This window comes from Chitinophaga pinensis DSM 2588 (assembly GCF_000024005.1).
GTDB classification, from domain to species: domain Bacteria; phylum Bacteroidota; class Bacteroidia; order Chitinophagales; family Chitinophagaceae; genus Chitinophaga; species Chitinophaga pinensis.
The window spans coordinates 1,787,672-2,018,357 of sequence record NC_013132.1 but is presented as its reverse complement, the minus strand read 5'-3'; the positions used below and the strand labels follow the sequence as shown (position 1 = coordinate 2,018,357).

The following is a 230,686-nucleotide window of genomic DNA, read 5'->3' as shown; positions in this document are numbered from 1 at the left end:
TACTAAGATTTCGCTTTGAAAGTGCCGCCCAGTTCTTCCACAAATTTCTCAATCTCCCAGGCATCTTCCAGCTTAAACGCACCGATTCTTGTTCTGCAAAGACTGCTCATATAACCGCCCACGCCCAGCGCTGCGCCAAAATCATTGGCCAGAGAACGGATATAGGTACCGGTACTGCATACAACGCGGAAATGTATTACCGGCAATGCAATGTTTGTAATTTCAAATTCTTTGATGACGATGTTACGCGGCTCTACTTTCACCTCTACCCCTTTTCTGGCCAGTTCATAGATGGGTTTACCATTCTGTTTGATCGCAGAGTGAATAGGCGGTAACTGTTGTAATTCGCCAATAAACTGTTTTGTCGTATCATGTATCAGCTCTTCGGTGATACCGTCCAGTGGTTTAAAATCTGTTGGTTCAGATTCCAGATCGTAAGTGGGCGTTGTTGCACCTATAGTGAAAGTACCGGTATATTCTTTTTCCTGTGCCTGGTACTCGTTGATCTTTTTTGTCATTTTACCTGTGCAGCAGATCAGCAGACCAGTCGCCAGCGGATCGAGGGTACCCGCATGACCAGTCTTTGCTTTTGTGGTGTTTCTTATCTTTCTTACGATATCGAAAGACGTCCATTTCAAAGGCTTGTTGATCAATACCACCTGTCCTTCTTCGTAAATATTTTTTTCAGCAGTCTGATTCATCCGGCAAAGATAATAGAAACACAGGATGCAGCGTTCAACGGGTGAAACAGTGCAAGGGTAGAAAATATGCGCTTTTTCAGTATTTTCACGCAATTTTCATAATATGTCTTTAGTACAACACAGCAACGCGAATGTCAGATACCAGCAACAGGTGGATAATTCCATTCACTATGTGCTGCCTTTTATCGATGCAGCTATGCCGGTAACACCTGATCTCCGGATAATGGAAATAGGCTGTGGTGAAGGAGGCGTATTGATACCTTTCCTGGAAAAAGGTTGTCATTGTGTGGGTGTGGATCTGTCGGATGACAAGATTGCACTGGCGCATGACTATCTGAAAGAATATGTAGATGCGGGCAACATGCAGCTGATCAACAAAAATATTTATGATGTTGATTTTCTGGGTGAGTTCAAACATTCTTTTGATCTTATCATTCTGAAAGATGCGATCGAACATATTCCTGACCAGGCGAAGATCATTGGCTATCTCAAGAACCTGCTTACTCCCCGTGGACAAGTCTATTTCGGCTTTCCACCCTGGTATATGCCGCATGGCGGTCATCAGCAGACCTGCGAAAGCAAGGTGCTGAATATGATGCCTTACATACATCTGCTTCCAAACCCGCTCTACAGAGGGGTTTTACGTGCCTTTGGCGAACCGCCTAATATCATTGCGGAACTGATGGAGATCAAGGAAACCGGTATTTCCATTGAGCGCTTTGAGCGGATCGTGAAACAGCAGGGATATGATATAACGAAGAAGCAATTCTATCTGATCAATCCGATCTACAAATATAAATTCGGTCTGAAACCAAGACTGCAATGGGGGCCGGTAGCGGCTGTACCGTTTGTAAGGAACTTCTTGACGACCTGTGTTTATTATATGATCAAGGCGCAATAGAAAGAATTAGGAATTAACAATTAGGAATTAACAATTAGGAATTAGGAATTATTCCCAATTGGATGTCAAGATCATTACTGACTGACGCTAAAAAAAGCATTGGCCCTGATAAAAATACATAAGCCGCTGACAAGTCTCAGCGGCTTATGTATTTTATAAAACGCTTGTAACAGCGAAATTCCTAATTGTTAATTCCTAATTCCTAATTGAACGAACAATAAAAGTATAAATCAGCACGGCGGGATTAACCCGCCGTGCTGATTTATACTTTTATTGTTCGTTCCAGATTTCCCAGCTGGCTTCTGCCTGCAGGATCAGCATCTCATGCCCATTTTTGATCGTGGCTCCTTTGTCGGCTCCTTTTTGTAAAAAGGCAGTAACAGCGGGATTATAGATCAGATCATATAACAGGTGATCGGCTGTGAGCAGTTCATAAGGTATAGCGGGCGCTGCTTCCAGGTTAGGGTACATACCCAGTGGCGTGGTGTTGACGATCAGCGTATGTGAAGCCATTGTGGCGGCATCCAGTTGTTCATAGCTGATGGTTGCTGCAGATGCCTGACGGCTAACCAGCTGATACGGTATATTCAGACTTTCGAGTACATACTGTACAGCTTTTGCTGCACCGCCGGTACCCAGTATCAATGCCTTATTATGATGTGGTTGGAGTAAAGGTTCAAGGGATCTTCTGAATCCGATGGCGTCTGTGTTGTAACCTATCTTACGGCCATCTTTAAACCGGATACAGTTCACTGCCTTCATTTTAGCGGCAGCAGGACTTAATTCATCAAGATATGGTATTACAACTTCCTTATAAGGGATGGTCACATTGAGCCCCTGCAATCCCGGCTGTTGTGTCAGTAAAGCAGGCAGGTCGCCGATGGTTGGGATCGGAAAACTATCATACATGCATTCCTTGATGCCTTCGCGTGCAAACTTCTCGGCGAAAAAGCCTTTGGAGAATGAATGACTCAGCGGATATCCAATAAGACCATAAACCTTCATAGGTATCTGATAAAGCTTTATTGATTCAGGAACAGGTGGAAAGTGTCTCCTCTCAGACCGATACGCATTGCTTCCAGGGAGATCACTTCGTGTGGCGCCAGGTTACCCAGGTTCACATTACAGCCGATCAGTTCCAGGAAATACAGCTGCTGTGCTTTCTGCGGAGCTTCCCAAATAATTTTCTCAGACGGGATCTTGGTCAGGATTTCCTGTACCAGCCCTTCACGTACTTCACCGGTACCGCGATAGATACCTACGTTACCGCTTTCGCGTGCTTCTGCGATTACATAAGTAGCGCCGGCGCCCAGTTCTGCATTCATCAGTTCGATCCATTTATAAGGAGGAATGATGTGTTCTGCATCCTTGGAGCCTACTTCGCTCAATACGGTTGCTATTTTAGCCAGCTTCTCGATATAACCGCATTTTTCAGCGTGCGGAATGGTGATAGATCCGTCGGAAACTTCAATATGTTTAATCCCATAATCTTTGATCACATTCACAAAGTCATCAAACTGATTACGGATCAGAAATGCCTCAAATAAAGTTCCACCGAAGTATACGGGGATATTGGCAGATTGGTATAATTCTATTTTCTGGCGCAGGTTAGGAGTTACGAACGAGGTTCCAAAACCCAGTTTCAGGATATCTACGTGAGGAGACGCTACCGATAAAAAATTCTTGGCTTCTTCCAAACTTAGCCCTTTATCCATCACCATAGTCAGCCCATGGTTACGAGGTTTCTTTGTCCGATCGGGAATTTGTGTCAGATTAAAATTCATTTGAACGTTTTTTTATCGTCATGATTGTTTGTAAATCAAACAACTATACTTCACTGGTTTTCCGGAATAGGGAGCTGCCCATCTTTATTTAACCGGCGCAAAATTAACACATTCCGGTTAAAGACTCTCAAATAAAGGTTTTTATTGGAAAGAAAATTTCATATCTCATAACAATCTGGACATCAATATATTAAAACGAAAAATGCGTAATATATGATGCTAAATTACAGCACATAATATTACGCATTTACGGAACGGGTGTTCCAAAGTATCGTCAGATTACTTGTTTTTTTTGGTCTTTTTATACCTGGTAATGAGCTCTACGATACCGGGATGCTGGAGTAAAGTCGGGTCAAGTTCTATGAGTTTCTTGACATGTTTTACATTCATCTGCAGGGCTGTTTCCAGTTGCAGCATACCTTCTTTAGACTTACCGGTAGCGAACATGATACCTGCCAGGTAGTACTGCAATACCGGTTTGTGACCAACTTTCTGAATAGCTGCATCCAGCTGGATCAGGGCTTCGTCATAGAAACCGGAAATGTAGAGTCCGCGGATAAATTCCTGCCAGGTGGTGATACTGGAAGGACGGATGCGTACGGCGGCCAGCAGGTGAATCAGGCCTTCTTTGTTCTTTTCAAGTTCAATATAACACTGACCAAGGGCGATCAGGTATTCGGCGCTGTTTTTATTGATTTTAATAGCGCTCATGATGGACTTGATCGCGTTTTCCCAGTTGGCTTCTGTCATATAAGCGATACCGATCTTGTAGTACAGCTTATCGTCGCCCGGACTGAGATGGGATGCCTTACGGTAGTAATAGCGGGCCTGTGTGTATTTACGCTGGCGTTCGTAACAGTGACCGATTGCCTCATAGATGACGTCCTCCGGTTTCGCAATTTCGAGGTGTTTTTTCAGCACGTCGATTGCTTCGGCATATTTGCGTAAGCGGATGTAAGCATCGCCCATATTACGGTACGCGTAATCAAATTTTTCGTCAATAACGATGGCGTACTGATAGGCATCGATTGCTTTCTCGTACAATTTAAGCCCCTGATAGGCGGTACCCAGGTTAAACCAGGCCAGCTGATTGTAGGGGTGTTCGTTAATGATATTGGTGTGAAGGCGGATGCTTTCTTCGTTCCGGCCGGTAAATTCGGTCCAGAAACAGATCTTATGCAAGGCCTCTTCGTTATTGGGAGCGTGCTCAAGTGCCAGTCTGAGGCAGTCGAATACCTTTTCGAACTCTTCGCAGTCATCATATACGTCTGCCAGTTCAAGCAGCAGTTCCGTCTTATCGTCTCCTTCAAAAACAGCTATCTGTTCTTCCAGCAGGGCCGCGGCCTTTTCGTGCTGGTTCATCGCAAGATATACATCAGTCTGGAGGATGTACAGGTTAATATCGGTACTATCCAATATGGAAGCTTTTTCCAGCAGATCCATGGCCTCCTGGTATTTCTTCGATTCTATAAGTAGATTAGCCTTTTTCAGTAAGAGAGTAGAAGAATAGGGAAACTGCTCTATCGCCATCTCAGCAGCCTGCATGGCATTAGGAAGTTCATCATGCTCATCATAATAGTCTATGATCAGTTCGAAAGAATCCTCGTCGAGAAAGGAGTGAGACGTGCCTGCTTTCAGGTTTTCAAACTGCTGCAACAAGTCTTTTAACTCCTCAAAATCGTCGTTTAAAAATGGAAAGTCTTGATTCATTAATGTAAATATAAGTATTTTTTGAATCGGCAAGCTATGAGCCGCTTTGCGCCTGATTGTTAAAAATATTTAACATTACTTTAGGAATTTTGCGTATCTTCGTTAAGGATTTGTTATATAATACATAGAAAAGTTTGTATATTTGTGATACAATGAAACAGAAAACTAACATATTGCAGACCTTTTCATTGTCTTTTTTATTGGCGGGGCTCCTGGTAATCAGTGGGTTAACTGCTAAAGCGAATGATAATTTAACCTCCGATAATAAAGACAAGATAAAGAAGAACGAAAATAAAATCTCCCTGGCAGGTCTGTCAGGTAAGACCAACCTGAGCCTTGATGCAGGGTTTCGTTTCAATGGAGCAATGAACTCCAACTTTAAGCTGTCTGATAATAATTCATACAACTTCAAGTCAGTAATGACTATCAAGAAGGGTAACGTAACATATGTATTGCCATATGCTACACAGATTCAGCAGCCTACCCACAACAACTTCCATCAGCTGCACATTGTGCTGCCGTTCAGGAAGAACTAATCATCGTCTACTTTGCATTTGCATAAAAAGAAAAAGGTCCTGTACATTACAGGACCTTTTTCTTTTGTATCATTTCCGGATTGCTCCGTTATTATCAGCTTCCCATCTTCAACAGTTCTTCCCTGCTGATTTCCTTATATCCCGTTTTCGGAATATCGAAAAATGAACCCGGTACTGCATAGATATCAACTTTGGTCGCTATCACGTGCATACGGGAGCCGTTTTTGTTGATGATTTCGAATTGCAGAGGCAAACCTTTCAGATTGACAAAGCGGCGGTTATACTGCTTATTTTCCGGCATCAGATCAGGTGTATAATACACTTCGAAGGTCTGACCATCCGCCATTTTTCCGATCGCTTTCTTACAGGTATAACCTGCAATCTGTTTGGTTTCACCAGCGTCTTTGAATTGCACCTGAAGATATTCCTTCAGTTCTTTTGCATATTCTTCCTTGCCGGCGCGGATCAGGTACTTATCCCCATGATTGTCGATCAGTGTTACAACCGATTCTTCTTTGCTGTTGATAAGATAGCTGTAGTGCACCATTTTGAAATCAAGGTCCACCCTGCTCAGGTGTCCTTTCATATACTGGGTTAAAGTACCGCCTTCAAATGAGGCATCGGTTTGTGGTGGTGTTTCGATCCGGTAAACAATTTTCGCGTCTGACACCAATCGCTGCGCGAACAGACTACCGGAGAGCAGCACACAACATACAAGTGTTAAAAGAGCTTTTTGCATGACAGTAATAATTTCATCCGCATTATTTTAAAAGCTAAGGCCGGATGTCGCCTCTGCATAATGTTGCTGTTGTACAGGGATAATTATGCGTGGCTTTATAGGTTTAAATGAAAAAATCATACCGGATTACCAGACCATCTTTTCCTTCGCCAGAAACGCGTTTATACCTCTCTGACAATCAGCATGTTCCCTGGTTTCTGCATTCATTTCAGCGGCGTTCAGCAATGCATTTTCTATCGGCTGATCAAATACAGAAGTAATCAGTTTTTTGGTCACTTTAAGCGAATTGGCAGAAGCACCGGTACAGAGATCTTCCGCCACTTTTGCCACATGGGCTTCAATAAGGTCGGCGGGCACCACTTCATTCAGCAAACCATAATATTCCGCCTTTTCGGCAGTGATTAATCTACCGGTGAGCAGTAAGTCGCGGGCACGCCCCTCACCTATTTTCCTGACCAGAAATACGGATACCAGCGCTGGTATAAAACCGATTTTCACCTCCGTGTATCCCAGTTTGGCAGCAGGTATTGCATAACTCAGGTCGCAGATTGTTACGAGTCCGCAGCCACCTGCAATCGCATGTCCTTCTACCTGGGCAATAACTACTTTATTATGATAATAGATCTGCTGCATGAGCTGCATCAGTTCTTTTGAATCGGCAAGATTTTCTTCTCTGGTATTACGTTGGAGTTGCTGGAGATATTCTAGGTCTGCTCCGGCGCAAAAAGCTTCACCGGCGCCTTTCAGGATAATTACTTTCACTTCGGGATCTGTCTCAGCCTGATTAAAGGCTGTACGTAGTTCTCCTACTGTAGCGCCGTTCAGCGCATTGCGTTTTTCAGGACGGTTGAGCGTGATCGTTGCTACACGTCCGCTTACATTATACAGGATATGTTCGAAAACCATTGTTATCGGATTAGCGATTTCAGATCGCGGAATGAATATAACAAGAACTTGTTAAATTCCGCGATCTGAAATGAGCTATTATCCGGAATGCTGCGCTTATCTCGCAACTTCTTCTATTACACGTCCTACATTACCGTTAGGCATTTGTATATGCAGTTTTGCCGCAATGGTAGGAGAAATATCCGTCATACCTACTGTACGGTTGCTTTTGCCGGGAGTGATACCCCAACCCATCCATACCAGCGGAATATGTGCATCATAAGGATACCATAAACCGTGGGTAGTACCTGTTTTACCTCCATCGATGAATCCTGGTTGCAGGGCAAACTGGATATCGCCGCTACGTTTTCTGTTAAAACCATTTGCCATCATCGTACGCATTGGTTCAGGCAAGGTAGTGGTCATCAGTTCCTGTAAAGGGAAAGCATTAGCGACAGCAGGATCTTTCAGTAAAGCATTGATCAGGAAATCACGTACTTCTATTGAGGATTTACCTGCTTTAGCAATAGCGTCATGATTCAGGTACAGCTGATAGTTGCTGGCGCCCTGGATCGCTTTATCCAGTCCGAATTGTTCTTTTGCCAGTTTATTCAGATCATTCACAGCTTTTCCTTCACTCCAGCTACCACCAGGCAGTTTATTTTCCTGCATGAAGCCTGGTACGTGTGCCACACCATGATCCGCAGTAATGAAGAAGAGGTATTGTCCTTTACCTACTTTGGCGTCCAGATATTTGAAGAATTCAGCCAGGTCTTTGTCCAGACGCAGGTAAGTATCTTCAATTTCGATGGAATTAGGCCCAAACTGGTGACCGACATAGTCAGTGGAAGACAGACTGATCGCCAGCATGTCTGTTACGCTACCTTTACCCAGCTGGTATGCTTCCAGTGCTTTCTTCGCAAACTCAAGCGTCATGGTGTTACCAAATGGCGTAGAGGAAATAGATTTGAAAGGATTACCGGTAGTACCACCCAGGTCGTGCGGGAATGCCGGCGCGATACCAGGTTTGAAAGGACCTTCGTAAGGTTTATTATCAGCAGTGCTTAAAGTATAGGTATCGATCGGATACATTGGCGTCCATGGCTGACTCAGGTAACGAGCTGGCCATTTCATGCTGTTGAAGTCAGTTGCCCAGTCTGGTAACTGATTCATATAATAAGAGCTGGTGATCCAGTTACCGGTGCTGCCATCATACCAGTAAGCAGCAGTAGCGCTGTGACCGGCAGGCAGGATAGCGCCGCGATCTTTAATCGCCACACCTACTACTTTACTCTGGAAGTTGGTAGCGAGACGCAGTTCGTCTCCGATGGTGGTCACCTGCATGTTGCGGGGACTCATTTTACCGGCTGCAGAAGTACTTCCAACTGTATTCACAGTAGAATCTTCCGCACAATATATGTCTCTGTTGAGCTCCCTGTTATACCAGTCATTGCCCACAATACCGTGCACGGCAGGAACAGAACCGGTATATACGCAGGTATGACCACAGGCCGTAATGGTCGGCGTATAGTTAATTAGCGTATTTTCGCAGGAGAATCCATCCTTCAGTAACCGCTTGAACCCACCATCTGTATAGCGGTTGGAATATCGATATAAATAGTCCCAGCGCATCTGATCCACCACGATACCCACCACCAGCTTGGGACGGGTCACATTCTTGGGAGCGGCCGGTTTGCTCCATGCAGTTGCAAAACCGGGTTTGGGAGAGGTAGCTTTCTGAGCATTCAGAGATTGTGTAACGAGCAGGGTTGTCGCAGTCAATACACACGACAAGAATTTACAATTCATGATTCTTAAATACATTATTTATTATTCACATTTTCAAAGGTAACCCAAGTTTACAAAAACTAATATTTTAATACCTTTGTGCGGGTTTTCGAATGATCACTCTTAATTATTATTTAACATATGGATATTTTTGAGAAACTGCTAAAGCACATGGGCCCTATAGGCGAACACTCTGACAGAGCTCATGGCTACTTCGCGTTCCCTAAGCTGGAAGGTGAAATTGGTCCCCGCATGAATTTCAGGGGGAAAGAGAAAGTTATATGGAGCCTGAATAACTACCTGGGGCTTGCCAACCATCCCGAGGTACGTGCTACTGATGCCAAAGCAGCAGCCGATTACGGACTTGCCACTCCAATGGGGGCCCGTATGATGAGTGGTAACACCAATTATCACGAAAAGCTGGAAAAAGAATTATCCGACTACATGGGCAAAGAAGACACTACCTTGCTGAACTATGGTTATCAGGGTATTATGAGTGCTATCGATGCTATCTGTAACCGTCACGACGTGATCGTGTATGATGCAGAGTGTCACGCGAGTATCCTCGACGGTCTTCGCCTGCACCCAGGCAAGCGCTATGTATTCAAACACAATGATATCGCAGACTGTGAAAAACAGCTGCAACGTGCAGAGCAACTGATCAAAGGTACCCCGGGCGGTATCCTGGTTGTTACTGAAGGTGTGTTTGGTATGGCGGGTGATCAGGGTAAACTGAAAGAAATCGTTGGTTTAAAAGAAAGATATCAGTTCCGTCTGATGGTAGATGATGCGCATGGATTTGGTACAATGGGTAAAACCGGTGCCGGTACAGGTGAAGAACAGGGGGTACAGGACCAGATCGATCTGCTGTTCAACACTTTCGCAAAATCCGGTGCTTCTATCGGCGCTTTCATGAGCGGCGACAAAGCAATCATTAACTTCCTGCGCTATAACATGCGTTCCCAGATCTTCGCAAAATCAATTCCTTTACCACTGGTAATCGGACATCTGAAACGCGTAGAACTGATGCGTAAACATCCTGAGATGAAAGCGAAACTCTGGAGCAATGTGAATAAACTGCAACAGGGACTGCGTGATCGTGGTTTCAATATCGGCAGAACTAACTCTCCTGTAACGCCGATTTACCTGCAGGGTGATATTCCGGAAGCCACCGCAATGTGTCTGGATCTGCGTGAGAACTACAACATCTTCTGTTCCATCGTAGTATATCCGGTTATTCCAAAAGGACAGATCATCTATCGTCTGATCCCAACCGCTGCACACAGCGACGAGGATATCGAACTGACGCTGAAAGCGTTCACCGAGACGAAAGAGAAACTTGACAAGAAAGTATACGAAGTAGCTGAAATACCAATGGTATAATCAGTTCGTAATAAAGAAAAAAGCCCGGATCGTATGGTCCGGGCTTTTTTGTTATTAATAATATCAGGCAGAATTGATGAATAGGTGGCTGACATACAATCTGCCAATCCGGGTCAAAAAATTATGGTGCTGTCCTTATTTATGTTTTTATGGCATCGGCTGAACCGGGAAAAGGGAAATATCCGGCTTAGAAGTGGCTAAAGCGGCTTTGTGGTTGCGTTGCAGGAGGAGCACTTTAGACTGTAATATGTAAGGACTACTTATTTCAGTGAGGCAGAAAATCCATTTTCCTGGACATTTTGTTCCCTGTAGTTCCTGTTTTTTTGGGGAGATGCGTCGTATATGCGTCGTGTATGAAGCATATATATAGTATGAAAGGACGGGAATTGTTGATAACATATCTTATAATGGCCCTGCAAACCTGCTGGTATATACGCAAACAAGCTAATTCATTGACAATGAATCACTGTCTTATTGACTGTAGACTGACAACTGCTTATGCCTTAATTCCGCTGCTTTTATAATGCAGATCACCTGCTTGTATATACGCAAGACATCTTATATCTTCTTAACTCATTGATTTTTAATAAAGAATCACGTACAGACGACTGATAGGGGTTTACACCTATGCTCCATATACGTTTATGGTTTGAAACGCGAGGGATATATATACAAATCCGTATAGGCTCCAATGTTAATTCTTTGCCCTTGGAGCTTAATTCTTTATTGCCTTTATACTAATGGCATAACATTTGCGTTATATGGAAACAGCTGAAAAAAGTAAACCCCTCGTTGAATACGAGGGGCTTCACAACAAATCGTTCTTTCTCACTAGGTGTAAGTTTCACTTAGCTTTCATCAGGACATGGTAGAACAATTGGTCTTCATAGAATTAGAAGCCCTTAGGCTCCTGGGATAAATAAACTGGCTTTCATAGGTCTGGATCCTTTCGTCTCCAGGAATGTTAATTGTTCTGAATAATTGGCTTTCATAGGCCGGAATTCTTTTAATTCCGGGGATTGATTCTAATTGGCTTTCATAGGATCGGAATGTGTTAGATTCCGTAGGATAAAATAACTCGATTTCATAGGACCGGAATGTGCTAGATTCCGTAGGATAAAATAACTCGATTTCATAGGACCGGAATGTGCTAGATTCCGTAGGATAAATAACTGGATTTCATAGGCCGGAATGTGTTAGATTCCGCAGGATAAAAATAATTCTTCTGATTTCATAGGCTGGAACTCTTTCAATTCCAGGGATAAAATTGGCATTGGCTCTCATAGGACAGGAATCACTCTCATGATTCCAGGGATAAAATATATTGGATTGGTCTTTTTTATTAGACCCGATGTATTCGCATTTCTCTTTATCAAAAGTACTCTAAGCAGCGTGATATAAATTCACACGAACATGGGATTTTGTTAATGACTTGTTAAAAGGATTTAACATTACAATAATACTTGAAGAGGTGTAAAAACCTTATCCGTCGGGCATTCCATAACAGCGTATATGCTATAAGTGTATGATGGACAGTCCACAAATGTTAAGAGGCACAACATAACACCCATGTGGTATATACGTTGTACCTCTCAATATTTAAAGTATAAGCTTTTTACTATAAATGAGACTCAATTGCTATATCATAAGGCTGTTTCCAGCTTTCCACCGTTCCCCAGTCTTCATTGTCTATTATAATATGCTCTCCTTTAACAACACCCAGCTTCTCTGCTTTCACTGAATGTTCAGTAGCGTCTATCACAGTATGCATAACAGCATCGAACTTCTCTTTGTCTTCCGGTCTGATAGTAACAATAGCACGGCTTTGGCTTTCACCAAAGAGGAATGCATCGTTACGGAAGTTAGGATTGCTGTGGATATCGAAGCCTAAGCCTGAAGTCATGGCACTTTCCAGCAAGGAGATAAACAGACCTCCTTCACTGATGTCGTGGCAGGACTGGATAATACCGGCTTTATTGAGTTTCGCGATAGCCTGGTGCAGGCGGTGCTCTTCTTCCAGGTGGAAGTGTGGCGCAGGGCTGAACTCAATACCAATCAGCTTATGCAGGTATTCAGAACTGCTGATATCATTACGGCTGCGACCTATTAAGTAGATCAGGTGACCTGACTCTTTAAAGTCGAGGGTTATACGATCAGCGATATTGTCGAGGATACCCAGCATACCGATAGTAGGCGTAGGGTATACGGCGCCATCGGGAGACTGGTTATAAAAACTTACGTTACCACCGGTAACGGGCGTATTGAATTTACGGCAGGCCTCTCCCATTCCCTTGATCGCATATACGAACTGGTAGTATACTTCCGGATCATAAGGATTCCCGAAATTCAGGCAGTTAGTAATCGCTACAGGTTCACCACCACTACATACGATGTTACGGGCTGCTTCTGCCACAGCGATCTGACCGCCTATATGCGGATCCGCATATACGTAGCGGCTGTTACAGTCTGTCGTCAGTGCCAGGATCTTTTTAGATCCTTTTACCGTAACGATAGCGGCATCACTTGGGGCATTCGTGCTGGCATTAGCGGTACCTACCATGCTGTCATACTGGTTATAGATCCAGCGTTTAGAAGCAATATTAGGCAGCTTTACCAGCCTTTCTGCCGCGAAGCGTGCATGCAGGGTGTCTGGTATTTTATGAATATCAAAAGCCTTTACTTTTTCGAAGTAGGTCGGCTCTGTATAGGCACGGTGGTATTGCGGAGCGCCACCACCCAATACGAGGCTGTCTGCCGGAAGATCTGCTTCCAGGTGACCGTTCAGATAGAACTTCAGTTGTTTATCAGTCGTCACTTCACCGATCTGCGCACAATGCAGGTCCCACTTTTCGAATATTTTCAGCACATCGGCTTCACGGCCTTTGTGTACAACAATGAGCATTCTTTCCTGGCTCTCGCTGAGCAGTATTTCCCAGGCTTTCATGTTTTCCTGACGGGTAGGTACTTTATCCAGCTGGATGGCCATACCATGTCCGCCCTTGGCACTCATTTCAGCGGTGGAGCAGGTAATACCGGCTGCTCCCATATCCTGCATACCAACGAGTGCGCCTGTAGGAATAATTTCAAGACAGGCTTCCAGCAGTTTCTTTTCCTGGAAAGGATCGCCTACCTGTACGGATGGCAGATCTTCTACGCTGTCTTCGGTGATGTTAGCGCTGGCGAATGATGCGCCGCCGATACCATCTTTACCCGTTGCGGAACCTACGATGAACACCGGGTTACCGGCGCCATAGGAAGTGGCGGAAACAGTCTGACCAACTTTTACCACACCAACACTCATTGCGTTAACAAGCGGGTTGGTATTGTAACAGTCTTCAAAATACGTTTCACCACCGACAGTTGGCACACCGAAAGAATTGCCATAGTGGCCAATTCCATGTACAACGCCTTTCACAAGGTGTTGCGTTTTCTTGTCGTTGATATTACCGAAACGAAGAGAATTGAGCGCTGCAATGGGGCGTGCACCCATGGTGAAGATGTCACGATGAATACCACCTACTCCTGTAGCTGCGCCCTGGAAGGGTTCTATGGCCGAGGGGTGATTGTGGGATTCGATTTTGAATACGCAGGCATAACCATCGCCGATATCTACCAGACCGGCATTTTCCTCGCCGGCTTTAACCAGCAGGCGCTCACCTTCACGGGGCAGGGATTTTAACCATACGATGGAATTCTTATAACTGCAATGTTCACTCCACATGACTGAGTACATGCTCAGTTCTGTAAAATTGGGGGTACGGCCCAATATACCTTTGATACGCTCAAATTCGTCTGCTGTAAGACCGAGTTGCTCAGCAGTTTCGACGGTTGTTTGGGAGAACTTATCTGTAGTTTCTACGTTAGATTGCATGGAACTAATTGTATAAGTGCGAATAGATGAAATGAAGCACAAACGTACTTGTTTTTCCGCCAATTGACAAAGGTTATTGACAACTTGCAGTCATTTGAGACTAAAAGAATTATGCCAGTTTTTCGGCAAGATTTGAAAGGGGGAAACAATATATAAAATGTCCAACGCGATAGTCATGCAGCCCTGACAAATTATATTTTTTTAAATATATCAGTTTTAAAGCGATAGCTTATTAGTTTTTTAGTTAAAAATCAGAAAAATTAACGATTTTCACCAATAAATGTAATTTTTTAGTTAAAATTCACTAATTTCTTGCTTATGTTATAGCAAGACCGTTCTTTTGTATAAAATTATTTACAGCATGCAATCGTTACGCTTCACCGCACTGGAAGGCCTTTCTGGTGTTGATTTAAAAATCAAGCCCGAGCAACTCAACGGTACAAAGATCACCGAAGTGTTCGGCAGCAATGTTTTCGCAGGAAAAGTTGTGCGTGAGAATCTGAGTGATGAGGCTTATAAGAGCTTAATGAACTCTATTAAATCCGGCACCAAGATCGATCGTAAGATGTCTGAGCAGATCGCTTCCGGTCTGAAACAGTGGGCGATGAAAAAAGGTGTTACTCACTATACACACTGGTTCCAGCCGCTGACAGGTACTACTGCTGAAAAACATGATTCATTCTTCACCCTGAAAGGTGATGGTTCCGCTCTGGAAACTTTTGACGGCGATGCGCTGGTACAACAGGAGCCGGATGCTTCCAGCTTCCCGAATGGTGGTCTGCGTGCTACTTTCGAAGCGCGTGGTTACACTGCATGGGATCCATCTTCCCCTCCTTTCATCCTGGAACAGGGTCAAGGTAAAACTCTTTGCATTCCTACTATATTCGTTGCTTACACCGGTGAATCACTGGACTACAAAGCGCCATTGCTGAAAGCACTTTCTGCTATCGACAAGGCGGCTGTAGACGTATGTAACTATTTCGATAAAAATGTAACCAAGGTTACTGCTACCCTGGGTTGGGAACAGGAATACTTCCTGGTAGATGAAAGTCTGGCGAATGCCCGTCCTGACCTGGTAATGTGTGGCCGTACTGTAGTTGGTCATGCGCCATCCAAAGGACAGCAGCTGGAAGACCACTACTTCGGTTCTATTCCTGAGCGTGCCTATGCATTTATGCGCGATTTCGAAATGGAATCTTACAAACTGGGTATTCCGCTGAGAACCCGTCACAATGAGGTGGCTCCTTCCCAGTTCGAGTGTGCGCCTATCTTCGAAGAAGTGAACATCGCAGTTGACCACAACTCCCTGCTGATGGACGTGATGACGAAAGTAGGAAAACGTCACAAACTGAGAGTGTTACTGCATGAGAAACCATTCGCAGGCGTAAACGGTTCAGGTAAACACAACAACTGGAGCCTTGCTACAGATACTGGTGTGAACCTGCTGGCTCCGGGTAAAACTCCGAAGACCAACCTGATGTTCCTGACCTTCTTTGTAAATACCATCAAAGCGGTTCATGACTATGCAGACCTGCTGAGAGCTTCTATCGCTTCTCCAAGCAATGACTTCCGTCTGGGTGCTAACGAAGCGCCTCCTGCTATCATCTCTGTGTTCTCCGGTAAATACCTGTATGATGTACTGCAGGAGGTTAAAACCCGTGTAAACAACAAATTTGACGAGCAGGACGAAGCGATCCTGAAACTGGATCTGCACCGTCACATTCCAGAGCTGATGCTGGACAACACTGACCGTAACCGTACATCTCCTTTTGCCTTCACTGGTAACAAGTTTGAGTTCCGCGCGGTAGGTTCTTCTGCAAACTGTGCTTCTGCGATGACTGTACTCAACACAATCGTGGCTAAAACACTGGCTACCTTTAAGGTTGAAGTGGACGCCCTGATTGAAAAAGGCGAGAAAAAAGAGATTGCTATTATGCAAACTCTTCGGAAATATATTGTAGATTCGGAGAAAGTTTTATTTGAAGGCGACGGATACAGCGAAGAGTGGGAAAAAGAAGCTGAAAAGAGAGGTCTTGCGAACGTAAAAACCACTCCTAAAGCACTGGATGCATACGTTACCGAAAAATCAACTAAACTGTTTACTGAAGTAGGCATTTACAACGAGAAAGAACTGCATGCCCGTCATGAGATCCTGCTCGAGGACTACGTGAAAAAAGTACAGATCGAAGCCCGTGTTATCGGAGATCTGGCTACTAACACGATCCTGCCTTCTGCGATCACTTACCTGAACACCCTGATCACTAACATCAATGGTCTGAAAGGTATCGGTCTCGGTGACAGTGCTGTTAAAGCGCAAACACAGATCGCCTCTAAAATCGCTGAACACATCAATGTTATCAGTGAGAATGTACAGGCTATGATCGAAGCGCGTAAAGTAGCTAATAAAGTTACTGACAGCCGTCAAAAAGCTATAGATTATTGTGATAAAATTAAGCCGTACTTTGATGTTATCCGTTATCACGCGGATAAACTGGAGTTCCTTGTAGATGATAAACAATGGAGCCTCCCTAAGTACAGAGAGCTGCTTTTCTTGCGATAAAACCGTAAGATTGTTTTGGTGTATGATTAGCCCCGGGTATTTACCCGGGGCTTTGTGTTTTTATAAGTATTGCTTACCTTCAATACACTCTTAACCCGATACCCCTCCTACCCACTGTTTAAGCAATCTGAGCTGCTTTATTGATTCAAAAGGACACATTTCATTTATTACCCCTAAAAACTCCCTCATGAGAACACGTCTCAATTTTACTTTTCATGCGATGATCGCAGGTGCAATCCTATGTATGTTTGCTTCCTGTGGAAAAACAGACATCACGCCCGACTGTGGCGCGCCACTTTGCCAGATACAGTCATTTGAAGGTGATAACTACTGGTGGGAAGGGCATGTAGTCAATACCCTTACCTACAACAAAGCAGGTAATCCAATATTGCGCAGCCGTTCTGACCTGGCCACCGGCAACGAGAATGAAACTTACCGATATGATGCAAAACAAAGACTCACCGATCAAATCCTGCATTACGAGAATGGCGGTTATGGTGGAGATTTCAGAGAATGGCACCGGTTTAAATACCGTGGAAATCAGGACAGGCCCTATATGGACAGTCTGTACAACAATGGTACGATAGGCGATCATCCGATCCCCTATCCATTTCTGCCACCGTTGATTATCGTGATCTATTTTAACTATGATGCCAAAGGACGTCTCATAGAAGAGAATTCCTTTTTTGAAGATGGTGCCGGCTGGTATAAAAAGAAATACCTGTACAACAGTGCCAACAATCTGGAAAAGCTGGCAGCCAGCTGGGGATCAACAGGCTGGGTGGTAGATACCACTTATTACGGCCCTTATGACAATAAGATCAATTTCCTGCAGACGAATAAGGTCTGGCAGTTACTGACCCGTAATTACAGCGAAAACAACACACAGACCGCTGTTACTTACAATAAATATGGTCTGCCGCTGCAGTTCCCCAATGATCCGAAAGGAAAGCCAGTCTCCTTCCTGGATGCAGATTTAACGAATATGAAAATCGTTTACAAATGTAAATAGTGACAGGGCAGATTGTTTAAACAGAAAAGCCGGCATGTCTGAGACATGCCGGCTTTCTTTATATCGCACCGATAGCTTATACCAGTTTGAAAGTTTCTGTAAATTTGGTCGTAAAGTTACCTTTACGGAAGTTTTCATCACGCATCAGCTGCTGATGGAAAGGAATGGTTGTTTTCACCCCTTCGATCACAAATTCGCTCAGTGCACGCTCCATGGTGTTGATAGCTTCCTCACGGGTCTGTGCAATAGTGATCAGTTTAGCCACCATTGAATCATAATACGGAGGAATCACATAACCAGCGTAGATGTGGGAATCCACACGTACACCGTGACCACCTGGAATATGCAGGGTAGTGATCTTACCTGGAGACGGACGGAAGTCGTTGTACGGATCTTCCGCATTGATACGACATTCGATTACGTGCATTTCCGGTGTATAGTTCTTACCGGAGATAGGAATACCGGCAGCAATCTTGATCTGTTCTTTGATCAGGTCAAAATTGATTACCTCTTCTGTTACGCCGTGTTCTACCTGGATACGGGTGTTCATCTCCATGAAGTAGAAGTTACGGTGTTTATCCACCAGGAACTCGATGGTACCAACACTTTCGTAATTGATAGCTGATGCTGCTTTGATCGCTGCTTCACCCATTTTCTCACGCAGTTCAGGCGTCATGAAAGGAGAAGGAGATTCTTCTACCAGTTTCTGGTGACGACGCTGGATAGAGCAGTCACGCTCACTGAGGTGACATACTTTACCATATTGGTCGCCTGCTACCTGTATTTCAATGTGACGAGGTTCTTCCACGAATTTCTCCATGTAGATACCGTCGTTATTGAAAGAGGCGCGGGCTTCATTTTTAGCCATGTTGTAGGCATTCTCCAGCTCTTCGTCTTTCCATACCACACGCATACCTTTACCACCACCACCAGCAGTTGCTTTCAGGATGATAGGCAGGCCCATTTGTTTGGAAAGTTTCTTAGCTTCTTCCAGACTCTGGAGGAGGCCTTCAGAACCTGGGATTACAGGTACACCTGCTGCGATCATTGTTTCTTTCGCAGTCATTTTATCACCCATTTTACGGATCATCTCCGGAGTCGGGCCGATAAATTTGATACCGTGTTCGCCACAGATCTCTGCAAAGCGCGCATTTTCTGCGAGGAAACCGTAACCTGGGTGGATTGCATCAGCGTTGGTTATTTCTGCTGCCGCCATCAGGTGAGGTATATTCAGATAGGATTCGCTGCTTTGTGGTTTACCTATACACACCGCTTCATCTGCAAACTTTACGTGCAGACTATCTTTATCTGCGGTAGAGTAAACAGCCACCGTTTTGATACCCATTTCCTTACAGGTGCGAATGATACGCAGGGCGATCTCTCCACGATTGGCAATCAATATTTTCTTAAACATGTTTTTTCAATAGGTTAAAGAAAAGTAATAAACCTAAAAGGTTGGAAAACTATGAGGCATGGAAATTTCCTTCCTTCTCATAATATTCCAACCTTTTAAAGAATTAAATTATGGTTCTACCAAAAACAAAGGCTGATCGTACTCCACAGGGGAAGCGTCGTCTACCAGTACCTTTACTATTTTACCGCTCACTTCACTTTCGATTTCATTGAAGAGTTTCATTGCTTCAATGATACAAACCACTTTACCTGAAGTTACGTCATCGCCGACATTCACGAAAGAAGGTTTGTCCGGACCAGGGCTACGGTAGAAAGTACCGATCATTGGAGATTTGATAGTCACCAGGTTATCAGCTTTTGCTTCAGCTTTAGGCGCTTCTGGCGCTGCTGTTGCCTGAGCTACAGGTGCGGCCTGTGGTACTGGCTGATAAACCGGAGCAGCTACTGCGGGAACAGCGTAAACCGGCTGTTCATTATCTTTTTGTTTTATTGTAATCTTAAACTTGTCCTGCTCTATGCTCAGTTCACTGATATTGGACTTATTGACCATTTTTACCAGCTCCTGAATCTGTTTAAAATCCATGTAGACAGTTTTTGGTTTAGTTAATGCTTGTAAGTAGATAATATGGACTAAAACTATTCTTTTACTCTCTCGATGTATTCACCATTCTTGGTGTTTACTCTGATAAGTTCACCTTCGTTTACGAACAGTGGAACGTTTACGGTAGCACCGGTTTCAACGGTAGCTGGTTTCAGCGTACGGGTAGCTGTATCACCCTTCAGACCTGGCTCGGAGTAAGTAACTTTTACAACGATCTTGTCAGGCAGTTCTACGCTCATTGGTTGTTCAGTCTCGGTGTTGATAGAAACACCTACTTCCTGGCCTTCTTTCAGGAACTGAGGGGCATCGATCATCGTTTCTGGTAAAGCGATCTGCTCGAAAGTCTCATTATCCATGAAGTTGTAACCACTGTCATCCTGGTATAAAAACTGGAATGCCTTCTTCTCAACACGCACAGGGTATATAGTGTCGCCTGAGTTCCAGGTGTGTTCAATAGATCTGCTATTGTCAACACCTTTCAGTTTAGCCCATACTTTAGCAGCGGCACGGGCTGTTTTGTTCTGACCAAACTCTACAACAGAATATAAGCTGTTATCCAGCTTTATAATCAATCCTGTTCTGATATCTGCAGTGGTAGCCATAAAAGGATACTAAATTTTATAAAGTTAAAAATACGTTAGGACTGCAAAAGTAAGTCATTCTGACAAAATCCCTCATGGAACTGATCGCTTCCTGATTTGTTTTAGTGTTATACAGAGACCCTCTTCTTACCTATTATTTTTTTTAGGAATGCAAACATAGTGTAAGGAAGGGTAATCTAGTAATTTTTTTATAAAAAATTCGAAACTATGTCCCTACCTGCCGCCAAAGGTACCCCTATGGTCCTTATTTAAGTAGAATAATGCCTCAAAATAAAGGTTATGAGACGCTTAGCCCTGGTTTAGGCTATTACAAAATTCGATACCTTTAGTCTGATACAAAACTCAAGCGTTCAAAATTAGACTAACACATGAAGCGTTTTCTGACCATCTTATGCTGCTGCCTGCCTTTTTTATTACAAGCGCAGAGCAAATCTAAAACAGCAGTCGGACCAACAGACCAGCCACCTTATCTGCAATTTCCAGTAGTGCCTAACTACAAAGTCACCTTGCCGGACGGACATATAATTAATACAAAGGATAGTCTGAAAAAGAACGAAAAGACGCTTGTCTTTGTTTTTAGTGTAGATTGTGATCATTGTAAACACCTGACCCAGGAAGTATTACAGAACATCGACAAGTTCAAGAAAACACGTATCCTGATGCTGACGCCATTCCAGCCGGAACAGATGAAACAGTATTATAACAGTTACAACATCAAAAATTACCCGAATATTATAATGGCCAGTGAGCCTACCCGCCAGATCATGTATTTCTACAATCTGCATTACTTCCCCGGACTGTTTGTCTATGACAAAAAACAAAAGTTCGTGAAAGGCTTTGAAGGCACGGTAAAAATGGAAGAATTGATGACATATCTTAATTAATCCATTGCGGGCCTGTTTCAGTGGCCATTGGTTACATTTGTTTTATCCTCATATTCTTCACCTCTTAAATTTTATACAAACGATGAAAGTTACTGTCGTAGGAGCTGGCAATGTAGGCGCAACCTGTGCTAATGTACTGGCCCACAGAGATTTCTTGCAGGAAGTTGTGTTATTGGATATTAAGGAAGGTACAGCAGAAGGAAAAGCGTTGGATACCTGGCAGCAGGCCCCGATTGATTATTATAGCACGAAGGTGACGGGTGTTACTTCTGATTACACGAAAACGGCTAACAGCGACGTAGTAGTGATCACTTCCGGCTTACCCCGTAAACCGGGTATGAGCAGGGATGACCTGATTTCCACCAATGCCAATATCGTTAAGTCAGTTACGGAAAATATCAGCAAATACTCTCCGGATGCGGTGATCATTGTTGTGAGCAACCCACTGGATGTAATGACATATTGCGCATACCTTACTGCACAGAAAGACAGCAGCAAGGTATTCGGTATGGCCGGTATCCTGGATACAGCCCGTTACCGCGCATTCCTGGCAGATGAAATCGGCTGCTCCCCTAAAGACATCCAGGCCATCCTGATGGGTGGTCACGGAGATACCATGGTGCCACTCCCACGTTATACGACCGTATCAGGTATACCGGTCACAGAACTCGTTGCTCCAGATAAACTGGAAGCTATTATTCAGCGCACTAAAGTAGGTGGAGGAGAAATCGTTAATCTGCTGGGTACTTCCGCCTGGTATGCACCTGGCGCCGCCGCCGCCCAGATGGTAGAAGCTATTCTGAAAGATGAAAAGAGAATATTCCCTTGTTGTGCATGGCTGACCGGCGAATATGGCCTGAAAGACATCTACCTCGGCGTTCCCGTTGTACTTGGTAAAAACGGTATTGAAAAAATACTGGAACTCCAGCTGAACGACAGCGAAAAAGAACTGTTGAATACCTCTGCCATACACGTTAAGGAAGTCATGGACGTGCTGGACAACATGAAGGTCGTAGCCTGATAATAATATATTGATCCTAATATAAAAGGCTGACTTTGTAGCCAAAAATGCCCGGCTATAAGTCAGCCTTTCTTTATGCCCCTTTTTGAGTATAAACCCTCTCTTTTCCCCTTCTCTCCTGCTATCCCCGCAATAAATACTTTCCGGTCACTAAAAAGTTTCATTACATTCGTTTCAACGGCTATTATACAAAACCTGCTGTTTTGTTTGCCAAATGCATGATTGATTATTCGTATTTTTAACCCGACTACATTCTCACTTATGTCAAACATAGAAAAACTGATCTCGCAGAAAAATTTTACCAGCGAGTATAATAAAGGGTTAATTGGTCTCATCTTCGTCGGCAACTGGATAGTGTCACGTCATCAACAATTCTTCAAGAAGTTTGACATCACCATGCAGCAATACAATATCCTGCGCATATTGCGCGGACAGCATCCTAAGGCAGCTAATATCAATACGTTAAAAGAAAGGATGTTGGATAGGATGAGTGACGTTTCCCGCCTTGTTGAACGTCTTCGAAAAGCTGGATTAGTAGAAAGAAAAAGTAGTGAAGTAGATCGCAGAGCCGTGGATGTACAGATCACCGAAAAGGGATTGGCGCTGCTGGAAGTAGTCGATCAGGACCTTCCTGATTTAGAAGATTCTCTGAAATTATCGCTTACGGAAGAAGAAGCTGCGCAGCTAAACCTATTGCTGGACAAGATTCTCACACGCTTTTAACAGCAGTGAAGAGCGTACTGATTGAGTAGTATTACTCAATCAGTACGCTCTTTTTTTATATTTTCTCTACGTAATTAAGGTCTTTCCCAAAGGTCTCTTCAACGGTATAAGCCGCCACAATCGCAATCGCGATACAGATAACACCCATAATCACTCCACTCTGCAAATAGCTTACATAATGCTGTAAGCCTTTGAAGCCCATAGTAATTAACAACAACATCCCTCTTGCAAAGTTAGGTACCGTGGTAGCTACCGTTGCACGCAGATTAGTACCGAAACTCTCTGCTGCAATTGTTACAAAGATGGCCCAGAAGCCGACACTAAAGCCCAATACACAACAAACGGTATAGAACAACCATTCCTCTGCCGCGAAAAGATTCAGATAAAGGGCCACACAGGCGGCGGTCAGTCCCAGGAAGATCAGCATAACCTGTTTCCGGCTTTTTAACAGCTGACTCAGATAGCCGCTGGAGAAGTCGCCCAGTACCAGTCCCGCATAACAGAATGCTACTGCATTACCAGGATCGATCGGCGATTTTACCCCCATCTCAATGGCAAATTTATTAGAGAAAGCCACAAGAATACCTACTACAAACCAGGTAGGGGTGCCAAGCAGGATACATTTCAGGTATTTAACAAAACGCTCTTTGTTATTAAACAATGCAAAGAACTGGCCTCTGCCGGGTGTTTTACTTTCAGCGGTCTGATTGAATATATGTGACTCCATCACGCTGATACGCAGGAATAACAATGCCAATCCCAATCCACCGCCGATAAAGTAGCAGTAACGCCAGTCGGGCACCAGTTTAGCTATCAGGTTAGCTGCTACTGCACCAGACACGCCGACAGTAGCGACGATCATCGTGCCGTAACCTCTTTTCTCCTTGGGAAGTATTTCGGCTACCAGTGTAATACCGGCGCCTAATTCACCGGCAAGTCCCAGTCCGGCAACAAAACGCCAGAACAGGTAACCGGTAGTTCCCGTAACAAATCCATTGGCAATATTAGCGACTGAGTAAAGCAGAATGGACCCGAACAACACTTTCAAACGACCTTTCTTATCTCCTACGATGCCCCAGAAAATACCGCCCAGCAGTAATCCCAGCATCTGAATATTGATCAGTAAGAGTCCGACGCCGGTATCAATTTCTGACTGAGGTACGCCAAGGTCTTTCAGACTTGGCACCCGGACGATCGTAAACAGCAAAAGATCATAGATATCCACGAAATAACCCAATGAGGCGACTAAAACAGCCACATTGAAAATCGTTGAGGTGCTCTTACCCGGTTTCATAACAGTGAAATAATTATTAGTCCATTCACATCACATGATCAGGATGTGGATGTTTTGCTTTTTCCAAAGAATAGTTTAATAAGAACAGGTAATGTAGTAATAATAATTAATATAATTACGATCAGCTCCAGATGTTCTTTTAAAGAAGGAAAAGCTTTATCTAGATAATGACCAGCCAGCATCATGGAAAACACCCAGCAGAAAGAGCTGATGATGTTGAAGAACATGAAACGTTTCTGTTCCATCTGTACGATACCCGCTACGATCGGAGCGAATGTGCGGATAATCGGCAGGAAGCGGGCCAGGAAGATAGCGCCGCCGCCATATTTTTCATAAAATTCTTTTGCCTGGTAAAGGTGTTTCTTTTTAAAGAAGAAGGTATCCTTTCTGTTAAAGAGCAGAGGGCCTGACTTACGGCCAAACCAGAATCCGACATAGTTACCAATAACTCCCGCCAGTGCAATCATCACCATGATCAACACGAATGGTACGTTATAAAAACTTTCGCTCAGCAGTCCGACATAGATACCAGCTACAAAAAGCAATGAATCTCCTGGAAGAAAGAAACCAACAAAGAGGCCGGTTTCTGCGAAAATGATCAGCAGTAATAAATACAGTCCACCGTGATCAATGATCCACTGGGGGTTAATAAGGTGCTTGAATAACTCTATAAACTGGTCCATATGTTCTTTATAATCTCGAAATCAGGTACTAATATAGGTGCTTACACTGCCTTCCTTTCGCATCACATGCCTGTCCGGCATTGTATTCCACAGATAATGGGCAAAATAAGCATAAAACTGTTATTGATTTGTTATACTTCCTTTAACTCGCCTGCCGGTTCGGTTCCCAGTGAGTTTTCCCATTTGGAAACAACAGCAGTAGCCATTGCGTTACCAATCACGTTGGTTGCAGAACGTCCCATATCCAACAGGTGATCTACGCCGAGCAGCAACAATAAGCCGGCTTCCGGAATATTAAACATAGATAATGTACCGGCAATTACCACCAGGGAAGCCCTTGGTACACCTGCAATCCCTTTACTGGTGATCATCAGTACCAGCAACATGGAAATCTGTTGTTCGATACCCAGGTGCATACTATATGCCTGTGCTATAAAGAGACTGGCGAAAGTCATATACATCATGGAGCCGTCCAGGTTAAAGGAATAACCTAATGGCAGTACGAAACTGACAATACGTTTATCGCAACCGAACTTCTCCAGTTCTTCCATGGTACGCGGATACGCCGCTTCGCTGCTTGCTGTGCTGAAGGCCAGCAATAACGGATCTTTTACCAGACCAAGCAAGGTAAATACCCTGGATCCCAGTACGACAAATCCTGCAAAAGCTAATACGATCCATAATGCAGCAAGACCTACATAGAACTGTCCGATGAATTTCCCGTAGGTCAGCAGAATGCCCAGCCCCTTTTGTGAAATGATTGCCGCCATGGCGCCAAATACGGCGAATGGGGCGAAGTTCATTACATATCCGGTTACTTTCAACATGATATGCGCCACGCTGTCCATGAATTTCACAACGATATCGCCGGTAGTACCGATAGCAGCAGTAGCCACGCCAAAGAATAATGCAAATACGACGATCTGCAGAATTTCGTTGTGTGCCATCGCGTTAATCACGCTATCCGGAAATACGTGCTGGAAAAAACCTTTGAGCGTCATGCTGGAGGCAGCCACCCCGCTGCTGGCATGTGTATCAGGTAAAGGCAGGTTCAGGGAGTGGCCAGGTTGCATAATATTTACCAGGATCAGTCCAAGGAAAAGAGAAACGAAAGTAGCCGAAATAAACCATAACATCGTTTTACCGCCTATACGTCCTACTGCCTTAATGTCCCCCAATTTAGCCACACCCACTACCAGCGTGGAAAATACTAGCGGAGCAATGATCATTTTTACCAGTCGTAAAAATATATCAGTAAGAATCGAAATATTATCTGCGAATTTCAGAATAGTGGTCTCTCCGGTCTTGCCCCTGCCTGTATTCAATCCTGTGATGTACCCGGTCAGTCCACCATGGATGCCGTTGTCAGTTATCGTCTGCTGAGCGCCACCACCGTACATTTCGGTGTAGTTCACGTTCACTATGTATCCTGTGAGGATACCCAATACCATGGCTATGAATATAAATAAGGTAAGCCGGTTGGATCTCTTCATTCCTTGCCTTTTAATTACAATTAATATTTATGCTAAACGCTAAAATTCCCCAAAAATAAGGTTAGTACTGTAAAGTTGTAAGTTCATTTGTAAAATAAAAGCTGAGGGTTTGCTTTTTGATATTTATATTTGGCGATCTGTAATAAAACGAAACAACAAAACTAAACCACTTAAACGTCAACCACAATATCTCAATTTGTATGGGCAAACTTTTTGTAAAAAAGCCAATCTCCCTGTTATTAGCTGAAGCGTCCGAATCTGAGAAAGGTCTCAAACGTACATTAGGTGCGGGATCGCTTATAGCTTTAGGTATAGGCGCTATCATCGGTGCCGGGCTTTTTGTAAGAACAGCGGCTGCTGCGGGACAGCACGCAGGTCCGGCTGTTACTATTTCTTTCATTATCGCTGCTATTGGTTGTGCCCTGGCAGGTCTCTGTTACGCTGAGTTTGCCTCAATGATCCCTATCGCCGGTAGTGCTTACACCTACTCTTACGCTACAATGGGTGAATTTATTGCGTGGATCATTGGATGGGATCTTGTGCTGGAATATGCACTTGGCGCCGCTACTGTGGCTATCGGTTGGTCTCAGTACCTCAACAAGTTGCTTGAAAAGGTATTCGGGCCCGGGTTCGCCATACCTTATGAGTGGTCTCACAGTCCTTTCGAAATTTCCGATGCAGGCGTTCACGGTATCATGAACATACCTGCGGTATTTATATTATTGCTCCTGTCTCTGTTACTGATCCGTGGTATCGAAGGTTCTGCAATTGTTAATAACATCATCGTTATTACCAAAGTAGCTATCGTAATCCTGCTGATCATCCTGGGATGGCAGTTTATCAACCCGGCTAACCACACGCCGTTCACTATTCCTGCTGATGCTGGTTCTGTAACTATGCACAATGGTAAAGTGGTGAACTATGCCGACTTCTGGTTCCATGGAATACCAGGGGTACTACGAGGCGCCGGTGTTGTATTCTTTGCATTCATTGGTTTTGATGCGGTGTCTACTGCTGCACAGGAAACCAAGAATCCGAAAAGAAATATGCCGGTAGGTATCCTTGCTTCACTGGCTATCTGTACTGTACTTTACATCCTCTTCTCTTATGTACTGACTGGTATCGCTCCTTATCAGGACTTCCTGAAACAGGGTGGTGAGGCTTCCGTTGCTTATGCAATTGATACTTATATGCCAGGCTACCAGTGGTTGTCCACATTTGTAACGGTGGCTATCCTCGCTGGTTTCTCTTCTGTTATCCTGGTGATGCTGTTAGGTCAGACAAGAGTATTCTACTCTATGTCTAACGACGGTCTGGTACCAAAAGTATTCTCCAACCTGCATCCTAAATTCCGTACGCCGTACAGATCTCAGCTGCTGTTCTTCGTTTTCGTATCCCTGTTTGCTGCATTCGTTCCGGACAGCGTTGTAGGTGATATGACGAGCATCGGTACACTGTTCGCGTTCGTACTGGTTTGTCTGGGTGTAATAGTTATGAGAAAGACTAACCCTGATCTGCCACGTGCCTTTAAAACACCAGCAGTGCCGTTCATTCCGATACTGGGCGCTATCTTCTGTCTGACGATGATTGTCAGCCTGGGTATTGAGAACTGGGCACGTCTTATCGTTTGGCTGCTGATCGGTTTCGCTATCTACTTCGGTTATAGCGTGAAGAACAGTAAAGCCAGAAAAATGAATCAGAAATAAAATTATTCTCACAATACAGATAACGAGGTCGGAAAATCAGGCTGCAAAAGCAAATGATTTTCCGGCCTTGTTGCTTTAAGAAGGCGGAAGAAGCTTATTATTACTATAAAAGTGACTATTTTTGCGTCTCGATTTTCTTAATAATTAATTATACCCACTATGGGAAGAATATTTGAAGTAAGAAAGGCCACCATGTTTGCCAGATGGGACAGAATGGCCAAACAATTTACCAGGATAGGCAAGGATATAGCGATTGCAGTAAAAGGAGGAGGTCCTGATCCTGAAAATAACCCCGCACTCCGCCGTTGTATTGCGAACGCCAAAGGTGTTAACATGCCTAAAGACCGTGTAGAAGCGGCTATCAAAAGGGCAATGGGTAAGGACAAGACTGACTATGAAGAAGTTGTATATGAGGGATATGCTCCGCATGGCGTAGCTGTAATGGTGGAAACTGCTACAGATAACACCACCCGTACAGTTGCTAACGTGCGTATGCACTTCAACAAAGAAGGTGGTACCCTGGGTAACAGTGGTTCCGTAGGTTTCATATTTAACCGTACCGGTGTATTCAAGATCAAGAACGAAGGCCAGAACCTGGAAGACCTGGAGCTGGAACTGATCGATGCTGGTCTGGAAGAAATCGGTGAGGACAGTGAAGGCAATATCGTTCTGCACACGCCATTCACAGAGTTTGGTAACATGTCTAAAGCACTGGAAGAAAGAAATATCATTCCTATCAGTGCGGAACTGCAGCGTATTCCTACTACTACCGTAGAACTGAACGAAGAACAGGCGAAAGAAGTACTGACCCTGATCGATCGTCTGGAACAGGATGACGACGTACAGCAGGTTTTCCACAACCTCCGTTAATATTCCTTGTAAGGATAATAAATCAAAAGGCCTCGTCACAAGACGAGGCCTTTTGATTTATATAATCAGTTGATGAGTCGCAGGTTTGCTGGTTGATCAGAGCACGCGGCATACTTCACTTTCAATGACAAGGCGTAGTCCTTTGCCATGGATCGTTTCTAATTTAATGGTATTATCCAGTTTGAAGTGCTTGCGGATACGGGTGAGGTACACGTCCATACTACGGCCGGTGAAGAAATCATCGTTACCCCATACACTTAACAAGATCCCTTCTCTCTTTAAGCGTTTATTAGGATTGTCGCAGAGGAATTTCAGCAGTTCAGCCTCTTTTGGTGGCAGATTGATGGTCTGACTGGTGGGAGGATGATAGATTTTGAATTCGCTGTAGTTGAAGATCAGCGTTCCGAGTTTAAATACGATCTGTTTATCATTTTGAAGCAGACGGCTTCTTTTCATAAACACGTCCATGCGACAAAGCAGCTCTTCCATATTGAAGGGCTTTACCAGATAATCATCTCCACCGCATTCAAAACCGTTTAGTTTATCCTGCTCCATATATCTTGAGGTAGTGAAAATAATAGGTATGTTCTCATTTCTGTCTCTGATCTCTCTGGCCAGGGCGAATCCATCCATTCCAGGCATAACCACGTCTAACAGACAAATATCAAATGGGCGTTCCTGAAAAGTGTTCCACCCTTCTTCTCCGTCAGAGCAATGTACTACCAGATAGCCTGCTTTTTCAAGATGGCTTTTGATGACTTTGGCGAAAAAATGATCGTCTTCTACTAACAGAACTCCTGCTTTCATAAATGGGATTTGGGTTGATGGTTAATTTAGAAGTCATTTCCTGACAAAATAGTGTTACAAAATGACAAATTATTAACTCTTAACGTGGACTAAATGTTTATCCAATTTAGCTTTATTCTTTTAAATTTTGGCGATACAATGTGCTGTATATCCATTCATTTCGTTCATTCGCAACCTAACAAAAAATAAGCATGTCTAATATATTAATTATCACTAAGAATAGGAAATAACATTTGGTTAATCTTATCAGGAAATAGCGGGACAGCTTGCTATGTTAAATAATCATTCTATTATTTTATAATACATTTATCATGGACGGAATTTATAATATTTGTACAAAGCATTAACATCTTCTTAAACCTACAACCTACACAACAAATTAAAAACGCAAGGCTCATGCCTTGCGTTTTCTTATAATCAGTGATTATTCTTCTATCATTTCCATCACTACCCTGATCACATCTTCCACATTTGGTTTGGAGAAGTAATCCCCGTCAGAACCATATGCAGGTCTGTGGGCCTGTGCACTCAATGTTCTTGGTGCAACATCCAGCCATTTGTAACCACCCTGCAATTCCATTACCTGCTGGAACATATAGGCAGTACCTCCACCAGGAACGTCTTCATCAACAAAGAGAATACGGTTTGTCTTCTTCAGTGATTCAACAATCTGATGATTGATATCAAATGGTAATAAAGTCTGTATATCTACCAGTTCGCAGGAAATACCGAATTTCTCCAGAGACTGTATCGCTTCTTCGATAATACGTAGCGTAGAACCATAAGAAACGATCGTAATATCCGTACCCTCGTGTACCACTTCTGGTACGCCCAGCGGCACCGTAAAGCTACCCAGGTTCACCGGCAGTTTCTCTTTCAGCCTGTAGCCATTCAGCGATTCGATCACTAGTGCAGGCTCGTTAGCGGCCAGGAGGGTGTTGTACATACCGGCAGCCTGTACCATGTTACGTGGTACACATACATTCATTCCTCTCAGAGAACCAAGGATCATACTCATCGGAGAACCGGAGTGCCAGATACCTTCCAGACGGTGACCTCTGGTACGAACGATGATAGGACAGTACTGTATACCTTTTGTACGGTATTGGAGACTGGCCACATCGTCGCTGAGCGGTTGCAGACCATAGATCAGATAATCCAGGTATTGTATTTCCGCGATAGGACGTAACCCACGGAGCGCCATACCGATACCCTGGCCCATAATAGTGAGCTCACGGATACCTGTATCAAATATGCGTTCCTTACCATGTTTCTGCTGTAAACCGGCAAAACCCTGGTTCACATCACCGATCTTACCTACATCCTCTCCGAAAGCGAATACTTTCGGGTTGTTTTCGATCAGCTGATCAAAGTATTTGTTTAATACTTCATAGCCATTTATCGGATGCGCACTATTGTCATATTCTGCCGGCACAACCGGTACGTTCTGCACAGAGTTGACGCCTTCTGCATATAACAGGGAGTTATAGTTATTCTTTTCGCTCGCAAGCAGATGCTCATAATGCTGCTTCAGTGCATCCATCGCAGGCGCTTTTACACGTCTGTGTGCAAACAGGATACTAGCTGCTGTTTTCAGCACATCGCGTCTCAACGGTTCACGGTTTGCCTGCAGATCTTTCAGCAGCTGCTTTACCAGCTCGCTGTTTACATCAGGCAGCCCCACCACGGCTTCACCATAGCTCAACAGTTGCTGTACCTGCTGACGGATCGGAGTAATATATTTCTCCCAGGCATTTTTACGCGCATTCTGGGCGACTGTTTTAGCTTCAGCTTCCACTGCCAGCAGGGTCGCTTCGTCAGACAGGGCATTTTCCAGTATCCACTGTCTCATCTGGTTATTACAGTCGAACTCCTTTTCCCAGGACAGACGTTCCTTGCTCTTATAACGCTCATGAGATCCACTGGTAGAGTGGCCCTGTGGTTGCGTCATTTCTTCTACATGGAATAATGCAGGAATATGTGTTTCTCTCATCTTCCGGATACCGGCTTCAAAGGTTTCACACATAGCGGCATAATCCCAGCCTTTCACAGTATAAATATCAAAACCGTTAGAATCTTCCGTTTTACGGAATCCTTCCAGTGCGGCACTGATTGAATCTTTAGTAGTCTGGTATTTACGCGGTACGGAGATACCATAACCATCGTCCCATACAAATACCGCCAGTGGCACCTGTAGTACGCCGGCTGCATTCATGGTTTCCCAGAAATGTCCTTCCGATGTAGAGGCGTCGCCGATAGTAGCGAAGCAGATTTCATTACCGTTATTGGATAGCTTGGAGAATTCTTTCAATACTTCCACATCTCTGAATAATTTGGATGCGAAAGCAAGCCCCAGCGCGCGTGGCATCTGCGCGGCAGTAGGCGACATATCTGTTGCGGTATTCTTGATACTGGTCAGGTCCAGCCAATTACCATCCTTTGCAAGGTTAGGTGTAGCAAAATGGGAATTCATCTGGCGTCCTCCTGAAAATGGCTCATTCGCCAGATCAGGGTCGGCATACATCTGTGAAAAGAATTGTTCTGGCGTGGCAATACCTGTAGCAAAGGCAAAAGTCTGGTCACGGTAATAACCCGAGCGAAAATCACCAGGCTGGAAATATTTGGCCATGGCAATCTGTGCCACTTCCTTTCCATCTCCGAAAATACCGAACTTGGCCTTTCCGGTAAGTACTTCCTTACGGGCCAGCAGACTAACTTCCCTGCTTTCGCAGGCCAGGCGATAATCATTCAGTACTTCTTTCCGAAATTCGTCGAATGATAACCGGCTTTCCATATTCATAGTCAGTTCATTGTTTTCTATCATGCCTCTTTGTTAAAGTACAAAAGTAAGGTTAATTATAGTTAATTATACAGTTGCAAAATGTCTGAAAATGTAATGCGTAAAATAATTGGATTTTTTTTAATAAGATTTTAATAAATTCTTAGGCGCCACATTAAATTTGGCTGTAAATTTGTTACTAAGTAAACGATGATCTTTTTTTTAACCAATCGTTTTAAAACCACATTATACATGAAAAAATTTATCTTATCCCTATTTGCGAGCATGCTGTTAACCACAGCTCTCTGGGCGCAGACACAGACCGGAAACCCTGTTGATGCAAAAGTGAAATTCAAACAGGAAACTATCGATTTCGGTAAGACCAAGCTGAACAAGCCTGTTTCAGTTGATTTTGAATTCACAAACACTACTAAAGAACCAGTTCTGATCGAAACTGCCCGTGCTAGTTGCGGTTGTACTACTCCTACATGGACTAAAGAACCAATTCTGCCAGGTAAGAAAGGTAAAGTAACTGCCAGCTATAGCGCAAACAGCGTTGGTCAGCAGAACAAAACTGTTTGGGTAAGGTTGAAAGGTGTTGACCAGGATAAAGAACTTCACCTGACAGGTACAGTTGAAAACTAATCATTACAACTACCTTATAAACGTAAAAAACGCCTTACAGTAACACTGTAAGGCGTTTTTTATGGCAGGTAACAGCTACCGTCCACGTCAATCATTCTTAGCCGCAGATAGCCCCATAACCACTACCTTTGTATACTCAAAATCAAAACAATTTATGCCTACCATTAGTAAGAGAGGGGAGCAAATGCCACCTTCTCCTATCAGGAAGCTGGTTCCTTACGCAGAAGCAGCCAAAAAAAACGGAACCAGGGTTTATCACCTCAATATCGGTCAGCCGGATATTGAAACACCAAAACCAGTACTGGATGCAGTACGTCATTCAGACTTCAAAGTACTTGAATACAGTCACAGCGCAGGTAACGAAAGCTACCGCCGTAAACTGGTGACCTATTATGAGCGATTCGGTATCAAGCTGAACCATCAGCAGATCATCGTTACCACTGGCGGTTCTGAGGCGATTCTGTTTGCCTTTATGGCCTGCCTGGATGCAGGAGATGAAGTACTGGTTCCTGAGCCTTTCTATGCTAACTATAATGGTTTTGCAATCGAGGCAGGCGTACATGTACGTACCATTACCGCAAATATTGAAACTGGCTTTGCCCTGCCGGCAATGGAAGCATTTGAGAAAGCGATCACGCCCCGTACCAAAGCGATCATGATCTGCAATCCAAACAACCCAACCGGTTATCTATATAGTAAAGAAGAACTTTCCATATTAAAGGATTTGTGTCTTCGTCATAACCTTTACCTGTTCTCCGATGAGGCATACCGCGAGTTTTGCTATACCGGTGAACATTTCTCTGCCATGAACCTGGAAGGCCTGGAAGAAAATGTGATCCTGATGGATACCATTTCCAAACGTTACAGCGCCTGCGGGGGCAGAATCGGTGCGCTGGTGACTAAAAACCAGACAGTACTGGATGCGGTAATGAAATTCGCCCAGGCACGTCTGAGTCCTCCTTCCTTTGCGCAGATCGCCGGTGAAGCTGCGATTGATCTCCCGTTAAACTATTTTGACGAGATTAAAGCAGCATACCTCAGCCGTCGCGATGTGCTGGTGAGTATGCTGAATGATATTCCAGGCGTTTTCTGTCCGAATCCCGGAGGAGCATTTTATGCTATCGCCAGATTGCCGATTGATAATTCCGACAAATTCTGCCAATGGTTACTGGAATCGTTCTCTTATGAGCAGCAGACGGTAATGCTCTCCCCTGCTACGGGCTTCTATGCTACGCAGGGTCTGGGAACAGACGAAGTACGCCTCGCATATGTACTTAACACGCAAGACATCAAAAATGCGATGATCTGTCTTGCAAAGGCACTTGAGGTGTATCCAGGTCGTACCGCTGTGAAGGAAGCAACACTAGCCGGTCAGCAATAATACACATTAGTTTAAATTCTATATAATAGATATTTTCTACTTTTGATAAAAAAAGGGCCAAAACGGCCCTTTTTTTACATTAAGAAAAAACATATGTGCCAATTCTTAAAACAAAAACTGTTTTTTATTGCACTAAATGTTTTTTACTTCAATTTTCTTTGTATATTTGAAGTGCGAAAGGCAAGCAGACAAGTGGGAAAGTAAAGAGGAGTGAGCTTGGAAGAACACTTGTTTAGCATAAATTTAACCTTAAGAATTTCGATAAGCGTTTTAGATTGTGGAACTTCGATCTATAATTCTGAAAAAGCAGAATTAATAACACGGAAGTATGATTTATCAGATTTCTGTAAAAAAGTTAGATAGAAACTAAAACGTTTTAGCAAAATACCGTATTTTTGTATCAGTTTTTCATAACGTGGAATTTATAAAGGCAAACGGCTCCGATCACGGAGCCGTATTTTTTTGCACTATACTCAACAAGATAATTGATAACCAATCTTTTATAGAAAAATACCCTTAATACCGAACACACCTGTTGACAAACTATAACCAAACAAAAAAAGGCGGCCTGCAATCAGGACCGCCTCTTTTATTTTTATCTTCAGCAGATTTACATGTTCGCTTTGATCATGTTAAAGAAGTCATCAAACAAATAACGGCTATCGTGAGGACCAGGAGTTGATTCCGGATGGTACTGTACGGAGAATGCCGGTTTATTCTTGATACGGATACCCTCGATAGAAGAATCGTTCAGGTTCACGTGTGTTACTTCTACTGTTTCGCTGGCAGCAATTGCCTTTGGATCTACCGCAAAACCGTGGTTCTGGGTGGTGATCTCACAACGACCAGTTGCCAGGTTCTTTACCGGGTGGTTCAGACCGCGGTGACCATGGTGCATTTTATATGTAGGGATATCATTTGCCAGCGCCAGCAACTGATGTCCGAGACAGATACCGAACATTGGTTTATTTGCGTTCAGGATCTTTTTAACAGTGTCAACAGCATATTTCAGTGGAGCCGGGTCACCAGGTCCGTTAGAGATGAAATACGCGTTTGGTTTAAATTTTTCACACTCTTCAAATGGTGTATCTGTAGGGAATACCTGCAGGTAAGCGCCTTTTTCGGAGAGGCATTTCAGCATGTTACGCTTTACGCCATTATCCAGTACTGCAATACGGATTTCAGCATCCGGATTACCTACATTATAAGCTTCTTTGGTAGATACTTCAGCACACAGCGCCAGACCTTCCATAGAAGGAACCTGCTGTAACTTCGTTTTCAGCTGTTCTACATCCAGGATCTCCGAAGAAATAATACAGTTCATTGCACCTTTGCTGCGGATATGAGCAACCAATGCTCTGGTATCTACATCATGGATCGCTACCAGGTTATTGTCTGACAGGAATTTTTCCAAAGAACCGTCAGCCATCTGGCGGGAATAGTTGTAAGCGATATTTTTACATATCAATCCACTGATCTTCACATCGTCACTTTCTACGTCGTCTTTTTTAACGCCATAGTTACCAACGTAACAATTGTTCATGATCAGGACCTGGCCTTTGTATGAAGGATCCGTAAATACTTCCTGGTATCCTGTCATTCCAGTGTTAAAACACAATTCACCGGCGGCGGTGCCTATTTTACCAAAAGCTTTTCCGTAAAATACTGTTCCGTCATCTAATAACAGTACAGCCGGCTGGATCGATCTAGTCTGAGGCATGCTTATTTTTTCGTTTTAAAAAATCGTGCAAAGTTATTGAATAAATGGTTAACAATTAAGAATTCCACCCATTAATTGTTAATCTTTCCACTCAATTATTTGACATCAATCGATTTTATAATACGATGTGCCGTTGCTAAAGCTAAAGTATCGTCCTCCCGGTACCTGATTACAATCTCCCAGCGATGCTGTCCATTCACCATCAACAAATTAGAGAAAGCAAGGCGGATGCCGTTCTTATAAATAAAACTTCCCTCTTGTAGAAGGGCAGACATACCATTTTGTGTCAGGGTATCGGTCTTATATTGGAGATCGGAGATTTCCTGGTTCTTTTTCATCTCTGTAGCTGCTGCTGCTCCGGCAACTTCCAGGTCATTGGATACGTTCGGGCGATAGCTGTACATGTTCACTTCCACCTGCATGCCCTCTTCTACCCTGTTCCGGTAGCTTTTAGCGTATTCCACAAATTGAGCGATTTCCGGCGCCAGGGGCCTGTCATTTACCCCCAGGTGCATCGGTGTGCTGATCTCGATAGTTTGACGACCTATTTTGACGGTCTCCCAGGAGGAATACAACCAGGCTTTATTGATTTTCGGATAGATCAGGTTGAATACGACTTTCTTGCCAATATAACCACCAGCTACGGCTGCCAGGCCGATAACAAGGATAATAGTAATAATAACACCACGTCTGCCGGCCCAGGCCAGGTAACGTTGCTGCAATAAACCGAGATGGTTGGTTCTTGCTTTTTTAGGCTTTATGCCGGTTTCGTGCTGGAATTGTTCAAAGGTGCCTTCTGGATTCTTTAATTTCCAGTCGGCATAGTTAGGGGACAGTTTTTTGCCACATTCAGCGCAAAAGGTGAGAAATTCTGATTTTAATTCATTGTAGTGCCCGCAACTTTTACATTTCAGGTAAGTCATAAGATATAGAGTAGTTTTAAACGGATCTTCCCGCTGTTTTCATTTCCAGCCACGATATTACAAAAAAATATAATTAATCTGTATCCGCTTTTACAGATGAAGGGAAAGGAGCAAAAAAAAATCCCGGAGTAAACTCCGGGACTTTCTTTATGAATTGAAGCGAATGCTAAATAATTATTCAGCTGCTTTTTCTTCAGTTGAAGTAGTGCCTTCTTCAGCTTTTTTCTTGCTACCGCCGGCACGACGTGTTTTCTTAGCTGGAGCTGCTTCAGTTGCAACTTTACCGCCATAGATTTCGTTAAAGTCTACCAGTTCAATCAGCGCAGTTTCCGCGTTGTCACCAACACGTTTGCCTAATTTAATGATACGAGTGTAACCACCTGGACGGTTAGCGATTTTCTCGCTGATAGCACCGAACAGTTCTTTGATTGCCTCTTTATCCTGCAGGTAGCTGAATACAATTCTACGGTTGTGGGTAGAATCGCTTTTTGCTCTTGTCAGCAGTGGCTCAACATACACACGCAGCGCCTTAGCTTTCGCCAGGGTGGTAGTGATACGTTTGTGCTTAATCAGTTCCATAGCCAGGTTAGATAACAGGGCTTGACGGTGAGCAGAAGTTCTGCTGAGGCGGTTTAATTTTACTCCGTGACGCATGACGCTTTGTTTTTAAAGATTCCCCTGTACCGTGTCAGGAATTACAGGGTACTTATGTTCTAATTGATTTCGACTATTCTTCGTCTAATTTCAGTTTGGACAGATCCATACCGAAATGTAAACCTCTTTCGTTCAGTACTTGTTCGATTTCGCTGAGAGATTTCTGACCGAAGTTTCTGAACTTCATCAGTTCTTCCTGCTCGTACTGTACCAGTTCGCTCAGGGAGTTAATCTTAGCTGCTTTCAGACAGTTGAAGGCACGAACGCTCAGATCCAGATCTTCCAGCGGCGTTTTCAGGATTTTACGCAGCTGCAGTGTCTGTTCGTCAACCACATCTTCCTTCTCGGTATCTTTAGTATCGAAGCTGATGTTTTCATCGGTGATGATCATCAGGTGCTGAATCAGTATACGGGAGGCTTGTTTTACAGCTTCTTCCGGGTGGATTGTACCATCAGTGATCACTTCCATGATCAGTTTCTCATAGTCAGTCTTTTGTTCCACACGGGTGTTCTCGATGCTATACTTTACGTTTTTGATTGGCGTAAAGATAGAGTCGATCGCGATATAACCGAAAACGGCATCTTTAGGTTTATTCTCTTCAGCTGGCACATAACCACGGCCTTTACCGATAGTTAATTCGATATCCAGCTTTGCAGATGGATCCAGCGTACAGATAAGCAATTCAGGATTCATGATCTGGAAAGCACTGGTTGCTTTTTCGATCATGTCAGCACGGAACTCAGTTTTACCTTTAATAGAGATCTGAATTTTCTCGTTGTTAACTTCGTTCTCAACGATGCGTTTGAAACGTACCTGTTTCAGATTCAGGATGATTTCAGTTACGTCTTCAGTGATCCCTTTTAAAGTTGCAAACTCATGATCAGCACCTTCAATCTTTATTCCCACAATGGCATAACCCTCCAGAGATGACAGGAGCACACGACGCAGCGCATTACCCACAGTCACACCGTAACCCGGTTCTAACGGCCGGAATTCGAATTGAGCTTCAAAGTCAGTTGACTTCTGCAAAACGATCTTATCAGGCTTTTGGAAATTCAGAATTGCCATTGATATGTTAAGTTTAATTGTTTATGTAAAACTGGCTTTAGCCATTAACATGCAGCCCTTAGCAACCTACGTACATTAAATACGCTGGTAACTAATGACCCATGCTTAACGGCTAAAGACATATTATTATTTAGAGTACAATTCTACTATCAGCTGCTCCTTAATGTTCTCAGGAACGCTCTCTCTCTCAGGATATGCAATGAAAGTACCTTTCAGTTCCTTTTCATTCCAATCCAGCCAGCTGAATTTAGGATTTTTACCACGGATATTGCTTGTGATAGCGGTGTTGGTTGTTGCAGATGCTTTCAGACCGATGATATCGCCTGGTTTCAGCTGGTAAGAAGGCACGTTCATTACCTGGCCGTTAACAGTGATATGTTTGTGAGAAACCAGCTGACGTGCAGCAGGACGGGAAGGAGCGATACCGAGACGGAATACTGCGTTATCCAGACGTGCTTCCAGCAATTTGATCAATACTTCACCGGTAACACCTTTACGACGGTTAGCTTCAACGAACAGGTTAGCGAACTGGCGCTCCAGTACACCATAAGTGTATTTCGCTTTCTGTTTTTCACGCAGCTGCAGTGCGTATTCACCCAGCTGTTTACGTTTACGGCTTACACCGTGCTGACCCGGAGGGTTACTGTTCTTGCCTAAATATTTACCGTTTCCTAAAATCGGTTCTCCAAAAATTCTGGAGATCTTGGTCTTTGGTCCTGTATACCTTGCCATTTTCTTTAATAGATTTTTTAGTTTCGGTGTATGATCTTTAAAAAATCTTAAACCTGATCATACACCCAATTATTTAATAAAACTCTCAAGCGGAAATTCGAAAGCAGCAGACCGAAAATATTCCAGTCCTTCCACTTTCGAAATACCACAGAATATTTTGAATCCTATACCCTTCTCTTCTTAGGAGGACGGCAACCGTTGTGAGGTAAAGGAGTTACGTCTTTGATCATGTTAACCTCGATACCGGAGTTAGCGATCGCACGGATTGCGCTCTCACGACCAGCACCTGGGCCTTTTACAAAAACATCAGCTCTTTTCAGACCTGCTTCCATTGCTGTTTTTGCAGCGTCAGAAGCAGCCAGCTGAGCTGCATACGGAGTGTTCTTTTTAGAACCTTTGAAGCCCATCTTACCTGCAGTAGACCAGGAGATAACCTGACCCTGTTTGTTGGTAATGCTGATGATGATGTTGTTGAAGCTAGCAGAGATGTGAACATCACCGTAGTTATCAACTTTAACTACTCTCTTTTTGTTAGCAGCAGTTTTTGTATTTTGTGCTTTTGCCATAATTATATAAAATTCCAGGTTCCAGGTTCCAGGTTCCAGATTCCTCTTGCCATATATACGACTACTGGAAACCGGAACTTGTTATTTGTATTATCAAGTTTATTTCTTAGGCGCTTTCTTCTTACCTGCAACCGTTTTACGTTTACCTTTACGGGTACGGCTATTGGTACGGGTACGCTGACCTCTCAGTGGTAAGCCTTTTCTGTGACGAAGACCACGATAACAAGCTATATCCAACAGACGTTTAATATTCATCTGCACTTCTGAACGCAGCTGACCTTCTACTTTAAACTCACCGTTGATAACGTTACGGATTGCAGCCTGCTCATCATCGTTCCAGTCTTTAACTTTCTTGTTGAAGTCTATACCAGATTTCTCCAGAATATATTGAGCGGTAGAACGACCAATACCAAAGATGTAGGTCAGGCCAATTTCTCCTCTTTTATTTTTAGGAAGATCGATACCGGCTATACGTGCCATATTTGTAGTTTAATTTACTTTGTTACTTATTAATTAAATTATCCCTGACGTTGCTTAAAACGGGGATTCTTTTTGTTGATTACCAACAATTTACCCTTCCTGCGCACGATTTTACAATCTGCGCTTCTTTTTTTTATGGAAGCTCTTACCCTCATAAGTTATAAATTATAAGTCTGTATTGTTATTTATATCTGAATATGATTCTGCCTCTGCTCAAATCGTATGGACTCATCTCAACCCCTACTTTGTCACCAGGCAGGATGCGGATATAGTGCATTCTCATCTTACCGGAAATGGTCGCCAAAATCTCGTGCCCGTTCTCTAACTTTACTCTGAACATAGCGTTAGACAAGGCTTCTAGTATTATTCCATCCTGTTTAATGAGTGCCTGTTTTGCCATAAAAATTTTTAGGACTGCAAAGATAGTGAAATCTTAAGAAAAAGAAAAATTAATGATCCAACCGTGAACAATTATTGTGGATAATTTTTTCTATTCACGGTTATTCATTGATAATCAGTGACTTGAGCTAAGAGCAGGGTTATTCTTTTCTGCCCTTTCAATACCTTCAAATGAAGAAAGTATGTCCGGTTTGCCTTTCATTACGGCCACGTTGTGTTCAAAATGAACAGAAGGCTTTTCATCCCGTGTGATAACGGTCCAGCCATCTTCCATATATTCCACTTCTTTTACGCCCAGGTTGATCATTGGTTCAATTGCTATCACCAGACCTTCCTTCATGATAGGACCGCTGCCGCGTTTACCGTAGTTAGGGACCTGAGGATCCTCGTGGAGGTTCTTTCCAAGTCCATGTCCCACCAGCTCGCGAACAACGCCGTAACCGCGCTGTTTTTCGGTATAATCCTGAATAGCATGGGCGATATCACCGATACGGTTACCAGCCACAGCTTTTTCTATACCTTTATACAATGCTGCCTTGGTTGCTTTCATCAGTTCCAGCACTTCCGGCTTTACATTACCGATAGCGAAAGTGTAGGCACTATCGCCATGATATCCGTTCAGTAATACCCCAACATCAACGCTGACGATATCGCCGTCCTGTAATACATAAGAATTCGGAATACCGTGTACAACCTCTGCGTTTACAGAGATACAGCAGCTCTTAGGAAATCCTTTGTAGTTTTTGAATGAAGGAACGGCGCCGTTTGCAACGATGAAATTCTCCACGATCGCATCAATCTCCAGGGTAGACATACCCGGCTTCAGATGCTTAGCTACTTCTTCCAGCGTAGCGCTCACAAGTAATGCGCTTTTGCGCATCAGCTCAATTTCTTCCTTAGTTTTATAATGCACCATACTAAAAAACGGGTTCGGAAAGTTCAGTTTCGAAAGTGCGGTTGCACATCGTGTCAATAATGATCGTAACCACATAAAAGACGGGGCCTGCACTTGCCATTAAATTCTCAAAGCTCTTTACTTAAAAGATGAAGCCACGCAAGCATAAAACCCGCAGCGGAGTAAACTCACTGTTGGTCTTATGCTTCTGTGGCTTTTAGGCCAGGTAGCCCGGATTAATTAGACGTTAGCCGGAGCTGTTCTTCCTTTAATCCGGCCGGTGCTCATGAGACCATCGTAATGGCGCATCAGCAGCTGGCTTTCTATTTGCTGGAGCGTATCCAGGATAACGCCCACCATGATCAGCAGGGAGGTACCTCCGAAGAAGGTAGCAAAGTTACTGTTGATATTCACAGCTGCTGCAACACCTGGAAGGATACCAACCATCGCCAGGAAGAATGCACCTGGGAGGGTGATACGGTCCATTACAGCGCCGATGTAATCAGCGGTAGCCTGACCAGGTTTAACACCAGGTACGAAACCGTTGTTACGTTTCATTTCATCCGCCATTTGGGTCGGATTGAATATCAGGGCAGTATAGAAATAAGTGAACACAATTACCAGTACAGCATAAATCAGGTTGTACCAGCCATTTGTGTGATCACTGAAGATACGAATGAAGCCAGAGTTGCTGTCAGTTGCGAAACCGATAGCTGTAGCCGGAATAAACATGATCGCCTGTGCAAAGATGATCGGCATTACACCAGCAGCGTTTACTTTCAGTGGAATAAACTGACGTACACCGCCGAACTGTTTGTTACCAACAATACGTTTTGCATAGTTTACCGGGATCTTACGGGTACCCTGTACCAGCAGGATCAGACCGATAGTGATCAGTACGAATACAGCCAGCTCTATCAGGAACAGCATCGCACCACCATTACTCTGCGCGTTTCTGGAGGAGAACTCCTGAATGATCGCCTGAGGTAGACGGGCAAGGATGCCGACCATGATTATGATAGAAGTACCGTTGCCAATACCTTTGTCTGTGATTTTCTCACCCAGCCACATTACAAACAGGGTACCTGCTGTAAGCACTACAGTGGTTGTCAGCCAGAAGAAAGCTGCACCGTATTCCGGGATTATTGAACCTGCAGACTGCTGTCTGAGGAAGGCAACATATGCACTTGCCTGCAGACCAGTCACAATCACTGTCAGTATACGGGTATACTGATTAATCTTTTTTCTACCGCTTTCCCCTTCTTTCTGTAATTTCTGGAAATAAGGCACGGCAATTGTAAGCAGTTGTATGGCTATGGATGCAGAGATATAGGGCATAATGCCAAGAGCAAAAATGGAAGCCCTGGAGAAGGAACCACCTGCGAACATGTTGAATAGTCCAAGGATACCCTTTTCAGACTTGTTGGCAAACTCTCCCATACCCAAACTGTTGGCATCAATACCGGGTAACGCGATATAGGATCCTACACGATAGATGAGGACAAGAAGCAATGTAGTGAGAATGCGGCTACGCAAATCCTCGATGCTCCAGATATTCTTAATCGTTTCGATAAATTTCTTCACAGGAAGATGAATGTTTAATATTCAAAATTTCATCCCGTTTGAGGCGGGACCAAATTCCGAACAGGCATTAGCTGCTATCCAGTAACTCCGGCCGGGATTTGTGTTGTTTTCTCTGGCTTGATAAAATGTGAAAAGACGCACTACTGCGTAGGCGTCTCCTCAGTCGTGAAATCTTTATACCAGCTCTACCGTTCCACCCGCTGCTTCTATCAGCTGCTTGGCTTTTTCGCTGATCGCATTCACTTTTGCGGTTACTTTAGCCTTCAATTCTCCCTGACCCAGGATTTTCACTTTCGCGGTCCTGTTGATCAACCCGTTAATGTACAGGTTTTCCAGAGAGAAATCCTGGAGACCATATTTTTCAACCAGGTGGTCGATCTGACCGATGTTGAACACCTGATATTCAGTTGGATTTAAGCTCTTGAAACCACGTTTTGGCATACGACGCTGAATTGGCATCTGACCACCTTCGTGACCTCTTTTGCTCTGATAACCAGCACGTGACTGACCACCTTTATTACCTTTTGTGGAAGTACCACCTTTACCGGATGCTTCACCACGACCAAGGCGCTTCTCTTTATGTACGGAACCCTGTGCAGGTTGTAACGTATGCAGATTCATTATTAATTGTTTTACTTACGCGGAAATTAACCGCTCGCTTTAAATGTAATTATTATTTCGTAAGTATCCGATATAAATGTAGGATAATTTTCCGGCTAATAAAATTATTAAGCCTGCTCTCCTTCAACTTTTACCAGATGATTTACCTTACGCACCATACCCAGGATCTGGGGGGTAGCTTCCACTTCTACAGTGGCGTTCAGTTTTTTCAGTCCCAGCGCCTTCAGGGTGAGCTTCTGACGTTCAGGACGGTCTATACCACTTTTTACCTGAGTGATCTTGATCTTTGCCATTGTGTTATTTGAATTAGCACTTTACAATTGCCGGGAAAGGATCTTCCACCCCGTTAACTGGATAGTGTTATTATCCGTTAAATACTTTCTTCAGTGATACGCTTCTGGTTTTAGCTATCTGAACCGGCTCACGCAGGAGACCCAGTGCTTTGAATGTAGCTTTTACCACGTTATGAGGGTTAGCAGAACCCAGTGATTTTGCCAGAACGTCGGTGATACCTGCGCTTTCCAGTACGGCACGCATAGAACCTCCCGCGATCACACCGGTACCATGAGCAGCTGGTTTGATCAATACTTTCGCAGCACCTTCTTTAGCTAACTGATCGTGAGGAATAGTACCATGCATTACAGGGACTTTGATAAGATTTTTCTTAGCATCGTCGATACCTTTAGTGATAGCTTCCTGCACCTCTTTAGCCTTACCCAGACCGTGTCCTACTACACCGTGCTCGTTACCTACTACTACCAAAGCAGAAAAACTGAATGTACGTCCGCCTTTAGTTGTTTTAGTAACACGGTTGATAGCCACAACCTTTTCTTTCAGCTCCAGGTCACCGGCCTTTACTTTATTAAATGTATTCTTTGCCATTTTGTTATTTGCGAATTACGATTTAATCAATTTGATTTAGAATTGAAGGCCACCTTCTCTAGCGCCATCAGCTACGCTTTTTACGCGACCATGATACAGATAACCACCACGATCAAAAACGCAGGTAGTAATACCCAGATTTTTTGCTTTAGTAGCCAGAGCAGCACCTACGAGTTTAGATTTCTCGGATTTAGTACCTTTCTGTGCCTGGATATCTTTATCACGGGAAGAAGCAGCAGCCAGAGTAACGCCGTTAGCGTCATCTATCAATTGCACGTAAATGTCGCTATTGCTGCGAAATACAGATAATCTCGGCTTCTGTGAACTACCTACAGACTTTTTACGGATGCGGTAGCGGATCTTCTGTCTCCTATTAACTTTTGTGCTCATTTCTGATTTTATTTTAATCATTCCGATACTGCCGGAATGTTGTTGAATTAGCTAATCAACGGCACGCGCTGATTAGCTAATTAAAATTATTTACCTGCAGACTTACCTGCTTTCTTACGAACCACTTCATCGCTATAGCGAACACCTTTACCTTTGTACGGCTCTGGTTTACGCAGGCTACGGATTTTAGCGGCTACCTGACCCAGCAGCTGGTTGTCGATACCTTCCAGCATGATTTTAGGGTTAGAACCCTTTTCAGTCAGGGTAGCTACTTTCAGTTCTTTAGGGATTTCAATCACGATGTTGTGAGAGTAACCCAAAGACAGGTCAAGCAGTTGGCCCTGGTTAGCGGCTTTATAACCTACACCGACAAGTTCCAGTTGTTTTTTGAAACCTTCAGTTACACCGATCACCATGTTGTTGATCAATGCACGGTACAGACCATGCAGTGCACGGTGACGGATCTGATCTGTCGGACGAACTACTGTAAGAACGCCATCGGCCACTTCTATCTTGATATCCCTGTCGATGCTTCTTTTCAGTTCACCTTTAGGACCTTTTACAGTCAGTTCATTAGCAGCAGAAACAGTAGCTGTTACACCACTTGCTAATTTGATAGGACTTTTACCTATACGAGACATAATTGCAGTTTTTTACTGTTATGTTTTGAATTGCCGGATCCTTCAGTGTTCAGCGCCGTATAGAAAGCTTAATTGTCAGAAGGCCCAATTGGTTGGTCTGTTACTGATAACTGAACAGATAATTTGTCAGGATCAGTGCAGCACCATATATATTAATAGACGAAGCAAACGAGCTCGCCGCCTACATTTTGTACTTTAGCTTCTTTATCGGTCATTACACCTTTAGAAGTGGAAACGATAGCGATACCCAGACCGTTCTTTACACGTTTGAAATCTCCAGGCTTAGCGTACTGGCGTAAACCAGGACGGCTGATACGCTGCATATCAGTGATAGCAGGTGTCTTAGTCTGAGGATCATATTTCAGCGCTATCTTGATAACACCTTGTTTGTTATCTTCTTCGAATTTGTACTTCAGGATATAACCTTTGTCGTACAGTATCTCAGTGATACGTTTTTTCAGCTTTGAGGCAGGAATTTCCACAATCCTGTGGTTGGCCATTTGCGCGTTCCGGATTCTGGTCAGGAAGTCTGCTATTGGATCAGTAACCATTGTCTTTAAAATTTAAAAACGATTTACAATGCGATATCCAATCAGTAATAGATAGGAAGATCAAAAAACTTTGCCTGTTTACGATTGCCGGGCCTGCGTTGCAGGGGGGAGCAATCGCTGGTGTCGGCTTACCAGCTAGCTTTTCTTACGCCAGGGATTTTACCAGCCAGTGCCAGATCGCGGAACATGTTACGACACATACCAAAGTGACGCATGTAACCTTTTGGACGACCGGAAAGCTGACATCTGTTGTGCAGGCGAACAGGAGATGCATTTCTAGGGAGCTGATCCAGTTCAGCGTAGTTACCTTCTGCTTTCAGAGCGGCACGCTTTTCTGCGAACTTAGCCACCAGTGCTTGTCTCTTTCTTTCGCGAGCTTTTACGGATTCTCTTGCCATGATGAGTTGATGATTCCAGTTATAAATTCCAAATTCCAAATCCCGTACAGGGTTTGGAATTTGATATCAGATTATTGATTATCCTTCTTGATATTCTTGAACGGCATACCCAGTTCTTTCAGAAGCTCATAAGCTTCTTCGTTGGTCTGCGCCGTAGTAACGAAAGTGATATCCATACCGGAGATCTTTGTTACTTTATCGATATCGATCTCAGGGAAGATGATCTGCTCAGTGATACCCAGGGTATAGTTACCGCGGCCATCGAAAGCTTTTTCATTCACACCTTTGAAGTCACGTACACGTGGCAGGGAAACTGCGATCAGACGATCCAGGAAGTCATACATATTGTTACCACGCAGTGTTACGCGGGCACCAATCGGCATGTGCTTTCTCAGTTTGAAGTTAGAGATATCTTTCTTAGATAAAGTAGCGATCGCTTTCTGACCTGAGATACGGGTCATTTCGTCAACAGCAATATCTACCAGTTTCTTATCTCCAACAGCGCCATTGATACCTTGGTTCAGACAGATCTTTACCAAACGTGGCACCTGCATTACGCTCTTGTAGTTGAATTTCTTGTGCAGTGTATTTACCACTTCTTCGCGGTATTTAGTCTGCAGTCTGGGTTTATATGTAGTGTTTGCCATTATTTAATTACCTCCCCTGATTTTTTAGCGATACGAACTAATTTACCATTTTCGCGCTGCCTGTTAACTTTGGTAGGTTTACCAGCCTTAGCATCCCACAACATTACATTGGAAATAGCGATAGGTGCCTCCTGCTTAACAATACCACCTTTGGTGTTCTGTGCAGTTGGTTTGGTATGTTTGGTGATGATGTTCACACCTTCAACCAGAATGCGTGCCTTGTCAGGGATCACTTCCAGCACTTTGCGTGGCTTGGTCCTGTCCTTGTCATCACCGGCAATCACCACTACCGTGTCGCCTTTCTTAATGTTGAACTTAGGCTTGAATCTCGTTTTCATTATTTGTTTATTTAAAACGCCAAGCGAAAACCTGTTCCGCTTGATTAAAATTTTCGTTTTTGAAACGGGCTGCAAAGATATGCATTCAAGCTGAAAGCACAAAGCCTAAAGTTTTTTACTTCGGGCTTTATGCTTTCTGCTTGTATAAGGCTTTGATTTACAGCACCTCGGGAGCCAGAGAGATAATCTTCATGTATCCCTTATCGCGCAGCTCACGGGCAACCGGACCGAAAATACGGGTACCGCGTGGCTCGTCAGAGTTATTCAGCAATACAACGGCATTATCGTCGAAACGGATGTAAGATCCGTCTTTACGGCGCAGCTTGTTTTTAGTTCTAACGATAACAGCTTTGGTTACCATACCTTTCTTTACGCCACCGCCTGGGATTGCATCCTTCACAGTCACTACGATCTTATCGCCCACTTTAGCGTAATCCTGGCCGGAGTTGCCTAATACCCTAATACACAGTACCTCTTTGGCACCACTGTTATCAGCTACATTCAGCCTTGATTCTTGTTGTATCATCTTATGAGATTGTTAAGTTGTTTAATCAGCGGCTACAACCGGGAATGCCGGATGGAGCTTGAAACAGATAATTATTTTACCTTTTCGATAACTTCTACCAGTCTCCAGCATTTGTTTTTGCTCAGAGGGCGAACTTCCATGATTCTTACGGTATCGCCGATGCTGCACTCGTTTTGTTCGTCGTGCGCCATGAACTTGGTAGTTTTCTTAACGAATTTACCATAGATTGGGTGTTTCACCTTACGCTCAACGCTAACGGTGATTGTTTTATCCATCTTATTGCTGGATACCACGCCAGTTCTGGTTTTTCTTAATTTTCTTTCGATCATTGTTGAAAGTATTTACTCTTTAACCCTCCCGTTTTACCGGCAGGGCTAATGAATTTTATTATTTAGGCTTTTGCGCCGAGTTCTCTTTTACGCTGCTCGGTTTTCAGCTGTGCGATCTGACGTCTGAGAGAGCGGATGCTCATTGGATTCTCGATTGGCGTGATTGCGTGACTGAATGTAATTTTCTTCAGGCGTAATTGCTCTTCAGAGAGTTTCTCTTTCAGCTCCTGGTCGCTTAAGCCTTTAAGATCCAGTTTATCTTTTGCCATTGTATATTATTTCTGGTTTATCGTTTATAGTTTATCTCTTTGCGTTTGCATTCCTGCGGGTTGCGGGGATTATGCAACGTAATCGGGACGCACTACAAATTTCACTTTAATCGGCAGTTTCTGTGCAGCCAGTTCCATTGCTTCTTTAGCAACCTGTAATGGAACACCATCCGCCTCAAACAAGATGCGGCCTGGTTTTACTACAGCAGCCCAATGATCTGGAGCACCTTTACCTTTACCCATCCTCACTTCCAGTGGTTTGGCGGTAATAGATTTATCCGGGAATATGCGGATCCACACGTTACCTTCACGTTTCATATGCCTGGTCAGAGCAACCCTGGCAGCTTCAATCTGCCTATCGGTGATCCACTTAGGTTCTAATGCTTTCAGACCGAAACTACCAAAGGAGATTGCCGCGCCACGCTTAGCGTTACCTTTGATGCGGCCTTTATGCATCTTCCTGTGTTTCGTTCTCTTTGGCTGTAACATCTTGGTATGTTGTTAATTGTTAATGTTAAATTGTTAAGTAAGCTTATCTGCGACCGCCACCACGGTTATCACCGCCTCTTCTGTCACCACCACGGTTATCACCGCCTCTTCTGTCGCCGCCACGGTTGTCACCGCCTCTTCTGTCACCACCACCGGTACGTCCACCACCTTCGCCATCTTTAGCAGAAATAGCGTTAGGATTCAGGTCACGTTCACCGAGTACTTCACCTTTACAGATCCATACTTTGATACCGATTTTACCGTATACTGTCAGAGCGAACAGGGAAGCATAGTCGATATCCATACGATAAGTATGCAATGGAACACGACCCTGTTTCATTTCTTCAGAACGAGCAATCTCAGCACCACCCAGACGACCACCTACTTTTATCTTGATACCTTCAGCACCCATTCTCAGCGCAGTAGCGATAGCCATTTTAATCGCACGTTTATAGTTGATACGGCTTTCGATCTGCTTAGCGATGGTTTCTGCTACGATATTTGCATCGATCTCAGGACGACGGATTTCCAGAATGTTGATCTGTACGTCTTCCTTAGATGTCAGTTTCTTCAGTTCTTCCTTGATGCGGTCTACCTCTCCACCACCTTTACCTATGATGATACCAGGTTTAGATGTATGAATGGTGATGATCAGTTTACCTAAAGTTCTTTCAATCACTATCCTGGAGATGCCACCTTTGTTGATACGGGCATTCAGGTAAGTTCTGATCTTGTTATCTTCGATCAGTTTGGTAGCATAATCTTTTTTGCCACCATACCAATTGGAGTCCCATCCTCTGATGATACCTAACCTGTTACCAATAGGATTTGTTTTCTGACCCATGTTCTGGTTTATTTGTCTATTAGATAAATAGTTTTAGTTTCTTTTATTTTGCTTCCACTGCAGGACGGCTATCAACAACAAGTGTTACGTGGTTGCTTCTTTTACGAACGCGATAACCTCTACCCTGTGGAGCTGGACGCATTCTTTTCAGGATACGGCCGCCATCAACGAAGATGGTTTTAACCTGCAGATTAGCATCTTCTACCCTTGTGCCTTCGTTCTTCACTTTCCAGTTAGCGATTGCAGACAACAGCAGTTTTTCCAACGGAACGCTGGGATGCTTTGGATGGAACTTCAAAATATTCAGAGCTTTTTCCACATCCAGACCACGGATCAGGTCCGCCAGCAAACGCATTTTGCGGGTAGATGTCGGATTATTATTAAGCTTAGCTACTGCTTCCATTTTCTATTATAATTTGATATTTGAGGTTCGAAGTTTGGGGTTTAGAGGTAAGTCAAAACCCTAAACTTTAAACTTCAAACGATTTACTACATTTTCTTGTTAGCGTGTCCTTTAAAGTTGCGGGTTGGCGCGAATTCACCCAGTTTGTGGCCTACCATGAACTCAGTCACGTAGACAGGGATGAATTTGTTACCATTGTGTACCGCAAATGTGTGGCCTACAAAATCAGGCGTGATTGTAGAACGACGGCTCCAGGTCTTGATAACAGTACGCTTGGTGCCTTCATTCATTTTCACAACTTTCTGCTCTAATTTCTGGTCAACGTAAGGACCTTTTTTTATGGAACGACCCATGTCTTGTTGTTTTTATTCCAGATCGCTTTATACAGTTCCGCTTTTGCGTTGCTGCGTCAGCGGAACTGCTTAGGCGTTAAGTATTATAATTTCTTACCGTTTTTCCTGCTGATGATCAGTTTGTCAGAGCTCTTATGCGATTTTCTGGTTTTCAGACCTTTCGCATATTTACCTGTTCTGGATCTTGGGTGACCACCTGAAGATTTACCTTCACCACCACCCATCGGGTGATCCACTGGGTTCATCGCCACACCTCGGTTACGAGGCTTGATACCTCTCCAACGGTTAGCACCTGCTTTACCAATTGACTGCAGCGCGTGATCAGAGTTAGAAACTGTACCTACAGTTGCAGCACAAGTGATCAACACTTTACGCAGCTCGCCAGAAGGCATTTTCAGTACTGCATATTTTTCTTCCTTGTTGGACAGCTGAGCATAAGTACCAGCGCTTCTTGCGATAGCACCACCTCTACCAGGCTGTAATTCGATGTTGTGAACAACAGTACCTAATGGCATGTTTTTCAGCACCAGCGCGTTACCAACTTCAGGAGCAGCATCGGAACCGCTTAATACGGTAGCACCAACCTGCAGACCCTGAGGAGCCAGGATGTAACGTTTTTCACCATCTGCATAGCTCAGCAGTGCGATGAATGCGCTACGATTCGGATCGTATTCGATAGTCTTAACAGTAGCTGGAATATTGTGTTTGTCGCGTTTGAAGTCTATGATACGGTAGTGTTGTTTGTGACCGCCACCAATGTAGCGCATAGATCTTCTACCCTGTACGTTTCTACCGCCGGATTTCTTGATAGGCTCCAGCAGGCTTTTTTCAGGGGTATCCGTGGTCAGCTCAGCGAACGCGTTGCCTATTTTCCAACGGGTACCGGCTGTCATCGGTTTGTATTTCTTCAGTGCCATGATCTAGTGTTCGTTTAACTAGGTTCTGTTTATTAAAAAGTGATCTGCATATACATCCATCATCCTGTTTTTAGCAGGAATGAGCACTATATGTTAGCATACAGATCTATAGTTTCTCCTTGAGCCAGTGTAACTACAGCTTTCTTGTAAGAAGGCTTTTTACCGGCGATGAAGCCTGCTTTGGTAAAGCGCTGTTTAGCCTTACCTGGCATTACGGCAGTATTCACTTCAGCTACGGATACACCGTAGAATTCTTCCACTGCTTTTTTGATCTCCAGTTTGTTGGATTTCTTGTCTACGATGAAGTAGTAGCGGTTGAATTTATCAGTGGCTTTGTTCACTTTTTCACTAACCACCGGTTTGATTAAAACGTCTGAAAGTCTCATCTTTTATAGCTTTGAGTTGCGGCTAACCGCAAGCTTGTGTTTGGTAATATTGACAATTAAGCTTCTACTGGCTCTTCAGTGAAGATCTTAGCTGCACTCTCTGTGAACACCAGAACATTGCTGTTCATGATTTCGTAAGTGTTGATATCGCTCAACATCACGCTATCCACAGTAGGAATGTTTCTCAGAGACAGGTAAACATTATCGTTATACTCTGGCAGTACGAATAAAGTCTTACGGCCTGATACGTTTACTTTCAGATTGTTCAGGATACCTGCAAACGCTTTGGTTTTTGGTGTATCCAGTGTCAGATCTTCAACAACGATGATGCTGTTCTCTTTAGCTTTAGTAGACAGAGCGGAGATCTTTGCGAGATCTTTCACTTTTCTGTTCAGCTTGATGTCATATTTATGTGGCTTAGGACCGAAGATGGTACCACCACCTTTATACAGTGGGTTACGGATGTTACCTTTACGGGAACCACCAGTACCTTTTTGTTTGTGCAGCTTGCGGGAAGCACCTTTCACTTCAGCTCTGGTCTTAACCTTGTGAGTACCCTGACGCTGAGCGGCCAGATACTGTTTTACTGCCAGGTAAATAACGTGGTTATTAGGCTCCACACCGAAAATCTCCTCAGGAAGCTCAATAGTCCTGCCGGTTTTCTTACCTTCTTTATTTAAAATATCAACTTGCATGTTACTTCTGGATTAAAACGATTGAACCATTGTGGCCGGGAACGGAACCACTTACCAGGATATAATTCTTTTCAGCGAATATCTTCACGATCTTCAGACCTTTCACTTTCACTTGTTCGTTACCAGTCTGACCTGCCATGCGCATACCCTTGAAAACGCGGGAAGGATAAGAGGAACCACCCACAGAACCAGGAGCTCTGCTTCTGTCGTGCTGACCGTGTGTAGCTTCACCCACACCGGAGAATCCATGGCGTTTAACAACACCCTGGAAACCTTTACCTTTAGAGGTACCGACTACATCGATAGTTTCGCCTTCTGCAAATATTTCGGTGGTAATGGTCTCACCAAGAGCTTTTTGTACATCCGGGTTGCGGAACTCTTTTACAAATCTTTTAGGGGAGGTGCTTGCTTTCGCGAAGTGATTAAGTTCAGCTTTGGGAGTGTTCTTTTCTTTCTTCTCACCAAATGAAACTTGAATAGCGTTGTACCCATCAGTTTCTACTGTCTTTACCTGAGTTACAACGCAAGGACCGGCTTCGATAATAGTAACAGCAGTCTGTCTACCATTTTGGTCGAAGATGCTGGTCATGCCGATCTTTTTACCAATAATACCTTTCATTACTATATATATTTTGCCCAGCGCCTGGGGGTGGATCTAGCTATCCCCAGGATGAGCGGTTTAAATGCTTTATTGGGTGGCCACCCAGAAGGCGTGACCGATATTTCTTAAAGTGTTGTTTTCCAATCCAATCCGGGTGATTCAGTACCCAGATCAGATAACAACCAGTATTAAATCAAATCAGGCAGACCTTTCGTCTACCTGGCTGATGTCCTACGCTTTAATTTCTACTTCAACGCCGGAAGGTAAATCGAGCTTGCTCAGCGCGTCTACTGTTCTGGAAGAAGAAGTGTAGATATCCAGCAGACGTTTGTGCGTGCACAACTGGAACTGCTCACGTGCCTTCTTATTAACGTGCGGTGAACGCAGCACCGTAAAAATTTTCTTTTCTGTTGGTAAAGGAATTGGACCTGTTACCACGGCACCCGTGTTACGCACGGTTTTAACGATCTTCTCAGCAGATTTATCTACCAGATTGTGATCGTAGGACTTCAGCTTGATTCTAATTCTCTGAGACATATGCAATGAACTTCTTCTTGTTTTTACCCTTACAAATTGGGAGGGCAAAGGTAACCCGTTTTTTTTACTTCACAAATAATTTTGTGGAAAAATAATTGGATCGTGCACGCCAGGACTGAGAAACCTGCCTTATGCACAAAAGAAGTGATGTGGTGAGGATCAGCAAAATACTGTTTTTCAATAAAATACCAAAAAAACATTGTCCACGTAGCTAATATAGCTGTGGTAAAGGGTTTACATCGCATTCACATAGCAAACGGAGGAAAAGGTGACTGCTTTTATAATACAGGCTGACCTAATATGTGAGAAAAATGATCTTTTAAGGCTTATAAAAGACATTTTTACGGGTCATAGAACAATGGTCCCCATCTGAATATCAGTATCCATTATAAGTGGTTTAAGCAGATATAGCCCTCGTGTCTAATAATTCCCGGCTGCGGGTAGTTCACCTGATCCTGACCCAGATTCAGGGTACCCGCATTACCAGTGGATCCGATCCCTGCAGAGAACAAGGTTATTCCTCCCACTGACGATCCCTATACTCTCCAAGTTGTCTAAAAAGCGAAATCAGGTATTATATCGCCCTCCTCTATCAATCCGGCAACCCGCAAACCAAATTAGCTTCTTTCATGGAGTAAGTCAGCCTAAACCATACGTCTCAAATTGTCCAGGGAAGCTAAGAAGAGCATTTGTATACATCCTTACCCCTTACCCAAAAAAACACACCAGACGCCTGAACCACCCTACAATGAAACAGGCCTCCGGGGAACCGGTGGCCTGTCCTGTCTGGGAATGCAATAAGCAATATTTCTCAACCTGTCAAAACTCAGATGGGTAAATTCCCCAATAATGAATTCAGCAAGTTCAGAACTAAAGCCAATAACTGGTTCAATAAATCCATAGTTTGTTGAGGTTTTTCATAAGGTTAAGCCTACTCTGTTGCTTGGTTTTCGGCAATCCCAAATGCGACCCACTATATAGGAGCATGGGTGTAATTTACCAGCAAGCAGGGAATTAGCAAACGGTCATTTCGTTCATTATCAACGCATTTGGAGAGAAAAACGCAATGAACAAAAATGAACAGATGATTTCAAAATGAACGGTTGAGTTGCAGTAAAATGAACAAAACCAGGTTTTCTGCCTGTCTGACCACAACTGCTCACTCCTGTTATGTAGTATACCGGATCAGCTGGATTTTCCATGTGTATTCAATGACCAATGGTTTGGTTATTGAAGCGACTGAACACCTGAGCTTGTAAAGACAAATGAACCAATGCAGCCCAAGCTGATGATTGAAGCATTAAAGGACTAAAAAGTAAAGGATGGTCTTACAGCGGCATAGCTCAGCATGACTTCAGCAACATCCCAATAGGATCCAATACCTAAAGCAGGCAGTATATTTTCCAAAAAGCATAGATATACGCCAGCAGAATTATTATATAAAGCGGAAATGTAAGATTACCCTTAGCTACCTGCTGCAGGATCTCCCGATTTAGCCTAACGCCATAAAATTGACGGATGATCCAGGGGAAGATAAATTACCGTTAACGGCCTGCCGAGGATCTCCTGATGTAGCCTGACACAATAAATAGCAGGATAAGCCGGTGCAATATAATTACCCTTAGCGGCCTGTTGTAGGATCTCCTGATCTAAGCTGACACAATAAATATCCAGGAACAATATCCAGGAACCTGGCTTAAACTTCCCCGACGTCAGCCAGGCAGTAAAAGAAACAGATCTGTAGCTAATTACAGATCCATCAGACAACGCCACTACCACATCGAGGCGCCGTCACCATCACGCCTATTAAAAAAAGCGAAGAGCCTCCGACTCAAAGAGGCTCTTCAATAATTTGGATTAGTTTAACCTCGTGGCAGGTAAACTAGTCCCGGGAACTTGGGGGAATTAATAATTACAGACCTCCCAGAAGAGAATTCAGCAACGCAATCAGGGTTGCCAGTAATTGATTCAACAAATCCATTACTTTAAGTTTTGGTGGTTAGTACCTACTCTTTTCTTGGTTTTCGGTAATCCCAAAGGAGATGATCATCTGGTCCTGTCGTAAAATTAGGCTCCTCTTACAAAATTGCCATATTCACTTTCGTTCACTTTCAACTACTTAGGTCATTTTGTTCAAATCGAAGTCGGCCATAAAATGAACAACAGCCTACACACCTGGCAACAGAATGAATAAAAAAAGCCCCGGCTTACGCCAGGGCCCAACAATTTCAATGTTTGTGGAATTACAAACTTCTTAATACAGTTCTCAGAAATCCAATGACTGCAGCGAGGATGGAGGATGTCATAACAATTACTTTTAATAAGGGTGTCACGCCTACTCTTTTATTGGTTTTCGGCAAATCCCAGTTCACAGTGAATACACTTCCCTGCTAACAGGATAAAGATAAATTCGCTTCACCATTAAAAGTTGTTCATTCCTATTCATTATCAATCAGTTCATTCAGTGTGTTCAAATGAGACTGGTGACAAACTCCCTGCAACCTTTTCCTTATTTACCCATCTCCTCACGCATGATCGCACGCGCCTTCGCAGTAGGCAGGAAAATCTGGAAACCCAGTCCGAAATTTAACTGATGTGATGTAGTGGAATTACCTCCCCCAATAATCACATCATACTTCACCAACGCATCTAATGCAACATTCGGCGTAATGAAATAAGATAAACCCGGACCAACACCTAACTGTACACCATTGGTCGATGCACCGCTCGCCGGATTACTTCCGCCAAAACCCGCATTCGCCTCACCAAAGAAACGTACGCGTTTTGAAAACTCCATCTTACGGATGTTCTTGTCCTGGAAATAATAACGCGCCAGCGCTCCTACACCATAATCTACGTTCGTACCATTTCCTCCCGTCGTCTGTACACCCAGGTTAACATATGCACCCAGCGCAAGATCATCCTTAATGAAATACGCCAGCTTAGGGTTTACGGTGACATGGAAAATCGTACTCTCCTTCTGGAAATTAAATCCGAAATCAGTGATGTCGGAACCTACCATCAGGTTTCCTTTTTGGGTCTGGGCAGAAGCAGTACTGCCGATGAATAAAGCCATCAGCGCAAGGGTTAAGAGACGAATTGTTTTCATGTTCTGAAGTTTAATTGAATAAATACTTGCCATCAAAAATTATAAAAGACCCTCTACAGGGGGAGCTTACGGAAACATTACACTATGACTTCTAATGGGTTAAAGGGGACAACTCACGAAACCCAAATTTGGTGCCATTCACTTGCCATACAGACAAAACTTATTGACAATGAATAAAATATCACTATAAAATGCGTAAATAACGATCGCGACGAAGTAATTCTGTATATGATCCTACACAAATTTGTAACTGAAAGACAAACAATTGATAAGACAAGGTGTTCACTGGGGTATAAACAATTTCATATCGGGGCTTTCTGCGGAATTATATCTGCATATACTTAAACTAGTGGTGATAACCGATCTCAACTCAGGGAATCATTACCCCTGGAAAATAAAAAAGGGACGCCTTAACGGCATCCCTCTTTCTATAACGCTGATAAATGAATCTGAATTAGTCAGCGTTCACTTTACCTTTTGTTTTTGCAATTTCCTCTTCAGCGATGCTGTTTGGAGCTGCTGAGTAATGAGAGAACTCCATGATGGAAGTCGCACGACCTGATGACATGGAACGCAGCTGAGTTACGTAGCCGAACATTTCTTTCAGTGGAACTTTAGCTTTGATTACCTGTACACCATTTCTCATTTCCATACCTTCCAGCATACCACGACGACGGTTCAGGTCACCTGTTACGTCACCCATGTACTGGTCAGGAGTCTGTACTTCAACCTTCATGATTGGCTCCAGCAGAACTGGTTTCGCCTTACGGCCAGCCTCACGGAAAGCTGCTCTTGCACAAAGCTCGAATGATACTGCATCGGAATCCACCTGGTGGAAGGAACCGTCGAACAGACGAACTTTCAGGTTATCCAGCGGGAAGCCTGCCAGAACACCCTGGTTCATTGCAGATTCGAAACCTTTCTGTACCGGAGGAACGAATTCTTTTGGAATGGAACCACCGAAGATATCGTTGATGAACTGGAACGTTTTACCGTCGTTCTCTTTCAGCCATTCCGGATCAGCAGGTCCGATCTCGATCTGGATGTCAGCGAATTTACCACGACCACCCGTCTGTTTCTTGTACACTTCACGGTGTGTAACAACGCCAGTCAGTGCTTCTTTGAACGCAACCTGAGGCGCACCCTGGTTAACTTCTACCTTGAATTCGCGACGCATACGGTCAACGATGATTTCCAGGTGAAGCTCACCCATACCGCTCAATACAGTCTGGCCGGTTTCTTCGTCAGTTTTTGCTTTCAGGGTAGGATCTTCCTCTACCAGTTTCGCGATCGCCAGACCCATTTTATCCATGTCCGCCTGAGTTTTTGGCTCGATAGCGATGTGGATTACAGGCTCAGGGAATGTCATAGATTCCAGAACGATCGGATGATCTTCGTTACACAGGGTATCACCTGTTTTGATATCTTTAAAACCTACAGCAGCACCGATATCACCAGCTTCGATGAAATCGATCGGGTTCTGCTTGTTGGCGTGCATCTGCATGATACGGCTGATACGCTCGTTCTTACCAGTACGGGTGTTCAGTACATAAGAACCTGCATCCAGGTGACCGGAATAAGCCCGGAAGAACGCCAGACGACCTACGAAAGGATCGGTCATGATCTTGAACGCCAGTGCAGAGAATGGTTCTTTTGCATCTGGTTTACGCTCGATCTCAGCGCCAGTGTCAGGATTAGTACCTTTTACTGCTTCGATATCCAGTGGAGAAGGCAGGTAACGGCAAACCGCATCCAGCATCTTCTGAACACCTTTGTTCTTGAAGGAAGAACCACACAGCATCGGGATGATAGCGATATCGATAGTAGCCTTACGGATAGCTTCGTGGATCTCAGCTTCAGAGATTGAATTTGGATCTTCGAAGAATTTCTCCATCAGGGTGTCGTCGTACTCAGCAACTGCCTCTACCAGTTTACCTCTCCATTCTTCTGCTTCATCTTTCATGTCAGCAGGAATTTCGATTTCCTGGTAAGTAGCACCTTTACCTTCTTCGTCCCAGATGATACCTTTCATGGTGATCAGGTCAACCACACCTTTGAAAGTATCTTCAGCACCGATAGGGAGCATCAACGGAACAGGGTTAGCACCCAGCATTTCCTTCACCTGTTTTACCACGTTCAGGAAGTCAGCACCCGCACGGTCCATTTTGTTAACGAAACCGATACGAGGTACACGGTAACGGTTAGCCTGGCGCCAAACGGTTTCAGACTGTGGTTCTACACCAGATACAGCGCAGAACAGTGCTACCAGACCATCCAGTACACGCAGGGAACGCTCTACCTCAACGGTAAAGTCCACGTGACCCGGAGTGTCGATGATGTTGAATTTGTATTCTTTAGTGTCTGGCTGAAGCTTTCCCTGTGTAGTCGGGAATTTCCAGAAACATGTAGTAGCAGCAGATGTGATGGTAATACCTCTCTCCTGCTCCTGTGCCATCCAGTCCATGGTGGCAGCACCTTCGTGCACTTCCCCTATTTTGTGGGATTTACCTGTGTAGTACAGGATACGCTCTGTGGTAGTGGTTTTACCGGCATCAATGTGCGCCGCAATACCAAAGTTTCTTTGAAATTTTAAGTCTGCCATAATATTAAAATGACTGTATTACTAATGCAATTTGGGGGGCAAAGGTAAATGATTTTTACCAATAAATAAAATGGGTTGATTTACCAAATCATTATTTAAGAATTCCTTTACAGAAAGGGCTTTACCCCACAATTAACGGCGCAAAGGTAATCCAATTTTACCACCTTACCAGCGATCTGTTATTACACTGAAAACCAATTGTCCATTCTGCCCGACCGGTTTTGAGAAGAATACCGCCAGCCAGGAACTTGCTATTGCATTTTTTTCCCCTTTAAAACATATTTGTATATAATCTTGTTAATATGTCCTGACCCCCATACCATTGATTTACTTGTAGCTGTACTGTCATATGTGAATGCTTTTATATTGTCATTTATTCACCCCCAAACATATCTTTAAATGAAGATTATCCACAAACAGCTCCTACTGTTGTGTCTTGCTGCCGGTGGCGTTCCCACCGCGAGGGCGCAGCTGCTCAACAGACAGGTCAATGCCAGTACCGGAGGTGGCGGCCCCGCAGGGCCTTATATCTTCCAGTACACCGTCGGCGAAATTACCGTCAGCTCCCTGCAAAAATCAGCCATATTGCTGACCCAGGGCTTCCACCAGGCAGAAGAGCTACCCCCAAACCCAGCAGGTGCAGAAGTAGTTGTCAACCTTATTCTTTACCCAAACCCGGTTTCCACCACGCTTAAGCTCCAGTTCGACATGCTGTCCAACAACCCGGTTGTCTTTTTCATTGTTAACAGCAGCGGACAGGTCGTTCACCAGGAAAGCAGGTCTTATGGCGCCGGTAAAGTGCTGATCACACTGCCGGTTAACAGGTTTGCCGCCGGTATTTATACCGTAGTGCTCAAAGCAGGCGGTCACATGTATGAAGAGAAACTGGTGATCCAATAACCTCCAAAACCAAGATCATGAAGAAAAATTTTACACTTTGGCTCTGTGCTGCCGGTTTGCTCGCCCATAGCGGATCGATGGCCCAGGTGAAAGGTATCAAGACCATTAATACCGGCGCCGCATTCCTCCTCGTCAACCCCGATGCACGCAGCAGCGGTACCGGTGACGCCGCTACCGGTCTTGAACCCAATGCAAACGCCTTGTTCGCAAATGCCGCCAAAATCGTCTTTGCCGACGACTGGGGTGTCAGTGCCTCCTACTCTCCCTGGATGTGGGATCTCAACAACAGCGATCAGCGGACCAACATGGGCTATGTTTCCGCTTTTAAAAATTTTAAGGATAATACAGAAGCGATCGGCGTATCCATGCGGTACTTTACAAATGGTACCATCATTTTCAGAGATGATAACGGTACCGAACTGCAACGGTATAAACCCAGGGAATACGCGATAGATGCAACGTATGCGCGTAAACTCGGTGCGCATTACGCCCTCGCCATCAGCCTCCGTTATATCAGGAGCGACCTCGGACAGGGCAGCTTCAATGGATTACAACAAAATCCTGCCAGCGCTGTAGCGGGCGACATTGCCCTCTATTCCCAGAATTATGGCAAAAGTGATCCGGCCGGCAACCGTTACTCCTGGGGTATTGCCTTCACTAACATAGGATCCAAACTGAATTATACGGATGACAGTGACCGTAGAGCCTTCCTTCCCGCAAATCTGCGTATAGGCGGCGGATACACATTCGTCAATACAGTAGAACACCAGTTCACCCTGCTGGCAGATATCAATAAACTGCTGATCCCCACGCCCCCTAAATATGCCGTGGATGCCAATGGACAACCTACCGGAGAAATCATCGAAGGTAAAGATCCTGGCCGCAGCATGACAGAAGCCCTCTTTACCTCCTTCTGGGACGCTCCGGGCGGCTTCCAGGAAGAAGTCAGGGAATTTACGGTTGCCGGCGGACTGGAATACACTTACCAGCACCAGCTGTTTATCCGTACAGGCTACTTTTATGAACATCCCCAGAAAGGATACCGGCAGCACTTTTCAGCCGGCATAGGCACCTGCATCAAAGGCGTATCTCTTGACATGGCCTATATCATGCCTACGGCAAATAGTCTGTATCAGCGCAAGACGCTGAAATTTACCATCGCCTATCACCTAGGCGGCGGCGCTAAATAACAATCCCATTCATCAATCACACATTAACTCCTGCATATGAAACCGTACGCTTTACTGATTGCGTTATTCTTTTCCGGGCTGAGCGTAAGCATGGCTCAGGAACATACCAGAGACAAGCTATTCCCGCACTTTAAAGAGGACATTGCCAAAATGAAGGAACGGGAAAACAAGGTAAAAGTGACTCCTCCTCCCCAGAATACCCATTCTACCAAAGAACAGCTATTCACAGACTACCGTCCTCAAAACTCCAAAACCCGCAGCAGCAGGGCTTTGAATACCAAAAAAACAAGCGGCAAAAATGCTTCTGATGTAAGTGCCACAGATGCCGCAAAAGAGATAAGATCCAAACAGGTGAAACTACCGGCTCCCGTCGAAGTCCCTGCACAGGGCAATGCACAGGAAAATCTGAATGCACCTGCGCGCAGTAACACCGGCATCATGACACCGGCTCCCGGCAGTACTGCAAAACCCGCAACCAAAGCTCCCACTACAGCGCCTGCGAATAAATCATTCCAACGCGCCAAACAATAACCCCTAAGTATACAAACACATTACCATGAAGAAATTATATCTACTGATCATATTAATGGCTGCTGTCTGTGCGGGCGCCTATGCCCAGAACGGACTGGCGGGTACCAATTACCAGGCGGTAGTCCGCAATACCAATGGTACGGTTGTCGCCAATAAAGACATCTCTGTTCGTATCTCCGTTCTTGGCGGTTCTGCTGCCGGTCCGGTGCAATATGAAGAAACACATGAAGTGAAAACCAGCACACTGGGACTCTTCAATCTGCAGATCGGTAAGGGTAACCCTACAACCGGCACCTTTGCAGGTGTGCCCTGGGCTAATGCTAACCAATATCTGAAAGTGGAGGTAAATACCGGCAGTGGCTTTGTTACCCTCGGTACCACTGAACTGCTGAGTGTTCCCTATGCATTATATGCTGCGAATGGTACTCCCGGCCCGGCTGGCCCCACAGGACCTCAGGGTCCGGCTGGCCCAACTGGTGCAAAAGGTGATGCCGGCGCAACCGGACCAGCTGGTGCCAAAGGAGATACTGGTCCGGCTGGAGCAGCTGGCCCTCAGGGAGCACCAGGTGTAGCAGGTCCGGTAGGACCTGTAGGACCGGCAGGCGCTAAAGGAGATGCAGGAGCAGCTGGCCCCCAGGGAGCGCCAGGTGTAGCAGGTCCAGTTGGTCCTGTAGGACCGGCGGGTGCTAAAGGAGATGCAGGAGTCGCTGGTCCTCAAGGTCCAGTTGGCGCAATTGGTCCGGTAGGACCCGCAGGTGCAGCAGGTCCACAAGGTAATCCAGGCCCGGTAGGCCCCATCGGACCAATAGGTCCGGTAGGTCCGGCAGGTGCAACAGGACCACAGGGCGATCCGGGTGTAGCAGGACCAGCGGGACCAGTAGGACCGATAGGACCAGCAGGCGCCACAGGCCCACAAGGTGATGCAGGTGTAGCCGGACCAATAGGACCGGTAGGACCGGCGGGTGCAGCTGGCGTAGCAGGCCCTGCAGGTCCACAAGGTCCTGTAGGACCAGTGGGACCGGCAGGGCCGGCGGGTGAGATCAATGGTGCAGCAGCAGGCGGTGATCTGAGTGGTACCTATCCGAATCCGAATGTAGTACGGTTACAGAATATCCCCGTATCAGCAACAGCTCCTCTGGCCGGACAGATCCTCCGGTATGATGGTACCAACTGGCTGCCAAGTGTTGCCGGTGGCGGATTCACGCTCCCATATGTCACTGTGGAAAACAATGCTTCTACCCTGTTCTCACTGACAAACGATGGAGATGGTACTTCTATAGAAGGGGTAAATAACACCACCACTTCCAGTATTGCAGCTATACGTGGTATTGTAAACAGTACTGCTCCAGGTGGATTTTCCAGTGCAGTAAGAGGTATTAACAATGGTACCGGCGGACTGGGTATCGGCGTATGGGGTTCTCAGGCCGGATCTGGCTGGGGCGTATATGGTGTTACTCCCAATGGTCTTGGTGTATATGGTAACTCTTCCGCCAATGGTTACGGCGTATTTGCCAACAGTAACAGCGGTATTGGTCTGAATGCCACTTCTGTAAATGGCATCGCAGCCAGTATTAACATTAATAATAACGCCAATAATAACAATGCACTGAACGTCACTTCTGTTGGTAATGGTACTGTTGTCAATGTCAGCACAACCGGTAATGGAACAGGTGTATTAAGTAGTGCAGGTGCAGGTTTTGGCGTACATGGCATTACCTCCGAACAAACATCTGCCGGTATTGTCGGTGATAATAACGGAGCCGGGGAAGCGATCGTAGGTCGTACAACATCCGATATTGCAGGTGCCGTAGTCGGCCGTAATGATGGCGGAGGATATGGAGTAAGAGGTTTTGTTGCTACCAGCACTGCCAACACTGGTATCGGTGTATATGGCCAGGTAGGTATTAATAACAGTACCGGTATGGCGGGTAAATTTGAAAACTTCAACCAGGACAATACAGAAGCAAATATCCTGGACGTAGTGAGTAACAGTAACGGTAATATTCCTGACAATACCCTGGGTAATGCCTCTTCCTTCCTGCTTGACAACAACAACAGCGTAGGTGCTGCGGTGAGAGCAGAAGTAAATACCATTTTTGGCAACTTTGGTGCAGCAGGTGTATTCGGTATTTCTTCCGGTACTGGTGGTCGTGCGGGTCTGTTCTATGCCTCCAATCCGGCTGGTAATGGCGCTTCGCTGATCGCGCTGACGGATGGTAACGGTAATGCGATCACTGCGAATGCAGGCAAAGATGGCAATGGTGTTGAAACCAATATCGATGGAGCAGGTACTGCCCTATATGCATGGGTGCCTACTTTCAGTGAAGGCCGTGCGGGAAGGTTCGAAATCTTTAACGAGGATAATGAAAATCCGGTGATCACAGTGAAAACTGTCGGCAATGGTACTGCGGGCAATTTCCTGGTTGACAGAGTAACCGGTACTTCTCCAGCGGTAAAAGGTGAAGTGAACTCTCAATTCGCCAACTTTGGAACAGCCGGTATATACGGCGTGTCGTCTGGTACAGGTGGCTATGCAGGGCTTTTTTATGCATCCAACGCGGCAGGTAATGGTCCGTCGGTACTGGCACTTACAGACGGTAATGGCAATGCTATCACTGCCAATGCCGGTGGCAACGGCGATGGTATAGAAGCCAGTTGCGACGGTGGTGGTAATGCTGTTTCCGGATTTGTCCCCAATTTTGGTAGTGGCAGAGCAGGAAGATTCGCAAATTTCAACAATTCGAACGGTCTGCCTGTTGTACATATCACGACCACTGGTACCGGCAGTACATTATTGGTCAACCATCAGGGGGCATCCGGTAACATCGCACAGTTCCAGAGTGCCAGCGGTAACGTTGCGCGTATCAACAAAGCAGGTCGCGGATTCTTTAACGGTGGCACACAAAACAGTGGTGCGGACGTTGCAGAAGCATTTGATGTAAAAGGTCATGTGAATCAGTATGCACCAGGTGATGTACTGGTGATCGCTGAGGACGCAGACAGAACAGTTGCATTGTCTTCCAAGCCATATTCTACCCTGGTAGCAGGTGTATACGCCACTAAACCGGGTGTATTATTAACAGAAGAAAATATTGACGATGAACTGGCAGATAAAGTGCCAATGGGTGTGATCGGTGTTATTCCGACTAAAGTATGTGGAGAAGGGGGCGCTATCCGCAGGGGCGATCTGCTGGTGACTTCCAGCAAAGCGGGTCACGCCATGAAAGCTGATCTGGATAAAGTAAAACCAGGTCAGGTGATTGGAAAAGCACTGGAAACTTTTGATGGCCAGGATACAGGGCTGATCAAAGTACTTGTAAACGTAAGATAAAACGCTTTAATACTAGCTAACCGTGTACGGCTGGACGACGTAAATGTTGTCCGGCCGTTTTTTTATGGGTAGCTGCTCCTTGCAAAATATATCTACCCCGCCAGCTTCGAAACAGTCATATTATCCGCAGGTTAAGAAGTATCAATCTATTTATTTTCAGCTACAACATCCCGATGCGTTATCATCGGCAACAACTTCCTTAGTCAAAAACAGCAAGACACAGCATTTCGTCACCTGTTTTACACGGGTGAGTCATAATGGTATATACCAAGCCATGAGAATAATCCGCCGGATAATAGTTATTACTATCTGACATAAAAAAACCTGTTCACCAGAATAGTGGCAAAAATCGGGAATACCGGTATAAACTAAGGGAAAACAATTGTGCACTGAAACATCTCTCAACAGACCTGACAACAGAGTGTCGAATGGTCTGGATACAACTAGCGAGGTCGGCAGGTAACGGGTTGAAGCGTGTACCAATTTATCGCTGTTCATCAACCGTCTAAACGGTCATGCTGCAGTGATGGCATGTGCTGCCGGCTTTCAGGGATAGACTGGCATCAGTCAATAACGGGCACAAAAAAAGAGAACAACCTCCGGTATAGCCCGGAGGTTGTTTCTCCTATATCTTTATAAACCATCTACCTTGCGGCAGTAGATTTAGATCCTGAAGTGGGAGAATGCCTTGTTCGCTTCAGCCATACGGTGAGTATCTTCTTTCTTTTTGAAAGCGCCACCTTCACCTTTGCTTGCCGCTACGATTTCGTTAGCCAGTTTCTCAGCCATGCTCTTACCATTTCTCTCACCAGCATAACGGATTAACCATTTGATGCACAGAGAAACCTTTCTGTCAGGACGAACCTCAGAAGGGATCTGGAAGGTAGCACCACCAATACGACGGCTTCTAACTTCTACAGCAGGAGTTACGTTTGCCAGAGCTTTCTTCCAAACCTCGTAACCATTATCATTGGTTATCTGGCTTACTCTGTCAATCGCATCATAAAATATCCTATAGGCAATGCTCTTTTTGCCCTGTTCCATCACGTTGTTAACAAACCGGGTAACCAGTTTGTCGTTAAAGCGCGGATCCGGAGCCAGAGGCATCTTCTTTGCGGCTTGCTTTCTCATTTATTTGGAAAATTTCAACTATTTGTAAAAATATTATTTCTTAGCCTTTTCCTTTTTGGTACCATACTTGGAACGGCTCTGCTTTCTATCTTTCACACCTGCTGTATCCAGAGAACCACGAACGATGTGGTAACGAACACCTGGCAGATCTTTCACCCTACCACCACGGATCAGCACGATAGAGTGCTCCTGAAGGTTGTGACCTTCACCTGGGATGTAAGCAATCACCTCTACTTTGTTTGTCAAACGCACCTTTGCAACCTTGCGCAGCGCAGAGTTTGGCTTTTTAGGAGTGGTTGTGTACACACGGGTACATACACCACGACGCTGAGGACAGCTATCTAAAGCCCTGGACTTGGATTTAGCCCGGATAATTTCTCTTCCTTTTCTTACTAATTGTTGTATAGTAGGCATTCTACCTAAGTTTTTTTTCTGTCGGTTTACAATGACATCCAAATCACCCAGAATGGGAATTTGGGAGGGCAAAGGTACATTTCTCCCTATTAATAACAAAATGTTTTGAACATTTTTTTGAAATACCCTCTAACGACCTGACAGAACGGTCACCATGTCTTTCCATTCCTGTTCGAGTGACACCTCCGGCATTGGTTGGCCTGCGCGGGAATACCAGTAACGGGCGTTACCGCGGTCGCCTTCCTTCCTGTGGAGATAAGCGTGCACCCAGGCAGCTGTATCGCCATCCAGGTGTTCTATAATATCATGTGCCTTTTGCCAGTTTCCTTTGCCATCCCACCATAGGGAGGCCAGGTATGGAGAAGAGCCTGCGGGAGGCATAGCCTGGCTGAGGGACTCCAGAAAAGCAGAAAGTGTCATCCTGCAAAGATGCACTTTTTCACCGTGAATGCATAATGTTTACAGGAGCAAACTGCGGACAGCACTGTATTTAGGCATATTATTATATTGATTATCAATATTTAATGAGGAATAAAATTAGTCACTGTTAATACTCCCATATTCCTGCAGGCACATTATATATATTGTATGCGGCCATTTTACATTCAAACAGGCTATTATCTGTTCCTGTTTCCGTTCAGATAAGGCTTAGATATTTGTTATCCTACGTTAATCCTACGTTCCTGAACGTAGGATTAACGTAGGATAACAAATACATTGTAAAGAATAAACCGGGCATTGTTCAAGGAATAACTCTCTGCCAGAGGACAATTCTTAATTCCTAATTCTTAATTGAAAAAGAAGGGGCCATCCGCATCTGCAAATGGCCCCTAACTAACACAACTAAGACTATTTTTAGTGTTTTGATACTTTATAGTTCCAGTGGCGGGTATCGTCTGCCTTTCCTGTACGGATAGCATCCAGACGTTCCAGCAGCTCTGCCCCTACCGCATATCTGGTAGTATCCAGGCGGATCTCATGCTCTTTATAGCGCAGTTCTTCCACATACGCTACGCTGGATGCAGTACCTGTACCAAATACCTCACGCAGGGTACCATCTTTCCATGCTGCTACCACCTCTTCAATAGAAACAGGACGCTCCTCTACAGTCAGTCCCATATCGGACAGTACGTCCATTACGCTCGTTCTGGTTACCCCTGCAAGGATAGTGCCCTGGTTCAGATCAGGTGTGATGGCTTTATTACCGATGATCGCAAATACGTTCATTGTACCACACTCCTGTAAATATTTATACTCAAGGCCGTCCACCCAAAGGATCTGGTCAAATCCCTGTTTACGTGCCTGCATTGTCGGATACATCGCTCCGCCATAGTTGCCTGCTGCCTTGGCATAACCTACGCCGCCAGGAAAAGCACGGATATACTTATCCTGTACGAGCAATTTAATCGGCTTATTAAAATACGGACCGGACGGAGAATTGATAATAACGAATTTATAAGTGTCAGAAGGCTTTACACCGATGAATTCATCTGCTGCAATCATGAAAGGTCGCAGGTACAGTGAGCAACCGTCATTGGAAGGCACCCAGTTCCGGTCGAGATCGATCAGCATGTCCATGCCCCCGATGAATAACCATTCAGGAACATCCGGCATACCCATTCTCTCTGCGGAAGTGTTAAAACGTGCATAGTTGTCATACGGACGGAAGATCATAGGATTACCTTCCTGATCCTTGTATGCCTTAATACCTTCGAAGATAGCCTGACCATAGTGCCAGGCGGCATTGGATGGACTTACAGAAAGATGCTGAAAAGGTAAAATCTCCGCATTTTTCCATTCTTTTCCGTCAAAGTCAGCCACCAGCATGTGATCGGCGTACTTTTTCCCGAATACCAGGTTGTTAAAATCAATCTCATTGATCCGGCTCTGAGCCGTCCGGGTCACTTTAATTTTCTTAACCGCCTCTTCTAGTACTGCATTTGTCGTTGGATTGTCTACCATCATAAGGACCTTTAAATTTTTTATTGATGTTTTGGTGTCTGAATTTCAATTCCTGGTCCTGTTCCCGTTTAAAATCTAAAGTCGGAAATCCTGAATCTAAAATTGAATACGCTTACATTTGCTCACTGTCAGATGCAAATAAACTGATTTTTTCCCCAAAGGGGAGCGATATATTAAGTTAAATACACATAAACATGTCTTTTGATAAATTGCAACTCGATCCTTACATACTGGCCAGGATATACAACCAGCCTATCATTCCGGGGAAAAAGGAACCTGTTGCAGTCGTCGCGGAGGCGGCTCCTAAAGTCAAATTTTTAGGTGAAAATCAAAAAAACATCGGGCTATTCATACAAAATGCCGGTGATGCATACTTAAACGATGATTTATTTAACCTGTTAACTAATATATTAAACGCCTGTAAACTCGGCGTACAGGATATCGCACTCATCAACACCGCTCAGTACGGCAATCTGCCTTTCTCTACCTGGCAGACAGCCGTACCAATGAAACAGGCAGTACTGTTTGGTATACCACCTGCTGCGATGGGGCTGGAAGCTGTATCTACTTATCAATTAGTACAGGTGAACGGTTGTCAGCTGATCTGTTCTGACGATCTGCAGATCATCTCCCAGGATAAGATGCTGAAAGGAAAACTATGGATGGGCTTGAAACAATTACTCGGTATCTAAATATTTACCAAAGACATTAAACACCGCTTTTCTGATGACACTTGTATTTGCTACCAATAACGAAAACAAGGTAAAGGAAATCCGCTCTGTGCTGGGTGACAGCTTTTCTATCATCACCCTGCAGGAAGCCGGTATCGATATCGATATTCCCGAACCGCATGATACCCTGGAAGAAAATGCCCGGGAGAAATCAACTGTCATTTTTGATATGACCGGTAAAGACTGTTTCTCCGAAGATACCGGACTGGAAATAGATGCACTGGACGGCGCGCCGGGTGTATTATCCGCCCGTTATGCCGGCGAACAGAAACTTTCAGAAGATAACATCGCTAAAGTCCTGAAAGAAATGAACGGTCAGGAAAACAGGAAAGCACATTTCAGAACGGTTATCTCCCTCATTCTCGGCGGACAGGAATTTCAGTTCACCGGCGTATGTCCGGGTTCTATCCTCACTGAAAGCCGTGGAGGCAAAGGGTTCGGGTATGATCCCATCTTTGTACCCGATGGATCGGATCTCACATTCGCAGAAATGGATATGGCGGGCAAGAATAAGTTCAGTCACCGTGCAAAAGCTTTCCAGCAACTTGTCACCTTTCTGAAAGCAGAAGGCTCAAAAAGTCTCTCTCTCTGAAAATACACAGACAGGCTGTACACTTAACAGCAGTAAAAGATCTATCAATATAAAGCATGGCAAGAGTTAAAATAGATATACCGGAAAAACTGGGTTATACGACACAGATACCGGTTAGAGTAACAGATGTAAACTACGGCGGACACGTAGGCAATGATGCTATCCTGTCCATTCTTCACCAGGCCAGGATCAACTATCTGCACGCCATGGGGCTGGAAGAAAGAGGTCCGGAAACCGGCCTTATCATGGCTGACGCTGCACTCGTATATAAAGGAGAAGGATTCCTCAAAGATATCTTTGATATCGCCATCGGAGCAGCTGACATCTCTCCTTTTGGCTTTGACATCTATTACAGGATCACTACCGTCCGTGATGGTAAAACCATCCTGATCGCGGAAGCGAAATCTGGTATGATCTTCTTTGATTATATCAATAGGAAAGTCTCCAGACTTCCGGAAGAATGGAAAGAAAAAATATCTGCATAAACAATCAAGCATAAGAATGGAAAACGGAAATCTGACGAATATCATCAAGCAACGCCGTAATATCAAACCGGCAAGCATGAACGGGAAGAGAATTCCCGATGAACAGGTACGTGAAATACTGGAACTGGCTGACTGGGCGCCAACACACGGCTACACAGAACCATGGTATTTCGTTGTATTCAGCGGAGAAGGCGTAAAACAATTCTGTCAGGCACATGCCGACATTTACAAGGCCAATACTCCTGCTGAAAAATTTGCACAGGGAAGCTACGAGAAACTGCAACAACAAGGTGATCTCGCATCACACGTGATTGCAATCTGTATGAAGAGAGGCAACAAACCAGCCATTCCTGAGCTGGAAGAAATTGTTGCTGTTGCCTGCGCTACACAAAACCTCTGGCTCGGTGCTACCGAAAAAGGACTGGCCGGCTACTGGGGTTCAGGTGGTATGACCTTCCATCCTTCCATGAAGGAATATCTTTCCTTACGGGAAGAAGACAAAGTGCTTGGTTTCTTTTACCTCGGCTATACGGATGAACAAATTCCGGAAGGCAGAAGACTGAAACCAGTGGAAGAGAAATTCAAATGGATGTAGTTTCAATTAGGAATTAGGAATTAAGAATTAAGACTTGGGATTTAAATGCCTGAAGCTGTAATTCTTGATTCCTGATTTTAAGATTTAATTCCTAATTGTTAATTCCTAATTCCTAATTGTTTGACATGCGCCTCCATATCTTTCTGATCGCCCTTCTTGTCAGTGCAAACCTCTTCGCACAAAATCAAAACCAAACGGCTCCACCCAAGCCTATTGACAGCGCGACACTCAGCAAAATCATTTCCCAACAGGTAAAAGATACTTCCGGCAAATCGGTTATCCGGTTATCAGATACTTCTGTAGCAATCATTATTACACGGCTGGAAACCTATACCCTGATGCTCAATCAGGTGATGAGTACCCTAAGACGCGGACTTGATACAGCGGAGATCAGTGAAAGTATTCCGCTGATCGATTCGTCTATAAAGGTGGTACAAAAAGACATGACCGCTATCGGCAGTACTAACAATGTACATGACCTTTATACAAACCGTGTATTGCTGGTCCAGCTGGAAAGAAAACTGGACAGCTGGCAGGATGTGCTGTTTAAGTTTCACGACAGACTCGTAAATATCACCGATACGCTGCAGTTACTGAGAAAAGATACCAGTATGCGTAATATCCCCGCTGAAGACGAACTACGGGGTATTTACGTCGGACAAATGGCATCACTCATCCAGAAATGGCGGCAGGTAGACAGTGCCAATAAGACGAATCTGTTGCATCTGGGATTGTTGCAGAACAGGGTCGCCAAGCGTTATATTGATGTGACCAATCTGCTGGAGGATATGGATTATCAGCTGACTCGCTTCAGTCAGCGTATGTTTAATAAAGACTTCAGTTATCTGTGGGAGCCGCCCCTGCCAGGTAAAAAAGGACCAAAATTCCCGGAAGTACTGCATCGCTCTGTTCGCAAAAACCTTAACATTCTCAAGATATTCTTTGCTGTCAGCGGACCTGTTTACCTGATCTGGCTACTGGGTGCAGCGCTATTCTTATGGTGGGTAAAATTTAACGCCCGGAAAATTAAACGCAAACATGAAGAACGGGAAGCAGAAACCATCCTGCAACATTCCCGTTACCTATACCGTTACCCTATCGCCAGTACGATACTGCTTGCTTCCACCCTTTCGTTTCTGATTTCTATCCAATACCCGATATTCTATTCCGGCATCTGCTGGATGATTACAGCTATTGCCACAACAATTATTATTCGCAATAGCATTCCTCTCAATTTATTAAAGCGATGGTATTTGCTGGTATTCCTCCTGGCTTTGTACTGTGTCAATAACCTGTTGATACAGGTGACATTTTTTGAGCAATGGGGCATCTTCATCGGTGGGATATTGGCCATTATTCTTGGCGTCTATCTCTTACGTACGCTGCGGAATACCACATTGCCTTTGCCTAAATACTCACGTTCTGCTATCTGGACATTTATCATATTAAGCGGTCTTTCCGTCATACTTGTGTTAATGGCGAGGGTAGCTGCCGCCAAGATCATGGGGGCTGCAAGTGTGGTCAGTATTACGATGGCGCTGGGTATTGTGTTGATGGTAGAAATACTGATGGAAGCGATCTATATACAGGTGGAAGCCAAAAAGGATTCCAGCACCTTCATTTCCATGATCGACTATCAGAATATCAAATCCCGTTTAAAGACAATCTTCTATATCGCTGCTTCTATCGGCTGGCTGGCACTGCTAGCCCGTAATCTTTACATGTACGACGGACTATCTGAGATGATCAGTAACCTGCTGGTGGCCGAAAGAAAGATTGGCAACTTTACATTCTCTTTCAGCAGTGTGATCATCTTCCTGCTGATCATCTGGCTGTCTACTGTTGTGACACAGATTCTCTCTTATCTGTTGGGTTATACCGGTCAGTCTTCGCAACCACAGAAAAAACTGGGATCAGCGATGCTGTTGATACGCCTGGCGGTACTCGCAGCAGGCACCTTGCTGGCATTTGCGGCCTCGGGGATACCGATGGATAAACTCGCCATTGTAATAGGTGCGCTGGGTGTAGGTATTGGTTTCGGTTTGCAGAACATTGTGAATAACCTGGTATCGGGTATCATCCTGGCATTTGAAAAACCGATAGAGGTGGGCGATGTGATAGAGTTAGGCAGCAGGTCAGGCGTAGTAAAGGAAATTGGGATCCGTTCCAGTAAAATTTCTGCCGGAGACGGATCGGAGGTGATCGTACCCAACGGCGACCTGATTGCACAACAACTGGTAAACTGGACACTAACCAGCAGAACACGTCGTGTAGACGTAGTAGTAGGCGTCGCTTATGGTAGTGACCTGAAGAAGGCGCTGACCGTTATTAAAGAATACCTGGTGAACCAGGAGGATATTCTGAAAACACCGGATCCGACGGTGTTATTGCAGAACTTCCGGGATACGGGTGTAGATATACAGGCGATGTTCTGGATCAGTGATCTTGGGCAGGCAGGTGTGACGAAAAGTGAAGTGCTCACGGATATCTATATCAAATTACAGGAAGCGGGTATCAGTATCGCCTATCCGAGACCGCAGCAATTCCAGTTTAATATGGAGCCAGGTATCTGGAAACAGCAACCGGCACCGACACCAGCTACACCTTCTGCACCAATAGCAGCGGTGACGCCGACACCTGCGGGAACTCCGCCGGGAACTGGTGGTAACGGAGAAAGACCTGCTGCACCGGAAAACCCCGCTCCTAATCCATAGCGGAAGAAGTAACAGTAACATGAACGATAGTGGCTATCGGGAACCGTATGGCAAATTTCCACTACATTTGTAGCAGGTAACCGTGCCAATATAAACCAGTCGCGATATGCGAAGTATTTTGTTCCTGCTTCTGATTGTAGCCTTGGGAGGATCTGTACATGCACAGGTTCTTCAATCCCCTGATAAAGCTTTCGCGCAAGCGCAGGCATCAGGCAAAAAAATCATGTTAGTTTTCTCCGGCTCCGACTGGTGTATACCCTGCATCCGTTTCAATAAACAAATACTCTCAGACAGCAGCTTCCTGCGTTTTGCAGGAGAAAACCTGGTGTTACTGGAGGCTGATTTTCCGCAGAGAAAAAAGATCGCCGCCCCCCTCCGGCAACAATATGATTCACTGGCGGCAGCATTTAATCCGGAAGGTGCTTTTCCACAACTGGTGCTGTTAAGTCCACAGAAAAAACTGCTTGCTTACATTCCCTACCGGGAAGAAACACCAGATGGATTTATCACGACGCTTAAACACCTTCTTCAATAATACTTCATGCAAAGCAGTAAGCTTCATACGCGGTTAATGGGTTCTGATTTTGAACTGATAGCCACCGGCGCAACAGAAGCTATTGCGAATCGCAGACTGGAACAGGGAGTAGCAGAGATCAAACGTATTGAGTCACTGCTTACAGTGTTCAGCGATACCTCTGTCACTGCACAACTCAATGCACAGGCAGGCGGTACACCCCTTTCCGTACCAGCGGAAGTATACCAGTTACTCCTTCGGTGTAATAAGATCAGTACGATTACACAGGGCGCTTTCGATATCACCGCAAGTGTGTTGAAAAAGCTTTTCAATTTCAAATACGATCATTTTACCTGGCCTGACGACAATGCCATCACACAGGCGATGGCATGTACCGGCTTTCAACATATTGCCTTACTGGACCATTATTGTGTACAACTGAAACGTGCAGGTATGCATATTGATTTCGGCGCGATTGGCAAGGGTTACGCAGCTGACAGGGTGAAAGCGCTCTGGATAGCGGATGGCGCTACCAGTGGTGTGGTGAATGCCAGTGGCGATCTGACTGCCTGGGGAACACAGCCAGATGGCGGACCATGGAAAGTGGGGATTGCACATCCTGATGATCCACAGCAGATCTCTTTATGGTTGCCGGTCAATAATGCATCGGTAGCTACTTCGGGCAATTACGAGCAGTATGTGGAAAGAAACGGTATTCGTTATTCACATAACATTGATCCGCGTAAAGGATGGCCGGTACCATATATTAAAAGCGTGACAGTGGTGAGTCCGAGTGCAGAGCTTTCTGATGCACTGGCCACGGCGATCACAGTGATGGGGCCAGAAGTGGGACTCAATCTGGTGAACCAGTTACCGGAAGTATATTGTATCATCATAGACGGGCAGAATAAAATTGTTCAATCGGATAATATTCAAATACATGCGAAAGCGTAATAGCGGGAGCATTCTCTTCTTCAGCGCGGCAGCTATACTGAGCATATTGTTACTGCAATCCTGCGTAGCAGTAAAACCATATCAGCGGGCCTATCTGAATGATGAATCAATGCAACTGGGCAAAACACAAATGGAAAAATTTGATGAAAACGTACAGACCTACCGTGAAGGAAGCAGTGGTGGCGGCAGTGGCAAGAGCAGCGGTGGTTGTGGTTGTAACTAATCAGGCATGAAAAGACTATTTATTGCGGCGGGACTGCTGGCTGCCTATTTCTCAGCATCCGCGCAGCAAAAGACCGACAGCTCGGCTTATAAGAAACAACAGGTATCACAGACGGATATACAGGTATTATTCTCCTTTTATACACAGGACGGGAAGCATTCTGCGGTCACCGGCGGAATAGGCACGGAAAACCTGCAGGTATATGCTACGGATGTGTCTATTACACACCGGCCGGACCTGCGGAATACCTACTACCTCGGACTGGGCATCGATATGATCACCTCCGCCTCTACAGATAATATCGACTTCGTAAAATCTTCTGCCTCCCGGCATGACAACCGTTTTCATCTGAATGCGGGTTATAGTCGTCAGCTGAAAAAACCGAATATCCGCGTAGGCATCAACAGCGGACTTGCACTGGAGTCGGATTATCTGTCCGTACCGCTTGGCGTATCTGTCGAACATGACAATGCAGATCATAGCCGGCAATGGTCCGCCGGATTACAGTGTTACTTTGATGACCTGCGATGGGGAAGATTTGATCCGGATTATTACAGTCCGGAGACACTTGTCTACCCCTCCGAACTCAGAGACACCGCCTGGTTTGATATCTACCGGCGAACGTCTTATAACCTCAACCTGGCCCTTTACCAGGTTGTTAATCAGCGGATGCAATTTGCCGTCTTCCCCGAACTGGTATACCAGAAAGGATTGCTCTCCACTCCTTTTCACCGGGTCTATTTTACAGAACAGAATGCCCCAAGAGTGGAAAACCTGCCACGTGAGCGGTGGAAGTTCCCCATTGGGTTACAATTCAATCTCTTCGTCGGTCAGCGTACCATTATCCGCTCCTACTATCGTTTTTACCACGATAATTTTGGAATCACCGGCCATACGCTCCAGCTGGAAGTACCTGTAAAAGCCACACCACAGCTGACAATTTCCCCTTTATTCCGCTTTTATACCCAGACGGAAGCGAAGTATTTTAAGCCTTATAAAACACATCAGCTCCGGGAAAGCTACTATACGTCCGACTATGACCTGAGTCACTTCAACAGTTATAAAGCGGGAATCAATGCCCGCTACGCACTGTTCAAACAGTTGTCCAGACACTATTCCTTCCAGGAAATCGGGCTCCGGTATGCGTTCTACAAGCGCTCTGACGGTCTATCGGCACATATGATATCCTTACTGCTGGACTTTAAACGCAGTAAGGTATAGACCGCCCTTGGCATAGAGTATGATATACTTCTTTAAAAAGAGTATATGAAAAGCTTACAACTGGGCCTGCTGGCCTTTGCCGTTATGTTACTGAGCAGCTGTGAAGTAGTGGGAGGTATATTCAAAGCCGGAGTATGGGTAGGTGTGCTGGCAGTTGCGTTTGTAGTAGGGATTATTTTGTGGCTGGTGGGAAGAGGGAGGAAATAATTAAATCGGATCAACATTATTTGCCGGATTTCGGTTAACGGACACATATCCGTTAGCCGGAAGAAAGCATTCTTGCGCTGTGCCTGGAATAATTGCAATTCTATCTATCTTCATTTTTCTAAATTACAAAGTGATTGCCTTTCTCAACCAACTACTATCTCTGATAAACAACCAATTAGGTAGATTACCTAACATTGGATACCCACTCCACTCCTAAATTTAGCTATTCTATAATTAATACACGAAATCGGGGACATATATCTAATATGCTGACATTCTTCACTCCGGCACCACGCCACTAATATACCCATCTCTATAATACTCCTCCCTGATACGGTTCCACAGCCATGCACGGCCTTTCCCTGATTTCAGCAACCACTCATACCTGAGTGCCAGCTGTTTATCTTCGAAATGGGCGGTGTAGACGACCTCCCAGGGACGAAAAGGCCAGGTACCTTTCTGACGGCCATATGTGTTGTGAAAATGAAAACGTTTCACGAGATCTGAGGTGTGACCAGTATAAACTTTCTCGAACTGGCGGGAAAATAGGACATAAACGGTGTACATAACAAGAGTTATTCCTGAAATAAGTAAAGGTTACCCCATGCAGGTAACCTTGCTATTGCCTTGATTCATAGGTAGACGAATATACTCATAAAAAACAGGAATCGGGCATTCGAATAAGTATTAGCTACACAGACAGGTCCGTCCCGTGTATACTCAACCTTTTATTCAAACGCCTGATTCCTGTTTCCGGAATAGTCTCCCGTTATGGCGAAAGGAGTTTAGTCGATCAGTTCCAGTGCTTTCAGTCTTGCCGCAGTTTCGATCAGCATTGCGCCGCTCAGCTGTGTAGTAAGATCCGTTGTAGTAGCCGTTTTAGTCCAGCTGGTGTTAAATAATACCTGCGGACGGGCAGTACCCTGTAACCACATGGTTTGTGCATTCAGCTGGAGGAAGTTGATGAACTTTGAGGCATCGCTGCTGTTGATGCTACCATCAGTGATCAGGAGCATCATATAACGTACAAGGATACCTTTGAACAAACCGCCATCTCCGCCACCTTCATCTTTCATAATGTTATTGCTGGCGAAATCGCTTGTGAGCGAGTTATTGGCTGTTTTCAGTGCATCGCTGAGGTATACCTGTTCACCGGTGATCTTATAGAGTTCAACACCGGCGCCGATGAATACACCCTGATTGTAGGTGAACTTCCAGGCTTTGTTGGTACCGGTACCATCCAGACCATCCCATACCAGTCCTGTTACCGGATCTACGAGATTAGCTTTCTGCCAGTCGTAGATCTTTTTAGACCAGGCCAGGTCTTCCCCGTTTCTGTTCAGCTGATACATACGCGCCGCGATAATAGCCGCAGGTGCGTTAGCAGGTGTATTCTTATTCTGACGGTCTTTATTCCAATAGATACCTCCACCCCAGGTTTCATCCCATCCACCTTTGATATCGTTCCAGAGCAGTTCTGCGGTGGTTTTATAACGGTTATCACTGGTCGCTTCGTAAGCACGGAGACAAGCCAGCACCATCCATTCCATATCATCATAGAAGTGATTGATGTAGGTATTGCCGTTCTTGGTCTTCATACCATCCAGCAATTCATCCATACGGGTTTTGATGGCTGGATTGTTAGTACGGAGGTAAATATCCGTCAGCACATCCAGTGCATGTGCATTCGGCCAGTAGTTGAAGGTAAGATCACCTGCATTATTCTTGTTGAAGTATTTGCCGCTCTGGTTATAGAAATTACTTACCAGTGAGGCAGCAGATGAATCGGCAATGGCAGGCCAGTTATACTGGTAAGTCGTTTTGCCGGCGCCAGGTCCCGGACCATCATCCACAGGCTCTTTCAAACATGAGGTGAAGGTGGTGGCCATAGCCGCTGTTATCGTAAATAGCAGAAAGATTCGACGCATAAGCTTTTAATTGATCGTTTGCATGATGTGATTCCAGCCCTGATTAACGCACGATTACTTCGTGTGTGTAAGCTTTGTCAGGAGAGAAATACAGTTTTACATCGCAGTTTTTAGTATCAACCTCAGATGCAAATTTGTAGCAATAGTTATACTGATCGCTATTAGTAATTGCTTTCAGCTCCCAGAAAGAAAGCGGTGTGGTAGCTGTAGGACGGTTATTATCCGCATTGGAACTGCCATACCATTCTGTACCTGGTGTGCCATCTGATCCTTTTACGCTGACACGGAATTTATAACGTTCGTCACGACCCCATGATTCCTGGTGGAAGTTGATCAGTTTATTTTCAAATGACCATACACCTTTGCTGGTATAGCTCAGATCATACATGATGCTGTTTTCAGGTGCAAACCATAGACCAATAGCGGTGATCTCTGTGATGTTGGCAGCTGCGTTGTTGAAGTCCAGACGCAGACGGTATACTTTCGTACCACCGGACTGTGTGCTTTCTCCTGCTTCTTTCAGTGCGCCACCGTCAATAAAGAAGTTGTTTGGCGTACCGCTTGTTCTGTCTACAAATTTGTACTTACCGTCTTTCAGGGAAGTGTAGATTTCAAATACACCCGGCGCAGTTGATTTCAGTTTTACTGCCTGTCCCAGGTCAGCGCCTGCTTCTGTTGCATCACCAGTCAGGAATACGTCTACAGGAATTTCTGCGAATCCGTTTGGTCTTTCTACTTCCAGTGTACGACTTTCAGCAGCCGGCTGGATATTATATCCTTTGGATGCATTCACCGTCCATTTCAGTTTACCGGTAGCCAGGGCAGCAATACCTGCTTTACCCGCGATACTGTTCAGGTCTTTATGGGACAGGGTCAGTTTATTCTGTACACCACCACCATCTGAAGCTATTTTCGCAATCGGATTAGAAAAATCACCTCCGTCTTTGTCAATTACTACTTCATACAGCACGAGTGAACCATCTTCTGCACGCGCCTGGTCCCATTCGAAAGTGACACTTGCGCTGGTAGCAGGTTGGAGTTTGATATATTTTTCATTCACCGGAGCAGTGAGTCTGCTTACAGGCTGCAGATTGGTATTGAGTTCGTTGTCATCTTTACCGCAACCGGTCAGGATAACACCCAGTGCAACCGGTAATGCGAGTAATATATTGCTGAAAAATGTTTTCATATCGTATCAGTTTGAAAAAAAATTCCTAATTGTTAATTTCTAATTGACAATTACCAACCCTGGTTCTGGCCAAGATTTGTATTCTGGTCGCGTTCGAAAGTAGGCACCGGCCACAGGTAATGTTTAGGATTTGTAAAGAGCCTGTCTTCCGCGATGATATAACCGTTTGCATCGGTTCTGAATGCACCGCCGGACACTTTGATCCCTCTTACAGGTCTGCTCATTACCTGATCTGCGATTTTCCAGCGACGGATATCAGTAGCACGTACACCTTCAAATGCCAGTTCAGCTCTTCTTTCACGACGTACGATGGTACGCAGCGCTTCCTGTCCTACACCCGGGAATTCAGTAGCGCCTGCATCATTGAAACCGGCACGTACACGCAGTGCACGGATAGTCTGGTTCCATACGCTGGCATCCAGCTGACTCAGTTCGTTCTTAGCCTCTGCATACATCAGCAGCACATCTGCATAACGGATTACGATGAGGTTCAGACCAGAAGCGTAGTTGGTAGCGGTACGATCGTAATATTTGTAGAAATAATAACCGGTTGGAGAAGCACCCTGATCATCCACACTGTTGGTTGCAGGATTGGAACCTGGTTTGGTCAGGATGGTCTGCACTTTGCCATCAAAATCGGTGATGGTAGAACCATCGTGAAGGATCGTAGCATTCAGACGCGGATCTCTGTTGGTGTAAGGGTCATTTTCACTATAACCGGAGCCGGTTTCCCTGATACCTTTACCATTCAACATGATGTAGTCGTCAACCAGGTCCTGCGTAGGTACCAGCGTACTTCTCAGCAAGGCGACTGTCTGCGGCAGAAAGTTACGTTGTGAGCCATGGGTACGACCACCGCCATATTGAATATCGAAAATGACTTCATTATTGAATTCATTCGCCGGACTGAAGATATTGCTATAGCTGTTCTGCAGCGCGTAGGTGCCATTTGTTGCATTGTTAATCAGCAACTGGCAATCATCGATCGCTTTCTGCCATTCACTTCTGAACATATGTACACGTGCACTCAGGGCTATCGCAGCACCACGGGTGATGCGGCCTTTATCTTTTTCCTGGTAGCCGTTAGCTGCACCACTGTAATTATTCACAGGTAATGCATTACGGATATCCGCGAGTTCAGATGCAACGAAATCGAGAATGGTTTCACGATTGCTACGGCTGATAGAACGCGCTTCTTCAATGGTGATCAGGTTGGTGTAGAATGGTACATCACCAAACCAGCCAGCCAGCTGGAAATAAGAGTAAGCGCGGATAAACCTGGCTTCAGCGAGGATCCGGTTCTTCAGGGTCGAATCCAGTCCGGTAACTCTGTCAATATTGGTAGTTACCGTATTACACTTCCGGATACAGGTGTAACGGTATTTCCATTCTTCCGTAAGACGCTGATTGGAAGGATCGTAAGCACCGCCGGCAATCAGGGAAACAGCTTTGTAGCCGATACCGTTTACATAACCATTATCGCTGAGCGCTTCGTCTCCGAAGTAGTATGTGTCGTCAGACAGGTTCTCGTAACAGCTGGCGAGCGCAGCGAGTGCGTCATCAGCGGTACGCCAGTAAGCGGCATCTGTATAATCGCGCGTGATAGGCTGGTCCAGCTTACGGCAGGAGAACAGCACAGTGACGCAGAGTATGGGTAATAATAATTTCTTCATACAATTGAGCATTAAAACACTATCATCAGAATTTCAGATCCAGGCCAAATGAGAAAGTAGCTGCATTCGGATAACTACGTCCTGCAATAGCGTTGTAATTGGTAAAGGACAGTTTATCGTCAAACTGTGTAAATTCCGGATCTACACCCAGTTCGCGGAAACGACGTGGCGTGAAGGTGAGGATATTCTGTCCGGTGAAATATACTCTTGCATTCTGGATATGCAGCAACTGGCTTACGCTACGAGGCAGTGTATAACCAAACTGCAGGTTCTTTAAACGCAGGTATTTGGTATCGAACAACCAGTAGTCAGAATAAGCGAAGTTGTTCGCATCTGCATTACCGATGGTCAGACGTGGATAAGAAGCGTCCGGATTGGTAGGCGTCCAGCGATCCAGGTGTTGTTCGAAAGCGTGATCTTCGTTGTTATGGAAGGCCTCTACGATATCACCACGGAGGAACTGGCCTCTTTTACCCACACCCTGCCAGAACATAGAGAAGTCCCAGCCTTTCCAGTTAGCCGCATAACTAAACCCGAAAGTGTAACGTGGGAATGGATTACCGAATACATAACGGTCGTCGGCATCGATCACACCATCACCATTGCGGTCGATGTATTTTACATCACCCGGCATTACCTGCTGGTTGTAAGCGAAAGGTACTTTTGGTGCATTTTTGATATCATCCAGGTTCTGGTACAGACCGTTTGATTTGTAACCATAGTAGGATGCGATCGGGAAACCTTCTTTGATGATGAAGGCAAAGTCAGATCCCTGTACGGACTGCTCACCATATTTCACCACTTTGTTCAGGTTATCTGACAGATTACCGGAGATCGTATGATTTACCGCACCTGTTTTTGCATGATAGGAAACCGTCAGCTCCCAACCTTTGTTCTGCACTTTACCAACGTTCTGCAGGGAGGCGCCTATACCGGCTGTACCAGGCACTACCTGGAACAGGTAGATACCATTTGTGTTTTTATTAAAGTAGTCGAAGGATGCGTTGATCTTGTTATTGAACAGGTCTACATCCACACCATAGTTACTCATAGTAGAAATTTCCCACTGCAATGTTTCATTGTAGGCTGAGAAATCAGCACCGGTATTTGGTGTATTGTTGAATGGATATTTACCACTGTTCAGGGTAACTCTCGCCAGGTAGTTGAAGCCACCGATGTTGGAGTTACCAACCTGTCCCCATGAATAACGGAATTTCACGTTACCAAAACGTTTCTTGAAATCACCGAAGAAGTCCTCATCTGTAATCCTCCAACCCAGAGAGAAGGCCGGGAAGAACTGCCACTGGTGACCAGGAGCCAGTTTGGAAGAACCATCATACCGCCAGGTGAATTCAGCCAAATATTTGTCATTGAATGCGTAGTTCACTCTGCCGAAAACAGAGTTCAGCGCATACAGGTTCGGGTTGATGATATCGTTGTAAGTACCAATGTTGGCGTAATCGAAAGTACCGTCTGGTTTAGGAATGTATCCACCACCGATGGTCCAGTCGTCATCCAGATTTGTACTACCATAACGGGTCGCTTTCACACCGTACTCTTCGTTGTTGGCATCGCTACGTCCGCCGACCTGCGCTTTGATATAGTGTTTGTTAAAGGTGTTCTCATATTCCGCAGTCGCATATATGTTGGAAGCGAGGTCCTTGAACTCATACTCGTACATTTTGTTGTACAGCGGAGGATTAGCGGTAGTATAATATGGTGCGTAAGAATACTTGTTCTGGCGTTCCTGCTGATTGGTAATAGTATAAGTACCGGAAGCGTTGAAGTTCAGTTTGAAGTGCTTCACCGGTGTTACGGTAATATCCAGACCTCCCAGGAGGTTATCTTTTTCTTCTTTGTTGAAACCACCGTATTTCAGCTGCGCAATTACGTTGTTACTGTTCAGGGAAGGCACTACGAAGTTGCCCAGTGAATCCTGTACAGGATAGATACGCGGCGTACGGATCGCATCGCGGATCAGGAAGCCAATATCAGCCTGCTGTCTGCGTTTGATACCTTTTGTATATGCAAGGTTTACATTTACTTTCACATATTTACTCACATCTACTGCGAGGTTAGCCCTTGCATTGTAGCGTTTGTAATAGAAGTCTTCTGATACGTAGGAGTTCTGTAACATGTTGCCCTGATCCACATAACCGAGGGATACCAGGTAGCTGCTGCTTTTGCCACCACCTGTCATGCTGAGACTATGGTTCTGCTGAGGAGTGCTGCTGCGCAGCATTTCTTTCAGATAAGCTGGTTCAGAACCACGCTGATGCCAGTAGCTGATATCTTCGGGAGCGTACTGCGGCGTTTTACCGGAGTTCACCAGCGCTTCGTTTTTCAGCGTCATATATTCCCAGGCTTCTACGTTGCGGGGCAATGTAGTAGGTGTTTGGAAACCATACATACCGTTGTAGGTAACAGAAGTCTTTTCGTCCTTGGAACCTCTTTTTGTAGTGATATAGATAACACCGTTTGCAGCCTGAGAACCGTAGATCGCGGAAGAAGCCGCATCTTTCAATACGGAGATGCTTTCCACATCATAGGGGTTCAGATTCTGCAGACCATCTTTTCCGGCTTGTACGCCATCGATGATGATCAACGGAGAGTTGCCGGTAAGACTACCTACACCACGGATATTGAGGGTCATCTGCGCACCTGGTTCTGCTGTATTCTGTTGCAGAATAAGGTTGGGCGCGGTGCCCTGTAAAGCCTGAAACATGTTTGTAACAGGACGGCTTTCAATATCTTTAGTGGAGATGGTATTGATAGCCGCCGTTACCTGCGTTCTCTTTTGTGTGCCGTAAGCGGTAACCACTATTTCTCCCAGGTCCTTAGAGTCTTCAGTGAGCATTACGGTAATGTTGGTTCTTCCGCTGATCCCTACTTCCGATGGGATGAAGCCAACGGAAGAGCAAACTAAGGTACCATTGGCTTGCCCATTCGGGATCTCTAACGTAAAAAAACCCTGATCATTTGTAGAAGTACCGATGCTGGAACCCTGCAAACGAACATTCACACCAGGGATACCTTCTCCCTTATTATTAACGACCCGGCCATTGATCGTGATATCGGCCTGTTGCATAATGGTGGCTGCCGCCTGCTGACGCAGAATGATCTTGTTATTGATCATTTCAAATTTGATCTCCAGCGGAGCAAGTACCATTTCCAGTACTTCTCCCAGTTTCTTGTCCTTTACAGACAGGGAAATCTTCTGGGCAGCGCCGATTTCATCATTTGAATAGACAAACACATAGGAGGTTTGTTTCTCGATCTTCTCCAGTACCTGTGCAAGTTGCTCATTGCTTACCTGCAGACTGATACGGCTTTCAAAAGGGAGTTCAGTATCTTTTTTTACCTGTTGTCCCTGACTGTAGACAGGGTGATTTGCATCAGCAGCAAATGCACTCTGTGCTTTCAGGTCAAGCATGCTCAATAAAGCCATGCAGACGAGCAGCGGGAGGAACAACGAGCGGAAAATTCCTGAAAAACGCATGGGTAGCGGTCTTTCTTTCATAACGCAGCTGTTTGTGAATGAATTGATTTGATTGATTATTATAAACGTGAACTATTATTCTGTGATCAGTAACGTGCTATCAGTGATGGTATAGTGGAATGCTTTTGACCTGGCTAGATAATACATGATATCCTGCAGGCTGTTATCCTGGAAAGCGCCTGTGAGTCTGTAATAACGTGGAGCATCATTAGCAAAGGTCACTTTCTTACCGAACGTTCTTTCCAGTTCGGATGCAATGTCTTCCAGTGTTTCATCCCGGAATATGAGTCTTCCTTCTGTCCACGCTTTATCTTCTTCGGAGGAAGTAATTTCTTTCACAATGCCGTTGCTCTTTATATCTGCAACAATGGTTTGTAAGGTTACTTTCTCATCCGGTGTAATAAAGATAGTATCAGGCTTTTCACCCTGTTTACGGTTAGGGATGAATGCTACTTTACCTGTTCTTACAGACGTTTGTACCGCCTCATTTTCATAAGCGCGTACATTGAAGGAAGTACCGAGTACGTGGACGCTACCGGCGTTGAAATGTACGATGAAAGGTTTCTTCGGATTGGGCGCTATATCAAAAAAAGCTTCCCCGGTGAGATATACTTCACGCGTATTACCGTCGAACACTTCCGGATAAGACAGTTTACTTTCCGCATTGAGCCAGATCTTACTGCCATCAGCGAGTTCGATAGAGGCCCTGGTAGCTTTACCATTCTGTCTTTCCATCAGTTTCACCATTTCAACCGGATGATCTTTTGGCCTGAGTACCACAAACGAAACGATGCCGATCAATACAGCAGCAGCAGCGGCGACACCCACCCATTTCCACGGGAACATTTTCCTTACAGGCGCATTGCTGACAGGAACGGATATCCGGGACAGGGTGCGTTGCAGCGCCAGTTCTGTATCGGCAGATGAATGATATGAGGACACTTTGAAGTACTGTTGCAGCAGCTGATAGCTTTCGCGGAGTTCAGGATATTCCTGCAACATGCCGTCAAGCTCCAGCAATTCTGCTGTGGTAGCTTCTCCTGCCAGTTTCCTGGCGGCTAACGTGGTAAATAATTCTTCGTTTATCATATGTGGTTGTAGTAGAAGGACAGACAGAAATAAAAAACTACTTACAAGGAATCCGGATTTTTATTTTTTGGTTTCAGCCTGTTGGTGATATAAGGACCTATCACTTCATTGAGGCGCTTCATAGCGCGGAACAACTGTGTTTCTACTGTACGCGGAGAGATGTTGAGAATTTCCGCGACGTCTTTATATTTAAACCCTTCCTCTTTGATCAATTTGAACACACGACGGCACTGGTCGGGCAGGCGCCCTACCTCCTGGTCCATCTTGAACAGGATTTCTTTCCATTCCATCGTCCTTTCGGGATCGATGGGATTCGTCAGCTGAGAGAGGCCGGAATCGTCACTAAGCGGAGCGATCCGTAGTGCGGAATATTGTTCAAGATAATTAAGCGAATGATTTTTGACAGCGACGAAAAGATATACTTCAAGATTAGCGATCTTGTCCAGTTCTTTCCGACGGTTCCATATTTTAACGAACACGTCAGAGACGATCTCTTCTGCTGCTTCGCGGGTGTAGACGTATTGTACGGCAAAATATAATAACCGGTCATAAAAATGCCGGAACAGCTCTGAAAAGGCCTTCTCATCATTTTCACAAGCAATCTGCTGTTGCCAATACCTGATGTTTTCACTGTTACTCATACTGTATGTTGTACTGCACTCTCGTTTACATACGGAAAGATTCCCCGGGAGGTAAATATAATCATCATTATCGCGGAATTTGTCCCTAGCGTTAATTTTGGTATAGTCCTAAATTAACCCCATTTGTTATTAAAACTCTCTAAACAATCAAGATCTTATCAGTTACATAACACTGTTATGTGGTATAGTTACGTTTTCCGGGCAGGCATAGTACTCATTAACCCCTTAGAATCAGTTTTCTACGTGTAATCTTCTGTTTTCCTTCCAATCGCTTGTCCAGTTTGATTATGGCTGGCCCGGACTTTGTTCCGGTATCTATAGAAGGACAGGAAAAAAAGAAGAACTACTTACAGGAATAAAAAAAATATTTGGGAAGTCTCGGATAAGGAATAATTTTAATCCACGCAGGTTCTATATATGAAAGATATGATAAGTGTTTTTCTGACAGAAAATGCGTATATTTAATAGCTATGACCAAAACCAGAAAAGCATAATTAATTATGATGTCTGCTACCTCTACGACGATATTGGTGATTATCGCGGTGTTCGCCTCACTGTCATCCCTGGCGTTAATTATTTTTAATGCCTCCAGGGAAACAGCCAGGCTCAAAAGAATCCGCCGGTATCCGCCGAAAGCGCTGGTGGTAGAAGATAAATCAGGACATATTGTAGTGCTTGATCTCGAAAAAAAGAATGATACACAACAGATACTCCGTACCCTCGATGTATTATTAGGGAAATAGTTTCACTTCATTTGTTTTATCACTATCGCCTGGTCAGAATACCATCATCCACTATATACTATACGTATACTATTATCCTATAAAACCTTTTTTAAAACCATTTTTTTTCGTTGGAACAAGAAAATTCACTGGTTGCTAACCCATCCCAGCAAGCTTCCAATATCCAGCAACCGAGTTCAACATCCGCCAGTATAGCCGGCGCAGGAGGTGGTACATTACTGGTGCTGCTTGCAAGTAATCTTCCTGATACATATCCACTTAAATCATGGCTGGTAATCATTGCGCCCAGCGTGTCCATTGTATTGTCCGTGTTCTGGAAATTTATTTCCCGTAAGTCCAATGCATATTTCAAAGTCAAGAAAGTAGAAAGGTCAAAAAAGCTGTTACAGAAGAAAATCGAAGCAGCTTTACAGAATGGCATTATCTCACCTGAAGAGGCGACGATCCTTAAAAGGAAGATGGCTGAGATCGAATTGCAGAGCATCGACAATCTCGCCAACAAGATCAAGTCAATTGATTTTGAGGAGTAATGAAGTGGTGAAATGTATAACTGAGACTGTCCTGCGGACAGCCGGGGGAGTCTTGTCTTATTTTTCGTCTGCCACCTTCTTCTGAAACTTTTCCCTTTGTGCCAGATACAGGCCGCCGATTACCAGGAACGTACCTGCAAATGTGAACCAGGTAATTGGTTCATGCAGCAGTACCGAGGAATACAGGAATCCGAAAACGGGGCACAGGAAGAGCCACAGAGAGGCACGTACGGCGTCTTTCCGTACGAGGTAGAACCATAACTGCAAAGCGATAATAGATACGGGTATGATCAACCAGCCAACTGACAGCCAGAACCGGAGATCGAGGTGTGAGGTTTCGAAATTTGCAAAAAATGCGGTGATGGGAATGAATAGTAGTCCGCCGAGAAACACCTGCCAGCCATTAATTACCACATTGGCCATCTCCCATTTAATCCGTGCATAATATACGGTCGCTACAGATACGGCAAGCATACCAAACAGCAGAGTAGCGATCCCTCCCACCGTTGCATGGCTATCGTGCAGCAAAGGATAGGTAGCCAGTCCTACGCCGGCCATTCCCAGCAACATGCCCACGATCTCATACCATTTCAGGGAACGCTTTAACCACAGTGCGGATATCACCATAATGAACAAAGGGCTGGTAGCGGTGGATAAACTACCGATACCCGCAGATACGGATTTCATTGCCAGTACAAAACACCCCAGGTAAACAGTAGTATTCAATGATCCGAATATCAGCAGCTGCTTCCATTCTTTTCCCCTGGGCAAACGGTGTTCACCTTTCTGTCCCAGGTAAGCAAACAGCAGCATCCCTCCTCCTGCCAGCAGAAACCTGACATTGGCAAGTATCAGCGCATCTGCGGAGTGAATACCGAATTTGGTAGCCACGGCTGCGGATGCCCACAGTATGGCGAAGAGTAATCCTATTACGATCTGGCGCATTATTATTCCCGGCGATTGATATGATGCTGTAAAAGTAGATATTCCGGCCATTAATTCTTAGTGGTATTAAATGAAAGAGCAGGCATCTGGAAAAGATGCCTGCTCTTTTTATATATTGTTGGAGGAGGAAAGATTATTTTTTACCGTAGGTCACTCCCTGGAAGCTGTCTGTACGGAACGGACTTGCCGGCAGACCCGCTCCGCTGTACAGGTTACCATCCGGATTGTCGGCCCAGCTGTAACGTACCGCAACAGGTTTATCCACCTCGTTGCTTGACACGATCACACGATTACCACTGATAGTTGCCTGTGCCCAATGGAATTTCTTATCAGCGCCTGCCACCTCAAAACCTTTCAGACTTGTTCCATTCTTCATTACAAGCCCGTTATCTGCATTTTTGAAGCTCAGTGTCACCTTGTTGCCCGTTATCAGTTTGGACTGATAAATCGGACCGGAATAGGGTATTTTTTCCCCATACACTTTTGCCCTGGCGATCAGGGACAGGCGGCGGCCTACTTCCTGTTTATTTTTCGGGTGAATATCTTTTGCATCCCCGATATCCACCGCTGTAGCCATACCGGTATTAGGCAGTGACAGCGTCATTAATTGTGCTTCCCTTAACTCTGCCCAGTCGGACTCCACAGGTTGTGTCTGTTTATCTTTGAAATTGGCCAGTTGTACGAAGTAGAAAGGAAAATCGCCGTTATGCCATTGTTTACGCCAGTCTTTGATCATGGTTGGGAATACCTCACGGTACTGGTAAGCTCTTTCTGCATTACCTTCTCCCTGGTACCAGATCACACCGCGAAAGGCATACGGCAGCAGCGGATGGATCATAGCGTTATAAAGCAGGGTGGCTTTATTCGGATTAGAAGGAGACAAAGGTGTCGGCAGACTTTCAAATGCTTTTACTGTATCTGCGAATGCCGGGATCTTTTTGATAGATTCCCCACTTGTCCACGCTTCGGCAACAGTTCCACCCCAAGAAGTGTGGATAACCCCCACGGGTATATGCTCGTGTGTATAAATCTCACGGGCAAAGAAATATCCAACGGAAGAGAACTCCGGAATGCTCTGTGGCGTACATGCCTGCCAGCCGCCGTCCCATGGATTTACATCTTCCTGTGGTGCAGTGCTGGTAGTGTGTTTCAGCTGGAACAAACGGATTTCCGGATAATTAGCAACCGCGATTTCCTGGTCATGGTTGAGGATTTTACCCCATCCTTTGAGGGGCATTTCCATATTGGATTGTCCGGATGCGATCCATACTTCACCTACCAGAATGTTGTCCAGTTTTATGGTATTATGGCCGGTAACGGTCATTGTATACGGGCCTCCCGCCTGCTGTGCGGGTAGCTGTACTTTCCATTTTCCATCCGCAGCAGTGGTGGTCTTGTAAACACCGTTACGAAAAGAAACGGTCACTTTTTCTCCCTTATCAGCCCATCCCCAGATGTTTAATGGTTTATTACGCTGTAACACCATGTTACTACCGACCAAAGCGGGTAAACGAACATCTGCGAAGCTATTTAAGATAAGTGTGCATGATAGCACCCCGGTAAGCAGGGGCTTGAGTAACGTGGTCAGTTGCATGAATCAGAGTTTTTTCTACTCGTCAAGATACAAAATGGGGAATAGATGCACAACCCCCTCTCTGCAAAGTATCCTATATAGTGGCTTTTGATGCCTTTTTCACCGGGTGAATTTATTTTGGCACGAAATTTTTATATGAGTCTGCATAAAACGATACAACTATGATAAACGGTATTATCACTTTCGATTTCGATATCAAAGCCCTGCATTATCTGCAAAGCAACAGCCGTTCTATCAAAGCTACTGCAGGCGCTAACAGTAGCATGGATATTGCATCTGTTGCTTATGAATATTATCAGTCGACAACAAATCATCCGGATATAAGACTGGAAGACGAAGAAGAGGTGAAGAGATTCAAACATGTAGCTCGTCGCTTCTTCAGTGAATTCAGTCAGAACTAATTTTTCATCCATTTGCTCCCCAAACTTACCCATCGCCCCCAATTTCATTCATTGCCCCATCATCCATTGTTATTTTCATCCATTTAACTCCAGGTTTCATCCATTTACTCCAAACATTCATTGTCTGCCCCCGGATTTTCATTCATTGTAAACCCTGCATTCATTGTACCCAAGGCAAGCATCCATTATAAACCTCATACATCCATTACCCAAAAAAGTAGAAGAGCCCGCAAGCAATGCTTGCGGGTTCTTTTTTTAATTAGGAATTAGGAATTAAGAATTAAGAATTGATCTATTCCAGGCTACCACCTTTCAAAATGCTCAATATTAGTATTGAACATGACTTTTAACTGAATATAATTCGTAATTCGTAATTTTTCAGGTAATAGCGGAGTTAATTCTTAATTCTTAATTCTTAATTCTTAATTCTTAATTCTTAATTCTTAATTCTTAATTCTTAATTCTTAATTCTTAATTCTTAATTCTTAATTCTTAATTCTTAATTCTTAATTCTTAATTCTTAATTCTTAATTCTTAATTCTTAATTCTTAATTCTTAATTCTTAATTCTTAATTCTTAATTCTTAATTCTTAATTCTTAATTGAAATTTCTTTGAGTGGGACTTGTATAAAAAGGTAAAGGTCGTCAAGAATGACAACCCTTTCTAACCATATCCTAATAAAAACCAAGTTCTTCACACTGGATGCCGAAACAGCATACAGCATTAATATTTTGAATAAGATAATTCTTCCAGTAAATTGTTAATAGGGAAAGGGGACCTTTTTTACGGTATAGGACAGTAGGAGTAGTTTGCTAACGAAGTGTTTATTCTTTCGTTGCTGATACAAATATATAACCGCCTTGTAAATTCTTTTGTAGTAGTATTACTACACTTAAAAAAGTGTGGGGCACTCTTCCTGTAGAAGAGCCACCCCACACACTTTCAGCCCGAAGACTTTATAATTATTTTTTTATAGTAGCGCCTAATAACGGCATAAAATAGCCACCTACTACACTCCTTGCCTGGAATCCGACCATCTTACCATCTTCCGTTTCATGCCAGTCACTGATAGGTACACGAGAGGTTGTTTCCTGTGCATATTTATATAAGGGATCAATGAATGCAGAGAAGTCAGCAGGACTATCCGCCAACGTTGCTGTCCAGATGATCCAGTCAGATTTAGTGTAATTTTTACGGCTATCCAGTGGCAGTCCGTATGTTAACTGACGGGTGAGATAATATTTAATCTCTTTCTGGTAAACGGATTTCGGGAACAGATCCAGTCCGAGTACTTTATCCCATACGAGGTTGTATTTCTGGCTCCAGGAACCTTTGTTTTCGAATGCCAGTGTATAGTGATCGCCATCATCTGCCAGCTGCATCCATTTAGGTACCATATCTTTTGCTGCTTGTCTGTACTTCGCTGCAGTAGCTTTATCCCCCAGCATATCAGCCAGCATCGCGTAAGAACCAAGACCCACGATCGCTTTAACAGAGAGGTTGGCATTTCTTGCCAGGTGACCCGCAAAGTCATCCGTACAAAGTTGGTTAGCCGGATCAAAACCTTCTTTCAGCAGGTATTCTGCCCATGTAGTCAGGGTTTTCCAATGTTGCTTTGCATAGTTAGCATTGCCTTCTGCTTTTGCAATTGCCGCTGTCAGAATGATCATGTTACCAGATTCTTCAACCGGCATACCTTCACCATATGCCTGCCCATTTGCCAGTGGATAGGTACCCAGGTCATGTGCCGCATAAGGCTGTGTATATTTTCCACTTTCGCTGAAGTAGAATATGCCAGTTAGCATACCTTTCATCAAATCTGGATTATATATCAGATATAAGGGTGCAGAAGGATACGTTACATCTACCGTGTTGATACAACCGTTACTGAAGTTTTCTTTGGACAGGAACAGGATCTCCCCCTGCGGACTCTTTACCAGCTTGTGTGCAGAGATACTCTGGCGATAGCCAAGTACACACAGTTTTGCATATTTCTCACCACCCGCTTTTTTAGTGTCTTCAAACAGTTCTTTGTCAAATGCATTACAACGACCGATGATCGCAGTATATTCATCCTGCGCTTTCTTGAGTTCTTTTTCGATCGTATAACTATCATCTTTTTTCCACCACGGTCTCAGGTTGGTGTTGAAATACTGAATGGAATACAGGTCATCATATCCCAGCAGGAACACCTGTTCTTTTTCTGTACCATCCACCTTACCCAGTGACACTGTCGTGTTCAGCACCAGTTGTGTGCCTTTATCAACTGTGGCTGTTTTTCCTTTACCGGCAAATGCACCAACTGCTACTCCTTCTCCGGTGACAAACTGCTTCGCACCGGCCGACTGTGGAACAGCTACATAGAGATATCCCCAGTCGATACGCAGGTCATCGCCTCTCTTTGCCAGTACTGGTTGTGCAAGGGTACCGGTTTTAAGGATAGATAAACCTTCGCTGTTGTATTGTTGTGCAGTCACTTCCTGTGCAGGTGTATTTACCGCCAGGTCAGAAGAAGCACCGAAGTATACTTCCACTTTGTGTTTGCTGCCGTCGTTTGCTTTTACCTTATAAGAGATATAAGAAACAGGACGGGACATCAGATCCAGGTCCTTCATCAGCAGCGGAGAAGTAAAGGTCAGTTTTACATCTACTTTTCCACAGGTGAAGTTATAGGCTGTCTGCGTGGCAGTCAGTTCTACACTTTTCTGTTCTGCGAGCTTTACTTTATCTGCCCATTTGTCTTTGAGTTCAGTTACGATACCACCATCAAGGTAAGCGCCGCCTCTGGTATTGGTACAATGCATGGCCAGTACATTAGTGCCTTTACGCAGTTTCTTTCTTACTTCATCCTTGATCGGGAAATAGGACATGTGATTTAACCATCCCACATAACTGTAGATCAGTTCTCCGTTCAGAAAAACTTCAGCATTGTCATCGTGATTGATTTTGAGCAGCAGGTTATCCACATTGGTATCATCCACGTTGAATGTTCTGCGTACCCATACATCATCAGAAAACCAGGGTGTACCTGCAGTTTTCCTTTCTTTTTCAAAAGGCGCCTTACCGGTTTTCCAGTCTGCATCGCTAAATGCAGGATCTTCCCATCCTTTAGCAGGCGCTGTTTCTGTGTAACGTACCTCATAAGGTGCGGCATCAGCGGTCGCTGCCAGCTGTTTGTACAAATGTCCCGGTGCACCGAGCACACGGTAAATAACGCCATCTACTTTTACAAACCCTGTCAGGGATTGTTCCGTACCGGTCCAGTGACGGGTAGCAGATGCGTTCAGATTGTCCGTTGCTGACCATACGCTGAAATACGGATCATGTGTGATCAGCGGGTAGGCAGGCGCCTGTTGTTGCTGCGCATAGAGCTGCTGTGACAGCAATACGGCTGCGATACCAAAAATTCTCTTCATGATTTGTGGAGCTTTATGTAAGAGTTATTGAATACGTGGAAATGCGCCACCCCTTCTGCTGCATCAGCAGAATTGCAGAGACTCATAGACCTGTTTTAAAAAATGATACCCGTGGATTAAATCAACAGCACCGTGCATTCTCTCGCCGCTGAAAATTAGAATTTATTTTTTTTGAAACGTAATTTTTACGCTTATTTTTTATGAGGGGATACCGGATCAGACTTTTACCCGGGAGGTTGTACTCGTAGCAGGGCTCTTTTTGACTTTCTTGTTTCTTCTGCCCCACCATATATAGATTCCTGTTACCGGCAGACTGGCACAGACCAGACTAGCCATAAAAACAAGGATCTTTCCCGGAATGCCTAATATAGCCCCGACATGGATATCGTAATTCATATCCCGCAGCTTGTTGGCGAAGCTGGCTTTGGCATATTCTCCGGTATAAGGGCCTTCAGCTGGTAGAACAGCCAGGGTATTGCGGTCAAAATAATAGTTGTCAGACTTATAGTATGTACCGGGACGGTAGTTCACAGATGCTGCGATTGATGCTGATTTCTCTGTTGAAAAGCCGATATTAATACCAGCGCCCTGAGGCGCTTTTGCCAGTAGCTGCTGCCAGACCTGGTCTTCCGGGATACTGTACCGGGCGTGCTTCGTCGTATCTGACAGCGGTGGAGCATATGGCGGCAACGCCTTTCCCCCTGAGGTGGCATAGTACAGTCCGTTACTGAACCATTCAAAGCCCCATACCAGGCCGGTTGTCGCAATCAGCAAGCCTATCACCAGTATATAAAATCCGAGTACATTATGCAGGTCATAATTGAGCCTTCTCCATTTTGCGTCCCACTTGATACTGAAGCGCTGGCGGGCGGCGGCTTTATTCTTTGGCCACCACAATATCAGACCGGAAATCAACATCACCACGAAGATCAGGGTCACAGAGGCGACTACCGGCTGGCCGATCTTTGGCGGTAGCCAGAGGTAGTAATGTCCGTGTAATATAAAATGGAAAAAATCGTCTTCTTCACTCCATACATTGATCACTTTGCCGGTATATGGGTCCATGAATACCTGGTAGTAATAGTCCGGATCCGCGCCGTAGAACATTACGGAAGCGCTTTTATCCTTGCCGGGGTAGTTGATGCCGTTGGGCTGTTTGTCCTTGATTTCTTTTACTGCAATTGCTTTTAGTGTGGAAGGTGGCAGTGGGTTGACATCTGGCTTACTCTCTGTGTACATGTAAGGTTTGGTCAGGCTTTCTATTTCCTGCTGGAACGCGAGGATACAGCCGGTAATGGCGATCATGAAAACGCCGATGCCGGAAATAAAGCCCAGCCAGAGGTGGACTTTACCAATGAGTTTTTTTACAGTCATATGCAATTGCAGTTGCTTTCGTTCGAAGGTTGGGGTTAAAGATGCGATAAATAGCAGGGATTGGATGCTCGAAACGGGAATTTTTGTTTTTAGCGGATGTTTTGAGATACCGCGGTTTCAGTCTGGGACCACAGGCTGTAGTCTTTGAAGTTCCTTGCTATGGGGTTTGGGTTGGAGAGTTAGGGCAGCGGGGTGGACTGAACCCCTGGTTGCAGGGGCTCAGCATACTTCGTAGAACTAAGACCAGTGGTCTCCAGCTGAAAACCGCTGGGGAATGTTATCAAAACGAAAAAACGGCCGGACGATGTGAAGGTGACATCATCCGGCCGTTTTATGGGAGATTACTTATACTATTTATAGTGTTGATTCAATTCTTAATTCTTAATTCCTAATTCCTATTACCAGCTTTGATTATTTACTCTTGTAGATTTCAGAGCCGGCGAGCAGGAAACAGCCCAGGCCATAGTCTTCGAAGTCGGGAATCTTGTCGTAGGTAACGGGTTGGCCGTCGGAGGGTTGCTTTCCGGTGCTTTGTACGTAGCCAAGCATACCGTTGTCGTGTACACATTCTTTGGTGAGCGCGTTCCACGCTTTAGTGATGGCGGGCTGATAGGTTTTCTTGTCAAGATAGCCTTTGCGTACGCCCCAGGCCATACCATATACAAAAAGGGAGGTGCCGGTCAGTTCCTTTCCGCCGAAATTGGTGGGATCATGGAGACTGGCATTCCAGAAGCCGTCAGGGCGCTGGAGTTTAAGGATAGCAGCTGACATATCTTTGAAGTCCTGCAGGAAGATCTTGTAGTAGGGAGAGCTTTGTGGGAGCTGTTCCATTGTTCTTAGCAGGGCGGCCAGTACCCAGCCATTGCCACGACTCCAGTAACAATTGCCTCCGTTGGGCTCTTTGTAGGGAGGCACAAAATCTTTGTCGCGCCACCAGAGATGTTCCTGTTGGTTGTACAGCCCTTCTGTGCCGTGCTTGTATTTGGTGTAGGCATACATCTCATACATGCGATGATAATAGGCAGTGTCATTATAGAGCTTACCCAATCGCGCCATTACGGGCATGGCCATCTGAATGGCGTCTATCCAGTCCCAGTCATCGATCACGTCGGTGAGCATCATTGTATCGATAGATGCCTTTATATCGTGAATACGGTTATCGTGTTGCTTTTTATCGAGGAGGTAGAGGTCGATATATGTTTGTCCGCAGGCCTGGTTGTCGGCATTGCGGGTTGTAATACCTCCACGGAGGCCCCAGTTGTGCTTATCACCCCACTGTACGGCATAGTCGTAATAGCTTTGCTGCGGATCGATCTGGTAGAGGGCCATCAGACCTTCGTAATAGACAGCCCTGGTCCAGATGTGAGAAGGCCAGGTCTTTTTCAATACGATGTCTTTGCCGGCATCCGGCCATTTTTCCATAAAATAACGGTTAACGAGGGTCAGGGTTTTGAGGGTCTCCTTTTTTGGCGGCAGCGCCTGCTGTGCCTGCATTGGCAGATAACTGCCGATACTTAGCAAAGCAGCTGCTGCGAAAAGATGCATCTTCATTATATATATAGTTTTTACGTGGATGGATCAACATGGATCAACATCATGGCATCGGGTTCAACCCTTCCCACATCACGTGCCATTTGCCATTGTCAGGAATACCTGGCAATGCTACATTACACCCGTCATATCCTGCACACATGACGGCGATGGCCGTCAGCAATCCGCCATTCCCAGGCAGATATAGACGTAGTCTTTCGTCCTGGTAGTTATGCCCGTTGGGTAACCAGGTGTTCGTCTTTACCGGCATAAACAGGGCATCCATCGCTTTGTCAGGCAAGCCCAGACGGGTAGCTGTCATAGCGGTGAGCGGGAAATCCCAGCCCCAGGTCTCTTTCCAGTTCCAGGATTGCCAGATCTTATTGAAAGTATTATGCATGACAGCGGTATCTACATATGGACGGGCAGGCAGCATACCTAAAGCGCCCAATACAGCCGGATGATCTGTCATGTAAGGAGGATTCGTATAAGCATCCGGCGCACTCTCAGCTGCCAGGTATAAACCCTGTTGCTGCGGAAGTGCAGAAAGGCTGTCCAGTACATTATCCCAGCGTTGATTACGCGGCAATCCTAATCTTACCCGCCATTCCTGTGCGGTGGATAATCCCCAGCGCCAGTAGGCCAGTTCGAAAGTCGGATTAAACGTGCTTTCAGGTTTGAAACGTTCCTGTGCCGGGATCATACCGGGGCCTAGTGTGTACCGATGTTTTGAACTGTCGTATGTGGGATAGGAAGCCATGAAATCTGCGGTGGCAAATACCAGGTCCTTGTATTTATTGAGTGTGCCTTTATCATGATAGTGCCGATAAAGCAATTCCGTCATATAAATAAAATGCGGTTGCTGCCAGATCAGGAATGCACCTACAGAAGAAGGACTTTCATTACCGGCCGGATCCGTCATTTTCTGCCAGCGTAATCCCTCATAACCCTGCCGTTTTGCAATAGCTGCTGCCTTTTCTGCTACCTTATAGTACCATTGCAGGCACTTTTCCAGCATATCAGGGCGATTCCAGAGGGCGAAATGTGCAGCGTGCCACCAATGCATTTCCAGGTGGGGTTTTCCAAACCAGCTGTTATAAGTCAATCCGGTTTCCTGCGGTGGTATATTACCTGCGCACTGTACTGCCATCAGATACTGGGATAAAATGATCCTTCTTTCCAGTTCTGTAGCTCTGGGATCTGTACTGCCGGAGAAATCAACGGCGCCTCCCTCCTGCCAGAAATGTTGCCAGTAGTCTTCACACATCATCCTTACTACACCAAAATTCGGGATACTACGCCCCAACGGTATCTCTTCACTAAAGCGGAAACTGTATTCCATGACAGTGCCGGTAGCTGCAGGTGTCAGCAGGTGATCATGTCTTTGTAACTGGGTGACGGTCAGCGGTTCTGAACCGGAGACCTTCAGATAATAACGGTATTTATCCAATACATGTTCCAGGGTAAAGGAACGCTGATCATAATCGATGATACGGGAAGAATGTTTCTCAGGGAACTGCCTGTTGACACCTACATCCGAAAAAGTACCCGTCGGATAAGGGAAACGGACACGCAGTTTGATACGTCCTTCTTTTATCAGGGCTGAAGATATTTTGACGGAGACAACATCTGTTTCGGGATGTACGGCAGTGATCACATCCACTGGTGTTCCTTCTATGGTGAAATGACTTTTGACGATACCATTCCAGAGGTCTAGTTCCTGATCAATTCCTTTGACGTCCGACAGACTACAGGTAGTCCCATTTTTCAGGGTAATGAGCATTCCCAGATTACCCAGTTGCAACCGGTGCACATTCTGACGGAACCAGTCGGAAGCCCCTTTGTTTCTTTCCGGGGTATTCCATTGCACGGCATAAGTAATATCACGGTTATCCAGATGATATGCTTTCAGGCTTTCTTCAAAACGGTAAGCAGCGGTATCGACAAAGCTATGCCATGCCCATTCGGATTGCGTACCTAACGGCACACCCTGACTGTAAGCTTCAGGAAATGATTGCATACCAGTGACATCCACGGTAAACGCAAAACCACCGTTCCCCAGGGTCAGTGCCGAAAGGGAATCGAATTGTTTGTTTATTACATTATGTCTTTGTACAAGGGCCATACGGTCAATACGCTCCTGGCTACTGCCCGTGATGCCGCACAGTAACAGCAAGACATACAATGAAAGCGCGATTAGCCGGACGGATGTTCTTTTATTCGTCATCGTGGAAACACATTTCGATAAATGTATGGAAACGTTTGCGCAAAAACCGATTATTAATTTGCAATATCTCTGTTAACAAAGTATCCTACAGTGTCCTACTGACAACTGGACGGGATTTTATAATTTAGTCCATATGAAAACAATCTCCTTTCTCCGATCAGCCACCTGGCTGCTGATCATGTGCAGCAGCATACGGGCAGGCGCCCGCAATATCGTCCATGAAGACAGTCTCCACCAGGAAAAATATGTACTTGTAATACATGGCGGGGCCGGCACTATCCTGAAAAAAAACATGACGCCGCAAAAGGAAGCCGCTTACACTGCTGGTTTACGCGATGCGCTGAATGCGGGCTATAAAGCGATACAGGCAGGCAAAAGCAGTCTGGATGCTGTGGAAGCTACGATCAGGGTGCTGGAAGATAATCCGTTGTTTAATGCAGGTAAAGGCGCTGTATTCACACATGACGGACGCAATGAAATGGATGCTGCCATTATGAATGGAAAAACGCTGGAAGCGGGTTCTGTAGCGGGTATATCAACGATCCGTAATCCTATATCAGCAGCAAGGGCGGTGATGGAAAAATCAGAGCATGTGATGATGACCGGTCGCGGAGCAGAGCAGTTTGCGAAAGAAGCCGGACTGGAAATAGTAGATCCCTCTTATTTCCGTACACAGGAGCGTTGGGATGGATTACAGAAAGCACTAAGGGAAGATTCAATTAAAAGTAAGCTGGATCACAGTTACCATCCTGCCGGCAAACTGGGCGTTGAGAATATCGATAACAAGTTTGGTACGGTGGGCGCTGTGGCACTGGACAAAGCGGGTAATCTGGCAGCGGGAACATCTACCGGTGGTATGACCAATAAGAAATACGGTCGTGTGGGAGATGCGCCTATTATTGGTGCAGGTACTTATGCTAACAATAATACGGTGGCTATTTCATGTACCGGATGGGGTGAGTTTTTCATTCGTAGCGTAGTGGCACATGACCTTTCTGCGCTGATGGAATACAAAGGGTTAACGGTACAGGAGGCCGGAAAGGCCGTGATAGATAAAGTAGGCAAACTAGGTGGTAATGGTGGATTGATTGCGTTGGACAAAGAAGGGAATGCTGCGCTTCCTTTTAATACGGAGGGGATGTACAGGGGCATGGTCACTGCCGATGGTAAGATCACAATTGAGATCTACAAATAAACATTTTAAGACTGAGGTCCGGGAAACTCCAGGACGGAGTTCCCCGGTTTTACTTTTTCAGTTAGTATAGGGTGTTAGGATATAGTCAATAATCTTTTAACAGCTAACGGATCCACGACAGATTAATTCAAAAAGTTAAACCTGTTCTCAAACAATTTTCCAACTCCGGGGACAGGGCTTAGAATATCCTTTGATGCTGCAACAGCACCAAAAGTCATTAAGACCAATGGAAGAAGGCCGGCAACCGCTAATATTGAGCCTATTGAAGGGAGTATTGCTGAGATAATCTGAATTGCTATCCACAAAACCGCAGCGAATATAAATATGCCCAGTGCCTGATTCAGGTGGTATTGAACCAGCCTGCTTTTATCAGGACTGTTTCTATACCGGACATAGGTATACAACCATCCGATCAACGTGATGTAGGCAATAATAGCCAACGTTTGGTTTTTCATAAAAGATATGGTTTAAATTTTTGCGGCCCGGGCTACAGTATTGCTACTGTTGCCTGCCTTTGTGCCATCAATATCAGGGTGGGTTACCTTTCAGCAATTGTGTCTATGGTTCCGATACCGGCTTTTGCAGCCTGCGTATCGCGTGTGTTTTTCTGTACACTGATCGCACCAAAGATGCTCAGCAGGAAGGCGAAGGCGTAAAAACCTTTTTCACTTGGCAATAATGTCGCATTCCATAAACCTACTGTCAGCAGAACGATGCAGAGTAGGGTCGATACCCAGCTAAGGCCATAATAGATGTCTGTTACCGGGATACCTTCAAGACGGTCTCTTACACATTTCTGTACAGAGACGCCTGCAAACAAACCATACATGAGTATGGTAAAATAGTAGCCTTTTTCATTGAGCTGCATTGCTGCGTTCCACAGCCCAATTACGTAACCTACCACTCCAATCAATAATGCGAGCCAGGAGGTAGCAATAAAGGCAAGTGACGGTTTCTGCTTCATTTATGTTGTGTACTGATTCGGTGTCAAAAGTAGATCAAAAAGTAACTGCCTGGAATAGCGGTTTTCAGGTATAAATCGTCAGGATTCATTATTTTGGTGCCGAATTATCCAGGATACTTATGCACTACAACAAGGGAACCCACTTGATTGCGACCCTGTATACAACTGAGCATCAACTACTTAATACTTTTGAAGCATTCAGAATATTGACAGATGACCTCATTAGGACACACCAGCTGCAAAAGCTGGGAGAAGTATACCATAACTTCAGCCCTTCGGGTTATACCGGTGTCGTATGTCTGAGTGAAAGCCATCTTTCAATACATACCTGGCCGGAACATGGCAAGATCAATATTGATATATACCTGAGCAATTATCTCCGGAATAACGACGGTACGGTAGATAAACTATACAGCGCGATCAAAGATCATTTTAATGCGACTGTCGAACTGGAACAATTCCTCAAACGCTAAACAAATGACTGTGATCCCATCCATCTATCAATGTCCATCCTGTAGCCGTGTTGTTAACTTTACCTCTTCTCATACAACCGTTAAAGTATGCGAATGCGGCACGGTGATCAACAGAATGAGTGACGGCACCCTTCTCCCCCGGCCATTCCGGACGATTGCGGATAAAGCATCCGTGATTGCCCCAGGTACTACCGGACAATGGAACGGCAAGAAATTCACGGTTACCGGACGCTTCAGGATATGGACCGAAGAAACGGTATTCAGCTACTGGACGATCATCTTCCAGGATGAAACAGCTGCCTATCTGGCCGAAGGATATGGCATGTACGCCGTTTATATTCCCAAAGAAACACCTCCAGAGCTTGGCGGAGATAATATCAGAGCGATCCCCCCCGGCAAAAAGAAACTGATGTTTGGAGAGGAATATATGCTGCTGCGTAAGGATACCGCTAAACTTTGGGAAGTAGAGGGCGAACTTTATATGCCGGAATGTAACTCGACTTTTATGACCTTTGATTTCTCCAGTTCATCTGGCAGGATCATACATCTTATAGAATACTGGCCGCGTGTACAGCCTGCATTCGAAGTACATCATACTGACTTTACCTGTCTGGCACTTGCAAACACCCGCCCCTATGAGAATAGTGGCAGATCGTTTACCTGTAAATGCGGATATAATAACCATGTAGCCACCTTCCCCTTTGCGCAAAGCACGATATGCACAGGTTGTGGTAGCTGGTATGTATACAGGAACCAGCTTGAGTTCGCCAAAGTCGGACAGGGCAATACCATGCCTGCTCAACCAGCCATTAAGGTGGGTGCAAAGGGTATTATAAAGGGTATAACTTATACGGTTACCGGTTTCATGATGAAGGAGGAACGTAATTCCTATCAGGCCCGGTGGACGGAATACGCCCTGTTCAATGAAAAAGAAGGTTTTGCCTTTCTGAGTGTTTATGGCGGTCACTGGATCTATCTGCGGGAGCAGGGAAAGACACCGGTGCCGGATACCATTGGAACGGACGGATTCAGATATGAGGGACGTGATTTTGACCTGTACAATGATTATTCTTTTAAGGTAATATGCGGTAAAGGGGAATTCCCGGGTAATCCCTTCAATGATGGCCATATCAAATGCTGGGAATTTATAGCACCACCAGTAATGTGGGCCAGGGAGCAGAGTCCGGAAGAAGGTATCGTATGGTTCAGAGGTACCCATATCGCCGCAAAGGATCTCAAAGATGCGTTTAAAGATGCAATAGACCTTCCCAAACAGGTAGGTACCGGCATGTTAAAGCCTAATGGCTATATCAATATCAAAGATATGCTGAAGTACACACTGGTGGCTATTCTCATTTTAATAGTGGTGCACCTCGCCACTACGAGTGGCAGCAAACAGGAAGTACTGATCGATAAAGAGCTTTATTTCTACGATTCATCCGATGTACACAGTGCGGTAGTGGGCGATGTACACCTGGATAAACGCAGCAGTAATGTCATGCTGACTATCAACTCTCCTGTGAATAACTCCTGGGTAGAGGTGGAAGCGACATTGGTCAATAAAAAGGACGGTACGGAATATAGTGTGAGTAAGGGGGTGGAGTATTACAGTGGTGTGGCGGAAGGGGAACGCTGGTCAGAGGGCAGCCAGGAAGATAAGGTGTATCTGAATAGTATTCCCAGAGGCGACTACACTGTACAACTCAGTGCGACACGTGAGAAAGGGGCGTTTCCTGTACGTTCTTACCATGTCACGGCTTACTATGACGTATCGAACCTGCACAACCTATTTATTTGTATAGGTCTTTTGCTGATATGGCCTGTCTTTAAATATATCTACACTTACTACAGCGAAAAGAACCGCTGGTCCAATAGTTCATACTCAAGGTTTAACTATGAATCTGAATAATTTCAATCCCTTCAAGGAGGAATCTTCTATGTTTCCATTCCGTTGGTTCCTCCTTATTCTGGCACTGTTAAGCGGCGTATTACTCTATTCTGATTCCAGTGGATATCGCATATTCTCCGGTTCAGGGCAACAGCAATGGAACGCTTCCGGTCAGCAGCATTTTCATAAATAATCTATCAAACAACCTAATATGTCAAACGCACTTATCAATTCTATTCTGTATTCTTTTGTTGGCATCGGCATCCTTGTCGTTGTCTTTGTACTGGTGGAAGTTCTGACACCAAGACATAACCTCCGTAAAGAGATTATGGACAATCAGAACATGGCGGTAGCTGTACTGGCGGGCTTTTTCATGCTGGCAATGGCGATCATCATTGCATCTGCTATTCACTAAGTAAACGAAACGATGTCTAAAAAAGAAAACGGCGCACAGTGGCTGTTACTGACGGCAGTATTTGTTATTGCCACCTGTGGATTAATCTATGAACTGGTAGCCGGCACCCTGGCTTCTTACCTGCTGGGGGACAGTATTACACAGTTCAGTACTATTATTGGCGTGTACCTGTTTTCCATGGGAATAGGTTCCTTCCTGTCTAAATACTTCAGCAAAAACCTGCTGGCCTGGTTCATCAGGATAGAGCTGCTGGTAGGTCTGGTAGGAGGGTTCAGTTCCGCCCTGTTATTTATTATGTTCCCGCTGGCAGCGTCTTTCCGCCTGATACTGTATGCCATCGTACTTATCACCGGTATACTGGTCGGACTGGAAATACCGCTGCTGATGCGTATCCTGGAAAATAAGGTGGAATTTAAAGAGCTGGTGAGCCGGGTATTTACATTTGACTATATCGGCGCGTTGCTGGCATCCCTGATCTTTCCGTTATTACTGGTACCACACCTCGGACTGATCAGAACCTCTCTGTTTTTCGGCATTCTGAATGTCGGCGTGGGTTGGTATCTGGCGTATAAGTTCTCAGGAGAAGTACGACAGGCAGGTCTCTTAAAGGCAAGTGCCATCATCCTGTTATTGTCTCAGCTGGTATGTTTTGTCTTTTCAGAAAAGATCATGACTTACAGTGAAGCTATGACCTATGACGACAATGTGGTGTACTCGACCTCTACCCCTTATCAGCGTATCGTGATCACTAAAAACAAGCATGAACTGCGGCTTTTCCTGAATGGGAATCTTCAGTTCAGCACTGCTGACGAATACCGTTATCATGAAGCCCTGGTACATCCTACGTTCTCGTCTCTCAGTAACCCGGAGCAGGTGCTGGTATTGGGAGGCGGAGACGGACTGGCAGTAAGAGAGATTCTAAAATATCCCGCTGTAAAGCAGGTGACGCTGGTTGATCTCGATCCTGCCATGACAAAGCTGTTCTCCAAACAGCGTATGCTCACTATGCTCAATGATTCTTCCCTGTTGAATCCGAAGGTACGGGTACACAATGCAGATGCATTTACCTGGCTCCGGAATAACAGGACGAAATTTGATGCGATCGTTGTAGACTTTCCGGATCCCTCTAACTTTTCTATCGGAAAGTTGTACAGCACTACTTTTTATCAATTGCTGAAACACGCATTACGCCCTGACGGTATTGCCGTTATTCAGAGCACTTCTCCATATGTTGCCCCTAAAAGTTTCTGGTGTGTAGACACGACATTAAGAGCTGTCGGTCTGCATACAATTGCCTATCATAACTATGTTCCCTCCTTTGGTGAATGGGGATATATTATGGCTACTCCGCAGGAGCCACATCAATGGTTCAGCCATATACCGGCTCCGCTGAAGTTTCTTAATCCGACTACCTTACAGCAGATGCTTACCTTTCCTGAAGACATGAAAGCGCATCAGTTGCTCGACATCAATAAACTCAATAACCAGGCACTGGTAAAATATTTCGAAGAAGAGTGGAGTAAATATCTTGAACGTTAAGATATGAGGAGAAGATCATTTATACAATCAATAGCCGGCCTCACTGTGGTGAGCAGCTTCCTGGCATCGTGCCAGCGGCAGCATGTCATCAAAGGGAGTGTGATCGGGGCCAGTTCACATACCGGTCATCTATTGCGGGATAAGAACTTTGCAGCACCGGTAGCCGTTACAGAACATGACATTGTGATTGTTGGCGGAGGTATCAGTGGATTATCTGCGGCCCGTCACCTGCATCGTCAGGGCATCACCAACATGGTTATACTCGACCTTGAAAAGGAAATGGGCGGTAATGCGGCCTGTGGTGGCAATGATATTTCCGGTTATCCATGGGGAGCGCACTATGTGCCTATTCCCAATAATGACCTCACTGCTTATACAGATTTCATGCGGGAATGTGGGGTGATTACCAGTCCGCCGGAAGCCGTCCTTCCTACTTACAATGAATATTACATCTGCTTCGATCCGGAGGAAAGACTTTATATTAACGGACAATGGCAGGAAGGACTTATTCCACAATTTGGCGTTCCTGACGCTGAGAAAAAACAGATACAGCAATTTCTTGATAAAATGCAGGCATTCCGTATTGCCAAAGGGGAAGACGGAAAAGACGCATTTGCTATTCCGCTGGACAATTCCAGCAAAGATCCTGTCTTTACAACGCTTGATCAGCTGACCATGAAAGAATGGCTGCATCAGCAGGGATGGACCTCTCCTTATCTCCAGTGGTATGTGAATTACTGCACCCGGGATGATTATGGCACCACTTATGATGAAATCAGCGCCTGGGTAGGCATTCAATATTTTGCCAGCAGGAAAGGAAAAGGCAGTAATGCCGATCATCATGATGTACTGACCTGGCCGGAAGGAAATGGCTGGCTGGCGGCACATCTGAAAAAAGAATTACAGCCCTATTTCCATAATGAGGCGCTTGTCGCCCGTATACAGGAGGAAGATGGTCAACTGGCTATTGATTACTTTGACGTAAAAGAGAGCCGCTTAAAAAGAATCAAGGCCCGTCAGTGTATACTCGCTGTGCCACAGTTTGTGGCCGGCAGGATCTTACATGACGAGGCGCGTATCCGGAAAGTACATCAGCATATACAGTATAGTCCGTGGATGGTGGCCAATATCCGTAGCAATGCACTGGAAGAAAGAACAGGCTATGCTTTAAGCTGGGACAATGTCATTTACGACAGTCCATCACTCGGTTATGTAGAGGCCAACCATCAGCAGGTAGAGCAGGGCAAAAAGCAAAAGAATCTGACCTATTACCTGCCGTTAACAGGAAAGAGTCCGGTAGAAGAGCGAAAAGCAGCGATTGAAAGAACGCATACGGAGTGGGTGAAGATGATTGTAGATGACCTGGACCTGGTACATCCTGATATTGCGACGAACATGGAAGAAGTCAACGTAATGATATGGGGGCACGCTATGGCAAAACCGCTACCAGGCATTGCCCATGGTACGATACGACAGGAGCTGGGCGCCTCAATTAATGACCGTCTGCATTTTGCGCATACCGACCTGGCGGGTAACAGCCTCTTTGAAGAGGCATTTTACCAGGGACTGACGGCCGCTCAAAAAGTGATGACACAATTATCTGTTAAGATATGAACAAGCAAGCATGGATAGGAAAACCGTGGACAGACAGTGTTTTTATACTGTTGCCTCCGTTTTTTAGTCTGCTGATCATAATACTCTTCCCTTCCTTCTTTCAGGACAACAAGAACATGCCGGATGCGGGCTGGGTGGTGCTTGTATTACTCGTTGATGTGGCGCATGTATACAGTACTTTATACAGGACTTATTTTGATCCACAGGCATTGAGCCAACAGCGTTTCCTGCTATGGATCATACCCGCCCTCAGCTTTATAGGTGGTGTTGTGATCTATTCTCTCAGTAGTTTGTTATTCTGGCGGATACTGGCTTATGTGGCGGTATTTCATTTTGTACGGCAGCAGTATGGTTTTATGCGGGTATACAGCCGCCAGGAAAATGCGAACCGCGTCAGCAAAATGATAGACAGTATCACGATTTACACCGCAGCAATATACCCGATGGCTTACTGGCATTTCAGCGGCCCCAGGAACTTCAACTGGTTTGTAGAGAATGACTTTGTGTTTTTTGAATCTGTGTTCATCAGGAACATCCTTGGTATTGCCTATTTTGCTATTGTGGCTATGTATATTGTGAAAGAGATCTATAATGCCTTTACCACTCGTACATTCAATATTCCTAAAAATGCGGTGATCGCCGGTACACTCGTATCCTGGTATTTCGGCATTGTGTACTATAACGGAGATATGGCGTTTACGCTGTTGAATGTAGTGAGTCATGGCATTCCTTATATGGCGCTGATATGGTTATATGGACAGAAACAATATAAAGATCCGGGGAAGCGTGGTTCATTTCTACGGCTGGTGTTCAGCAGATACGGCATTGTGGTATTTTTACTCTTGATATTTGTGTTTGCTTTTGTGGAAGAAGGTTTGTGGGATATGACCGTATGGCAGGAACATGCGACTGTTTTTGGTACGGCTCGTCTTCCTGCACTTGACCTGAGTCAGCAGTTATTGAGCCTGATCGTCCCATTACTGGCGCTGCCACAGATCACACATTATATCCTTGATGGCTTCATCTGGAAAATCAAAAAGGAAGAATTCAAATGGAGCAATGAAATTTAATATTTTTAGCTAAAACAGACCTATGCACCAGGAATCACATGTGACTAGTTCCAATATTGTAAGGGATATCATCATTGGTATGTCTGACGGACTGACGGTGCCATTTGCGCTGACAGCGGGCCTGAGCGGCGTATTGGACACGAATCACCTGATCATTGTATCGGGGTTGTCAGAGATTGCGGCGGGATGTATTTCAATGGGCTTAGGAGGTTTTCTGGCAGGCCAGACGGAAATAGAGCATTATGATTCGGAGTTGAAACGAGAATATGAGGAGATCGAGAAAGTGCCTGAAACAGAGCGGAAAGAGGTAGAGGAGATCTTTATTGCAATGGGTGTAGACGAGGCGCTCAGCAAACAGGTGACTTTACAGATCAGCCAGGATAAAGACAAATGGGTCGATTTTATGATGCGCTTTGAGCTGGGTTTGGATAAGCCTGATAAAAACAGGGCATATCAGTCAGCTATCACCATTGCGCTCGCATATCTTACAGGCGGTTTAATACCACTGGCGCCTTATGTTATCATTGCTAATAACCAGCATGGATTTTACTGGTCCTGCGTTATCACTATTCTTGCCCTTATCGTATTCGGTTATTTCAAATCGAAAGTAACAGGGCAACCACTGCTGAAAGGTACGCTGAAAGTAGCCTTTACCGGCATCCTTGCAGCAGCGGCTGCTTATGCTATTGCTAAAATGATCAGTTAAGCTTCTGTTTCCTGGTTGACCAGCGCGAGCAGATCCTCTTTTTTACCGTTCTGCAAGAGGATATCTATCATACCGAGATATACACGTTGCTGCTCTTTATTTAAGCCCTGAAACAGTCTTGGTTCTGTGGCGAAGATGCCTTTCAGGAACTTTTTCAGTTCTCTTCTGTTGCCTGTATCAGGTAAAACCCCATTCTTTTCATAAATGTCCAGCAGTTTCACAGCTGCTTCTCCTTTTACAAAAGCCTTCTGTCTCAGTCTTACCAGTTCATGCAGATGGTTCATCACTTCGCGGAAGACATTATGCTGTCTGGTACGCTCAAACATATTCTCCGTTTGTTCTGCATCACGGGAATTGAAAGCGTCAAAATAGCGGGACTCCACATATACGCTATGGTAGAAGCCAATCGCATTGTTATTGAAAGAGGTCAGGTCTTTGAATACTTCTGACTGTCCGGAGTTCAGGAAATAGAAGAAAAACTTATCCCCTATCCTTTCGGACCATCTGACAAAAGTGATCCTGAAATAGTGTTCGTTCCCTTCTGCATCTTTCCTGGACAATACACCCGTATCGCTTTCTGCAATGGCGGCCTGATAATCCAGCGCTACGCCGTTGATACGGATCTGGTATTCTTTTTCCCTGTTCAGCATCAGGAACCAACCAAATTCACGGATCAGGAAGCTCTTAAATTCATCTGATTCAAAGGAAAATCCAGATACTTCAAACAGGTCGTAAAAGGTAACGGTGGTACCGGTTGCTTTCTTAACCGTTGTTTTCTTTCCATCAGGATCATAGAAGTCTTTTGCGTTGCGGCTGATGGTGATATCATATTCCATCATGCTGCCGGTTTTATCCTCTTTATAGACAGTATGCCATACCGCTTTCCCGCTGAATGCGGAGAATGAAAAGCGGCCACGACCTTTATTTCCTTTGATGAAGGAGGATGTTTTCTGAAAAGAGGCTTTTTTAATGGAGTCATTAAAATGGCCGAAAGTCTCTTTTAACAGATCATAGTCAATGCCGGAGCCATTGTCTGTTATGGATAAACTATGAATGGTATCGATTTCGTTGGATTCAAAATATATGTCTATCACAGAAGCAGCGGCGTCAAACCCGTTCCAGATATACTCTGCCACAGCTTCCATGTAGTCCTTCGGAAGACCGGAAGACTGGATTCCCGTATCCGTAACTGACACTTTTTCTTTCATTTGTAGCTATTTTGCATGCTATATAGTAATTCTTTCAGTAAATACAGAATTTTATTTAGCCATCAAATAACAGGAGTCCCGATCATTATACATTGAATTTGAATATGAATACGACAATACTTTACCGTCCGACCGGCATAAAGGAGTTAGCCCTGATTGCAGCTACAGATTTCAAACATTTCCCGCCGAGATTATCCTGGCAGCCAATATTTTACCCTGTGCTGAATCAGCCTTATGCAGAGCAGATTGCCCTGGAATGGAACACAAACGACGAAGCGTCCGGCTACTGTGGTATAGTAACACGGTTTGCTGTGGATGCTGCATTCCTGGAAAGATATGATATCCAGAATGTAGGAGACGGATCACATAATGAGTTATGGGTACCCGCAGAGGAGCTGGAAATGTTCAACCAGCATATTACAGGAAAGATTGAAGTGGTAAAGACATTTCTGGGGGAGCAATATACAGCACCGGAAGATGTACAACTGGCGGAACTGATCTTCTCCCTGTCGAAATAGTCATTATTTTTTAGCAGCCAGGATGTAATCAGCCATAAGCTCTATTTCTGCGGATGACATGACACCTTTCCAGATATCCACATTTTCATCCGCAAGTGCCATGTGATATAGGTTCAAATATTGCATTTTTAATGCAGAACTTAAAGGCATGTTTGAGTTATTAACATTGAAAAGGGATAAATAGGACCGGCAAAGTGTCACTGGCTGCTATGAAGATCTGACTTTGCCGGTTTTGCATTCTCACATTCACAAGTATCAGGTCAGATCATCAGTGGGTGCTTCCGGGGCATTTCGTCTTACGGCTTCAATGCCCTCGTCACGGCTATAGGCAGAGGGATAGGTCTCACTTCGACCGATAATTTCTCCGTTCTCAGCTTTTAGTACGAACGTGTAACTGTTGTTATCACTATTAAATCTTCGTTCGTACTGTTTATAATATGGAGCGTTTCTTTTTACGGAAGCGATGCTGTGTACAGCGGCATGTTTTGAGGTATAGCTTTCACTTCCCAGGATTTTCTCTCCATTGCCGGCTTTCAGGTTAAAGAAATAGTCATTCTTCCCGATACCGGAGAAAAGTTCAAATTTGGGATTCTTCATGTTGATGTAATTTATTGTTTATTCCAGGCTACCCTGAAACCGATGTCAGGGCACCTCTCTTCAGGATTTGCGATAATGCGGGTGCTGATCAGTAATTCGTTCTCCGGACTAATACGGCTACTGTAGGAACCTCCTTTGACAATTTTGAATCGATGTAAACTATCAGACCAATCAGCACACCATTCTGCGATATTACCTGTCATATCATACAGATTGAATGTATTCGGTTCCAGATATGCTACTGTCGCCGGCCTTTTCGTATTATAGATGGCTACTTTCTGCGCATTATTTCCGCCACTATATTTTTTCCCTAATCCGGCATCAGCTGCATATTCCCATTCCCTTTCTGTTGGAAGCCGGCCATTTTGGGCTTTACAAAAATCAACTGCTTCCTGCCAGGTGATATTGGCTATAGGAGCATCTCCTTTAAGTCCTGAAGCTTGAGGAGGAACTTGTTTTCCAACACTTTTACAATAGGTGCTATACTCGTCGATGGTTACTTCCGTATTACTGATATAAAAGGAATCTACACCTGGCCCGGCAATCAGCATCCGCTGCATATGTTTTACCGGAAACAGTTTCTTTATGAGGGCAGGGTTAAACAGCAGGTATAAACCGGATAGAACAGCCAGGCTGGAACTAATTCCGGCTGTTGTAATACCTGTTTTACGTTGCCTGGTCCTTCTTTGTCCTCTGATCTTTTCCTTTAGCATACGGGCGATGTGCTCCGGGTTATTTTTCCAGTCCTGATAAACAACATGCTTCGATATACCATCTATGGGGGTGTTATCAAGTCTCAGCTGAAGGATATGCGGCTCGCCCATTCTTGTTTTGGCAAGTGCGATCAGTTTTTCCAGTCCAGACCAGTACTTATTAACGAAGGTGGCGCTTGTTATCATCAGTACAAATCTGGCCTGCCGGCCATAAGCGTCTATTGTAAGATCAATAATATGACTGCCCCAACTACCAATTTCATTTTCTGCATAATAGTAATAACGAATACCTAGCTTCTTTAACGCTGCGGCAATCTGATCCGCCACATGTTTATCTTCCTCGGCAACCGAAATAGCTATGTCATATTTGAATAACCGAATCATGGTATATGGGATTTGAGGTTATCGATATTATATCCTGCCGTTTTTAATTAATGTCCAGTAGTAAGCTCCCAACCCTGTCAAACGACAGCTCTTATTCCGGACAGCAGCCCAATACAGATACTCCTCTCCTACAGGCTCCACCAACCCGATCAGCTGCATTCTACGCAGAATTTTAAACGTACTGATATTCTTTTCGTTGGGGGTATCTGTTGTGGTAGTGTATTCATAGCTGGGATCAAGCGGAAACTCTTTGTCGGCCTGAGGGAAATACTCCAATAGCAGTCTTAATTCAGCTTTGGACACTGTGGGCCTCACGCTGCGCAGGCTTACAGAACGGACAATATTCGCCTTAAATACAGGACGCTGGTACCAGCTCCCCAATGCTTTATCTATATAACTATAGATATTCCCCGGAGTTACTTCTCCATCTATATCTGCGGCGCCTCCTTTCAGGGCGTCGATCAGGAGGCCCGTGAATACGCCATGGCCATTACGTTCTACTGAAGTCTCTGAACTACGGCTAGACGCCAGGATGATCACACCTTGTTCCAGAAACGCCGCACTATTGGATATGACAGTGGGTGAGCCCATGGCCCCGGCATGGCAACAGTCCAGGATAACAATCTTATGTCTTGCCTTTGACAGCCCTGCTATTTTCAGTATTTCATCCATGGAAATACCAACATCATCGCGGGTAAAATCGGGGGTAACAATGTAGCCCTCACCCGACTCTGTCACATTACCATGACCGGAGAAATAAAACAGATTGATATCATCATCTCTGTCATTAAAGGTTTTGAGGATAACGGACTTCAGCTCTGCTTTTGTCTTTACTGTAGTAAAGAGCTTTACTTCAAAATTTGGCGAGCCATCTGCGTTTTTGTCCAATAGTTCTGCTACTGTATTTGCGTCATGGATACAGCCCTTGAGGCGGGCGCCGGGATAGTCATCAATTCCGACTACTAATGCTTTTCTCATGCGTGTGTTTTTTCATTGGGATTAGTCAGGGAATGTCCTTGGTCGACGGAGCAAAGATGAAACTACATTGCGGCGGAAAAAACCGGTATACGAGGGGAAAAATCCCCTTTTTACAAGTGGTCCCGGATAATTCCTCCGGGGAGATAGGATTTTTCCGGTATTTGATTTGGGTTGATTTTTTTTGATCATTCCGGTTATAGTTTCGCAGCGTAAACAGTTTACACCCCCATTTTTCACTACACCTAAAAATTCCGTTTATGCAACAACACCTTACCGTAAAACCACTACCATTCTTCTATGTAGGACAGAAAACCACTGCCGACAGGATCGCCAGATTCCAGAAACAGAAACATGCTGCATTAAGCCAGGCAGCAGGCAAGCCTGATACCAAATCTGTATGGTATTCGAAGGAGCATTTCACGAAACTCGTAGAAGAGATTGAGTTTGCCGGTGGAGACGGTATCAGGGTATATTTTGGTACCTATGAGGAGGGACATCAATTTGCCGGTCAGACCTGTCTGTTGTTTGTTACAACCAGAGAAAAACAGGTAGGCAACACCATTACACATGCGAATGTCATACTCGAGAAAGAACCTAATTATTCAGAACGGTCTTCTGTGGAAAAAGACGTGATCTTATTCCCCGGCGAAGATCCAGGAGAAGACATCAGGGACTTCAACATGGGCATCCCTTGTCCGCCGCGCTGTGACGAAGAGTTTTCTCAATAACATTACGTAATTTGAGTAAATGCAGCGATTCTTCAGCTACGAATACATGTATTTGTTACCTCTGTTGCTTAGTGCCATTCTAAGCCTGAAGACTTTCAGGCCTGGATGGCCTAAGCAATATAGGCTATTTGCTGTACTGATCTGGACCACACTATTGGCAGAAGCACTGGCAAATCTATGGATACATAAGTTGCACAACATGTTTGGGTGGAATTACTCCAGGAATAACTTATGGATCTATAACTTTTATTTCCTGATCCGTTTAGTTTTACTAGCGTCTATTTTTTATCAGATATTATACGAGCCCCGAACAAAAAAAATAGTTTATGCGGTAACTATAGGCTTAGTCGTGTTTGGTCTGGCAGACTATTTTATTATCCAGAGTCCCTTTCAGTACAATACTTATAGTGTGATTTCATGTCACGTAACATTGATAGCACTATGCCTCTGTTATTTCAGACAGCTGCTGCAGGCCCCCGGTATCATTGTTTTACACAAAGAGCCCATGATATGGATGACTCTGGGAACATTCCTATACCAATCTGCCTCACTTCCATTCCTGATCATGTTTGGCTTTTTGAATTTGCAGCACTCTCCCCTGGCACTGTCGCTCCTATTTATCAACGACATCTTCAATTTCATCATTTGCACCTGTTATTTAATCAGCTTTTTATGCAAACCTCAACATTCGCAACCTCTCTGACCATCATCATATCAACTCTGCTTGTTATGAGTCTCAGTGCGGCCGTTATTTATTTCCTGTTTCTTTATCAGAAGAAAAAATTCCGACATCAACAGGAACTGATTGAAATGCGGGAGGCATTTAACCATGTCTTACTTCAGTCAAAGCTTGCGATACAGGAGCAAACGCTTAACCATATATCAAAAGAGTTACACGCCAACTTTAGTCACCTGGTGTCCCTGATTAACATTAATCTTTCTGAAATATTGCCCAAAAGTCCGGCAGGACAAAGGGAGAATATCCTTGAAACAAAATCACTGGCTAAACAGCTTATGAGCGAACTAAAGGCGCTCAGTGCCAATCTCAATACCGATCATATCATTCATATAGGATTTGTACAGGCATTACAAAATGAGCTGAACAGACTTGCGAAGACCGGCAGATATGATGTCAGTATTACAAAAACCGGAGAAGAATACCGGATGCAGCCAGAGCATGAAATCATCCTCTTCCGCCTCTGTCAGGAGGTACTCAATAACGTAGTGAAATATGCGAGAGCATCCAAAGTAATTTCGAAACTCTCCTTTTCAAATGATAATTTCATTCTGACTATTGCCGACAATGGCGACGGATTTGACATTGATCAGGCGCTTCAGCAAAGCGGAGAAAAACAAAGCACCGGTTTGCTGAATATGCGTAAAAGAGCATCGCTTATTAATGCTGATCTGAATATTACAAGTCACAGCGGAGACGGCACTATCGTTACCATTAATATTCCCCATCCTCAAATACTAAAAACTTATGCTGTATGAAAAATGCCAGCAAAAAAATCAACATCGCCCTTGTAGATGACCATAACCTCTTCCGTAAAGGCCTGATCAAGCTCATTAATATGGGTGATCCTCAGCAGAAATATAATATTCTTTTTGAAGCTGAAAACGGGAACGACCTGAAGGATAAAATGATGCAACCGCCGTTTCCGGATATTATACTCATGGACATCGACATGCCGGATATGGATGGCTATGAAGCCGTCGACTGGTTACAACGTACGCACCCCAGCGTTAAAGTACTGGTAGTTTCTATGGTTGAGTCAGAAAATGCTATCCTGCGTATGTTACGCCTGGGCGTTAAGGGATACCTGTCCAAGGATATTGAAGTAGAAGACATGAACCGGGCGCTGGAAGCCATTGCCAGCAACGGGTTTTATTATTCAGAAATTGCGACTGAAGTACTGAATCAGAATCTTATGGGAAATATCAAGCCAAACCCAGCTTCCCTCTATTTATCAGAAAATGAACGGGAATTCCTGAAACTTGCTACAACGGAAATGACTTATCAGCAAATAGCGGATAAGATGAACCTGAGTCCGAAAACGATAGACGGCTACCGCGAAGCATTATTTCAGAAGCTGAATGTAAAGACTAGAGTGACCATGGCCCTGTATGCAGTGAAACACGGGATTGTGCAGCTGTAATACTATATGCATGCAATTACTTATTTTCACGGCACATTCAATTACTGCCAGATGGATGCTCCGAAATATGAATATAAAAAGATCCTGTTCCGCTTTTACAGCAACCTCCTGGAAGAATCAACGGTAGAAACCTTGTGGGCGCTGACGATAGATCCGGTAAAAGGCTATTACAAACTCGACAATATCCCTTTTTATGTGCCGGGACTGGCGTCGGATGATATCATTCTTGCAGAATATGATGAGGATGAACAGATGATGACGTACCGCGAGCTGGTTGAATGTTCCGGCAATTCAACGATACAGGTCATTGTACGTGATGCTGGTAAAGATGCAAGTTCGCTGAGGGCTGATTTTAAGAAAGCTGGTTGTCCGAGTGAAGGACTTAATGAACGTTATTTTGTAGTGGAAATACCTGTAGGCCTGGACTACGGACCTATCAGGAAACAGCTGGTGCAATTGCAGGAAGCAGGTATTATAGATTATGCAGAGGCTTGTCTCGCGGATGGACATCGATATTAGAAAAAAGGCTTTCAGATAATACCTGAAAGCCTTTTTTATTGGTTATATTTTTCATCTACAGTTCCGTTATATACGCTATTTCCCGCGCTTATACGCAAGACCGGCTCTCTGTTCAATATGAAATGATTGTAGATTATGGTTGGGGTAAAATGAATACCTTGCGCGTATAGCATACCGCGACCTACTAATAGTACGATCAGGAGAACAATATACAGCCCTAAAAGCTACGGACAGCCATTATTATAGTCACCACCAACAGGATGATGCCTCCCAGCAGGAAAACTCTGTTACCATGCGCATCCTGGATCAGCAACACAAGGTTTAGAATGAGTGCATACAAACCAATGCCAATTGCGGCATATAGCTTTGTCAGGTCGTAGGAACCGCCGCCAATGCCATCACCGGCATCTATTCTGTCTCTGAGGAAAAACACATACAACAGTATCAGAAATGGTAACGCCAGTAATATAGTTTTGAATATCTGGGTAGACTTCATGAAAATGAATTAAATGATTCTTAAAATGATGGTTAGGGGCACAATGGTAATATGCCGGTTTGTTTCCAGATAGTTAATACTTCTGCTTCCACGCCACATTCTGTGAGGATCTCTTCAAATTCTTCATCACCATGCCCTTCTATAGACCAATCAACAGCATAGGCGGCAAAAGTATCAGTAACCTGCAATTTACCAAAGAGTCTGTTTTTTGTCAGCAGAAAAGCTGCCTTTCTGATCATATCCGTCCCAATACCCAGGTGATCATCATCTTCCATGAGTCCTTCCAACTGGGCCCATAGCCTTTCAATAGGCTTGATACTCATATCTACTGACTCATTATAATTTATGTCAATGAACACCATCTCCTTTTTTGCTACTTTTTCTGCTACGTATCTTTCAGATCGGCAAGTTAGATAGGGCACATAGTTATCGCCAAGCCGATAACCTAGTTCCAGGAAAGCAAGTGGTAATTCAATTTGACTCACAGTCAGCCTTTCTGCAATCTCTTTCGCCAGCGCTGCTGCTACTTCCTCTACCAGTTGTTCAGGGCTCACATTGTCCGGACGTCTGCAATAAATGAGACGGTCATATCCATCATTAAATCTCCGGATTGTATCCAGTACCTGCATGTCATCGTATGCGTATTCATCGTGGGAGGTATATTGCCCACTACCCGGAAAAAAATTTATGCTGGATGCCCGTTTTATTTTTCCGGTTACATCGTGTTCAAAATCTGTAATTTCTATGATAAAAGAATGGTCGTCATTTCTCATTGTTTTTATGATATCTTCTTTAGATAACCATCCATACCCACTTCCTCCACCGTTAGCACTAATACTTTGATAAGCCACTTTTTTTCCGTCTTTGAATTCCATCCGGGAAATCAAAGACGGAACTCCTGTATTCAGGCAGTATTCTATATACTCAATGCATGTCTCTTCGTAGATATAGACGCCTTCCCAAGCAATCTTGTTATGTACATGTTTAAATGTTGTATAACAGGGAAGCCCATTCGTATTGAAGCCATATTCGTGCAATGAACTGTCATCAATGCCCTCTTTGTCCAGCTGTAAAGGTCCGTCGGCAGGGAAAGAATGCCAGTCAAATTTTCTCAGGTCATAGCGACTACCTTCTGCATATCTTGTTTCTACCACATTCCTTTTATTTGACAGCAGCTCTTCCTTGCGATCGAAAGTCTGCTCCCATCGTTGTATCAGTTCTGCTAGTTTTGGTTCCATCTACTTAAAATACGACTAATTATAACGGGATTATTCATTTTATAAAATTCCCTATCAAGATAAGATCTCAAAAAATCAACAAAAAGAATACTCTACTCTTTTGGTAGACTAATTTTTTATTCTATTTTTGCTTCCCGAATCAGACTGGTATAATAAAGACAAGAATCTAGACATTATGAGAAGACCAACTGTACTCTTATCAGCTTTATTCTGTTCAAAACCCTTATCTATAAGCATAAGCTGTTATTGTAGTATTTCCTGATTTATGTAAATAATGAGTTTAACCATGCCAGCTGTCCCACCCGCAGCTGACGGATATCTTATTGCCTGAAAGGCAATGTATTCTTCCATTTTCTTAATTAAAACACGCATGTTCAAAAGAAATGTAACACTCGTGCTTGCGCTGCTTTTTAGCACGGCGCTTTTTGCGCAGCAAACACAAATACGGGGGCAGGTGCTCGCTGCTGAAAATAGGCAGCCTTTGCCGGGAGTGACAGTAAAAATTAATCGTACTACATTAGGTACTACTACAGATCAGGGAGGACATTTCCAACTGACAGTCCCTTCCAGCAAAACCGTTATATCAGTATCCTCTATTGGCAGAGAAACAACAGAAACAGAGGTACGCAACGGAGATCAAAATATTGTAATCCTGCTTAAACCTGCTAACACGACACTTGGTGAAGTAGTAGCGGTGGCCTATACGAATGTAAAACGTTCCGGATACCCGGGAGCTGTAGCAACTGTAAGCTCTGACAAAATCAATAACCGCCTTACCCCCAACGTTACCAACGCATTGCAGGGATTAGTGACCGGTTTGCAGACGACTTCTTCTAATGGTCAGCCGGGCAATAGTTCTACCATCCGCATACGTGGCGTTGGTTCTATTAATGCCTCCAGTGCGCCTCTGTTTGTAGTAGATGGCGCTCCTTATGATGGAGATATCAATGCTATCAACGGCGCTGATATAGAATCTATCAGTGTATTGAAAGACGCAACTGCCGCTAACCTGTACGGTTCGCGTGCCGCTAATGGCGTAATTATCATCACTACCAAGCAGGGTAAAAAAGGTGAGTCCGCCGTGAATATCAACTTCAACCAGGGATGGAGCAGCCGTGCAGTAAAAGACTATGATAAACTTAACACTGATCAGTACTTTGAACTCTACTGGGAAGCATTACGCAATAAACAGCTTACCAATGGTCAATCTGCTGCTCAGGCAGCCGCAACCGCCAGTGCACGCGTAGTTTCTGATCTGGGTATCAATCCTTTTGGTCCTACTTTCCCTCAGCCTGTTGGTACGGATGGAAAGATCGTAGCGGGTGCGCATCCTTTATGGAACGACGACTGGGAAAAAGGTATACAGCAATCCGGAAAATATACACAGGCACAGCTTAGTTTCAGCGGCGGTAGTGATAAATCCACTTATTATGTAAGTGGTGGTTATGTTAATAACGAAGGTGCTTATATGGGTTCCGGTTTCAAACGTTATAACTTCAAAAGTAATATCACCTTACAGGCAAAATCCTGGTTAAAGACAGGATTGAATCTGAGTGGATCCAGCGCTGCGCAGGATTATCCGGCGTCATCTGACTCACGTACAGATAACGTCGTATTGTTTGGCAGGACTGTTCCAGGCTTCTATCCTATTTACCAGCGGAATCCTGATGGCACCTATCTGTTGGATGCCAGTGGCCAGAAGCTATTTGACTATGGCGCTTATCGCCCCTCTGCAGCACTGGCCCGCGAAAATCTGATCGGGTCTTTGCCGCTGGATAAAAACAGGAATACCAATGAGAACCTGTCTGCCAGAACATTTGTGGAAGCAGCTCTTACAAAGGCACTACATATCAAGACCAGTTACAACGTTGACTATGTAAATACCAACGCCCTGTTTTACACCAACCCGCTGGTAGGCGGCGACGCAGAAATAGGCGGTGCTATCAGTAAAAGCAATGGCAGAAGGTTAAGTTATACATGGAACAACATCCTGACCTATGATGCAGATCTTTTGGGCGGACATCACCTCAATCTCCTGGCTGGTCATGAATACTATTATTTCAATTCCAGTTCACAGAGTGGTAGTCGTCAGAAATTTGCCTTACCTGATTTGTACGAACCAGCTGCAGCCTCTCAGTTAAATGACTTTACCGGTGTTTCTGATAACTATGCGAAACTGAGTTTCTTTGGTCAGGGACAATATAACTACCTGAACAAATACTATTTAACCGCCTCTGTAAGAAGAGATGGATCTTCCCGCTTCTCTCCTGATTCCCGTTGGGGAACATTCTGGTCGACAGGTGCTTCCTGGCGTTTGTCAGAAGAGCAATTTCTTCGTTCTGTAAGCTGCTTGAATACCCTCACCTTGAAGGGTAGCTATGGTGCATCTGGTAATGACAATTTAAGCACATACTATGCGTATCTCGCTTTATTCGATATCAAGAATAACCTGGGTAACGGGGGTGTTATCACATCCAGACTGGCTACTCCGGGTCTGAAATGGGAAAGTAATCTGAATCTGAATATTGGTCTGGATTACGCATTATTTGACAATCGTCTGTATGGTAATATCAACTACTATAACAGAACCAGTAAGGACCTCCTCTATGCAAAACCAATGGCTTCTTCAACAGGTTTCAGCTCTATCAGCGCTAACATCGGAGCGTTGCGCAATACCGGTCTGGAACTGGAACTGAATGTCATACCTATCCAAACCCGCGATTTCAAATGGAATATCGGACTGAATGTAGCGCATAACAAGAATAAGATCACTGAGCTGCCACAGAAGGAAATCATCAGTGGTACTAAAAAGCTGACGGTAGGAAGTTCTATCTATGAGTTCTATCTGCGTGAATGGGCGGGTGTAGATGCAAAGACGGGTAATCCGCTCTGGTATCAGACGGACGCCGAAGGCAAGAAAGTGACTACCACTAATTATGCTTCCGCTACGCAATATTATGCAGGTTCTGCATTGCCTGATGTTACAGGTGGTATTACCAACAGCTTCAATTATAAAAACTTTGATCTGTCTTTCCTCCTGTCTTATAGCATAGGCGGTAAAGTACTGGACCTGGATTATGTATCTCTGCTGAGTGGCGCTACCAGTCCAGGCCGTAACTGGTCAACAGAATTACTGGAACGCTGGACGCCGGAACATACCAACACGGATGTTCCGCGTTTTACCACGGATAACCTGAACTGGACCTCTACCTCTACCCGTTTCCTCTACAGCGCTACTTATGCCCGTCTTAAAACGGTATCCCTCGGATATTCGCTGCCAAACAGGTTATTGTCCCGAATTGGTATTAAGAGCGCTAAAGTATATGGTCTGGGTGAAAACCTCCTGACCTTCTATGGTCACAAAGGCATGGATCCGGAGCAGTCTATAGATGGTACCACTTACTATCAGTATCCTGCGATGAAAACATTCTCAGTAGGTATACAGGTGGGACTTTAATACGTAACGTTTTTAATATTGAATGAACATGCAATCAATCAGATTTTACACATATACAGTAGCGCTGCTCTTAGGATTATCAGCCTGCAACAAACAACTGGATACCGCTCCTTCCAATGCGGTATCAGAAGATATCGTACTGAAAAATGTAGCCAACCTTACCACCATCTCAGAAGGTACCTGGGCGGCTATGATGGATGATTTTTATGGCGGCACCTACAGTAATCCCGGTTTTAAGACCATTGCGCTTACCAGCGATGCCATGGCTAATGACGTAGCACTGATCACTACCAAGTATGGTTTTCCTACAGCATATCGTTTCACACAGATGAATGATAAGACACAGTCACGTGTGACAGCTATATGGGGTCAACTATACAAGATCATCAACAACAGCAATATTATCATTGCGAATGTGGACAGAGTTGAAGGAGATCTGACCAGTAAAAAGGTTCTCAAGGGACAGGCACTCGCATTGAGGGCACATACTTATCTGACAATCGCTTCATTTTACCAGTATTCTTATCTGAAAGACTCAACGGCGAAAACAGCCCCTGTTTATACCACACCGACGACGGCGAGTACACAGGGTAACCCTAAAGCCTCTCTCAAAGAGATCTATGAAGTGATCTTTGCAGACTTGCAACAGGCAAGAGAACTACTGGCAGGTTATGATCGTCCGGCGAAATACAAGATCAATGTTGACGTGGTAAATGGTTTACTGGCACGTGCTTACCTGAATACCGGCAGATGGGCATTTGCGGCGGCAGCGGCTAATGAGGCATTGCAAAACTATCCATTGATGGCGCCATCTGAATACAGTAAAGGCTTTAACGACGCCGGCAATTCCGAGTGGATCTGGGGACATTCTGAAATACCTAGTCAGAGTGATGGTAGTTACAGTTTCCACTTCCTGGACGTATCATCTGCCTCTTCTTATTACTACAGTTATATGGCTGATCCATTCTTCGGAGAATTATTCGAAACAGGCGACATCCGTAAAACGCTGTTTTCCTGGGACGGTTCAGCTGCCGCCAGAGAGGGATACCTGCAATATAAGAAGTTCAAATTCAAGGCCGATCAGACCGCAGACCTGGTCCTCATGAGAAGCGCAGAAGCCTTGCTGATCAAAGCAGAAGGTTATGCCCGTGCTGGTAGTATTCCGGAGGGTATTACTGCTTTGAACCAGCTTCGCACTGCCAGAGGCGCCAAATTGTTTGATGCTAACGGCGCCACAGCAGAGAACCTGATCAAAGAAATCCTGATAGAGAGAAGAAAAGAACTGTGGGGCGAAGGTTTTGGTTTATCTGATATTATCCGTACCCAGCAGGCAGTGGCGCGCAAACCTTATGTAGATGCCAATGGCAATGATATCAAGGTAACAGTTGTAAAACCTGATGGTACTACCAAAGAAGTACCAGCCAGGTATCATACAGCGCTGACCTTCTCAGATGGGACAGCTTTTGCGGCCAACAGCCCTTACTATATATTCGTGATCCCACAGGGTGAAGAGCAGAACAATCCTAATCTCAACAAATAGTCACTGACATTACTTACAGAAGAAGGTCCGGGTATCTACCCGGACCTTCTTCGTTTTATATCGTTGCAGAACTACTCCCCTTTCCTTATCTTCCCTGATAATATTTCAGATCACTCACCAAACTCATGCAAACCATGCAGGACATACACAATGAAGTAACGCAATTACGCCGTCAGATGGCTTTTTTCAGGGTATATGCCATTGTTACTTCTGTATTCATACTGGCTTTTATAGGTTATGGTTTCCGGAAATCAGCGCAGGATGACATTATCAAAAGTCTACGCGCAGAAAAGATTGAAATTGTGGAGCCGGATGGCACTGTTAAACTTTCCTTGTTCAATAAGGAGAACCTTCCGCCTGCGGTGGTGAATGGCAAAAAGATGAGTCGTCAGGGTGGTGATGAGGCAGGACTGATGTTTTACAATACTGAAGGAGAAGAGTGTGGCGGTCTGGTATATAATGGAAAAGGGAAAAATGGGAAAGGCCAGAATGAGCTTAGTATTACGTTTGATAAATACAAACAGGATCAGGTGGTGCAGTTGTCTTACATTCAACGGGAAAGCGGCGATGACACAAAAGGGCTGACTGTTTTTGAGCGTCCTTCATTTCCTGTTGATCAGACGATGGCTACACTTGATTCTATCCGGAGTAAAGTCAAAGGCGAACAGGAACAGCAACAGGTCATCAATAAACTAAAAGCGGATGGATATTTTGGCTATACGCGGATGTTTGCTGGTCAACAAGGTCAACGAACAGGTGTTTTTGTACGTGACACCAAAGGTCGTATCAGGTTGGAGATGATCGTAAATGAGAAGAACGAACCTGAAATACTGTTTTACAATGAGAAAGGTGAGATCCATAAAAAAATTAATTATTAAAGCTGCTATACTTCTGAAGTATTATCTTAGTTCCTATGAGTTTTCGTTTTAGTATGCCATACCTGTTATTGGCTATTCTTATTTTCGCTGTAGAAGTGCTGATCGCCTTATATGTACACGACGATTTAATCCGTCCTTATTTTGGAGATGTACTGGTCGTTGTTTTGATTTATTGTTTTGTTCGCAGTTTTATCCAGGCGCCTGTAGTACCTGTTGCATTGGGGGTACTGATATTCTCTTACCTGGTGGAGATGTTACAGTATTTCAAAGTGGTGAAGCTATTGGGGCTGCAGCACTCCAGGGCGGCGAATATCATTATCGGGAATTATTTTACCTGGGCGGATATTATATGTTATACGATAGGAATTGGGGGAACTATACTGGCGGAGAAGCTAATAGCGTTAAAAAGAAGTAATGTGTAGCAGAAATAGCTACATATTTTTATTGTCCAGGGGAACAATTTGATATTAATTTTGAGCTGGCAGTGCGGACACGCGTCGAGGTGATTCGTCACTTTGCAGATTCCGGTACATTGGTGTTTGGCTATTACATGCCCTGGCCAGGGTTTGGTAAAGTTGTGCGAAAAGGAAATGAGTTTAGCTGGGTCCCTGTCTTATCTTAGCAGATATTATACTTATGAAGCAGTTCGAAAACATACAATGGGTTGTGCAACGCAACCTTACAAGCCTATCTGATTTTGAAGGAATGCAAAGCGCATGTGCCAGATTAGGCGTTCCCTTTAATGCGATAGATATTATCCCTTTTACATCGACCTTGCCTCCGTTTGATAAAACACGTCGTTCTATTATCTACGGCTCTACCACATTTAATGCGATCGCCGCGAATGACCCCGTATTAAGAGAAGGAGTTTTCTTTGATGAGCAACAATTTTCTATAGAAAACTACATCAAACATTGGGGTCGGCACATGCTCAACTACGAAGCAAAGATCACCACGTTCCGGTCGCTTATTGAGAATAGAGAATACCCTGAAGACAAATTGTTATTTATTCGTCCGAATGACGACAATAAAGCATTTGCGGGAGAGCTTAAACAGTATAACCAGATCCGCGATTGGTTCTCACAGCTTTCAAAAATCGAGAATAGCTCATTGTCATCGGAGAGCAAAATTGTCGTATCTGAACCCTATAATATTCAATATGAATGGCGGCTGTGGATTGTTAACAAAAAGGTAGTCGCTGCGTCAAAATACCGGCAATATTTTAAGCTGAAGAAGGAAGCGGGTTGTCCTGATGGGGTGGTTGATTTTGCAATGGACCGTTGTGCAGAGTATACACCGCATGATATATTTGTAATGGATATATGTCTTTGCGGTGATGCCTATTACATCGTAGAGTGTGGATGTATGAATGGAGCAGGATTTTATCACGCGAATATTGAAGATATTATCCGCAATGTGTCTGAATATTTTACTTATCAATAAGGATGGGTTTCCATACCTATCAGCCAGCTCACCTGTTCCTGAGTGTCTGGTACTTTAAGGCCGCGTACCTCACTGATCTGAGTTAATACAGCACTGGCTTTATATCCCTTTGAGACAAGGACAGCGCCCGCTATAATAGCTGACCTTCCTATGCCCATCCGGCAATGAATAACAATTTTAGCCCCTTCCTCAAGGTGCTTTAATAATGTCTGAATCAGACCTCGGGCGTTTACAGGAACATCCCTGTCTTTAATCGGAAACCGGAGGAATCCGATACCATATTGCAGACAGTATACCTCTTCCTTTCTTAGGTCTAACTCTCCGACCTCATCGTTTTCAAGGAGAGAAACAATTAGTGTAACGTTCTGTCGCTTAAAATGGCTGATTTCATCCTCCAGCCAATCTCCACCGCGCGGACGAGGCATAATGCCAATCCGGGCATTTTTTTCGAAGGACTGTATCCAGTAAATTTTCGTGGGCATAATAACTTTGAGAGGATCTAAGTGCTAAAAATATAATATTACAACTGATTATTGTATATTTAGTAATACCAGATAGCATATTGACCTATTATACGACACCCACTGTTTTTAAATAAAGGTTTGTTCCTGGACTTGCCGAGTACTTGCTAATCATCAGCCCAAACACAATAAAAATATTTATACTTTATAATACATGTGACTCAATAAAACTTGTTAGTTAAATCTCTATGAATAGCATTAAAACAAAAATTGCCATGATCGGTATGTACGGTGGATATTACCGTGGTGACTATAATCCCGGTTGTATTATGATCTGTCTGAAAACCCGTCAAGAGCTGAAAAAACGAATTGAAAACTGCGAAATAGACATTTTTGCCATTGATGTTAAAACCAAAAGCAAGGGAATCGTCAAGGAGCATAAAGATGGTCTGGACATCAATTTTTTCCCTGCCGGGGAGGGAATAGCCCTGCTGGAATCGGTTCTTTCTCAATATGATGCACTGGTGATAGGTGGGGATGTGATATGGAGTGAGGACTATGAAAAAGATGGTAAAATATTCTTCCTGGATTCAGCTTCTTTTTTAACCACGAAAAAGCCAGTGGTGTTATTTAACTGCGTACATAGATTCGAACCGGTAAAGACAAAAGAGCATTTATTTTATAATATAGAGAAGCGATCCAAATACATTGCAGTAAGGACAGAATTCTTCAGAAACGAATTGCATAAAACAGGAATTGATAAGGTGAAAGCTATTCCTGATCCAGTGCTGGATCTTGAGTTAAAAAAAGTAGAGAAAAAAGCAAGAACAAAACCATTGATAGGTATCTCTGTTTCTCTCAAATTGTGCGATCCGCTTATTGCCATACTAAAGAACACCAATCTGTCTCAATTTGATATTTGTTTTTATGCCTACAGTCGTCAATATGATAATCATGTCACAGTGATGAAAATGAGAAGTGTTTTTGGTGATCAATTCTCTTACGTTTTAGATTATAAAGATCCTGTAGATACCTTTGAAATGATCGCTGGTTTTGATATATCAGTCAGTGATACTTATCATGGAACGATTTCCGCGATTATTCAGCATGTACCGTTTGTCTGTATTAATACAGAGCCGCTTATCAGTTCACGGATTACTTACTTATTGAAACCGTTTGGGTTGGAAAATCAGATTGTTTCTGCTTATCCGGAGACTGGCGAAAGCGATGCGGAAATGGGGAACAGATGTTTTCAGGAATTTAACAGGTTAATTAATAATCCTCCAAGCGTCGAAAGCGAGCAATTGAGAGATGTTAAGGAAATTATTCAACAACATTTTGATGATATGGCGAATGTGATTAAAGAAAGCGCGGGGCAGTTGACGAATGTATCTGTAATGGGATGATGTATGTCATCCTTTCTTCTTTCTTAAGCGACTAAGATGCTCGGGGGTTAGTCCCAGATAGGATGCGATATAATATTGTGGCACCTGTTGAATGATTTGCGGATAGGTGTTTATAAAGTCACGATATTGTTCTTCATGAGAGGTTGCGATAATCTTTTTTCTTTTCTCTTCTGCGCTACAAAATACTCTTTCAATGATCAATCTTCCGAAACGTTCCCAAATCTTGTATTTATCATATAGGTCATTAATATCTTCCTTTCTCAGGATCAGGAGTTCAAGATCTGTCAGTGCCTCCAGGTTTTGTTTAGAAGGAACCCGTAATATAAAACTCTGGTAATCGCTGGTAAATTGGTTTTCGCATACAAAGTCGGCAGTTACTTCTTTTTCATGCTGATAGGAATATTCCCTTAAAACACCCGTATTCACAAAGGCGATGAAATTACAAATCTGGCCTTCTCGTAGCAACAGCTCTTTCTTTTTTAATGTTTTAAGTTCCACAATTTGCGCGAAAGCATTCCATTCCTCCGGATCAGGCTGCACTATTTTTCTTATAAATGCTTCTATGTGTATGAGCGATTGAGGATCTATCATATGACTGCTGTGTTTTCGTAAACGGTTCAGTTAAACAGAAGGAATTTCAACCCAGGAGTGTCTAAAAGCGCTTTGTAATATAACTTAAAAATGCAACAAACTATAAATATCAATGTGTTGGATAGCCTTGCAAAGCTACTCAACACATTGATATTTACTGATCGGCCATCACTCTTTCACACTTGTCTTTATTGATCCTAAAAAACTAATTGAACTTTGCACCTGGTCTCCTGGTTTGAGATAACGGGGATTTGTCATTTCTTTTTTCAGGTACTGCCGCAAAATGTATGGGTGCATTTTAGCCGTAAAAAATCCACCCGTGAATATATATTTTGTAACAGTGCCAAAAATGAAGCCCTTTGCAGGAGCGTTAAAGACAACGCCGGAAGGCGTTCCGGTGATGATAATACTATTAGCAGGAATACAATCACCGTCGAACAAGCTGACCATTTTATCCTGATAAAAACTTTTCTTCTCTCTTCTTACCGCCAATGAATGCTCAATGATCCTATCGATGTTCCAAACCATATCTTTAGCCGCACCATCCTGCCGTAGGTTACCATTCACAGAAAGTTGCAGTCTCAATTCCTGTACGAATGCCCGCCAGTCTCTGGGAATAACCATGTAAGGACCCGTCGGCAAAAATCCTTTTTTACTTTTAGCATCCGGGAAGCCTTTCCCTCCGGTTACGTTTTTGCTATCCATTTTCCGCATAAGTGTGGCTCTGTCAGTGAAGTCATTCACTACTAAAAATCCGATCAGTGTGTGGTCGAGGTCTGCAACAGCACAAACATCTGACGGAAACACAATACCGAGTTCCACCTCATGATCCAGGAGCCAGCCGCTGGTATAGTTTAACTGATGGATCGCCGGATCCGTGTCTACATACTTGGGAAACATAAAAGGTCTTACCTGACCAGTTTCCTTTCCATGTTCCGCATAATTGATCCCGATAGCTAAGTGTTTATCTCCAGCTACACTAGGTAGCAGCTCTTCATATTTTACGACATGTCTTTCTGAAGAGGTTTGAATAAGTTGTACGATCTCGTCAAATTTCATATTTCTTATCACATCAAATGAATGATCGTCATATCGTTTTAATGCGACACTAAGATCCACCCCTGTTACACTTTCCCCATCATCCTCCAGCACAGCAAGCGTATGCACCTGTCCATCCTGATAAAACCGACTGATGGTAAGGGCATCTTCCGGTGATTTTATTATCAGAGAATGCTTTCTGCTGCTACCTATCTGAGCGATCGTATCAATGAAATGCTCAGTCACATACCGGACTCTTTTTATGGGTTCCAAAGTTGGTAGTAAGCGGGAATAAACAGGATAAATATCCAATAATGTCAAAATACAGCCAATTGCCAAACCAATGATTATTCTAGTCATGCCAGTGATTTTATGAATGAATACTATCTTCTACCGGGAACAATTCTATAACTCAATCCTATTTTAAAAGAAAGACCACTGGCTACTTCCGGATTGATCGGATCTTTCCGGTCACCCATTTCGTAGAAATCGATAAAACCATCTGCTTTATCATTTTTGTTATAGATTTCCATGTTCCGGATAAGGGTATAGGCTGCCGTAGCGCGAACTGCCCATTTAGGAGATACGTAATATTCAGCGAAGAAGCCAGGGTTCACTGTATTGTATTCGAAGTAGCGCTGCTGGTTTTTCAGACGGTATGTCGACTGCTGCACGAACAAATTAAAACCGGTATTTACCTTTTCATTCACCGCGTAACTCACCGTTGTACTATGGGGAAGATCACCAAATATCCGCCACTTATCATTGACTTTCCAGTCCATTCCAACCAATACGACATACTGTGGCCCATAGAACTGCCTACGGTAGCCAAGAATGCCCCTCCAGGTCAGGTTATCGCTTACTTTCCAGCTTCCTCTTACCACAGCACCAAAGTTAACATCGGCGCCCTTTACGTCTTTATAATCACTGTTCATCGTTGGCGTCAACAGGAACGTGAGGTTAAAACTCCTGGTAACCATTGTACTATAGCCTAATGTGGGAGAAATACTATACACTCTTTTGACTTCAAAATCGGGATGTGTGCCTGAAAAATTGAAGGCTTCCAGGTTCCCACCCACCAGCAGGTATTTAGACTTGTTGGGGGTGAGAAAAATAGGGACTGTAGTCGCTACTTTAAAATTGCTTCCGGTGAATTTCTGATCGCCATGCGGCGTTTCGATCTTCATCGGCATGTGTTCATAACTGATGTTAACGCCTTCGATGTATCCCTGGCTGAAACCGGTTACAGGTAGAAATGCGGATAGTAACATTATAATTGCAAAAAGGATAGCAGGTGGTGCATCCTGTATTGATGTTCGATTAGTTAGTTTCATACTGTTGATAGTTTTGTTTTGTCAATGTCCTGTATGGAATGAGACAAAACTATCTACAGCAGGTGTGGGAGTCATTGATATTTATCAATATCGGAGAATACGAGATAGGGTTAACAGCAGACTGGGCACTCTGGTGCTATTTTAACCAGACGTCATCCTCCGTCCAGTCCCGGAAAAGAATATTCTTTGCGCAAGCTCTAAAACCAAAACGTCCGCCAGCACCTGCAATAAAAAGTAGCGCCTCTTCAAAGTCTTTTATTTCATCACGGCTTAATCTCAGCGAAAGATCAAAGGCATAGGAACTTCCATCATCTATCCGCAGCGATACCAGATTATCGTTAGCCCCATGATCGATAAAACCGACTACTTCCTTGAGCTCCAAAACACGTCGCTCAGCAATGTCATGCCTGTGCTGAAAAATGACGATCAGGTTATTACCTAGAAAAATCTTCGAACGTACATTGTAATCTTCTAAATCAACTTGCATAGCGATATTGTTTCTCTTATGATGAAAATGCATCAGGTGCAAATGAGGCTTACTAACAGGTCTTAATAAAAGATGATAGTAATCTAATTAGAAGATCAAATATACATTAATATAAAAAGTCGGCACTATTCATAAAGACGATTGACATGTACCGAGAAGCGACGGATTATCTAACATTTACTATCTTTAAGCTTCCTTATTACCTGACATTACATTCGTTAAAACCCATCAAACAAGACAGAAGAAAGGAAAATATATGGATACCCAAAGAGATAAAAGCAAAATAATAACCTATCCACCAGAGACTTTAAGAACTTTTACTGTGGAAGCTTATCAATGGATAGACAACCTGAATTTCACTATTCATCCAGAAGAGTGTTTGAAAAATGCGGAGGAATATATCCGTATAGCAAAAGAGATGTTTCTGGATGCAGGATGGGATGGCGACGGAGCGATAGAATTGATGTGGATACCTCCTTTTATGTTGCGGAGTAGCCCAACGGCGGAGCTTACCCTTGGCGTTACTATATGGCATGTCAAGCAATTAGAAGATGGTGTATCCTGGCTTTTATCTCCTAATAAAATTGCCCAGTTCACGCTGGTCCGGAATCATGTTTCCGTTGATGAATAATTAGAAAAGACGAAAGCAAATTATATGAATAGCCAAAGAGATAAAACTAAAATAATCAATTACCCACCAGAGACATTGAGAACTTTTCACGTGAATGCGTACGAGTGGATAGATAATCTGAACTTCACTATTAGTCCGGAAGAGTGTTTGGAAAATGCGGAGGAGTATGTCAATATCGCAAAGGAGATATTTTTGGATGCGGGTTGGGATGGAGATGGGAAAATAGAACTCATGTGGACCCCTCCTTTTTTGCTCCATAACATGTTGACAGAAGAGTTGACAAAGGGACTTACTATCTGGCATGTTAAACAAAGGGAAGATGGCATCTCCTGGTTGTTGTCGCCAATACAGCTGCCTTATTAGCTATGTAGCGGATTAATTTCAGCGCAACAAAAAGGCTTCCAGCAATACTGAAAGCCTTTTTTAATCCTTGTAGCGAGAAAGGGAGTTGAACCCTTGACCTCAGGGTTATGAATCCTGCGCTCTAACCGCCTGAGCTACCTCGCCGTTTTTTCCGTTGTCTTATCTCAAAACGGGAGTGCAAAGATAATGGACAATTTCAAAAAACCAAAGAAAACTTTATAATATTTAATAAGACAATAACTCCTTAATTGCAGCCGCCACCTTTTCAGGATTCGGTAACATCGCATTTTCAAGGATGGTATTAATCGGAATGGCAGGCAGGTCGAGGGCGCCAAGGGTAAATACCGGTGCATCGAGCGACTTGAAACAAACACGTTGTACACGTCCGGCCAATGCCTGTGCAAAGGAATTGTTGAGTTGTTCTTCTGTCAGGATCAGGCATTTTCCATGCTTTTGCACCGTGCTGTACACCAGTTCTTCATCTAATGGGAAGAGTGTGCGCAGATCGATGATCTCTACCTGTCCGGGGAATTGTGTAGCGGCAGCCTGTGCCCAGTATACGCCCATTCCGTAGGTGATGATACAGATGGTATCGCCTTTTTTGACGTCGCGGGGATGGGCTTGCTGTACGACTCTTCCTTTACCCAATGGGATAACATAATCGGTGTCCGGTTCGATGGTGATAGCGCCCTGCGTGCCGGGGACTTTACTCCAGTACAGTCCTTTGTGTTCCAGCATGACAACCGGATTGGGATCCAGGAAGGCTGCTTTCATGAGACCTTTCATATCGGCAGCATTAGACGGATATACGACTTTGATGCCTTTGATAGTCAGTAAGGTAGATTCCACGCTACCGGAATGGTAAGGTCCTCCTCCACCGTAGGCGCCGATAGGCACACGTACGAGTGTCTGCACGGGGAACTTTCCATTGCTCAGGTAACAGGATTTGGAGATTTCTGTGACCAGCTGATTGAAACCTGGGTACAGATAGTCAGCAAACTGGATCTCTACTATAGGTTTGACACCTACAGCTGAAAGGCCGGCGGTCGAACCAACGATATAGGCTTCCTGGATGGCGGTATTGTATACCCTGTTATCGCCGAATTTCTCAGCCAATGTAGCTGCTTCGCGGAATACGCCACCGAGACGGCGACCTACGTCCTGACCGAAAAATACGGCTTCAGGATATTGTTGTAAAATTTCTTCTACTGCGTGCAGCGCAGCATCCACCATCATTACTTTGTTACCGTTGGCGGGTAGTCTCTCTCCTTTTTCAAAGGTTACTGCTGCCGGGGCAAAAACGTGATCTGCTACAGTATCAGCGGTTGGCTCGAAAGCCTCTGTTGCCCTGTCAAATTCGAGACTGATATATTTGGGGGTGTCTGACTCTATCGCCAAAAGATCTTTTTCCTCCACTCCTATCTCCAGCAGTCGCTGGCGCAGCAATGGCAAGGGGTCTTTTTCTGCATGTAATGCCAGGTCATCGTCTGTGCGGTACCATTCTTTACGCACACCGGAGGTATGGTGACCTAATAAAGGGACACAGGCGTGTACCAGCATGGGTTTGCGCTCTTGTCTTACATAGCTGATAGCAGCGCCTATTGCATGGTAGCATTCTTCGAAGTTGCTGCCATCGACACGCATGCGTTCCATGCCTTTAAAACCGGCTGCATATTCGTAGGCATCCATGACACGGGTTTCTTCCGAACTGGCGGAAATCCCCCATTCATTGTCCTGTACAAGGTAGATGACAGGCAACTCCCATAACACAGCGCTTTGCCATGCTTCGCTGACTTCTCCTTCCGTTACGCTGCCATCTCCCAGCGAACAAAGTACAACTGGTAATTCTCCTTTCGGACCTGTCTTCAGCAGCGGCGAACCTGTTTTTTCCAGGTACCGGATACCCTGCGCCATGCCTGTTGCCGGAATGACCTGCATACCCGTAGCACTGCTCTGATGTGGAATAACAGGCTTGTCCGGGTCCAGACTGCTGGGGTGCGAATAATAAGAACGACCTGCAGATGCCGGATCATCCCGTTTTGCCAGCAGCTGTAGCATCAGCTCATAAGGCGTGAATCCCATGGCCAGCAACATACTGTCGTCCCGGTAATAAGGACTGGCATAATCCCATGGCTGCAATTGCATACCAGTAGCGATCTGAATCGCCTCATGCCCGCGGGAAGTGGAATGTACATATTTGCAGATATTGCGGTTCGCTTCATAGATAGCCGCCATATGGGCTGCCTGCTGCATGAAGCGGTATGCTTTCAATAGTGTTACCTGTTTGCCGGAAGACCGCTCCTTACCGGGAACAGCAGCTTTAAAAGTTGGTACACTTGTACTATCTTTAAACACGTAAGGATTGTTTTGGATGTTAAACTAAATTAGTTGCTAATACAACTATTGCTACTGCAAATTAACGAATATGACTGATACTTTTGTAAGCAATCCGTCTTTTTTTAAGCTGGATGCCACCCTCAAACGGATACGTAATTACTGGCAGAAAACCTTTGACGCCAATAAAAAAGATATTACCGTTGACCAGTGGCTTCTGATTGAAAACCTGTACAAGCATAAGAAGATCACGCACAATGAGCTTGCCAAACTGACCTCAAAAGATATTACGACGGTATCCCGTATCATTGAACTGCTGGTGAAAAAAGAACTGGTAGTCAGAGAGGGATCTCCGCAGGATCGCAGGAAAGTGTATTTACAGCTGACCAACAAAGGCACTGAGAAATATAAGGATGTTCGTCCGCTGGTATTAGACATGCGTAAAACAGGATGGTCCGGATTAACAGAACATGATTATACTGAATTGACCAGGATACTGGACGCTATCTATCAAAACATTCCCTGATCATTGACGCTTACCACTCGTTCCTGACTATGAGACGCCGCCCCCGAAGCGGCTGATTATTTGTAAACGATCTGCCAGCTTAGCGCTTTTCTCATCTGTTTTTTTTAGGGTAACCGGTTTTTGCTTTGCCGCATTGCTGCGGCAGGGGAATCTATGCGCTTTATTGTGCATTAAAAGGCACAAAAAAGCGCTTAACACAAACTGCGGACAGTAATTGCGTTAAGCGCCTGAATATCTAAAAAAGAGCCTATTTAATCATAAACTCCAGCATACTGTCATTCTCAATGAATGCTTCCAGTGAATCGCCTATTTCTACCGGACCAACGCCTGCCGGTGTACCGGTGAATACCAGATCACCGATATTCAGGGTGAAATACCTGGAAATGTAAGACACCAGGAAATCAAAGGAAAACAGCAGGTCTTTGGTATTCCCCTGTTGTACGATCTCCTTGTTTTTATACAGACAGAAATTGATATCCTTTTTGTCCAGTTCAGGGGTAATAGGCATGAACTGTCCTACTACGGCTGAATTGTCAAAGGCCTTGGCAATCTCCCAGGGTAATCCTTTCTGTTTCTGTTTCTCCTGCAGATCACGGGCAGTGAAGTCGATTCCGATACCTATCTGATCGTAATATTTATCGGCGAATTTCTCCTGTATATGTTTACCATTCTTACTGATACGGAGTACCAGCTCGCATTCATAATGCAGATTGTCAGTGAACTCCGGATAGTAAAATGGGTGATTATTCTGTAATAATGCATTCTTAGGCTTCATGAAAATCACTGGTTCGGTTGGCACCTCATTTTTCAGTTCCTTTGCATGATCAGCATAATTTCTTCCAACACAAATTATTTTCATGACAGGTGTTTCTTGGTTTTAAGGTTAAAAGAACGGAGCATATCAGTTTTTCGAAATTTATTTATCATAAGGGTAGCTCAATGTGTTGTAGATATTCATGGTACGGGGCAATCCGATGGAAGCATAACTCTCAATCAATTCCACACATTTCCCCAGCTTGCCCATCACCACAGGCCATTCGTCATTCGTCCATTTACCCAATACAAACTCCACCTGTCTTCCACGCGGGTAATTATTACCGATACCAAAGCGCAAACGTGGGTACTGATTGGTGCCTAGTAATTCCTGGATACTTTTCAGCCCGTTCTGTCCTGCATCGCTGCCACCCGGACGCAGACGAATTACTTCCAATGGTAATGCCAGATCATCTACTAATACCAGTATATTTTCCAGTGGCACTTTCTCCTTATCCATCCAGTATTTAACCGCCTTACCACTCAGGTTCATATAAGTGGTGGGCTTTATCACCACAAAAATGCGGCCTTTCCATTTTACTTCGGCTACATCTGCCAGACGGTCTTCTCTATAAGTGCCTCCATGCTTTTTCACAAAAGCATCTGCTATATCAAAGCCTATATTATGGCGCGTCTGTTCGTATTCTGTCCCTATATTCCCTAATCCTACTATCAGGTACTTCATCGGATTACTATTTTAATTGCTGTACGTCTGTAGCATACAAAGCCTCTATTTATACGAAGCTACATGTAATGCAGGGCAAAAATAGAAAAAGTCCCATCCCGGACGAGCCGGAACGGGACTTTTTGCAAAATATTCTGAAAGAATTATTTCTTTTTACCTTCAGCTGCTTCTTCCTGACGTAACTGACGGGTCATTACTACTGACGCGATAGGAATACGTGGAGAGTTCAGGATTTCGATGTTTTCAGCAACAACGTCTTCTACACGGATGTTACCGTTCAGTTCCAGGTTGTCGATGCTAACTTCGATGTTCTCACGCAGATATTTAGGCAGAGCCTTTACTTTCAGCGCTTTGATTTTAACTACCAGTTTACCACCGGCTTTTACACCTTCTGACTGACCAACAATTCTGATTGGCAGGGTAACTGCTACTGGTTTATCTTCTACCAGTTCCAGGAAGTCGATGTGAGACAGTTCGTCTGTTACAGTGTCAAATTGTTTGTCTTTCAGTACACATCTGTAAACTTTGCTACCTAATTTAATTTCAGCCAACTGAAAATCAGGAGTGTAGATCAGATTTTTGAAAGATACTGCCGGAGCTGAAAAACTTACGGTTTCTGCACCCCCGTAAATAACACAAGGCACTTGGCCCTCAGAACGTGCCTGGCGGGTGGCTTTTTTGCCAAACTCGCTCCTGAGTTGTCCTTCGATTGTTATCGTTTTCATTGATTAAACATTTATGTTGTTATAAATAATGCTCATTAATTAGACCCTGCGGTGGCTATGAACGAACAGGTTTGTAATAGACCTGTTTTCGTGCATGTTACGGATAGCTACTGCAAAGAGGTCGGCCACGCTGATCACTTTGATCTTTGGACTCTGCTGTTTCAGCGGGATCGTATCGCAGATCACCAGCTCTTCCAGTACGGAATTAGTGATATTGTCAAACGCTTTACCACTCAATACCGGATGCGTACAGAAAGCTCTTACACTTCTCGCCCCTTTCTCTTTCAGCAGGTTGGCCGCTTTGGTCAGTGTACCTGCAGTGTCGCAGATATCATCGATCAATACGATATCCCTGTCCTTTACATCACCGATCACCACCATGGAGGCAATCTCATTCGCACGTTTACGGTGTTTGTCACAGATCACCATTTCAGCATTGAAATAGGACGCAACTTCCCTTACCCTATTAGTGCTACCTACGTCAGGGGACGCAAAGGTAAGGTTTTCCAGCTTCAAATTCTCGATATACGGGATGAATATTGCAGAACTATCCAGGTGATCTACCGGGATATCGAAGAAACCCTGGATCTGCGGAGCATGTAAGTCCATGGTTATCACACGATTAGCACCAGCCGAAGTCAACAGATTAGCCACCAGCTTGGATGCAATGGCTACCCTTGGCTTGTCCTTCCTGTCCTGTCTCGCGAAACCGAAATATGGAATTACAGCAGTGATGTAACCTGCAGATGCCCTTTTAGCTGCATCTATCATCATCAACAGTTCCATCAGATTGTCAGATGGAGCGTTGGTGCTCTGTATCAGGAAAACATAATCACCACGGATACTTTCCATGTAGATTGGCTGGAACTCGCCATCGCTGAATTTCTGTATGGTCAGTTTGCCCAGACCGTTACCGTAACGCTTTGCAATTTTCTCTGCAAGAGCTGTGTTACTGTTCCCTGTGAAAATTTTTACTGATGGTTGCATGGAATATTAAAGAGGTTGCAAAACTATGCTTTTTGGAGTACGTATTTTGTATTTTTTTGGGCAATCTGCCATACAGCAAACGCCCCGCTTATTTTCAAACTGGATAACACACTTATTAACAGACAATTACACGTTTATCCCCGAATAATCTTATAAAAAGAAGACTAATTTAAAATAAATTGAGAGAAGATAAAAAAACTGAGTGGGAAGAGATATATTTGCTAATATTTTTAGCAAAATGGAAGGAACAGTTAACCCGGCAAGTACTCACATTGCCATCAAAGACTGGCCTGAGGACGACCAGCCACGAGAAAAACTAATCAGCAAAGGTAACAGTGCATTAAGCGATGCTGAGTTACTCGCCATACTGCTGAATGATGGCTATAAACAAAAATCAGCTCTTGCACTGGCCCAGGAAGTACTACGTGCGGCCTCCAATAATCTCAGCGAAATGGGCAAGCTCACACTTGAACAACTAAAGAAGATCCAGGGTATCGGCACTGCAAAAGCTACCAAAATCATCGCCGTCATGGAACTGGCCCGTCGCCGTCAGGCCGGCTGTATGCTCCAGAAAAAAACAATCCGGCAGGGCCGGGATGCCGCCCTCTACTTTAAACCTTTACTCGGCGATGCAGCATTGGAATCCTTTCATGTGCTATATCTCAATCACGCCTCCCGTGTACTGCAACACCGCTGTATCAGCATCGGCGGTATTACCGGTACGATCGTCGATCCTAAAGTCATTTTCCGCGAAGCACTGGAACTGGGTGCCACACAGGTCATTCTCTGCCATAATCATCCCTCTGGTAATCTGCGTCCCAGCACCGCCGACATTCAGATCACAGAAAAGCTCAAAGCGGCAGGCCGCCTGCTTGACATCAGCGTGCTCGACCACATCATTGTTTCCGAAGCCGGCTATTGCAGTATGGTCGAAGAAGGGTTCATTATATAACATTTGGATTTAATACCCTCTTTTTCCTTACATTCGCAATTATTTTATTATCAAATAGTAACATGCTCAAGATAGGCATCTTCGGAGTGGGGCACCTGGGGAAGATACATCTCTCCCAATGGGCCGCAATGAAAGACGTAGAAATAGTTGGTTTTTTCGATCCTAGCGATGCCAACGCTGAAAGCGTAGCCCAATACCAGATTCCTCGATTCGATTCCGCGGAAGAACTGATCCAGGCGTCCGACGCAATTGATATCATCGCACCAACCACACATCACTTTAAAATTTGTGAACAGGCTATCCGCAACGGAAAACACATTTTCGTGGAAAAGCCGATGACCAATACCATGGATGAGGCCAAAACACTGGTAAAACTGGTGGAAGAAGCCAATATCAAATTCCAGGTAGGGCACGTGGAGCGTTTCAACCCGGCTTTCCTGGCGTTGAAAGGGCATACCCTGAAGCCAATGTTCATCGAAGTACACCGCCTCGCAGAATTCAATCCGCGTGGTACTGATGTCAGTGTGATCCTCGACCTGATGATACATGATATCGACATCGTGCTGAGCATCGTACAATCTACCATCAACAGAATATCTGCCAGCGGCGTAGCCGTTATGAGCGATACGCCTGATATAGCCAACGTACGTATCGAGTTTCATAACGGATGCGTGGCCAACCTGACCTCCAGCCGTATTTCCCTGAAAAAGATGCGTAAAATGAGGCTGTTCCAGAAAGATGCCTACATCGGTATCGACTTCCTGGATAAGAAAACAGAAATCATCAAACTGAAAACACCGGAAGACGAAGGTTTATTCACACTGGATATCGACACGAATTCAGGTAAGAAAACCATCGCTATCGATAACCCGGAAATCAAGCAGACCAATGCCATCCGCATGGAACTGGAACTGTTCCGCGACAGCATCCTGCACAATAAACCGGTACCAGTGAATGCAATTGATGGTCTGCAGGCAATGGAAGTTGCCCACCAGATCCTGGCGAAAATCCAAAAGAGCTTGTCACCAGACACCGCTCAATAATATATTCAGCTTAATTTCTTTCCTTTAATAGCGCGCTCGCAATGGTCAGATCCAGCGGGCGCGTTATTTTTATATTCGCCTCCTCTCCCGGTACCAGGTGTACACGGTGCCCCTGCCGTTCTACAACGGTTGCCTCATCGGTAAACAAGGGATCATAAGGTAATGAAAAGGCTGGCAATAGCCACTCTGAGAGGAATGTTTGCGGGGTTTGTATAATCTTGAACTGCTCACGGTCCACCGCCTTATTCCCCTCTCCTTCCAGCTGCCTGATACTGTCTTTCATATCAATCACCGGAATAGCGCTTCCCTTTTCCAGGGCCGCTTCATAGCAGGAACGGATCAGCGCTGTGCTGATCAGCGGACGAACACCGTCGTGTACAAACACAACAGCCGGGTTTTGTACTTCATTCAGGCCATTCTTTACTGAATGAAAGCGGGTCTCTCCTCCTTTCACCAATGTAACGGCAGCGCGGGTATTAAAATCATGCAGCCATGGTTTCACGTAGTCAAAATGCACTTCCGGCAATACCAGCACAATATGTATATCAGGGAATGCGCTTGCAAATGCATTCACCGTATGCCATAATACAGGCTTACCTGAAAGTTCCAGAAATTGCTTGGGGACGGCACTTCCCATACGTGTGCCTGATCCGCCGGCTACAATGATCGCTATCTTTTTACGCTGTTCCATATGGCCTTACATGAATAGTCCTGTCCCGCATGATACGGAACAGGACCTTTTCGAATAGTTTTTTTCTGCTTATCAGATGATCAGCATTGCATCACCATAGCTGAAGAAACGGTATTTCTCCTTAATAGCCTGCTGATATGCTTCCATCACCAGATCATAACCTGCAAAAGCACATACCATGATCAGGAGGCTTGTTTTAGGTAGGTGGAAGTTAGTAACCAGTGCATTCGGAATAGCGAAATCATAAGGAGGGTGAATAAAGGTATTTGTCCATCCTTCTGCTGCTTTCAGCAGGTTCTGTGCAGTCACGGAAGACTCAACCGCTCTCACGGTGGTAGTACCGATCGCACAAACCTTGCGGTTCTCTTCTTTTGCCTTGTTCACCACTTTCACAGCATACTCGTCAATGTTGAAGTACTCAGCATCCATCTTGTGTTTGCTCAGATCTTCTACCTCGATAGGACGGAATGTGCCTAAACCGGTGTGCAGGGTAACTTCTGCGAATTTAACACCTTTGATCTCCAGGCGTTTGATCAGCTCACGGCTGAAGTGCAGACCAGCAGTCGGAGCTGCAACGGCGCCTTCATGTTTTGCGTAAACTGTCTGATAACGCTCTTTATCCTCTTCTTCAGGCTTACGCTTGATGTATTTAGGCAGCGGTGTTTCACCCAGGGTGTCCAGTACCTGCTTAAATTCATTGTCATCACCTTCGAACAGGAAGCGGATCGTACGGCCACGGGATGTGGTGTTATCAATCACTTCTGCTACCAGCGATTCATCATCGCCAAAGTATAATTTGTTACCCACCCTGATCTTACGGGCAGGATCTACGATTACATCCCACAAGCGGTTCTGCTTGTTCAGCTCACGGAGCAGGAATACTTCAATCTTTGCACCAGTCTTCTCCTTACGGCCATACAGACGAGCAGGGAATACCTTGGTGTTGTTCACCACCATTACATCCTTATCATTGAAGTAGTTGATGATATCACGGAACACCTTGTGCTCGATTTTACCGGTGGCACGGTTTACCACCATCAAACGTGCTTCATCTCTAGTCTTGGAAGGGTGCTGCGCAATCAGATTTAAAGGAAGATCGAATCTAAACTGTGATAGTTTCATATTACGGTATGAATGAATTTTAAGGCTGCAAAAGTATTGATTATTATGGAATCTATCAAAAATGATTATCTATGCATTATCGAACACTAAGTTACACATAAATATTTTTCGGTATAGAATTAATTAGCTGTCTGGTATATTCACTTTTGGGCTGCTCATACACTTCAGCGGCCTGTCCCGCTTCTTCAATCTGCCCCCGGTTCATCACCATCATCCTGTCACTGATAAAACGTACCACCGACAGATCATGGGAAATAAATATACTGGTAAATCCGAATTCCTCCCTCAGCTGCATCAACAGATTCAAAACCTGTGCCTGAATACTCACGTCCAGGGCGGCTACTGATTCGTCGCAGATAATAAAAGACGGATCCAAAGCCAATGCGCGCGCAATGACAATACGCTGTCTTTGTCCGCCGGAAAACTCATGTGGATAACGATTATAATGCTCCGGCAACAGGTTCACCTTTGCCAGCAGCTCCTTCACTCGCTCCCTTCTCCCCTGTTCCGTACCATACAATCCATGTACTTTCATGGGCTCTTCAATAGCACGACCAATGGTCATGCGTGGATTCAAGGAAGAATAGGGATCCTGGAAGATAATCTGGATATCCTTCCGCAGATCCCTCAATGCTCCTGCGGATAAGGTAGTAATGTCTTTCCCCTTATAGTAAATACTGCCGGAAGTCGGTTCTGCCAGTCTTAACAAGGTTCTTCCCAGTGTAGTTTTTCCACATCCGGACTCCCCTACAAGTCCCATAGTTTCCCCTTCCCTGACGTCAAAACTGACGCCGTTGACGGCTTTCGTCCAGGAAAGGACTTTCCCAAAGATGTTCTTCCTGGCAGGAAACCAGGTATGCAGGTCTTTTACTTCCAGTAAAAGCGGCCGTTGTGCCAGCATGGCTTCCCTGCCGGCAATCAGTTCCTGCGGGACCTCCAGACTATGTACAAACGCCTTTATCTCCTGCGCCTTCTCCACGATCTCTCCCTGCGGGTCTATTTCCATAAAGTCGCGGGTGACGGGCAAACGGAACAACCTTTTATCTAATGGCGGACGACAAGCCAGCAACCCCTTCGTATAAGGATGCTGCGGATGCGTGAACAGCTGTGCCACGCTCCCTTCCTCTACAATACGGCCCTTATACATCACCGCTACCCGGTCAGCTATTTCTGCAATAACCCCCAGGTCATGCGTAATAAAGATCACACTCATGCCCGTCTGCCGTTGCAGCTCTTTCAGCAGTTCAAGTATCGTTTTCTGTACGGTGACATCTAATGCAGTGGTGGGTTCGTCAGCAATGAGCAGGCGGGGCTGACAACTGATGGCCATAGCAATCATGACCCTTTGTTTTTGTCCGCCGGAAAGCTGATGTGGATAACGTTCCATCATCAACTCAGGATCAGGCAGGCGTACCTGTTTAAACAGGGCCAGGGTTTGCAGTCTCGCTGCTTCCCTGTTCATCAATCTTTTATGGAGTAAGAGTGCTTCCATCACCTGATGCCCGCAGGTATGCAGCGGATTCAGGGATGTCATCGGTTCCTGGAAGATCATCGCAATCTCGTTGCCACGCCAGGAACGCATTTCAATTTCAGACAAACGTGTGATATCTGTTATCGGCATTTTACTGCCTGACAGATGGTATTGCAGACTACCTCCGCTGATCCGGCCGGGATGCTGCAACAGCCGCATCAGGGAAAGGGCTGTTACTGATTTACCGGAACCGGATTCTCCGACAATACCAACGATCTCACCGGGCATAATATCCAGTGAAATACCATTGACAGCAGGTGTGCTGCCGAAGGAAACCATCAGGTCGCGGATGGATAAAAGTGGCTGCTGCATATTGAGGAACAGACGGCTTTAAAACAGCAGGTGTTTCACTGTCTGGTGACTATTAATCAGATTTTTCAGCGAATCGATACCGATACGGATATGTCTTTCCACATATTCAGTCGTCACTCTGCGATCACTATCTTCTGTTTTCACACCTTCCGGAATCATTGGCTGATCAGATACAAGCAGCAATGCGCCTGTAGGTATTTTGTTAAAGAAACCAACAGAGAAAATAGTGGCTGTTTCCATATCGATGGCCATCGCACGGATACGTTCCAGGTAGCGTTTGAATTCCACATCATGCTCCCATACACGACGATTCGTACTGTAACAGGTACCTGTCCAGTAATCGCAGCCATATTCACGGATGGTGGTGGATATTACTTTTTGCAAAGCAAATGATGGCAGGGCCGGCACTTCTGCAGGGAAGTAGTCATTGGAAGTACCCTCGCCACGGATCGCAGCGATCGGCAATATCAGGTCACCGATGTTATTTTTCTTTTTCAGACCACCGCATTTTCCCAGGAAAAGCACCGCTTTGGGATGAATCGCACTGAGTAAGTCCATTACAGTAGCAGCACCGGGACTACCCATACCAAAATTGATGATCGTAATGTCATCTGCAGTAGCGCATTGCATCGGCCGGCCTTCACCTACGATAGTGGTGTTATGCCATTCTGCGAAATAATTAAGATAGTTACTAAAGTTCGTGAGCAGGATGTGAGAACCGAAATTCTCCAGTTTTTCTCCGGTGTAGCGGGGGAGCCAGTTAGCTACAATTTCTTCTTTTGTCTTCATAGCCTTTTGACAAACGAATATACGGAAAAAACTCTGAAGTCCCATGTCACCGGACCTGTAATACCTTTGTAATAGACGCAACAGGACGTTAAATATTTGTTACCTCGTTCATCCTATAGTTACCCTTCGTTGAATGCTCCCTTTCTAAGCCAGGATGAACGAAAGATAACTATAGGATGAGTACTATAATACCCTGTCGTTAATAGCCTACTATAGATATCTTTGCGGCATGATCGCGATCGAATTTCCCACCCCTGATTTCAAAATTGTAAAGGAGAATGATAAAACACTCATTTTCGACCGTTTCCGGAAGCGATATGTCATATTAACCCCTGAGGAATGGGTACGGCAGAACATTCTCAATTACCTGGTAAAAACACTGGGCTACCAGGCTTCCCTGATAGGCGTAGAAAAGGAAATCTACCTGGGAGAGCTGAAAAAAAGATGTGATATTGTTGTGTATAACAGGGCAATGCAACCCTGGATGATCATAGAATGTAAGGAAATGGAGGTGCAGTTGACGCAGGCTGTACTGGAGCAGATCATCCGTTATCATATGGTGTTGCCGGCAGCCTACCTGGTGATCACCAACGGGGTTAATACCTTCTGTTGTCAGCATATGGTGGCGGAACAGGAATGGCAGTTCATTTCGCAGTTACCGGCTCATTTATAATACTATTTTCACAATTCTGCAAAAACAAGCCTTTCTTGGCGGATAATTCCGCCTGATCCCAGTATGATGGAGGACGTATACATGCCGTATACGCGGAGATAAGGTGGACTTGAGGTGGACCTGATCGGGCATTAACAGGGAGAATATAGTACCATATAAAAGGGGATACCGGCTGGTATCCCCTTTCTAAAACAATTATGTGAAGCAGACATCAAGGGAAGATACCCAGCTGATCGTAAGCAGCACCTACTTTATCAATAGCGCATACATAAGCAGCGGTACGCATATCATGGATGTCTTTGTGGTTCATCATGATGGTACGCACTTCATGTAATGCAGCGTGCATGGTTTCTTCCAGACCGGAATACACCAGATCTACCTCATCAGCACCGTGTGCAATGAACTTTCTTTCTCTGTCGGATACGGATTTACCGGTAAGGTCTTCGATCACGCTCAGGATGTGAATGTTCATATTTTCGTCGAAGCGTTTGCCCAGACGGCCATAACGTACGTGGCTAAGGTTTTTTAACCATTCAAAGTAAGAAACGGTTACACCACCTGCGTTCAGGAACATATCCGGCACAACGATCACACCTTTCTGGTTCAGGATTTCGTCAGCTTCCGGTGTAATAGGACCGTTTGCAGCTTCACCGATGATCTTTGCCTTGATACGAGGCGCATTTTCTTTATGGATGACATTTTCCAGCGCGGCAGGGATCAGGATATCGCAATCCATTTCCAGACCTTCTGCATTGTTTTTCAATGTAGTAGCACCTGGGAAATTAACGATAGAACCTGTTTCATTTCTGTGCTTCAGTACTGCATCAGGATCCATACCTTTATCGCTGTACAGTGCACCATCCCACTCAATCAGACCAACGATCACCGCGCCTGCTTCATGAAAATATTTAGCGGCATGGTAACCCACGTTACCCATACCCTGTACAATTACTTTTTTACCGATGATACCTGGTTCCAGACCAAGACGCTGCATATCTTCTTTGATATTACACAGCTCCTGGAGACCATAGAATACACCGAGACCAGTAGCTTCTTTACGACCACGTACACCACCCTGAGAAACCGGTTTACCTGTTACGCAACCGTAACCGTCGATCTCTCCGGGACGGAGGCTCATGTAAGTATCGAGGATCCAGCTCATTTCCCTTTCGCCGGTACCATAGTCCGGAGCAGGAACGTCTACGCCCGGGCCGATGAAGTTTTTCTTAACAAGTTCCGCAGTGTAACGGCGGGTGATGTTTTCTAACTGGAACGGGGAATAGTTACGTGGATTGATCTTAATACCTCCTTTGGCTCCACCGAAAGGAACGTTAACGATAGCGCATTTGTAAGTCATCAATGCTGCCAGGGCCATTACTTCGTCCTGGTTTACAGCATCGCTGAAACGGATACCACCTTTACAAGGCAGTTTGTGGTGAGAGTGCTGAACGCGGTAGGCTTCTATTACTTCGATCGTGTCACCTACGCGTACCGGGAATTTCATACGGTACACGGCATTACAGGCTTTGATCTGTTCCAGAATGCCCTTTTCCCATTTCGTGAATTTTGCGGCTTTGTCAAAACTTCTTTCAACGCTCTGAAAGAAGTCATAATGTTGCTCTTGCGCCATAGACAATTGTTTTGGTAATATATATATGTAGTTGGACTTATTTGCCCTGCAAACTGTTATCTCTTTGTTCCAGCTTGCTGATCTTTCTGTCCAGTGCTATTAAAAATATAACAATCCCGATAAAGATGATCAGCAGCACACCTACTATCACATAGATCTTGCCATTGCTGCGAAAAAATTCGTTGACAGGTCCTGTCTCTGTATTCTGATTTTGATTTTCCTGTGCATTAGCAAACAGGGAAATGAGTAACAGCAGGCAGGTACAGCAGAAAGAAAACGCTTTGTTGATCATTTAAAAATATTTTTTAGCTCTAATTTTTTGTACCGTACAAGCAGTGTGTAAATCCATACACTCAGCAGGGTCCAACCAATGAAGGCAGGATAGAGAACCCATTTCATGTGGTTGTCGGTGTCACTGGATGCAAATCCAGGCGTGGTGGCGCTTCCGGGATGCAGGGAATCGACCATGCGCGGGATGATATACGTTAAGGGAATCAACAAAGCAAATGCGAAAATGTTAAACACGGCAGAGATCCTCGCACGCTTATCGATGTCCGGAATGGACAAACGTAATACGAGGTAAGCCATATAGATCATGAGTGCGACAGCCGTCAGCATCTGTTTAGGATCGCGGGTAAAGGAACCACCCCAGGTATAGGTCGCCCATAATGTACCCGTGGCGAAGCCCAGGATGCCATAAAACACCCCAACACTCGCAGCAGAACTTGCGTATGCATCTCTACGAAGATCGTATTTAGAAAGATAGAGAACGGAATTGATCACGGAGATAGTGAACATGGTATACATGCATATCCACATGGGAACGTGAAAGAAAAGGCCGCGGGAAGACTGCCCGTTTGTGCCGATAATCGGTATCTCAATAGTAAATCCTGCGATGATAACGTATACGAGGATAATTACTGCTAGAGCTTTCCACCAATGCTTTGCCATTTTAAACCAACTATATTGGGGGCAAACCTACAGGTTTTATCACTAATCACAAAATTCAGTAACCTGTTTCCCGTCATCCTTACAACTGTTGCTAATCTTTCCACAAGAAAGGAAATAACACTAAGGACAGGGCAATGATTAATATATCCATGCTGCCCATCATCAGGAACATCTTGGGCAAACCTGGTTGATAAACCGTTATAAAAGAAGACTTTGCAATATTGGAGAGCAGCATCAGCAAAGGAAGCATTATCGGGAAACCCATAATCGCCATCAGCGCCGCATTCTGATTAGCCTGGGCTGCAATAGCCGCCAGCATCGTAAAAAGCAGAGAAAGACTGATCCCTCCCAGGAGAATTACCCCCAGGAAATACCAGAAACTGGTCACGGGATTGCCCAGGAATAGCATACAACATCCCATGGTAATTAATGTCATCACTGACATGAGTATGATATTGTAGATCAGTTTGGCCGCAATAAAACTACGGGGATGTACCAGAGAATAGAAGTATAAAAGACGGCCCCTGTTTTCCTGCACAAAACTTTTAGCAATCGCGTTCACCGCCACAAACAGCTGCACCACCCAGAACAGGGCATTCCAGATCTTTTCTTCCGGTTTGTCAATCATCAGATTTATTACAAACACGGTAGATATAATATATAGGAGGATACCATAAAAGGCATATTTCTGTCGTAATTCGAGCAAAATGTCCTTTTTTACTAAGGTAAGTGTTTGTCTGAAGGCACTGGATTTCATGAGGTGGCAAAGATAGTAGAATCACTTATATTCGCTTCCATGAAAAAAATACTGGTAGCCAACCGTGGTGAAATTGCACTGCGGATTATGCGATCTGCCCGGGAAATGGGGATCGCGACAGTAGCTGTATATTCCGAAGCCGACCGTTCAATGCCTTTCGTGCAGTATGCGGACGAGGCGGTATGTATAGGTCCGGCACCCTCCAGCCAGTCCTACCTGCTGATCGATAAGATCATCGGCGCAGCCCGGCAAACCGGCGCAGACGCCATCCACCCCGGTTATGGTTTCCTCAGCGAGAATGCACGTTTTTCTCAGGCCGTTAAAGATGCCGGACTCACTTTCATCGGCCCCAGCGCATCTGCCATCGAAATGATGGGTAGCAAGCTGGCGGCTAAACAGGCCGCCCAGCGCTTTGGAGTACCTATGGTACCTGGTACGGAAACGCCTTTACGCAGTCTGGAAGAAGCCAGAGAAGTGGTACAGAAGACCGGTTTCCCGATCCTGATCAAGGCGTCGGCCGGTGGCGGCGGTAAGGGAATGCGGGTGGTAAACGCTCCTGAAGAACTCGAGGAACAGATCAGACTGGCCAAAAGTGAAGCCATGAACGCCTTCGGAGACGATGCCGTATTCATTGAAAAATATGTGGGTTCCCCACGCCATATAGAAATTCAGGTACTGGGCGACCAGCACGGAAACTATGTCTATCTATTTGAACGTGAGTGCTCTATACAGCGCAGACACCAGAAACTCATAGAAGAAGCACCTTCTTCCTGCCTGACGCCCGACATCCGGGAAGCCATGGGTAATTGTGCCCTGGACGTAGCCCGTGCCTGCCAGTATTACGGCGCCGGCACTGTCGAATTTCTTGTAGACGAAAAGCTGAAATTCTATTTCCTGGAGATGAACACCCGTCTGCAGGTAGAACATCCTGTAACAGAAATGATTACCGGACTGGACCTGGTCAAGGAACAGATCAGGGTAGCCAGGGGAGAAAAATTGTCTTTCAGTCAGCAGGATCTCAAAATAAACGGACACGCCATCGAACTGCGCGTTTGTGCAGAAGACCCGGCCAATAACTTCCTTCCGGATACCGGTACACTAACGACGTATGTTCGTCCGCAGGGATACGGTGTACGCGTAGATGATGGTTATGAACAAGGCATGGACATTCCGATCTACTACGATCCTATGATTGCCAAGCTGATAGCATGGGGCGCAAACCGGGAAGAAGCCCGCGAGCGTTTGTTACGCGCTATCGCTGAATACCAGGTGAAAGGCATCCGCACCACATTGCCGTTCGGCCGCTGGGCACTACAACAGCCTGCATTTATTGAAGGCGCTTTTGACACAAACTTTATCGGAAAATACTTTACACCACAATCACTGGACCAGAGAGATCCCGAGGCGGCAAAGGCGGCAGCTATCCTGGCGGTACAGGTATGGCAGGAACAACAGCGTCGGATCAGGCAGCAACCTTTGAACGGGCAGCCAAAACTTTGGAAAAACAGGAAATTGTTAAGATAATCCAAAAGCGCAATACAGTAACGGTAAAACTGACTAGTTTTGCCCTGTACAACTATTTTATGAAAAGGTTCATTTTATTGGTGCTAGATTTTTTTTACCAGCCGTTTGCGAAGCTAATGCCGCTGCAGACCTTCCGTTACCTCGCCTGTGGCAGTGGTAATACGGCTATGGATATCCTATTGTATTACGTCAGTTTTCACTTTATACTGCACGAAACCCCGGTACAATTCAGCATCTTCACCATCAGTGCGCACATTGCCGCATTGTTTATGGCGATGATCGTGACATTCCCGACAGGGTTCCTGTTGAGCAAGTTTATCGTATTCTCAGAATCCAACCTGAGAGGACGTGTACAACTGGTAAGGTATTTCATGCTGGTAGGCATCTGCATCTGTCTGAACTACGGTTTCATGAAGTTGTTCGTAGAGTATTTTCATATCTACCCGACCATTTCTAAAGTACTGACAACCATATTCGTAGTGGGATTCAGTTACCTGACACAGAAGAAATTCACCTTCAAGGTCAAGGCAAGCGCCTGAGCCGTTTAACATATTTGAAAAAGACCGCCTCTATGGGGCGGTCTTTTCTTTTATACCTTACAAGGGTCTGCTTTTTCACACCATACAGGATAATCCACATAGCCCTTATCTCCTCCCTGATAAAAAGTGTCCACATCTCCCGGACTTAAAGGCTGATTTTGCCTGAAACGTTCCACCAGGTCCGGATTGGCGATAAACGGACGACCAAATGCCACCAGATCCACCAATCCTGCCTGTAGTAAAGCTTCAGCAGAAGCTTCCGTTTGCGTACCCGCGACGATCAACAGCTTACTGAAATGACTTCTCAGATCCCTGATATAGTCTGCTGTAATGGATGGCTGTCCGTTCAATGGTTGACTGGACAGGTGGATATAAAGAATACCCATTTCCTCCAGCGCAGCCGTAATATGTTGATGAGTTGCCAGTTCCTCCGTATAGGCAGGCAGGTCATTGAGTACGGCAAAAGGTGATAAACGGATACCTGTACGCTCCTTCCCTATTGCGTCAGCAATACCCTGCGTCACTTCCAGCAGGAAACGCGCACGGTTAGCGATAGATCCGCCGTATTGGTCTGTTCTCTGATTGGTATGCGGATGCAGGAACTGTTCTATGAGAAAACCATGTGCACCATGTACTTCAACCCCATCAAAACCTACTTCTATCGCGTTTAAAGCTGCCTTTACAAAAGCCTGTACCGTTTCCTGCGTTTCAGCAGTGCTGAGTTCCAAGGGGGCTGGTATAGATAAATGTAGATCTCCGGGAACGCGCATTTCTCCTGCTGCTCTTACAACAGAAGGTGCTACCAGTTGCGCACTGTTTTCGTGATTAAGCGGATGACCAATACGGCCTGTATGTACCAGCTGAATAAAGATCTTACCATTGGCTGCATGGACTTCCTCTACCACCTTTTTCCAGGCTGCTTTCTGCTCTTCATTATAAATACCCGGTGCGTCCAGGTACCCGATACCATTGGCTGCTACCGCACTATTTTCTGCAATGATCAAACCAGCGCCTGCTCTTTGTCCGTAGTAAATATGTGCCGTTGCACCAGGTACGCCGTTAGAAGAACGTCTTCTGCTCATGGGCGCCATCACTACCCTGTTTGAAAATGTGAGGGATGGGGTGATCAATGATGTCAGCAGTTTCTTTTCTGAGTTCATATGCTATTCTTTTGTACCTCAAAATTACCTGCGCCCGGTTCGGGGGAACAGTGACAAAGCGGGGTTTTTCCTGTAAATTGGCAGGTATGGAACAGAAAGTACTTTACGAACCTTTTGAATTGTATGTATCAGATATGGAGTGCTGGGAACAGCGACCGCTGGTCTATCATTTCTTTGAGATCGTACAGATACTGGAGGGAGAAGGCGACCGTATCACGAACATGAATACCTTTCCGTATCACAAGGGAAGTATCTTTCTGTTTACGCCAAGGGACTGCCGGGGCTTTGATATAAAAACAGCCACCCGTTTCTGTTCGATCCGTTTTTCAGAAGGCTTTCTGGGTAAATGTAAGACACCACAGGACAAAGCACGTATTGCACAATGGCTGAAACAGCTGGAACATATCTTCTTTCACCATAACCGTTTCCAGGAGTTACTGGTAAAGCAGCCGGGAGATTGCCAGATGATCAAGATGCTGATGGAGAATATGGTCAGTGAATACGAACAGCGGCAGCCTTACCGGGAAGAAAATCTCCAACATTTCGTAACACTGCTATTGAATATACTTGCCCGTAATGTGGCTGACAGTGCGGCTGGCGGCAACAGCGAAGAACTATCTGAACCACTGATAGACAGGATCTTACTACATATCCGGCAACATATTGCCGACCCTGAACAATTAAGGGTTGAGCAGCTGGCCGCTTTATTCAATCTTTCGGAGAATTATGTGGGTGAATATTTCAGGAAGTTCACAGGCGAGAGTCTGCAACATTACATCACACATTACAGGATGAAACTGGTGCAGCAGCGACTGGCCTATAGTGCGCTTACAGTGAGCCAGATTGCGGGTGAGCTGGGATTCACAGATGAAAGTCATCTGAGCCGGCAGTTTAGAAAGTATAATGGGGTGAGTCCGGCGAAGTATAGGAAAGAATTAGGAATTAGGAATTAAGAATTAAGAATTGGAATGCAGCGGAGATCGATAAGGAGGAATTATTGAGGGGGGGATTATTGAGGGGGATTATTGAGGGGGATTATTGAGGGGGGATTATTGAGGGGGGGATTATTGAGGGGGGGATTATTGAGGGGGGGATTATTGAGGGGAATTATTGAGGGGGAATAAAAAAAGCGTCCCTTTGAGAGGAACGCTTTTCAGTATTATTCAACACCTTCGTAATAACAGTGCCGGCATCGTGGTTCGTAGAGATCTGTTTCTCCCAATAACACGGTATGACTGTCTTTACTTTTGCGGTAAGAGTAGTTGGCGATATTGCCGCATTTCACACATATCGCGTGTAGTTTGGTAATATAGTCGGCTTTGGCCAGCAGGAAGGGCATTTGTCCGAATGGTTTACCCAAAAAATCCATATCCAAACCGGCAACGATCACCCTGATCCCTCTCAGGGCCAGTTGATCGCATACTTCAGGCAATTCTCCATCAAAAAACTGCGCTTCATCAATCCCCACAACATCTACTTCCTGCGCGAGCAGCAGGATCTGCTGTGAATTTTCCAGCGGCGTGCTGATGATACGACTTTCATCGTGAGACACAATATGTTGTACATCATATCGTGTATCTATCATCGGTTTAAAGATTTCCACTTTCAAATTGGCTATCCGGGCCCGTTTCAATCTTCTGATCAATTCCTCCGTTTTTCCGGAAAACATTGAGCCGCAGATCACTTCTATCCAACCCCTTCGCCCTCCCGCAAGAGAAGGTTCAATAAACATATCTTAGTATTTTGATTTACAAGTAATTAAAAAGCTCTAACTTTATGCAAATAAAATAAATTCCCCCATATCGCGTTAACAATTAAGGCATGGAACGCATTTTGCTTTCAATTTATTTTTTTACTGCTATGGAAAAAATAAGTGCATTAATTGATAAGTTACAGGAACTAAAGAATTCAAATGCTGGCTTACAGTCCATTTCTTACTATGTGCAACTGCTGCAGGCTGAAATTCTGCACGCAAGAACCCTGGAAAGAGAGCAGGAACGCGCACAACAGAAAAAACAGGATCGCCATATAGCCGTGATTCTCCCGACAGCTCCGCTTACCACAGGAACAGGTCCGGCCACTATTACAGTAGAAACACCTGTAGCGACATCACCCGAACCAATTGTACAGGAAGAACGCCCACAACCCGTTCCAGTACCCGCAGCTGCTCCAGCTGCCGCATCTACGTTGACTTTACCGCGTCATCATACGTCTATGCCCAAACCGGTTGAGCCAATGCCTGCTCCCAAATCTGAAGCAATACCAGAAGAAAGGAAACCAGCTTTCATCACGATATATGGTAACTCCCAATCTCAGCAACAGGTAACTCCGGCGACTGCTCCCGTAGTCAACGGAAACGGAGAAAAGGCATATAAGCCTGAAACCAATGGTGTACGCAAGGAGCTGAAAGAGCTGAATCAGCTGGTAGCTCAGAGTTCGACTTCCCTGAATGACCGCTGGCGGCAGAGTCATGCTGAGGTGGCAGACAGACTGGGAGATATGCCTGTGAAGGATCTGCGTCAGGCCATCGGCATCAATGACAAGTTTCAGTTTATCCAGGAATTATTCCGTGGGGATGTGGATACCTATGAACGTTCTGTAAGGACGATCAATGAATTACATTCTTTACAGGAAGCTGAATACTGGATAGAAAGAGAACTGAAGATCCGCCAGGGATGGGATGACGAAAACCGTACTGTAAGACAATTCTACAACCTTGTTAAGAAGCGTTTTTCCTGAATATAGCGTAGTACCTTACCGGTAGCGCCTTTATTATCAGCAACATATTTTTTTGCCTGTGCTCCTGTATGCAAACAGGAATCATTGTCCTGCAGGAGTTTCTCCAACTGTACATCAAGGGTTTGCAGATCATGAATACTGATGCCACCACCGGCCGCAATCAATGCTGCCGCTTCAGGAAATTTATGGAATATGGGGCCGAATACCACCGGTTTCCCATAAGTGGCGGGTTCCAGTATATTATGAATACCGTCTTTTCCAAAGCCGCCGCCCACATAGGTGACAGTGGCATAACGATATAGCGCCGACAACATTCCCACATTATCTATCAGCAAGACTTTTCCCTCTTTTCCGGGTTGTTTCACCCAATCAGTATAAGGTATAGCCGCTGGAAACAGTGCCAGCAGTTTATTGATATGGGCGGACTCTATTTCATGTGGTGCAATGATCAGGCAACGGCCTTCCCGGGACTGTTTTTTCCACCAGTCGGCCAGTAAGGTTTCATCCTCTTCCCAGGTACTGCCGGCAATAATTGCCTGCCGCGTACCTATAAACGCAGCGATACCGGGTACCTCTCTGTTCTCTTCCTGTAAGGCCCATACCCTGTCAAAGCGGGTATCGCCGGCCAGGGCTACATTCGCAATGCCTGCCTGTTCCAGCAATTGTACGGATTCCTTATTCTGCACAAAAATGTAGGTCAGCTGTTGCAGCAAACGGCGGAACATGCCGCCATATGGCTTAAAAAACAGTTGTCCGGGCCTGAATATACCCGATACCAGCAGCACCGGCACTTTTTCCCTGTGCAGGGCGGTCAGCATATGGTACCAGAACTCATATTTAATAAAAATGGCCAGTGACGGTCTGACCAGTCTGATAAAATCCCGGGCATTCTGCCGGGTATCCAACGGTAAATAGCATACGTGATCAGCGCCCGGATAGTCTTTACGGACCTCATATCCTGAAGGGGAAAAGAAGGTCAGCAGTATTTTGCAACCGGGGTATTCCTGCCGGATGGCTTCCAGGACGGGGCGCCCCTGTTCAAATTCTCCCAGGGAGGCGGCATGTATCCAAACGATGGGACCGCCTACGGGCAGGTGCTGTTCTAAGGATTGCCGCCAGTTGCGGCGACCATCCACCCAGCGGCGGGCTTTGGCATTCCCTGTAGTGGCGGCCAGCCCTACAGCAGCCCTGTAACCTCTTATTCCCAGATCATATATTATAGTGCTTGCCGGCATGCCTGAACGTACTTTTACTGTTTTTTGGATCAGGCGCAAAGATACTGCCCTTCCTATGTCAAAATTTGTAAATTTGCTCACTTTAAACAAAATATCTATCCCACTCATGGTTCCTATTCAAATGGTGGATTTAAAACGCCAATACTTGAAAATAAAGCCGCAGGTTGACGCTGCGATGACCGAAGTGCTGGAAAATGCTGCTTTTATCAATGGCGCACCTGTACAACAATTCACCAATGCACTGCAGAGTTACCTCGGTGTTAAACATGTGATTCCTTGTGCCAATGGTACCGACGCTCTGCAAATTGCGATGATGGCATTAGATCTGGCTCCCGGTGATGAAGTGATTACTCCTTCCTTTACGTTTATCGCGACAGCAGAGGTGATTGCATTGTTACGTCTGAAACCTGTGTTTGTAGATGTAGATCCAAAGACGTTCTGTCTTGATCCTGAGCAGGTAGAGAAAGCGATCACCCCTAAAACAAAGGCGATCGTTCCGGTGCACCTGTACGGCCATGCGACTGATATGGAACCGCTCATGGCAATCTCCGGAAAATATAATATTCCTGTTATTGAAGACAATGCGCAAGCTATCGGTGGTCATTATACCTTCGCTGATGGCAGCAAAAAGATGTTGGGAGCCATCGGCCAGATAGGCTGTACTTCCTTCTTCCCTTCCAAGAACCTGGGATGTTACGGAGATGGCGGGGCACTCTTCACCAATGACGATGCGCTGGCTGCTAAAATCAGAATGGTTGCCAACCACGGACAATCAGCACGTTACTATCATGATGTAGTAGGTGTAAACTCCCGTCTCGATACCTTACAGGCAGTGGTCCTCAATATCAAATTGCCGCTACTGGACGAATATATCAAAGCCCGCCGTGCGGTGGCTGATGCATATGATGCCGGATTTGCCGGTATCCCTGAAATCACTACTCCATTCAGAGCGAGCAACAGTTATCATGTGTATCATCAATATACCCTGCAACTGAATGGTGCAGATCGTTACGCGTTACAACAATACCTCCAGGAAAAAGGGGTTCCTGCGATGATTTACTACCCTGTACCAGCACACCGCCAGAAAATGTTCGAGGACTTCGGCGGAGCTGCCTTCAATCTTCCTGTTACAGATGACCTGACTTCTAAGGTCATTTCCTTACCAATACATACTGAAATGGATGCAGATCAGCTCCAATACATCATCGATTCAGTTAAATCATTCTTAAATCAAAACTCCAAATGAAAATTACAGTAGTAGGCACAGGTTACGTGGGACTAGTGACCGGCACTTGTTTTGCAGAAACGGGCAATGACGTTACCTGCGTTGACATCGACGTGAACAAGGTCAATAAACTTTCCAACGGACAGATCACCATTTACGAACCAGGACTCGAAAAACTGTTCGAACGTAACCTGAAGGAAGGACGTTTACACTTCACAACAAGTCTCGCGGAGGGTGTCGCCCACGGAGATGTTATATTCCTTGCCTTGCCTACTCCTCCGGGAGAAGACGGATCTGCTGATCTGTCCTACATTTTACGTGTAGCGGATGATATGGGTAAAATCATCACTGATTATAAAGTGATCATCGATAAAAGTACCGTACCGGTAGGTACCGCTGAACTGGTACATGCGGCGATCGCAAAGAACTGTTCTCATCCTTTTGACGTAGTTTCCAATCCGGAATTCCTGCGTGAAGGTGTGGCAGTAGACGACTTTATGAAACCTGACCGTGTTGTGATCGGTACGCGCTCTGAAAGAGCGCGTAAAGTAATGGGCGACCTGTTTGCTCCATTTGTACGTCAGGGTAATCCGATCCTGTTCATGGATGAAAAATCTGCTGAACTGACCAAATACGCAGCGAACTCATTCCTCGCTACCAAGATCTCTTTCATGAACGAAATAGCGATCCTGTGTGAGAAACTCGGCGCTGACGTTGACATGGTACGCAGAGGCGTAGGTAGTGACGACAGGATCGGTAAACGCTTCCTGTTCCCTGGTATCGGTTATGGCGGCAGCTGCTTCCCTAAAGACGTACAGGCACTGGTGAAATCATCAGAAGATGCAGACTACGATTTCAAAATACTGAATGCAGTGATGGACGTGAATGAGCGCCAGAAACTGTTCCTCATGCCGAAAATCAGCGCATGGTTTAACAATGACCTGAAAGGCAAACATTTCGCACTGTGGGGACTGGCATTCAAACCTAATACAGACGATATCCGTGAAGCACCGGCGTTATATATGATCGACGCACTCGTGGCTGCCGGAGCAACCGTTTCTGTATTTGATCCGGAAGCAAGCAGCAACGTTGAACGCCTGATCGGTAATAAAGTAACTTATGCAACTAACCAGTACGATTGCCTGGTGAATGCAGATGCACTGATTATTGCCACAGAATGGAGCGTGTTCAGAACACCTGATTTCGATAAAATCGGCAGTACGCTGAAAAACAAGGTCATATTCGACGGAAGAAACCTGTTTGATGTATTCAGGATGGAAGAACTTGGCTACCATTATGAAAGCGTAGGACGCGCGGCTACAAACAATTAATTATCATCACCCCTATCAATGCCTGTTAATATGAAAAGAGTTCTGATTACCGGCGCAGCCGGCTTCCTGGGTTCACACCTCTGTGATCGTTTCATCGCCGAAGGATATCGGGTAGTGGGAATGGATAATCTCCTGACCGGCAATATCAAAAACATAGAACATCTCTTTCCTTTACCGGAATTTGAATACTATCACCATGATGTAAGCAAATTTGTACACGTACCAGGCGACCTGGATTACATCTTACATTTTGCATCACCGGCAAGTCCGATCGACTATCTGAAAATGCCTATCCAGACATTAAAGGTAGGTTCACTCGGTACACACAATCTGCTGGGTCTTGCCAAAGAAAAAAAGGCACGCATCCTGGTGGCATCCACTTCTGAAGTGTATGGCGACCCTAACGTACATCCGCAGCCGGAAGAGTACTGGGGTAACGTAAACCCGGTTGGTCCGCGTGGTGTATATGACGAAGCAAAACGCTTCATGGAGTCTATCACCATGGCATATCATAACTTCCATAATGTTGATACCAGGATCATCAGGATCTTCAACACTTATGGTCCGCGTATGCGACTCAACGACGGTCGTGCATTACCTGCATTTATGAGCCAGGCGCTGACGGGTCAGGATCTGACCGTTTTTGGCGATGGTTCTCAAACCCGTTCATTCTGTTATGTATCTGACCTGGTAGACGGCATTTACCGCTTATTACTGAGCGACTACCACCTGCCGGTGAATATCGGTAACCCTTCGGAGATCACCCTGCTGGAATTTGCAGAAGAAATTCTCGCACTGACCAACAGCAAGCAGAAGATCGTATTCCAACCGCTTCCAAAAGATGATCCGAAGCAGCGAAAACCAGATATCACCAAGGCACAGGAACTGCTAGGATGGGCGCCGAAAGTAGATAGGAAAGAAGGACTGAAGGTGACTTATGAATACTTCAAAGAAGCATTAAATAAATAATTCGTTTTTGCATGAACCACTGTCGTTAAAAGCAGTGGTTCATTTGCAATTTATACATTGTCTGTAATTAAATAATCATTATGCACAACACCATACTCATCACCGGTGGCGCTGGTTTTATAGGCTCCCATGTCGTGAGATTATTTGTGAATAAGTACCCTCATTATCAGATTGTCAATCTGGATGCGCTGACTTATGCAGGCAATCTTGAAAACCTCAAAGATATTAAGGACAAGTCCAATTATACCTTTGTGAAAGGTGATATTACGGATGAAGCATTCATAGATGAACTGTTTACAACCTACTCTTTTGATGGCGTAATCCATCTGGCAGCAGAAAGCCACGTGGACAGGTCTATCATGGACCCGCTGGCATTCATCAAAACTAACGTATTGGGTACCGCTACCCTGCTGAATGCAGCCCGCAAATACTGGAAAGACAATTACGAAGGGAAACTGTTCTACCATGTATCTACAGATGAAGTATATGGCAGTCTGGGCGACGAAGGTTTCTTTACCGAGGAAACCGCTTATGATCCCCGCTCTCCGTATTCTGCATCCAAAGCAAGCTCCGATCACTTCGTGATGGCATATTATCACACGTATCACCTGCCTGCGATCATCTCCAACTGCTCCAACAACTACGGATCACACCATTTCCCGGAAAAGTTAATTCCGCTGGCGATCCACAATATCAAAAATAACAAGCCGGTACCTGTATATGGTAAAGGTGAGAATGTACGCGACTGGCTGTTTGTAGAAGACCACGCCCGGGCTATCGACACGATTTTCCATAATGGCCGCTTGGGCGAAACCTATAACATCGGTGGTTTCAATGAATGGAAAAACATCGATCTGATTAACCTGCTGTGCATTGTCATGGATAAAAAACTGGGCCGTGCTCCGGGTACCTCCGCACAACTGATCACTTTTGTGAAAGACCGCGCAGGACACGATCTCCGTTACGCCATTGACGCTACCAAACTCAATAAAGAACTGGGCTGGGCGCCTTCCCTTCAGTTTGAAGAAGGCCTGGAAAAAACCGTTGAATGGTACCTTACCAACGAAGAATGGCTCGACCACGTCACCAGCGGCGCATACCAGGAATATTACAGTGACCAGTATCAAAAGAGATAATCAACTATATGCCTTTTACTGAAACAGGGATCCCTGATCTGTTAGTATATGAACCACGGGTATTCAACGATAACCGTGGCTATTTTTTTGAGAGTTACAGCGAACAGGCTTTCCTGCAACAGGGCCTGCAACTGAAATTCGTACAGGATAACCAGGCAAGGTCCACTTATGGCGTACTGAGAGGTTTACATTACCAGCAGGAGCCACATGCACAGACCAAACTGGTAAGAGTCCTGGAAGGTCGTATTATCGACGTAGCAGTAGATATCCGCAAGGGCTCTCCAACCTACGGTAAGGTATTCACCATCGAACTGAGTGCGGAAAACAAAAAGCAGCTGCTGGTACCGAAAGGATTTGCCCACGGCTATTCCGTACTGAGTGAGACCGCAGAAGTGATGTACAAGGTGGATAACTTCTATCATAAAGCCAGTGAAGGTGGTATCATTTACAATGATCCTGCCCTGAACATCGACTGGGGTATTAGTCTGACAGATGCGCTGGTATCAGAAAAAGACGTGATACTACCGACGCTTGAAAACTGCACGCATAACTTTGTTTACAATTCAGATAAGTAATGAAAAATATTCTGATAACCGGCGCCAATGGCCAGCTGGGACAGGCAATTAAAAAAGTAACTGCGGACTATCCGGGGTTTAACTTCGTATACACAGACTTCAACGAACTGGATATCACCAGTGAAGAAGCTGTCCGCAATTTTTTCTCACAGCAGGAAATACATGCCTGTGTTAACTGCGCAGCATATACTGCTGTGGATAAAGCCGAAAGTGACGAGGAATTCGCCTTCAAACTGAACTTTGAAGCAGTGCTGAACCTGGCTACCATCTGTGCTGAATACAATACGCAGTTAGTACACATCTCTACCGACTACGTATTCAACGGCCAGCAGAATGTGCCATATGTAGAAACAGATGACGCCAGTCCGAACAGCATTTACGGTAGTTCCAAACTGCGTGGTGAAGGTGCTGCCATCGGCTTCAACCCTGCTACGATCGTACTGCGTACTTCCTGGCTGTATTCCGAATTCGGCGCCAACTTCGTAAAACGTATGCGTGAGCTGATGCAGGAAAAAGAAAGTCTGAACGTCGTATTTGACCAGACAGGCACGCCTACTTATGCAGTAGACCTGGCTAAAGTAGTACTGACCGTGCTGACCAAAGTATGGGATATACCTGGCGAATATGGTGGCGTATACCACTATAGCAATGAAGGGGTAACCAGCTGGTATGATTTTGCTGTCGCGATCCGCGAACTGACCAATGCATCCTGCACGGTGGCACCGATCACTTCTGACAAATATCCGACAGCTGCCAAAAGACCTGCATATAGTGTGCTGAACAAGGAGAAAATAAAGGAAACCTTTGGTATTCAAATCCCTCATTGGAGAGAGAGCCTGAAGGAGTGTATTAAACAGCTGTAAAAATTAGGAATTACGAATTAGGAATTGAATAATTAATTCCTTCCGCAAAAGAAAAAGGCGTTCATTGATAATGAACGCCTTTTTCTTTGCCATTTATTAGAATAAGAATTGCTTTAACTGGATGTCAATTCCTTAATAATTCTTAATTCTTAATTCCTAATTCCTAATTGATATCTTACTTCTTAAAGCTCGTGATCTCCATATGTCCAACCGGATTACCATCTTTAAACGTAGCCGTCTTCACTACTCCAAAACCCGGTGCAAACCACTCTGTTGCATTCATTTCTATCGGCATGTTCATCGCCATCATTTTCAGGCCGAGATTCATCTTATAATTGATCTTATAACATTCCCAGCTGCCACCGGCAGTCGTGATTTTCTCTTTACCGGCTACCTTACGGTCGGTTACCTGGTATTGCAGACTGATATCCATACCATTAGCGTTACCGCTCATTTCAAATGAACCATTCGGCAGGGTCTGCCCTTCTTTCAAAGTAGCGGGATAGTTCAGAAATGCGCTACCGTCTGACTCCATCTTCATGTCTTTCAGCTGCGGCATATTCGGCAGAGACATTTTCATATCGATCATGATTTCTCCGCCGGTGCATTTGAACTTTCCTTTGCCGGATGACAGGGAGGCGCCTTTGGCGTCTTTTGTCGTCACTGTGAAGTCAGATACCGTAGAGCCCCCTTCTTTATTGACAGACAATACTTTATAAACATTCTTGGCTACAGTCGTCCCTTTAGCGTCGAACATGCTCATTTCTACCTCCGCGTTATTCAGAAGATAATAGTAGTTTTTGCAGTCCTGTGCGAATAATACATTCACCGCTGCCAGTAGCGCAGCAATTAAAAACAAGCTCTTTTTCATATGGTACTCTTTACAGAAAGATGGCGGTTTTGTCCACAATTGAATGTACGAATTTCCGGCACAATGCCCTGCTTCGTCCATATCGTTTAAAATTCTTTTCTTACGTTTGCAAAAATTATCCCAATTAATCATGAACCTGATAGAGGAATTACGTTGGAGAGGTATGGTGCAGGATATAATGCCGGGCACAGAGGAGCAATTACTGAAAGAAATGACTTCTGCTTATGTAGGATTTGACCCTACGGCAGACTCTCTTCATATAGGCAGTCTGGTACCGATCCTGCTGCTCGTACATTTACAGCGGGCCGGTCATAAGCCCTTTGCACTGGTGGGCGGCGCTACCGGTATGGTGGGCGACCCTTCCTTCAAGGCAGAAGAGCGTAAAATGCTTGACCTGGATACCCTGGCGCACAACCAGAATGGTATCAAAGCACAACTGGAGAAGTTCCTGGACTTCGATCCTGCCAGGCCGAATGCCGCTGAAATGGTGAATAACTTCGATTGGTTTAAAGATATCTCCTTCCTTGACTTCATCCGCGATACCGGTAAACACATTACCGTTAACTATATGATGTCCAAGGATTCCGTAAAAAGAAGACTGGAAGGCGACAGCGGTATGTCTTTTACCGAATTCACCTACCAGCTGATCCAGGGGTATGACTTCTATCATCTGTATACAGCGAAGAACTGTAAACTGCAGATGGGTGGTTCTGACCAGTGGGGTAACATCGTAACCGGTACTGAACTGATACGCCGTAAAGCCAATGGTGAGGCGTTTGCCTTTACCTGTCCCCTGCTGAAAAAAGCAGACGGCAGCAAATTCGGTAAATCTGAAAGAGGGAACATATGGCTGGATCCACAGAAAACGTCTCCTTACCTGTTCTACCAGTTCTGGGTAAAAACGGCTGACGAAGACGCTAAGAACTATATTAAGATATTCACCTTCCTGGGTCAGGAAGAGATCAATACACTGATCGCTGCACACGACCAGGATCCGGGTAAACGTCAGCTGCAGAAGAAACTGGCAGAAGAACTGACCGTCTTCGTACATGGTCAGACAGAGCTGGAATTTGCCCTGAAAGCATCCGATCTGCTGTTCCGCAACGATACCGCTGAAGTACTGCAATCCCTGACAGAGTCTCAGTTACTGGAGATCATGGATGGCGTACCACAGGTAGCAGTAGCTGCTGCTGACCTGGAAGCAGGCAAGGATATCCTGTCTTTCCTGGCAGAAACCAACATCCTGCCTAGTAAAGGAGAAGCCCGTAAAATGATTCAGAACAACGGTATCAGCATCAACAAGGTGAAAGTGAGCGCTATCGATAAGATGGTAGATAAGAGCCTGCTGCTGAACGACAAGTACATCCTTGTACAGAGAGGAAAAAACAACTACTACCTGGTAATTGTAAAATAAGTCTGACTTATAAACACGAGGGCTGGCGTATCTGTGATACGTCAGCCCTTTTTATTTGCCATAATAGTTCTATTCTATATCCAGTTCTCCTTTCTCGCCTTCCTCAAAGCGTCTTCCCCGGATGATTGAGGTCAGCATATTAAAGAAGATCACCATCTTGCTGGAAGAATTATCCCAGAACCAGGCCTGTTTCGTATCTACTTTCAACAGACAAAGCCGGGGATCGTCAATACCGTCGGGGAACCACGCTTCAACAGCCGGCGTCCACAACTGTTTCATTTTTTCACGGTCCAGCACGATCGATCCGATACCAAAGATGTTTAAATAAGTATTGTGCCCCGGGTGGGAATAAATCAGATTCAGCTCATTATTTTCTGAAATCTGCATCACCTGACCTGCATATTCATTGGAAAAGAACCATACATTCCCTTCTTTGTCAACGTCTACAGTTGCCATAGGTCTTGAAATAACGTGGCCGTGCTCGTCAACGGTAGTAAACATACATACCCGCACATCGTTAATCAGATCAGAGACCTTTCTGATCGCCTCTTCTCTTTTGAGGATTGCTGCCATCGAATTAATGTGTTTGTATGAAACAATAAAAATTCATGCCATATAAAAAAGAAAAAGGCCCGGTATTGTTAGTACAACACCGGGCCCCTTGCCTGTTATAAGTTTCAGCTATTTCAGTCCGTACTTATATTTATAACGCTCATATAACTGTTTGTGTTTATTATCAAGGCTAACTTCTCTTCCCTGAATAAACGCCTGCGTCACTACACTGCTACGCATATCAAGCAAATCGCCTGTACTGATAGTAATATTGGCGTCCTTACCGGTTTCCAGCGATCCGGTAATTTTATCAATACCCAGGATTTTAGCGGCATTCAGTGTAACAGCTGCCAGTGCTTCTTCCTTGGAAAGACCGTAAGTGCTGGCGGTACCTGCTTCAAAGGGCAGGTTGCGTTGCTGCCAGAACCCTTCATTACTGAGGCAAAACAGTACACCTGCCTGTTGCAGTTGTGCAGCTGTTTTATATGGCTGGTCTACATCATCATCCTGCATCACCGGCAAACTATGCGGCTGGGCAAGTACTACAGCGATGTTGTTTTGCTTCAGTACATCAGCGATCATCCAGGAATCAGCGCCACCGGCGATGACTACTTCGATACCAAATTCCTTTGCAAAGTCCACCGCTACCAGCATTTCCTTCACCAGGTTACAATGAATGAACAGCTTCTGTTGTTTAGCGAACAGTTTGCGGACTGCCTCAAACTTCAGGTTAACGGCTGTATGTTTATCCTCCTGCAGATAGGCTTTCGCCTCGCTCAGGAAGGAACGTACCTTTTCTGTTTTTTCTGCAAATTCCTCCGCCCTGTCTTTAGTGATAGAGAAGCGGCCAGGCGTAGCCGGCGGCGGCAAAAGGCTTGGCATATAGAAATGGATAGCGCCATCAGCCTTATAAGCAGCATCTTCCCAGTTCCACGCATCCAGCTGTACAACGGAAGAGGAACCAGGCATCATACCGCCTTCAGGAGTTACCTGTGCCAGCAGAATACCGTTGGAGCGAAGGGTATTGATCACTTTTGAGTCAGTGTTATAAGCCACCAGTGAGCGTACAGAAGGATTGATCTCCCCTACTTCGCTGAAGTCATTGGTAGAACGTACGGCTTCGACTTCCGTCAGACCTACGGTGGTCAGCGGAGCGATCACACCCGGATAGACATGTTTCCCTTGCAGGTCTATTACCTTCACGTCTGCAGATGGAGCAGGCAGATTACTGCCCACAGCCACGATCTTACCATTAGCGAAAGACAGGGAGCCTTTCTCGATCACCTGTCCGTTACCGATGTGAATCGTCGCATTGGTCAGGTAAACCGGCTTTACCTGCGGAGGCGCCGGGTATATTGTTTCCTGGGCCATTACGGCAGAGCAGGAAAGTGCGGTGATATATGTTAATAAACTACGTTTCATGTTGTTTGATTGATGCGTGCAGCGGTTACAATTCATTATTTCCATCTGTCAGACGTTGCTGGTGACCAGCCTGCAGATCTTCACAGTGATACATTTCCTCCCTGGAAGCAGCTGCTTTCTGTGTAGGTGTACCTTTTTTCTTCTCACTCAGCATTTTCAGCACCAGGCGGTTACGTTCAGCACTGATACGCTGACGCAGTTCCAGGTCTTTCTCACGGTCGAAATATACGATACCGTCTACCAGTGTCTTTTCCGCCTTTGCATAAATGCTCAGCGGATTGTCGTTCCAGAGTACCAGGTCGGCATCCTTACCGGTTTTGATACTACCGGTACGCTCAGCTACGTGCAACAGTTTTGCCGGGTTGATGGTCACCAGTTTCAGGGCTTCCTCTTCGGTCATATCGCCGTATTTGATGCTCTTGGCGGCTTCCTGGTTCAGTCTGCGTGCCATTTCCGCATCATCAGAGTTGATCGCTACATTCACCCCTACGCGTTGCATGATGGTGGCATTGTAAGGGATGGCGTCCTGTACTTCCATCTTGTAAGCCCACCAGTCAGCGAAGGTACCTGCACCTGCACCGTGTTGCTTCATTTTATCGGCTACCTTATAGCCTTCCAGGATGTGTGTAAAGGTGTTTATTTTGAAATGGAAGGTATCTGCCACATGCATGAGCATATTGATTTCGCTCTGTACATAAGAGTGACAGGTAATGAAACGTTTGCTGTTCAGGATTTCTACTAATGCATCCAGTTCCAGGTCGCGACGTTTGCCGGCGCCTTCTTTTTCGTAATCACGCGCACGTGTGAATGCATCTGTGAGTACCTGTTCAACCCCCATTCGCGTCTGTGGGAAACGCTCGCGCTGGCGTTCGCCCCAGTTGGATTGTTTGACGTTTTCGCCCAATGCGAATTTGATAAAAGGATCTGATCCTGCGAATTTGAGTTCTTCCGCATCAGCACCCCAACGCAGTTTTATCAGCTGGCTTTGTCCGCCGATCGTATTGGCAGAACCATGCAACAGATGGGAAGCGGTTACCCCACCACTCAGTTGTCTGTAGATATTCACATCATCCGGGTTCACAACGTCCGCGATACGCACTTCTGAAGTAACGGACTGCGTTCCTTCATTCACGCCTTTGGAAATAGCGATATGAGAGTGTTCGTCGATAATACCCGGCGTCAGGTGTTTGCCTGTACCGTCTATTAAACGTGCATTACCGGCAGGCAGGTTTTTACCGATCTGAGCGATCTTACCGTTGCGTACCAGCACGTCTGTGTTTTCGAGTTTACCTTCTTTTTCGTTGGTCCAGACAGTCGCATTTTTGATCAGGATATCCTGTTGTTTAGGCAGGGCTTCCCAGCCATATCCATTGAACGGATAGTACATATTACCCAGCTGTGGCGCTGATTTTGATTTTGCAGTATCCTGTCTGGTGTAAGCGGCACTGAAGGAGGCATTCCATTTTACCCATTTGCCGGCTGTGTCCAGACCGGTACCACTCCATTCGCTGGTACCAGCTACACCACTCAGACGCAGTTGTGCACCACCTTTTTTCAAAGGGAAGGCGATTTTGATCAGCTTATCATTGATCGTGATCGAGCCAGTCAGTGTATCCTGTTGCAGGAGGGACAAGGTGGGTGTAGCGGCAGTACCTTTCAGCAGCAGGGTATATTTCGTATTACCCGGCGTCAGGGTCAGTGTATAAGTGCCGCGCACGTCTTTCCAGCCTTCGTCTTTGATGATATATTTTTTACCCTGTACCCAGTTCTGGAACAGTACGGTATTTTCATTGAAGATGGTACCGGAAGTAACCAGGAAGTTGGCTAGTTTACCCGGCTCCAGGGAGCCTACGAGATCATCGGCTTTAATGATACGTGCTGCAGAGAGGGTCAGCGCATCCAGGGCTTTTTGTTCACTGAGGCCGTACTCAATCGATTTTCTGACAGCGCCCAGGAATTGTTTCAGGTCTTTCAGACCGGTAGCGGTGAGGCAGAAAGGGATGTTGGCTTTCTCAAAAGCAGCAGCTTCTGTCGGCGCCAGTTCCCAGTGTTTCATATCGCTGAGGGCCACGAAGCGGGCATCGTTCGGATCTTCTACGTCAATAGGCTGCGGGAAGTTCAGCGGCAGGATAAAGGAAGCTTTGGTAGCTACCATTTCCGGTATACGCTGGTATTCGTTTCCACTGGCTTTGATGATATATTGTACTCCGAATTCGTCGCCTACTTTATCTGCACGCAGGGCATCCCATTTATCCTGTACGTCGAAGATCTGTGGTAAAGCGCGGCTATCGTTCCATGCCTGTAAAGTCAGGTTTGTCCCTTCTTTAGCAGGATGTGACTGATACCATTGGGCGTCCAGGAATGTCTGACGCAGTACGGCGATGCTGCCCATTAAAGAACTGGGATAATTCTGGGTAGAACTACCTTTATCGAATGAGAATTGCGCACTGGCTTTTTCTTTGATCAGGACTTTATTTTCGCGGTCATCCGCCAGCGTTACCAGTACGCCCGTACCACGGGCAATACCATCCTGCTGATGAGACAATACGGTACCAAAACCTGCATTTCTCAATGACTCCGCAGCAGTACCATCTACCTGGAATACGGAAGCCGCATTTATTTCACTCTTCACTGCCTGGTTCCAGCCGAATGCACCTTTAGTGGCAGAAAGGAACTGCGGATCACCTCTGTATCCGCCGCCGGCTTTCTTTGCAGGCTGCGTACCATAATCGCTGTAAGCATCTACGAAAGAAGGATAGATATATTTACCCTCGCAATCAATCACTACCGCGTCTTTAGGAACAGGACCATTGCCAACACTGACGATACGTCCGTTACGGATTACGAGGCTGGCATTGTTCAATACATTACCGGCGCTTTTTACAATCGTCGCTTTTACAAAAGCATAACACCCTTCTCTGGGATCGGCGATGCCGTTCACCGGAAAAGTTTCCTGCGCTGAAGCATACGAGCCAGCCAGCAGACCGCTCAGCAACAGACACAGGTGGGACAACCGCTTACGCGGCGAAAAAAAATTACTCATTGGCTTGTGTTTGTCAATTTAGATTTTGGGTTCATAGTATCCTGACAATCAGAAAGGTCTTACCGGGAGGGCAATACCTGCTGTGGCCTAAAAGTAACAAATGATTGATGTGGCTTCTGCATATTTCAACAGATTTTTGATGACTGGTAGTAATATTGCGTTAATTACCTATATTTAACCAAGAGAATAACCCGTTTTTTATGAAAAGTTATATGATCCGCATCAGTGGGCTGTTATTATGCTTCTTTCTGGCAATGAGCGGCAGCAGCATGGCACAAAACAGGGATACTTCCACCGTGAAGAAGGTACGTTTTACGCCGGAGCAGCGGGCGGATAAAATGAGTGATAAACTTGACCGGCGGCTGAACCTGTCGAAACAACAGGACAAAGACATTCACGTCATCAATACCGATATTACGCAACGCATGGAAGCGCTCAAACGCAGTACGACGCTTTCTAAAAAGGACAAGATGCAACAGGCGAAGGCCTTGAATGAGGAAAGAAACCAACGCTTCAAATCAGTACTCTCGGCAGATCAGTACAAAAAATGGAATGACTGGGAACTGAAGAAGAAAGAACAGATGGAAGCCAGAATGGACAAAAAACAACAGAAACGTAATGCCCGCTAAGAGGGGCTTTTTATAAACGAATGGAATAAGGATGCTGACAGGCATCCTTATTTTTTTATCTCAGGAGCGGATGCAGAGAGAAGATGCTATTTCAATATTCCAGGCAGCTGTAGCGGCTGTACAACCGGCACACCTCATGCACCAGCATGTACGGTGCAGGGATGGTGTATTAAGCGTCTGTGATCAGTCGTTTAACATCACAGACGGTAGTACAGTATGGGTATTCGGTGCAGGTAAAGCAGCGGCTTCCATGGCACAGGCATTGGAACAGATACTGACTGGCGTGCAGCTAAAAGGGCTGGTGATCACAAAATATGAACATGCATTACCATTAAAGCATATTATACTAAAGGAAGCAGCACATCCTGTACCTGACGAAAACGGTGTAAAGGCGACCGCAGAAATGGCCGCTTTATTACGCAGTACCGGTCCTGAAGATATTGTCCTGTTCCTGCTCTCCGGCGGCGCTTCTGCCCTGCTGGCAGATTATCCTGCAGGAGCAGATCTTGCACAGGTACAACAGGTCTTTTCATTGTTACTGAAAAGCGGCGCAGACATCTACGAAATGAATATTGTGCGCAAGCATCTGTCAGCCGTAAAAGGCGGACAACTGCCTTTACTCGCCAATACCAAAGCCTGGTGCAGTCTGATATTGAGTGATGTGGTGGGCGACGATCTTTCTATTATAGGTTCCGGTCCGACCGTAGCAGATCCGTCCACGTTTGGAGACGCGATGGCGGTCCTTGATAAATACGCGCTGACATCGCAATTACCACCCGTTATTCATGCACATCTGCAACAGGGATGTGCAGGAAAAATTGCCGAAACACCTAAACCCGGACATGCGGATCTGGCACATGTGCATAACTTTTTAACAGGTAGTAATCACATTGCGCTGGAGGCAGCAAAGAAGCAGGCAATATCCCTTGGATATGATACTGAAATCCTTAGTTCCACGGCTACCGGACAGGCAACTGACCTGGCAGAAAAACTGGTCAGTGCAGCACGCAGCTGGCCAGGTAAAAAACCAGGATGTATACTCATGGGCGGTGAAAGTACTGTAACGGTAAAGGGTGATGGTCTTGGTGGCCGGAATCAGCAACTGGCGCTGGCTGCGGGCATTTTATTAGAAAATATTCCGGGCATTCTTATACTCAGCGCCGGTACAGATGGTACGGATGGACCGACAGATGCAGCAGGGGCTTTTTCAGATAAAGAGCTGATGCAGAAAGCGATAGAAAAGGAGCTGGATGCAGATGCTTATCTGTATCATAATAACGCCTGGCATTTCTTTGAAAAAACAGGCGGATTGATCAAAACCGGACCTACGCAAACGAATGTAATGGACATCATGCTGGCAATCATTTCCTGAAGCGTTGGTTGTTCCCATTAGATTTTCTTAGGTTTGCAAAAATTCTACAAGGACAGCGCGCTTATAAACCATTGGAATACACGCTTATTTTAGCTTGAAAAAGGATCAACAGCACCACACTGACCTTGTAGCATGAAAGAAATCATTTATTACTAAATCATTAATTAATTTCCGGAAGTCCTATTTTTGGGGCTTAAACCTTTATATGCGTATGCTAAGAATGGAACAGACATGGCGTTGGTTCGGACCGCATGATCCGGTTAGCCTGGCTGATATCAAACAAGCTGGAGCGACTGGTATTGTAACAGCCTTACATCATGTTCCGAACGGAGAGATCTGGACAGTTGAGGAGATACAAGAGCGAAAGGAAACGATCGAAGCTGCAGGCCTTACCTGGTCAGTGGTTGAAAGTGTACCCGTTCACGAAGACATCAAAACCCAGAGTGGAAGGTTCAAAGAATATATACAGCATTACCAGCAATCCCTGCGCAACCTCGCGCAGTGCGGCATCAATATAGTGACGTACAACTTTATGCCGGTGCTGGACTGGACAAGGACAGACCTCGCGTATACAGTTGCTGACGGATCTAAAGCGCTGCGTTTTGAAAAAGCCGCATTCCTCGCTTTTGACCTGTTTATGTTACAACGCCCGGGTGCAGAAAACGACTACGATCCTGCGGATATCTCAATGGCGAAGGAACGTTTCGACAGTATGACCGATGCGGAAAAGGCATTACTGCAAAAGAATATTATTGCAGGTCTGCCAGGTTCTGAAGAGAGCTTTTCACTGGAACTTTTCCAGGCAGCCCTCGACAAGTATAAAGGCATCGACGCTACACAGCTGAAACTGCACCTTTTCTATTTCCTGCAACAAATCGCACCTGTAGCAGAAGAAGTAGGCATCAAACTTGCGATCCATCCTGACGATCCTCCATTCCCCATCCTGGGACTGCCAAGGATCGTAAGTACAGAGCAGGATGCAAGAGAATTGCTGGCAGCAGCACCTTATGCCTCCAACGGACTTTGTTTCTGCACGGGTTCCTATGGCGTACGCCCTGATAATGACCTTCCTGGTATGGTGGAGCGTCTGGGTGAGCATATTCATTTTATACACCTGAGAAGTACACAGCGCGACAGTATTGGCAACTTCCATGAAGCCAATCACCTGGAAGGCGATGTGGATATGTATGCAGTGGTAAGGGCTATTCTGAATGTGATGCACAAACGGAACATCTCTATCCCGATGCGGCCGGATCATGGTCACCAGATGCTGGATGATCTTCACAAAAAAACAAATCCCGGCTACAGTGCCATTGGCCGCTTACGCGGACTGGCGGAACTCCGGGGCTTAGAACTGGGTATCGCACGGTCGATTTCGGGTAAATGAAAGTCCACACCTGCAGCCTACTGGCAGCTTTATAAGGTTGGGATTAGAAACGAAAAAGTAAGCAGCTGGATAAAAGAAGGCTGATCAATTTATTAAGTAGCTCCAAAAAACAATCATATGCACAGTTCACTGGATGAGCAGTTAGAGCAGCATCTGGCGCAACGTCAACAGAGTCTTATCAGAATGTTAGGTCTGTTGAAAAAGGACATGGATTGTAGAATCATGCAAAAGCTACAGCAGAAAGGTTACACAAATTTCAAACTGGGCGACCTTGTGCTGATAGTGAATATAGATCCACAAGGGATCATCAACAACGAACTGGCAAGAAAAGCCCGTATTACGAAACAGGCCATGAGTAAAGTAGTGAAGAACCTGGAAGCAGGCGGCTTTATTCACACCAGTAAACACCTCAGCGATGCCCGTGCAGCGGTGATCTCTCTGACAGATGAAGGCAAAAAACTGATCATCTGTGCGGCGGAAAGCTTCCAGGAGATACAAGCTGAATATACAGAGATCATCGGTGAGCAGGATGCTGACGCATTGAAGCAGATCCTGCGTAAACTGGTATTCAGTTTACACCCCGAATGCTGATAAATTTTTCCATTTTATACATGCCTGTTCCTGATTCTGGAAAATCCGGGGACAGGCATGGTCATTTTTAGCAGTACTTGAATCAGGGATGTTAATAACTTACACATGAGCAGGGTCAATTCCATAATCCATTACTTCTATCTATTGGAAAATCGCTTATACATTTGCAATTTTAACAATGCGACGAAAAGTCAAATATAAATCCCCCTCTTTGTGTGTCCCAGTGCGGTTTTCGGCACAGGCATTGTATTAATATTTTTGTCTATTGACCAGTGATTTAATACTTTTAATATCAGTAGCAGACATAGCAAATTATGGTTTCCAGCCGGATTATAAATAACGACGATGAATACATCGACGGTTTGCTAGACAGCTCCCCTGCAATTGTTGACGCGATCTATAAGCGTTTTGCCCGCAAGGTAAAACATATGGTGACAGGTTGGGGTGGCAACATCAAAGAAGCAGCCAATGTATTCGAAGATGTATTAATCGCCCTTTACGATTATGCTCATCTTCATAAATTAACCCTTACAAATCGTTTTGAGCCTTTTTTCATGTACGCCTGTCAGCTGAAATGGAAACAGGACCTCATGCAGAAAGCGCCTACAAAAGGAATGTCATTTCATCCCGAAGTGCCCGCTCCCGGCCTGGATGAACAGCATATCAAATACATAGAGGCAGCATTAGCTGCTCCACATACCAAGCAGGGTGCGGACAACACCCGGGAAGAATTGGAAGAAATGATCGCCGATCAGCGGGAACGCTGGTTTCATACCAAAGAAGGCCCTAACAGCAAAGTGAGTATCTACGTGATCATCACTGCTATAATAGGTGCAGGTCTGGCAGGACTTCTATTCCTCAGCCCATGGCATAAAGATATCTACCGTCAGTTTTCAGGAACGGAAATGGTACATGCCAATCATATGTCTACGGAACAGGATACCGCACTACTGATGCATCAGGCAGCAGCAGCCTTCAATCATGGTCATTTCAATAAAGCGATCGGTCTTTTGAATCAGGTAATAGTTAGGGACTCCTTACATACAACTGCCCGTTACTACAGGGGAGTCAGCCTTGTAGACGAGGGAAAACTGGGAGAAGCCCGCGCTGATCTTAAAAAAGTATACAACAGCAACTCCAGCTATAGATATGACGCCGCCTTCTACATGGCATTAAGTTATATCCGTGAAAATGATAAACAGCAATGCCTGGAATGGGTGCTCAAGATACCGGAAAACTCCACGGTACATTGGAAAGCAGCCAGACTGAAGGAGGAATTGAACTATTAGTTCAGGTGGATCATATGTTTGCTAAAGTGAATAATGCTTTCTACTTCCCCTTTAATCAGTTCGTAGATCTGTACTTTATCTTTTTTGATCATAATGAGCTGTTGCAGAACAAGATAGTAGGTTTCTCCACCGTGCCCGCTCATCTGGGCTCTTAAAATTTCTTTTTTCACTTCTTCAAAACCAATAGCGCCGAGCTTTTGGTAAATAACGTTGAGTTCTTCAATCCATTTCATAGGTTATGTGTTTTTGCATAGGAATCTAAATTTATTCATAATATAGTTAATAAACAAGGGGTTGGAGATATTTTTTTTATTATCCCCGGCATACAATTTATCAGCGGCTGCTTCGTCTACCTATTAGCAAAGCACCTGACTATGCCCGCATCTGCTCCTTTTATTGTTTCCTATCAGCTGGAAGATTTCGCTCCGGGAGGCCTTCCCTTTGTCGTTGGAGAGCTTAGCGCTCATACTGCGGCAGGACATGCACATCTTTTGGGCATACACCGGCATTCCTACTACATGCTGGCACTCTGCACAGAAGGGCAAACCACTGATATGCTGGATTTCGAACCCATAACCGTGAAAGCCGGTGAAATGATGCTGATCGTTCCTGGTCAGGTACATGAACCCCGGCGGGATTATACAGGAAAGGGGTTTATAGTCGCATTTTCGGCCGATTTCCTACTACATCAGGAAGTAAATCTTCCCACACTTCCATCCGGGCCTGTACACCTCTCTGACGCAGATTTTGCACAGGCATGTCTTATCATCACACAACTGCAACGGGAATACACAGAGCAGACACCACAATATGTGGCGATGTTACAACATTATCTGTCGCTGCTGATCACCTTGTTGTATCGTCATGCCAGCGCTTATAGGCAGTCCGGTCCTCCCTTGTTGCAACGCTATCGTAGCCTGTTGTCCGCACACTTTCTGGAATGGACCAAACCCGCACAATATGCGGCTGCCCTGCATGTATCCGTAGATCACCTGAATGAAGTTGTCAAACTGCATACAGGGCAGACCGTTTCCGCACATCTCAATGAAAGGCGTGTACTGGAAGCGAAAAGACTACTGCTGCACGCAAAAGAAAGTATCAAAGAAATAGCCTGGCACCTGCAATTTAACGAGGTGTCTTACTTCAATCGTTTCTTCAAACAGCATACGGGTGATACGCCTGCGGCCTTCAGAGATAAAGTCCGGGAAAAGTATCTATCTCACCCGGAATAGTATAATCAGCACCACTTTACACCGGACTACTTTTGCATTATGTCATACCTGAAAGATAAAGCCCAGGCCTTTTTTATGGCCAGGATGGGAAAAACTGCAAGCGTTATTGCAACAGAATATATTGCCAACAACCTGCTCGCAGTCACTTTACAACTGCCGGATGCCCTGAAATGGCGCAGTTGTCAGCACCTGAAATTTGAAGTAGATAAATCTAACTGCCGGGACTACACGGTAGCTGCCTGGAATGAAACAAAACAACAGGCTACATTGCTGATCGACATCGGCCATGAAGGTGCAGGCAGCAACTGGGCCAGGCAATTACAACCTGGAGATACCACACTCTATGTAGGTCCGGGCGGCGGATTTCATCAACCCACTGCTTCCACACACCTGGTGTGTATCGGTGATGCAAGCGCGGTAGGTCATTTCACCTCACTACATTCCAGGAAAGGCGCAGGGCAACAGCTGCACACACTGATCTGTCATCACCAGCCCTTACCGGAACAACTACTGCAAATGCCCGTAACGACGCTGCTGAACTACACTAGCGGCGTTATTGAGTGGCTGACAAAACACGAACTGCCTTTACAGGATACAACGTTTTATGTGGCCGGACAAGTCAGGCTCGTTGTGCAGACGCGCAAGCTGCTGAAGCAATCAGGCGCATCACAGATCAAACCTGCCGGCTTCTGGGAATAGAATTTAGAATTAACAATTAGGAATTAGGAATTGGTTAGCCATATTTATAAGTATAGCTTTTCTTACATTACAATCAGCCTCGAATAACAAACTACCTGTAAGTGCGAATAAAGACATTTACCAATCAATTCCTAATTCCTAATTGTTAATTCCTAATTCCTAATCAGTTGTAACCATCATTCTGCTTCAGATTGCCGGCTCCAAGATCGATCTGACGCTGCGGAATAGGAAATACCTTATTACGCTGATTAAAGGTCTTCCCATGGGCTGTAAATGCAGCTGCTGCTCTGCCAGGCGCCAGTGCATCCTGACGGATCAGGTCAAAAAAGCGGTCATGTTCCATGGCCAGCTCCACTCTCCTTTCATGCCAGATGTATTCCCGGGTAACGCTTGTCACCGGACCCAAACCAGCGCGTGGATGTAAGGCACTGATATCAGTTGCAGCGGTTCCTCCACTACCTAATGCCAGCGCTGCTTCTGCATGTATCAGCAATATTTCAGCATAACGCAGTATACGCAGATTTTTAGGCAACCGGCCCCTGTTTCCACAGTTCGCTTCTGCACTCTGGCTGTGATAAGATTTGTAGTTATAACGGGCGTTTTCCACACTGTCTCTGCCGGGTATACGGAAACCATCCCACAGGAAAGTGCCGTTCGGCTGAATAGTGATGATGGTCGCAGCTTCTCTGCGGTCGCCATCTTCATATTCATCTGACAGACTCTGAGAAGGCGTACCAAATCCCCAGCCCAGATCTGCCCAGCCGAACTTACCACCTGCACGTGGCGCCTGACATTCTGCATAGTTGGCAATTGCGGCTTCACAGGCGGAGTTTTCTCCAGTCTGTACTTCGAAAATAGACTCAATACTATTAGCGCCGGTTTCTCTCCAGATCTGAAAATAGTCGTCCAGTAAACCATAAGTACCCAGTTTCTGTGTAACGATGGAATCACTCAGACTAAAAGCCCGTTGCCAGTTCTGACGATACAGCATCACCTTCGCCAGCATACCGGCTGCCGCTGCTTTATTGGCCCTGCCAACACCTGTATTTGCCTGTCCTTTTGCGGCTACATTAGCCAGGGCAAATTCCAGGTCACTGATGATAAACGCATAAATATCATCTACGCTGGCTTTCGTCTGAAAAGCAGCGCTATTCGATTCCTGTGGCGTGATCACCCTGTCTATCTTGGGTACACCTCCAAAGAAACGCACCAGGTCAAAGTAGAAATAAGCGCGCAGGAAACGCATTTCCCCTATCAGCTGATTTTTCAGTGTTTCATCCAGGGTGCTGCCTTCCAGTGTAGACAATGCCTGGTTAGCACGGGCTACGCCCAGATAAAAGGTACTCCAGATACTGTTCAGCGTATTGACTGATGCATCCATTGTCAGGTTATCCAGGGCGCCGGAATTCGGCATATCATCCCCGCTGTTACTGCCCTTATCTGCATCATCAGAAGCAATGTTGGTCATCCCCACATAAGAGAAACCATGCATATTGCCTTCCCACATGGTGTTATAGACACCGATCACCAGTTTCTGTGCAGTGGCAGGATCCAATGCAGAAGCTTCCTGGTCTATCTGTCCCTGCGGTTTTACATCCAGGTAATTATCGCAGGAAGTGATGCCTGTAAATATCAGTACGATCAGGCAGCACCCTATTTTTTTATAATTCAGTATAAGATTCATGGCTGTTCCGTTTTAAAATGAGACATTGACACCCAGTGCAAACGTGCGGGTAGTTGGATACGCACTCAGTTCTATACCGGCATCCAGGATACCGCTTTTGTTGTTGGTCGCATTGGCGTCATCAATCGTACCACCAGGCAACTCCGGACTGAAACCACTGAATTTCTTCAGCGTAAACAGGTTCTGCGAAGTAGCGTAAATGCGGAAGCTGTTGATACCGATCAGCTTCATTGTTTTGGATGAGAAGGTGTATCCGAGCATAAGGTTATTGAGACGCACATAAGTGCCTGATTCTACGAAATAAGTGGAGGCAGGCGTACCAGATGTGATCAGCCGCGGATCTGTCGTAGAAGCGTTGGTGCTTGTCCAGCGTTTGCTCGCATAATCAGCTTCTATATTATCCGCAGGATCAAAACGGAACGCCTTCTTACCATTATAGATCTTGTTACCGGCGTTGCCATAGAAATTGGCGCTGAGATCAAGCCCTTTGTAATTCAGTCCCAGGTTAAAGCCAAAGAAGCATTTAGGCTGGAAAGAACCTGCATAGATCTTGTCATTATCATCAATATCACCGTCGCCGTCTACGTCGCGGTATTTAAGATCACCGGGAGCAGCACCTGGCTGGATCGCATTCCCTGAAGGGCCTTTATAATTATCAATTTCAGCCTGGTTCTGGAAAATGCCGATGGCATCTCTTACATAGAAACTACCAACAGGATGTCCGTTGTCTGTACGGGTTACAAAGCTCTGTTGACCGACATTACCACCCTGTAATGCCTGTCCGCCGTTAAGACCTGTCAGTTCATTTTTATTGAAAGTGACATTACCGCCAATAGTATAACTCAGGTCATCGGTGATATCATCTTTCCAGTTCAGGGATATTTCCCAGCCCTGGTTTTTGAAAGATGCTGCATTGGTGATGTAGGAATTATCCTGGTCACCGAGAATGGCGGGGGTATTCACTACCACCAGTGCATCTGTGGTTTTTTTATTGTAATAATCGATCTCACCACTCAATCTGCTTTTCAGCAAGGCAAATTCAAAACCGACATCATACTGTGTAGTGGCTTCCCATTTCAGGAAAGGGTCTTTCACTTCTTTCAGGGCACCCCCCAAACTGACCGTACCGTCAAAGACGTAGGGTGCATCAACGCTGGTCACCGCGATATAGGCATTGGTAGGAATGTTGTCATTACCCAGTTTACCCCAGCTACCACGCAGTTTCAGGAAGTCAAAGACGCCTTTGTCTTTCAGGAAACTTTCTTCTGACAATACCCAACCCAGTCCGACGGTCGGGAAATAGCCCCAGCGTTCGCTGAATTTAGAACTACCGTCAGCACGAATGGAGGCACTTAACAGGTAGCGGCCGTCATATCCGTAGTTCACGCGACCTACAAATGACTGACGGGCATATTTATCACCGACGTTAGCAATCGTGGATTGTACATTGGGATCGCCCAGATCCAGGTACCAGAGGTCTTCTGCTTCCGGCACATTGATACGTACCCCTTTGAGGGAGGTACTGTAGAAACCTTCCGTTACCGAACCGGCCAGTAATGTGAGGGAGTGTTTATCGAATGTTTTATCAAATGTGATCGTGTTATCCCAGATCCAGCCCTGTGAACGGTATTCTTCGCGGGTGAGGCGGCTGTTCTGGTTTTGTTGGTTACCACCGGCTACCAGGAAGGTGGCGTCGTCATTGAGGAAGCGGTAGGCGTAGATCCGGTCATTCCCGAATTTGAGATCGGCGTTAAAACCGGAACGCAGTTTCAGGGAAGACACCGGGGAATATTCCAGGGCTACGTTTCCCTGCAGACGGCTTTCCCCGCGACCATCATTTCTCTTGTTGATAGCCAGGAGCGGGTTACCCACGTTGGCCCATCCGGAGGTATTACCATAACGGCCATTTTCAAGCGCCTTAACAATGGGCGCTGCCCTGTAGATATTGCGGTAAGTATCTCCGAGTTCCACATCCCGGGAGATAGCACGGGAATATGAGATCATGGAAGTAAACTTCAGCTGATCCGTGATATTGACGTCATTATTGGCCCTGAAGGTGAAACGCTTGAAATTGTTGGTCTGGATGATACCATCTTCCTGGATATATCCCGCACTCAGGTAATAGGTGCTTTTTTCAGACCCACCGGATACGGAGATATTATGGTTCATCTGAAAAGCTTTCCGGAGCACTTCATTGTACCAGTTGGTCCTACCGTTGTATACATATGGGTTATTAACAGGATCTTTACCAGGCGCTGCATCTGTGAGGTAAGAGATGTACTGGTCGCGACTGGCCATCTCTACGAGGCTGGCAGCTTCCCTGAAGCCCACGTTAGCGTCATATCTTACCTGTGGCGTACCTGCCTTTCCCTTGCGCGTGGTGATGATAATGACACCATTGGCAGCACGTACCCCATAGATAGCGGCGGAAGCGTCTTTCAGCACGTCCATGGTGAGGATGTCTGCGGTAGCGATATTCCGGATATCGTCCGTAAGTACTCCATCTACTACATAAAGCGGGTTGGCGCCTGCCAGTACGGAACCGGTACCACGTACCCTGATCTGGGGCTGGGAATTGGGTTGTCCGGAGGAGATTACCTGCACCCCGGCTATACGGCCCTGGGCTGCCTGTGTGGGCGTCTGTACGGGTTGGGTAAGCAGGTCTTCCCCTTTGACAGAAGCGATCGACCCGGTCAGGTCTTTCTTACGCTGGGTACCATAACCTACGACTACGACCTGTTCCAGCTGGCTTTCGGAAGTCCTGAGTATGATATTGAGCGGTGCAGCGCCGGCCTTTACTTCCTGGCTGACATAACCGAGATAAGAAAATACGAGGGTATCTTTTCCTGCGGGAAGGTTGATAGTAAAGGTGCCATCCGCTCCCGAGGTGGTACCTGTCGAAGTACCTTTTACACGGATGGTCACGCCGATAAGGCCTACGCCATTGTTGTCTTTCACTGTTCCTTTCACGGGGCCTTCCTGTTCTGCCATGCTGTTGGGGACAGCGCTGCTTCCTGGTGCAGGCGATTGCTGTGCGGAGGCGGTGATACCCACTGCCAGTGACAACAACAGCAATATGCCCGCTGTTTTTGTACCATTAGTTCTCATAACGATGATTTTTGCTTGGGTGTGATTAATCTTTCAATGCTGACTGTTCTAGCGTTTAGTTTGTTGTTTTAAATACGACAAAGATGGTATGGGTAAACGGACAAAGGACCGCTGTACAGCATGTCAGGGGTACTGCGGGTTACTACAGCAACTAAAATGTAAAGTGGTGATAAAGCAGCTCAATCAGACAATAGGTCTGATCTAAAATAGCATGTTCCAGTTATATAACAAAATGGGGAAATAAAAGTTAAGAGAGGGAAAAAACGACCTCAACTGCCAACCAGTCGCTCCTGCATGGCTTTCACGATAGCGCCGGACCGGGAATTTACATCCAGCTTACGGTATATATTCATAATGTGGGAGCGTACGGTGCCTACGCTGATATGGCAATGTTCGGCGATTTTTTTATAGGTATCTCCATTTACAAGACAATCGAGTACTTCCAGTTCACGAGGTGACAATCCATAACGGTGGTCCTGGCTACCGGCATTTTTACGGTTAAAAAATGCGAGTACCTTCTGCACGGCGAGCAGGTTAGTTTGCATCGCGGCTTCATATACCTGGGAAAAAACATTAGTCAGGGAAGCTGACGGTTCAGGAGTAACCTGACGTGGATGTACGTTGGAGACAGACAACTCTTTCCCATGAACACTATACAGTACAATATTCATTTCCGGGTAGGCTGCTTTTAATATGCTGGCGGCTTCGGTTGGTGTTAATCCCGGAATATCCATATCCATGAATATTATATTGCTTATATCTTTTGCCAGCTGTTGAACAAGTTGGTTGGCTTCGCCTTGTCCTTCTGTCTCTAAAGCACCCTCTTCATCAGCCTGCCCAACGTTATTAGGCCTCACATTTTTCATAATGTATTTTTTGGGTTTGAATATGTTGCGAAACCTTCTCCGGTAACTGTAAGTCCTGGTAACTCTTCTAATAAGTATGGCCAAAAATGGAAAAAATGGCTGGATTTGATGGTTTCACATACCGAAACAAATTTGATACAAATACCGCCAGTAGTCAATCGGATAAGTATATGATTTTTCAATAAATACTAATAAACAAATTATACAATATTAAAATTATCCAAAAATGAAGGTGGATATTCTTTACAGGCAGAGCTTGACATAGGTGTAACGCGGAAACATTATACTACCAATTTACAGGTAAATACTGAGAAACTGACCAGCAATAATGTAAGAGACTGCAACAATATGTAAGTCACGAGAAATCTGAACAGATACTGAACGCGACCTTAACAATCGGTTAACCATGGATTCCGAATTTAATATCTAGTTTTGATCTCAGTAGCCCCATTTAGTGCTGATTATCAAAAGATTTTATTTTGTTGCGGTATAGATTTATTCTTGCCATTCTGAAATCCGCAACGGTTGACATGTGAATGTTCAGGGCCCTTACCCATCAGTTGGTAAGGGCCTTTATTTTTACGTTTCCTAACAACAAATACCAGCTGTTTTCAATACGTACACAAGGTGTATGCTGCTGCTTATTATTAGCTGATCAGTCAGTGTTCGCATAAATATTTTCTGTAAATATGTTTGCAGGCATCATTCAACAATGTCTTCGATTATATCGCCATTATACCGTTATTATGCCGTTAGCGCTCCGTTCATGAACGTAGTAATAACGGCGTAGTAACGATGTTTCTTCGTTGTAATACGAAGAATAAGTGCATATCAGGATGAAGATGAAGCTCTTAGGCTCATTTTGATCGAAGAACACCTGTAACTGCTATATAATCAATTCGTTACAGCGAAACTTTCATCATCTTGATACGACAATAACCGCTGTTAAGCAACACGCCCTGGCTGTAACCAATGCGAACCGATCTTGCCTGTTTGTCTGTCCCGCTGGGTAATCAGCCCGGTGTTCATGTGAATATACTGATCACAGATACCGGAGATGTAGTGAAGATTGATCATGAATTTCCTTCTTACCGCCACAAAAGCATCCTGTGGCAGGCATGACCAGATCCTCTCTGGTGTTTCCTCGGAAATAATGTGTGAATGCGTCAGGTGGAGTACACAGCCGTCTGCACGGATTTCTACAAATTGCAATTCACGAACGGGGATGCGGACACGCTGTCCTTTGGAATAAATATGGAATGCGGACTGGTGTTTATTCATGTGCTTTTACAGGGATTAATTGTTTTTAATAGCATACAGTTTTAAAACCGGCAGGTAACTGAATAGAAACCTGCGTACAGAAGCTTATGAAATCTAAACCGTCTTATGAGAAAAGTAGTATAAAAAAAATCTTTTTAGATATAGGCAGGAAAGGTAAAGAGGATTCAGGCAGCTAGAGTTAACCCCTTGTTAATACAATAGTTAATACGGAGTTAACTGCGGAGTATCAGACTCCGCAGCAATTCCGTCCAGGCAAGGGAAATCCCCTGCAAAATAAAATTCAGCGCAGGTGGAAAATGCGTTACGGCAACAACAAAGAAACGTCCGTAAACATTCCAAGGATTGCTACCATGGCAAGCGTCAGGTTCTTGACGAACCGGATATTAAAGCCTCCTTTTTCCGAGTAATAATAACTTTCCTTGTAGCGATCATAAGCTATCGGAGCACCAAGCTCTTTCATCATTTTAAGAAATTCAAATAGCGTTCTTTCGGAAATACGCAGCCTCTTTGCAAGATGGGCGGGCTTTCCGGTTCCTTTGATTCTTATCAGATAATCAATGGTCTGCAGTCTTTCAAAATAACGTTTAGGCATGCTGGCATAGTGGGGTTTACAATGAAAAGAAATAATAATAACAAGTAGTTCGCTGATCTTTATTCACCGCGTCGGCTTTCTCCGGGCTAATGTTGTGAGTAGCCATAGTGTATGTGTCTTTTTGTATCAATTACTGGTTGCTATGTTGTCAACATTATACTCGTAAAGGCATATTCTTTAGGTGTCATTCGACCCGGATCATACAAACAGGGCCTGCCTTTTATGGCAGTCATAAGTGCAATTTTCATAAACAATATATATTTTGAGGGTATGTGATCATAACTCATCTCCCACAAAGGATAGCCACTCTGCAAGCTAAAAAAAACTACTGCTATTTTGTTGCAGGCCGATTGGTTTTTGCTGCTGTTATTTCTACAGCAAGAATAAACTCCCCCGGTTGAAACCTGGGGAGTATTCATCAAAAACCAACCATTAAAAGTCTTATCTACCACGGCTTTCGACCTCACTGTTCCACAACCGGGGCAATATCTTTCGGTATAATATATTTATCCAAAATAGCTGTAACCTTCATCCGTATGTGAAAAACTCTCAGGTAGATACCTGAGGGCTATATCCATGGCTGACAAATAGTGGTATTTCCTTAATTTCTCTGCTGCATCACTACGTTGTAATACTACAATTCAGGTCGCAGAAATTAGTTAATAAGATGTTAACGGAATAAAATTATCCCGCCCGCTACACATAAGCTCATGTGTATGAAAGCATTAGATTTACGCTACAGTAGAACGTTTTAGCAAGAAAATAGACAGGCGTTAACGTGTTGTTAAACGAAGAGGGTCGTTTAACGTTGAAGCAAGTGCGAAAGGATCTGTTGCACCACCCCTACCGCATCATCATTATAATGATGACCTCCGGGTAATACCAGTTGTTTGTAATTGTTAATCGTCAGGGATTTACTGTCGAAGTCCTTTTCATCCTGACCAAAAATCAGCAATAAAGGTTTGCCGGAAATGGTATTCATCGCCGCCGGCACATTCATACTACCCGGTGTACTGGTCTTGCCCAGCATGTCAGATAAATGCACCACCATATCCGTACTGGAAGAAGGTGACATAAATACCAGGTGCTGTACCTGTGATTGTAAGGTTGCCGGCAAACTGTTATATATAAACGGCAGCACATCCGCTCCCATTGAATAGCCGATAAGCAAAAACGAGTGATTGTTCCACTGTGTACTATAATACTGCATCAGAGCAGCTACGTCTCCCGCAGCCTGTGCAGGCGTCTTTTTGCTCCAAAAATACTTCAGCGCGTTCAGTCCGATAACAGGATATCCCTTCGAAGCCAGCGTATTCACCATATCCACAGAAAACTTCTTCATCCCTCCGTCACCGGTAATGTAAAATACCACCGGGTGCTCCGCCGCTCCTGTTGACGGCACCTTTACTGTTACCGGTAGTTTACTCAGATCCCGCTGCTGTGCTTTCAAGGCTGTTGCGCCGGCAAATATAGCCAGCAGCAACAGCAGATGTTTTCTTCCACTCATTGTATGATCGATTTATGCTCTCATCACCTTACTCAACGCACCTGGTAACTGAATCAGATCAAAGTCATGTTCGTATACCAGGTATTTATTGGACCACTCCGTTGCATACTTTTCTTTGAACTCACGTAATCCATGGTAATGACGGAAAGCCTTTATTTTTTCATAAGCAAATTTCACTACCTGTTCGGCAGTATTCTGCGGCTGTTGTATACCAGACATAGGTACCAGACCAAGATTCAGATATTGTAAACCTTTCTCTTTGGCATCCTGTATCAGCGCAATGATCAGCGCATCCATACAACCGCCCGGCGCTTCGGTACGTTTGCGTATCAGGTCATACGTACACTCACCGGGTGCATAGTCAGGAATGATATTCAGGAAGGCCGCAATCCTTCCATCTGCATCCGTCACCGTAATTACATCCTGCTCACGGATTTCATCTACATCAAACAATCCCTGGGAGAACGTCATTTCCTTTACTTCATATTGCGCCAGCCACTCGTCTGATATCTCCTTCAATTCCTGTACCAATGCCGGTGGCAATGGTGCGGAATGCATCTTCGTCACATATCCTTTTGCCGCCAGACTGTTTAACCCATTACGTAAGGATTTCTTATCCTTACCACTCAGCGTAAATGCCGTTACATCTACAATACCCTCCTGCCCTATTAACAGGCGTTTTTTACGCAGGTGTTCGAAGTAATACATACTCTGTTCATCCACCCGATAAAAAGCAGGTCTCAGCCCCATTGTACGGCATTGCTGCTCAAATTCCTGCAGCAATGGCAACTTCACCTCTTCTGCACATACCGGTTCCTCCAGCACGATCGCAAAACTGCTTGCGATGCGGTAGGCAATAAAACCCTGGTATTGTTCAGACACATATAACAACTTGTCATCTCCCACTTTGAAATGATCCATCGCAGAACTACCATACTGACTCAGATAATAATGCGCTTTTTCCAGCGCCGCATTAGTATGCTTGCCTGCCGGCAGATAAGGACGGATGATCGTGTAAAACAGGAAGGCCCAGGCGCCTACACCCAACACCCTGATCGCGCTCAGGAACTCGCGTCCGAAACGTGTCATCGGTTTCAGTCCGTCGTCTTCCAGCAAGAGGAACCCATGGAAAGAAGCTCTCAACGATCGTGACCAGGTAAATTCCATCCCAAAATGACGGGCATTCAGGAAATAGAACCCGATGGTCCCGAAAAACAAGACGACCAGTAAAGTAGAAATGGCCGTAATCACCCCGATATTGACCAGTTGCCGGTTACTTCTAACCCGATACTGGCTGGAGGTGATGATCAATGTAATTACTGTACCCATCGCCAAGGCAGCTTCTTCATAGTCCAGTGCCTTACTGATATGTCCAACCACTGACAACAGCGATACCGACAAAGCAACAATCCAGGCGCTGCGCAGTCCCCTGAACAGGAAGGTAGCCGTCACCAGCAATATCAATCCCAGGAAAACTACCAGCAGGTTGGAAGCATGAATACTCTCAATAGGAATATACGCGCGCAGCAATCGCAGACGGCCACGTAAAGGAGGCGTCAGTACAGAAAAGATGTTTACCATCCCCAGCAGAAAGATCAGCACCGGCGGTAATAAACGCAGCAGTAAATGCCTCCCTTTCAGGATAAAAGACACAACCCCTGCTACCAATGGCAGCCAGAATTCAAAAAGACGGTATAATAAGGTTATTTCAAGCGCTTGCAGCGAAGAGAAGCCATAATTGGTCAACAGATAAGCGAGCGACAATTCTATCGCTCCCAGACCACGTAAAAACGGCGATACGATCAGGAAGATCGTAGCCACGATATATCCCACACAGGCAGCCTCCAGGGATGGAACTGCGCCTGTCGCTTTCATACTGATATACAGGTGTGCGATCCCTACGATTTCAATACCTGCTGATACCAGGATAGTATTGATAAAAGAAGTACGATCCAGGTTAAATGCGAAGATCTCGTCCACATGGCGTACCGCATTAGGCAGATATTTTGCCAGCAGATTGTAAGCGGCGCCCCGCTGTTGTATAGAACGCACGATCCACACAACGCCTCCCAGTACGGCACAGATGGCGATCAATCCGCCTACAGCTTCCGCCATAGATTCATCATGCAGGATAGCATATCCTACCACTGGAATACCTACCAGGAAAACGGAGAAAATACCTGTAAAACCATAGATACCGGATGCCTGGTGTACCTGCTGTTTGTTGATATGACTACGACGCAGGCTCTGTGGCAGATAAGCCAGGGAACTTACCCCACCCGCAGGCAGGAAAATACTCAGCAGGTTTCTTTTCAGGAACAATTCCGTTCCGCGGTTCAGGTCGAGCTGGCCTCCAACTGACCGGAAGCTATATCTGTACATTAACGCCTGTAACAGAATATAGCCTCCCGTCAGCAGGACGCCTATGATTACCCAAAGACGGTCAGCCCGTTCTATGGCAGGTCCAAGCGAATATAATTCATGCCTTTGCTGCCGGAAGAAGTAAATCGCCAGTAGGATAAACAATACGGCCAACAATTCTTTCCAATGCAGTTTTCTCAGTAGGGGTCCTAATTTCAATCTATCTTTCAACGCCATACATTACAGGTTATAGTTAATTGTAAAAATGCTCCTTACAGAAACATTAACAACAAAACTACGTGTAAGTTGAACGGCGAAGCCCGCAGGACGGCTACTTTAATGAGATTTTAATGCTTTGAACGCTTGTATGGAACCACCAGTACAGGCACCTGGGAATGCCTGATTACAAACTCTGCCGTACTGCCGATCAGCAGGTGATCAAGCCCTGTACGACCATGCGTACCCATTACCAGGGTGCTGATACCCTGCTCTGACACCTGTTCCAGGATGTCTTCATTGGGAGAACCCAGTACGGCATTGACTGTAATGTCTACGTCGGGATAAGTGTCTTTGTAAACTTCCAGGCTGGATACTACCTGTTTCAGATGGGCGGCCAGTTCGTCTGAACTCGCGCCTGCAGCCTCTATGAGCGGCACTACTTCTCCTGCTTTATCCAGGATGGTCAATAATACTACCGGAGCTTTTGAACTTCTGGCCAATTCTATACCTGCAGCTACAACGCCTGCAGAATAGCTGCTAAGATCAACAGCTATCATGATCTTTGACATATACTTCTGATTTTAAAGTGGCTATGTTGTGGTGTTGTAGTAGGTTCAGGCGGGAGCTTGCCCATTTATTATGCAAATTTAATATAAGTAGCCGACAAATAAGAATTAGGAATTAAGAATTAGGAATTAAGAATTAAGAATTAAGAATTAAGAATTAAGAATTAAGAATTAAGAATTAAGGATTATTGTTTTAAGTGTTTTTTAAGAAAATCAGGACCTCCTTAAAAAAAGCAGGGCGCCTCAGTTAAGAAACGCCCCACTCTTTTTTATTAACTTAGTATTGCTTGCGAGTTACACAATACGATGCAATTCTTAATTCTTAATTCTTAATTCTTAATTCCTAATTTTTATTTCCTCCCCCCGTCGGTAGACAATGTCTGCGCTCTCAGCGGATTCACCGTTGTAGCTGTTCTGCTACTTCTTCCACGGGTATCAAATGCTTTGAACTTCAGGGTACCTTTCTCTGCAACAGGACCGGTATACACCTTACTCTTGCTGTTAGGTTCTTTGCCATCAGTCGTATAACGGATGGTGAAACCAGGCAGCTGGATATTTGCAGCCACACTACCATTGTTCAGCTTCAGACCCGGTGTCGGAATACGATAGTTATATCCTCCGTTGTAATGATCCAGTCTTACCAGTTCTTTTTTACCAACTACGTTTACAAAATTGTTCCATGCTTTGCCATACAGTTCTTCACTGCGTGCGCTGTCTTTCTCAATTGCCCAGTCAGGATTTTTTGCCCATGCACGTTCTGCCAGACCGAATAATTTCGGCAGGATCATATATTCCATTCTGTCGGAATTTTTCACTGTTTCACTCCACAGCAGCCCCTGTACACCAACGATATTCTCAGCGCCATAAGCAGTCAGTTTATCTTTTCCCTGGAAAATAGCCGGATTCAGGCGATTGCCTAGTGCATCTACTTTAGAGTTTTTGTAATAGTCTTCCGGTATGAAGTAGAAAGGTTTATCGATGTCCACAAATCCTCCCCAGTAGAAACCTGGTTCCTCAAAACTCTTCATATAAGCCATGTCAAAATAGAGGTTACTCACACCGGATAATACCACTTTGTAGTTAGCATTTGCCAGTCTGTAAGGCAGATCTTCTGCGCCGCCACCCATGACATTATTCCATACATCCACCATGAATTCGTTGTTGCTGAACTGAGGGTTTGGAATGTTGTGTGGTTTACCACCAACAGTCGTTTTGCGCATACCCATCTCTTCCCATCCGTATTGTTTCAGTCCGCGTGCTTTCAGCAGATCGTATACTTTGCCGTAGTAATAGTACCACAGGTCATCTGTATTTCTGATGGATTTGTCCTGCTGCATCAGCGCCCGTACTACCGGCGATTGCTGCCATACACCAGCTGGCACTTCATCCCCACCCATGTGTACATATTCCAGCGGAGCGTCGGCTTCTTTATAGTACGCCTGCAACTCTTCCACCACTTTATCGAGGAAAGTATATACAGATGGTAAGGCTACGTTGATCACGTTGTCATTCCAGTTCTGTACAGAATGATAGACTGATTTATCCTGAAAATCAGACAGCAGGTATTGTGTCGCTTCTGCTGTTTTACCCTGTGCCTGGAATTTCGCATAACGCGCTTCCATTGCTTTCACCGCAGCACGGGCGTGACCAGGTGTTTCTATTTCAGGGATCACTGTGATGTGACGGGCTGTCGCATATTTCAGGATTTCCAGGAAGTCCTGTTTCGTAAAGAAACCGCTGCCTGCAGGATCATTTACATCAGGTCCGGAACCATAAGATGGGAGCAGGGATTCTTTTTCATCTACACCGTGTCCGCGACGGCCACCTACCTGTGTCAGTTCTGGCAGGGATGGTATTTCAATACGCCAGCCTTCATCATCTGTCAGATGGAAATGGAGTACGTTCAGTTTATAGAGTGACATTACCTCCAACAGACGCAGTACATCCTGTTTGCTGTGAAAGTTACGCGCTACATCCAGCATAAAGGCACGGTAAGGATAACGCGGTGCATCTTTTACCTGAATAGCAGCTAAAGATATTGTCTTTTGTTTAGCCGCCCATGCATTAGCAGGCAGGATGCTTTTCAGGGTCTGTATACCATAGAAGATACCTGCGGCATCAGCTGCTTTGATGACAATGCCGTCGGTGGTAATCGTCAGCGTATATGCTTCCTTTGCCAGACTGCCGTCCTGTTGTAAAGCGATCCCGTTACCTTCTCCGATAGCGGGTGTAGTACCGAAAAGCGTATTCAGTTCACCTGCCAGGTAAGCCGCTTCTTTTGCAAAAGCGGGCGCTGCACTGATATGCAGACCAGGTTGCAGGGTGTAAGTACCTGTACCGGGGATCACTTCCTGCGGAGTGGGGAATACTGCCGGCAGTTGTGCCACCGGAATATCTTTGATATCCTTATTCTGTTCAAATACATCTGCCGCAGTGGTCAGGGCAGTTTTATCGCCCGGGAAACGGAGGTATTGTTTAGGTTGTGTGGAAGGACGCACCTCCAGCGGATTCATACGATATCCTTTGCCAGGTTCTTTGTCCCACACCAGGTACAATCCATCCGGCGCATCAGTGAAATTCACGGCCCAGGCATCTGCCACTATTTCAATACGCAGGGAATCGCCGGGAGCAATTCCTTTACCTGCAGCTACGGGCGCCAGTTTATACAGATCGCCATTTACATGTGCGGCAGTCACCCCTCCTGCAAAAGGGCCTGGTTTAATAGACCTGACGAAGTTGAAATACAATTGCCAGCCCTGTGCTGGGAAGGGAACTTTACTGTTGTTAACCAACGTAAATGCAGATAAGAACTGCGCTTTCCCCTGGTGATTGTTCTCCACGACTTCCCATGAAACTTTAATCCTGGAGGCGTCAAATGGCGCCTGTGCATGCACCGGTGCTGCTGCTCCGGCGAATAGTCCACATGCGAGTAATAATTGGCGAAAATGCATAAGCTGAAAGAAGTTAATCTCTGTAAGATAATGCGATACCCTTTTAAAACAAACGGATAACGTGTAAGTTTTTCCGCAGTTTACGCTTTTTATCCGGATGGCACAGTTATTACGATAGCATACTTATCTACTCATTTAAAATTGCTTCATTATGAATACCGATACTACGAACTGGGGAGATCTGATATTTGATAAACTGCACAGATGGACAGCCGCAGGGATTAAAATGTTACCCAATATGGCCGTCGCCGCATTGGTGGTGATTGCTTTCTTTTTCCTGGCCAGACTGATTAAGCTGCTGGTATATAAGTTCGTACTAAAGGTATCGCATACGCCGGCCCTGAGCGGATTATTTGCCAACCTGATATCCGTACTGGTTACGCTGATCGGTTTGTTTGTCGCCCTGGATGTCATGAAACTGGAAAAGGCCGTGTCTTCCCTGCTTGCCGGCGCCGGTATCATTGGTCTGGCTTTAGGTTTTGCTTTTCAGGATCTTACGGCAAATTTCATCTCCGGGATCTTTATCACTTTCCGCCGGCCTTTTGAGGTCGGTCATCAGATAGAAACCAATGGTTTTACCGGAAATGTGGAGGAAATACAGCTGCGATCCACACTAATCCGCACGATGGACGGATTGCATGTCATTATTCCCAATAAGGAGATTTTCCAGAAACCTATTATTAATCACTCGCTTACACCGGAAAGACGAGCAGAGATCACGTTTAATGTACCGGCAGCGAATGAGAATACACCACAGATAAAACAGCTGATCGCAACTGCTTTGAAAGATGTGGATAACCTGTCTGAGAGCAGGGAACCGGATATATGGTTTTCAAATATAGACGGGGCCAACCTGAAAGTCACTGTTTCCAGCTGGATCATCAATAAGGATATACGCACTTTCGAAAACACAAAGAATGAAATCATCATAAAGATAACCACTGTGTTAAAGGACAGTAAGCTGATCTGATTTTTCCTATCTTAGCCCCTTATTAAAGGGAGCTTATATATGAAAGGATTTATTGCTTTTACATTAGTCAGCCTGGCTTTTATAACCGGTTTGGGATACTTTTTCCCGTGGGCATGGTGGTTATTGGTGCCGGTTGCGCCATTGATTATCACCGGATTGGTGGATATCACCCAAAAAAGACATGCCATTATGCGTAACTACCCGATTGTGGGTCGTCTGCGCTATTTTATGGAAGACATCCGTCCGAAAATCTATCAGTATTTTGTAGAAAGCGACATCGACGGTAGTCCGATCAACCGTGTGGACCGTTCCACGATCTATCAGCGTGCTAAAAGGGAACTGAACTCTCAACCCTTTGGTACCCAATTTAATGTATACGCTGAAGGTTACGAGTGGATGGCGCATTCCATTGCGCCAAGAGCATTCGAAAGTATGAATAAAGACCCAAGGGTAGTCATTGGCGGAAGCGACTGTAAACAGCCTTATTCTGCCAGTATCCTGAACGTCTCAGCTATGAGTTACGGTTCCCTCAGTTCCAATGCGGTGGAAGCACTGAACGGAGGGGCCAAACTGGGCGGGTTTGCACATAATACCGGTGAGGGCGGTATCAGCGAACACCACCTGAACCAGGGCGGTGATATCATCTGGCAGATCGGTACCGGTTATTTCGGTTGTCGTAATGCAAATGGTGATTTTGACGAGCAATTGTTCTCCGAAAAATGCGCACTTCCCAATATCAAGATGATCGAACTGAAAATATCACAAGGGGCAAAACCTGGACACGGCGGTATATTACCAGCCTCCAAAAACACCCCTGAGATAGCAGCGATCCGTCACGTAAAACCGCATACGACCGTTGCTTCACCACCTTATCATACCGCATTTGGTTCTCCAAGACAGATGATGCAGTTCATCTCCCGTATGCGTCAGCTGAGCGATGGTAAACCTGTTGGTTTTAAGCTCTGTATCGGACAGAAAAGAGAATTCCATGCTATCTGTAAAGCAATGCTGGAAACCGGCTTTTATCCTGATTTTATCACTGTTGATGGTGGTGAAGGTGGTACCGGTGCAGCGCCTCCTGAATTCTCTAACTCAGTAGGTATGCCACTCATGGATGCGCTGGCGTTTGTACATGATACCCTGATAGGTTACAACATCCGTCATAAGGTAAAACTGATCGCATCCGGTAAAGTACTCACCGGTTTCCATCTGCTCCGTGCAATAGCATTAGGCGCTGATGCCTGCAACAGTGCACGTGCGATGATGATGGCCCTGGGTTGTATACAGGCCCTGGTATGTAATACCAATAAGTGTCCGACAGGTGTGGCTACACAGGACAAATGGCTGATGGCTGGTCTTGTAGTAGATGATAAAAAACATCGTGTGGCCAACTATCACCAGGATACCATCGAAAGCGCGATCGAACTCGCTGCTGCCGCCGGACTGGACACACCGCACCATATCACCCGTAGTCACATTTCCCGTCGTGTATTTATGAACCAGGTAAAGACTTTTGAAGAGATCTATCCAGGTATGCAGGTAGGGTCTTTGCTGAATAGCAGTGAAATGGAAACGATCAGCATTGATAAATGGAGTTGACGCTGCGCGAATTAGGAATTACGAATTAGGAATTAGGAATTAGGAATTGGTGAGTAATAGTCTTCTACGAAGATTATTTGCTGTATCAGTTTTAAGATTAATAACAACGAAAAAGAGTACTTCTGTATCCGAAGTGCTCTTTTTCGCTTTCAAGGAACCTCATTGTTCCAACGAATTCCTAATTCCTAATTCCTAATTCCTAATTTTTTCCCTACATTCATTCTGTCGACCAAAACTAAAATTGTTGCCCATCCATGAATGCCCGCTTGCTGAAATTCAGTCTACTCTTTCTACTTCACCTATGCATTGTATTTCAACTATTTGCACAGGACCGTCTGCGCATTGACAGTATCAGTATCCTGTATGCAGATACTAGCGGTAACGCTTCGCCCTATTTCCTGGTCAGATTCAACCATTTTCCGGGGAATGAAGTGCTGTCCAGACATGGACTCGTCCGCTCATTAAGCAGTGAACACCACATCCTGCAGGATGTCCGATTTGATACTGCGGAGGCGAAAAAAGTCGTCTCTGTCAATAAAGCAAATTATAACTGGAAATGTAGTGATCAGCTGGTACAGGAACTGAGTAAAACCGCACTGAAGGATAGCATACGCGTACAGGTATCTTATACACAGGATATCCGGCAGTTACGCTATTGCCGTCCTTTTAGTATTGCAACGGATTACCGGGTAGCATTAGCGGTCGTACAAAAGAAAGCGTGGGCATTGTTTACCGCACAGGAACAGGTGCGTTTTGCGGACAGATTACGTACACCACATACAGAGGTGATTATCAATAACGCATTACCCTCCATTGACTTTATAAACGCATTACAGCAGCAATATCCCACTTTGCAGGGAGCGCATCATATAGTGGGCATCAAGGAAGAACTGTTTGACACAACAGATATCGACCTGCTGGGGAAATCGGTTCCTTCTCCCCTGGCGGCTAATACCCTGAATCCACATGCGACCATGATGGCCACCCTGATCGCAGGAACCGGTAATTCAGGACTAAGAGGAAAAGGCGTAGCGATCAAAGCAAGGCTTAGTTCCTCTGACTACCTGCGCCTCCTGCCCGATCCTAATGACTACTTCAAAAATGCAGGTATCAGTCTGCAAAATCACTCCTATGGTACCACCATCGAAAATCAATATGCCGCAGAAGCAGTCGCCTATGACGCGCAGATTTTTACACTGGACACACTCTTACATGTCTTTTCTTCCGGTAATATCGGCAATACGGCGCCACAGGAAGGATTGTATAAGGGGCTAACAGGATATGCTAATCTGAGTGGCACTTTTAAACAATCCAAGAATGTACTCATAGCAGGTGGCGTAGATACCAATTACTTTGTACCCGCACTGAGTTCCAAAGGACCTGCTTTTGACGGCCGTGTTGCGCCACAGGTGGTTGCTTTCGGACAAGCAGGTACTTCTGATGCAGCTGCAACGACCACGGGTATTGCCACGCTGGTACAGGAAGCTTATATGCAGACATATGGTAGCCGACCATCCGCAGCCATGGTGAAAGCAATATTGATCAATAGTGCAGACGATACCGGTACACCCGGCCCCGATTATAGCAGTGGTTTTGGCATCCTGAATGCACTGGCCGCTGTGGAAACCATAAAAGACAAGCATGTAATCAGCGGTGTAGTTGCTGCGGATAATACCGCCAGCTTCACTTTGACTATTCCGGCAAACACAGCCCGTTTAAAAGCGACACTCGTCTGGAATGATCCCCCCGCTTCCGAACTGGCTGTAAAAGCATTGCTCAATGACCTGGATGTTTCTTTTGTAGAAGAAACCGGAAAGCAACATCTCCCCTGGGTATTAAGTACTTATCCACATGCAGATTCCCTAAAGAAACCTGCCTATAAAGGACGGGATACGCTGAATAACATTGAACAGATCACCATCGATATGCCTGCAGCAGGTAAAGGGCGATTGATCGTACGCGCCAATCAATTACGCGCGGGTAATACACAACGTTTCTCGCTGGCATATCAGTTTGTACCGGTATCTTCCTTTGAATGGCAATATCCGGCAGCAGGGGAACAACTCACTTCAGGCACCAATATTTCCGTTCGCTGGCGCACCCTGCATCCTGGAAACGGGACGCTGGCTTACAGTATCGATAGTGGCGCTACCTGGCTTACCATCGCTGCCAATCTTCCTTTATCAGCAGGCAATACGCGCTGGAATATACCCGCTGTATTCAGTCAGGGTTTATTGCGCATCACCACTGCCGATACCAGCTGGATCAGTCCTCCTTTCAACATATCGCCACCTGTCGCCATCAATATCGGTTTTAACTGTCCGGATACCTTGCTGGTCTACTGGCGGGGCGTACAAAATGCCCGCGCTTATGACGTGCAGACCGTGACAGGACAAACCCTCTCCCGGCTGACACTCACCAGTGATACTATACTCTCTATCCCTAAAACCCAATTACATGCTCCCTTTATTACCATACGCCCCGTGCATAAAGACGGATGGACCGGTATGCAGAGCAGTACCTACAACTATGAGCAACAGGGCGTCAGTTGTTTCTTCCGGCAGGTACTGGCCGATGTAATGGAAGATAACAGTGTTGATATTTCTGTAGTGCTGAGTAGTTTGCTGCGAATAAAGAAAGTCTACTGGGAAAGGCTGCAGGGGAATGATTTTGTCACCCTTTCTTCACAGGACATTGGGTTGGAAGATACTTACATCTTTAAAGACATCCCCGGGCGTTCCGGCATCTTCTATTACAGGGTTAAACTGGAGCTGACAGACGGACGGATTATTTACTCTGATATACAATCGGTACAACTGCTGATTAACCAGGATTTCCACCTCTTCCCGGTACCGGCAGGACAGGAATTGACACTGATCAGCAACAGACTGGGCGACTTCCGTCTACGGATTACAGACATGACCGGACGGACCATTTTTGCAGGGCCACTCACCAGTGTGCGACAGACGTACTCCTTAAAAGGAATAGCGCCCGGCGTATACCTGTGTGTGATATACGAGGGCGCTCAGAAAATATTTGTGAAACGCTTTATTAAAGCGGGAGATTAAGTTATTGGATCTTAACGACAAACAGGTTGTTACCAAGATCACCCGGACGTAAGCCCGACAAATCTACAACACAATCCTTACCTTGCTGTTTCCAGGTAATCGCTTTATCACTACCCAAAATAACTGCTTTCGCCTGTTTAGCGGGTGTAAAGTTTTTAATACGCAGCTGTGGTGTATAACTAGTTGCGATACAGTATAAAGCATCGTCCTTCTTTGTAAAGAACATCTCGATATGCGCGTATTCTTTGGAAGGCTTTATCATCTTGGCAACGTTATAGTCTGACATAAAGCTGGCTTCCTTTACCACCGGACGGTTGCCCACACTCCACTGACGCGTTTCTTTCCAGGGTGTCGTATTGTAGATTGCCTCACCATTGGTTTCCAGCCAGGCGCCGATATCTACCAGGCGTTGCTGCATGATCACCGGTATTCTACCATCGGCAGTGGGTCCGATATCCAGCAGAAGGTTACCACCACGGGATACGATATCCACCAGTAATACGACCAGGTCATTGCTCTTCTTGTAATCATTCACCGTTTCCATTCTGTTGTAGCCATAGGAATTACCGATACCCTGGCTTTCTTCCCATACCACACCCGGTTGCATACCGCTGCCGTATTCAGAGGTCAGATAGGTGGCGCCGTTGTTATGTCCCCTGGTATTACTACCCCAACGGTCATCTACTGCTACTTCATCTTTCACAGGAGATTCATTGAATAACCAGGCCAGTAATTCCGCGCTATGCCAGGCGGTGTCTGACTGTTCCCATTCTCCGTCAGAGAAGATCACAGAAGGTTTATAACGGGTCACCAGGTCTTTGAACTGAGGTGTCATCACGTTTTTCACGTAGCTGGCTTTGTCTTTCTTCCAGAGAGGGTTGAACCACTCGTATAGGGAGTAATAGTAGCCCATTTTCAGTCCGGCTTTTCTTACCTCGCTGGTCAGGTCACCCAGCAGGTCTCTTTTGGGTGTACCGGTTACTGCATTCCAGGGTCTGCCCCATACAGAATCAGCCTGTTTATTATCCCAGAGGCAATAGCCTTCATGGTGTTTGGAGGTCAGTACGACATATTTCGCTCCGGAGCGTTTGAAGACATCCGCCCACTGAGCAGGATCAAACAGCTCTGCTTTAAACTGCGATTCAAACTGCTGATAGCCAAAATCCTTCCCATAATTTTTATCATGAAAGGCACGCACTTTTTTATGCGTTTCATCATTCGCACCATCCAGCTGATACCAATACCATTCTGAATAACCGCCCGGACCGACCACTGCAAAAGAAGGTACCGCATACACCCCCCAGTGTATGAAGATCCCGAACTTGGCCTGATTAAACCAGGCAGGGATACCACGCTTGTTCAGTGAAGCCCAGTCGGCGGAATATTGCTGAGCGGCCAGCGGCGCACAGCCTAAAAGGAATGCGGCTGCATAGAGGATGATTTTTTTCATAACAGTAGTTGATAGTAAGAGACCGTGATTGATAAACGATATTTAAATATAAAATGACAGGGTTTGAATTCCTAATAGCATCTGCACCTGAACCGGTAGTATATTCAGGGAATGCGGCGATAGCAATCAGGTCAGGCCCTGCAGTAAATAGAAATAGGCTGTCTGCCCTATAGCAAACAGCCTATTCTGTTGGTTATTTCAGTGGATAGTCAGCGACTATCCTGTTGCTTTTGTTTACATCTCCAGCGCACCTGCAGCTGCTTCATCCACAAACCAGTGCAGTTCTCCATCTTGTGGACGGATCAGCTGGGAAGGGAATTTTTCAGCTTCGAAGTCGCCTTCTATTACACTTTTCAACGTCAGGGCTTTACCAGCACCAGTAGCCATGAATATCACGCAGGCAGCTTCATTTACGACAGGAGCCGTCAGTGTGATACGGTACATATCCTGTGCCTGCAGGAAGAAGGCTTTTACCCATGCTTTCTTTTCGTGTACGATCGGCAGACCAGGGAAGAGGGACAGGGTATGTCCGTCGTCGCCCATACCTAAGAGCACGAGATCAAAAGTGGTATCGCTGTCTTCGAAGTATTTCTTCAGGATAGACTCATATTCTTTTGCTGCGGCTTCCGGTTCGATATCCGTGCGCATAACATGGATATTTTCTGAAGGTACGCCTACTACGTCCAGCAGGGTTTCGTAAGCCATACGGGCGTTATTACGCTCATCTTCAAAAGGTACGGCCCTTTCGTCGCCCCAGAAGAAGTGAATTTTCTCCCATGGAATGATCAACTTATAAGGCTCTTTTGTGAGCAGCGTGTATAATGCCTTTGGCGTACTTCCCCCGGAGAGCGCCCATGTAAAGATGGGCTGGTCCTGTAATACTTCCTGGATGTAATTGCTGATCCAGGCCGCCAGGTTTTCACTCAGTTCCTGGGTGTTCTTTGCTATGTGTAATTCCATTTCTCTTATTTAGGTAGATTGATCCAGGCATGTCCATCTCTTGCGATCATGGCGTCTGCATCTTCAGGCCCCCAGGAATCAGGAGCGTAGTTAGGAAAGTCAACCGGTGTGCGGGATTCCCATGTTTCCAGGATCGGCATTACCACTTTCCAGGCAGCTTCTACCTGGTCAGCGCGCATGAACAAGGTCGCATCTCCTTCCATTACGTCCAGCAGCAGTGTTTCGTATGCTTCAGGCGCATGGTCGTCACCATACTGACGATCGAAGTTGAATACCATTTCCACCGGATCCAGTTCCATGCTCTGACCCGGTCGTTTTGCCTGGAAGCGGATACGGATATCCATTTCTGGCTGGATGCTGATGGTCAGGCGGTTTGGACGCCATGTTTCTGCTGATTCAGCAGGGAACGCGTAGTGCGGCGCCTGACGGAACTGCAGGGTAATATTGGTCGCTTTCTGGTGCATGTTTTTACCGGTACGTACGTAGAACGGTACACCCTGCCAGCGCCAGTTGTCGATAAAGAATTTAACCGCTGCGTAAGTTTCAGTTGCTGATTCAGGATCTACACCTTTCTCTTCACGATAACCAGGCATCTGTTTACCTTGTCTCCAGCCAGCAGAATACTGACCACGTACAGCGTTCTCATGGATCTTATCCTTTGTGAACTTACGGATCGCGTTAAGTACATCTACTTTCTTGTTACGGATTTCGTTTGCATCGAATGATACAGGCGCTTCCATAGCGATCATACACATTACCTGCAGGATGTGGTTCTGCACCATATCGCGCAGTGCACCTGAGTTCTCATAGTAACCGCCACGACCTTCCAGGCCTACGGTTTCAGAAGCGGTGATCTGTATGTGATCTATATAGTTACGATTCCATAAAGGCTCAAACAGCGCATTGGCAAAACGCAGCGCGATGAGGTTCTGTACGGTTTCTTTACCGAGGTAGTGGTCAATACGGTAGATCTGTTCTTCAGAGAACATGCTGAGCAGCAGTTCATTCAGTTCATGCGCACTTTGCAGGTCATGACCGAATGGTTTTTCTACCACGATACGGGTACTGTGTTTATCGCTGCACAGGTTCAGGGAACCCAGTTTCTGAGCGATAGCAGGCATCAGCTGCGGAGCAACTGAGAGGTAGAAGATCACGTTAGGATGTTCACCCCATTCTTCTTCTTTTGCCTTCACATAATCAGTGATCGCGCTGTAAGAAGCGCGGTCTTCCGCATCCATCTGCAGATAGGTAACATGCTGACTGAAGTCGTTCCAATGGCCATTCTGCTCACCTTTACGGCGGGAGAACTTCTGAACACCATCCAGTAAACGTTCCCTATAAGCGCTATTGTCATATGGACTACGGCCAATACCGGCAATTGCAAATTTTTCCGGCATGTAATTATCGAGGAACAGGTTGTATAAAGCCGGCGAAAGTTTTCTGTAATTCAGGTCGCCGCTGCCGCCGAAGATGAAGATGATGGAAGCAGGCGGACGTTTATGATTCTGCATAACAACTATATTTTATAGCTGAGAGTCCGCCTGGGCGGACTCTCAATACTTTTTATTCTCCCCAAACGGTATGGAAACTACCAGGTATATCTATACGCTGATAAGTATGTGCACCGAAGTAGTCGCGTTGTGCCTGTACCAGGTTGGTCGGCATACGCTCTGTGCGGTAAGCGTCGAAGTAAGCCAGTGCTGACATGGTACCTGCAGCGATAGCGCCTGTCTGTGCAGCCTGTGCTACTACGGCACGCGTGTTAGTGATAGCGCCTTCTACCAGGGCGGCAATGTTCTTGTCCAGTAAGATATTAGGTAAATCCGGAGCAGCTTTGTAAGCTTGTGTGTATACTTCCAGGAGGGTAGAACGGATGATACAACCGCCTCTCCATACTTTTACTGCTTCTGGTAAAGGAATTTCCATCTGCAGTTCTTTAGATGCCTGGTGCAGCATTGCCAGACCCTGTGCATAGCTGATGATGATACCGAAGTGTAATGCATCATGCACCTGCTGTATCCAGGTTTCTACCGGTACATTGAGTTTCGCATCCGGTGCTTTGTATAAAGCAGCCGCCTGCACGCGCTCATCTTTGTAACCTGATACAGTACGCAGTGCTACTGCTGTATCGATTACCGGGATAGCTACCGGCAGATCCATTGCATCCTGTGAAGTCCATTTACCGGTACCTTTTGAACCTGCTTTGTCAGAGATCACATCTACCAGTCTTGCGCTGGTTTTGTCATCTTTCTGCAGGAAGATATCCGCAGTGATTTCAATCAGGAAAGATTGCAGATCGCCTTCATTCCAGGTTTTGAATATCTGATGCAGCTGATCGTTATCCAGTCCTGCCTGCTTCAGCAACGAATATGCTTCGCTGATCAGCTGCATGATGGAATACTCGATACCATTGTGCACCATTTTAACATAGTGACCAGCACCTTCCCTACCGAGGTAGGCAACGCATGGTTCACCATTTACCTTTGCAGAAATTGCTTCCAGCATTGGTTTTACTTTTTCATAAGCTTCTTTATCGCCACCTGGCATGATGCTAGGTCCCGTACGGGCGCCTTTCTCACCGCCTGATACGCCGATGCCCATGAAATGAATACCCTTTTCGCGCAGGTATTTTACTCTGCGTAATGTATCTGTATAATGTGAGTTACCACCGTCGATCACAACATCACCTTTTTCCAGCAGCGGGATCAGTGATTCGATCACATCATCCACCGGCTGACCGGCTGGTACCAACATCATCAGCTTGCGCGGACGCTCCAGTAATTGTACCATGGTTGCCAGTTCTGCCACTCCCTTTACAGTAGTGCCAGCTGTAGCAGCCGATTCCAGAGCCCCGGTCTTGGTACTATCTTTATCAAAACCAATAACGGAAAAACCATGATCAGCCATGTTCAGTAACAGGTTACGCCCCATTACGCCAAGACCAATCATGCCAAAATCGAATACGCTTTGTGCCATAAATTATCGTGTAAGTGCCTAAAAGAATGAAGTAAAAGTACGAATTATCAATTACCAATTGCAAATACTATTACCGGTCCTGACAAAACTATGAACATCCTATACTAATTGCCGCCATTTGTACATTAGAATCCGCGATAAATGCAATGTTCGGGCGACTCTTAAATTTTCCTTAAATCTTACCATCCCAGGTACACCATTCCGATGCCGCATACCAGGATGGTCAGCCCTCCCAAGGCATGTACATAACGCTCCAAACGACTGGTTTTCAACACAGAAAACCCGTAATAACCCAATAACACCATTCCTGTCATTGTCAGCAGTGTAAACAACGTAAAACTCACTATCAACAGGGTCATACCATATGTGGAATGCTGTGCTGCCGGGTAAGTCAGCAACGGGATCAATGGTTCACAGGGACCAAGCCCGAAAATGATCAGCATTACCCAGGGGGTGACTTTCATTCGCTCCTGTGGATAAACAATCTTTCCGTGTTTATGTTCATACACGTAGATATCTCCGTTGTCGTAAACATCGAAATGTTTATGCACTTTATTGCTCCAGGCCCGTTTCAGCCCCCAGATAGTGTATAATAGTCCGAAGGTAAGTAAGGCCCATCCTGCCAGTCCTCCCCGCAGGTCTTCCACCCCGCTGATCTCAGACAGGGACCAGCCCAGTCCAATACCCAGCAATCCAAGCAATACAGAGCTTCCCACATGCGCAATACCGCACAGTAAGGTCCAGGCTAAGGTCTTTCCTATTTTCCAGCCTCTTACCCTGCTCAGGGCAATAAAGGGGATGTAGTGATCGGGGCCCGTCACCGTATGCAGACAGCTGATCGTAATCGCCGTCAGTATCAGCACCTGCAATTCAGTATGCATACATCCCTGTTTTTAGAGTTTTCTTTCTACGCCCGCCAGTAAGGCTATCTTTTTAAATAGTTCATATAACTGTTCTCCGCCCTGTCCCAATATACGTAACAACAACGCGCCGGAGGCAGTACGAGAGACGCCGGCTGTTATGCCTTTTTCGGCAGATAAACACTCATGTATCACATCTCCCATCGCCGTCATATCCTGTTGTTTATCATACCATAACAGTGACGCCTGATGTGAATACGTTTCCCATTGCCCTGTACCAGCCGGTGATATAAGCGCTGGTTCCAGTACCGTTACATCTTTGAATAATAAACGATTATGCTGCCACAATTCCAGCGTATTCCGGTAGTAACGGCAACGGAATATTTCTCCGCTCAGCTTTCTTCCGCAGGTGATGATCTCTCCCCATAAAAGGCGGCAATTATCTTCCATTTCTATGCGGCTGACACCATCAAATACTGCGTCCTCATGCGGCACCGAAGGATGCGGCAGATAATACAGACTACTGCCCTCCGCCATCTTCACCTGTAAACGCTGTCTGGCGCCATGCTGCATATTGAAGATCCGTTGATACGCCTGCGTATACAGGTGTACGGACGTCTCCTTTTCCAGGCTGACGGAAATCTGGTAAAAATCCCCATCCAGTATACCCGGCGAAGCGGTCATCATGGTCAGGTGCAAATCGCCCGTTCTGCTACCACTGATATTTGCCACCTTAAAAGGCCGGGTAAAATAACAGTGTTGCAGATAGGTATGCGTTCCTCTGGCGGCAGCCCTGATATCCAGTTCACTGGTCATTGCAGCAATGCCGGCTCCTCCACGGTTTCCAGTAAGGCATACTTTCTGATCCAGCCGATGACAGTATCCAGTCCGTCCAGCGTCACCAGGTTAGTAAATACAAAAGGTCTGCCCTGACGCATTTTACGGGCATCCCGTTCCATCACTTCCAGACTTGCCCCTACATAAGGCGCCAGATCTATCTTGTTGATCACCAGCAGGTCTGAACGGGTGATACCAGGTCCGCCTTTACGGGGTATTTTATCCCCTTCCGCGACGTCTATCACAAAGATGGTCACATCTGCCAGATCGGGGCTGAAAGTGGCAGAAAGGTTATCTCCGCCGCTTTCAATGAATATGATCTCCACATCCGGGAAACGGGTGGCTATTTCTTCTACTGCTTCCAGGTTCATACTGGCATCTTCCCGGATAGCAGTATGTGGACAACCACCTGTTTCCACGCCAATAATCCTTTCGGCAGGCAGGAGGCTGTTATTCACAAGGAATTCGGCATCTTCTTTCGTGTAGATATCGTTGGTAATCACCGCCAGACTATACTGCTGATGCAATTGTCTGGACAGTCTTTCTATCAATGCAGTTTTGCCTGCACCCACAGGGCCGGCTACGCCTATTTTGATATATGTGCGTGCTTCCATTGTCGCTGCTGTTTACAAAATAAAAATATACGGTACGCGTGTACACACGCGTCGTTTTTAAGACATATACAATCTCGAATACAGCCGTTCATGCTGCATACTTCTGATATCAAATCCAAAGCTGCAACGTCCTGCCATATCACGGGGTATTTCCAGGGTACGCGCCACCAGCTCCGGTAACTGTGGCAGCAGTTCAAAAAGGATCTGTTGCCCCTGCTGCTGACCCAGCGGAATCAGCTTTACACTGTTAGTGACCATACCGGTGGCAGCATTGTAATAAAAGGCCGTCAAAGCCTCTTCCAGCGGAATACCGGATAAAGCGGCATATACACCGAAAACCAGGCAATAATGTCCCAGTGCTGCGCCTGATTTTATCTGCTCCCTGTAACTTTCACCGGTAGCATGTACCACCAGTGGCGACAGCAATTTCAATAACCGCATCCCCAGTTTCTGACTGGCCATCCGCAACTCCTGTGGTGCTTTTAATGCAGTACATTCCTGGTCCAGTGCTACAATGCTGGTGATATCTCCTTCCAGGGCAGCCCGGTAAGCCAGTACGGCAAACAATGCATCGTTGTAAGGCAGATTGTGTGCAAGCATATTTCGGATAAAAGCTGCTGCTCCCGGACCATCTTTGATAAGGCCCTGCTGCACATAGGTTTCCAGTCCGCCGGAATGCGTATACGCCCCTATCGGCAAAGTAGGATCGCTTAAATGTAAGAGGTATGGTAACCAGGTGTGCATAATGGTTTATTTTCCTGCCAGCTGCATGATTTTGCTGAAGAGCGAGCCGGAGCCGCCATGTTCATGCGGAATGACGTTGCTTCTGAGCATATTGGTCAATGTCCTGAGTTCTTTTGCCGGTGCGTATCCTTTTGCTTCCAGCCATCGGAATAAAGGTTCCTCATATGGCACCAGCACTTCATTTCCATCCAGGAAAAGCGGCAGGTGTTTATTCCCGATCTCATAACAGATCACCGCCATATCCGTCATGGTTGCCGGTCGCAGCACAATGGCCTGTGCCGGCAGAATACTCACCACAATGGCTCTTTTATCATCCATCCACACAATATCCCCCTGTTGCAGCATAGGTGCTTCCCGCATAAAACGAAGGGCAATTTCCTGTCCCCCGAGCGTATAGCGGCGCAATACGCGTTTCCCTGTTTCAAACCACTCCAGCTGCAACGGATCAGTGATCCGGGGTTCTGTCGGGCAGGTAACGATATTGCCTTCTATTTTTTCTATAATGATCATAGCTATATTTAAAACAGGAAATAACGTTGCGCCAGTGGCAGGACCGTTGCCGGTTCACAGGTCAGTACCTGACCATCCACAGTTACTTCGTAGGTTTCCGGATTGACAGTTATTTCGGGTGTACTGTCGTTATGTACCATATCTTTCTTGCCAATATTGCGGCAGTTCTTTACCGGCAATACGATCTTCTGTAATCCATATTCCTGCGCGATATTCTTTCCTGCTGCCGCCTGCGATACAAAGGTCACACAGGTCTTATGCAATGCCCCTCCGAAAGCGCCAAACATCTCCCTGTATATAACAGGTTGCGGCGTCGGAATAGAGGCATTCGGATCCCCCATACGACTGCAGATGATCATGCCTCCTTTGATGATCATTTCCGGCTTGGCGCCGAATAAGGCGGGCTTCCACAATACGATATCCGCCAGTTTACCAGGCTCCAGAGAACCGACGTGGGTAGCAATACCATGCGTAATAGCCGGATTGATCGTGTATTTCGCTACATATCGTTTTGCACGGAAGTTATCGTTTTGTTTCCCCTCATCTTCTTTCAGTGCTCCCCTTTGTTTCTTCATCTTATCTGCCGTCTGCCAGGTACGGATGATCACTTCTCCCACGCGCCCCATGGCCTGAGAATCAGAGCTCATCATGCTGAATACGCCCATATCATGCAGGATATCTTCCGCTGCAATCGTCTCCGGCCGGATACGGGAATCAGCAAAAGCTACGTCTTCCGGTACACTTTTATCCAGGTGATGACAGACCATCAGCATATCCAGATGTTCATCGATGGTATTCACCGTATAAGGTCTGGTAGGATTAGTGGAAGAAGGCAGGATATTAGGGTACATAGCTGCCTTGATGATATCAGGGGCATGTCCGCCACCGGCGCCCTCCGTATGATACGTATGAATCACTCTGCCGTCAATAGCTTTGATCGTATCTTCCAGGAAACCGGATTCGTTCAGGGTATCCGTATGAATCGCTATCTGTACATCGTATTTATCAGCTGCTTTAAGAGACGCATTGATCACTGCCGGAGAAGAACCCCAGTCCTCATGTATTTTAAGTCCCAGTGCCCCGGCTTCTATCTGTTCCCACAATGGCGCATCAGTCGCACAGTTGCCCTTCCCGAGAAATCCCAGGTTCATGGGAAAGGCGTCAGCAGATTGCAGCATCTTCCGGATAAACCATTTACCCGGTGTTACCGTAGTGGCGTTTGTACCATCGGCAGGTCCGGTACCCCCGCCGATCATGGTGGTGATACCGCTGTGCAGGGCATGGGTAATCTGCTGCGGACTGATAAAATGAATATGCGTATCAATACCACCGGCAGTAGCGATCAGACCAGCGCCACCATGTACTTCGGTACTGGCGCCGATGATCATCTCAGGATCTACACCGTCCATGGTATCGGGATTACCGGCCTTTCCGATCTTTACGATACGCCCGTCTTTAATACCGATATCTGCTTTCACAATCCCCCAGTGATCGATGATCATGACGCTGGTAATGACCATATCCAACACGCCTTGTTCACGGGTGGCAGTAGATGACTGTGCCATCCCGTCACGGATGGTCTTTCCGCCGCCAAATTTCGCTTCATCACCATATACAGTATGATCATGTTCTATTTCAATGATGATGTCCGTATCGCCCAGGCGTACCTTATCGCCTGTCGTAGGACCATACATAGCCGCATAGCGGTCACGGTTTATTTTAAGACTCATTCCGGCTGATGTTTAAATTGTTGCTGTACTACCTGTTGCATGGCTTTATCGCGGGCTTCAATCCCCACAGTAGTTCCGTTAACCAGGTTATTCATACCATACGCACGGCGGTTACCACCGAGGGTAACCAGTTCTACTGTCTTTTCCTCTCCGGGCTCAAAACGCACAGCCGTACCCGCGGCAATATTCAGCCGCATACCAAAAGCGGTTTCCCTGTTAAAGGAAAGCATTCTGTTGACTTCGAAGAAATGACAATGAGAGCCGATCTGTACAGGTCTGTCGCCGGTATTGACTACACGGACGGATGCAACACTGCGGCCCTTGTTGGCGTCTATAACGCCGGGCGCTATAAAGTATTCACCTGGTATCATACGCAAGCAATAAAGAGTTTAGATATTGGTTGATGTGGGCGTTTTATCTGATGGGATGGTGTACTGTCACCAGTTTTGAACCATCCGGAAAAGTAGCTTCTATCTGAATTTCGTCGATCATTTCAGGAATACCTTCCATGACATCTTCCCGGGAAAGTATGGTAGCGCCATACTGCATCAGTTGTGCCACTGTCTGTCCGTCTCTTGCAGCTTCCTGCAGACGGCTGCTGATCAGGGCGATTGCTTCCGGGTAATTCAGTTTGAGTCCCCTGGCCTTTCTCTTCTCAGCAAGTTCTCCTGCCAGGTATAACAATAGTTTTTCAGTTTCCCTTGCCGTTAAATGCATAGTGATGTTGGTTTAAAAGAGTGCCTTAGCCTTCCTGACATGTTGAAGGGAATGGGTTAATAAAATATTCAGTGATCTTCCCTGCGTTAATTTACGCAAAAATTGCAGAATGTAAAACGCTCAATGCAATGCATTGAGCGTTTACGTATGACAAGTGTGTAATAAGCGGATCAGGCAGAATTTCTACCGGCGTTGATGATCCCGAAGGAGCAACGTACGACCAGTTTTTCGTATGTTTCTTTCAGTCCATCACCATTACCGGCTTCATTCAGTTCGCGTATACGTGCCAGTGCTGCCTGCTGTATCGTGAGCAATGGTAATACGATACGCTCACGCATCTGGATAGACAGGGCATCTATCGGATAAGCGGCCATCAGTTCTGTTTCTCCCACCAGTTTGAGGATCAGGGTACGGGTACGTTTGTGCTCATCATGGATCATATTCCACACTTCACCAAAGCGGGGGTGTTTACCATACGCAGCGGTGAGCGGGAAATAACTTTTCTTCATGGCCATCTGGCAGTTACCCAGTAGTGTGCGGAAGAACAGGGAGTCTTTGTACAACTGTCTGAGCTCCTCCCATTTGCCTGCTTTCTCCAGTGCTTCCAGTGCAGAGCCTACACCGTAGAAACCAGGTACGTTCTGTTTCAGCTGGCTCCATGCACCCACATAAGGTACTGCCCTGAGGTCATTAAGATTCAGTTTGGCAGCAGCATTCCTTTTGGATGGACGGCTACCGATATTGGTTTCTGCATAGTAACGCAGCGGACTGGCGAAATCCAGGTAATCCAGGAAGTCAGGGTGATGTTTCAGTTTGTTAAAGGCAACATACCCTTCGTCAGCAAGTGACTGTAACAGCGCTTCTCCGGCTCCGGACATTGTCTGCTCCCGGGAAGAGAACAGTTCATTGGCAATACCGGCATGTACCAGTTGTTCGATGTTGAACTGGGCAGAATCCACGGTTCCGAAGTTGGAACTGATGGTTTGTCCCTGTATGGTGAGCTGAATTTCTTCGTTAGCAATATCACGTCCCATAGAAGCGTAGAACTGGTGCGTTTTACCACCACCTCTTGCAGGAGGACCTCCACGGCCGTCAAAGAAAACAACATCGATCTCATATTCTCTGGAGATGCGGGTCAGCTCCTGTTTCGCTTTGTAGATACTCCAGTTAGCCATCAGGTAGCCACCATCTTTGGTACCGTCAGAGAAGCCGAGCATGATCGTCTGCTTGTTATAGCGTTTTTTCAGGTGCGCTCTGTAGGCAGCATTATCATACAGTTCACGCATCACATTACCTGCCTGGCGAAGGTCATCGATGGTTTCAAACAGCGGCACGATATCTACGCTCAGGCGGTCTTTCTGCCATCCGGAAGCCAGGAACAGCCCATATACTTCCATGACGTTCAGCGCATTCATGCTGTGGCTGATGATGTAACGGTGACAACCGAATTCACCGTTGTTCTGCTGGATATCTTTCACTGCTGCGATCGTAGCCAGCGTATCCTTGTGCAGGGAATCTTCCAGCACTTCCGGATTTGCGGTTCCTTTGATATTCAGCAGGTGCGTGATCTTCTCATTATCAGGGAGATCCTTATAATTCTTCGGCAGCAGGTCTGTTTTCTCTGCGATACAATCCAGTAAAGGACCATGTACAGAGCTATCCTGGCGGATATCCAGTGTAGCGAAGAACAAACCGAAGAGCTCCACGCGGCTTACCAGGTCATCCAGCATCGTGAGGAACAGGCCGTTGTTTTCTTCTATGAGTATAATACGGACCCTTGCGAGGGTATCCAGTATTTCTTTCTGACTGATATTTGTTTTGTGTCCCGGAATAAAAAGGTTGTTGTACAACTTTTCTTCCAGCATATTCAGCTCCTGCTCAATGCCTTTGAAAGTCAGACGACGTTTCAGGCGGCGCACATCGAGATAGTAACATTTAATAATACCACCACGTAAAGCTTCTGCTGTCCGTAAGGTGATATCAGCCGTTACAAACGGGTTACCATCACGGTCTCCTCCAGGCCAGAAGCCCATCCTGATAACAGGATTATTACTATTGACAGCAGCGGGGAATTGTGACTTGAGTTTGGAAATAATACGTCCGGCGGCAGGGTAGAACGTATTTTCCAGGAACCAGATCAGGCTGATGGCCTCATCATAAGGGGTAGGTTTTTCCTTCTTAAAGAAAGGTGTTTTACCCAGCTGCTGGAGATATGCATTTACCTGGGCAGTATTGTCATTGATCAGCGCCCTTGACAGGTCGTTGATAATGGTCAGTACGCCACCGGGGTAGAACTGTGTGGGATGTGCGGTGAGTACCAGTCGTACGGAATAATCCTGTAATTTCTTCGCAAGCTGCTCTCCCGCCTGCTCTGAGGTGATCTCGGACAACAGGTGACTCAGGGTACCTGCTCCATGCACATCGTGGATCTGACGGAATGCTGCATCTTCCAGCGCGTCAAACAATACTACCTGACGCTCAGCATACTGCACGAAACGGAACATGAGATCCAGCTTCTGCTGTTCATTGCTGCAGGATGTGTACTGCTGAAAATAAGAATTGAGAATTTCCTGGGGACTTTTTTCTTTAGCGTACCCTTCTTCACAGTGGATAAGAAATAATGACAGAAATACGCCGGTTCTCTCTACCTTATGAAAAGGTAATGCGGTAAAAAGACTATTGTATAACTGGAACTTGGTGCCAACCAGGTTCTTGAACAACTGTAAGGTATTATTAACCGGTGCTTCCATAACTTAATTTCGTAATATTAAAAGAGCCTTTGCCAACCGGGAGCTAAAAATAATATAAAATAGTTACAAAGTAGAATGCAAACTTATTAAAACAAGTAAGCCGCAGCATAGTGCTGCGGCTTGTTGCAAGTCCCCCGTTGTTTTGGGGCATGTTGAGAGAATAATAAGGTTAAATGAGTAATAATATCTGCTAAAAAGAAATCAGTGATTTTACTCGGATAATCTGAACCCGATAGGCAGGTTAAATCTTACAATTACCGGTTCATGGTTCTGTTTGCCAGGTTTCCAGTTTGGCATCATCCTTACAACCCTGACAGCTTCTTCTTCCAATCCGCCACCTTTTGCAGCACCTACTGCCTGTACATCGCTGATCTTGCCATCGGTATTTACAACAAACTGAATAAAGACCTTTCCTTCGATACCGGTTTCCTGCGCAAGGCGGGGATACCTGAGGTTCTTCTGGAGGAATTTTGCTAATGCTTCTTCGCCACCAGGAAAGCTAGGCATGATTTCCACAAATGTGAAAATGGTTTTCTTCTCTTCTACCTTAGGCGGTTCAACAACGTTTCCACCAGGGACACCATTCTCAAACGGACTTTCAATACCATTTACATCATCGCCAACCGTATTGGCAACACCGATCGCTTTGTTACCGATATCGTCCATCTTAGGCACTTCTGATTCATTCTCCGCGATCTCCTGATCCGTAATAGTAGGTGTAACAAAAGCAATAGATGAACGGGCCGGCGGAGGTGGTGTATTGACAGGCGGAGGTGGAGGAGTTACAGCTGCTTCTTCCGGTATGTCTATCGGTTTTAATACCGTTGGCGTTGTTTCTATCTGACTTCGTGTATGCATACCCGCAGCCATCAGTTTATTACTGAGTACATAGCCTCCGATAATCACCAAAGCAATAGACGCTGTGCCTACAATAGCGTTACGTACACGCTTTTCTTCACTTCTGCGTAACTCATAGGCGCCGTAATCTTTATTACGACCATCAAAAAGAATGTCGAGAAAATCTGCGTTAATAATTGTTCTTGCATTCATGGGATAAACATTTACAATATAGATGCGACGTAAATGCTTTTCCATACGAATGCATAAAAAAACTTTTAAAATAATTTCAGCAGGAAATAAAATAATGATGCATATAAAAGAGATAGGATCAATAAAATTTACCATTCCAGATTGAGATCCGGATCGGGATCACCTATTTGCTAAAGGAAGTATTCACTATCTTTTAATGGTAACAATAATGACGATGTTACCATACAGGTTAAATATGTTGTATACCTAATAATATTGGTCGGTAGTTAAATGCAGGTAAGTAGCGTTTTCTGCGCTCAGAGGATGTTGTAATACTATGCTGCTATTATGCCAGGGGGCGCGGGAGGTATATTACATAGAATTTACCACCAATAAATCTGCAACACACCTTCCCCGCTGGCCTGACCGGGCATTTTTATTTACAGCTTATAGCAAAAGATATTTCTGTGATCAGCAACAGCCGTTGTAAACAGCTGCCTTACAGTATTGAATATGATCATTCATTACCACCCTACCCACTGCATATGTATGTATCAATAATTGGTTATGCAACTGCATATTGAAATCAGTTTTTGATTTTTACGAGCTGATAAAATTGTTCTGCTGGTGAGACAAAACAAGGAGAAGTACTCAGCGATTTTCTCCGGGTGGTGGTAATTCCTAATAGTCTACTGAATCTGTAGACAAATATACAGCAGGAAATCATATTTCCAAATGCAAGTGCATAATTTTTTTTCAGGCAGAATAATTGTGTACGCTCTACATAGAGAAAACCACTGATAATCACATGAGAAAATGTTTACTACCCGCAGCCATTGTATTGTTATTATTTGCTGCCTGTCACAACCAGCCTTCTGCCAGTCAGTCATCCGCTGACAGTACTGCCAACACAGACACGACTGCTGCTGCCGGCTCTTTACCTGCGCCTTATGCAACAAAGTCCGTCAATAATTACAGCAATGTAATGGGCTGGCATGATGGTAAAACACCGCTGGCGCCCGGTGGACTAACCGTATCCGCACTGGCCACAGACCTAAAAAATCCCCGCTGGATCTACGTGATGCCCAATGGCGATATTCTTGTTGCAGAATCCAGCTCCAAATCAGATGTAGGCAATAAGGTCAAAGATGTAGTGAGCGGCAGAGCTGGTTCGGGGAATTTCGGCAACAGTGCAGACCGTATTACCTTATTGAGGGATGCAGACCGTGATGGTAAACCTGAACTGCGTACTATTTTCCTGCAGGACTTAAATCAACCTTTCGGTATGCTCCTGCTGGATAAAACATTCTATGTCGCCAATACAGACGGCATCCTGCAATTCCCTTATAAAACGGGCGACACCGTCATTACTGCAAAAGGCAAAAAGATACTCGATCTCCCGGCCGGTGGTTATAACAATCACTGGACGCGCAATATCATCTCCAATGCTGCAGGCAATAAGATATACGTGAGCGTTGGTTCCGGTAGTAACAACGCGGAACATGGTATGGAAAACGAACACAGACGTGCAGGTATCCTGGAGATCAATCCGGATGGCAGTGGAGAAAAAATATACGCCAGCGGACTTCGTAATCCTGTTGGTATGGACTGGGCGCCTGGTACCAAAACACTATGGACCGCCGTCAATGAAAGAGATGGTCTGGGCGATGACCTGGTACCCGATTATATGACCAGTGTAAAAGAAGGTGGCTTTTATGGATGGCCTTATGCTTACTGGGGCAAAAATCCGGATCCGAGAATGGAAGATAAGCAACAACCCGAACTTGTTGAAAAGACGATCGTACCAGATCTCTCATTAGGTGCTCATACCGCCTCTCTGGGACTTATCTTTTATAAAGGCAAGGCATTGCCTGAAAAATACAGAAACGGGGCTTTTATAGGGCAACACGGCTCATGGAACCGTTCAACACTTTCCGGCTATAAAGTAGTCTTCGTTCCTTTTCAAAACGGGAAACCGGCTGGTAGTCCGGAGGACTTCCTCACCGGATTCATGGCGGATGCGGATAAAAGCGAAGTATACGGCCGTCCCGTAGGTGTAGCAGTTGCAGCAGATGGCGCACTGCTCGTTGCGGATGATGCCGGTAATACCATTTGGCAGGTCAAATAGGGAAAATACTATTAGCTTTGAAATAATAGAAGACACTACCCGATGAAAAAACTGCTTCTGGCGCTTGGCATATTCCCGCTGGCCACGTACGCACAATCATATTCTGATACTACGCATCGCCTGCGCGAAGTAGTGATTCAGGCATATCCTGGTAAACAGTTTACCCTGCTCCAGGTACCTACCAGCAGTACCGTACTGACCTCCCGGCAGCTGGCATTACAACAGGGCGTTACCCTGCTGCCTGCCATGAATACTGTTCCCGGCGTACGTATGGAAGAACGTTCTCCCGGCAGTTACCGCCTCTCTCTAAGAGGAAGCCTGTTGCGCTCTCCTTTTGGGATCCGCAATGTAAAGATCTACCTGGATGAAATTCCCCTGACAGATGCTGGTGGTAATTCTTACCTGAACCTCTCCGATCCGGGCAGCTTCCAGGGCATTGAAGTGTTAAAGGGACCTGACGGCAGCCAGTTTGGCGCTAACTCGGGTGGTGTGATACTCCTGCATCCTGCGGGTACCCTACCTGACAGCAGCCGCTTACGTGCTGATATACAGGGGGGCAGTTATGGCCTGTTCCGCGAACAGGTAGGCTGGCAGCAGCAATGGGGTAATTATAAACTGAATGTTTATCAGGCTGTACACCGTTCCGACGGCTATCGCGATAACAGCGCCATGCAGCGGTATTATATACAAACCGCCCAGCAATGGCAATACAACGCACATAATCAACTGAAACTGATTGCGTTTTACAGCGACCTGGATTATCGTACCCCAGGCGGACTGACAGAAGCACAGATGAACGCCAATCCGAAGGCTGCCCGTCCTGCGACGCCAGCCTTACCTGGCGCTATTACCCAGAAAGCCGGTATCCGTAATAAGACCGCTTTCGGTGGATTGGTACATACCTCCCAGCTTGCTGAACACTGGCAACATGTTATTTCCGTGTATGGTAGCAATACACATTTCGAGAATCCCTTCATCACCAATTATGAAGCAAGGGATGAGAATACCGCCGGTGCACGTACTTATATCGCTTTACAAGATCAGCCACTGGGCAACAGCGGGATGCGTCTCGACTGGACCACAGGTCTGGAATGGCAACAAACCACTTCAGATATCGACAACTATGGCAACCGCGCAGGTGTAAGAGATACCCTGCAAGCTGCCAGCGATATCACTGCCAGACAATACTTCTACTTTACCGGTCTGACCCTGCGTCCCGGCAAACAATGGGTGGCAGAAGCGGCTGTCAGTGTAAACTACTATCGTTATCACTTTAACGATGTAGCAGCTGGCGTAGATGGTAAGAAGAAATTCACGGCGGAACTGATGCCCCGTTTCTCCCTGTCTTACCTGATCACACCAGCGCTGGCTGCACGGGCGACAGTAAGCAGGGGCTACTCCCCTCCTTCTATTGCGGAGGTAAGGGCTTCCGATAATATCATTAATACGGGTCTTCAGGCGGAAACTGGCTGGAACTACGAAACAGGCCTTCGCCTGAACTCCCGTAATAACCGTTTCATGGCAGATGCAGCAGTCTTCTACTACAAATTACAGGATGCAATCGTACGTAAGCTCCATGATAATGGCACAGAGTTCTTCACCAATGCAGGTGGTACCAACCAGACAGGTGTAGAATTCCAGGGAAGTGCATGGTTACTGATGCCTCGTCGCGAAGGCTTCCTCCGTGGCATACAGTTACAGGAAAGTTTTACTTACAGCCACTTCCGCTTCAGCAACTATAACAGCGCCGGTAAGGACTTCTCCGGTAATGCCCTCACCGGTGTACCGAAAACAGTCGTAACAGGCAGTTTGCTGATAGAACTGCCTGCCAGGGTTTCCCTGTATGGTCAATATAACTTCGTTGACCGCTTACCGCTGGATGACGCCAATACTGCTTTTTCAAAGGAATATCACCTGGTACAGGCAAAGGTGAACTGGGAAGTGAATAAATGGCTGGCAGTATATGCCGGTGCGGACAACCTGCTGAACCAGCGTTATAACCTGGGGAATGACCTGAATGCAGTAGGTGCACGCTATTACAACCCTGCTCCTGACAGAAACTATTATGGCGGTGTAAGGGTGACCTTATAATCAGCTATCTGACCATAATAGCGGAGCTGACTAACAACTGTGTTCCCTCCTGAATATTATATGTGTATAAGTATAGTCAGACTATACTTATCTTACGTTAATGCTACGTAAAAAAGGCAGCACTAAGGGAAGATAAGTATAGTCTGACTATATAACTATATCAAAAAGAAAAGCTTTTTAGCCGTCTCTTTTACATGGAAAAGGACTGCTAAAAAGCAGTCCTCGCACACATTATTGGTTCAAAAAAATAAACAGTTTAAGCAGGCACACCGGCTTGTTTCTTATAATGCACTACTGGCAGTTCCCTGAGACGTGCGGCCGCAAATTCAGGCGTAATATCTCTCTGTGGATGTGCCAGCATTTCATATCCTACCATGAATTTCTTCACTGTCGCCGAGCGCAGTAATGGTGGATAGAAGTGCATATGCCAATGCCATTCCGGATGACTGTCGCCATCATTGAAAGGCATCTGGTGCATACCTGCTGAATATGGGAATGATGTTTCAAACAGGTTGTCGTAACGGGTGGTGAGATCTTTCAGGATCGCGGCCAGTCCATCACGTTCTGCAGGAGTGAACTGCAGCAGACTTTGTACATGACGGCGGCTGATGATCATCGCCTCATATGGCCATACTGCCCAGAAAGGCACCAGCGCAACAAAATGTTCATTTTCTGCGATGATTCGGTCACCCTCTTTCAGTTCTTTTTCCAGGTAAGCGGTCAGCAGGCTGCGTCCGTGTTGCTGGAAGTACTTGCGTTGCTGACGGGTTTCTTTTTCAAGTTCCATCGGCACATCTTCGGAAGCCCAGATCTGACCATGCGGATGCGGATTACTGCAACCCATAATCTCCCCTTTATTTTCGAAGATCTGTATGTATTTGATAAATGGTACTGCAGTCAGCGATTCCAGCTCTGTATGCCAGAGATCTACCACTTTACGGATATCCGGCAGTTCCATTTCCGGTAAGGTCAGGTCATGACGAGGACTGAAACAGATCACGCGGCAAATGCCTTTCTGTGAACGTGCGATCAGCAATTCGTCTTCATCCACCGTTCCTTTTGGCGTATCGGCCAGCAGGGCGGAGAAGTCATTGGTGAAAGCGATCGGTCCATCGTATTGTGTGTTTTTCGTACCATCTGCGCGGGTATTGCCCGGACACAGATAACAATCTTCCACATAGGCGGGACGTTGTGCCAGTGCAGGAGCTTCTACTTTCCCCTGCCATGGACGTTTAGAACGGTGTGGCGATACCAGTACCCATTCTCCGGTGAGAATATTTAAGCGGGTATGAGGATGTGCCGTCAGATCAAAGGTATTTTCAGACATTCTCTCAGAACATTTAATAGCGGATAGTCCGGGACATGGTAACGGACTATCCGCTGCTATAGACTTAGTTATTGACAAGATTATTCACAGTACGGCAGCCATCTTCGATGCTGGTTACATATGCTTTCAATGGTGTTTTGAAAGCCTGTTCGTAACCGGCTGCTGCTTTTTCCAGTAATGCTGGTACGGCAGATTTTCTCACGATATTGATAGTACAACCACCAAAACCGCCACCCATCATACGGGCGCCGAGTACACCCTGCTGACCGGCAGCAAATTCAGCCAGCCAGTTCAGTTCCGGACAGCTGACATTATACAGCTTATCCAGTCCTTCGTGTGTAGCAAATACTTTTTTACCAAATGCTTCCAGGTCATTGCGCTGCAGGTCAGCACAGGCATCCTGCAAACGCTGGATCTCTTCCACTACGTAGCGGCAGCGATCGTATACAGTTGCATTGTGTCCTTTTACATAAGCATCCAGCATATCCATGTTCGCATCGCGCAGACTGTTCACATGCGGATGGTGCTTTTTGATCAGCGCCACGCCTGCTTCACATTCTTCACGACGGGTATTGTATTCAGAAGAAGCCAGGGAGTGTTTCACCTGGGTATCCAGTAATACCAGGCTGACATCGTCAAAGTTGAAAGGAATATATTCGTAATCCAGTGAAGCGCAATCCAGCTTGATCAGCTGTTGTTTTTTACCGAACATGCTCGCAAACTGGTCCATGATACCACAACGAACCCCAACAAAGTGATTCTCTGCAGCCTGTGCCAGCAAGGTCATATCCTTACGGCCGATTCCCAGCCCGAAAAGCTCATTTAATGCATATATGGTAGCGCATTCTACTGCTGCGGAGGATGAAAGGCCGGCGCCCAGGGGAACATTACCGCAAAAAGCACATTCGAAACCACCAAGTATATGACCTGCCTGTTGTAACTGCTGTACAACGCCTAACAGGTAATCAGGCCACTGTTTCGGGGAGCGAACCAGGTTGTCCAGTGTGCCTTCATAACGATCGTTTACATCAAGCGCATGGAGTACGATCTTATTGTCATTGCGTTTTACAATAGCCAGGTAGATAGCTTTATCTATAGCAGCGGGCAATACAAACCCGTTATTATAGTCGGTATGCTCTCCGATCAGGTTAATACGTCCTGCCGCCCTCACCATAATAGGTTCCTGGTCGAAGTGCTGTTGAGAAAAGGCATTTAATTTTGCTTGCTCCACTGTATTTATTTTTTTGATGATATAACTAAAAGGAGATTACTGCGCTCCAGTCAAAGATTTAATAACTGTAACTTCTTCCGTGCTATAAGGCTTACCATCCTGGCGGAAAATGTCATGAAACCATACCGCGGGTTCGCCGCCATCTTTCATCGGCGTATCCCAGGCATAGATCGTATTGGTCTTTCCGGATACCAGCCCCCAGTTATATGCAGCTACTTTTTCTTTCTTCAGTAACGGCATGATATTCTGGAAAAGGCTGCCCCTTGTGCGGGCCATGTATTCTGTACATATCAGCGGACGGCCAAACTTCCGGAGACTGTCAATCGTCTGCTGGTGTTCTTTTTCATCCGCATAATTATGATAAGTGATCACGTCCGAATTGTTCAGCTGGAACACGTTCAGGTCTGTCAGGCTTTTATTCCATACGCCTGCCGATACCGGCTGGGTAACAGGCACCTGTCTTGCCCAGACGAACACCTGCTTCAGCAGATCCATGCTTTTATCGCCATAATTAGAGTTACCCGGCTCGTTATAAAGATCCCACAGCAGGATGCGTTTATCATTCCCGAAGCTGGTAAGTACATCTTTTACATAGCGTTCCAGGGTATCAGTCAGTGCAGGAGAAACTTCCCGGCGTACACCCGGATCCTGTAACCAGCCTGAGTTATGTATACCGGTTTTAGGCGCCGGTTGTTTGCCTGTAGCATAAGTATTATTCCAGCAGTCATCAAACAGTACGAAGGTGGTGGAGATGCCGTTTCTGTCTGAGATGTCCAGGTAAGTACCAATACGTTGTTTAAATCCTGCCGGATCCTGTTCCCAGGCCGCATGGTGCAGGAATACACGCATGGAATTCATTCCGATACCTGCTGCATACCCCAGTTCCCTGTTAATTACGGCAGTATCAAAGGTCTCTGCCTGCCACATTTCCAGCTGATTGATAGCATAGCTGGGAATAAAGTTGCTTCCCCGCTGCCAGGCATGTTGCTTATACCATTTAGCAGCTTTCTTTTTAGACCAGATTTCTCTGGATTGTTCCTGCGCAAAAGCAACATTGGCCATTGTTGCTGCGAGCAGTACAGTCAGAAATACTTTCATTTTCATGTGTTTTTTCAAATTGTGTGGAGCTTGTATGTTAAGTATGAAGAAACGCTTGTTGATAGCTATATTCTGACTGTGGAAATTTCCATGGAATTCAGTTTTTGTGGAATAATTCTCAAAGTTAAAGATTTACGTAAACGATTACAATACTTCTCTCAAAATTACGGTGTGGCACTCTCTTGCTATTGGCATCTATAAAACTAAACTATTGATAAACAACACTGTAAGAAAAAAGAATGTGGAATAGACAATAAATGTAATCGTTTACTTTCAATTTTGCAAATGCTACCCGAAAGGTTGAAGTTACTCATACTAAGGCAGTGCCCGGTATAAACTGGTATGTGATAAAATAAACGGCTATCAGGTAAATAGGAACACCGCTTAGCGACACGTTACTTCTGTGACGATTGCCGGAAACGGGGTACCGGCTCAAGTACAATTTTGGTACGTGCCTGTGTACTGACAGATCCGGTTCCCTCAATGAGTTCCATGAGCAGGCGGAATGCCTCCTTTCCCATTTCAACCGTTTGCTGGTCTATGCTGGAAAGGCTTGGCGTAATGTGCTCGTCAAAGGATTCGTTGGCAAATCCGATCACCCCAAAATCAGCAGGAATATCTACCTGTCTGTCTTTCAGTTCTTTGACAGCGCCGAGGGCGGTAAAATCCTCTACGGCAAATACCGCATCAGGCGGAGCTGGCAATGCCAGCAGGTGCGTAATGGCCTGGCGACCGGCATTAATGGAGACGTCTCCAAAATATACCAGGGAGTCGTCAAAAGCGACCTTGTAAGCACTCAACGCAGCCTTATACCCTTCCAGACGGTCCTTGAAGATCTTCAGGTGCTGCTGCCCTGCAATATGTGCAACGCGGGTATAACCCTGTTTTAACAGATGCTCAGTAGCATAGTAAGCCCCCTTAAAGTCGTCCACCACTACGGAAGGAATATTCAGGCTGTCATTCGCACGGTCAAAAAAGACCAGTGGTACGCCGCGTTCCGTGATTTCCAGGTAATGACTGAACTCCATGGTCTCCTTGGCAATAGACGCCAGGATACCATCCACACGGGTACTCAGGAAGGTTTCAATCGCCTTCTTTTCGTATTCCGGTTGTTCATTCGACTGGTATATCAGCACATTATAGCCATGCTGGTTGGCCAGACTTTCAATACCGTGGACAACAGATCCGAAGAAGTTAATCTCCGCACTGGGGATAATTACGCCGATAATGTTGGTGCGGCCTGAACGGAGCGACCAGGCTATTCTGTCCCGCCTGTAGTTCATTTTCTCCGCAGCGGCCTGCACCAGCTTACGTGTCTCTTCACTGGTACCTTTGCGGTTATTTAAGGCTCTGGAAACAGTTGCACCTGTTAAATTCAGTTCTCGGGCAATGTCTGCTATGGTGACTTTGTTATTCAACGAAGGGGATGCTTTCCACTAAAGTAAAAAAATCATTCCGGATACGCCAAAATTTCTGACTATGCGTAGTAAAATGGTTGTATTATATTTATAGAATATCCAACAGACTTCTATGACTAACACAACACCACAGCGCTTCCTGCCACTGGACGTATTCAGGGGACTGACCGTATGCTTTATGATCATCGTGAATACGCCGGGCTGGGACACCTCCTATTACATACTCAATCACGCACAGTGGAACGGGTGTACGCCGACAGACATGGTTTTCCCTTCCTTCCTCTTTGCGGTAGGTAATGCCATGAGCTTTAGTATGCGCAAATTCCAGCAGCTGGAAAACACGGCCGTTCTTTCAAAGATCTTCCGTCGTACCCTGCTGATATTCCTCCTGGGTTTCCTGATGTACTGGCTGCCTTTTGTAAGACATACCGAGTCAGGACTGGAATTCATCCCACTTTCTGATACACGTATTTTAGGGGTATTACAGCGTATTGCGCTCTGTTATTGTTTTGCCTCCCTCCTGATCCATTATCTGCCTAAAAAAGCGGTGTGGGCGGTAAGCGCTGTTCTGTTACTGGGATATTGGGCCGTTATGTACGCATTTGGCGATCCGGCAGATCGATATAGCCTGACTGGTAATGCCGCCCTCCATTTTGATAAACTGATCATGGGAGATAGTCATCTGTATCATGGAGAAGGGATCGCCTTCGATCCTGAAGGATTATTAAGTACACTGCCGGCTATCGTCAATGTGATCGCTGGTTACTATACCGGTTTATTCATCCAGCAGGAAGGAAAGACGGGCAAAGGCCTGCGTAAATTACTGCAGATGGGCGCCTTGCTGATACTCGTAGCGCTGGTATGGAGTATGGCCTTCCCGATCAACAAGAAACTCTGGACCAGCTCTTATGTACTATACACCGTAGGTATCGATTTACTGATACTCTCACTGCTGATCTTTGTGATCGACTTTAAAAAACAGGAAGGATGGACAAGTTTCTTTACTGTTTTCGGTAAAAATCCGCTGTTCCTTTACCTCCTCTCAGAAGTAGTGGTGATATTCCTCTTCTTCTTCCAGGCAGGTGGTATGAGCGTATACAGATGGATCAATACAAATATCTTCCAGCCGATAGTACCGGGTAAACCGGGATCCCTGCTATTTGCGTTAGTATATATGTTATTCTGTTGGAGTGTCGGCAAGATACTTGATAAAAAGCGTATATACGTACGTGTTTAGAATAGGACAGGATATGCTATCTTAGCTAAAACAATCTCAACGGCTTTTGCAGATCATTGTGTAATTATCAGTTATCTAATAGTATGGAACTATCGTTAAAGGGGAAAACCGCCGTTATCTGTGGAAGCACTCAGGGAATAGGATTGGCTACAGCCGGTGAACTGGCTGCATTAGGCGCAGAATGCATCCTCCTGGCAAGGAATAAAGAAAGTCTCAAGACCGCGGTCGCAGGACTTGCCACGGATCATTTGCAGGAGCATAGCTATGTGGTGGCTGACTTCCGTGACACCCAACAGGTGGAGCAGGCTATAAAAAGTATTACCGAAAAGCAAACGGTACATATACTTGTTAACAATACCGGGGGGCCTAAAGCGGGCCCGGTAATGGAAGCCGATATCCACGAATTCACGGATGCCTTTCAGCAACACCTCATCATCAATCATATACTTGTACAGGCAGTCATAGCCGGCATGACAGCTGCCGGCTATGGCCGCATTATCAATATTGTTTCAACATCTGTGAAGGCGCCGCTGAAGAATCTCGGCGTATCCAACACGATCCGTGGGGGCGTCGCTTCCTGGGCCAAAACCATGGCCGGAGAATTAGCCCCTTATGGAATCACGGTGAACAACGTATTGCCGGGCATGACCAACACCGCACGCCTGCAGTCCATGCTGGAGTATAACGCCAGCAAGCGTAATACGACGCTTAACAATATAGAGGAAGAGTATCTGAAAGAGATCCCCATGAAACGTTTTGGCGACCCTAAAGAAATTGCTGCTGCGGTAGCTTTCCTGGCCACTCCGGCCGCTGCCTATATCACAGGTACCAATATCTGTGTCGATGGAGGCAGAACACCTGTACTCTAAGCTTATTGCAAAATAAAAGCCCCGGCAAAAACCGGGGCCTAATTCATCACTTTTTACTATTACAAATTGAACAAGTGTGTATCTGATTTAACAAAAATCAATATTCCTGTCTCATTCTGTAAAGCAAAAACGGAAATTTATTTACGCAAGCAGGAAAACTCTCCCGCTTTCTTTATTCTTTGTCAAACCATAAACGGGTAGTCAAGGCATCTGCGCCCTGTCTGCCAATAGCGTCTTTGTAATTCGTCCCGTTCAACGCCTGCTCTGAAGAAGGATAAGTCATTCTTGCAGGGATCTTACCACCCAATGCACCGGTGTAAGCAGCCGGTAACTTGGGATAATCCAGTCTGCGCCACTCCGCAAAACCTTCCAGTCCGTCGCCAAACAGCGCCAGCCACTTCTGCTCTCCTATTGACTTCCTGTAATTAGCCGCATCATACAATACTGCTGGTTGCGCCAGATAAGTAGTCACATTCAGATCGCTTACACCATATTGTTTCAGAGAAGTTGTTACTGCCTGTGCATACAGGGTAGCTGCATTACCGGATAATAAACCGATCTGCGCTGCTTCTGCTTTAATGAACAATAATTCTGATGCATTGAATAATACCGCTGGTGCAGCAGTCGCGGTAAATACAGCGCCTACGTCAGAAGTTTTATTGAAGCCAAGACGTGCAGCAGAATCAGTAGCCAGACCATTTGTCACACCTACAATCTTGTTGGTATCTCTTGGTACCGCACCATAAATCGGTAAACGAGGGTCATTCAGCTGATTCAGTTTATCAACAATACTCTTGCTGATCCTGTAATCGTTACGTGTCTCCCTGTTCTTTGCTACCGGGTTCTGATTCGGAGAAGCCTGGTATACCAGTTGCGCGTTATCGCTATTGCTTACGATCAGGTTGTTATCATCCGCACCGATTTCGTCGAATACAGCTTTTGCCGCAGCAAACTCCTTATCAGAAATACGCAGTGCAATACGCAGTCGCAGGGAATTCGCAAACTTCTTCCATTTATTCATGTCGCCATTGTAAAGGATATCTCCGGCGATGGTATTTGCAGCTGGTGTGATTAATCCTGAAGCAGTTTTCAATTCTGCCAGCAGACCGAGATAAACATCTTTCTGCGCATCATATTTTGGCGTCAGGTATTTATCGATCTGTGCAGCCTGAGAATAAGGAATATCACCGTAAAAATCGGTCAGCACCTGGAATATCCATGAACGCATGATGATACCCACTGCTTTATAGTTAGGGTTGTGCAGCGTATCACCCAGCTCTATAAGTTTGGTGAAATCCGCCACGCCCTGTGCATAAAAGTTATTCCATACCGCCTGGACACTGGTCGCAGCAGGAATATACCTGTCAGGATCAGTATACTGGATCTTTGCCCAGTATTGTACATACAGCAGGCTCGTTTCCATCGCCGCATCAGTACCCCAGTAAGTATCCACGTTCGCTTTGATACCGTTGGTCAGCAGATAATCCGGCTGCACCTGTTCTGATTCATTCGGATTCTTGTTGATGTCCTCCAGCTGTTTCTGGCAACTGCTCAGTATCACTGCGGCGCCAGCCAGACCCAATATATATTTAATTAGTTTCATGATTTACTGCTTTAATCGGTTCATTAAAAGGATACCCTCAGGTTAAGACCCAGGCTGCGGGTAGTTGGGATCTGCAATGTTTCAAGACCCTGTCCGTTACCTGTGTTGAACGCTGTTTCCGGATCGATGTTAGGTACCTTCTTGTCGATGTACCAGAGGTTACGCGCAGTCACCGTCAGGTTAACCGCCTGTAATCCCCATTTCTTAATCAGCTCCTGTGGCAGTGCATAACCCAGTCTCACTTCACGCAGTTTGATGAAAGATGCGCTGTATACGCTGCTTTCGTTCAGGGAAGAACTATATACTGATTTATAATAACGCTGTGCAGGCAGGATCGCTTCATTCTGTTTACCGTCTGCGGTTACACCATCGAAAACGATACCATCATGGTAAACAGTTTCTCCGTTTGGTGCTGCTGCATTGTGGTCAGCCAGTTTAACTGCGGTACCGTTGGTATTGTTGCCTGCATAGTAGTAAGGAAGACCACCATGTTCTGCATCACGACCAGGGAGACTCGCTGCCAGTACACCGGTATAGATACCTGTGTAGTTGGTACCTGACCAGATGGAACCGCCCTGTCTTGTATCGATCAGGAAGCCCAGTGTGAAACCTTTAAAGGAGAAGTCGTTGTTTACACTCCCTGTCCATTTCGGTGTATAGTAACCCAGTACTTTTTTATCGTTTGCGATCTGCGGTGTACCGTTTGCATTCACCAGGATACGACCCTGTGCATCGCGTGCATATGCTTTACCATACAGGGCGCCATAACGTTTGCCTTTGCTGGCCAGTACCTGGATGTTGCCAGAGCTACCCAGTACGTAGTCGTTCAGGTATCCTTCCTGATCCAGCTCGATTACTTTACTGATGTTCTTCGCATAGTTGAAGTTGATATTCCAGAGGAAACCGGAAGGCGTAGTGATCGGTGTACCACCTAAGGTCACTTCCACACCATGGTTATTGATCTTACCTGCGTTCAGCAGTTTTTTCAGGTAACCGGTAGTCGCACTTACGTCAGCCAACAGGATCTGGTTGTAACTGCTGGAAGTATAATAGGTCACATCCGTGTGGATACGATCATTCAGGAAACTTGCTTCCACCCCAAACTCACTCGCTTTGGTGATCTCTGGTTTCAGGTCTTTTTTCAGGTATTTATCATTCACGGTCAGCAGCGGATAAGCACCGAACGGCTGACTGAAAGGATAAGTATTCACCAGCTGGTAAGGATCTGCATCTTTACCTACCTGAGCCCATCCACCTCTTACTTTCAGACTGGTTAACACATTGCTCTTAATACCCAATGCATCGCTCAGTACAACTGCTGCGTTCACGGAAGGATAGAAATAAGAGTTGTTTTCTGAAGGCAGTGTAGAAGAACGGTCGTTACGTGCAGTTACGTTTAAGAAAGCCCAGTCTCTGAAGCTCAGCTGAGCTGATGCGAAGGCACTATATACTCTCAGTTTTGAAAAATAGCTGGTAGAGATCAGTGGGTCCCTGGAGTTGTTCAGGGTGTACACATCTCTTACGGCCAGTTTAGGCGCCTGCTGATAGTTCTGTTCAAACTGGTTGGTACGCTCGTTCACACCTACCAGTCCGTCGATAGTGAAGTCGCTGTTTATTTTCTTTTTCGCATTCAGGGTAAACTCGATGTTGGTTTCCTGTACCACGTAGTTGTCTTCAGTATAGGAACCGAATGGAGTACCATTTGTATAGAATGCTACTTTGTATTTACGCTTGTCATTATAGCTGTCAGTACCTACGCGGAGGTTAGCAGAGAGCCAGTTGGTGATCTCATAAGAGAGGCGTGCATTTCCGAAGAAACGGTTACGTCCCTGACCAACGGTATTCTCATTCTGGATCCAGTATGGGTTGCTGTAGTAGCTGTGGTTCCAGTTGTAGTCAGTACCATCGGCTGCTTTATAATTACGCAGCAAACGGGTATCTACCTGACGGCCAAACCAGATGAACTGTAAGGTCACACTGTTACCACGACGGCCATCCACACCTGGCAGGTTATCAGCACCTGCTCTTGTATAGTTAGCGAAAGTGCTCAGTGTCAGCTTAGGGGCAATACGGTAAGTACTGTTTAAAGCGAATGAGTTACGGGAAATACCGGTATTAGGCAGGATACCTTCCTGTTTGGTATTATTATATGAGAAACGATAGTCGATTTTCTCGCTGTTGCCTGCTACAGAAACACCATTATTCAGTGTATATCCTGTTTCATAGAAATCTTTTACGTTGTCAGGATGCGCTACGAAAGGTGCAGGCTGTCCGTTGGAGAAGAACTGTGGTATCAGACGACCGTCCATTTTAGGCCCCCAGCTTTCATCCACACCATCGTTCAGTCCACCGCCTTTACCATCTACATAAGAGAACTGTCCACCGGAACCCTGTCCGTAGACGTCCTGGAATTTAGGCAGTACCAGCAGACTTTCGAAAGTCGCGCTGGAATTCAGGGTAACACCCAGTCCTTTGGCGCTTTTACCGGTTTTGGTTTTGATAACCAGTACACCTGCCGCCGCACGTGAACCATACAGGGCCGCAGCGTTAGGACCTTTCAGTACGTTCAGTGACTCGATATCATCCGGATTCAGGTCAGAGATCGCGTTTGCGAAGTCACGACCGGTACCGATACCCAGCTGGCTGTTATCTACCGGTACGCCATCCACTACGAAGAGCGGCTGGTTGTTACCGGCGATGGAAGTCTCACCACGGATAATGATACGGGAAGAACCCATATTACCCTGGCTGTTGGTCACCGTTACACCGGCGATCTTACCTGCCAGTGCGTTTACCAGGTTGGTTTCTTTTGCGTCGGCAATATCTTTTGATTTCAGTTCCTGTACGGCATAGCCCAGGGAACGTTTTTCTCTGGAAATACCTAATGCAGTTACCACAACTTCATTCAGTTTACTTTCGGTGCTTTCCAGCCCTACGTTCAGTACTTTATTGGTACCTACTACCTGGTCAACGGCGCCATAGCCTATAAAGGAAAAGTGAAGTGTATCATTCGGATTGGCAACGATGGAATATTTACCATCTGCGTCTGTATTTGTCCCACGGTTTTTCCCCTTTACAGTAATGATAACACCCGGAATGCGTTGTGCATCGGAGCGGGCAGTTACCACACCGGATACCTTGTTATCCTGCGCCTGAGCCCCTTGCAGACCCAGTAACACCAATAACAGTATCACGGCTGTTCTGTGTAATTGTTTGATCATTGTATCAGAATTTATCAGATTGTTATAAGAAGGATTACAGATCTGTCAAGGCAAAGGGATTCCCCTTCCGCCGGTGAAGACCGGTAGTTACTGTCAGTTGGTTTCTTTGATTTTTTATTTACCTGAAGCTGGCATTATTACATGCACGAACAAGAAGAGTTGAATGTCTTGGGACAACACCCGGACATTGAATTTACGACGTTGGTACAGACCCCTGTTGCAGCACCCTTATGTAGCATATAGGCTATAAACATTTTTAATGTATGGCTTTAAGTATGGGGTCAAAATTAACATACATTTAGTAATCTACAAAGCGAGTAGACTAAATAGACTGAAATAATATTTATTTCTTTACAAATAGTATTGAT

At 45.4% G+C, this 230,686-nt stretch carries 210 protein-coding genes and 1 tRNA gene; 80 read left to right on the top strand and 131 right to left on the bottom strand.

The annotated features are described in order from the left end of the window. Positions 1–2: 2 nt before the first annotated feature. Positions 3–701, bottom strand: a complete 699-nt coding sequence (truB, locus tag CPIN_RS08400; protein WP_012789345.1) for a tRNA pseudouridine(55) synthase TruB — start codon at positions 699–701, stop codon at positions 3–5. Positions 702–804: 103 nt separating this feature from the next. On the opposite strand from truB, the gene CPIN_RS08395 reads away from it, so the two are divergent. Next, positions 805–1,602, top strand: a complete 798-nt coding sequence (locus CPIN_RS08395) for a class I SAM-dependent methyltransferase (protein WP_012789344.1) — start codon at positions 805–807, stop codon at positions 1,600–1,602. A gap of 270 nt (positions 1,603–1,872) precedes the next feature. Here CPIN_RS08395 and CPIN_RS08390 read toward each other — a convergent pair whose 3' ends face one another. The 3 genes from CPIN_RS08390 to CPIN_RS08380 all read right to left on the bottom strand — a co-directional run bounded on the left by CPIN_RS08390 (position 1,873) and on the right by CPIN_RS08380 (position 5,096). Continuing rightward, entirely contained in the window at positions 1,873–2,607 is a 735-nt protein-coding gene (locus tag CPIN_RS08390) for a shikimate dehydrogenase family protein (protein ID WP_012789343.1), read from the bottom strand. A gap of 17 nt (positions 2,608–2,624) precedes the next feature. After that, the gene (locus CPIN_RS08385; protein ID WP_012789342.1) at positions 2,625–3,386 is read right to left on the bottom strand and encodes a phosphosulfolactate synthase; all 762 of its coding nucleotides are present in this window, start codon (positions 3,384–3,386) and stop codon (positions 2,625–2,627) included. 279 nt (positions 3,387–3,665) lie between these two features. Beyond that, a complete protein-coding gene (locus CPIN_RS08380; RefSeq protein WP_012789341.1) occupies positions 3,666–5,096 on the bottom strand; it encodes a tetratricopeptide repeat protein in 1,431 nt (476 codons plus the stop codon). A gap of 152 nt (positions 5,097–5,248) precedes the next feature. On the opposite strand from CPIN_RS08380, the gene CPIN_RS08375 reads away from it, so the two are divergent. Continuing rightward, positions 5,249–5,632, top strand: a complete 384-nt coding sequence (locus CPIN_RS08375) for a hypothetical protein (protein WP_012789340.1) — start codon at positions 5,249–5,251, stop codon at positions 5,630–5,632. Positions 5,633–5,726: 94 nt separating this feature from the next. Here CPIN_RS08375 and CPIN_RS08370 read toward each other — a convergent pair whose 3' ends face one another. The 3 genes from CPIN_RS08370 to pafA form a co-directional block, all read right to left on the bottom strand. Then, positions 5,727–6,371, bottom strand: a complete 645-nt coding sequence (locus CPIN_RS08370) for a hypothetical protein (RefSeq protein WP_012789339.1) — start codon at positions 6,369–6,371, stop codon at positions 5,727–5,729. A gap of 126 nt (positions 6,372–6,497) precedes the next feature. Continuing rightward, on the bottom strand, positions 6,498–7,277 hold the full coding sequence (locus CPIN_RS08365) for an enoyl-CoA hydratase/isomerase family protein (protein WP_012789338.1): 780 nt from the start codon (positions 7,275–7,277) through the stop codon (positions 6,498–6,500). Positions 7,278–7,373: 96 nt separating this feature from the next. Beyond that, positions 7,374–9,065, bottom strand: coding sequence for an alkaline phosphatase PafA (gene pafA / locus CPIN_RS08360; protein WP_148230523.1), 1,692 nt, complete (start codon positions 9,063–9,065; stop codon positions 7,374–7,376). A 120-nt stretch (positions 9,066–9,185) separates the two neighbouring features. Here pafA and CPIN_RS08355 point away from each other — a divergent pair, with 120 nt between their 5' ends. After that, positions 9,186–10,427: an aminotransferase class I/II-fold pyridoxal phosphate-dependent enzyme gene (locus CPIN_RS08355; RefSeq protein WP_012789336.1), complete on the top strand. Its 1,242-nt coding sequence runs from the start codon at positions 9,186–9,188 to the stop codon at positions 10,425–10,427. Between the two features lie 1,618 nt (positions 10,428–12,045). On the opposite strand, the gene purL is transcribed toward CPIN_RS08355, so the two are convergent. Further along, positions 12,046–14,298: a phosphoribosylformylglycinamidine synthase subunit PurL gene (purL, locus tag CPIN_RS08350; RefSeq protein ID WP_012789335.1), complete on the bottom strand. Its 2,253-nt coding sequence runs from the start codon at positions 14,296–14,298 to the stop codon at positions 12,046–12,048. 361 nt (positions 14,299–14,659) lie between these two features. On the opposite strand from purL, the gene CPIN_RS08345 reads away from it, so the two are divergent. Together CPIN_RS08345 and CPIN_RS08340 are read left to right on the top strand one after the other, a co-directional pair. Continuing rightward, a complete protein-coding gene (locus CPIN_RS08345) occupies positions 14,660–16,858 on the top strand; it encodes a glutamine synthetase III family protein (protein WP_012789334.1) in 2,199 nt (732 codons plus the stop codon). Positions 16,859–17,045: 187 nt separating this feature from the next. Beyond that, the gene (locus CPIN_RS08340) at positions 17,046–17,870 is read left to right on the top strand and encodes a hypothetical protein (protein WP_012789333.1); all 825 of its coding nucleotides are present in this window, start codon (positions 17,046–17,048) and stop codon (positions 17,868–17,870) included. A gap of 76 nt (positions 17,871–17,946) precedes the next feature. Here CPIN_RS08340 and accC (CPIN_RS08335) read toward each other — a convergent pair whose 3' ends face one another. From accC (CPIN_RS08335) to efp, 3 genes are all read right to left on the bottom strand, one after another. After that, positions 17,947–19,284: an acetyl-CoA carboxylase biotin carboxylase subunit gene (gene accC, locus CPIN_RS08335; RefSeq protein WP_012789332.1), complete on the bottom strand. Its 1,338-nt coding sequence runs from the start codon at positions 19,282–19,284 to the stop codon at positions 17,947–17,949. Between the two features lie 108 nt (positions 19,285–19,392). Further along, positions 19,393–19,866, bottom strand: coding sequence for an acetyl-CoA carboxylase biotin carboxyl carrier protein (gene accB, locus CPIN_RS08330; RefSeq protein ID WP_012789331.1), 474 nt, complete (start codon positions 19,864–19,866; stop codon positions 19,393–19,395). Positions 19,867–19,919: 53 nt separating this feature from the next. Further along, a complete protein-coding gene (efp, locus tag CPIN_RS08325) occupies positions 19,920–20,486 on the bottom strand; it encodes an elongation factor P (protein WP_012789330.1) in 567 nt (188 codons plus the stop codon). Between the two features lie 368 nt (positions 20,487–20,854). On the opposite strand from efp, the gene CPIN_RS08320 reads away from it, so the two are divergent. The 3 genes from CPIN_RS08320 (at position 20,855) to CPIN_RS08305 (ending at position 23,114) form a co-directional block, all read left to right on the top strand. Beyond that, on the top strand, positions 20,855–21,370 hold the full coding sequence (locus tag CPIN_RS08320; protein WP_012789329.1) for a peroxiredoxin family protein: 516 nt from the start codon (positions 20,855–20,857) through the stop codon (positions 21,368–21,370). An 82-nt stretch (positions 21,371–21,452) separates the two neighbouring features. Continuing rightward, positions 21,453–22,391: a malate dehydrogenase gene (gene mdh / locus CPIN_RS08315; protein ID WP_012789328.1), complete on the top strand. Its 939-nt coding sequence runs from the start codon at positions 21,453–21,455 to the stop codon at positions 22,389–22,391. Between the two features lie 261 nt (positions 22,392–22,652). Next, entirely contained in the window at positions 22,653–23,114 is a 462-nt protein-coding gene (locus CPIN_RS08305; protein WP_012789327.1) for a MarR family winged helix-turn-helix transcriptional regulator, read from the top strand. 55 nt (positions 23,115–23,169) lie between these two features. Here CPIN_RS08305 and CPIN_RS08300 read toward each other — a convergent pair whose 3' ends face one another. The 3 genes from CPIN_RS08300 to CPIN_RS08290 all read right to left on the bottom strand — a co-directional run bounded on the left by CPIN_RS08300 (position 23,170) and on the right by CPIN_RS08290 (position 26,584). Continuing rightward, entirely contained in the window at positions 23,170–24,408 is a 1,239-nt protein-coding gene (locus tag CPIN_RS08300; RefSeq protein ID WP_012789326.1) for an MFS transporter, read from the bottom strand. A 38-nt stretch (positions 24,409–24,446) separates the two neighbouring features. Continuing rightward, positions 24,447–25,091, bottom strand: coding sequence for a DedA family protein (locus tag CPIN_RS08295; protein WP_012789325.1), 645 nt, complete (start codon positions 25,089–25,091; stop codon positions 24,447–24,449). A 131-nt stretch (positions 25,092–25,222) separates the two neighbouring features. Then, on the bottom strand, positions 25,223–26,584 hold the full coding sequence (locus CPIN_RS08290; protein WP_012789324.1) for a dicarboxylate/amino acid:cation symporter: 1,362 nt from the start codon (positions 26,582–26,584) through the stop codon (positions 25,223–25,225). 200 nt (positions 26,585–26,784) lie between these two features. Here CPIN_RS08290 and CPIN_RS08285 point away from each other — a divergent pair, with 200 nt between their 5' ends. Beyond that, entirely contained in the window at positions 26,785–28,290 is a 1,506-nt protein-coding gene (locus CPIN_RS08285; protein WP_012789323.1) for an amino acid permease, read from the top strand. A 159-nt stretch (positions 28,291–28,449) separates the two neighbouring features. Next, positions 28,450–29,160, top strand: a complete 711-nt coding sequence (locus CPIN_RS08280) for a YebC/PmpR family DNA-binding transcriptional regulator (RefSeq protein ID WP_012789322.1) — start codon at positions 28,450–28,452, stop codon at positions 29,158–29,160. A gap of 96 nt (positions 29,161–29,256) precedes the next feature. Here CPIN_RS08280 and CPIN_RS08275 read toward each other — a convergent pair whose 3' ends face one another. Together CPIN_RS08275 and CPIN_RS08270 are read right to left on the bottom strand one after the other, a co-directional pair. Further along, complete coding sequence (locus CPIN_RS08275; RefSeq protein WP_012789321.1) at positions 29,257–29,967, bottom strand: response regulator transcription factor; 711 nt, start codon at positions 29,965–29,967, stop codon at positions 29,257–29,259. Between the two features lie 424 nt (positions 29,968–30,391). After that, positions 30,392–32,791: an alpha-ketoacid dehydrogenase subunit alpha/beta gene (locus CPIN_RS08270; protein ID WP_012789320.1), complete on the bottom strand. Its 2,400-nt coding sequence runs from the start codon at positions 32,789–32,791 to the stop codon at positions 30,392–30,394. A 207-nt stretch (positions 32,792–32,998) separates the two neighbouring features. On the opposite strand from CPIN_RS08270, the gene CPIN_RS08265 reads away from it, so the two are divergent. Beyond that, positions 32,999–33,391, top strand: a complete 393-nt coding sequence (locus CPIN_RS08265; RefSeq protein WP_012789319.1) for a DUF1573 domain-containing protein — start codon at positions 32,999–33,001, stop codon at positions 33,389–33,391. A 154-nt stretch (positions 33,392–33,545) separates the two neighbouring features. Continuing rightward, a complete protein-coding gene (locus tag CPIN_RS08260) occupies positions 33,546–34,772 on the top strand; it encodes a pyridoxal phosphate-dependent aminotransferase (protein ID WP_012789318.1) in 1,227 nt (408 codons plus the stop codon). Between the two features lie 610 nt (positions 34,773–35,382). Here the strand turns inward: CPIN_RS08260 and carA are convergent. The 34 genes from carA to fusA form a co-directional block, all read right to left on the bottom strand. Beyond that, positions 35,383–36,492 (bottom strand): glutamine-hydrolyzing carbamoyl-phosphate synthase small subunit, encoded by a 1,110-nt coding sequence (gene carA / locus CPIN_RS08255; protein WP_012789317.1) that lies wholly within the window; start codon positions 36,490–36,492, stop codon positions 35,383–35,385. 95 nt (positions 36,493–36,587) lie between these two features. After that, positions 36,588–37,415, bottom strand: a complete 828-nt coding sequence (locus tag CPIN_RS08250; RefSeq protein ID WP_012789316.1) for a hypothetical protein — start codon at positions 37,413–37,415, stop codon at positions 36,588–36,590. 174 nt (positions 37,416–37,589) lie between these two features. Beyond that, the gene (gene rplQ / locus CPIN_RS08245; RefSeq protein WP_012789315.1) at positions 37,590–38,069 is read right to left on the bottom strand and encodes a 50S ribosomal protein L17; all 480 of its coding nucleotides are present in this window, start codon (positions 38,067–38,069) and stop codon (positions 37,590–37,592) included. A 73-nt stretch (positions 38,070–38,142) separates the two neighbouring features. After that, positions 38,143–39,138, bottom strand: coding sequence for a DNA-directed RNA polymerase subunit alpha (locus tag CPIN_RS08240; RefSeq protein ID WP_012789314.1), 996 nt, complete (start codon positions 39,136–39,138; stop codon positions 38,143–38,145). Between the two features lie 126 nt (positions 39,139–39,264). Further along, positions 39,265–39,870, bottom strand: coding sequence for a 30S ribosomal protein S4 (rpsD, locus tag CPIN_RS08235; protein ID WP_012789313.1), 606 nt, complete (start codon positions 39,868–39,870; stop codon positions 39,265–39,267). 164 nt (positions 39,871–40,034) lie between these two features. Beyond that, entirely contained in the window at positions 40,035–40,436 is a 402-nt protein-coding gene (rpsK, locus tag CPIN_RS08230) for a 30S ribosomal protein S11 (RefSeq protein WP_012789312.1), read from the bottom strand. A gap of 99 nt (positions 40,437–40,535) precedes the next feature. Continuing rightward, positions 40,536–40,916, bottom strand: coding sequence for a 30S ribosomal protein S13 (rpsM, locus tag CPIN_RS08225; protein ID WP_012789311.1), 381 nt, complete (start codon positions 40,914–40,916; stop codon positions 40,536–40,538). A gap of 38 nt (positions 40,917–40,954) precedes the next feature. Then, on the bottom strand, positions 40,955–41,071 hold the full coding sequence (gene rpmJ, locus CPIN_RS37560; protein ID WP_012789310.1) for a 50S ribosomal protein L36: 117 nt from the start codon (positions 41,069–41,071) through the stop codon (positions 40,955–40,957). A gap of 26 nt (positions 41,072–41,097) precedes the next feature. Next, positions 41,098–41,316, bottom strand: coding sequence for a translation initiation factor IF-1 (gene infA, locus CPIN_RS08220; RefSeq protein WP_012789309.1), 219 nt, complete (start codon positions 41,314–41,316; stop codon positions 41,098–41,100). A gap of 114 nt (positions 41,317–41,430) precedes the next feature. After that, complete coding sequence (gene map, locus CPIN_RS08215) at positions 41,431–42,231, bottom strand: type I methionyl aminopeptidase (RefSeq protein WP_012789308.1); 801 nt, start codon at positions 42,229–42,231, stop codon at positions 41,431–41,433. A gap of 219 nt (positions 42,232–42,450) precedes the next feature. Further along, on the bottom strand, positions 42,451–43,794 hold the full coding sequence (gene secY / locus CPIN_RS08210; protein WP_012789307.1) for a preprotein translocase subunit SecY: 1,344 nt from the start codon (positions 43,792–43,794) through the stop codon (positions 42,451–42,453). A gap of 174 nt (positions 43,795–43,968) precedes the next feature. Next, complete coding sequence (gene rplO, locus CPIN_RS08205; protein ID WP_012789306.1) at positions 43,969–44,415, bottom strand: 50S ribosomal protein L15; 447 nt, start codon at positions 44,413–44,415, stop codon at positions 43,969–43,971. Positions 44,416–44,522: 107 nt separating this feature from the next. Further along, on the bottom strand, positions 44,523–44,708 hold the full coding sequence (rpmD, locus tag CPIN_RS08200) for a 50S ribosomal protein L30 (RefSeq protein ID WP_012789305.1): 186 nt from the start codon (positions 44,706–44,708) through the stop codon (positions 44,523–44,525). A 70-nt stretch (positions 44,709–44,778) separates the two neighbouring features. Then, the gene (gene rpsE / locus CPIN_RS08195; RefSeq protein ID WP_012789304.1) at positions 44,779–45,297 is read right to left on the bottom strand and encodes a 30S ribosomal protein S5; all 519 of its coding nucleotides are present in this window, start codon (positions 45,295–45,297) and stop codon (positions 44,779–44,781) included. 36 nt (positions 45,298–45,333) lie between these two features. Beyond that, entirely contained in the window at positions 45,334–45,687 is a 354-nt protein-coding gene (gene rplR / locus CPIN_RS08190) for a 50S ribosomal protein L18 (protein WP_012789303.1), read from the bottom strand. An 86-nt stretch (positions 45,688–45,773) separates the two neighbouring features. Beyond that, a complete protein-coding gene (rplF, locus tag CPIN_RS08185; protein ID WP_012789302.1) occupies positions 45,774–46,328 on the bottom strand; it encodes a 50S ribosomal protein L6 in 555 nt (184 codons plus the stop codon). Positions 46,329–46,480: 152 nt separating this feature from the next. Beyond that, positions 46,481–46,879 (bottom strand): 30S ribosomal protein S8, encoded by a 399-nt coding sequence (rpsH, locus tag CPIN_RS08180; protein ID WP_012789301.1) that lies wholly within the window; start codon positions 46,877–46,879, stop codon positions 46,481–46,483. Positions 46,880–47,007: 128 nt separating this feature from the next. Then, complete coding sequence (gene rpsN / locus CPIN_RS08175) at positions 47,008–47,277, bottom strand: 30S ribosomal protein S14 (protein ID WP_012789300.1); 270 nt, start codon at positions 47,275–47,277, stop codon at positions 47,008–47,010. A 71-nt stretch (positions 47,278–47,348) separates the two neighbouring features. Beyond that, the gene (rplE, locus tag CPIN_RS08170) at positions 47,349–47,924 is read right to left on the bottom strand and encodes a 50S ribosomal protein L5 (protein ID WP_012789299.1); all 576 of its coding nucleotides are present in this window, start codon (positions 47,922–47,924) and stop codon (positions 47,349–47,351) included. Further along, complete coding sequence (gene rplX, locus CPIN_RS08165) at positions 47,924–48,262, bottom strand: 50S ribosomal protein L24 (protein ID WP_012789298.1); 339 nt, start codon at positions 48,260–48,262, stop codon at positions 47,924–47,926. The genes rplE and rplX overlap by 1 nt, the downstream gene beginning before the upstream one ends. A 157-nt stretch (positions 48,263–48,419) precedes the next feature. Next, positions 48,420–48,788 carry a 50S ribosomal protein L14 gene (gene rplN / locus CPIN_RS08160; RefSeq protein WP_012789297.1) on the bottom strand — a complete coding sequence of 123 codons (369 nt, stop codon included), beginning with the start codon at positions 48,786–48,788 and terminating at the stop codon, positions 48,420–48,422. 71 nt (positions 48,789–48,859) lie between these two features. Beyond that, positions 48,860–49,117: a 30S ribosomal protein S17 gene (gene rpsQ / locus CPIN_RS08155; RefSeq protein WP_012789296.1), complete on the bottom strand. Its 258-nt coding sequence runs from the start codon at positions 49,115–49,117 to the stop codon at positions 48,860–48,862. 62 nt (positions 49,118–49,179) lie between these two features. After that, positions 49,180–49,386 carry a 50S ribosomal protein L29 gene (gene rpmC, locus CPIN_RS08150; protein ID WP_012789295.1) on the bottom strand — a complete coding sequence of 69 codons (207 nt, stop codon included), beginning with the start codon at positions 49,384–49,386 and terminating at the stop codon, positions 49,180–49,182. Positions 49,387–49,455: 69 nt separating this feature from the next. Further along, complete coding sequence (rplP, locus tag CPIN_RS08145; protein WP_012789294.1) at positions 49,456–49,875, bottom strand: 50S ribosomal protein L16; 420 nt, start codon at positions 49,873–49,875, stop codon at positions 49,456–49,458. A gap of 43 nt (positions 49,876–49,918) precedes the next feature. Continuing rightward, on the bottom strand, positions 49,919–50,719 hold the full coding sequence (gene rpsC / locus CPIN_RS08140) for a 30S ribosomal protein S3 (protein WP_012789293.1): 801 nt from the start codon (positions 50,717–50,719) through the stop codon (positions 49,919–49,921). A 43-nt stretch (positions 50,720–50,762) separates the two neighbouring features. Beyond that, complete coding sequence (rplV, locus tag CPIN_RS08135; protein WP_012789292.1) at positions 50,763–51,122, bottom strand: 50S ribosomal protein L22; 360 nt, start codon at positions 51,120–51,122, stop codon at positions 50,763–50,765. An 86-nt stretch (positions 51,123–51,208) separates the two neighbouring features. Continuing rightward, positions 51,209–51,475: a 30S ribosomal protein S19 gene (gene rpsS / locus CPIN_RS08130; protein ID WP_012789291.1), complete on the bottom strand. Its 267-nt coding sequence runs from the start codon at positions 51,473–51,475 to the stop codon at positions 51,209–51,211. Between the two features lie 83 nt (positions 51,476–51,558). After that, entirely contained in the window at positions 51,559–52,392 is an 834-nt protein-coding gene (gene rplB, locus CPIN_RS08125) for a 50S ribosomal protein L2 (RefSeq protein ID WP_012789290.1), read from the bottom strand. An 86-nt stretch (positions 52,393–52,478) separates the two neighbouring features. Further along, positions 52,479–52,778 carry a 50S ribosomal protein L23 gene (rplW, locus tag CPIN_RS08120; RefSeq protein ID WP_012789289.1) on the bottom strand — a complete coding sequence of 100 codons (300 nt, stop codon included), beginning with the start codon at positions 52,776–52,778 and terminating at the stop codon, positions 52,479–52,481. Positions 52,779–52,834: 56 nt separating this feature from the next. Beyond that, entirely contained in the window at positions 52,835–53,473 is a 639-nt protein-coding gene (rplD, locus tag CPIN_RS08115) for a 50S ribosomal protein L4 (RefSeq protein WP_012789288.1), read from the bottom strand. A 1-nt stretch (position 53,474) separates the two neighbouring features. Then, the gene (gene rplC / locus CPIN_RS08110) at positions 53,475–54,092 is read right to left on the bottom strand and encodes a 50S ribosomal protein L3 (protein WP_012789287.1); all 618 of its coding nucleotides are present in this window, start codon (positions 54,090–54,092) and stop codon (positions 53,475–53,477) included. A 213-nt stretch (positions 54,093–54,305) separates the two neighbouring features. Then, complete coding sequence (gene rpsJ, locus CPIN_RS08105; protein ID WP_012789286.1) at positions 54,306–54,611, bottom strand: 30S ribosomal protein S10; 306 nt, start codon at positions 54,609–54,611, stop codon at positions 54,306–54,308. Between the two features lie 2,509 nt (positions 54,612–57,120). Then, a complete protein-coding gene (locus CPIN_RS08100; RefSeq protein ID WP_012789285.1) occupies positions 57,121–57,720 on the bottom strand; it encodes a putative outer membrane beta-barrel protein in 600 nt (199 codons plus the stop codon). A gap of 454 nt (positions 57,721–58,174) precedes the next feature. After that, positions 58,175–60,322, bottom strand: coding sequence for an elongation factor G (fusA, locus tag CPIN_RS08095; protein ID WP_012789284.1), 2,148 nt, complete (start codon positions 60,320–60,322; stop codon positions 58,175–58,177). A gap of 399 nt (positions 60,323–60,721) precedes the next feature. Between fusA and CPIN_RS08090 the strand changes: the two genes are divergently transcribed. From CPIN_RS08090 to CPIN_RS08070, 4 genes are read left to right on the top strand one after another with little or no spacing between them, the layout of a single operon-like run. Beyond that, positions 60,722–61,222: a T9SS type A sorting domain-containing protein gene (locus tag CPIN_RS08090; protein ID WP_012789283.1), complete on the top strand. Its 501-nt coding sequence runs from the start codon at positions 60,722–60,724 to the stop codon at positions 61,220–61,222. Between the two features lie 17 nt (positions 61,223–61,239). After that, positions 61,240–62,412, top strand: coding sequence for a type IX secretion system outer membrane channel protein PorV (porV, locus tag CPIN_RS08085; protein WP_012789282.1), 1,173 nt, complete (start codon positions 61,240–61,242; stop codon positions 62,410–62,412). Between the two features lie 36 nt (positions 62,413–62,448). After that, positions 62,449–62,943, top strand: a complete 495-nt coding sequence (locus CPIN_RS08080; RefSeq protein WP_012789281.1) for a hypothetical protein — start codon at positions 62,449–62,451, stop codon at positions 62,941–62,943. Positions 62,944–62,968: 25 nt separating this feature from the next. Further along, complete coding sequence (locus tag CPIN_RS08070; RefSeq protein ID WP_012789280.1) at positions 62,969–66,274, top strand: collagen-like triple helix repeat-containing protein; 3,306 nt, start codon at positions 62,969–62,971, stop codon at positions 66,272–66,274. A 663-nt stretch (positions 66,275–66,937) separates the two neighbouring features. Here CPIN_RS08070 and rpsG read toward each other — a convergent pair. The 4 genes from rpsG to CPIN_RS08050 all read right to left on the bottom strand — a co-directional run bounded on the left by rpsG (position 66,938) and on the right by CPIN_RS08050 (position 69,784). Then, on the bottom strand, positions 66,938–67,405 hold the full coding sequence (gene rpsG, locus CPIN_RS08065) for a 30S ribosomal protein S7 (protein WP_012789279.1): 468 nt from the start codon (positions 67,403–67,405) through the stop codon (positions 66,938–66,940). A gap of 33 nt (positions 67,406–67,438) precedes the next feature. Further along, entirely contained in the window at positions 67,439–67,819 is a 381-nt protein-coding gene (rpsL, locus tag CPIN_RS08060; RefSeq protein WP_012789278.1) for a 30S ribosomal protein S12, read from the bottom strand. A 129-nt stretch (positions 67,820–67,948) separates the two neighbouring features. Beyond that, a complete protein-coding gene (locus CPIN_RS08055) occupies positions 67,949–68,239 on the bottom strand; it encodes a hypothetical protein (RefSeq protein ID WP_012789277.1) in 291 nt (96 codons plus the stop codon). A 435-nt stretch (positions 68,240–68,674) separates the two neighbouring features. Next, the gene (locus CPIN_RS08050) at positions 68,675–69,784 is read right to left on the bottom strand and encodes a branched-chain amino acid aminotransferase (RefSeq protein ID WP_245552093.1); all 1,110 of its coding nucleotides are present in this window, start codon (positions 69,782–69,784) and stop codon (positions 68,675–68,677) included. 191 nt (positions 69,785–69,975) lie between these two features. On the opposite strand from CPIN_RS08050, the gene CPIN_RS08045 reads away from it, so the two are divergent. The 10 genes from CPIN_RS08045 (at position 69,976) to CPIN_RS08000 (ending at position 78,017) form a co-directional block, all read left to right on the top strand. Then, a complete protein-coding gene (locus CPIN_RS08045) occupies positions 69,976–70,473 on the top strand; it encodes a hypothetical protein (RefSeq protein ID WP_012789275.1) in 498 nt (165 codons plus the stop codon). Positions 70,474–70,507: 34 nt separating this feature from the next. Continuing rightward, the gene (gene rdgB, locus CPIN_RS08040) at positions 70,508–71,104 is read left to right on the top strand and encodes an RdgB/HAM1 family non-canonical purine NTP pyrophosphatase (RefSeq protein ID WP_012789274.1); all 597 of its coding nucleotides are present in this window, start codon (positions 70,508–70,510) and stop codon (positions 71,102–71,104) included. A gap of 56 nt (positions 71,105–71,160) precedes the next feature. Beyond that, the gene (locus CPIN_RS08035; protein WP_012789273.1) at positions 71,161–71,589 is read left to right on the top strand and encodes a thioesterase family protein; all 429 of its coding nucleotides are present in this window, start codon (positions 71,161–71,163) and stop codon (positions 71,587–71,589) included. A gap of 16 nt (positions 71,590–71,605) precedes the next feature. Continuing rightward, positions 71,606–72,184 carry a nitroreductase family protein gene (locus tag CPIN_RS08030; RefSeq protein WP_012789272.1) on the top strand — a complete coding sequence of 193 codons (579 nt, stop codon included), beginning with the start codon at positions 71,606–71,608 and terminating at the stop codon, positions 72,182–72,184. Between the two features lie 125 nt (positions 72,185–72,309). Continuing rightward, complete coding sequence (locus CPIN_RS08025; protein ID WP_012789271.1) at positions 72,310–74,898, top strand: mechanosensitive ion channel family protein; 2,589 nt, start codon at positions 72,310–72,312, stop codon at positions 74,896–74,898. A gap of 106 nt (positions 74,899–75,004) precedes the next feature. Then, positions 75,005–75,433, top strand: a complete 429-nt coding sequence (locus tag CPIN_RS08020) for a thioredoxin family protein (RefSeq protein ID WP_012789270.1) — start codon at positions 75,005–75,007, stop codon at positions 75,431–75,433. A 6-nt stretch (positions 75,434–75,439) separates the two neighbouring features. Further along, positions 75,440–76,366 carry an FAD:protein FMN transferase gene (locus tag CPIN_RS08015; RefSeq protein WP_012789269.1) on the top strand — a complete coding sequence of 309 codons (927 nt, stop codon included), beginning with the start codon at positions 75,440–75,442 and terminating at the stop codon, positions 76,364–76,366. Next, entirely contained in the window at positions 76,353–76,589 is a 237-nt protein-coding gene (locus tag CPIN_RS08010) for a DUF4266 domain-containing protein (RefSeq protein WP_012789268.1), read from the top strand. Before CPIN_RS08015 ends, CPIN_RS08010 begins: the two co-directional genes overlap by 14 nt. A gap of 6 nt (positions 76,590–76,595) precedes the next feature. Then, positions 76,596–77,810, top strand: coding sequence for a DUF3570 domain-containing protein (locus CPIN_RS36435; protein WP_012789267.1), 1,215 nt, complete (start codon positions 76,596–76,598; stop codon positions 77,808–77,810). Positions 77,811–77,855: 45 nt separating this feature from the next. After that, on the top strand, positions 77,856–78,017 hold the full coding sequence (locus tag CPIN_RS08000) for a hypothetical protein (protein ID WP_012789266.1): 162 nt from the start codon (positions 77,856–77,858) through the stop codon (positions 78,015–78,017). 279 nt (positions 78,018–78,296) lie between these two features. Here the strand turns inward: CPIN_RS08000 and CPIN_RS07995 are convergent, their stop codons facing one another. The 7 genes from CPIN_RS07995 to CPIN_RS07965 form a co-directional block, all read right to left on the bottom strand. Further along, complete coding sequence (locus CPIN_RS07995) at positions 78,297–78,584, bottom strand: GIY-YIG nuclease family protein (RefSeq protein ID WP_012789265.1); 288 nt, start codon at positions 78,582–78,584, stop codon at positions 78,297–78,299. Between the two features lie 218 nt (positions 78,585–78,802). Then, positions 78,803–79,945, bottom strand: coding sequence for a glycoside hydrolase family 76 protein (locus tag CPIN_RS07990; RefSeq protein WP_012789264.1), 1,143 nt, complete (start codon positions 79,943–79,945; stop codon positions 78,803–78,805). A gap of 43 nt (positions 79,946–79,988) precedes the next feature. Further along, positions 79,989–81,134 (bottom strand): SusE domain-containing protein, encoded by a 1,146-nt coding sequence (locus CPIN_RS07985; protein WP_012789263.1) that lies wholly within the window; start codon positions 81,132–81,134, stop codon positions 79,989–79,991. Between the two features lie 50 nt (positions 81,135–81,184). Then, positions 81,185–82,807: a RagB/SusD family nutrient uptake outer membrane protein gene (locus tag CPIN_RS07980; protein ID WP_012789262.1), complete on the bottom strand. Its 1,623-nt coding sequence runs from the start codon at positions 82,805–82,807 to the stop codon at positions 81,185–81,187. A 25-nt stretch (positions 82,808–82,832) separates the two neighbouring features. Further along, complete coding sequence (locus CPIN_RS07975) at positions 82,833–86,327, bottom strand: TonB-dependent receptor (RefSeq protein ID WP_012789261.1); 3,495 nt, start codon at positions 86,325–86,327, stop codon at positions 82,833–82,835. 54 nt (positions 86,328–86,381) lie between these two features. Next, on the bottom strand, positions 86,382–87,395 hold the full coding sequence (locus CPIN_RS07970) for a FecR family protein (protein ID WP_012789260.1): 1,014 nt from the start codon (positions 87,393–87,395) through the stop codon (positions 86,382–86,384). 41 nt (positions 87,396–87,436) lie between these two features. Further along, positions 87,437–88,036 carry an RNA polymerase sigma-70 factor gene (locus CPIN_RS07965; protein ID WP_012789259.1) on the bottom strand — a complete coding sequence of 200 codons (600 nt, stop codon included), beginning with the start codon at positions 88,034–88,036 and terminating at the stop codon, positions 87,437–87,439. 500 nt (positions 88,037–88,536) lie between these two features. Between CPIN_RS07965 and CPIN_RS07960 the strand changes: the two genes are divergently transcribed. Both CPIN_RS07960 and CPIN_RS07955 read left to right on the top strand, forming a co-directional pair. Further along, positions 88,537–88,779 carry a hypothetical protein gene (locus CPIN_RS07960; RefSeq protein ID WP_012789258.1) on the top strand — a complete coding sequence of 81 codons (243 nt, stop codon included), beginning with the start codon at positions 88,537–88,539 and terminating at the stop codon, positions 88,777–88,779. A 110-nt stretch (positions 88,780–88,889) separates the two neighbouring features. Beyond that, entirely contained in the window at positions 88,890–89,309 is a 420-nt protein-coding gene (locus CPIN_RS07955) for a hypothetical protein (protein WP_012789257.1), read from the top strand. Positions 89,310–89,366: 57 nt separating this feature from the next. Here CPIN_RS07955 and CPIN_RS07950 read toward each other — a convergent pair whose 3' ends face one another. Beyond that, entirely contained in the window at positions 89,367–90,254 is an 888-nt protein-coding gene (locus CPIN_RS07950) for a DMT family transporter (protein WP_044218133.1), read from the bottom strand. A 133-nt stretch (positions 90,255–90,387) separates the two neighbouring features. Further along, a complete protein-coding gene (locus CPIN_RS07945) occupies positions 90,388–91,848 on the bottom strand; it encodes a sialate O-acetylesterase (RefSeq protein WP_012789255.1) in 1,461 nt (486 codons plus the stop codon). Between the two features lie 161 nt (positions 91,849–92,009). Between CPIN_RS07945 and CPIN_RS07940 the strand changes: the two genes are divergently transcribed. Continuing rightward, the gene (locus CPIN_RS07940) at positions 92,010–92,249 is read left to right on the top strand and encodes a hypothetical protein (RefSeq protein ID WP_012789254.1); all 240 of its coding nucleotides are present in this window, start codon (positions 92,010–92,012) and stop codon (positions 92,247–92,249) included. Between the two features lie 963 nt (positions 92,250–93,212). Here the strand turns inward: CPIN_RS07940 and CPIN_RS07935 are convergent. The 4 genes from CPIN_RS07935 to CPIN_RS07915 all read right to left on the bottom strand — a co-directional run bounded on the left by CPIN_RS07935 (position 93,213) and on the right by CPIN_RS07915 (position 100,797). Continuing rightward, positions 93,213–95,666 (bottom strand): glutaminase family protein, encoded by a 2,454-nt coding sequence (locus CPIN_RS07935; protein WP_012789252.1) that lies wholly within the window; start codon positions 95,664–95,666, stop codon positions 93,213–93,215. 216 nt (positions 95,667–95,882) lie between these two features. Further along, positions 95,883–97,040: a PepSY-associated TM helix domain-containing protein gene (locus CPIN_RS07930; RefSeq protein WP_012789251.1), complete on the bottom strand. Its 1,158-nt coding sequence runs from the start codon at positions 97,038–97,040 to the stop codon at positions 95,883–95,885. A gap of 411 nt (positions 97,041–97,451) precedes the next feature. After that, positions 97,452–98,591, bottom strand: coding sequence for a glycoside hydrolase family 88/105 protein (locus CPIN_RS07920; protein ID WP_012789250.1), 1,140 nt, complete (start codon positions 98,589–98,591; stop codon positions 97,452–97,454). 43 nt (positions 98,592–98,634) lie between these two features. After that, positions 98,635–100,797 (bottom strand): hypothetical protein, encoded by a 2,163-nt coding sequence (locus tag CPIN_RS07915; protein ID WP_012789249.1) that lies wholly within the window; start codon positions 100,795–100,797, stop codon positions 98,635–98,637. Between the two features lie 133 nt (positions 100,798–100,930). On the opposite strand from CPIN_RS07915, the gene CPIN_RS07910 reads away from it, so the two are divergent. Further along, on the top strand, positions 100,931–101,992 hold the full coding sequence (locus CPIN_RS07910) for an isoaspartyl peptidase/L-asparaginase family protein (protein WP_012789248.1): 1,062 nt from the start codon (positions 100,931–100,933) through the stop codon (positions 101,990–101,992). 122 nt (positions 101,993–102,114) lie between these two features. On the opposite strand, the gene CPIN_RS07905 is transcribed toward CPIN_RS07910, so the two are convergent. Next, the gene (locus CPIN_RS07905; protein WP_012789247.1) at positions 102,115–102,447 is read right to left on the bottom strand and encodes a magnetosome magnetite crystal formation protein family; all 333 of its coding nucleotides are present in this window, start codon (positions 102,445–102,447) and stop codon (positions 102,115–102,117) included. A gap of 83 nt (positions 102,448–102,530) precedes the next feature. After that, complete coding sequence (yiaA, locus tag CPIN_RS07900) at positions 102,531–102,956, bottom strand: inner membrane protein YiaA (RefSeq protein WP_012789246.1); 426 nt, start codon at positions 102,954–102,956, stop codon at positions 102,531–102,533. A 119-nt stretch (positions 102,957–103,075) separates the two neighbouring features. Here yiaA and CPIN_RS07895 point away from each other — a divergent pair, with 119 nt between their 5' ends. From CPIN_RS07895 to CPIN_RS07860, 8 genes are read left to right on the top strand one after another with little or no spacing between them, the layout of a single operon-like run. After that, positions 103,076–103,429, top strand: coding sequence for an S-adenosylmethionine decarboxylase family protein (locus CPIN_RS07895; RefSeq protein ID WP_012789245.1), 354 nt, complete (start codon positions 103,076–103,078; stop codon positions 103,427–103,429). A 4-nt stretch (positions 103,430–103,433) separates the two neighbouring features. Further along, positions 103,434–105,338 (top strand): DUF4178 domain-containing protein, encoded by a 1,905-nt coding sequence (locus CPIN_RS07890; RefSeq protein ID WP_012789244.1) that lies wholly within the window; start codon positions 103,434–103,436, stop codon positions 105,336–105,338. Continuing rightward, positions 105,325–105,510 carry a hypothetical protein gene (locus CPIN_RS07885; protein ID WP_012789243.1) on the top strand — a complete coding sequence of 62 codons (186 nt, stop codon included), beginning with the start codon at positions 105,325–105,327 and terminating at the stop codon, positions 105,508–105,510. Before CPIN_RS07890 ends, CPIN_RS07885 begins: the two co-directional genes overlap by 14 nt. A gap of 18 nt (positions 105,511–105,528) precedes the next feature. After that, positions 105,529–105,732, top strand: coding sequence for a DUF350 domain-containing protein (locus CPIN_RS07880; RefSeq protein WP_012789242.1), 204 nt, complete (start codon positions 105,529–105,531; stop codon positions 105,730–105,732). A gap of 12 nt (positions 105,733–105,744) precedes the next feature. Further along, on the top strand, positions 105,745–107,271 hold the full coding sequence (locus tag CPIN_RS07875; protein WP_012789241.1) for a polyamine aminopropyltransferase: 1,527 nt from the start codon (positions 105,745–105,747) through the stop codon (positions 107,269–107,271). 3 nt (positions 107,272–107,274) lie between these two features. Continuing rightward, on the top strand, positions 107,275–108,885 hold the full coding sequence (locus CPIN_RS07870) for a flavin monoamine oxidase family protein (protein ID WP_012789240.1): 1,611 nt from the start codon (positions 107,275–107,277) through the stop codon (positions 108,883–108,885). After that, positions 108,882–109,955 carry a hypothetical protein gene (locus CPIN_RS07865; RefSeq protein WP_012789239.1) on the top strand — a complete coding sequence of 358 codons (1,074 nt, stop codon included), beginning with the start codon at positions 108,882–108,884 and terminating at the stop codon, positions 109,953–109,955. Before CPIN_RS07870 ends, CPIN_RS07865 begins: the two co-directional genes overlap by 4 nt. A 22-nt stretch (positions 109,956–109,977) precedes the next feature. Beyond that, positions 109,978–110,661 carry a VIT1/CCC1 transporter family protein gene (locus CPIN_RS07860; RefSeq protein WP_012789238.1) on the top strand — a complete coding sequence of 228 codons (684 nt, stop codon included), beginning with the start codon at positions 109,978–109,980 and terminating at the stop codon, positions 110,659–110,661. Here CPIN_RS07860 and CPIN_RS07855 read toward each other — a convergent pair. Continuing rightward, positions 110,658–111,869 (bottom strand): ATP-binding protein, encoded by a 1,212-nt coding sequence (locus tag CPIN_RS07855; RefSeq protein WP_012789237.1) that lies wholly within the window; start codon positions 111,867–111,869, stop codon positions 110,658–110,660. The genes CPIN_RS07860 and CPIN_RS07855 overlap by 4 nt on opposite strands. 104 nt (positions 111,870–111,973) lie before the next feature. On the opposite strand from CPIN_RS07855, the gene CPIN_RS38925 reads away from it, so the two are divergent. Continuing rightward, positions 111,974–112,387, top strand: coding sequence for a hypothetical protein (locus CPIN_RS38925; RefSeq protein WP_012789236.1), 414 nt, complete (start codon positions 111,974–111,976; stop codon positions 112,385–112,387). A 255-nt stretch (positions 112,388–112,642) separates the two neighbouring features. Here CPIN_RS38925 and CPIN_RS07845 read toward each other — a convergent pair whose 3' ends face one another. From CPIN_RS07845 to CPIN_RS07835, 3 genes are read right to left on the bottom strand one after another with little or no spacing between them, the layout of a single operon-like run. After that, a complete protein-coding gene (locus tag CPIN_RS07845; RefSeq protein ID WP_012789234.1) occupies positions 112,643–112,984 on the bottom strand; it encodes a YegP family protein in 342 nt (113 codons plus the stop codon). An 11-nt stretch (positions 112,985–112,995) separates the two neighbouring features. Then, positions 112,996–114,081: an SUMF1/EgtB/PvdO family nonheme iron enzyme gene (locus CPIN_RS07840; protein WP_012789233.1), complete on the bottom strand. Its 1,086-nt coding sequence runs from the start codon at positions 114,079–114,081 to the stop codon at positions 112,996–112,998. A 27-nt stretch (positions 114,082–114,108) separates the two neighbouring features. Next, positions 114,109–115,059 carry a caspase family protein gene (locus CPIN_RS07835; protein ID WP_012789232.1) on the bottom strand — a complete coding sequence of 317 codons (951 nt, stop codon included), beginning with the start codon at positions 115,057–115,059 and terminating at the stop codon, positions 114,109–114,111. A gap of 257 nt (positions 115,060–115,316) precedes the next feature. Here CPIN_RS07835 and CPIN_RS07830 point away from each other — a divergent pair, with 257 nt between their 5' ends. The 4 genes from CPIN_RS07830 (at position 115,317) to CPIN_RS07810 (ending at position 118,465) form a co-directional block, all read left to right on the top strand. Next, on the top strand, positions 115,317–115,787 hold the full coding sequence (locus CPIN_RS07830; RefSeq protein WP_012789231.1) for a hypothetical protein: 471 nt from the start codon (positions 115,317–115,319) through the stop codon (positions 115,785–115,787). Positions 115,788–116,459: 672 nt separating this feature from the next. Further along, complete coding sequence (locus CPIN_RS07820) at positions 116,460–117,281, top strand: sensor histidine kinase (RefSeq protein WP_012789229.1); 822 nt, start codon at positions 116,460–116,462, stop codon at positions 117,279–117,281. Continuing rightward, positions 117,278–117,946, top strand: a complete 669-nt coding sequence (locus CPIN_RS07815; RefSeq protein ID WP_012789228.1) for a response regulator — start codon at positions 117,278–117,280, stop codon at positions 117,944–117,946. Before CPIN_RS07820 ends, CPIN_RS07815 begins: the two co-directional genes overlap by 4 nt. Before the next feature lie 51 nt (positions 117,947–117,997). Next, positions 117,998–118,465, top strand: a complete 468-nt coding sequence (locus CPIN_RS07810; RefSeq protein ID WP_044218120.1) for a DUF4265 domain-containing protein — start codon at positions 117,998–118,000, stop codon at positions 118,463–118,465. 217 nt (positions 118,466–118,682) lie between these two features. On the opposite strand, the gene CPIN_RS07805 is transcribed toward CPIN_RS07810, so the two are convergent. Continuing rightward, on the bottom strand, positions 118,683–118,961 hold the full coding sequence (locus tag CPIN_RS07805) for a hypothetical protein (protein ID WP_012789226.1): 279 nt from the start codon (positions 118,959–118,961) through the stop codon (positions 118,683–118,685). Between the two features lie 32 nt (positions 118,962–118,993). Further along, a complete protein-coding gene (locus tag CPIN_RS07800) occupies positions 118,994–120,199 on the bottom strand; it encodes a hypothetical protein (RefSeq protein WP_012789225.1) in 1,206 nt (401 codons plus the stop codon). A 370-nt stretch (positions 120,200–120,569) separates the two neighbouring features. Between CPIN_RS07800 and CPIN_RS07795 the strand changes: the two genes are divergently transcribed. The 5 genes from CPIN_RS07795 (at position 120,570) to CPIN_RS07775 (ending at position 127,517) form a co-directional block, all read left to right on the top strand. Then, on the top strand, positions 120,570–123,656 hold the full coding sequence (locus tag CPIN_RS07795; RefSeq protein ID WP_012789224.1) for a SusC/RagA family TonB-linked outer membrane protein: 3,087 nt from the start codon (positions 120,570–120,572) through the stop codon (positions 123,654–123,656). Between the two features lie 28 nt (positions 123,657–123,684). Beyond that, positions 123,685–125,196, top strand: coding sequence for a RagB/SusD family nutrient uptake outer membrane protein (locus tag CPIN_RS07790; protein ID WP_012789223.1), 1,512 nt, complete (start codon positions 123,685–123,687; stop codon positions 125,194–125,196). 134 nt (positions 125,197–125,330) lie between these two features. Then, entirely contained in the window at positions 125,331–126,074 is a 744-nt protein-coding gene (locus CPIN_RS07785) for a hypothetical protein (RefSeq protein ID WP_012789222.1), read from the top strand. 35 nt (positions 126,075–126,109) lie between these two features. Next, positions 126,110–126,496, top strand: a complete 387-nt coding sequence (locus tag CPIN_RS07780) for a ribosomal maturation YjgA family protein (protein WP_012789221.1) — start codon at positions 126,110–126,112, stop codon at positions 126,494–126,496. A 214-nt stretch (positions 126,497–126,710) separates the two neighbouring features. Further along, positions 126,711–127,517, top strand: a complete 807-nt coding sequence (locus CPIN_RS07775) for an ATP-grasp domain-containing protein (protein ID WP_012789220.1) — start codon at positions 126,711–126,713, stop codon at positions 127,515–127,517. On the opposite strand, the gene CPIN_RS07770 is transcribed toward CPIN_RS07775, so the two are convergent. Next, positions 127,511–127,999 (bottom strand): protein-tyrosine phosphatase family protein, encoded by a 489-nt coding sequence (locus tag CPIN_RS07770; RefSeq protein WP_012789219.1) that lies wholly within the window; start codon positions 127,997–127,999, stop codon positions 127,511–127,513. The two genes, CPIN_RS07775 and CPIN_RS07770, sit on opposite strands and share 7 nt — an antisense overlap. A gap of 227 nt (positions 128,000–128,226) precedes the next feature. Between CPIN_RS07770 and CPIN_RS07765 the strand changes: the two genes are divergently transcribed. Continuing rightward, positions 128,227–129,384, top strand: coding sequence for a polysaccharide pyruvyl transferase family protein (locus CPIN_RS07765; RefSeq protein ID WP_012789218.1), 1,158 nt, complete (start codon positions 128,227–128,229; stop codon positions 129,382–129,384). 6 nt (positions 129,385–129,390) lie between these two features. On the opposite strand, the gene CPIN_RS07760 is transcribed toward CPIN_RS07765, so the two are convergent. The 4 genes from CPIN_RS07760 to CPIN_RS07745 all read right to left on the bottom strand — a co-directional run bounded on the left by CPIN_RS07760 (position 129,391) and on the right by CPIN_RS07745 (position 132,834). Beyond that, on the bottom strand, positions 129,391–129,975 hold the full coding sequence (locus CPIN_RS07760) for a Crp/Fnr family transcriptional regulator (RefSeq protein WP_012789217.1): 585 nt from the start codon (positions 129,973–129,975) through the stop codon (positions 129,391–129,393). A 168-nt stretch (positions 129,976–130,143) separates the two neighbouring features. After that, positions 130,144–131,373, bottom strand: a complete 1,230-nt coding sequence (locus CPIN_RS07755; protein ID WP_012789216.1) for a fumarylacetoacetate hydrolase family protein — start codon at positions 131,371–131,373, stop codon at positions 130,144–130,146. 23 nt (positions 131,374–131,396) lie between these two features. Next, a complete protein-coding gene (locus CPIN_RS07750) occupies positions 131,397–132,347 on the bottom strand; it encodes a DUF6268 family outer membrane beta-barrel protein (protein ID WP_012789215.1) in 951 nt (316 codons plus the stop codon). Between the two features lie 136 nt (positions 132,348–132,483). After that, positions 132,484–132,834 carry a hypothetical protein gene (locus tag CPIN_RS07745; protein ID WP_012789214.1) on the bottom strand — a complete coding sequence of 117 codons (351 nt, stop codon included), beginning with the start codon at positions 132,832–132,834 and terminating at the stop codon, positions 132,484–132,486. Positions 132,835–133,090: 256 nt separating this feature from the next. Here CPIN_RS07745 and CPIN_RS07740 point away from each other — a divergent pair, with 256 nt between their 5' ends. Both CPIN_RS07740 and CPIN_RS07735 read left to right on the top strand, forming a co-directional pair. After that, entirely contained in the window at positions 133,091–133,465 is a 375-nt protein-coding gene (locus CPIN_RS07740) for a hypothetical protein (RefSeq protein ID WP_012789213.1), read from the top strand. Positions 133,466–133,489: 24 nt separating this feature from the next. After that, entirely contained in the window at positions 133,490–133,828 is a 339-nt protein-coding gene (locus CPIN_RS07735; RefSeq protein WP_012789212.1) for a hypothetical protein, read from the top strand. 70 nt (positions 133,829–133,898) lie between these two features. Here the strand turns inward: CPIN_RS07735 and CPIN_RS07730 are convergent. Together CPIN_RS07730 and CPIN_RS07725 are read right to left on the bottom strand one after the other, a co-directional pair. Beyond that, positions 133,899–133,972 (bottom strand) — tRNA-Met (locus CPIN_RS07730). Positions 133,973–134,053: 81 nt separating this feature from the next. Then, positions 134,054–136,183 (bottom strand): alpha-ketoacid dehydrogenase subunit alpha/beta, encoded by a 2,130-nt coding sequence (locus tag CPIN_RS07725; RefSeq protein ID WP_245552092.1) that lies wholly within the window; start codon positions 136,181–136,183, stop codon positions 134,054–134,056. Positions 136,184–136,253: 70 nt separating this feature from the next. On the opposite strand from CPIN_RS07725, the gene CPIN_RS07720 reads away from it, so the two are divergent. Beyond that, positions 136,254–136,688: a MarR family winged helix-turn-helix transcriptional regulator gene (locus CPIN_RS07720; RefSeq protein ID WP_012789210.1), complete on the top strand. Its 435-nt coding sequence runs from the start codon at positions 136,254–136,256 to the stop codon at positions 136,686–136,688. Between the two features lie 247 nt (positions 136,689–136,935). Here the strand turns inward: CPIN_RS07720 and CPIN_RS07715 are convergent, their stop codons facing one another. The 4 genes from CPIN_RS07715 to CPIN_RS07700 form a co-directional block, all read right to left on the bottom strand. After that, complete coding sequence (locus CPIN_RS07715; protein ID WP_012789209.1) at positions 136,936–137,547, bottom strand: fumarylacetoacetate hydrolase family protein; 612 nt, start codon at positions 137,545–137,547, stop codon at positions 136,936–136,938. 57 nt (positions 137,548–137,604) lie between these two features. After that, positions 137,605–138,186, bottom strand: a complete 582-nt coding sequence (gene pth, locus CPIN_RS07710; protein ID WP_012789208.1) for an aminoacyl-tRNA hydrolase — start codon at positions 138,184–138,186, stop codon at positions 137,605–137,607. A gap of 143 nt (positions 138,187–138,329) precedes the next feature. Beyond that, positions 138,330–138,911, bottom strand: a complete 582-nt coding sequence (locus CPIN_RS07705) for a 50S ribosomal protein L25 (RefSeq protein ID WP_012789207.1) — start codon at positions 138,909–138,911, stop codon at positions 138,330–138,332. Between the two features lie 39 nt (positions 138,912–138,950). Further along, positions 138,951–139,898: a ribose-phosphate pyrophosphokinase gene (locus tag CPIN_RS07700; RefSeq protein WP_012789206.1), complete on the bottom strand. Its 948-nt coding sequence runs from the start codon at positions 139,896–139,898 to the stop codon at positions 138,951–138,953. 238 nt (positions 139,899–140,136) lie between these two features. On the opposite strand from CPIN_RS07700, the gene radC reads away from it, so the two are divergent. Then, positions 140,137–140,850: a RadC family protein gene (gene radC, locus CPIN_RS07695; RefSeq protein WP_012789205.1), complete on the top strand. Its 714-nt coding sequence runs from the start codon at positions 140,137–140,139 to the stop codon at positions 140,848–140,850. A gap of 62 nt (positions 140,851–140,912) precedes the next feature. Beyond that, complete coding sequence (locus CPIN_RS07690) at positions 140,913–141,893, top strand: Gfo/Idh/MocA family protein (protein ID WP_012789204.1); 981 nt, start codon at positions 140,913–140,915, stop codon at positions 141,891–141,893. Between the two features lie 10 nt (positions 141,894–141,903). Here the strand turns inward: CPIN_RS07690 and CPIN_RS07685 are convergent, their stop codons facing one another. The 4 genes from CPIN_RS07685 to CPIN_RS07670 form a co-directional block, all read right to left on the bottom strand. Beyond that, positions 141,904–142,584, bottom strand: coding sequence for a 2-C-methyl-D-erythritol 4-phosphate cytidylyltransferase (locus CPIN_RS07685; protein ID WP_012789203.1), 681 nt, complete (start codon positions 142,582–142,584; stop codon positions 141,904–141,906). A gap of 72 nt (positions 142,585–142,656) precedes the next feature. Next, on the bottom strand, positions 142,657–143,706 hold the full coding sequence (queA, locus tag CPIN_RS07680) for a tRNA preQ1(34) S-adenosylmethionine ribosyltransferase-isomerase QueA (RefSeq protein ID WP_012789202.1): 1,050 nt from the start codon (positions 143,704–143,706) through the stop codon (positions 142,657–142,659). 91 nt (positions 143,707–143,797) lie between these two features. Continuing rightward, positions 143,798–145,549, bottom strand: a complete 1,752-nt coding sequence (locus CPIN_RS07675) for an ABC transporter ATP-binding protein (RefSeq protein WP_012789201.1) — start codon at positions 145,547–145,549, stop codon at positions 143,798–143,800. A gap of 18 nt (positions 145,550–145,567) precedes the next feature. Then, a complete protein-coding gene (locus CPIN_RS07670; RefSeq protein ID WP_012789200.1) occupies positions 145,568–146,338 on the bottom strand; it encodes an AMP nucleosidase in 771 nt (256 codons plus the stop codon). A 229-nt stretch (positions 146,339–146,567) separates the two neighbouring features. Between CPIN_RS07670 and CPIN_RS07665 the strand changes: the two genes are divergently transcribed. Further along, positions 146,568–147,011, top strand: coding sequence for a type I restriction enzyme HsdR N-terminal domain-containing protein (locus tag CPIN_RS07665; protein ID WP_012789199.1), 444 nt, complete (start codon positions 146,568–146,570; stop codon positions 147,009–147,011). Between the two features lie 211 nt (positions 147,012–147,222). On the opposite strand, the gene CPIN_RS07660 is transcribed toward CPIN_RS07665, so the two are convergent. The 4 genes from CPIN_RS07660 to CPIN_RS07645 all read right to left on the bottom strand — a co-directional run bounded on the left by CPIN_RS07660 (position 147,223) and on the right by CPIN_RS07645 (position 150,349). Further along, positions 147,223–148,641, bottom strand: a complete 1,419-nt coding sequence (locus CPIN_RS07660) for a Glu/Leu/Phe/Val family dehydrogenase (protein ID WP_012789198.1) — start codon at positions 148,639–148,641, stop codon at positions 147,223–147,225. Between the two features lie 37 nt (positions 148,642–148,678). Next, the gene (locus CPIN_RS07655; RefSeq protein ID WP_012789197.1) at positions 148,679–148,933 is read right to left on the bottom strand and encodes a CcmD family protein; all 255 of its coding nucleotides are present in this window, start codon (positions 148,931–148,933) and stop codon (positions 148,679–148,681) included. Next, positions 148,930–149,592, bottom strand: a complete 663-nt coding sequence (ccsA, locus tag CPIN_RS07650; RefSeq protein WP_012789196.1) for a cytochrome c biogenesis protein CcsA — start codon at positions 149,590–149,592, stop codon at positions 148,930–148,932. The genes CPIN_RS07655 and ccsA overlap by 4 nt, the downstream gene beginning before the upstream one ends. Positions 149,593–149,683: 91 nt before the next feature. Next, positions 149,684–150,349 carry a heme exporter protein CcmB gene (locus CPIN_RS07645; RefSeq protein ID WP_012789195.1) on the bottom strand — a complete coding sequence of 222 codons (666 nt, stop codon included), beginning with the start codon at positions 150,347–150,349 and terminating at the stop codon, positions 149,684–149,686. A gap of 39 nt (positions 150,350–150,388) precedes the next feature. Between CPIN_RS07645 and accC (CPIN_RS07640) the strand changes: the two genes are divergently transcribed. Both accC (CPIN_RS07640) and CPIN_RS07635 read left to right on the top strand, forming a co-directional pair. Continuing rightward, the gene (gene accC, locus CPIN_RS07640) at positions 150,389–151,873 is read left to right on the top strand and encodes an acetyl-CoA carboxylase biotin carboxylase subunit (protein WP_012789194.1); all 1,485 of its coding nucleotides are present in this window, start codon (positions 150,389–150,391) and stop codon (positions 151,871–151,873) included. A 59-nt stretch (positions 151,874–151,932) separates the two neighbouring features. Next, positions 151,933–152,412, top strand: a complete 480-nt coding sequence (locus tag CPIN_RS07635; protein WP_012789193.1) for a GtrA family protein — start codon at positions 151,933–151,935, stop codon at positions 152,410–152,412. A gap of 50 nt (positions 152,413–152,462) precedes the next feature. Here CPIN_RS07635 and CPIN_RS07630 read toward each other — a convergent pair whose 3' ends face one another. Further along, entirely contained in the window at positions 152,463–153,572 is a 1,110-nt protein-coding gene (locus CPIN_RS07630) for an alkene reductase (protein ID WP_012789192.1), read from the bottom strand. Positions 153,573–153,658: 86 nt separating this feature from the next. Here CPIN_RS07630 and CPIN_RS07625 point away from each other — a divergent pair, with 86 nt between their 5' ends. Further along, the gene (locus CPIN_RS07625) at positions 153,659–154,525 is read left to right on the top strand and encodes an AraC family transcriptional regulator (RefSeq protein WP_012789191.1); all 867 of its coding nucleotides are present in this window, start codon (positions 153,659–153,661) and stop codon (positions 154,523–154,525) included. A 206-nt stretch (positions 154,526–154,731) separates the two neighbouring features. Here the strand turns inward: CPIN_RS07625 and CPIN_RS07620 are convergent, their stop codons facing one another. Next, the gene (locus tag CPIN_RS07620; RefSeq protein ID WP_012789190.1) at positions 154,732–155,304 is read right to left on the bottom strand and encodes a thymidine kinase; all 573 of its coding nucleotides are present in this window, start codon (positions 155,302–155,304) and stop codon (positions 154,732–154,734) included. A gap of 128 nt (positions 155,305–155,432) precedes the next feature. Here CPIN_RS07620 and CPIN_RS07615 point away from each other — a divergent pair, with 128 nt between their 5' ends. After that, entirely contained in the window at positions 155,433–156,311 is an 879-nt protein-coding gene (locus tag CPIN_RS07615) for a DUF8457 domain-containing protein (protein ID WP_044218092.1), read from the top strand. Here CPIN_RS07615 and CPIN_RS07610 read toward each other — a convergent pair. Continuing rightward, positions 156,281–157,546, bottom strand: coding sequence for a 3-deoxy-D-manno-octulosonic acid transferase (locus CPIN_RS07610; RefSeq protein ID WP_012789188.1), 1,266 nt, complete (start codon positions 157,544–157,546; stop codon positions 156,281–156,283). The genes CPIN_RS07615 and CPIN_RS07610 overlap by 31 nt on opposite strands. Positions 157,547–157,652: 106 nt before the next feature. On the opposite strand from CPIN_RS07610, the gene CPIN_RS07605 reads away from it, so the two are divergent. The 6 genes from CPIN_RS07605 to rfbD all read left to right on the top strand — a co-directional run bounded on the left by CPIN_RS07605 (position 157,653) and on the right by rfbD (position 163,645). After that, positions 157,653–158,792 (top strand): DegT/DnrJ/EryC1/StrS family aminotransferase, encoded by a 1,140-nt coding sequence (locus tag CPIN_RS07605; RefSeq protein WP_012789187.1) that lies wholly within the window; start codon positions 157,653–157,655, stop codon positions 158,790–158,792. Next, entirely contained in the window at positions 158,789–160,102 is a 1,314-nt protein-coding gene (locus tag CPIN_RS07600; protein WP_012789186.1) for a UDP-glucose dehydrogenase family protein, read from the top strand. Before CPIN_RS07605 ends, CPIN_RS07600 begins: the two co-directional genes overlap by 4 nt. Before the next feature lie 30 nt (positions 160,103–160,132). Beyond that, complete coding sequence (locus CPIN_RS07595) at positions 160,133–161,071, top strand: UDP-glucuronic acid decarboxylase family protein (protein ID WP_044221072.1); 939 nt, start codon at positions 160,133–160,135, stop codon at positions 161,069–161,071. An 80-nt stretch (positions 161,072–161,151) separates the two neighbouring features. Then, positions 161,152–162,207, top strand: coding sequence for a dTDP-glucose 4,6-dehydratase (gene rfbB / locus CPIN_RS07590; protein WP_012789184.1), 1,056 nt, complete (start codon positions 161,152–161,154; stop codon positions 162,205–162,207). A gap of 8 nt (positions 162,208–162,215) precedes the next feature. Next, positions 162,216–162,782 (top strand): dTDP-4-dehydrorhamnose 3,5-epimerase, encoded by a 567-nt coding sequence (gene rfbC / locus CPIN_RS07585; RefSeq protein ID WP_012789183.1) that lies wholly within the window; start codon positions 162,216–162,218, stop codon positions 162,780–162,782. Continuing rightward, entirely contained in the window at positions 162,782–163,645 is an 864-nt protein-coding gene (rfbD, locus tag CPIN_RS07580; protein WP_012789182.1) for a dTDP-4-dehydrorhamnose reductase, read from the top strand. Before rfbC ends, rfbD begins: the two co-directional genes overlap by 1 nt. Before the next feature lie 175 nt (positions 163,646–163,820). On the opposite strand, the gene CPIN_RS07575 is transcribed toward rfbD, so the two are convergent. Beyond that, entirely contained in the window at positions 163,821–164,516 is a 696-nt protein-coding gene (locus CPIN_RS07575; RefSeq protein WP_012789181.1) for a TapB family protein, read from the bottom strand. Positions 164,517–164,646: 130 nt separating this feature from the next. On the opposite strand from CPIN_RS07575, the gene tyrS reads away from it, so the two are divergent. Next, positions 164,647–165,930, top strand: a complete 1,284-nt coding sequence (gene tyrS, locus CPIN_RS07570; RefSeq protein WP_012789180.1) for a tyrosine--tRNA ligase — start codon at positions 164,647–164,649, stop codon at positions 165,928–165,930. 69 nt (positions 165,931–165,999) lie between these two features. Here tyrS and CPIN_RS07565 read toward each other — a convergent pair whose 3' ends face one another. From CPIN_RS07565 to CPIN_RS07555, 3 genes are all read right to left on the bottom strand, one after another. Then, positions 166,000–166,503 (bottom strand): pyridoxamine 5'-phosphate oxidase family protein, encoded by a 504-nt coding sequence (locus CPIN_RS07565; RefSeq protein WP_012789179.1) that lies wholly within the window; start codon positions 166,501–166,503, stop codon positions 166,000–166,002. Between the two features lie 108 nt (positions 166,504–166,611). After that, positions 166,612–167,904 (bottom strand): amidohydrolase family protein, encoded by a 1,293-nt coding sequence (locus CPIN_RS07560; RefSeq protein ID WP_012789178.1) that lies wholly within the window; start codon positions 167,902–167,904, stop codon positions 166,612–166,614. A gap of 25 nt (positions 167,905–167,929) precedes the next feature. Next, positions 167,930–170,947, bottom strand: a complete 3,018-nt coding sequence (locus tag CPIN_RS07555; protein ID WP_012789177.1) for an amidohydrolase family protein — start codon at positions 170,945–170,947, stop codon at positions 167,930–167,932. Positions 170,948–171,147: 200 nt separating this feature from the next. Here CPIN_RS07555 and CPIN_RS07550 point away from each other — a divergent pair, with 200 nt between their 5' ends. From CPIN_RS07550 to CPIN_RS07530, 5 genes are all read left to right on the top strand, one after another. Beyond that, the gene (locus tag CPIN_RS07550) at positions 171,148–171,576 is read left to right on the top strand and encodes a DUF4890 domain-containing protein (RefSeq protein ID WP_044218085.1); all 429 of its coding nucleotides are present in this window, start codon (positions 171,148–171,150) and stop codon (positions 171,574–171,576) included. A 70-nt stretch (positions 171,577–171,646) separates the two neighbouring features. Beyond that, positions 171,647–172,948 carry a glycerate kinase type-2 family protein gene (locus tag CPIN_RS07545; RefSeq protein ID WP_044221070.1) on the top strand — a complete coding sequence of 434 codons (1,302 nt, stop codon included), beginning with the start codon at positions 171,647–171,649 and terminating at the stop codon, positions 172,946–172,948. 205 nt (positions 172,949–173,153) lie between these two features. Next, positions 173,154–174,335, top strand: a complete 1,182-nt coding sequence (gene uxuA / locus CPIN_RS07540) for a mannonate dehydratase (protein ID WP_012789174.1) — start codon at positions 173,154–173,156, stop codon at positions 174,333–174,335. A 117-nt stretch (positions 174,336–174,452) separates the two neighbouring features. Next, positions 174,453–174,926, top strand: a complete 474-nt coding sequence (locus CPIN_RS07535; RefSeq protein ID WP_012789173.1) for a MarR family winged helix-turn-helix transcriptional regulator — start codon at positions 174,453–174,455, stop codon at positions 174,924–174,926. Between the two features lie 362 nt (positions 174,927–175,288). Further along, positions 175,289–176,215, top strand: a complete 927-nt coding sequence (locus tag CPIN_RS07530) for a tetratricopeptide repeat protein (protein ID WP_148230521.1) — start codon at positions 175,289–175,291, stop codon at positions 176,213–176,215. Here CPIN_RS07530 and CPIN_RS07525 read toward each other — a convergent pair. Next, a complete protein-coding gene (locus CPIN_RS07525; RefSeq protein WP_012789171.1) occupies positions 176,212–176,448 on the bottom strand; it encodes a hypothetical protein in 237 nt (78 codons plus the stop codon). The genes CPIN_RS07530 and CPIN_RS07525 overlap by 4 nt on opposite strands. Positions 176,449–176,589: 141 nt before the next feature. On the opposite strand from CPIN_RS07525, the gene CPIN_RS36430 reads away from it, so the two are divergent. Together CPIN_RS36430 and CPIN_RS07515 are read left to right on the top strand one after the other, a co-directional pair. Next, a complete protein-coding gene (locus CPIN_RS36430) occupies positions 176,590–177,447 on the top strand; it encodes an AraC family transcriptional regulator (protein WP_012789170.1) in 858 nt (285 codons plus the stop codon). Positions 177,448–177,486: 39 nt separating this feature from the next. Continuing rightward, a complete protein-coding gene (locus CPIN_RS07515) occupies positions 177,487–178,146 on the top strand; it encodes a siderophore-interacting protein (RefSeq protein ID WP_044218082.1) in 660 nt (219 codons plus the stop codon). Between the two features lie 163 nt (positions 178,147–178,309). On the opposite strand, the gene CPIN_RS07510 is transcribed toward CPIN_RS07515, so the two are convergent. The 9 genes from CPIN_RS07510 to CPIN_RS07470 all read right to left on the bottom strand — a co-directional run bounded on the left by CPIN_RS07510 (position 178,310) and on the right by CPIN_RS07470 (position 193,281). Then, a complete protein-coding gene (locus tag CPIN_RS07510) occupies positions 178,310–179,830 on the bottom strand; it encodes a RagB/SusD family nutrient uptake outer membrane protein (RefSeq protein ID WP_012789168.1) in 1,521 nt (506 codons plus the stop codon). Between the two features lie 12 nt (positions 179,831–179,842). Further along, positions 179,843–182,938 (bottom strand): SusC/RagA family TonB-linked outer membrane protein, encoded by a 3,096-nt coding sequence (locus CPIN_RS07505; protein ID WP_012789167.1) that lies wholly within the window; start codon positions 182,936–182,938, stop codon positions 179,843–179,845. A 269-nt stretch (positions 182,939–183,207) separates the two neighbouring features. Then, the gene (locus CPIN_RS36425; protein WP_012789166.1) at positions 183,208–183,804 is read right to left on the bottom strand and encodes a response regulator transcription factor; all 597 of its coding nucleotides are present in this window, start codon (positions 183,802–183,804) and stop codon (positions 183,208–183,210) included. Between the two features lie 945 nt (positions 183,805–184,749). Continuing rightward, positions 184,750–185,085, bottom strand: a complete 336-nt coding sequence (locus tag CPIN_RS07495; protein WP_012789165.1) for a LytTR family transcriptional regulator DNA-binding domain-containing protein — start codon at positions 185,083–185,085, stop codon at positions 184,750–184,752. 301 nt (positions 185,086–185,386) lie between these two features. After that, positions 185,387–185,677, bottom strand: coding sequence for a hypothetical protein (locus tag CPIN_RS07490; RefSeq protein ID WP_012789164.1), 291 nt, complete (start codon positions 185,675–185,677; stop codon positions 185,387–185,389). Positions 185,678–186,479: 802 nt separating this feature from the next. Further along, positions 186,480–187,184 carry an AcvB/VirJ family lysyl-phosphatidylglycerol hydrolase gene (locus tag CPIN_RS07485; RefSeq protein ID WP_012789163.1) on the bottom strand — a complete coding sequence of 235 codons (705 nt, stop codon included), beginning with the start codon at positions 187,182–187,184 and terminating at the stop codon, positions 186,480–186,482. A gap of 12 nt (positions 187,185–187,196) precedes the next feature. Then, positions 187,197–189,782 (bottom strand): phosphatidylglycerol lysyltransferase domain-containing protein, encoded by a 2,586-nt coding sequence (locus tag CPIN_RS07480; protein ID WP_012789162.1) that lies wholly within the window; start codon positions 189,780–189,782, stop codon positions 187,197–187,199. A gap of 110 nt (positions 189,783–189,892) precedes the next feature. Then, positions 189,893–190,333 (bottom strand): universal stress protein, encoded by a 441-nt coding sequence (locus tag CPIN_RS07475; RefSeq protein ID WP_012789161.1) that lies wholly within the window; start codon positions 190,331–190,333, stop codon positions 189,893–189,895. 347 nt (positions 190,334–190,680) lie between these two features. Further along, positions 190,681–193,281 (bottom strand): family 20 glycosylhydrolase, encoded by a 2,601-nt coding sequence (locus CPIN_RS07470; protein ID WP_012789160.1) that lies wholly within the window; start codon positions 193,279–193,281, stop codon positions 190,681–190,683. 151 nt (positions 193,282–193,432) lie between these two features. On the opposite strand from CPIN_RS07470, the gene CPIN_RS07465 reads away from it, so the two are divergent. The 3 genes from CPIN_RS07465 (at position 193,433) to CPIN_RS07455 (ending at position 198,918) form a co-directional block, all read left to right on the top strand. After that, the gene (locus CPIN_RS07465) at positions 193,433–194,251 is read left to right on the top strand and encodes a mechanosensitive ion channel family protein (protein WP_012789159.1); all 819 of its coding nucleotides are present in this window, start codon (positions 193,433–193,435) and stop codon (positions 194,249–194,251) included. 39 nt (positions 194,252–194,290) lie between these two features. Continuing rightward, complete coding sequence (locus tag CPIN_RS07460; RefSeq protein WP_012789158.1) at positions 194,291–195,850, top strand: FMN-binding glutamate synthase family protein; 1,560 nt, start codon at positions 194,291–194,293, stop codon at positions 195,848–195,850. A gap of 254 nt (positions 195,851–196,104) precedes the next feature. Next, on the top strand, positions 196,105–198,918 hold the full coding sequence (locus tag CPIN_RS07455) for a S8 family peptidase (protein ID WP_012789157.1): 2,814 nt from the start codon (positions 196,105–196,107) through the stop codon (positions 198,916–198,918). Between the two features lies 1 nt (position 198,919). Here CPIN_RS07455 and CPIN_RS07450 read toward each other — a convergent pair whose 3' ends face one another. The 14 genes from CPIN_RS07450 to CPIN_RS07385 all read right to left on the bottom strand — a co-directional run bounded on the left by CPIN_RS07450 (position 198,920) and on the right by CPIN_RS07385 (position 214,116). Next, positions 198,920–200,368, bottom strand: a complete 1,449-nt coding sequence (locus CPIN_RS07450) for an alpha-L-fucosidase (protein WP_012789156.1) — start codon at positions 200,366–200,368, stop codon at positions 198,920–198,922. A 234-nt stretch (positions 200,369–200,602) separates the two neighbouring features. Then, complete coding sequence (gene pgl, locus CPIN_RS07445) at positions 200,603–201,328, bottom strand: 6-phosphogluconolactonase (protein ID WP_012789155.1); 726 nt, start codon at positions 201,326–201,328, stop codon at positions 200,603–200,605. 5 nt (positions 201,329–201,333) lie between these two features. Further along, positions 201,334–202,839, bottom strand: a complete 1,506-nt coding sequence (gene zwf / locus CPIN_RS07440) for a glucose-6-phosphate dehydrogenase (RefSeq protein WP_012789154.1) — start codon at positions 202,837–202,839, stop codon at positions 201,334–201,336. A gap of 52 nt (positions 202,840–202,891) precedes the next feature. After that, complete coding sequence (gndA, locus tag CPIN_RS07435; RefSeq protein ID WP_012789153.1) at positions 202,892–204,304, bottom strand: NADP-dependent phosphogluconate dehydrogenase; 1,413 nt, start codon at positions 204,302–204,304, stop codon at positions 202,892–202,894. Between the two features lie 179 nt (positions 204,305–204,483). Beyond that, positions 204,484–205,185, bottom strand: coding sequence for an urease accessory protein UreH domain-containing protein (locus CPIN_RS07430; protein WP_012789152.1), 702 nt, complete (start codon positions 205,183–205,185; stop codon positions 204,484–204,486). Positions 205,186–205,197: 12 nt separating this feature from the next. Next, positions 205,198–205,980, bottom strand: coding sequence for an urease accessory protein UreD (locus CPIN_RS07425; protein ID WP_012789151.1), 783 nt, complete (start codon positions 205,978–205,980; stop codon positions 205,198–205,200). Beyond that, entirely contained in the window at positions 205,977–206,615 is a 639-nt protein-coding gene (gene ureG, locus CPIN_RS07420) for an urease accessory protein UreG (protein ID WP_012789150.1), read from the bottom strand. Before ureG ends, CPIN_RS07425 begins: the two co-directional genes overlap by 4 nt. Before the next feature lie 57 nt (positions 206,616–206,672). After that, positions 206,673–207,359, bottom strand: a complete 687-nt coding sequence (locus CPIN_RS07415) for an urease accessory protein UreF (RefSeq protein ID WP_012789149.1) — start codon at positions 207,357–207,359, stop codon at positions 206,673–206,675. A gap of 6 nt (positions 207,360–207,365) precedes the next feature. Further along, positions 207,366–207,869: an urease accessory protein UreE gene (gene ureE / locus CPIN_RS07410; protein WP_012789148.1), complete on the bottom strand. Its 504-nt coding sequence runs from the start codon at positions 207,867–207,869 to the stop codon at positions 207,366–207,368. Between the two features lie 8 nt (positions 207,870–207,877). Then, positions 207,878–209,599 carry an urease subunit alpha gene (ureC, locus tag CPIN_RS07405; protein ID WP_012789147.1) on the bottom strand — a complete coding sequence of 574 codons (1,722 nt, stop codon included), beginning with the start codon at positions 209,597–209,599 and terminating at the stop codon, positions 207,878–207,880. Further along, a complete protein-coding gene (gene ureB / locus CPIN_RS07400) occupies positions 209,596–209,970 on the bottom strand; it encodes an urease subunit beta (protein WP_044218076.1) in 375 nt (124 codons plus the stop codon). The genes ureC and ureB overlap by 4 nt, the downstream gene beginning before the upstream one ends. 43 nt (positions 209,971–210,013) lie before the next feature. Next, a complete protein-coding gene (gene ureA, locus CPIN_RS07395; protein WP_012789145.1) occupies positions 210,014–210,316 on the bottom strand; it encodes an urease subunit gamma in 303 nt (100 codons plus the stop codon). A 170-nt stretch (positions 210,317–210,486) separates the two neighbouring features. Next, entirely contained in the window at positions 210,487–213,066 is a 2,580-nt protein-coding gene (locus CPIN_RS07390) for a phosphoenolpyruvate carboxylase (protein WP_012789144.1), read from the bottom strand. Positions 213,067–213,276: 210 nt separating this feature from the next. Beyond that, positions 213,277–214,116: an energy transducer TonB gene (locus CPIN_RS07385; RefSeq protein ID WP_012789143.1), complete on the bottom strand. Its 840-nt coding sequence runs from the start codon at positions 214,114–214,116 to the stop codon at positions 213,277–213,279. A gap of 787 nt (positions 214,117–214,903) precedes the next feature. Here CPIN_RS07385 and CPIN_RS07375 point away from each other — a divergent pair. Next, entirely contained in the window at positions 214,904–216,223 is a 1,320-nt protein-coding gene (locus tag CPIN_RS07375; protein ID WP_012789142.1) for a PQQ-dependent sugar dehydrogenase, read from the top strand. Positions 216,224–216,265: 42 nt separating this feature from the next. Next, positions 216,266–218,314 (top strand): TonB-dependent receptor family protein, encoded by a 2,049-nt coding sequence (locus tag CPIN_RS07370; RefSeq protein WP_012789141.1) that lies wholly within the window; start codon positions 216,266–216,268, stop codon positions 218,312–218,314. A gap of 256 nt (positions 218,315–218,570) precedes the next feature. Here the strand turns inward: CPIN_RS07370 and CPIN_RS07365 are convergent, their stop codons facing one another. The 4 genes from CPIN_RS07365 to CPIN_RS07350 form a co-directional block, all read right to left on the bottom strand. Further along, positions 218,571–219,641: a UDP-glucose--hexose-1-phosphate uridylyltransferase gene (locus CPIN_RS07365; protein ID WP_012789140.1), complete on the bottom strand. Its 1,071-nt coding sequence runs from the start codon at positions 219,639–219,641 to the stop codon at positions 218,571–218,573. 64 nt (positions 219,642–219,705) lie between these two features. Beyond that, positions 219,706–220,872, bottom strand: coding sequence for a galactokinase (gene galK / locus CPIN_RS07360; RefSeq protein ID WP_012789139.1), 1,167 nt, complete (start codon positions 220,870–220,872; stop codon positions 219,706–219,708). A 36-nt stretch (positions 220,873–220,908) separates the two neighbouring features. Continuing rightward, a complete protein-coding gene (locus CPIN_RS07355; protein WP_012789138.1) occupies positions 220,909–221,970 on the bottom strand; it encodes a glycoside hydrolase family 2 TIM barrel-domain containing protein in 1,062 nt (353 codons plus the stop codon). 395 nt (positions 221,971–222,365) lie between these two features. After that, on the bottom strand, positions 222,366–223,388 hold the full coding sequence (locus CPIN_RS07350) for a LacI family DNA-binding transcriptional regulator (RefSeq protein WP_012789137.1): 1,023 nt from the start codon (positions 223,386–223,388) through the stop codon (positions 222,366–222,368). 112 nt (positions 223,389–223,500) lie between these two features. On the opposite strand from CPIN_RS07350, the gene CPIN_RS07345 reads away from it, so the two are divergent. Continuing rightward, positions 223,501–224,625: an acyltransferase family protein gene (locus tag CPIN_RS07345; RefSeq protein ID WP_012789136.1), complete on the top strand. Its 1,125-nt coding sequence runs from the start codon at positions 223,501–223,503 to the stop codon at positions 224,623–224,625. An 83-nt stretch (positions 224,626–224,708) separates the two neighbouring features. Continuing rightward, entirely contained in the window at positions 224,709–225,494 is a 786-nt protein-coding gene (locus tag CPIN_RS07340; RefSeq protein ID WP_012789135.1) for an SDR family oxidoreductase, read from the top strand. Between the two features lie 172 nt (positions 225,495–225,666). Here CPIN_RS07340 and CPIN_RS07335 read toward each other — a convergent pair whose 3' ends face one another. After that, positions 225,667–227,097 (bottom strand): SusD/RagB family nutrient-binding outer membrane lipoprotein, encoded by a 1,431-nt coding sequence (locus CPIN_RS07335; protein WP_012789134.1) that lies wholly within the window; start codon positions 227,095–227,097, stop codon positions 225,667–225,669. A 23-nt stretch (positions 227,098–227,120) separates the two neighbouring features. After that, positions 227,121–230,318 carry a SusC/RagA family TonB-linked outer membrane protein gene (locus tag CPIN_RS07330; protein WP_012789133.1) on the bottom strand — a complete coding sequence of 1,066 codons (3,198 nt, stop codon included), beginning with the start codon at positions 230,316–230,318 and terminating at the stop codon, positions 227,121–227,123. Between the last annotated feature and the right edge of the window lie 368 nt (positions 230,319–230,686).

Coding starts and splice junctions, on each gene's coding strand:
- truB (WP_012789345.1), bottom strand. CDS start 701: ATGAATCAGACTGCTGAAAAAAATATTTACGAAGAAGGACAGGTGGTA.
- CPIN_RS08395 (WP_012789344.1), top strand. CDS start 805: ATGTCTTTAGTACAACACAGCAACGCGAATGTCAGATACCAGCAACAG.
- CPIN_RS08390 (WP_012789343.1), bottom strand. CDS start 2,607: ATGAAGGTTTATGGTCTTATTGGATATCCGCTGAGTCATTCATTCTCC.
- CPIN_RS08385 (WP_012789342.1), bottom strand. CDS start 3,386: ATGAATTTTAATCTGACACAAATTCCCGATCGGACAAAGAAACCTCGT.
- CPIN_RS08380 (WP_012789341.1), bottom strand. CDS start 5,096: ATGAATCAAGACTTTCCATTTTTAAACGACGATTTTGAGGAGTTAAAA.
- CPIN_RS08375 (WP_012789340.1), top strand. CDS start 5,249: ATGAAACAGAAAACTAACATATTGCAGACCTTTTCATTGTCTTTTTTA.
- CPIN_RS08370 (WP_012789339.1), bottom strand. CDS start 6,371: ATGCAAAAAGCTCTTTTAACACTTGTATGTTGTGTGCTGCTCTCCGGT.
- CPIN_RS08365 (WP_012789338.1), bottom strand. CDS start 7,277: ATGGTTTTCGAACATATCCTGTATAATGTAAGCGGACGTGTAGCAACG.
- pafA (WP_148230523.1), bottom strand. CDS start 9,065: ATGAATTGTAAATTCTTGTCGTGTGTATTGACTGCGACAACCCTGCTC.
- CPIN_RS08355 (WP_012789336.1), top strand. CDS start 9,186: ATGGATATTTTTGAGAAACTGCTAAAGCACATGGGCCCTATAGGCGAA.
- purL (WP_012789335.1), bottom strand. CDS start 14,298: ATGCAATCTAACGTAGAAACTACAGATAAGTTCTCCCAAACAACCGTC.
- CPIN_RS08345 (WP_012789334.1), top strand. CDS start 14,660: ATGCAATCGTTACGCTTCACCGCACTGGAAGGCCTTTCTGGTGTTGAT.
- CPIN_RS08340 (WP_012789333.1), top strand. CDS start 17,046: ATGAGAACACGTCTCAATTTTACTTTTCATGCGATGATCGCAGGTGCA.
- accC (WP_012789332.1), bottom strand. CDS start 19,284: ATGTTTAAGAAAATATTGATTGCCAATCGTGGAGAGATCGCCCTGCGT.
- accB (WP_012789331.1), bottom strand. CDS start 19,866: ATGGATTTTAAACAGATTCAGGAGCTGGTAAAAATGGTCAATAAGTCC.
- efp (WP_012789330.1), bottom strand. CDS start 20,486: ATGGCTACCACTGCAGATATCAGAACAGGATTGATTATAAAGCTGGAT.
- CPIN_RS08320 (WP_012789329.1), top strand. CDS start 20,855: ATGAAGCGTTTTCTGACCATCTTATGCTGCTGCCTGCCTTTTTTATTA.
- mdh (WP_012789328.1), top strand. CDS start 21,453: ATGAAAGTTACTGTCGTAGGAGCTGGCAATGTAGGCGCAACCTGTGCT.
- CPIN_RS08305 (WP_012789327.1), top strand. CDS start 22,653: ATGTCAAACATAGAAAAACTGATCTCGCAGAAAAATTTTACCAGCGAG.
- CPIN_RS08300 (WP_012789326.1), bottom strand. CDS start 24,408: ATGAAACCGGGTAAGAGCACCTCAACGATTTTCAATGTGGCTGTTTTA.
- CPIN_RS08295 (WP_012789325.1), bottom strand. CDS start 25,091: ATGGACCAGTTTATAGAGTTATTCAAGCACCTTATTAACCCCCAGTGG.
- CPIN_RS08290 (WP_012789324.1), bottom strand. CDS start 26,584: ATGAAGAGATCCAACCGGCTTACCTTATTTATATTCATAGCCATGGTA.
- CPIN_RS08285 (WP_012789323.1), top strand. CDS start 26,785: ATGGGCAAACTTTTTGTAAAAAAGCCAATCTCCCTGTTATTAGCTGAA.
- CPIN_RS08280 (WP_012789322.1), top strand. CDS start 28,450: ATGGGAAGAATATTTGAAGTAAGAAAGGCCACCATGTTTGCCAGATGG.
- CPIN_RS08275 (WP_012789321.1), bottom strand. CDS start 29,967: ATGAAAGCAGGAGTTCTGTTAGTAGAAGACGATCATTTTTTCGCCAAA.
- CPIN_RS08270 (WP_012789320.1), bottom strand. CDS start 32,791: ATGATAGAAAACAATGAACTGACTATGAATATGGAAAGCCGGTTATCA.
- CPIN_RS08265 (WP_012789319.1), top strand. CDS start 32,999: ATGAAAAAATTTATCTTATCCCTATTTGCGAGCATGCTGTTAACCACA.
- CPIN_RS08260 (WP_012789318.1), top strand. CDS start 33,546: ATGCCTACCATTAGTAAGAGAGGGGAGCAAATGCCACCTTCTCCTATC.
- carA (WP_012789317.1), bottom strand. CDS start 36,492: ATGCCTCAGACTAGATCGATCCAGCCGGCTGTACTGTTATTAGATGAC.
- CPIN_RS08250 (WP_012789316.1), bottom strand. CDS start 37,415: ATGACTTACCTGAAATGTAAAAGTTGCGGGCACTACAATGAATTAAAA.
- rplQ (WP_012789315.1), bottom strand. CDS start 38,069: ATGCGTCACGGAGTAAAATTAAACCGCCTCAGCAGAACTTCTGCTCAC.
- CPIN_RS08240 (WP_012789314.1), bottom strand. CDS start 39,138: ATGGCAATTCTGAATTTCCAAAAGCCTGATAAGATCGTTTTGCAGAAG.
- rpsD (WP_012789313.1), bottom strand. CDS start 39,870: ATGGCAAGGTATACAGGACCAAAGACCAAGATCTCCAGAATTTTTGGA.
- rpsK (WP_012789312.1), bottom strand. CDS start 40,436: ATGGCAAAAGCACAAAATACAAAAACTGCTGCTAACAAAAAGAGAGTA.
- rpsM (WP_012789311.1), bottom strand. CDS start 40,916: ATGGCACGTATAGCCGGTATCGATCTTCCTAAAAATAAAAGAGGAGAA.
- rpmJ (WP_012789310.1), bottom strand. CDS start 41,071: ATGAGGGTAAGAGCTTCCATAAAAAAAAGAAGCGCAGATTGTAAAATC.
- infA (WP_012789309.1), bottom strand. CDS start 41,316: ATGGCAAAACAGGCACTCATTAAACAGGATGGAATAATACTAGAAGCC.
- map (WP_012789308.1), bottom strand. CDS start 42,231: ATGGTGCATTATAAAACTAAGGAAGAAATTGAGCTGATGCGCAAAAGC.
- rplO (WP_012789306.1), bottom strand. CDS start 44,415: ATGAATCTGCATACGTTACAACCTGCACAGGGTTCCGTACATAAAGAG.
- rpmD (WP_012789305.1), bottom strand. CDS start 44,708: ATGGCAAAGATCAAGATCACTCAGGTAAAAAGTGGTATAGACCGTCCT.
- rpsE (WP_012789304.1), bottom strand. CDS start 45,297: ATGGCAAAGAATACATTTAATAAAGTAAAGGCCGGTGACCTGGAGCTG.
- rplR (WP_012789303.1), bottom strand. CDS start 45,687: ATGAGCACAAAAGTTAATAGGAGACAGAAGATCCGCTACCGCATCCGT.
- rplF (WP_012789302.1), bottom strand. CDS start 46,328: ATGTCTCGTATAGGTAAAAGTCCTATCAAATTAGCAAGTGGTGTAACA.
- rpsH (WP_012789301.1), bottom strand. CDS start 46,879: ATGGTTACTGATCCAATAGCAGACTTCCTGACCAGAATCCGGAACGCG.
- rpsN (WP_012789300.1), bottom strand. CDS start 47,277: ATGGCAAGAGAATCCGTAAAAGCTCGCGAAAGAAAGAGACAAGCACTG.
- rplE (WP_012789299.1), bottom strand. CDS start 47,924: ATGGCAAACACTACATATAAACCCAGACTGCAGACTAAATACCGCGAA.
- rplX (WP_012789298.1), bottom strand. CDS start 48,262: ATGAAAACGAGATTCAAGCCTAAGTTCAACATTAAGAAAGGCGACACG.
- rplN (WP_012789297.1), bottom strand. CDS start 48,788: ATGATACAACAAGAATCAAGGCTGAATGTAGCTGATAACAGTGGTGCC.
- rpsQ (WP_012789296.1), bottom strand. CDS start 49,117: ATGATCGAAAGAAAATTAAGAAAAACCAGAACTGGCGTGGTATCCAGC.
- rpmC (WP_012789295.1), bottom strand. CDS start 49,386: ATGGCAAAAGATAAACTGGATCTTAAAGGCTTAAGCGACCAGGAGCTG.
- rplP (WP_012789294.1), bottom strand. CDS start 49,875: ATGTTACAGCCAAAGAGAACGAAACACAGGAAGATGCATAAAGGCCGC.
- rpsC (WP_012789293.1), bottom strand. CDS start 50,719: ATGGGTCAGAAAACAAATCCTATTGGTAACAGGTTAGGTATCATCAGA.
- rplV (WP_012789292.1), bottom strand. CDS start 51,122: ATGGAAGCAGTAGCTAAGCTTAATAATAATCCGACATCTACCCGCAAA.
- rpsS (WP_012789291.1), bottom strand. CDS start 51,475: ATGGGTCGTTCCATAAAAAAAGGTCCTTACGTTGACCAGAAATTAGAG.
- rplB (WP_012789290.1), bottom strand. CDS start 52,392: ATGGCACTGAAGAAATACAAACCGATGACAGCCGGTACCCGTTGGAAA.
- rplW (WP_012789289.1), bottom strand. CDS start 52,778: ATGAGACTTTCAGACGTTTTAATCAAACCGGTGGTTAGTGAAAAAGTG.
- rplD (WP_012789288.1), bottom strand. CDS start 53,473: ATGCAAGTTGATATTTTAAATAAAGAAGGTAAGAAAACCGGCAGGACT.
- rplC (WP_012789287.1), bottom strand. CDS start 54,092: ATGAAAGGTATTATTGGTAAAAAGATCGGCATGACCAGCATCTTCGAC.
- rpsJ (WP_012789286.1), bottom strand. CDS start 54,611: ATGTCTCAGAGAATTAGAATCAAGCTGAAGTCCTACGATCACAATCTG.
- CPIN_RS08100 (WP_012789285.1), bottom strand. CDS start 57,720: ATGAAAACAATTCGTCTCTTAACCCTTGCGCTGATGGCTTTATTCATC.
- fusA (WP_012789284.1), bottom strand. CDS start 60,322: ATGGCAGACTTAAAATTTCAAAGAAACTTTGGTATTGCGGCGCACATT.
- CPIN_RS08090 (WP_012789283.1), top strand. CDS start 60,722: ATGAAGATTATCCACAAACAGCTCCTACTGTTGTGTCTTGCTGCCGGT.
- porV (WP_012789282.1), top strand. CDS start 61,240: ATGAAGAAAAATTTTACACTTTGGCTCTGTGCTGCCGGTTTGCTCGCC.
- CPIN_RS08080 (WP_012789281.1), top strand. CDS start 62,449: ATGAAACCGTACGCTTTACTGATTGCGTTATTCTTTTCCGGGCTGAGC.
- CPIN_RS08070 (WP_012789280.1), top strand. CDS start 62,969: ATGAAGAAATTATATCTACTGATCATATTAATGGCTGCTGTCTGTGCG.
- rpsG (WP_012789279.1), bottom strand. CDS start 67,405: ATGAGAAAGCAAGCCGCAAAGAAGATGCCTCTGGCTCCGGATCCGCGC.
- rpsL (WP_012789278.1), bottom strand. CDS start 67,819: ATGCCTACTATACAACAATTAGTAAGAAAAGGAAGAGAAATTATCCGG.
- CPIN_RS08055 (WP_012789277.1), bottom strand. CDS start 68,239: ATGACACTTTCTGCTTTTCTGGAGTCCCTCAGCCAGGCTATGCCTCCC.
- CPIN_RS08050 (WP_245552093.1), bottom strand. CDS start 69,784: ATGATGGTAGACAATCCAACGACAAATGCAGTACTAGAAGAGGCGGTT.
- CPIN_RS08045 (WP_012789275.1), top strand. CDS start 69,976: ATGTCTTTTGATAAATTGCAACTCGATCCTTACATACTGGCCAGGATA.
- rdgB (WP_012789274.1), top strand. CDS start 70,508: ATGACACTTGTATTTGCTACCAATAACGAAAACAAGGTAAAGGAAATC.
- CPIN_RS08035 (WP_012789273.1), top strand. CDS start 71,161: ATGGCAAGAGTTAAAATAGATATACCGGAAAAACTGGGTTATACGACA.
- CPIN_RS08030 (WP_012789272.1), top strand. CDS start 71,606: ATGGAAAACGGAAATCTGACGAATATCATCAAGCAACGCCGTAATATC.
- CPIN_RS08025 (WP_012789271.1), top strand. CDS start 72,310: ATGCGCCTCCATATCTTTCTGATCGCCCTTCTTGTCAGTGCAAACCTC.
- CPIN_RS08020 (WP_012789270.1), top strand. CDS start 75,005: ATGCGAAGTATTTTGTTCCTGCTTCTGATTGTAGCCTTGGGAGGATCT.
- CPIN_RS08015 (WP_012789269.1), top strand. CDS start 75,440: ATGCAAAGCAGTAAGCTTCATACGCGGTTAATGGGTTCTGATTTTGAA.
- CPIN_RS08010 (WP_012789268.1), top strand. CDS start 76,353: ATGCGAAAGCGTAATAGCGGGAGCATTCTCTTCTTCAGCGCGGCAGCT.
- CPIN_RS36435 (WP_012789267.1), top strand. CDS start 76,596: ATGAAAAGACTATTTATTGCGGCGGGACTGCTGGCTGCCTATTTCTCA.
- CPIN_RS08000 (WP_012789266.1), top strand. CDS start 77,856: ATGAAAAGCTTACAACTGGGCCTGCTGGCCTTTGCCGTTATGTTACTG.
- CPIN_RS07995 (WP_012789265.1), bottom strand. CDS start 78,584: ATGTACACCGTTTATGTCCTATTTTCCCGCCAGTTCGAGAAAGTTTAT.
- CPIN_RS07990 (WP_012789264.1), bottom strand. CDS start 79,945: ATGCGTCGAATCTTTCTGCTATTTACGATAACAGCGGCTATGGCCACC.
- CPIN_RS07985 (WP_012789263.1), bottom strand. CDS start 81,134: ATGAAAACATTTTTCAGCAATATATTACTCGCATTACCGGTTGCACTG.
- CPIN_RS07980 (WP_012789262.1), bottom strand. CDS start 82,807: ATGAAGAAATTATTATTACCCATACTCTGCGTCACTGTGCTGTTCTCC.
- CPIN_RS07975 (WP_012789261.1), bottom strand. CDS start 86,327: ATGAAAGAAAGACCGCTACCCATGCGTTTTTCAGGAATTTTCCGCTCG.
- CPIN_RS07970 (WP_012789260.1), bottom strand. CDS start 87,395: ATGATAAACGAAGAATTATTTACCACGTTAGCCGCCAGGAAACTGGCA.
- CPIN_RS07965 (WP_012789259.1), bottom strand. CDS start 88,036: ATGAGTAACAGTGAAAACATCAGGTATTGGCAACAGCAGATTGCTTGT.
- CPIN_RS07960 (WP_012789258.1), top strand. CDS start 88,537: ATGATGTCTGCTACCTCTACGACGATATTGGTGATTATCGCGGTGTTC.
- CPIN_RS07950 (WP_044218133.1), bottom strand. CDS start 90,254: ATGCGCCAGATCGTAATAGGATTACTCTTCGCCATACTGTGGGCATCC.
- CPIN_RS07945 (WP_012789255.1), bottom strand. CDS start 91,848: ATGCAACTGACCACGTTACTCAAGCCCCTGCTTACCGGGGTGCTATCA.
- CPIN_RS07940 (WP_012789254.1), top strand. CDS start 92,010: ATGATAAACGGTATTATCACTTTCGATTTCGATATCAAAGCCCTGCAT.
- CPIN_RS07935 (WP_012789252.1), bottom strand. CDS start 95,666: ATGAAGAGAATTTTTGGTATCGCAGCCGTATTGCTGTCACAGCAGCTC.
- CPIN_RS07930 (WP_012789251.1), bottom strand. CDS start 97,040: ATGACTGTAAAAAAACTCATTGGTAAAGTCCACCTCTGGCTGGGCTTT.
- CPIN_RS07920 (WP_012789250.1), bottom strand. CDS start 98,591: ATGAAGATGCATCTTTTCGCAGCAGCTGCTTTGCTAAGTATCGGCAGT.
- CPIN_RS07915 (WP_012789249.1), bottom strand. CDS start 100,797: ATGACGAATAAAAGAACATCCGTCCGGCTAATCGCGCTTTCATTGTAT.
- CPIN_RS07910 (WP_012789248.1), top strand. CDS start 100,931: ATGAAAACAATCTCCTTTCTCCGATCAGCCACCTGGCTGCTGATCATG.
- CPIN_RS07905 (WP_012789247.1), bottom strand. CDS start 102,447: ATGAAAAACCAAACGTTGGCTATTATTGCCTACATCACGTTGATCGGA.
- yiaA (WP_012789246.1), bottom strand. CDS start 102,956: ATGAAGCAGAAACCGTCACTTGCCTTTATTGCTACCTCCTGGCTCGCA.
- CPIN_RS07895 (WP_012789245.1), top strand. CDS start 103,076: ATGCACTACAACAAGGGAACCCACTTGATTGCGACCCTGTATACAACT.
- CPIN_RS07890 (WP_012789244.1), top strand. CDS start 103,434: ATGACTGTGATCCCATCCATCTATCAATGTCCATCCTGTAGCCGTGTT.
- CPIN_RS07885 (WP_012789243.1), top strand. CDS start 105,325: ATGAATCTGAATAATTTCAATCCCTTCAAGGAGGAATCTTCTATGTTT.
- CPIN_RS07880 (WP_012789242.1), top strand. CDS start 105,529: ATGTCAAACGCACTTATCAATTCTATTCTGTATTCTTTTGTTGGCATC.
- CPIN_RS07875 (WP_012789241.1), top strand. CDS start 105,745: ATGTCTAAAAAAGAAAACGGCGCACAGTGGCTGTTACTGACGGCAGTA.
- CPIN_RS07870 (WP_012789240.1), top strand. CDS start 107,275: ATGAGGAGAAGATCATTTATACAATCAATAGCCGGCCTCACTGTGGTG.
- CPIN_RS07865 (WP_012789239.1), top strand. CDS start 108,882: ATGAACAAGCAAGCATGGATAGGAAAACCGTGGACAGACAGTGTTTTT.
- CPIN_RS07860 (WP_012789238.1), top strand. CDS start 109,978: ATGCACCAGGAATCACATGTGACTAGTTCCAATATTGTAAGGGATATC.
- CPIN_RS07855 (WP_012789237.1), bottom strand. CDS start 111,869: ATGAAAGAAAAAGTGTCAGTTACGGATACGGGAATCCAGTCTTCCGGT.
- CPIN_RS38925 (WP_012789236.1), top strand. CDS start 111,974: ATGAATACGACAATACTTTACCGTCCGACCGGCATAAAGGAGTTAGCC.
- CPIN_RS07845 (WP_012789234.1), bottom strand. CDS start 112,984: ATGAAGAATCCCAAATTTGAACTTTTCTCCGGTATCGGGAAGAATGAC.
- CPIN_RS07840 (WP_012789233.1), bottom strand. CDS start 114,081: ATGATTCGGTTATTCAAATATGACATAGCTATTTCGGTTGCCGAGGAA.
- CPIN_RS07835 (WP_012789232.1), bottom strand. CDS start 115,059: ATGAGAAAAGCATTAGTAGTCGGAATTGATGACTATCCCGGCGCCCGC.
- CPIN_RS07830 (WP_012789231.1), top strand. CDS start 115,317: ATGCAACAACACCTTACCGTAAAACCACTACCATTCTTCTATGTAGGA.
- CPIN_RS07820 (WP_012789229.1), top strand. CDS start 116,460: ATGCAAACCTCAACATTCGCAACCTCTCTGACCATCATCATATCAACT.
- CPIN_RS07815 (WP_012789228.1), top strand. CDS start 117,278: ATGAAAAATGCCAGCAAAAAAATCAACATCGCCCTTGTAGATGACCAT.
- CPIN_RS07810 (WP_044218120.1), top strand. CDS start 117,998: ATGGATGCTCCGAAATATGAATATAAAAAGATCCTGTTCCGCTTTTAC.
- CPIN_RS07805 (WP_012789226.1), bottom strand. CDS start 118,961: ATGAAGTCTACCCAGATATTCAAAACTATATTACTGGCGTTACCATTT.
- CPIN_RS07800 (WP_012789225.1), bottom strand. CDS start 120,199: ATGGAACCAAAACTAGCAGAACTGATACAACGATGGGAGCAGACTTTC.
- CPIN_RS07795 (WP_012789224.1), top strand. CDS start 120,570: ATGTTCAAAAGAAATGTAACACTCGTGCTTGCGCTGCTTTTTAGCACG.
- CPIN_RS07790 (WP_012789223.1), top strand. CDS start 123,685: ATGCAATCAATCAGATTTTACACATATACAGTAGCGCTGCTCTTAGGA.
- CPIN_RS07785 (WP_012789222.1), top strand. CDS start 125,331: ATGCAGGACATACACAATGAAGTAACGCAATTACGCCGTCAGATGGCT.
- CPIN_RS07780 (WP_012789221.1), top strand. CDS start 126,110: ATGAGTTTTCGTTTTAGTATGCCATACCTGTTATTGGCTATTCTTATT.
- CPIN_RS07775 (WP_012789220.1), top strand. CDS start 126,711: ATGAAGCAGTTCGAAAACATACAATGGGTTGTGCAACGCAACCTTACA.
- CPIN_RS07770 (WP_012789219.1), bottom strand. CDS start 127,999: ATGCCCACGAAAATTTACTGGATACAGTCCTTCGAAAAAAATGCCCGG.
- CPIN_RS07765 (WP_012789218.1), top strand. CDS start 128,227: ATGAATAGCATTAAAACAAAAATTGCCATGATCGGTATGTACGGTGGA.
- CPIN_RS07760 (WP_012789217.1), bottom strand. CDS start 129,975: ATGATAGATCCTCAATCGCTCATACACATAGAAGCATTTATAAGAAAA.
- CPIN_RS07755 (WP_012789216.1), bottom strand. CDS start 131,373: ATGACTAGAATAATCATTGGTTTGGCAATTGGCTGTATTTTGACATTA.
- CPIN_RS07750 (WP_012789215.1), bottom strand. CDS start 132,347: ATGAAACTAACTAATCGAACATCAATACAGGATGCACCACCTGCTATC.
- CPIN_RS07745 (WP_012789214.1), bottom strand. CDS start 132,834: ATGCAAGTTGATTTAGAAGATTACAATGTACGTTCGAAGATTTTTCTA.
- CPIN_RS07740 (WP_012789213.1), top strand. CDS start 133,091: ATGGATACCCAAAGAGATAAAAGCAAAATAATAACCTATCCACCAGAG.
- CPIN_RS07735 (WP_012789212.1), top strand. CDS start 133,490: ATGAATAGCCAAAGAGATAAAACTAAAATAATCAATTACCCACCAGAG.
- CPIN_RS07720 (WP_012789210.1), top strand. CDS start 136,254: ATGACTGATACTTTTGTAAGCAATCCGTCTTTTTTTAAGCTGGATGCC.
- CPIN_RS07715 (WP_012789209.1), bottom strand. CDS start 137,547: ATGAAAATAATTTGTGTTGGAAGAAATTATGCTGATCATGCAAAGGAA.
- pth (WP_012789208.1), bottom strand. CDS start 138,186: ATGAAGTACCTGATAGTAGGATTAGGGAATATAGGGACAGAATACGAA.
- CPIN_RS07705 (WP_012789207.1), bottom strand. CDS start 138,911: ATGAAAACGATAACAATCGAAGGACAACTCAGGAGCGAGTTTGGCAAA.
- CPIN_RS07700 (WP_012789206.1), bottom strand. CDS start 139,898: ATGCAACCATCAGTAAAAATTTTCACAGGGAACAGTAACACAGCTCTT.
- radC (WP_012789205.1), top strand. CDS start 140,137: ATGGAAGGAACAGTTAACCCGGCAAGTACTCACATTGCCATCAAAGAC.
- CPIN_RS07690 (WP_012789204.1), top strand. CDS start 140,913: ATGCTCAAGATAGGCATCTTCGGAGTGGGGCACCTGGGGAAGATACAT.
- CPIN_RS07685 (WP_012789203.1), bottom strand. CDS start 142,584: ATGGAACAGCGTAAAAAGATAGCGATCATTGTAGCCGGCGGATCAGGC.
- queA (WP_012789202.1), bottom strand. CDS start 143,706: ATGAAACTATCACAGTTTAGATTCGATCTTCCTTTAAATCTGATTGCG.
- CPIN_RS07675 (WP_012789201.1), bottom strand. CDS start 145,549: ATGCAGCAGCCACTTTTATCCATCCGCGACCTGATGGTTTCCTTCGGC.
- CPIN_RS07670 (WP_012789200.1), bottom strand. CDS start 146,338: ATGAAGACAAAAGAAGAAATTGTAGCTAACTGGCTCCCCCGCTACACC.
- CPIN_RS07665 (WP_012789199.1), top strand. CDS start 146,568: ATGATCGCGATCGAATTTCCCACCCCTGATTTCAAAATTGTAAAGGAG.
- CPIN_RS07660 (WP_012789198.1), bottom strand. CDS start 148,641: ATGGCGCAAGAGCAACATTATGACTTCTTTCAGAGCGTTGAAAGAAGT.
- CPIN_RS07655 (WP_012789197.1), bottom strand. CDS start 148,933: ATGATCAACAAAGCGTTTTCTTTCTGCTGTACCTGCCTGCTGTTACTC.
- ccsA (WP_012789196.1), bottom strand. CDS start 149,592: ATGGCAAAGCATTGGTGGAAAGCTCTAGCAGTAATTATCCTCGTATAC.
- CPIN_RS07645 (WP_012789195.1), bottom strand. CDS start 150,349: ATGAAATCCAGTGCCTTCAGACAAACACTTACCTTAGTAAAAAAGGAC.
- accC (WP_012789194.1), top strand. CDS start 150,389: ATGAAAAAAATACTGGTAGCCAACCGTGGTGAAATTGCACTGCGGATT.
- CPIN_RS07635 (WP_012789193.1), top strand. CDS start 151,933: ATGAAAAGGTTCATTTTATTGGTGCTAGATTTTTTTTACCAGCCGTTT.
- CPIN_RS07630 (WP_012789192.1), bottom strand. CDS start 153,572: ATGAACTCAGAAAAGAAACTGCTGACATCATTGATCACCCCATCCCTC.
- CPIN_RS07625 (WP_012789191.1), top strand. CDS start 153,659: ATGGAACAGAAAGTACTTTACGAACCTTTTGAATTGTATGTATCAGAT.
- CPIN_RS07620 (WP_012789190.1), bottom strand. CDS start 155,304: ATGTTTATTGAACCTTCTCTTGCGGGAGGGCGAAGGGGTTGGATAGAA.
- CPIN_RS07615 (WP_044218092.1), top strand. CDS start 155,433: ATGGAAAAAATAAGTGCATTAATTGATAAGTTACAGGAACTAAAGAAT.
- CPIN_RS07610 (WP_012789188.1), bottom strand. CDS start 157,546: ATGCCGGCAAGCACTATAATATATGATCTGGGAATAAGAGGTTACAGG.
- CPIN_RS07605 (WP_012789187.1), top strand. CDS start 157,653: ATGGTTCCTATTCAAATGGTGGATTTAAAACGCCAATACTTGAAAATA.
- CPIN_RS07600 (WP_012789186.1), top strand. CDS start 158,789: ATGAAAATTACAGTAGTAGGCACAGGTTACGTGGGACTAGTGACCGGC.
- CPIN_RS07595 (WP_044221072.1), top strand. CDS start 160,133: ATGAAAAGAGTTCTGATTACCGGCGCAGCCGGCTTCCTGGGTTCACAC.
- rfbB (WP_012789184.1), top strand. CDS start 161,152: ATGCACAACACCATACTCATCACCGGTGGCGCTGGTTTTATAGGCTCC.
- rfbC (WP_012789183.1), top strand. CDS start 162,216: ATGCCTTTTACTGAAACAGGGATCCCTGATCTGTTAGTATATGAACCA.
- rfbD (WP_012789182.1), top strand. CDS start 162,782: ATGAAAAATATTCTGATAACCGGCGCCAATGGCCAGCTGGGACAGGCA.
- CPIN_RS07575 (WP_012789181.1), bottom strand. CDS start 164,516: ATGAAAAAGAGCTTGTTTTTAATTGCTGCGCTACTGGCAGCGGTGAAT.
- tyrS (WP_012789180.1), top strand. CDS start 164,647: ATGAACCTGATAGAGGAATTACGTTGGAGAGGTATGGTGCAGGATATA.
- CPIN_RS07565 (WP_012789179.1), bottom strand. CDS start 166,503: ATGGCAGCAATCCTCAAAAGAGAAGAGGCGATCAGAAAGGTCTCTGAT.
- CPIN_RS07560 (WP_012789178.1), bottom strand. CDS start 167,904: ATGAAACGTAGTTTATTAACATATATCACCGCACTTTCCTGCTCTGCC.
- CPIN_RS07555 (WP_012789177.1), bottom strand. CDS start 170,947: ATGAGTAATTTTTTTTCGCCGCGTAAGCGGTTGTCCCACCTGTGTCTG.
- CPIN_RS07550 (WP_044218085.1), top strand. CDS start 171,148: ATGAAAAGTTATATGATCCGCATCAGTGGGCTGTTATTATGCTTCTTT.
- CPIN_RS07545 (WP_044221070.1), top strand. CDS start 171,647: ATGCAGAGAGAAGATGCTATTTCAATATTCCAGGCAGCTGTAGCGGCT.
- uxuA (WP_012789174.1), top strand. CDS start 173,154: ATGCGTATGCTAAGAATGGAACAGACATGGCGTTGGTTCGGACCGCAT.
- CPIN_RS07535 (WP_012789173.1), top strand. CDS start 174,453: ATGCACAGTTCACTGGATGAGCAGTTAGAGCAGCATCTGGCGCAACGT.
- CPIN_RS07525 (WP_012789171.1), bottom strand. CDS start 176,448: ATGAAATGGATTGAAGAACTCAACGTTATTTACCAAAAGCTCGGCGCT.
- CPIN_RS36430 (WP_012789170.1), top strand. CDS start 176,590: ATGCCCGCATCTGCTCCTTTTATTGTTTCCTATCAGCTGGAAGATTTC.
- CPIN_RS07515 (WP_044218082.1), top strand. CDS start 177,487: ATGTCATACCTGAAAGATAAAGCCCAGGCCTTTTTTATGGCCAGGATG.
- CPIN_RS07510 (WP_012789168.1), bottom strand. CDS start 179,830: ATGAATCTTATACTGAATTATAAAAAAATAGGGTGCTGCCTGATCGTA.
- CPIN_RS07505 (WP_012789167.1), bottom strand. CDS start 182,938: ATGAGAACTAATGGTACAAAAACAGCGGGCATATTGCTGTTGTTGTCA.
- CPIN_RS36425 (WP_012789166.1), bottom strand. CDS start 183,804: ATGAAAAATGTGAGGCCTAATAACGTTGGGCAGGCTGATGAAGAGGGT.
- CPIN_RS07495 (WP_012789165.1), bottom strand. CDS start 185,085: ATGAATAAACACCAGTCCGCATTCCATATTTATTCCAAAGGACAGCGT.
- CPIN_RS07490 (WP_012789164.1), bottom strand. CDS start 185,677: ATGCCTAAACGTTATTTTGAAAGACTGCAGACCATTGATTATCTGATA.
- CPIN_RS07485 (WP_012789163.1), bottom strand. CDS start 187,184: ATGAGTGGAAGAAAACATCTGCTGTTGCTGCTGGCTATATTTGCCGGC.
- CPIN_RS07480 (WP_012789162.1), bottom strand. CDS start 189,782: ATGGCGTTGAAAGATAGATTGAAATTAGGACCCCTACTGAGAAAACTG.
- CPIN_RS07475 (WP_012789161.1), bottom strand. CDS start 190,333: ATGTCAAAGATCATGATAGCTGTTGATCTTAGCAGCTATTCTGCAGGC.
- CPIN_RS07470 (WP_012789160.1), bottom strand. CDS start 193,281: ATGCATTTTCGCCAATTATTACTCGCATGTGGACTATTCGCCGGAGCA.
- CPIN_RS07465 (WP_012789159.1), top strand. CDS start 193,433: ATGAATACCGATACTACGAACTGGGGAGATCTGATATTTGATAAACTG.
- CPIN_RS07460 (WP_012789158.1), top strand. CDS start 194,291: ATGAAAGGATTTATTGCTTTTACATTAGTCAGCCTGGCTTTTATAACC.
- CPIN_RS07455 (WP_012789157.1), top strand. CDS start 196,105: ATGAATGCCCGCTTGCTGAAATTCAGTCTACTCTTTCTACTTCACCTA.
- CPIN_RS07450 (WP_012789156.1), bottom strand. CDS start 200,368: ATGAAAAAAATCATCCTCTATGCAGCCGCATTCCTTTTAGGCTGTGCG.
- pgl (WP_012789155.1), bottom strand. CDS start 201,328: ATGGAATTACACATAGCAAAGAACACCCAGGAACTGAGTGAAAACCTG.
- zwf (WP_012789154.1), bottom strand. CDS start 202,839: ATGCAGAATCATAAACGTCCGCCTGCTTCCATCATCTTCATCTTCGGC.
- gndA (WP_012789153.1), bottom strand. CDS start 204,304: ATGGCACAAAGCGTATTCGATTTTGGCATGATTGGTCTTGGCGTAATG.
- CPIN_RS07430 (WP_012789152.1), bottom strand. CDS start 205,185: ATGCATACTGAATTGCAGGTGCTGATACTGACGGCGATTACGATCAGC.
- CPIN_RS07425 (WP_012789151.1), bottom strand. CDS start 205,980: ATGACCAGTGAACTGGATATCAGGGCTGCCGCCAGAGGAACGCATACC.
- ureG (WP_012789150.1), bottom strand. CDS start 206,615: ATGGAAGCACGCACATATATCAAAATAGGCGTAGCCGGCCCTGTGGGT.
- CPIN_RS07415 (WP_012789149.1), bottom strand. CDS start 207,359: ATGCACACCTGGTTACCATACCTCTTACATTTAAGCGATCCTACTTTG.
- ureE (WP_012789148.1), bottom strand. CDS start 207,869: ATGATCATTATAGAAAAAATAGAAGGCAATATCGTTACCTGCCCGACA.
- ureC (WP_012789147.1), bottom strand. CDS start 209,599: ATGAGTCTTAAAATAAACCGTGACCGCTATGCGGCTATGTATGGTCCT.
- ureB (WP_044218076.1), bottom strand. CDS start 209,970: ATGATACCAGGTGAATACTTTATAGCGCCCGGCGTTATAGACGCCAAC.
- ureA (WP_012789145.1), bottom strand. CDS start 210,316: ATGCATTTAACGGCAAGGGAAACTGAAAAACTATTGTTATACCTGGCA.
- CPIN_RS07390 (WP_012789144.1), bottom strand. CDS start 213,066: ATGGAAGCACCGGTTAATAATACCTTACAGTTGTTCAAGAACCTGGTT.
- CPIN_RS07385 (WP_012789143.1), bottom strand. CDS start 214,116: ATGAATGCAAGAACAATTATTAACGCAGATTTTCTCGACATTCTTTTT.
- CPIN_RS07375 (WP_012789142.1), top strand. CDS start 214,904: ATGAGAAAATGTTTACTACCCGCAGCCATTGTATTGTTATTATTTGCT.
- CPIN_RS07370 (WP_012789141.1), top strand. CDS start 216,266: ATGAAAAAACTGCTTCTGGCGCTTGGCATATTCCCGCTGGCCACGTAC.
- CPIN_RS07365 (WP_012789140.1), bottom strand. CDS start 219,641: ATGTCTGAAAATACCTTTGATCTGACGGCACATCCTCATACCCGCTTA.
- CPIN_RS07355 (WP_012789138.1), bottom strand. CDS start 221,970: ATGAAAGTATTTCTGACTGTACTGCTCGCAGCAACAATGGCCAATGTT.
- CPIN_RS07345 (WP_012789136.1), top strand. CDS start 223,501: ATGACTAACACAACACCACAGCGCTTCCTGCCACTGGACGTATTCAGG.
- CPIN_RS07340 (WP_012789135.1), top strand. CDS start 224,709: ATGGAACTATCGTTAAAGGGGAAAACCGCCGTTATCTGTGGAAGCACT.
- CPIN_RS07335 (WP_012789134.1), bottom strand. CDS start 227,097: ATGAAACTAATTAAATATATATTGGGTCTGGCTGGCGCCGCAGTGATA.
- CPIN_RS07330 (WP_012789133.1), bottom strand. CDS start 230,318: ATGATCAAACAATTACACAGAACAGCCGTGATACTGTTATTGGTGTTA.